The 230,686-nt window shown below is 58.9% G+C and carries 191 protein-coding genes, 2 tRNA genes and 4 pseudogenes (2 of these 197 cut by a window edge); 85 read left to right on the top strand and 112 right to left on the bottom strand.

All coding sequences use genetic code 11. The annotated features are described in order from the left end of the window. On the top strand, positions 1-334 hold the 3' portion of the coding sequence (locus tag MUN80_RS10985) for a PIN domain-containing protein (protein ID WP_244723675.1). Its footprint begins 92 nt before the window's first position; 334 of the gene's 426 nt are visible here — the last part of the coding sequence; its start codon lies beyond the left edge, outside the window; the stop codon is at positions 332-334. Positions 335-443: 109 nt separating this feature from the next. Next, positions 444-1,133 (top strand): hypothetical protein, encoded by a 690-nt coding sequence (locus MUN80_RS10980; protein WP_244723672.1) that lies wholly within the window; start codon positions 444-446, stop codon positions 1,131-1,133. 592 nt (positions 1,134-1,725) lie between these two features. Here the strand turns inward: MUN80_RS10980 and MUN80_RS10975 are convergent. Beyond that, a complete protein-coding gene (locus MUN80_RS10975) occupies positions 1,726-2,463 on the bottom strand; it encodes a hypothetical protein (RefSeq protein ID WP_244723670.1) in 738 nt (245 codons plus the stop codon). 161 nt (positions 2,464-2,624) lie between these two features. On the opposite strand from MUN80_RS10975, the gene MUN80_RS10970 reads away from it, so the two are divergent. From MUN80_RS10970 to MUN80_RS10905, 14 genes are all read left to right on the top strand, one after another. Beyond that, positions 2,625-3,263: a hypothetical protein gene (locus MUN80_RS10970; RefSeq protein ID WP_244723667.1), complete on the top strand. Its 639-nt coding sequence runs from the start codon at positions 2,625-2,627 to the stop codon at positions 3,261-3,263. Positions 3,264-3,396: 133 nt separating this feature from the next. Continuing rightward, the gene (locus MUN80_RS10965) at positions 3,397-4,050 is read left to right on the top strand and encodes a hypothetical protein (protein WP_244723664.1); all 654 of its coding nucleotides are present in this window, start codon (positions 3,397-3,399) and stop codon (positions 4,048-4,050) included. A gap of 137 nt (positions 4,051-4,187) precedes the next feature. After that, on the top strand, positions 4,188-4,742 hold the full coding sequence (locus tag MUN80_RS10960) for a hypothetical protein (protein ID WP_244723661.1): 555 nt from the start codon (positions 4,188-4,190) through the stop codon (positions 4,740-4,742). Positions 4,743-4,948: 206 nt separating this feature from the next. Beyond that, a complete protein-coding gene (locus MUN80_RS10955; RefSeq protein ID WP_244723658.1) occupies positions 4,949-6,016 on the top strand; it encodes an SDR family oxidoreductase in 1,068 nt (355 codons plus the stop codon). Positions 6,017-6,223: 207 nt separating this feature from the next. Further along, positions 6,224-6,925 (top strand): hypothetical protein, encoded by a 702-nt coding sequence (locus MUN80_RS10950; RefSeq protein WP_244723655.1) that lies wholly within the window; start codon positions 6,224-6,226, stop codon positions 6,923-6,925. Positions 6,926-7,099: 174 nt separating this feature from the next. Beyond that, positions 7,100-7,723: a DNA-3-methyladenine glycosylase I gene (locus tag MUN80_RS10945; protein ID WP_244723653.1), complete on the top strand. Its 624-nt coding sequence runs from the start codon at positions 7,100-7,102 to the stop codon at positions 7,721-7,723. 95 nt (positions 7,724-7,818) lie between these two features. Continuing rightward, the gene (locus MUN80_RS10940) at positions 7,819-8,082 is read left to right on the top strand and encodes a barstar family protein (RefSeq protein ID WP_244723650.1); all 264 of its coding nucleotides are present in this window, start codon (positions 7,819-7,821) and stop codon (positions 8,080-8,082) included. A 143-nt stretch (positions 8,083-8,225) separates the two neighbouring features. After that, on the top strand, positions 8,226-8,789 hold the full coding sequence (locus MUN80_RS10935; protein WP_244723647.1) for a hypothetical protein: 564 nt from the start codon (positions 8,226-8,228) through the stop codon (positions 8,787-8,789). A gap of 63 nt (positions 8,790-8,852) precedes the next feature. Next, positions 8,853-9,236 carry a hypothetical protein gene (locus MUN80_RS10930; protein WP_244723644.1) on the top strand — a complete coding sequence of 128 codons (384 nt, stop codon included), beginning with the start codon at positions 8,853-8,855 and terminating at the stop codon, positions 9,234-9,236. A 71-nt stretch (positions 9,237-9,307) separates the two neighbouring features. After that, the gene (locus MUN80_RS10925) at positions 9,308-10,564 is read left to right on the top strand and encodes a M1 family aminopeptidase (protein ID WP_244723642.1); all 1,257 of its coding nucleotides are present in this window, start codon (positions 9,308-9,310) and stop codon (positions 10,562-10,564) included. 114 nt (positions 10,565-10,678) lie between these two features. After that, complete coding sequence (locus tag MUN80_RS10920) at positions 10,679-11,116, top strand: SRPBCC domain-containing protein (protein ID WP_244723640.1); 438 nt, start codon at positions 10,679-10,681, stop codon at positions 11,114-11,116. Between the two features lie 132 nt (positions 11,117-11,248). Then, positions 11,249-13,141, top strand: coding sequence for a porin (locus MUN80_RS10915; RefSeq protein ID WP_244723638.1), 1,893 nt, complete (start codon positions 11,249-11,251; stop codon positions 13,139-13,141). 71 nt (positions 13,142-13,212) lie between these two features. Next, positions 13,213-13,497: a hypothetical protein gene (locus tag MUN80_RS10910; protein ID WP_244723636.1), complete on the top strand. Its 285-nt coding sequence runs from the start codon at positions 13,213-13,215 to the stop codon at positions 13,495-13,497. A 28-nt stretch (positions 13,498-13,525) separates the two neighbouring features. Then, positions 13,526-13,930 carry an ACT domain-containing protein gene (locus tag MUN80_RS10905; protein WP_244723634.1) on the top strand — a complete coding sequence of 135 codons (405 nt, stop codon included), beginning with the start codon at positions 13,526-13,528 and terminating at the stop codon, positions 13,928-13,930. Between the two features lie 21 nt (positions 13,931-13,951). Here MUN80_RS10905 and MUN80_RS10900 read toward each other — a convergent pair whose 3' ends face one another. Together MUN80_RS10900 and MUN80_RS10895 are read right to left on the bottom strand one after the other, a co-directional pair. Continuing rightward, positions 13,952-14,365, bottom strand: a complete 414-nt coding sequence (locus tag MUN80_RS10900; RefSeq protein WP_244723632.1) for a tellurite resistance TerB family protein — start codon at positions 14,363-14,365, stop codon at positions 13,952-13,954. 77 nt (positions 14,366-14,442) lie between these two features. Next, positions 14,443-15,741 carry a cytochrome P450 gene (locus MUN80_RS10895; RefSeq protein ID WP_244723619.1) on the bottom strand — a complete coding sequence of 433 codons (1,299 nt, stop codon included), beginning with the start codon at positions 15,739-15,741 and terminating at the stop codon, positions 14,443-14,445. Between the two features lie 263 nt (positions 15,742-16,004). On the opposite strand from MUN80_RS10895, the gene MUN80_RS10890 reads away from it, so the two are divergent. Then, complete coding sequence (locus MUN80_RS10890; protein ID WP_244723616.1) at positions 16,005-16,508, top strand: hypothetical protein; 504 nt, start codon at positions 16,005-16,007, stop codon at positions 16,506-16,508. 76 nt (positions 16,509-16,584) lie between these two features. Here MUN80_RS10890 and MUN80_RS10885 read toward each other — a convergent pair whose 3' ends face one another. Next, positions 16,585-18,732, bottom strand: coding sequence for a carboxy terminal-processing peptidase (locus MUN80_RS10885; RefSeq protein ID WP_244723613.1), 2,148 nt, complete (start codon positions 18,730-18,732; stop codon positions 16,585-16,587). Positions 18,733-19,036: 304 nt separating this feature from the next. Between MUN80_RS10885 and MUN80_RS10880 the strand changes: the two genes are divergently transcribed. The 5 genes and pseudogenes from MUN80_RS10880 to MUN80_RS10860 all read left to right on the top strand — a co-directional run bounded on the left by MUN80_RS10880 (position 19,037) and on the right by MUN80_RS10860 (position 23,124). Further along, positions 19,037-19,444: a hypothetical protein gene (locus MUN80_RS10880; RefSeq protein WP_244723611.1), complete on the top strand. Its 408-nt coding sequence runs from the start codon at positions 19,037-19,039 to the stop codon at positions 19,442-19,444. Positions 19,445-19,455: 11 nt separating this feature from the next. Next, complete coding sequence (locus tag MUN80_RS10875) at positions 19,456-20,418, top strand: D-2-hydroxyacid dehydrogenase family protein (RefSeq protein ID WP_244723608.1); 963 nt, start codon at positions 19,456-19,458, stop codon at positions 20,416-20,418. 48 nt (positions 20,419-20,466) lie between these two features. Further along, positions 20,467-21,401 (top strand): annotated as a pseudogene (locus MUN80_RS10870) (D-2-hydroxyacid dehydrogenase). A 12-nt stretch (positions 21,402-21,413) separates the two neighbouring features. Continuing rightward, positions 21,414-22,091, top strand: coding sequence for a DUF3885 domain-containing protein (locus tag MUN80_RS10865; protein ID WP_244723605.1), 678 nt, complete (start codon positions 21,414-21,416; stop codon positions 22,089-22,091). Between the two features lie 112 nt (positions 22,092-22,203). Continuing rightward, the gene (locus tag MUN80_RS10860; RefSeq protein ID WP_244723602.1) at positions 22,204-23,124 is read left to right on the top strand and encodes a carboxypeptidase-like regulatory domain-containing protein; all 921 of its coding nucleotides are present in this window, start codon (positions 22,204-22,206) and stop codon (positions 23,122-23,124) included. 70 nt (positions 23,125-23,194) lie between these two features. On the opposite strand, the gene MUN80_RS10855 is transcribed toward MUN80_RS10860, so the two are convergent. From MUN80_RS10855 to MUN80_RS10815, 9 genes are all read right to left on the bottom strand, one after another. Next, the gene (locus MUN80_RS10855; protein ID WP_244723600.1) at positions 23,195-24,016 is read right to left on the bottom strand and encodes an enoyl-ACP reductase FabI; all 822 of its coding nucleotides are present in this window, start codon (positions 24,014-24,016) and stop codon (positions 23,195-23,197) included. A 108-nt stretch (positions 24,017-24,124) separates the two neighbouring features. After that, positions 24,125-25,810 (bottom strand): DNA repair protein RecN, encoded by a 1,686-nt coding sequence (gene recN / locus MUN80_RS10850; RefSeq protein WP_244723598.1) that lies wholly within the window; start codon positions 25,808-25,810, stop codon positions 24,125-24,127. A 322-nt stretch (positions 25,811-26,132) separates the two neighbouring features. Continuing rightward, complete coding sequence (locus tag MUN80_RS10845) at positions 26,133-27,551, bottom strand: T9SS type A sorting domain-containing protein (RefSeq protein ID WP_244723596.1); 1,419 nt, start codon at positions 27,549-27,551, stop codon at positions 26,133-26,135. Positions 27,552-27,828: 277 nt separating this feature from the next. After that, positions 27,829-28,746 (bottom strand): type IX secretion system protein PorD, encoded by a 918-nt coding sequence (gene porD / locus MUN80_RS10840; protein WP_244723594.1) that lies wholly within the window; start codon positions 28,744-28,746, stop codon positions 27,829-27,831. Beyond that, a complete protein-coding gene (locus MUN80_RS10835) occupies positions 28,739-29,392 on the bottom strand; it encodes a phosphopantothenoylcysteine decarboxylase domain-containing protein (RefSeq protein ID WP_244723592.1) in 654 nt (217 codons plus the stop codon). The genes porD and MUN80_RS10835 overlap by 8 nt, the downstream gene beginning before the upstream one ends. Positions 29,393-29,535: 143 nt before the next feature. Next, a complete protein-coding gene (locus MUN80_RS10830; RefSeq protein ID WP_311136283.1) occupies positions 29,536-30,084 on the bottom strand; it encodes a flavoprotein in 549 nt (182 codons plus the stop codon). A 9-nt stretch (positions 30,085-30,093) separates the two neighbouring features. Next, complete coding sequence (locus MUN80_RS10825) at positions 30,094-30,438, bottom strand: DNA-directed RNA polymerase subunit omega (RefSeq protein WP_244723590.1); 345 nt, start codon at positions 30,436-30,438, stop codon at positions 30,094-30,096. A 138-nt stretch (positions 30,439-30,576) separates the two neighbouring features. Continuing rightward, entirely contained in the window at positions 30,577-31,401 is an 825-nt protein-coding gene (locus MUN80_RS10820; protein WP_244723588.1) for an outer membrane protein assembly factor BamD, read from the bottom strand. Between the two features lie 57 nt (positions 31,402-31,458). Next, on the bottom strand, positions 31,459-33,156 hold the full coding sequence (locus MUN80_RS10815) for an OstA-like protein (RefSeq protein ID WP_244723586.1): 1,698 nt from the start codon (positions 33,154-33,156) through the stop codon (positions 31,459-31,461). Positions 33,157-33,270: 114 nt separating this feature from the next. Here MUN80_RS10815 and tilS point away from each other — a divergent pair, with 114 nt between their 5' ends. The 3 genes from tilS (at position 33,271) to MUN80_RS10800 (ending at position 36,434) form a co-directional block, all read left to right on the top strand. Further along, positions 33,271-34,599, top strand: a complete 1,329-nt coding sequence (tilS, locus tag MUN80_RS10810) for a tRNA lysidine(34) synthetase TilS (RefSeq protein WP_244723569.1) — start codon at positions 33,271-33,273, stop codon at positions 34,597-34,599. Positions 34,600-34,699: 100 nt separating this feature from the next. Beyond that, positions 34,700-35,641 carry a malate dehydrogenase gene (mdh, locus tag MUN80_RS10805; RefSeq protein WP_244723566.1) on the top strand — a complete coding sequence of 314 codons (942 nt, stop codon included), beginning with the start codon at positions 34,700-34,702 and terminating at the stop codon, positions 35,639-35,641. Positions 35,642-35,735: 94 nt separating this feature from the next. Further along, on the top strand, positions 35,736-36,434 hold the full coding sequence (locus tag MUN80_RS10800) for a DNA alkylation repair protein (RefSeq protein ID WP_244723563.1): 699 nt from the start codon (positions 35,736-35,738) through the stop codon (positions 36,432-36,434). Between the two features lie 76 nt (positions 36,435-36,510). Here MUN80_RS10800 and MUN80_RS10795 read toward each other — a convergent pair whose 3' ends face one another. From MUN80_RS10795 to mutL, 3 genes are read right to left on the bottom strand one after another with little or no spacing between them, the layout of a single operon-like run. Next, positions 36,511-37,398 (bottom strand): rhomboid family intramembrane serine protease, encoded by an 888-nt coding sequence (locus MUN80_RS10795; RefSeq protein WP_244723561.1) that lies wholly within the window; start codon positions 37,396-37,398, stop codon positions 36,511-36,513. Positions 37,399-37,413: 15 nt separating this feature from the next. Continuing rightward, positions 37,414-38,196: a rhomboid family intramembrane serine protease gene (locus MUN80_RS10790; protein ID WP_244723558.1), complete on the bottom strand. Its 783-nt coding sequence runs from the start codon at positions 38,194-38,196 to the stop codon at positions 37,414-37,416. Positions 38,197-38,217: 21 nt separating this feature from the next. Next, positions 38,218-40,173: a DNA mismatch repair endonuclease MutL gene (gene mutL, locus MUN80_RS10785; RefSeq protein WP_244723555.1), complete on the bottom strand. Its 1,956-nt coding sequence runs from the start codon at positions 40,171-40,173 to the stop codon at positions 38,218-38,220. A 284-nt stretch (positions 40,174-40,457) separates the two neighbouring features. Between mutL and MUN80_RS10780 the strand changes: the two genes are divergently transcribed. Continuing rightward, positions 40,458-43,412 carry a serine hydrolase domain-containing protein gene (locus MUN80_RS10780; protein WP_244723552.1) on the top strand — a complete coding sequence of 985 codons (2,955 nt, stop codon included), beginning with the start codon at positions 40,458-40,460 and terminating at the stop codon, positions 43,410-43,412. A 105-nt stretch (positions 43,413-43,517) separates the two neighbouring features. Then, entirely contained in the window at positions 43,518-44,654 is a 1,137-nt protein-coding gene (gene bshA / locus MUN80_RS10775) for an N-acetyl-alpha-D-glucosaminyl L-malate synthase BshA (protein WP_244677803.1), read from the top strand. Between the two features lie 135 nt (positions 44,655-44,789). On the opposite strand, the gene MUN80_RS10770 is transcribed toward bshA, so the two are convergent. Continuing rightward, positions 44,790-45,326 (bottom strand): DUF7935 family protein, encoded by a 537-nt coding sequence (locus MUN80_RS10770; protein WP_244723549.1) that lies wholly within the window; start codon positions 45,324-45,326, stop codon positions 44,790-44,792. 153 nt (positions 45,327-45,479) lie between these two features. On the opposite strand from MUN80_RS10770, the gene MUN80_RS10765 reads away from it, so the two are divergent. After that, positions 45,480-45,833 carry a HesB/IscA family protein gene (locus MUN80_RS10765; RefSeq protein ID WP_244677801.1) on the top strand — a complete coding sequence of 118 codons (354 nt, stop codon included), beginning with the start codon at positions 45,480-45,482 and terminating at the stop codon, positions 45,831-45,833. A gap of 291 nt (positions 45,834-46,124) precedes the next feature. On the opposite strand, the gene MUN80_RS10760 is transcribed toward MUN80_RS10765, so the two are convergent. Together MUN80_RS10760 and MUN80_RS10755 are read right to left on the bottom strand one after the other, a co-directional pair. Next, positions 46,125-47,054: a helix-turn-helix domain-containing protein gene (locus MUN80_RS10760; RefSeq protein ID WP_244723546.1), complete on the bottom strand. Its 930-nt coding sequence runs from the start codon at positions 47,052-47,054 to the stop codon at positions 46,125-46,127. Positions 47,055-47,111: 57 nt separating this feature from the next. Continuing rightward, the gene (locus MUN80_RS10755) at positions 47,112-47,996 is read right to left on the bottom strand and encodes an SDR family NAD(P)-dependent oxidoreductase (protein WP_244723543.1); all 885 of its coding nucleotides are present in this window, start codon (positions 47,994-47,996) and stop codon (positions 47,112-47,114) included. A 370-nt stretch (positions 47,997-48,366) separates the two neighbouring features. On the opposite strand from MUN80_RS10755, the gene MUN80_RS10750 reads away from it, so the two are divergent. Continuing rightward, complete coding sequence (locus MUN80_RS10750) at positions 48,367-49,347, top strand: helix-turn-helix transcriptional regulator (RefSeq protein ID WP_244723540.1); 981 nt, start codon at positions 48,367-48,369, stop codon at positions 49,345-49,347. A gap of 8 nt (positions 49,348-49,355) precedes the next feature. On the opposite strand, the gene MUN80_RS10745 is transcribed toward MUN80_RS10750, so the two are convergent. Continuing rightward, positions 49,356-49,856: a cupin domain-containing protein gene (locus tag MUN80_RS10745; protein WP_244723537.1), complete on the bottom strand. Its 501-nt coding sequence runs from the start codon at positions 49,854-49,856 to the stop codon at positions 49,356-49,358. A 260-nt stretch (positions 49,857-50,116) separates the two neighbouring features. Between MUN80_RS10745 and MUN80_RS10740 the strand changes: the two genes are divergently transcribed. Continuing rightward, the gene (locus tag MUN80_RS10740) at positions 50,117-51,058 is read left to right on the top strand and encodes an NAD(P)-dependent alcohol dehydrogenase (protein ID WP_244723534.1); all 942 of its coding nucleotides are present in this window, start codon (positions 50,117-50,119) and stop codon (positions 51,056-51,058) included. A 106-nt stretch (positions 51,059-51,164) separates the two neighbouring features. On the opposite strand, the gene MUN80_RS10735 is transcribed toward MUN80_RS10740, so the two are convergent. Next, the gene (locus tag MUN80_RS10735) at positions 51,165-51,671 is read right to left on the bottom strand and encodes a hypothetical protein (RefSeq protein WP_244723531.1); all 507 of its coding nucleotides are present in this window, start codon (positions 51,669-51,671) and stop codon (positions 51,165-51,167) included. Positions 51,672-51,794: 123 nt separating this feature from the next. Here MUN80_RS10735 and MUN80_RS10730 point away from each other — a divergent pair, with 123 nt between their 5' ends. Next, positions 51,795-54,032: a penicillin acylase family protein gene (locus MUN80_RS10730; RefSeq protein ID WP_244723528.1), complete on the top strand. Its 2,238-nt coding sequence runs from the start codon at positions 51,795-51,797 to the stop codon at positions 54,030-54,032. Between the two features lie 203 nt (positions 54,033-54,235). Continuing rightward, positions 54,236-55,084, top strand: coding sequence for a sugar phosphate isomerase/epimerase family protein (locus tag MUN80_RS10725; protein ID WP_244723514.1), 849 nt, complete (start codon positions 54,236-54,238; stop codon positions 55,082-55,084). A 350-nt stretch (positions 55,085-55,434) separates the two neighbouring features. On the opposite strand, the gene MUN80_RS10720 is transcribed toward MUN80_RS10725, so the two are convergent. Genes MUN80_RS10720 through MUN80_RS10710 form a run of 3 tightly spaced genes read right to left on the bottom strand, consistent with a single transcriptional unit; the run spans position 55,435 to position 56,916 of the window. Continuing rightward, a complete protein-coding gene (locus tag MUN80_RS10720) occupies positions 55,435-55,746 on the bottom strand; it encodes an antibiotic biosynthesis monooxygenase family protein (protein WP_244723504.1) in 312 nt (103 codons plus the stop codon). A gap of 31 nt (positions 55,747-55,777) precedes the next feature. Further along, the gene (locus MUN80_RS10715) at positions 55,778-56,470 is read right to left on the bottom strand and encodes a DUF4288 domain-containing protein (RefSeq protein ID WP_244723501.1); all 693 of its coding nucleotides are present in this window, start codon (positions 56,468-56,470) and stop codon (positions 55,778-55,780) included. A gap of 17 nt (positions 56,471-56,487) precedes the next feature. After that, positions 56,488-56,916 carry a GNAT family N-acetyltransferase gene (locus MUN80_RS10710; protein ID WP_244723487.1) on the bottom strand — a complete coding sequence of 143 codons (429 nt, stop codon included), beginning with the start codon at positions 56,914-56,916 and terminating at the stop codon, positions 56,488-56,490. Positions 56,917-57,295: 379 nt separating this feature from the next. Here MUN80_RS10710 and MUN80_RS10705 point away from each other — a divergent pair, with 379 nt between their 5' ends. The 3 genes from MUN80_RS10705 (at position 57,296) to MUN80_RS10695 (ending at position 61,377) form a co-directional block, all read left to right on the top strand. Next, positions 57,296-58,903, top strand: a complete 1,608-nt coding sequence (locus MUN80_RS10705) for a glycerol-3-phosphate dehydrogenase/oxidase (protein WP_244723484.1) — start codon at positions 57,296-57,298, stop codon at positions 58,901-58,903. Between the two features lie 216 nt (positions 58,904-59,119). Next, a complete protein-coding gene (gene glpK, locus MUN80_RS10700) occupies positions 59,120-60,652 on the top strand; it encodes a glycerol kinase GlpK (protein ID WP_244723482.1) in 1,533 nt (510 codons plus the stop codon). After that, positions 60,649-61,377: an MIP/aquaporin family protein gene (locus MUN80_RS10695; RefSeq protein ID WP_244723480.1), complete on the top strand. Its 729-nt coding sequence runs from the start codon at positions 60,649-60,651 to the stop codon at positions 61,375-61,377. Before glpK ends, MUN80_RS10695 begins: the two co-directional genes overlap by 4 nt. 21 nt (positions 61,378-61,398) lie before the next feature. On the opposite strand, the gene MUN80_RS10690 is transcribed toward MUN80_RS10695, so the two are convergent. Then, positions 61,399-62,037: a hypothetical protein gene (locus MUN80_RS10690; protein ID WP_244723478.1), complete on the bottom strand. Its 639-nt coding sequence runs from the start codon at positions 62,035-62,037 to the stop codon at positions 61,399-61,401. A gap of 96 nt (positions 62,038-62,133) precedes the next feature. Between MUN80_RS10690 and MUN80_RS10685 the strand changes: the two genes are divergently transcribed. Then, positions 62,134-63,021 (top strand): hypothetical protein, encoded by an 888-nt coding sequence (locus tag MUN80_RS10685; RefSeq protein ID WP_244723476.1) that lies wholly within the window; start codon positions 62,134-62,136, stop codon positions 63,019-63,021. Here the strand turns inward: MUN80_RS10685 and MUN80_RS10680 are convergent. From MUN80_RS10680 to MUN80_RS10650, 7 genes are all read right to left on the bottom strand, one after another. After that, the gene (locus tag MUN80_RS10680) at positions 63,018-63,893 is read right to left on the bottom strand and encodes a ChaN family lipoprotein (protein ID WP_244723474.1); all 876 of its coding nucleotides are present in this window, start codon (positions 63,891-63,893) and stop codon (positions 63,018-63,020) included. The genes MUN80_RS10685 and MUN80_RS10680 overlap by 4 nt on opposite strands. A gap of 240 nt (positions 63,894-64,133) precedes the next feature. After that, complete coding sequence (locus tag MUN80_RS10675; RefSeq protein ID WP_244723472.1) at positions 64,134-65,504, bottom strand: ABC transporter permease; 1,371 nt, start codon at positions 65,502-65,504, stop codon at positions 64,134-64,136. Positions 65,505-65,638: 134 nt separating this feature from the next. Next, on the bottom strand, positions 65,639-66,589 hold the full coding sequence (locus tag MUN80_RS10670; protein ID WP_244723470.1) for an ABC transporter ATP-binding protein: 951 nt from the start codon (positions 66,587-66,589) through the stop codon (positions 65,639-65,641). A 144-nt stretch (positions 66,590-66,733) separates the two neighbouring features. Continuing rightward, positions 66,734-67,276, bottom strand: a complete 543-nt coding sequence (locus tag MUN80_RS10665) for a hypothetical protein (RefSeq protein ID WP_244723468.1) — start codon at positions 67,274-67,276, stop codon at positions 66,734-66,736. A gap of 86 nt (positions 67,277-67,362) precedes the next feature. Continuing rightward, the gene (locus MUN80_RS10660) at positions 67,363-67,866 is read right to left on the bottom strand and encodes an RNA polymerase sigma factor (protein ID WP_244723466.1); all 504 of its coding nucleotides are present in this window, start codon (positions 67,864-67,866) and stop codon (positions 67,363-67,365) included. A gap of 291 nt (positions 67,867-68,157) precedes the next feature. After that, positions 68,158-69,297: a molecular chaperone DnaJ gene (dnaJ, locus tag MUN80_RS10655; RefSeq protein WP_244723464.1), complete on the bottom strand. Its 1,140-nt coding sequence runs from the start codon at positions 69,295-69,297 to the stop codon at positions 68,158-68,160. A gap of 57 nt (positions 69,298-69,354) precedes the next feature. Next, on the bottom strand, positions 69,355-69,930 hold the full coding sequence (locus MUN80_RS10650; protein WP_244723461.1) for a nucleotide exchange factor GrpE: 576 nt from the start codon (positions 69,928-69,930) through the stop codon (positions 69,355-69,357). 201 nt (positions 69,931-70,131) lie between these two features. Here MUN80_RS10650 and MUN80_RS10645 point away from each other — a divergent pair, with 201 nt between their 5' ends. After that, the gene (locus tag MUN80_RS10645) at positions 70,132-70,521 is read left to right on the top strand and encodes a hypothetical protein (protein WP_244723458.1); all 390 of its coding nucleotides are present in this window, start codon (positions 70,132-70,134) and stop codon (positions 70,519-70,521) included. A 4-nt stretch (positions 70,522-70,525) separates the two neighbouring features. Here the strand turns inward: MUN80_RS10645 and obgE are convergent, their stop codons facing one another. The 6 genes from obgE to MUN80_RS10615 form a co-directional block, all read right to left on the bottom strand. After that, complete coding sequence (gene obgE, locus MUN80_RS10640) at positions 70,526-71,524, bottom strand: GTPase ObgE (protein ID WP_244723456.1); 999 nt, start codon at positions 71,522-71,524, stop codon at positions 70,526-70,528. A 203-nt stretch (positions 71,525-71,727) separates the two neighbouring features. Next, positions 71,728-72,354, bottom strand: a complete 627-nt coding sequence (locus tag MUN80_RS10635; protein ID WP_244723454.1) for an adenylate kinase — start codon at positions 72,352-72,354, stop codon at positions 71,728-71,730. A gap of 111 nt (positions 72,355-72,465) precedes the next feature. Next, positions 72,466-73,005: a hypoxanthine phosphoribosyltransferase gene (gene hpt, locus MUN80_RS10630; RefSeq protein ID WP_244723451.1), complete on the bottom strand. Its 540-nt coding sequence runs from the start codon at positions 73,003-73,005 to the stop codon at positions 72,466-72,468. Positions 73,006-73,119: 114 nt separating this feature from the next. Beyond that, a complete protein-coding gene (locus MUN80_RS10625; protein ID WP_244723448.1) occupies positions 73,120-75,360 on the bottom strand; it encodes a sodium-translocating pyrophosphatase in 2,241 nt (746 codons plus the stop codon). A 112-nt stretch (positions 75,361-75,472) separates the two neighbouring features. After that, the gene (locus MUN80_RS10620) at positions 75,473-76,657 is read right to left on the bottom strand and encodes an acyltransferase family protein (protein WP_244723446.1); all 1,185 of its coding nucleotides are present in this window, start codon (positions 76,655-76,657) and stop codon (positions 75,473-75,475) included. A 222-nt stretch (positions 76,658-76,879) separates the two neighbouring features. Beyond that, positions 76,880-77,518, bottom strand: coding sequence for a M20/M25/M40 family metallo-hydrolase (locus tag MUN80_RS10615; RefSeq protein WP_311136282.1), 639 nt, complete (start codon positions 77,516-77,518; stop codon positions 76,880-76,882). 386 nt (positions 77,519-77,904) lie between these two features. Between MUN80_RS10615 and MUN80_RS10610 the strand changes: the two genes are divergently transcribed. Together MUN80_RS10610 and MUN80_RS10605 are read left to right on the top strand one after the other, a co-directional pair. Continuing rightward, complete coding sequence (locus tag MUN80_RS10610; RefSeq protein WP_244723442.1) at positions 77,905-79,152, top strand: tetratricopeptide repeat protein; 1,248 nt, start codon at positions 77,905-77,907, stop codon at positions 79,150-79,152. Positions 79,153-79,174: 22 nt separating this feature from the next. Beyond that, a complete protein-coding gene (locus MUN80_RS10605) occupies positions 79,175-80,536 on the top strand; it encodes a hypothetical protein (RefSeq protein ID WP_244723440.1) in 1,362 nt (453 codons plus the stop codon). Here MUN80_RS10605 and MUN80_RS10600 read toward each other — a convergent pair. From MUN80_RS10600 to asnB, 29 genes are all read right to left on the bottom strand, one after another. Continuing rightward, positions 80,458-81,522, bottom strand: coding sequence for a glycosyltransferase family 4 protein (locus tag MUN80_RS10600; RefSeq protein WP_244723438.1), 1,065 nt, complete (start codon positions 81,520-81,522; stop codon positions 80,458-80,460). The two genes, MUN80_RS10605 and MUN80_RS10600, sit on opposite strands and share 79 nt — an antisense overlap. Before the next feature lie 100 nt (positions 81,523-81,622). Continuing rightward, entirely contained in the window at positions 81,623-82,333 is a 711-nt protein-coding gene (locus MUN80_RS10595) for a hypothetical protein (protein ID WP_244723436.1), read from the bottom strand. 47 nt (positions 82,334-82,380) lie between these two features. Continuing rightward, on the bottom strand, positions 82,381-82,995 hold the full coding sequence (locus MUN80_RS10590; RefSeq protein ID WP_244723434.1) for a glycosyltransferase family 39 protein: 615 nt from the start codon (positions 82,993-82,995) through the stop codon (positions 82,381-82,383). 108 nt (positions 82,996-83,103) lie between these two features. After that, positions 83,104-84,240: a dTDP-4-amino-4,6-dideoxygalactose transaminase gene (rffA, locus tag MUN80_RS10585; RefSeq protein WP_244723432.1), complete on the bottom strand. Its 1,137-nt coding sequence runs from the start codon at positions 84,238-84,240 to the stop codon at positions 83,104-83,106. Positions 84,241-84,304: 64 nt separating this feature from the next. Further along, on the bottom strand, positions 84,305-85,042 hold the full coding sequence (locus tag MUN80_RS10580; RefSeq protein ID WP_244723429.1) for a GNAT family N-acetyltransferase: 738 nt from the start codon (positions 85,040-85,042) through the stop codon (positions 84,305-84,307). Between the two features lie 452 nt (positions 85,043-85,494). Beyond that, positions 85,495-86,277, bottom strand: a complete 783-nt coding sequence (locus tag MUN80_RS10575) for a 2OG-Fe(II) oxygenase (RefSeq protein WP_244723426.1) — start codon at positions 86,275-86,277, stop codon at positions 85,495-85,497. A 165-nt stretch (positions 86,278-86,442) separates the two neighbouring features. Next, positions 86,443-87,600 (bottom strand): glycosyltransferase, encoded by a 1,158-nt coding sequence (locus MUN80_RS10570; protein WP_244723423.1) that lies wholly within the window; start codon positions 87,598-87,600, stop codon positions 86,443-86,445. Positions 87,601-87,665: 65 nt separating this feature from the next. Beyond that, a complete protein-coding gene (locus tag MUN80_RS10565) occupies positions 87,666-88,916 on the bottom strand; it encodes a glycosyltransferase (protein ID WP_244723420.1) in 1,251 nt (416 codons plus the stop codon). Between the two features lie 18 nt (positions 88,917-88,934). Further along, positions 88,935-89,954, bottom strand: coding sequence for a glycosyltransferase family 2 protein (locus MUN80_RS10560; RefSeq protein WP_244723418.1), 1,020 nt, complete (start codon positions 89,952-89,954; stop codon positions 88,935-88,937). Between the two features lie 36 nt (positions 89,955-89,990). Further along, on the bottom strand, positions 89,991-90,632 hold the full coding sequence (locus MUN80_RS10555; protein ID WP_244723415.1) for a DUF1919 domain-containing protein: 642 nt from the start codon (positions 90,630-90,632) through the stop codon (positions 89,991-89,993). Between the two features lie 24 nt (positions 90,633-90,656). After that, complete coding sequence (locus MUN80_RS10550; protein ID WP_244723413.1) at positions 90,657-91,712, bottom strand: glycosyltransferase; 1,056 nt, start codon at positions 91,710-91,712, stop codon at positions 90,657-90,659. A gap of 395 nt (positions 91,713-92,107) precedes the next feature. Then, entirely contained in the window at positions 92,108-92,266 is a 159-nt protein-coding gene (locus tag MUN80_RS10545) for a hypothetical protein (RefSeq protein WP_244723411.1), read from the bottom strand. Positions 92,267-92,294: 28 nt separating this feature from the next. Then, positions 92,295-92,687, bottom strand: coding sequence for a glycosyltransferase family 2 protein (locus MUN80_RS10540; protein ID WP_244723409.1), 393 nt, complete (start codon positions 92,685-92,687; stop codon positions 92,295-92,297). 191 nt (positions 92,688-92,878) lie between these two features. Beyond that, entirely contained in the window at positions 92,879-93,784 is a 906-nt protein-coding gene (locus MUN80_RS10535) for a glycosyltransferase family 2 protein (RefSeq protein WP_244723407.1), read from the bottom strand. Positions 93,785-93,834: 50 nt separating this feature from the next. Further along, positions 93,835-94,467 (bottom strand): NeuD/PglB/VioB family sugar acetyltransferase, encoded by a 633-nt coding sequence (locus MUN80_RS10530; RefSeq protein ID WP_244723405.1) that lies wholly within the window; start codon positions 94,465-94,467, stop codon positions 93,835-93,837. 70 nt (positions 94,468-94,537) lie between these two features. Further along, complete coding sequence (locus MUN80_RS10525) at positions 94,538-95,629, bottom strand: DegT/DnrJ/EryC1/StrS family aminotransferase (protein ID WP_311136281.1); 1,092 nt, start codon at positions 95,627-95,629, stop codon at positions 94,538-94,540. A gap of 44 nt (positions 95,630-95,673) precedes the next feature. Then, positions 95,674-97,416 (bottom strand): ABC transporter ATP-binding protein, encoded by a 1,743-nt coding sequence (locus MUN80_RS10520; RefSeq protein ID WP_244723391.1) that lies wholly within the window; start codon positions 97,414-97,416, stop codon positions 95,674-95,676. A gap of 273 nt (positions 97,417-97,689) precedes the next feature. After that, on the bottom strand, positions 97,690-98,958 hold the full coding sequence (locus tag MUN80_RS10515; RefSeq protein ID WP_244723389.1) for an acyltransferase family protein: 1,269 nt from the start codon (positions 98,956-98,958) through the stop codon (positions 97,690-97,692). A 130-nt stretch (positions 98,959-99,088) separates the two neighbouring features. Further along, complete coding sequence (locus MUN80_RS10510; protein ID WP_244723387.1) at positions 99,089-100,036, bottom strand: glycosyltransferase family 2 protein; 948 nt, start codon at positions 100,034-100,036, stop codon at positions 99,089-99,091. A gap of 114 nt (positions 100,037-100,150) precedes the next feature. Next, on the bottom strand, positions 100,151-101,641 hold the full coding sequence (locus MUN80_RS10505; RefSeq protein WP_244723385.1) for a DUF6056 family protein: 1,491 nt from the start codon (positions 101,639-101,641) through the stop codon (positions 100,151-100,153). A gap of 30 nt (positions 101,642-101,671) precedes the next feature. After that, complete coding sequence (locus tag MUN80_RS10500) at positions 101,672-102,778, bottom strand: DegT/DnrJ/EryC1/StrS family aminotransferase (protein ID WP_244723383.1); 1,107 nt, start codon at positions 102,776-102,778, stop codon at positions 101,672-101,674. A 6-nt stretch (positions 102,779-102,784) separates the two neighbouring features. Further along, a complete protein-coding gene (locus MUN80_RS10495; protein ID WP_244723380.1) occupies positions 102,785-103,306 on the bottom strand; it encodes a hypothetical protein in 522 nt (173 codons plus the stop codon). Further along, on the bottom strand, positions 103,303-103,737 hold the full coding sequence (locus MUN80_RS10490; RefSeq protein ID WP_244723375.1) for a hypothetical protein: 435 nt from the start codon (positions 103,735-103,737) through the stop codon (positions 103,303-103,305). Before MUN80_RS10490 ends, MUN80_RS10495 begins: the two co-directional genes overlap by 4 nt. After that, entirely contained in the window at positions 103,722-104,129 is a 408-nt protein-coding gene (locus MUN80_RS10485) for a sugar 3,4-ketoisomerase (RefSeq protein ID WP_244723372.1), read from the bottom strand. Before MUN80_RS10485 ends, MUN80_RS10490 begins: the two co-directional genes overlap by 16 nt. Before the next feature lie 18 nt (positions 104,130-104,147). After that, positions 104,148-105,134 (bottom strand): UDP-glucuronic acid decarboxylase family protein, encoded by a 987-nt coding sequence (locus tag MUN80_RS10480; RefSeq protein WP_244723369.1) that lies wholly within the window; start codon positions 105,132-105,134, stop codon positions 104,148-104,150. A 103-nt stretch (positions 105,135-105,237) separates the two neighbouring features. Beyond that, positions 105,238-106,578 (bottom strand): UDP-glucose dehydrogenase family protein, encoded by a 1,341-nt coding sequence (locus tag MUN80_RS10475; RefSeq protein ID WP_244723368.1) that lies wholly within the window; start codon positions 106,576-106,578, stop codon positions 105,238-105,240. Positions 106,579-106,654: 76 nt separating this feature from the next. Next, the gene (locus tag MUN80_RS10470; protein ID WP_244723365.1) at positions 106,655-108,454 is read right to left on the bottom strand and encodes a glycosyltransferase family protein; all 1,800 of its coding nucleotides are present in this window, start codon (positions 108,452-108,454) and stop codon (positions 106,655-106,657) included. Between the two features lie 50 nt (positions 108,455-108,504). Beyond that, positions 108,505-109,260 (bottom strand): glycosyltransferase family 2 protein, encoded by a 756-nt coding sequence (locus MUN80_RS10465; protein WP_244723362.1) that lies wholly within the window; start codon positions 109,258-109,260, stop codon positions 108,505-108,507. A gap of 50 nt (positions 109,261-109,310) precedes the next feature. Next, positions 109,311-111,215, bottom strand: a complete 1,905-nt coding sequence (gene asnB / locus MUN80_RS10460; RefSeq protein WP_244723359.1) for an asparagine synthase (glutamine-hydrolyzing) — start codon at positions 111,213-111,215, stop codon at positions 109,311-109,313. Between the two features lie 147 nt (positions 111,216-111,362). Here asnB and MUN80_RS10455 point away from each other — a divergent pair, with 147 nt between their 5' ends. Beyond that, on the top strand, positions 111,363-111,875 hold the full coding sequence (locus tag MUN80_RS10455) for an acyl-CoA-binding protein (RefSeq protein ID WP_244723356.1): 513 nt from the start codon (positions 111,363-111,365) through the stop codon (positions 111,873-111,875). A gap of 166 nt (positions 111,876-112,041) precedes the next feature. Here MUN80_RS10455 and MUN80_RS10450 read toward each other — a convergent pair whose 3' ends face one another. Further along, positions 112,042-113,451: an FAD-binding oxidoreductase gene (locus MUN80_RS10450; protein WP_244723354.1), complete on the bottom strand. Its 1,410-nt coding sequence runs from the start codon at positions 113,449-113,451 to the stop codon at positions 112,042-112,044. A gap of 14 nt (positions 113,452-113,465) precedes the next feature. Here MUN80_RS10450 and MUN80_RS10445 point away from each other — a divergent pair, with 14 nt between their 5' ends. The 3 genes from MUN80_RS10445 to MUN80_RS10435 all read left to right on the top strand — a co-directional run bounded on the left by MUN80_RS10445 (position 113,466) and on the right by MUN80_RS10435 (position 117,924). After that, on the top strand, positions 113,466-114,164 hold the full coding sequence (locus MUN80_RS10445) for a C40 family peptidase (RefSeq protein WP_244723351.1): 699 nt from the start codon (positions 113,466-113,468) through the stop codon (positions 114,162-114,164). 150 nt (positions 114,165-114,314) lie between these two features. After that, on the top strand, positions 114,315-117,665 hold the full coding sequence (locus MUN80_RS10440) for a TonB-dependent receptor (RefSeq protein WP_244723348.1): 3,351 nt from the start codon (positions 114,315-114,317) through the stop codon (positions 117,663-117,665). Positions 117,666-117,847: 182 nt separating this feature from the next. Beyond that, positions 117,848-117,924: transfer RNA gene (locus MUN80_RS10435), tRNA-Ala, on the top strand. 113 nt (positions 117,925-118,037) lie between these two features. Here MUN80_RS10435 and cysK read toward each other — a convergent pair. Then, complete coding sequence (gene cysK, locus MUN80_RS10430) at positions 118,038-118,958, bottom strand: cysteine synthase A (RefSeq protein WP_244723345.1); 921 nt, start codon at positions 118,956-118,958, stop codon at positions 118,038-118,040. Positions 118,959-119,045: 87 nt separating this feature from the next. Then, positions 119,046-119,873, bottom strand: a complete 828-nt coding sequence (locus tag MUN80_RS10425; RefSeq protein WP_244723342.1) for a serine O-acetyltransferase — start codon at positions 119,871-119,873, stop codon at positions 119,046-119,048. Positions 119,874-120,058: 185 nt separating this feature from the next. On the opposite strand from MUN80_RS10425, the gene MUN80_RS10420 reads away from it, so the two are divergent. Both MUN80_RS10420 and MUN80_RS10415 read left to right on the top strand, forming a co-directional pair. After that, positions 120,059-120,400 (top strand): cupin domain-containing protein, encoded by a 342-nt coding sequence (locus tag MUN80_RS10420; protein ID WP_244723339.1) that lies wholly within the window; start codon positions 120,059-120,061, stop codon positions 120,398-120,400. Positions 120,401-120,769: 369 nt separating this feature from the next. Then, complete coding sequence (locus MUN80_RS10415) at positions 120,770-123,691, top strand: T9SS type A sorting domain-containing protein (RefSeq protein ID WP_244723336.1); 2,922 nt, start codon at positions 120,770-120,772, stop codon at positions 123,689-123,691. An 86-nt stretch (positions 123,692-123,777) separates the two neighbouring features. On the opposite strand, the gene MUN80_RS10410 is transcribed toward MUN80_RS10415, so the two are convergent. Further along, complete coding sequence (locus tag MUN80_RS10410) at positions 123,778-125,763, bottom strand: peptidylprolyl isomerase (protein ID WP_244723323.1); 1,986 nt, start codon at positions 125,761-125,763, stop codon at positions 123,778-123,780. A gap of 87 nt (positions 125,764-125,850) precedes the next feature. Continuing rightward, the gene (locus tag MUN80_RS10405) at positions 125,851-126,924 is read right to left on the bottom strand and encodes an MJ1255/VC2487 family glycosyltransferase (protein ID WP_244723320.1); all 1,074 of its coding nucleotides are present in this window, start codon (positions 126,922-126,924) and stop codon (positions 125,851-125,853) included. Between the two features lie 183 nt (positions 126,925-127,107). On the opposite strand from MUN80_RS10405, the gene MUN80_RS10400 reads away from it, so the two are divergent. The 4 genes from MUN80_RS10400 (at position 127,108) to MUN80_RS10385 (ending at position 133,230) form a co-directional block, all read left to right on the top strand. Beyond that, positions 127,108-128,034: a hypothetical protein gene (locus MUN80_RS10400; protein WP_244723317.1), complete on the top strand. Its 927-nt coding sequence runs from the start codon at positions 127,108-127,110 to the stop codon at positions 128,032-128,034. 180 nt (positions 128,035-128,214) lie between these two features. Next, positions 128,215-129,648 (top strand): FAD binding domain-containing protein, encoded by a 1,434-nt coding sequence (locus MUN80_RS10395; protein ID WP_244723314.1) that lies wholly within the window; start codon positions 128,215-128,217, stop codon positions 129,646-129,648. Between the two features lie 219 nt (positions 129,649-129,867). Continuing rightward, on the top strand, positions 129,868-132,168 hold the full coding sequence (locus MUN80_RS10390) for a xanthine dehydrogenase molybdopterin binding subunit (RefSeq protein ID WP_244723312.1): 2,301 nt from the start codon (positions 129,868-129,870) through the stop codon (positions 132,166-132,168). A 75-nt stretch (positions 132,169-132,243) separates the two neighbouring features. Continuing rightward, the gene (locus tag MUN80_RS10385; RefSeq protein ID WP_244723310.1) at positions 132,244-133,230 is read left to right on the top strand and encodes an XdhC family protein; all 987 of its coding nucleotides are present in this window, start codon (positions 132,244-132,246) and stop codon (positions 133,228-133,230) included. Positions 133,231-133,337: 107 nt separating this feature from the next. Here MUN80_RS10385 and MUN80_RS10380 read toward each other — a convergent pair whose 3' ends face one another. Together MUN80_RS10380 and MUN80_RS10375 are read right to left on the bottom strand one after the other, a co-directional pair. Then, a complete protein-coding gene (locus tag MUN80_RS10380) occupies positions 133,338-133,925 on the bottom strand; it encodes a DUF4136 domain-containing protein (RefSeq protein ID WP_244723298.1) in 588 nt (195 codons plus the stop codon). A 146-nt stretch (positions 133,926-134,071) separates the two neighbouring features. Then, positions 134,072-135,942 (bottom strand): annotated as a pseudogene (locus MUN80_RS10375) (ABC transporter ATP-binding protein). A gap of 346 nt (positions 135,943-136,288) precedes the next feature. On the opposite strand from MUN80_RS10375, the gene MUN80_RS10370 reads away from it, so the two are divergent. From MUN80_RS10370 to MUN80_RS10355, 4 genes are all read left to right on the top strand, one after another. Further along, positions 136,289-137,209 (top strand): GlxA family transcriptional regulator, encoded by a 921-nt coding sequence (locus MUN80_RS10370; RefSeq protein WP_244723295.1) that lies wholly within the window; start codon positions 136,289-136,291, stop codon positions 137,207-137,209. 107 nt (positions 137,210-137,316) lie between these two features. After that, positions 137,317-137,967, top strand: a complete 651-nt coding sequence (locus tag MUN80_RS10365; protein ID WP_244723292.1) for an HD domain-containing protein — start codon at positions 137,317-137,319, stop codon at positions 137,965-137,967. A gap of 91 nt (positions 137,968-138,058) precedes the next feature. Further along, positions 138,059-138,700 (top strand): MOSC domain-containing protein, encoded by a 642-nt coding sequence (locus tag MUN80_RS10360; protein ID WP_244723289.1) that lies wholly within the window; start codon positions 138,059-138,061, stop codon positions 138,698-138,700. A gap of 60 nt (positions 138,701-138,760) precedes the next feature. Next, positions 138,761-139,297 (top strand): Dps family protein, encoded by a 537-nt coding sequence (locus MUN80_RS10355; protein WP_244723286.1) that lies wholly within the window; start codon positions 138,761-138,763, stop codon positions 139,295-139,297. Positions 139,298-139,548: 251 nt separating this feature from the next. On the opposite strand, the gene MUN80_RS10350 is transcribed toward MUN80_RS10355, so the two are convergent. The 3 genes from MUN80_RS10350 to MUN80_RS10340 all read right to left on the bottom strand — a co-directional run bounded on the left by MUN80_RS10350 (position 139,549) and on the right by MUN80_RS10340 (position 141,891). After that, the gene (locus MUN80_RS10350; protein ID WP_244723273.1) at positions 139,549-140,355 is read right to left on the bottom strand and encodes an alpha/beta fold hydrolase; all 807 of its coding nucleotides are present in this window, start codon (positions 140,353-140,355) and stop codon (positions 139,549-139,551) included. A gap of 191 nt (positions 140,356-140,546) precedes the next feature. Further along, the gene (locus MUN80_RS10345) at positions 140,547-140,960 is read right to left on the bottom strand and encodes a nuclear transport factor 2 family protein (protein ID WP_244723270.1); all 414 of its coding nucleotides are present in this window, start codon (positions 140,958-140,960) and stop codon (positions 140,547-140,549) included. 172 nt (positions 140,961-141,132) lie between these two features. Beyond that, entirely contained in the window at positions 141,133-141,891 is a 759-nt protein-coding gene (locus MUN80_RS10340; protein ID WP_244723268.1) for an SDR family NAD(P)-dependent oxidoreductase, read from the bottom strand. A gap of 443 nt (positions 141,892-142,334) precedes the next feature. Between MUN80_RS10340 and MUN80_RS10335 the strand changes: the two genes are divergently transcribed. Continuing rightward, positions 142,335-144,860 carry a sigma 54-interacting transcriptional regulator gene (locus MUN80_RS10335; protein ID WP_244723266.1) on the top strand — a complete coding sequence of 842 codons (2,526 nt, stop codon included), beginning with the start codon at positions 142,335-142,337 and terminating at the stop codon, positions 144,858-144,860. A 423-nt stretch (positions 144,861-145,283) separates the two neighbouring features. Here the strand turns inward: MUN80_RS10335 and MUN80_RS10330 are convergent, their stop codons facing one another. From MUN80_RS10330 to MUN80_RS10305, 6 genes and pseudogenes are all read right to left on the bottom strand, one after another. Further along, positions 145,284-146,957, bottom strand: a complete 1,674-nt coding sequence (locus tag MUN80_RS10330; RefSeq protein ID WP_244723264.1) for a hypothetical protein — start codon at positions 146,955-146,957, stop codon at positions 145,284-145,286. A gap of 135 nt (positions 146,958-147,092) precedes the next feature. Then, positions 147,093-150,749, bottom strand: a complete 3,657-nt coding sequence (locus MUN80_RS10325) for a PQQ-dependent sugar dehydrogenase (RefSeq protein ID WP_244723262.1) — start codon at positions 150,747-150,749, stop codon at positions 147,093-147,095. A gap of 263 nt (positions 150,750-151,012) precedes the next feature. Further along, the gene (locus tag MUN80_RS10320) at positions 151,013-155,332 is read right to left on the bottom strand and encodes an Ig-like domain-containing protein (RefSeq protein ID WP_244723260.1); all 4,320 of its coding nucleotides are present in this window, start codon (positions 155,330-155,332) and stop codon (positions 151,013-151,015) included. Positions 155,333-155,502: 170 nt separating this feature from the next. After that, positions 155,503-155,715: a T9SS type A sorting domain-containing protein gene (locus MUN80_RS10315; protein WP_244724873.1), complete on the bottom strand. Its 213-nt coding sequence runs from the start codon at positions 155,713-155,715 to the stop codon at positions 155,503-155,505. A 102-nt stretch (positions 155,716-155,817) separates the two neighbouring features. After that, positions 155,818-156,150, bottom strand: a pseudogene (locus MUN80_RS10310) (discoidin domain-containing protein); the annotation flags it as partial. 14 nt (positions 156,151-156,164) lie between these two features. Beyond that, a complete protein-coding gene (locus MUN80_RS10305) occupies positions 156,165-158,996 on the bottom strand; it encodes a glycosyl hydrolase (RefSeq protein ID WP_244723258.1) in 2,832 nt (943 codons plus the stop codon). Between the two features lie 919 nt (positions 158,997-159,915). Here MUN80_RS10305 and MUN80_RS10300 point away from each other — a divergent pair. From MUN80_RS10300 to MUN80_RS10255, 10 genes are all read left to right on the top strand, one after another. Continuing rightward, entirely contained in the window at positions 159,916-162,963 is a 3,048-nt protein-coding gene (locus tag MUN80_RS10300) for a two-component regulator propeller domain-containing protein (RefSeq protein ID WP_244723256.1), read from the top strand. A 456-nt stretch (positions 162,964-163,419) separates the two neighbouring features. After that, complete coding sequence (locus MUN80_RS10295) at positions 163,420-164,226, top strand: SDR family NAD(P)-dependent oxidoreductase (protein ID WP_244723254.1); 807 nt, start codon at positions 163,420-163,422, stop codon at positions 164,224-164,226. Between the two features lie 14 nt (positions 164,227-164,240). Next, positions 164,241-165,140: a helix-turn-helix domain-containing protein gene (locus MUN80_RS10290; protein WP_244723251.1), complete on the top strand. Its 900-nt coding sequence runs from the start codon at positions 164,241-164,243 to the stop codon at positions 165,138-165,140. Between the two features lie 173 nt (positions 165,141-165,313). Next, positions 165,314-166,507: an MFS transporter gene (locus tag MUN80_RS10285; RefSeq protein WP_244723248.1), complete on the top strand. Its 1,194-nt coding sequence runs from the start codon at positions 165,314-165,316 to the stop codon at positions 166,505-166,507. Positions 166,508-166,579: 72 nt separating this feature from the next. After that, on the top strand, positions 166,580-168,604 hold the full coding sequence (locus MUN80_RS10280; protein WP_244723245.1) for a DUF3858 domain-containing protein: 2,025 nt from the start codon (positions 166,580-166,582) through the stop codon (positions 168,602-168,604). A 236-nt stretch (positions 168,605-168,840) separates the two neighbouring features. Further along, positions 168,841-170,844, top strand: coding sequence for a transglutaminase family protein (locus MUN80_RS10275; RefSeq protein WP_244723243.1), 2,004 nt, complete (start codon positions 168,841-168,843; stop codon positions 170,842-170,844). Next, positions 170,841-171,551, top strand: coding sequence for a DUF3857 domain-containing protein (locus MUN80_RS10270; protein ID WP_244723241.1), 711 nt, complete (start codon positions 170,841-170,843; stop codon positions 171,549-171,551). The genes MUN80_RS10275 and MUN80_RS10270 overlap by 4 nt, the downstream gene beginning before the upstream one ends. Then, a complete protein-coding gene (locus tag MUN80_RS10265) occupies positions 171,545-172,777 on the top strand; it encodes a DUF3858 domain-containing protein (RefSeq protein WP_244723239.1) in 1,233 nt (410 codons plus the stop codon). The genes MUN80_RS10270 and MUN80_RS10265 overlap by 7 nt, the downstream gene beginning before the upstream one ends. Before the next feature lie 153 nt (positions 172,778-172,930). After that, positions 172,931-173,473 (top strand): hypothetical protein, encoded by a 543-nt coding sequence (locus MUN80_RS10260; protein ID WP_244723237.1) that lies wholly within the window; start codon positions 172,931-172,933, stop codon positions 173,471-173,473. Positions 173,474-173,586: 113 nt separating this feature from the next. Beyond that, complete coding sequence (locus MUN80_RS10255; RefSeq protein ID WP_244723235.1) at positions 173,587-177,189, top strand: reprolysin-like metallopeptidase; 3,603 nt, start codon at positions 173,587-173,589, stop codon at positions 177,187-177,189. Positions 177,190-177,284: 95 nt separating this feature from the next. Here MUN80_RS10255 and MUN80_RS10250 read toward each other — a convergent pair whose 3' ends face one another. From MUN80_RS10250 to MUN80_RS10240, 3 genes are all read right to left on the bottom strand, one after another. Beyond that, positions 177,285-179,399 (bottom strand): ComEA family DNA-binding protein, encoded by a 2,115-nt coding sequence (locus MUN80_RS10250; protein WP_244723233.1) that lies wholly within the window; start codon positions 179,397-179,399, stop codon positions 177,285-177,287. Then, on the bottom strand, positions 179,396-180,250 hold the full coding sequence (locus tag MUN80_RS10245; RefSeq protein WP_244723231.1) for a hypothetical protein: 855 nt from the start codon (positions 180,248-180,250) through the stop codon (positions 179,396-179,398). The genes MUN80_RS10250 and MUN80_RS10245 overlap by 4 nt, the downstream gene beginning before the upstream one ends. A gap of 152 nt (positions 180,251-180,402) precedes the next feature. Next, a complete protein-coding gene (locus tag MUN80_RS10240; protein WP_244723229.1) occupies positions 180,403-182,724 on the bottom strand; it encodes a S46 family peptidase in 2,322 nt (773 codons plus the stop codon). A gap of 140 nt (positions 182,725-182,864) precedes the next feature. Here MUN80_RS10240 and yidD point away from each other — a divergent pair, with 140 nt between their 5' ends. Beyond that, complete coding sequence (gene yidD, locus MUN80_RS10235) at positions 182,865-183,086, top strand: membrane protein insertion efficiency factor YidD (RefSeq protein WP_244723227.1); 222 nt, start codon at positions 182,865-182,867, stop codon at positions 183,084-183,086. Positions 183,087-183,170: 84 nt separating this feature from the next. Next, complete coding sequence (locus MUN80_RS10230; protein ID WP_244723225.1) at positions 183,171-184,070, top strand: hypothetical protein; 900 nt, start codon at positions 183,171-183,173, stop codon at positions 184,068-184,070. A gap of 72 nt (positions 184,071-184,142) precedes the next feature. Here the strand turns inward: MUN80_RS10230 and lgt are convergent, their stop codons facing one another. The 5 genes from lgt to MUN80_RS10205 form a co-directional block, all read right to left on the bottom strand. After that, the gene (gene lgt / locus MUN80_RS10225) at positions 184,143-185,150 is read right to left on the bottom strand and encodes a prolipoprotein diacylglyceryl transferase (protein WP_244723222.1); all 1,008 of its coding nucleotides are present in this window, start codon (positions 185,148-185,150) and stop codon (positions 184,143-184,145) included. Positions 185,151-185,222: 72 nt separating this feature from the next. Next, positions 185,223-187,157: an NAD(+) synthase gene (nadE, locus tag MUN80_RS10220; protein WP_244723219.1), complete on the bottom strand. Its 1,935-nt coding sequence runs from the start codon at positions 187,155-187,157 to the stop codon at positions 185,223-185,225. Between the two features lie 249 nt (positions 187,158-187,406). Continuing rightward, positions 187,407-188,156, bottom strand: a complete 750-nt coding sequence (rnc, locus tag MUN80_RS10215) for a ribonuclease III (RefSeq protein ID WP_244723216.1) — start codon at positions 188,154-188,156, stop codon at positions 187,407-187,409. Then, a complete protein-coding gene (fabF, locus tag MUN80_RS10210) occupies positions 188,156-189,403 on the bottom strand; it encodes a beta-ketoacyl-ACP synthase II (protein WP_244723213.1) in 1,248 nt (415 codons plus the stop codon). The genes rnc and fabF overlap by 1 nt, the downstream gene beginning before the upstream one ends. A gap of 88 nt (positions 189,404-189,491) precedes the next feature. Beyond that, positions 189,492-189,728, bottom strand: coding sequence for an acyl carrier protein (locus MUN80_RS10205; protein ID WP_100334675.1), 237 nt, complete (start codon positions 189,726-189,728; stop codon positions 189,492-189,494). Between the two features lie 163 nt (positions 189,729-189,891). Here MUN80_RS10205 and MUN80_RS10200 point away from each other — a divergent pair, with 163 nt between their 5' ends. After that, a complete protein-coding gene (locus MUN80_RS10200) occupies positions 189,892-190,320 on the top strand; it encodes an IPExxxVDY family protein (protein WP_244723210.1) in 429 nt (142 codons plus the stop codon). 162 nt (positions 190,321-190,482) lie between these two features. Next, the gene (pyk, locus tag MUN80_RS10195) at positions 190,483-191,922 is read left to right on the top strand and encodes a pyruvate kinase (RefSeq protein ID WP_244723207.1); all 1,440 of its coding nucleotides are present in this window, start codon (positions 190,483-190,485) and stop codon (positions 191,920-191,922) included. Positions 191,923-191,994: 72 nt separating this feature from the next. On the opposite strand, the gene MUN80_RS10190 is transcribed toward pyk, so the two are convergent. From MUN80_RS10190 to rpsT, 3 genes are all read right to left on the bottom strand, one after another. Continuing rightward, a complete protein-coding gene (locus tag MUN80_RS10190; RefSeq protein WP_244723205.1) occupies positions 191,995-193,521 on the bottom strand; it encodes a T9SS type A sorting domain-containing protein in 1,527 nt (508 codons plus the stop codon). A 72-nt stretch (positions 193,522-193,593) separates the two neighbouring features. Continuing rightward, positions 193,594-195,114 carry a T9SS type A sorting domain-containing protein gene (locus MUN80_RS10185; protein WP_244723202.1) on the bottom strand — a complete coding sequence of 507 codons (1,521 nt, stop codon included), beginning with the start codon at positions 195,112-195,114 and terminating at the stop codon, positions 193,594-193,596. Positions 195,115-195,251: 137 nt separating this feature from the next. After that, entirely contained in the window at positions 195,252-195,509 is a 258-nt protein-coding gene (gene rpsT / locus MUN80_RS10180; protein WP_100334670.1) for a 30S ribosomal protein S20, read from the bottom strand. A gap of 225 nt (positions 195,510-195,734) precedes the next feature. Between rpsT and MUN80_RS10175 the strand changes: the two genes are divergently transcribed. Next, the gene (locus MUN80_RS10175; protein WP_244723200.1) at positions 195,735-196,904 is read left to right on the top strand and encodes an MFS transporter; all 1,170 of its coding nucleotides are present in this window, start codon (positions 195,735-195,737) and stop codon (positions 196,902-196,904) included. Between the two features lie 68 nt (positions 196,905-196,972). Here MUN80_RS10175 and MUN80_RS10170 read toward each other — a convergent pair whose 3' ends face one another. Then, positions 196,973-197,716: a DUF4142 domain-containing protein gene (locus tag MUN80_RS10170; RefSeq protein WP_244723197.1), complete on the bottom strand. Its 744-nt coding sequence runs from the start codon at positions 197,714-197,716 to the stop codon at positions 196,973-196,975. Positions 197,717-198,003: 287 nt separating this feature from the next. Between MUN80_RS10170 and MUN80_RS10165 the strand changes: the two genes are divergently transcribed. After that, complete coding sequence (locus MUN80_RS10165) at positions 198,004-198,990, top strand: YheT family hydrolase (RefSeq protein ID WP_244723195.1); 987 nt, start codon at positions 198,004-198,006, stop codon at positions 198,988-198,990. A gap of 240 nt (positions 198,991-199,230) precedes the next feature. Here the strand turns inward: MUN80_RS10165 and rsmG are convergent, their stop codons facing one another. The 3 genes from rsmG to MUN80_RS10150 all read right to left on the bottom strand — a co-directional run bounded on the left by rsmG (position 199,231) and on the right by MUN80_RS10150 (position 201,811). Beyond that, on the bottom strand, positions 199,231-199,851 hold the full coding sequence (gene rsmG / locus MUN80_RS10160) for a 16S rRNA (guanine(527)-N(7))-methyltransferase RsmG (protein ID WP_244723192.1): 621 nt from the start codon (positions 199,849-199,851) through the stop codon (positions 199,231-199,233). Positions 199,852-200,066: 215 nt separating this feature from the next. Beyond that, positions 200,067-200,690 (bottom strand): RNA polymerase sigma factor, encoded by a 624-nt coding sequence (locus MUN80_RS10155; protein WP_244677689.1) that lies wholly within the window; start codon positions 200,688-200,690, stop codon positions 200,067-200,069. Further along, positions 200,681-201,811 (bottom strand): glycosyltransferase, encoded by a 1,131-nt coding sequence (locus MUN80_RS10150; protein WP_244723189.1) that lies wholly within the window; start codon positions 201,809-201,811, stop codon positions 200,681-200,683. Before MUN80_RS10150 ends, MUN80_RS10155 begins: the two co-directional genes overlap by 10 nt. Positions 201,812-201,999: 188 nt before the next feature. Between MUN80_RS10150 and tgt the strand changes: the two genes are divergently transcribed. The 3 genes from tgt to MUN80_RS10135 all read left to right on the top strand — a co-directional run bounded on the left by tgt (position 202,000) and on the right by MUN80_RS10135 (position 205,350). After that, positions 202,000-203,130, top strand: coding sequence for a tRNA guanosine(34) transglycosylase Tgt (gene tgt, locus MUN80_RS10145; RefSeq protein ID WP_244723187.1), 1,131 nt, complete (start codon positions 202,000-202,002; stop codon positions 203,128-203,130). A gap of 96 nt (positions 203,131-203,226) precedes the next feature. Further along, the gene (locus MUN80_RS10140; protein ID WP_244723184.1) at positions 203,227-204,303 is read left to right on the top strand and encodes an LptF/LptG family permease; all 1,077 of its coding nucleotides are present in this window, start codon (positions 203,227-203,229) and stop codon (positions 204,301-204,303) included. A 114-nt stretch (positions 204,304-204,417) separates the two neighbouring features. Further along, a complete protein-coding gene (locus tag MUN80_RS10135; RefSeq protein ID WP_244723181.1) occupies positions 204,418-205,350 on the top strand; it encodes a DMT family transporter in 933 nt (310 codons plus the stop codon). Between the two features lie 76 nt (positions 205,351-205,426). On the opposite strand, the gene MUN80_RS10130 is transcribed toward MUN80_RS10135, so the two are convergent. The 3 genes from MUN80_RS10130 to ispE all read right to left on the bottom strand — a co-directional run bounded on the left by MUN80_RS10130 (position 205,427) and on the right by ispE (position 210,339). Beyond that, the gene (locus tag MUN80_RS10130) at positions 205,427-207,961 is read right to left on the bottom strand and encodes a DUF3160 domain-containing protein (RefSeq protein WP_244723179.1); all 2,535 of its coding nucleotides are present in this window, start codon (positions 207,959-207,961) and stop codon (positions 205,427-205,429) included. Positions 207,962-207,974: 13 nt separating this feature from the next. Next, positions 207,975-209,420, bottom strand: coding sequence for a CapA family protein (locus tag MUN80_RS10125; protein ID WP_244723176.1), 1,446 nt, complete (start codon positions 209,418-209,420; stop codon positions 207,975-207,977). 106 nt (positions 209,421-209,526) lie between these two features. Then, positions 209,527-210,339, bottom strand: a complete 813-nt coding sequence (gene ispE / locus MUN80_RS10120; protein WP_244723164.1) for a 4-(cytidine 5'-diphospho)-2-C-methyl-D-erythritol kinase — start codon at positions 210,337-210,339, stop codon at positions 209,527-209,529. 183 nt (positions 210,340-210,522) lie between these two features. On the opposite strand from ispE, the gene MUN80_RS10115 reads away from it, so the two are divergent. From MUN80_RS10115 to MUN80_RS10105, 3 genes are read left to right on the top strand one after another with little or no spacing between them, the layout of a single operon-like run. Continuing rightward, positions 210,523-211,176 carry a sugar transferase gene (locus MUN80_RS10115; RefSeq protein ID WP_244723161.1) on the top strand — a complete coding sequence of 218 codons (654 nt, stop codon included), beginning with the start codon at positions 210,523-210,525 and terminating at the stop codon, positions 211,174-211,176. After that, on the top strand, positions 211,173-211,868 hold the full coding sequence (locus MUN80_RS10110) for an acetyltransferase (RefSeq protein WP_244723158.1): 696 nt from the start codon (positions 211,173-211,175) through the stop codon (positions 211,866-211,868). The genes MUN80_RS10115 and MUN80_RS10110 overlap by 4 nt, the downstream gene beginning before the upstream one ends. Continuing rightward, on the top strand, positions 211,861-213,006 hold the full coding sequence (locus tag MUN80_RS10105; protein WP_244723114.1) for a DegT/DnrJ/EryC1/StrS family aminotransferase: 1,146 nt from the start codon (positions 211,861-211,863) through the stop codon (positions 213,004-213,006). Before MUN80_RS10110 ends, MUN80_RS10105 begins: the two co-directional genes overlap by 8 nt. Before the next feature lie 178 nt (positions 213,007-213,184). On the opposite strand, the gene MUN80_RS10100 is transcribed toward MUN80_RS10105, so the two are convergent. The 4 genes from MUN80_RS10100 to atpD form a co-directional block, all read right to left on the bottom strand. Next, positions 213,185-213,874 carry a membrane-associated protein gene (locus tag MUN80_RS10100; protein ID WP_244723111.1) on the bottom strand — a complete coding sequence of 230 codons (690 nt, stop codon included), beginning with the start codon at positions 213,872-213,874 and terminating at the stop codon, positions 213,185-213,187. Positions 213,875-214,105: 231 nt separating this feature from the next. After that, positions 214,106-215,227 carry a trans-sulfuration enzyme family protein gene (locus MUN80_RS10095; RefSeq protein WP_244723108.1) on the bottom strand — a complete coding sequence of 374 codons (1,122 nt, stop codon included), beginning with the start codon at positions 215,225-215,227 and terminating at the stop codon, positions 214,106-214,108. 181 nt (positions 215,228-215,408) lie between these two features. After that, complete coding sequence (gene atpC, locus MUN80_RS10090) at positions 215,409-215,654, bottom strand: ATP synthase F1 subunit epsilon (protein ID WP_244723105.1); 246 nt, start codon at positions 215,652-215,654, stop codon at positions 215,409-215,411. A 102-nt stretch (positions 215,655-215,756) separates the two neighbouring features. Continuing rightward, positions 215,757-217,262: a F0F1 ATP synthase subunit beta gene (gene atpD, locus MUN80_RS10085; protein ID WP_244723102.1), complete on the bottom strand. Its 1,506-nt coding sequence runs from the start codon at positions 217,260-217,262 to the stop codon at positions 215,757-215,759. Positions 217,263-217,538: 276 nt separating this feature from the next. Here atpD and MUN80_RS10080 point away from each other — a divergent pair. The 6 genes and pseudogenes from MUN80_RS10080 (at position 217,539) to pth (ending at position 221,447) form a co-directional block, all read left to right on the top strand. Further along, positions 217,539-217,611, top strand: a tRNA-Gln gene (locus MUN80_RS10080). A 100-nt stretch (positions 217,612-217,711) separates the two neighbouring features. Then, positions 217,712-218,640, top strand: a pseudogene (locus tag MUN80_RS10075) (ribose-phosphate pyrophosphokinase). Between the two features lie 103 nt (positions 218,641-218,743). Beyond that, positions 218,744-219,808: a DUF6340 family protein gene (locus tag MUN80_RS10070; RefSeq protein WP_244723100.1), complete on the top strand. Its 1,065-nt coding sequence runs from the start codon at positions 218,744-218,746 to the stop codon at positions 219,806-219,808. Between the two features lie 78 nt (positions 219,809-219,886). Continuing rightward, positions 219,887-220,120 carry a hypothetical protein gene (locus MUN80_RS10065; protein WP_244723097.1) on the top strand — a complete coding sequence of 78 codons (234 nt, stop codon included), beginning with the start codon at positions 219,887-219,889 and terminating at the stop codon, positions 220,118-220,120. Positions 220,121-220,218: 98 nt separating this feature from the next. Further along, positions 220,219-220,794, top strand: a complete 576-nt coding sequence (locus tag MUN80_RS10060; RefSeq protein WP_244723094.1) for a 50S ribosomal protein L25/general stress protein Ctc — start codon at positions 220,219-220,221, stop codon at positions 220,792-220,794. Between the two features lie 89 nt (positions 220,795-220,883). Next, complete coding sequence (gene pth / locus MUN80_RS10055; RefSeq protein ID WP_244723091.1) at positions 220,884-221,447, top strand: aminoacyl-tRNA hydrolase; 564 nt, start codon at positions 220,884-220,886, stop codon at positions 221,445-221,447. A gap of 188 nt (positions 221,448-221,635) precedes the next feature. On the opposite strand, the gene metG is transcribed toward pth, so the two are convergent. Next, positions 221,636-223,681, bottom strand: coding sequence for a methionine--tRNA ligase (metG, locus tag MUN80_RS10050; RefSeq protein ID WP_244723088.1), 2,046 nt, complete (start codon positions 223,679-223,681; stop codon positions 221,636-221,638). A 217-nt stretch (positions 223,682-223,898) separates the two neighbouring features. On the opposite strand from metG, the gene MUN80_RS10045 reads away from it, so the two are divergent. Continuing rightward, entirely contained in the window at positions 223,899-224,492 is a 594-nt protein-coding gene (locus MUN80_RS10045; protein ID WP_244723085.1) for a hypothetical protein, read from the top strand. 65 nt (positions 224,493-224,557) lie between these two features. Here the strand turns inward: MUN80_RS10045 and MUN80_RS10040 are convergent, their stop codons facing one another. The 3 genes from MUN80_RS10040 to msrB all read right to left on the bottom strand — a co-directional run bounded on the left by MUN80_RS10040 (position 224,558) and on the right by msrB (position 226,465). Then, complete coding sequence (locus tag MUN80_RS10040) at positions 224,558-224,914, bottom strand: hypothetical protein (RefSeq protein WP_244723082.1); 357 nt, start codon at positions 224,912-224,914, stop codon at positions 224,558-224,560. Positions 224,915-224,980: 66 nt separating this feature from the next. Next, on the bottom strand, positions 224,981-225,781 hold the full coding sequence (locus MUN80_RS10035) for a DUF3050 domain-containing protein (protein WP_244723080.1): 801 nt from the start codon (positions 225,779-225,781) through the stop codon (positions 224,981-224,983). A 123-nt stretch (positions 225,782-225,904) separates the two neighbouring features. After that, positions 225,905-226,465 (bottom strand): peptide-methionine (R)-S-oxide reductase MsrB, encoded by a 561-nt coding sequence (msrB, locus tag MUN80_RS10030; protein WP_244723077.1) that lies wholly within the window; start codon positions 226,463-226,465, stop codon positions 225,905-225,907. 192 nt (positions 226,466-226,657) lie between these two features. On the opposite strand from msrB, the gene typA reads away from it, so the two are divergent. Both typA and MUN80_RS10020 read left to right on the top strand, forming a co-directional pair. Then, positions 226,658-228,466: a translational GTPase TypA gene (gene typA / locus MUN80_RS10025; protein ID WP_100334641.1), complete on the top strand. Its 1,809-nt coding sequence runs from the start codon at positions 226,658-226,660 to the stop codon at positions 228,464-228,466. 127 nt (positions 228,467-228,593) lie between these two features. Then, complete coding sequence (locus MUN80_RS10020; protein WP_244723074.1) at positions 228,594-229,337, top strand: YqjF family protein; 744 nt, start codon at positions 228,594-228,596, stop codon at positions 229,335-229,337. Positions 229,338-229,350: 13 nt separating this feature from the next. On the opposite strand, the gene MUN80_RS10015 is transcribed toward MUN80_RS10020, so the two are convergent. From MUN80_RS10015 to MUN80_RS10005, 3 genes are all read right to left on the bottom strand, one after another. Then, positions 229,351-229,626: an acylphosphatase gene (locus MUN80_RS10015; protein ID WP_244723071.1), complete on the bottom strand. Its 276-nt coding sequence runs from the start codon at positions 229,624-229,626 to the stop codon at positions 229,351-229,353. An 86-nt stretch (positions 229,627-229,712) separates the two neighbouring features. Continuing rightward, positions 229,713-230,168, bottom strand: a complete 456-nt coding sequence (locus tag MUN80_RS10010; RefSeq protein ID WP_244723068.1) for a CHRD domain-containing protein — start codon at positions 230,166-230,168, stop codon at positions 229,713-229,715. A gap of 114 nt (positions 230,169-230,282) precedes the next feature. Continuing rightward, positions 230,283-230,686, bottom strand: partial view of a TrmH family RNA methyltransferase gene (locus MUN80_RS10005; protein WP_244723065.1) — the 3' portion only. Its footprint extends 403 nt past the window's final position; only the last 404 of its 807 coding nucleotides appear in the window; its start codon lies off the right edge, out of view; it ends in the stop codon at positions 230,283-230,285.

Genomic DNA, 230,686 nt, shown 5'->3' with positions numbered 1-230,686 from the left:
GGCCCGCCGCCAGCAGTTACAGCTGTATGCCGCCAGTTTATCCTTCGCTACCGCTTACTACATCACTCGAAAAACAAAGACCCACGAGCAGACGCTAGCTGCTTTGAGTAAGCTGACTCGATTGGTGCAAGTAGTGTCAGTAGATGCCACCACGGTACAGCAGGCTCTAGCTGCCGGTTTCCCCGATTTCGAAGACGCCTTACAGTATTTTGCCGCTACGGCGGCACCTGCTATTACGGCTATCATTACCCGCGACCCGCAAGGCTTCCGCGACGCTACGGTACTCGTTCTGACACCGGCCGAAGCAGTAGCCCAGGCCATAACAGGTAGTTAAAAAATAAACCCGCCTACCTCCGCTTGCCTAACTTCAGTTCCTCAATACCTTACGCCCGGTCCGGCCTTGCCGGGTCGGGCTATTTTATGTACTTATTTACCTCTTCATTATGCCTGCTTACCAGAGTTATTTCGACAACTTTTTCGCGACGCTGCCCATGTCGCGCACCAACTTTAAAGCCCTGGGCGCGGCTACTCACCTGGCCGTGAAGCAGGCCGAGCTCGGCAACGAGTTTAACGCCCACCTCACGGCCCTGGAAGCGGCCCTCAACGGCTTCGATGTGAACCTGACCGATGCCGACGAATCCACGAGCGGGGGCACGGAGGCGTTTCGGATGGCCCGCCGGCAGTGGCTCACCTTCGTGGACGACACGATGAAGGACTACGTGACGCCCAAGCTGCGTAAGCTCCCGGCCTACGCCGACTTTAGGAAGTATACCCGGGGTAAGCTCACCGGCCTCGACCAGCATGAATTGCTTCAGGATTCTAAGCTGCTGCTTGACCTCTACACCAAGCACGCCGCCGGCCTGGGCCAGCCCAGCCTGCCCGCTGCTGCCAAAGCTGCCTACCAGCAGCTGGCTAGTGCCGACGAGAGCCGGGACACCGCCGACGCGGCTATTTCCCAGGCCCGCGTGGCCCTGTCCGCCGACTGGCTGAAGCTGGCCCGCGCCCTGCGCCGCCTCAAGGCCCAGCTGGAGCTGCGCTTCGAGGAGACCGAGGAAGTGTACCGGTTTTTTGATTTTGGGAAAACCCGCGTAGCGAAGCGCCCGGCCAAAGCCAAGGAGGTTTCTATGAAGTGAGTAATGCCTCCGGGACTTGTCCCGAGGCACAAATTGAGTTTCGGAAGGCCTCCGGGATAAGTCCCGGAGGCCTTTTCTATTTCCGGCAGCTCGCCGGGACTTGTCCCGGGGCCTACAGGAGTTGTGAAAATGCTCCTGGACAAGTCCCGCTGCGTTTTTAAAACATCAACAGTGTCTCAGGACTTGTGCTGAAGTGCTTCTAGACTTCTGAATGAGCCTCGGGACTTGTGCTGGTGGCTTCCCAGCCTTTTCGCACGGCAAACCGGAGTACTGCGAACTTTCGGCTTGATAGTATTTCCTCTGTCATCCTGAACATTCCGCGCATGAAGCGGCGACGAAGGACCTTTCTTACCTACCCTATTAAGGCCCATACCAACACGTAAAAGCCCTTTACCACCTAGCGCGGTAAAGGGCTTTTACGTGTTGAATACTGCTTGTCAGAACATAGAGGAAGGTCCTTCACTCCGCGTTGCTGCGTTCAGGATGACAGACGAAATAAGCCAACACACCTAGTGATTTAGTAAACGGATTTAGGGCAAACGGCTGCCAGAGCGGAGGGCACTTGTTGTCAGATTGGTACCCTGCGCGCCTCCTACTTCTTCTCCTCCAGCAGGTTTTTGGCCTCGCCTTTCTCGTTGAGGGTTTCGATGCGGGGGTTGCCGCTGGCGTCGACGTAGAGCTTGAGCTTGGGCTTGCCGTCGGGGCCGGAGAGGAAGAGGCCGGAGTTGTTGCTTCCGGTGCGGCCCAGGAAGACGCGGTTTTTGGAGCCTTCCTGGGCGAAGAGCTCGTCAATTTTGCGGTCCCGCTCGGCTTTGTCCTTGATTTTCTCCAGCTCCAGGAGCTTGGCGTTGCGCACGTCGATGTTGGAGCCCACGGGGTAGTCGTTGATGCTGATGCCGCGGCGGATGCTGGCCTTGCCCGCGGCGTAGGATTCGGCGTTCAGGATCTGGATGACCTGGTCGTCGTGGTACTGGTCCATGGTGAAGGACATGCCCGAGTTGGTTTCGCCCTTCTTGGTTTCGCCGGCGTACACCAGGCCGCCGCACTCGTCGCCCTCGTCGTTAAAGAAAATCATGCCCGCCTGCCGTTCGCGCTTGGGGTAGTCTTTGCCGTTCATGCGGCCCGAGTGCTGCCGGTCCTTGTTGCTGATAACCATGCGCAGGCTGCCATCCTCGCCGATGACGTTGACGCGCTTGACGGTTAGCTCATCGAGCTTCTGGCTTTTGTCGGAGCCGGTGAAGGACGCCAGGATAAACAGCCCGAAGGCAACGGTGCTGCCAATAGCATAGGCCGTGAGGAAATTGACCCGTTTTTCGAGGGTGGTGCTCATGCGTAGAAAGGGAAAGTGGTAGAAAGGTAGCCGCTAAGGTAGCCCGGCCCTAGCAGCCGAAACAAGCCTGCCGCGGGCTGACCTTGGCGGCACAACAGATTGGCTCTACCTTTCCCAACCCGTACTTGCTTAGTGCCACGGTAGCGTATACCCGCCTCATTATGCCCCAAAAGGATTCTATCGAAGTCTACGAGAAGCTTATTGGCACCGACTACAAACCGGCTCTGGAACGGTTTTCCCGCGTGCTGCTCCGCCTGGGCGTACCGCCCGACGAAGTGCAGCGCGTTTTCGATGCGTTTCGGTGGGAGGTAGCAGAAGGCACCTGCTGCGTTTTTGCTATAGAATGGGATGTTGCCGACTTCAAACTTCCAGGTTGGAATATTGCCATTCAGCCCTACGTAATGGGGTTCACTCCCAACCTTGACGAGGGTGTAACTGACAACTGGTTTTACTGCGGCTTTTGCCTGGAGACGTACGAGCTCATTCCCGCCTACATCTGGCGCGGGCACGTACCCTGGCATTATCCGGCCGAGTCGCAAAAGCTGATAGCCACGCTGGCCCAGGCCATGCACCAGGAGTTTAGCCAAGCGACTATCTACTTCACGGATGACAGCCAGGATGGGGACCTGATGGACGCTGTCATGGGAAACGAGGCAGGCAAAAAATGGCGGTTCCACTACGCCCTGTTCCCCTTGGAGCCCCACGACGCCTATCTGCCTATTCCACCCTCCCACGCCGGCCGGTTTGGCCGCTATTTCGAGGCCTGGGACCGGAAAACCTGGCCTCAGTTCACCAGCTAAAACCCGCGTAGTTTCATCTACTTATCCTACTTCGACGCTACTCTCTACCTTCAAATAGCTATATACTAGCTTTACGGACCGATTACCGGGGGCAGTGCCCGTGTGGTAGTCGTTTCTGTCAGCCTACTTTCTGATGAAAACTACGCCTGTCTTATACCTTCTAGCTGGCTTGCTAACGGCCTGCCAGACCCAACCCACCGAGCAACCAGCGGCGGCCGCTACGCCCCCGCCCACCGCCGCACTTGCCCCCGCACCCGAGCCGGCGGCCGAAGCCGAGCCCGAAATGGGCACTATGCGGGCCTTGGCCGAACCCGTGCCCCCGGCTACCGAAGTCCTGCCGGGTGATTCGGCCCAGGCCCGGCAGTGGCTGATTGCCAGCATCGAGGAAAATTTTGCCGACAAGGTGAAGGAGCAGCAAAACAGCGAAGACGAAAACCCGAACGGCATCTATTCGCTCCAATACCTGACCTACAAAACCGACGCCACCTGGCTGGAGTACACCGAGGGGGAGGGCGAACTGGAGGCAAAAGCCCAACGGGCATTCGAGAAGAAGTGGGGTGGCCGCTATGACACCCGCTATGTGGGCAGCGGAGGCTTCTTGTTTACCCAGGAGAATTACGGCCCCGCCAAGGTGACTCAGTGCCAGCTGAAAGAGCAGACGCCCGACCACGCCTTTGTGTTCGACGTGGTTGTCCACGACCTAAAAAATCAGCACAACGGCAAAGGCGACATCAAGGTGGTGAATACTGCCCAGGGCTATAAGATTGACGATGTGCGGGAATACTAGCCTCCTAGCGGGCGGGAATGGCGCAACTAGACCCTGGGGCCACAATGCTGCATTCGTATATAATGTTTACTATACTAGCGCAGTCTGATACAGCCCTTAACGCTATGGAATCTACCGCTACCCCGTCTCCTTCGTTTATGACCACTTTCTTCCAGGAGCTCCGGTCGAAAGCCGGGCTACTGCTTACCACGCTAATCATCGGAGTACTGACCGTTTTCTCCGACTATATTGTCGACAACATCAAGACGGGAATCAACCGCGCCAATACCCGCACCACCCACTTCGATGTTATTTCCAAGGAGCTTTCTGCCTTCATTTTCAATGCGGAGCTGGCAGAGGAAATCGGTGCCAACCGCATCAGCAACAAGGCCTACATTACCAGCATCATTACGGATTACAATACCTCGGTCACCAGCCTGCGTAAAAACGAGTACTACCACTACGCCCTCATTCATAAGTACTGGAACGAGGAAGCCTATCAGCAGTATCGGCTAGCCATGCAACAGGCTAAAACCTACGACTCCTTGCTGCACCAGCTCAACCCCGTGTATGCTCAGCTTACGCAGCAGGCAGAGGGCAAGCTAACCTATACGCCCGCCATGGAAGAGGACCTGAAACAGCAGGGCCCCAAGCTCCGGAGTGCTCTGAGGCAGCTCCAGCAGAAATCCGAAACCTTCCTGAATAACTTCTAACCAGGTTTGCCCCCAGCAGCTGGTCGGCACGTAGCAGCAGTCATAGCATACTCTTCGACGAACCTGTTTTGCATGCTTGCCGCATGCAATAGCTGTGCTTCCCTACGCCTTTTTCATTCCGTGGGGGCCGATTCTGCGTTTCAGCTGTTACTACTGCTTCCGCCGCCGCGTAAGGTGGCTTGGTTGAAACTCTGAAATCAGAACTCATGAAGAATATTGCCCTCATTGTGGGTGCCAGCGGCATCATCGGCAGCAACCTGGCCCAGGAGCTGCTGGCCCACGACTGGCCCACCTACGGCCTGGCCCGCTCCCCCCGCCACGACGTGCCTGGCCTGCAGCCCGTGGCTGCCGACTTGCTGGACCCTACCAGCCTGGCTACCGCCCTGGAAGGCCTCGCCCCTACCCACGTGTTTATCACCAGCTGGATGCGGCAGGATACGGAGGCCGAAAACATCCGCGTCAACGGCCTGATGGTGCGCAACCTGCTCGACGCGCTGGCCCCGAAAAAGTCAGTGCAGCACGTGGCCCTGGTAACCGGCCTGAAGCACTACCTCGGGCCATTTGATGCCTACGCTAAGACCGGCACCCTGCCCTTGACGCCCGTGCGCGAAGAACACCCCCGCCTGCCCCTCGACAATTTCTACTACGCCCAGGAGGATGAGGTGTACGCCGCCGCGGCCCGCGACGGGTTTACGTGGAGCATTCACCGGCCCCATACCATTATCGGCAAGGCCGTGGGCAACCTGATGAACCTGGGCACTACCCTGGCCGTGTACGCCAGCATCTGCAAAGCCACCGGCCGCCCCTTCCGCTGGCCCGGCTCGGAAGCTCAGTGGCACGGTCTCTCCGACGTCACCGACGCCCGCATTATTGCCAAGCAGCTCCGCTGGGCCGCTACTACCGAGGCCGCCCGCAATGAGGCCTTCAACATCGTGAACGGGGACGTGTTCCGCTGGAGCTGGCTCTGGCCCCGCCTGGCTGCCTGGTTTGGGGTAGAAGCCGTGGGCTTTGATGGCACGATTCACCCGCTGGAAGCCGAGCTCAGCCAGGATGCCGCCGTGTGGCGCGAACTGGCCGAGCGCCATCAGCTTCAGGAAGCCGACCTGAGCCGCCTGGCCTCGCCCTGGCATACCGACCTGGACCTGGGCCGCCCCATCGAAGTTATGACCGACATGGCCAAGAGCCGCAAGCTAGGCTTCCGGGAGTACCAGTCGACCGAGGATTCGTTCCTCGACCTGTTCGAGCAGCTACGCCAGGACCGCCTGATTCCGTAGCCCCGCGCCTGTTTCGCCGGTAACGACGCCCGGTTCGGCCCTGCCGGACCGGGCGTTTCGGTGCAGAACCAAGCCGTCCGGGGCGGAGGCTGGCGGCTTTATTCCGGGTATTTCGTGGGTGTTTAGGCGGCCACGCCGTAAGTGTAAGCAAGGCGGCGCGGACTCATCGCGCCGCTGCGGCCTTGCAGCCGGCTAGTACCTGTACTTATGAAGAATTTCACTGTTGAACGCCTTTCCTTCGAAACCCTCAGCGCCCTGCCCGACTCCTGGACCAATCAGGATTACCGGGAATTGCTGCTGCTGCTCGACTTTGAGGAAGCTGGCGAGATAGAGCCCGCCGAGCTCAAGGCCATGTGCCTGATGGCCCTCACCGATTTGGAACCCACTGAGGCTGCCCAGCTGGTACTTACTTATCTCTTTGCTGATCAACTCACGCCGGGTCAGGTCGAGAACCTGGCCCACCAGATGCTGACCGAGAAGCTCTGGGAAGAAAACCCGCAGCTGCACCAGCACGAGGGCTTTTTCAAGGCTACCCAGCTTCTCTACGAAGCCTACAACGGCAAATTTCCCCGGGCCGAGGCGGTGCGGTTTCAGGTGCAGTTCACCGCCGCCGAGGCCGATGACCTCACGCTGTTTGCCCACCAGCCCGAAGCCCCACTCCTGCGCCTGCTGGCTCCGGGCATGCCCGACAATACTCTGCTTAAGCGCCTCTTCGGCGACCAGCTGGCTGGTACCAGCTTTCCCGAGGCGCCTTTCATTATCTGGCAGCTGCGCACCATTCGGCAAGAGGCGACTACCCTGGTACTGGAAGTAGTAGGCTCGGCCTACTGGCTCGACGATTTCAAATACGCCGATACCTACGAGGCTTTCACCCAGGCCGATGCTGTAATGGAAGCCGAAGCCCATTAAGCTCTTTGAAATCTTAGACCTACGTAACGCCACGGGCGTCATCGGCTCCGACTGGATGACGCCCGTGGCGTTATAGGTTACTTTCAAAGCAAGTTCCGGGGCCAGACCCGAATGCACCGGACATTGCGTTCCAGCCGTACCAGTACTGAACTTTATAGGACAACAGGAAGAGCAATGACTACTGCAACTGGCACCGCGGCAGCACCCGTAGATGGCCGCTGCCCCTGGGCTGACAAGAGCGACTTGCTGCGCGCCTTCCACGACCACGAATGGGGCGAGCCGGTGGCCGAGCCCGGCATCCTGTTCGAGTATCTGGTGCTGCACACGTTTCAGCTGGGCTTCGACTTTCCGGTGGTGCTCAAGCGGCGCGAAGGGTTCCGGGAGCTGCTGGCCGGCTTCGAGCCCGAGCGGATTGCCCGCTTCACCGAAGACGATGTGGCCGAATTGCTGCTCAATCCGCGCATTATCCGCAACCGCCGCAAGCTGGAAGGCACCGTGCAAAACGCCCAGGCCTGGCTGCGGCTGCGCGAGGAAGTGGGCGGCGAGGCCGGGCTGTTGCCGTTCTTCTACCAGTACGTCGGCGGCCACTCTGTCGATAATCGGCGCAGTGCCGCCAACCCCGTGCCCCTAACGACTCCGCAGAGCGAGGCCATGAGCCGGGACCTGAAGCGCCGCGGCTTCGTCATGACCGGGCCCATGACCTGCTACAACATCCTGCAAACCGCCGGCCTGATCAACGACCATTTGCTCAGCTGCCCCCGCCACGCCGAGTGCGCGGCCCTGGCAAGCCAGATATAGCTCGGCCCCGAGGCATTGCGGTGTATATTTCGAGTCCAAGAGCGGGTACAAAAACCCCGGTCACGCTGGGCTTTCCCTCCTTCTTCCCTTCTACTATGACCCTCGACCTGACCGGTATTCAAACCAAAGCAGCCCTGCATGCGCTTTTTAAACAAGCCCTAGGCTTCCCGGAATGGTACGGTCCAAGCTGGGACGCATTCTGGGACTCAGCCATAGCAATTGTGGAGATGCCCGACCAGCTGACCTTGCTCAACTGGGAAGAATTTGCCCAACACTGTCCGCGCGACATGGAAATTCTGCGGCGCGTTATGCAGGACTATGCCGAAGAAATGGCCCCGAAACGGATTGTTCTGGGCTAAGGACAGCTTAGCGCAACTGGCACTTTGCCTACTGAAGCCAAGTGCGGGGCATCATCTTATATTAGATATATACTAGCTTCGCCCGCCCGTTACCGGCGCGGCCACTCGCCGCTATTCACCTTGCGTATCTTATTACTCTTCCGATGAAAATCACGCTTGCGCTATGCCTTGCTACAGGCCTGCTGACGGCTTGCCAAACTCAACCCGCCGAGCAGCAGCAGTCTGGCCCGGCTGCACCTACTGCCGCTCCGGCGGCTTCGGCAGCATCCCCTCTGGATACAGCTCAGGCCCGCCAGTGGCTGATTGCCAGCATCGATACGAACTTCACCAACGAGGACCAGGAACGGCGTAATACCGACCCCGACGACTCAACCAGCATTTTTACGCCCCAGTATGTGCAGTATAAACTCGACGCCCTGCAGCTGGAATTTGCGGAGGAGGAAAACGCCGAGCAAAAGTTTCAGCAAAAATGGTCGGGGCGCTACAACCCGCAGCTTGTCGGGAACGGGGGCTTTTTGCTGGTGCAGGGCCAGGATTTCGGCAAGGTCAAGGTGATTCGGTGCAGGTTTAAGGAACGCACCTCGGACCAGGGCCTGCTGTTTACCGTGACCACCAAAGACTTCACCTACAACGCCGAAGCCTCGGGCGACTTCAAAGTTATTCGGACTCCGCAGGGCTACAAGATTGACGACGTGCGGGAGTACTAACTGCCCGCCCGTTGCCTCGGCCAAAGATGAGCTCCTTGGCAAACTTTACTTGTTGGATACTATATGGCTGCCAACCAAACGCCGTCAGGGAAGCCCAAGCAGGCCGGGCGTCGGTTCGAGCCGGAGTTGGTGCAGCGCGTGGCCGAGGCGCTGGCCGCGGGTCGGCGGCTGGTAGCATATCACCGCGACTATTGTGGCCTGGGGCTGGCCTGCGAGAAGGGGCGCTACATCTACGCCGAGGTGTGGGACGGGCAGCTCCAGGGCCTCAACACCCAGGACGACCGGCCGCCCTTCGCCCTGGTTTTCCCCGACCAGGCGGAATTTGTGCAGTGGCTCGGTAGCCAGTCGGATGCTACGCTGAGCCGCCGGGAGCTGCCCGATTCCTTCTACTGGCACAATCAAACCATTACCCGGCAGCGGCTGCGGCAGTTTGTGGCGGGCAGTTGAGCTTGGAGCTGGCCGGTGAATTGGCGTAGCTTCGGGTCTTGGCTTGCTACGTCACCTTATTCCTCTATTCAATGCGCCTTATCCTTTTACTCCTGGCACTAGTGCTAGGCTTTGGTACCGCCGGCTGGGCCAAACCAGCCCGCAACCAGGTAACTGTCGACCTGACCATTCAGCCCGCTACTCATTCTTTTTCCTGCCGCTACACGCTTACGACCACCGCACCGGCCGCTGTTTCCCAGCTGGGCCTGAACCTGAACCGGCAGTTCCGGCTGGCAACTATTACCGGCCCCCAGGTAACCCGCTTCACGGCCGCTCCCTGGTACGACAGTTTCCAGAAAGACACATTGCAGCGGCTGAGCGTGGCGTTTTCGGGTCCGCAGCGCCGGCCGCGCCTTACGGTGGAATATGGCGGGCAATTGCCCGAGCGGTTTTACACCGACAGCCTGGCCGAGCTGACGGCCTTTGCCAACTGGCTGCCCAACCTACCCGACCGGGAGTATGAGCTGGTCGATTACCAGCTGACGGTGCACGTGCCCGTGGGTTTTCGGGTAGTCAGTACGCATGAGCCCCGGCGGGTTCGGCCCGGTGAATACTATTTTACCGGTACGGCGCCCAACATTGAGCTAACGGCCGTGGCGGCCCGCTCCTTCACTACGCTGGTGGCGGCGGGCAGTCCACAGATAGTTATTCACAAGGCTAACCGCCCGGCCACCCACCTCGACACTGTGCTGCTCAGCCAGGCCCAGGCCATGATTAGGTGGCAAAACCAGACTATAGGCCGTCAGGAACCGATTCGCCAGTTTACGTTTCTGCTGCCCGGCACCAACCGCAACGCCAGCGGCCTGCTCGATAACGCCGCCGTCATTACCTACTCCGACTTCGACCCGCGCCGAACGGGTGAGCTACTGATTCTGGCCCACGAAATCAGCCACAAGTGGTGGGGCTACGGCACCTGGAATGACTACAACAACTGGCTCAACGAGGGCATGGCCACCTATTCCAGCCTGCTCTACCTGCGCACCACCGGCGACACGGCCCGTTTCCGTCAGGAACTAGCCAAGCGCCGGACCAGTGCCGCCTCAGTAGGCGCCGTCATCGGCTTCGACGTGCGCCGCAATGACTACCCCACGTTTCGGAAGGCCATGTACGACAAGCCGACCGTAATTCTCTACGAGCTAGAGCAGCGTCTGGGAACGGAGGTCTTCCTACAACTGCTGGCTACTGCCGCCGCCGCTCACCTGGCTACTACCGAGGAATTTCTGACCTTGGTAGAGCGCCAAACCTCCCGCGCTACCCGCGACTGGCTGGCCGGCAAGCTGAGCACCTAGCGCCGGGGGCCCCGGTGTATCAAAGGGCTGTCTGCTGAGCCGCCACGCACAGCCTTGTGCCGGTCAGCCGCGTATAAGTAGCTCATTCAGCCACGCTTAACCTGCCATACACCGATGAAAAAGGCCTGCTTTTCCATTATGATTAACGCGCCCAAAGAAAAAGTGTGGAATGTGCTCTGGGGCGAACAAACCTATGGCCAGTGGGCCAGCGTATTCAGTCCCGGCTCCCATGCCCAGTCCGATTGGCAGGAAGGCAGCCAGGTCGTGTTCAGCTCGGCTAATGGGGGAAGCATGTATAGCCAGATTGCGCAGCAGACCCTTCACGAGTACATTTCCTTTCAGCACCTGGGCCAGGTAAAAGACGGCCAACAGCAGCCCTTCGACCAGAACAACCAGGACTGGGCAGGCGCTACCGAAAACTACACGCTGCGGCAAATTGGGAATACCACGGAGCTGACCGTAGAAATGGACGTGCCGGAAAACCACCAGGCGTATTTTGCCGAAACCTTCCCTAGGGCCCTGGAAAAGGTAAAGGAGCTGGCTGAGGCGTAGGCGCACGGCCCAACCCATGGCTTAGCCTGGAACAGCCACGAAGCCACTACCGCATTTGGAAACATTCACTTAACATTGGATTCATATTCAGGTAACAGGTAATGCCGCACTTTGCGCCAACATTACCTTTTTATGAAGAAACTGTTAACCAGCCTGCTGCTTCTAGCAGCCGGAGCGGCCCACGGACAAGCAGCTGACTCGGTCACGAAGGCTCCGGCGATGGCTAAAAAGTGGTTTGAGAGCTTTACTATCCGAGGGTACGTGCAGGCCCGCTACAACCGGCTGCTCGAAACCAACCCCGCCCTGCAGTGCGAGCAGTGCGACAAATCGTGGGGGGCCAACGGCGGCTTCTCGCTGCGACGGATTCGGGTGATTTTTTTCGGGCAGCTCAATGAGCGGATTTACTTTTATCTCCAACCCGACTTTGCCAGCACCCTGAGCGGCAACACAACCCTGAACGTGGGCCTGCTGCGCGACGCCTACATGGACCTGGGCCTGGACAAAGCCAGCCGATTCAGGGTGCGCGTAGGACAAAGCAAAGTACCCTACGGCTTTGAGAACATGCAGTCGAGCCAGAACCGGCTGGCCCTGGACCGCAACGACGCGCTGAACAGTGCCTTGTCCAACGAGCGAGACCTGGGCGCCTTTATCTACTGGGCCCCTACCGCCGTGCGGCAGCGGTTCAGCAAGCTGGTAAAAGATGGCCTGAAGGGTTCCGGTGACTATGGCGTAGTTGGCCTCGGCGTGTTCAACGGGCAAACGGCCAATCGGCCCGAACTCAACGACCAGCGCCACATCGTAGCCCGGTTGGCTTATCCACTCAGCATTGGCAGTCAGATCATCGAACCCTCGGTGCAGGCGTATACCGGGCATTACGTGGTGGGTAAAGACCAGCTCTCCACGGGCGTGAAGCACCGCCCCGACCTAAGCTACCCCGACCAGCGTCTGGCCGCCACGTTTGTGCTGTATCCGCAGCCGTTTGGGGTGCAGGCCGAGTACAACGTGGGCCGGGGACCAGAATTCAACCCCGCTACCGACAGTATCGAAAACCAGCAGCTGCACGGCGGCTACGTGCTGTTGAATATGCGCCTGCACTACCAACAGCAGCAATTTTACCCATTTGTGCGGGTGCAGTATTATGACGGCGGCAAAAAGCATGAGCGGGATGCCCGCAGCTACACCGTGCGCGAAGCCGAGCTGGGCGTGGAATGGCAGCCCTCCCCCAGCTTCGAGCTAGTGACGATGTATACGCTCTCCTCGCGCCGCTTTGAGGATTTTCAGCGGCCCGACAACCGGCAGCGGGCGGCTTGCTTCGCCTGCAGGCCCAGCTCAACTTTTAGGTCTCTTCTGGTTGTCTCGCGGAGGCTTTTCTTCTACTTTGGCACCCTAATTATCCGCGGGAGCCTTCGAATGCTGACTAAATACAAGCTTGTCTGGATGGGCCTGCTGGCCATCAGCTACGGCGTGGTAAAGCTGTGGCTGCTGGCTTCCTACTCCGATGGAGTGCTGGCTCCGCTGCGGCAGCTAGAGCCCCAGACGGCGGCCGCCCTACGGCAACTCCCGGCCGGCACGCCGGTATTAGTAGAAGGCCGCATCAGCCGCATTACGCCCCAGCGCTACGGCACGCTGGTAGCCTACGTGCGCAGCAGCGCCGAGCGGTACTCTAAAGAGCAGGAGCCCATCTGGCTGGAAAATGACTGGGTGGCCCCGGCCCTGCTGCTGGAAGTAGGCTCCCAAACAGTACCCGTAGAAGCCGGCTACGCTCTGCGCAATACCACCATTCAAAAGCTTACCAAGCGCAACAGCTACAACGGCTTCGACCGGGGCAGCCAAGTTTTCGCCGTAGGTACCGTGAGCCGGGCCGGGACTATCAAGGCCGAAACTGTGTACGGGGGCAAGCGGGACGACTACCTTTTCAAGCAGACCGGGGAAAAATGGGTGGGCTACGCCGGAGCCCTGTTTGTGCTGGTACTGGGCCTAGGCCTTATCGGGGTAGAAGTGGTACTGGGCCGTAACCGCCGCTAACTGGGCGAATAAACCAGCTACAAGGCGTTTGGCACTGTATCTTTGGCTGTTTCAGCATTTTACCCGGCCCAATGACGACCATCCTGCTTGCCTTGCTCATAGCTTCTCCACTGTTGTGGCTGCTTAGCTTGCTGTGGCTAAGCTCCTGGCAGCATATCCGGCCGTTCTTCGCCCTGAACCTGGTCGTTTTGCTGGCGTATCTGCTCGTCTTGACTTCGCCCGGTGTGTCGCCTTTTGAGGTAGACCCCTACGGCCTGGGGCGCACTTTCCTCATTATTGCCGCGGTGCTAAGCCACGTGCTGCTGGGGTTTATTTTTGCCCTGGGCTATTATTTCAAAAGCCGCCGGGCCCAGTAATTACTACCAGACGTCTAGCCGTATTCCAATGAGTGGAGAAACCAATCTGGCCCAGCTGCTACGCACTATGCAGCCCATCCGACAGCCGGGCACCTACGTCTTCTGCACCGTAGCGTCCCTGAGCGGCCTTGACCTGACCAACTGCGTGGGCATGTTCCGGGAGGCCGAGGGTATCACCCTCATTTTACCCCGTGCCACTGCCGACCAGTTGGCCCTGAGCTATTCCTACGTAGCCGCCTGGCTGACGCTCACGGTACATTCGGCCCTCGAAGCCGTGGGCCTTACGGCCGCCTTTGCCCAGGCTTTAACCCGCCACCACATCAGCTGCAACGTGGTGGCAGGCTATTATCACGACCACATTTTCGTAGCTGAAACTGACGCGGACACAGCCCTCGAAGTGCTGGGGCAGCTCGCCGCAACCGGCCCCGAGTAAAGGCAAGGCTGGCTTTCAGCCTTATACCGTAGGTGGGTTACGCGTGCCGGTAGGAGCCCCACCGGCCAGTTGGCTTACCATGTCATCCAGAATTTCCTTGCCGTAGCCGATGCGGTTGGCGTATTCCATGCAGAGGCCGTATTCGCGCGGATCAATCTGGCCGTCCTGCAGCATCATCTGTACCAGGGTTTGCAGCTCCAAGGTGCGCTGCAGCCCATCGGCGGGCACAATGAAGCTTAGAATGGCCAGGTTGTCGGCAATGGGCTGTACTTCTTCCGATTTCAAACCTAGGCGGTTACCAACCTGGAGCAGCAGCTGGCTTTCCTGCTGATCGAGCTGCCCATCGGCGGCGGCTACGAGTACCAGGTTTTGGAAGAAGGCCAGCTTCTTTTGCGGAGTATTGAGGACCTGGTTCAGGTCGTGGGAGGTTTGCATGGCGGATGAGTTGGGTGGTAGAGTTGGACAGCTAGGAAACGGACTACCGTTTTGGTACTGCTTGCCTGGTCCGTGGCTTAGTGGTGAAACGGGCAGGCAGAGGTTTGCACAGCCGTAGGTGCTGCTTGGCCGGTGGGGCGCACCTGCCGCATCACGAAGCCGCTGGTGGGCAGCGTGGGCATGCGCGTAAGGTCGTAGCGCAGGTCCTGGGCCGGCACGTCGTAGGTAATGCCGGTGTTGAGAAAAGTCACGGCCTGCTTGAGCGTTTCGATGGTAATCCACTCCCCGGCGCAGCGGTGACCAGTGTCGTAATGGCCTCCACCCTGGGGAATAAGATTGTAGGGGCTGATGGTCTGGTGGCGGAACCGGTCGGGCCAAAACACGTTGGCCTCGGGCCAGATGCGCGGGTCGTGGTTGAGGCCATACACGTCGAGCAATACCAGCATGCCTTTTTTGAAGTCGCAGCCGCGCCAGGTGAAATCTTCGCGCACCCGGGCACCCAGAAACGGCGCAAAGGGAAAGTCGCGCCGCACTTCCTGCACGAAGTACTCGGTGTACTCGTCGCCGGACGTGCGCAGCAGACCTTTATAAACCGGGTATTCGTGCAAAGCCACGGCGGCAAAGGTGATATAGGTAGCAATAGCCACGATGGGACGCACCAGGTTGATAAGTTCAATGGCGGCCATGCGGGCCGAGAGCTGCTCGCCGTCGGCGTCGCGCAGCCAAGCCATAACGTGGGCCGGCGAGCCTTCTGCCACCTCTAGCTTGCCCTTGCGAATCTTCTTGATGATGCCTTCTATCCAGTCTTCGGTGCGGGTGCGGGCTCGTTTGCCGCGCCAGTGCCGCGGCCCGGCCCCGCCAAAAGCGTCAATCATGGCCCAAAAGTCCCGGGCCCGGCGGCGAGCGTCTTTGTTGGGTAGCGGCACCCCGGCCCAGGCGCAGGCAGCCCGGCACAGCACTTCCTGGGCTTCGTCGAAGAGCACTATTTCTTCCTGCTCAGCCCAGTATTCAGCCGCCGCCTGCCACTCGTGGGCCAAAAGCCGCATCAGCCGCGCCCGGCTCTGGGGCGTCATCACCGACATAAAGGCGTCTTTGCGGCAGCGGTGCTCGGCTCCATCCTGGGTTTGCACGGCGTCCTTGCCCATGAGCGTGGTTTGAATGCGGCGCGGCACGGCACCCGTACGCACGAAGCGGGCCGGGTCGTAAAACAGCTGGGCTGCTTCCGGCCCGTGCAGGCAAATGGTGCGTTGGCCCATCAGGCGGATCTGAAAAATATCGGAGTGCAGGCCACGGACACGGTTCCAGATAAAAGGGAATCCTTCGCGCACCACGTCCAGTGTGCTGTCCAGGCTGGGGTCCCGGGGAATAGTTTGCATAGCGTTTTGGGGTAAGGCAAGAGCGAGTAAGGAGCCTGCGCCAGCGGCACCATCGACAGTTCGTTACTGTCGAGAATGGCGCTTTGTGGGGTGCAAAACTGGTTTTAGCATACGTGCTACCCGGCCCAAGGATTTCCCAACGCCCGGCAAATCATGTTACTGTAGCGCTTCTTTTAGATCTTCCACATCCTGGTTGCTTGCAGTTCTCAATCCGCAGACCCACCGGATTTTGAGTTTGAACTGGTCGTCTTATCTTGCCAGCTATGCTCAACCTCTCCTCCAAGGCCGCCGCTGCTCCTGCCGCCCAGATTGATCCGCTGCTGACTTTCGTGCGCGACATTGGCTTAGAGGTGCGCGAGGCTTCGCTCAAAGGTCAAAATACCTTCCTGCCCGGCCTGCTCATCGACCGGGGGACGCTGGTCGTGGACCGCAAGCGGCTGCTTTACCCCGGCGACATTCTGCACGAAGCCGGCCACATTGCCGTGACTTCCGCCGCCGAGCGCCACTTGCTCATGGATAACGTCACAGAAAACAACCCTGAGAAAGAGGGCGAAGAACTGAGCGTGCTGGCCTGGTCCTACGCCGCTGTCCAGACGCTTGGCTTGCCGGCCGAGGTAGTATTTCACCCCCACGGTTACAAAAACCAGAGCGCCTGGCTGATTGAGCACTTCAGCACCGGCGGTACCATGGGTCTGCCTCTGCTGGTCTGGATGGGCCTGACTACAACTGCCGCCTTTCCCCGTATGGAACGGTGGCTGCGCGGGTAGCTGTAGTCCTGGTACGGACGCAAAAAAGCCCGCTCCAATTTGGTTGGAGCAGGCTTTTTGTAGTAGTGCGCAGCTATTACAGCTGATCCTGAATAACGGCTACGGCCTCGCGCAGGGTTAGGTCTTTGCGCAGGGGCTTCACGAAGCGGGTGGCCCGGCTGTTAGCCGCCGAATCGGCGGGCGCGGCAGTAGTAGCGGCCAGCAGCGGAGCTACTTCCAGCGTGGGCGCGGCCTGCTGGGTCTGTTTGAACTTCTCGGCCGCGGCGTGAGCTTCCTGCTGCTCGGCGCGGTAGGCGGCCAGGTTCAATGATACCTGGGTTACTTTCTGGCGCTTCACCATGCCCTGTACCGCGTCGGTGAGCAGGCCGAAGGCAGGGCTGGCGGCCACACGCTGCCGGCTGGCGGCGGCCAGTTTCTCCACGTTCGGGGCGGCGGCCCAGGGCTTGAATTGAGCCGGCGTAATCTCGTCCCACTTCAGCGGATAGTCCGTGTCCTGCTCGCCGTCGGCCAGGGCGCTATAGGCGTCGGGTACCGGAATATCGGGCGTGACGCCCTTGAATTGGGTGGAAGAACCCGTCACGCGGTAATATTTCTGAATAGTCATTTTCAGCGACCCAAACGGCTTGAGGCTGGCCAACGCCGGGCTCATGATGTCGTCCAGCTCGAAGATGCGCTGCACGGTGCCTTTGCCGTAGGTAGTGTTGCCCACGATGACGCCGCGCTTGTAGTCCTGAATAGCACCGGCCAGAATTTCGGAAGCCGAGGCGCTGTACTTGTTTACCAGCACTGCCAGCGGCCCGTCGTACTGCACTTTGGGGTCGGGGTCAGAAACCAGGTCGGCAGCGCCCTGCCGGCTTTTTACCTGCACCATCGGGCCGTTGGCCACGAAAAGGCCGGCCATTTCGGCCGCGTCCTGCAAGGAGCCGCCGCCGTTGAAGCGCAAATCCAGCACCACGCCCTGCACGTTTTCCTTCTTGAGCTTTTGCAGTTCGGCCTTCACGTCGTCGGCCGAGTTGCGGCCGCCGTTGTGGTTGAAGTCGGCGTAAAAGCTGGGCAGCAGAATGTAGCCGATTTTCTTGCCCCCGTCGTTGATAACGGCCGACTGGGCGTAGGTTTCTTCCAGCACCACCACGTCGCGGATGATGGAAATAACCTTGGTGCTGGCGTCGGGCTTTTTCACCGTCAGGCGCACTTCCGTACCCTTCTTGCCCCGAATCATCTGCACCACTTTGTCCATGCGCAGGCCTTCTACGGCTACGGGCTCGGCTGCACCCTGGCCCACGCGCAGAATGATGTCGCCAGCCTTGAGCTCACCCTGGCGGTACGAGGCCGAGCCGGGCACCAAGTAGGCCACCGATATCTGACCGTCTTTCTCACTGAGCTGAGCACCAGTGCCTTCCAGGCGGCCGGTCAGGGCCAGGTCGAAGTTGGTTTTATCCTTGGGCGCGAAATACTCCGAGTGCGGGTCGAAGGTATTGGCTACGGTGTTGGCAAACTCGGCCAGCCGGTCGGCTTCGTCGGTCTGGCGCAGGTCACTGAAAAACTCGTCGTAGTACTTGAGCACCTGCTTGCGGGCGTCGGCTTCGAGCTGGGCCGGGGTGCGCACCGGGGCCGAAAGCGTAGCGTCCGAAGGCTTGGCCTTGGTGGCGGCCAGCGACTTGGTTTGCTGGCGGCTCTGCTCATCCATCAGCTCCGAGACGCGGGTCATGGTCTGGTACTTGAGCAGGCGGCGCCACCGGTCGCGGCGGGCGGCGGCATCGGCCGGAAAAGCCTGCTTCTCGGCGTCGGTTTCGAAGGTTTCGTTGGCCGTAAACTCGAACGGCTGCTGGAGCAACTCCCGGTACAGCGCCTGGGCTTCCTGCACGCGCTGGTTGATGAGCGTGGTGCTCAGATCCAAAAACTCGTGCTTGCCCTGCTTGATTTCGTCGTCAATGCTGGTTTCGTAACGCTGCAGCTGCTTTACGTCGGGCTGGAGCAAAAACCGCTTGCTGCCGTCGAGGTGCTTAAGATAAAGGGTATAGACGCGGCGCGAAAAATCGTTGTCGATCTGCTCGGGCTGCACGTGGGCCATGCCCAGGCCTTGGGCAACGGTGCCCAGCAGCACCTGTTTTTTCTGGGGCGGCACGCCATCGGCGGGGCGCTGGGTGAAGCCACCCATGGGAAAGAGCAGCAACAAACCCGGCAGCAGCGCTGAGAAGCCGAGAGAAGAGCGGAATGAAGCCATATGACTACGGACAAAGTAGATAAAACAACGTAAAAGCGGCCGGCTAAAACCGTCAACAAAGCCCTGCACTGACGCAGCAATAAAATGCTCTACCGGACTGAAACCGTTGGCAGTAAGACACGGGTTTACGAGGCTAGTTGCACAACGACTCCAAGCTGGTTAGTAGTTCAGCGACGCGGCACCGGGTCCGTAATTACGTGTATTTCTGACTAAATCAATAGCCGGCCGGGCTCGGGTAATTCTGCATCTTTGCGGCCATTATTACGTTTTAGCCCCTTTTCGGCGGCAGCTTACCATCTTACCAATGACAACTTCACTTTATCGCGGCGACGGCACGGTATACCTGACCATTGAGCGCAATGAGCGGGACAACTGGATTCATGCCCGGTGGCAGGGCCGCCAGACCTTGGGCACCGTGATGGACGGCGGGCTGACGTACGTGGACATCCTGCGTGCCGACCCTTGTGCGAAGCTGCTCAACGACCACCAGGCCCTGATTGGTACCTTCACCGAGGCCAACGAGTGGATACAGCAGGTCTGGACGCCCATCATCATCAGCGCCGGGCTGCGCTACATTGGTCAGGTCGTTTCTCCGGACGTGTTTGGCCAGCTCTCCATCGAAGATTTGCAGCACCGCATCGGCGACATGCTGCAAATTCAGCTGTTTGGTACCCTTTCCGAAACCCAGGACTGGCTGCGGGCCCAGCCTTAACCGCCCAAGCTATGCAAATCACCATCCTCGACGATTACCAGGACAGTGTGCGCCACCTGGCGGCTTTTCGGAAGCTGGCCGGCCACTCCGTGAGGGTATACCACGACAGCACCACGGACGAGGATGAACTGGCCCGCCGCCTGCAAGACACCGAAGCTGTGGTGCTGATCCGGGAACGGACTCGCCTCACCCCAACGCTGCTCGACCGGCTGCCCCAGCTTCGGCTCGTCAGCCAGACGGGCAAAGTAGCCGGCCACCTGAGCGTGGCCGATTGCACGGCACGCGGTATTGCCGTGGCCGAAGGCACCGGTTCCCCTTATTCCACCGCCGAGCTTACCTGGGCACTGATCCTGGCGGCCATGCGTCATATCCCGCAGGAAGTTGCCCACCTCAAGGCCGGAGGCTGGCAGCACACGCTGGGGCGGCAGCTGCGCGGTCGACGCCTGGGCGTGTGGAGCTACGGCAAAATAGGACAGCTGGTGGCGGGCTATGGCCGGGCCTTCGGTATGCGGGTCTGGGTGTGGGGCCGGGAAGGCTCGGTAACGGCAGCCCGCGCCGATGGCTTTGAGGCGGCTCCTTCGCGGGAGGCCTTTTTCGCGGAAAGTGACGTGGTATCCCTTCACATCCGCCTCACTCCCGACACCCACGGCCTGATTTCCGCCGCCGACCTGGCTCTAATGCAGCCCGAAGCCTTGTTCGTGAATACCAGTCGGGCGGAGTTGGTTGAGGCGGGAGCCCTGGTGGCCGCTTTGCAGTGGGGTCGGCCCGGCCTGGCGGCCGTGGATGTGTACGAGCAGGAGCCGGTGCTGGGCGCTACTCATCCCCTACTGGCCTTGCCCAACGCCGTGTGTACTCCTCACCTGGGCTACGTGGAAAAGGACAACTACGAGCTATACTTTGGCCAGGCCTTCGACAATATCCTGGCCTTTGCCGCCGGACAGCCCACGCATATTGCCAACCCACAAGTACTTTGACGCGGCGGTGCGTATAGCGGGCTTACTTTCCTGTTTCTACCCTCCACTATGCAGCTGTTTATCTACTCTGCCCTAAGTGCTCCGGCCCGAGCTTCTTTGCTGGACCAATTACCGGCCGGCATCCACACCGTTTTTCGCACCGATTTACCTGAACCCGAGCAGCTACCGGCCTTTCGGCAGGCTGATATCGTGCTGGGCAACGTGCCGCCCGCCTGGCTCACCGACCACCTCCTGCCCCAGCTGCGGTTCTGGCAAATCGACTCGGCCGGCTTCGAGCGGTACGCGGGCATTGCCGTGCGTTTTCCGGTAGCCAACATGGGCGACTATTTTGCCTGGCCCTGCGCCGAAACGATGCTGGCGGGTATCCTGGGCCTGTACCGGCGTATTCCCGAGCTGGCCGTGTTGCAACAGCGCCGCTGCTGGGTGGGCGCTCCTCTGCGGGCCGGCACTGGCCTGCTCCGCCACAAGCGAGTCGTGATTCTGGGCGCGGGTGCCATCGGGCTGGCCGTACGCGAGCAGCTCAGCGGCTTCCAATGCGCGGTGCAGCTACTGGCCCGCACCAATCCCACGGCTCAGCTACACACCGTGGAAGAACTCCGGGCGGTGCTGCCCGAAACGGATATTGTCATCAATTGCCTGCCCGGTAGCGCCCAGGGCTTTTTCTCGGCCGAGCTGATTACTGCCATGGCTCCAGACAGCATCTACGCCAGCGTGGGCCGCGGCAATACCACCGATGAGCCCGCCCTGATAACTGCCCTGCAAGCCGGCCGCATTGGGGCGCCGTGCTGGACGTTACAGCCCAGGAGCCCCTGCCCGCTAACAGTCCGCTCTGGACCTTGCCCAACGTGCTGCTTACCCAGCACACTGGCGGCGGCCAGCCCCACGAAGACGAAGGCAAAGTAGAAATGCTGCTACGCAACCTGAGCCACTTGCAACGCAGCCAGCCGCTGGAGAACCTAGTGGAGCTAGGGCGCGGGTATTAACCAAGTAGGACTATGCCACCCCTGCCCAGCACGGCGTTTATTCAGCAACATTTTCCGGGCCTGTTTTTAAGCAGCGGGCTGTTCTACCGGTGGCCTATCGGCATCCGGTTCGACTTGCAGGGTGAGCATCCTATTTATCTGAAGCCCGGTCATCCTGCTTATTCACCCACTGTGCGGCTGGCTTATAATGAGGCGTACTTTCGGGAAGTAAATCACCGCGCATCGACGCTATTCCACGCCGCTTTTCAGCCGGATGATGAGCTCGTCCTCGTGTATCAGAAATCTGCCTACAAAAGGGGCCGGATCAAAACCACCGACTTTCTTCTGCGCCAGCTTGGCATCCTTAGGTCTGAGGCCTTAATCAAGAAAATAGCGAATCCCTACCGACACCTCTGGCCTTTTGGCAAATGGGTGAGATTGTACTTTTCTACCTCTGCCTCCGCTGTTCCTTTTCCCTCCATAGCTGCGGCCATTGCCAATCAGGATTTTAGAGACCGGGCTCCGGCTATCCGCGGTGACGTGTTCCTGCTCAACCTCAGCCGGGGCCTGCTTTTCCACCTATACGACGACCGGGGCCTCGACATACTAGCCGCGGATAAGGCGACACTACAGCCGCTGTTCGAAACCTACAACAGCTGGCTTCTGGACTATGACCGGGCGCGAGTCGAGGAAACCTTCTTTGAAGGTTGAGCGCGAAACAGGTTTATTCCAGGCGGAACCTGGCAGCTAGCGGTGTTTCTTACGCCCCGAATATGGAATATGAGCTGCGCAGGCATCACGCAGATGTCCCTTACGCCTGCACATGAAACTACCCCTGCTACTCTGCTTTTTACTGCTGGCTCCCTGGCTGGCTGCGGCCCAATCTACCACCACCATTTCGGGTCAGGTAATCGACGCCAAAAGTAACCAGGCTCTGCCAGGGGCTACGATACTACAGGTCAATACCGTCAATGGTGTTAGCAGCAGTTCCGACGGCAGCTTTTCGCTTACCGTGCCTGGGCAGTCAGACAGTGTCACCATTAGTGTAAGCGCCATTGGCTATGTAAAGCAGCAGCGCCGGGTAGCGGCCGGCAGCAGTACCATGCTCAGGCTGGAGCCCGATCGGCGCACTCTCATTTCGGATGATATAGTGGTGTATACCCGTTACAAAGTAGGCCTTACTTCCGGTCTGCGCTATGCTCCGTACGGGCTTTATGCCCAGCTACGTGGCCAGCGCTATATCCACAAATCCCTCAACATTTCGGGTAGCTACCACACCAACTTTAAACGCAACTACTCGGCCACAGCCTCGGTAGACCTGCCTGCGCTACCCCAGCTTGGCCCGCTCAGCTTCTCCGAGAAGCTTGATTATCAGCGCCTGCGAGCCGAAGCGGCTAATGCACAGTTTAACAGCTACTCCGCTACGCTTGGTCTGACGCTCTACCAAAAAACCACCCGCCTGCCCGAGTTGCTACTCAGTGCCGGGTACGCCCGTTACCAACCGCTGCACCTTTCCGAAACCCGGGCCACCACGGGCTACGGCCATGGACTGGGCTTACGCTACAGTCTGCCGTATCCGCTCGATATACACATGCAGGCCCAAGCTACCCGCTGGCCATCGTATTGGCAATATCAGGGCAGCATTTCGCGCTTTATCGGTAATCAGCTGCAACTTAGCGTGGCTGCCAACCAGCTCCGCAACTACACCAAGGTCAGCGTAAGTCTGAGGAAATCCTTTTTTTGATTTCCGCGCTAGCAACAAAAAAGCCCGACCATTTGGCCGGGCTTTTTTGCTTAAAATAGGCCGCTAAAAACTATGCGCCAGCCTGGGTAATTACGTCCACGATTTCTTCGGAAATACCGGTGGTACTGAAGCCGCCATCGTGCATCAGGTTCTGCATGGTTACGTAGCGGGTCAAATCCGAGAACAGCGAGATGCAATAGTCGGCGCAGGCTTCGGCCGGAGCGTTGCCCAGGGGCGAAAGTTTGTCGGCGTAGTCGTAGAAAGCGTTGAAGCCGCTGATGCCAGTGCCGGCCGTGGTCTTCGTCGGCGACTGCGAAATGGTGTTCACACGCACTTTCTTGAGCTTGCCCAGGCGCTGGCCGTAGCTGCGGGCAATGCTTTCGAGTACGGCCTTGGCCTGCGACATATCGGTGTAATCGAGGAAGGCGCGCTGAGCGGCAATGTAGCTCAGGGCCACGGCCGAACCCCACTCGTTGAAGGCGTCCTGCTTCTCAGCCACGGCCAGCATCTTGTGAAACGACAGAGCCGATACGTCCAGCGTCTTCTGGAACCACTCGTAGTTCAGCTCGCCGTAGTGCTTGCCCTTGCGGATATTGGCGCTCATCCCGATACTGTGCAGCACGAAGTCGAGCTTACCTCCCAGGTGCTCCTGCGCTCCCGAAAACAGCTTTTCCAGGTCTTCCATCGACGTGGCATCGGCCGGAATGATGGGCGCGTTGCATTGCTCCGACAGCTTGTTGATTTCGCCCATGCGCATGGCCAGCGGGGCGTTGGTCAGCACGAAGCGGGCCCCCTGCTCGTGGGCTTTCAGCGCTACTTTCCAGGCAATGGATTCTTCGTTGAGCGCCCCGGAGATGATGCCGACCTTGCCGGCGAGGAGGTTATTGGACATATGGTGAGATGGTGAAATAGTGAAGTGGCGAGTAGGCCTTTAGCAGAGGACTAGCTACAAATGTGGGGCAAGTTAGCAAATAGCCCCACCTGTAAACTCACCATCTCACTATTTCACCATCTCAGTACTTACCACTTCGCCGCGCATGGCCAGCAACTCGCGGGCACTCTGGAAGGCGTTTTCACTGGGCTTGGCGCCGGCAATCATGTGGGCAATTTCGCGCACCCGCTCGTCGGTGGTCAGCTCCCGGATGCGGCTCACGGTGCGGTCGGCGCGGTCTTCCTTATACACAAAGTAGTGCGCGTCGCCGGCGGCAGCCATCTGCGGCAAGTGGCTGATAGCCACAAGCTGGTGCTTCTTGGCCATCTGCTGCATCATCCGGCCCACTTTCACCGCAATTTCGCCGGAAATACCGGTGTCAATTTCGTCAAAAACGATTGTCGGCAGAGCGGTTTTGTCGGCCAGCATGTACTTAATGCAAAGCATCAGGCGGGAGAATTCCCCACCCGAAGCCGCCTTACTCAGGGTCTGGGGCTGGGCACCCTTGTTGGCCGTAAACAGAATGCTGATAACGTCGATGCCACTGGCGGCAGGTTGCCCGGTGCTGTGCTGCACCACGATGCGGGAGTGGGGCATGCCTAGCTCGGAAAGCAAGCCGGCCAGCTCCTTTTCAAACTTTGGGAAGGCCTTTTTGCGGCTGTCGGAAAGCTTGCTGCCCTGCCGCGTCACGGTAGCTAGAGCGCCCTCGGTGTCTTTGCGCAGGCGGGAAAGCTCCTTGTCCAGGTTCAGTACCGAGCCTACTTTCTGGCGCAGGTCGTCGCGTACGGCAATCAGCTCGGGCACGTCGCGCACCTGATGTTTGCGTTGCAGGTTGTAGAGCACGTTCAGCCGGCTCTGCAGCTCGTCGATGCGGGCCGGGTCACCTTCGGTGCGCCGCTCGGTGGCTTCCACTTCGTCGGCAATGTCGTGGAGCTCAATCAAGCAGCTGTCGAGACGCTCCTTGAGCACCTTGAACGAGTCGGCATACGCGGAAATCTGACCCAGCAGCGTGGCGGCTTCCTTCATGCTGCCGGCGGCGCAGTACTCACTTTCGCTTAGGCTGTGCAGGGCCTGGGTGAGCTTGTACTTGATTTCCTCGGCGTGCTCCAGCTGCTTGATTTCTTGCTCCAGGGCCTCCTGGTCCTCATCATCAAGGCGGGCCTCTTCCAGCTCGTTGAGCAGAAAGCTGTGGTAGTCCAGTTCCTTATTAGCCTGGGCAATCTGGTCTTCTACCATTTTCAGGTCGGCCTCCAGCTTGCGGTACTGCCGGTAGGCATTGCTGTAGTGGGCCCGGGTGGGCACCAGACCGGCGTACAAATCGAGCAAATTAAGCTGGAACACCGCGTCACCGAGCAGCAGCGTGTCGTGCTGGGAGTGAATATCCATCAGGTTAGCCCCAATGTTGCGCAGCGTATCCAGGGTTACAGGCGTGTCATTCACGAAGGCCCGCGACTTGCCCGACGGGCTGATTTCGCGGCGCAGAATGCACTGGGCGTCGTAGTCCAGGTCCTCAGAATCGAAAATATCCTGGAGTTGGTAGTTCGAAATGTCAAACTGGCCCTCAATGACGCACTTGCGCTGGGTATCGAAGAGCATCTTGGAGTCGGCCCGGTTGCCGAGCAGCAGCCCGATGGCGCCGAGCATAATGGATTTGCCGGCTCCGGTTTCACCGGTAATGATATTGAGCAGGGCCGAGGGCCGCAGCTCTAATTGCTCAATCAGAGCGTAGTTCTGTATACGAAGATCAACCAGCATGGCGCGTCAGTTAACAGGAACAATGCCTTGGCTCTAGTATATCAACCGTTAAAATCAGCTACCAGCGCGTTTCAGCAGTTACAAAGGCATTCCAACTAATAAAATTAGGCATTATCAACAACATCGCAAGCAGCCGCCAAGCATTTTAGTAAAAAGCTAATATCAACAATGTCTGATGTTTGGCTTACTTGTGAGTCCGTTCCTGACACCGAAAAGCCCCTGCTACCGGGCGGCGCAGGGGCTTTTGAGCCAGGATCAAGACGGGCTAGTACCGCCCCTACCCCGAGTGGTGGAAGGGAAGTTGTACGCTCTTTGTACCGTGTTATTCTACTACGAGCTGCTTGGTAATGGTTTCGGAGCCGGCTTGCACGCGCAGCATATACATCCCGGTGGGCAGGTTTCCTACATCCAGGGTAGTGCGGGTACCGGCAGCGGGCAGGGCCACCGTAGTTTGTCGCACGGCTTGGCCCAGTAGGTTGTAAAGCTCTACGTGAGCCTGGGCCGCGCCGGGCACGGCGGGCAGGTGCAGCGTTACGGAGTGGTGGGCCGGGTTGGGATACACGCTTACACTGGCCGGCGTGAGGCGGGCCGGGGTGTTCGAGCTGACGATGCCGGCTCCGCTTGGCACTACCACGACCCCGCCGACAATACCGATAAACACCTCGGGCCGTCCGTCGCCGGTGGCATCGCCGGCAGTAATGGAAAGGGGAATCCCGGGTACGACGATGCTGGTACCCATCGCTAAGGTGCCGTCTCCCTTACCCAGTCGAATGCCCATACTGTTGCCGTAGGTGCTTGTGCCACCGCCCCCGTTGGCCGTGGCGATATCCAGCTTGCCGTCGCCGTTGAGGTCGGCAACAACCATGTCGCGAACGGCGCTATTGGCGGGAAAGGTTTGCCACGGACCAAACGTGCCGTCTCCCTTGCCCAGCCCTATGGCAAAGCTGCCACTATTAATGTTAATAATATCGACCTTACCATCGTTGTTGAAGTCGCCCAAGACGCCGCCGCCGCTGCCGCTGGCGATTGCAGGCTGGAGGGTGCCATTCCCGTTGCCCAGCCAGACTTGGCCACTACTTAGTACATCAAGCTTACCGTCATTGTTAACATCACCTACGGTCACTCCGCCCGTGCTACCCAGAGATGGATTGGAGGTCATAACGCCAAACGTACCGTCGCCGTTGCTGAGTAGCACTCCAAGGCTGTTATTCCCCCCTAAGACCAGGTCGGCCTTGCCATCGCCGTTGAGGTCGCCAACGGCTGTCCCACCGTCTTTGTATTCCTGCGGCAAGTTATATGTCACGATAGGGGCCAGGGCACCGGTGCCCGTACCCAGCAGCACACCTATACTCCTGTTCGTAGAATTAAAAGCATCAATATATCTAACTATTACATCCAGCTTCCCATCGCCGTTCACATCACTTGTCTTCGCATAACCACAATAGTAGCCGACTGTAGTACTAGCCATAGGTCCGAAGGTACCTGTACCCGTGCCGAGCCGTATGGCTACGTAGCCGAACTGAACCGCGGCTACCATATCGAGAGCACCATCGCCGTTGAGGTCGCCCAGAGTTAGATCATAAACAGGACCACCCATCGAATACTCTCCGAAAGGAATACTGGAAGTCTGGGCCTGAGCAGCGTCCGGGGCCAGTAGCAGGCCTGCTCCGGCAAGGGCCGGGGCCAGGTGGCGGAAGAGCTGCCGGGGCAGCTTAACAAAATTTAAGTAGCGGTGAAGCATGCAGATAGGGATAGAAGGGCATGTGAGGAATACACCCGCGCGGGCAACCGCAAGGCTTAGCCAAAGGTCAACGTTCGGCTTTGATTTATATACCGGTAACTATATTATTTTTCTACTGAAAGCCGTGTCCCGCTGTCAGGCCCATTTTTGAGGGAACTGCTACGAGTCCCGAACCGCCAGAAGGCCTTAGCCGCGTAGCTAGCAAAGTAATCAGCACGAAAAAGCCCTTGCCGAGGATTCGGCCGGGGCTTTTCAGGGGTGCTACTCGCGTGGCCGCTTAGGGCTGACGCATGATTTTCTCGTACTTGGCCGAATTGGTGGGGTCAACTTCGGAGAGCATCGTGACGACGTTCTGCTTCATCTGCGGATCCTGGGCGGTGCGGAAGATGTTGGAAATCTCGTCCGACTTGGTATCGAAAAACGCCCGGGCCAGCAGCGTACCGGGCCGGCGGATGGCCGCCTGCTGCACGCCCTGCAGGGCCGTTACCATGCTGGCGCGGGCCTCGTCCGGCTTCTGGATAAAGATGTCGAGGCCCTGGCGGTAGTAGTTGTAGATGCCGGTGCGCATGGCTTCCAGCTGCGGATCCTGCAGGTTGTTGAGCAGCCAGTAACGGTTGCGCGACTCCCCATCCTTCCAGGCCGGGTCCGATTCGTTGGTCACGTTCTGGCCGGCCGCATTGTTGAGGATGTTGCGGGCCCGGTCGTAATACGGCGAACCACCGAGCTTGGCAAAGCTGTCCTGGTCCATGCCGATAATCATGTACGCGTAAAAGCTCAGCAACGATGACAGGTTAGACACGAACGTGTTTTCCGAGTAGTCAATCGGATTTTGGGGCGAGTAGTTGAACACCCAGCGCTTATCGGCAAACGAGAGTAAGTTGGTCTCGTACGCCGTCCCATACACCGGCCGGGTCGACACGATGCGGGCCGTGGCCTCGAAAGTACCGTTTTGCGGTACGTTGGTGATGCCCACAAAAATCCGGCACCGAATACGCTCCTCTGGGCGGTAGGTTTGGTTGGTCCAGGAACGGGTATTCAAAAACGCCTGAATATCGTTTTTCATTTGCCGTATCAACTGCGGGTCTACCGTCGTGTTTTCGGTCGTGACCTGCACTTCAGCCAAGAGCTCCTGGGCCTGGCTGGGGCGGGCCAGCAGAGTAAGCACAAACAACAGCGGCAGCAGAATTTTACGCATTGCGGAGGGGAAAGCGAGCAAGAACAGTCTGGACAATATCGTGGGCCACGGCGGCCTTGGGCTTCAACTCAAAGATAGTCATTTGGCCCGCGGCATCGAGCAGCGTCACTTTGTTGGTGTCGTGGCGGAAGCCGGCCCCCGGGTCACGCAGGGAGTTGAGCACAATCAGGTCGAAGTTCTTGCGCTGCAGCTTGCCCCGGGCGTGAGCTTCCTCGTCATTGGTCTCCAACGCAAAACCCACGGAAAATTGTTCAGGCCGCTTGGTTTTCCCCAGCGTGCCGGCAATGTCCACGTTCTTCACCAGCTCCAGCGTCAGCGTTTCGCCGTCCTTCTTGATTTTGTTCTGCGCCACTTCCTGGGGCCGGTAATCGGCTACGGCAGCGGCAAACACCCAGACGTCGGCAGCGGGAGCAGCCGCAGCGGCGGCCTGGTACATTTCGGCGGCCGTTTGTACCCGCGTGGTTTGTATCAGCGCACTAGCGGGGTTTGGCAGGTTCGTGGGGCCACTGATCAGGGTGACGTGCGCGCCTTGCTCGGCAAAGGCCTCGGCCAGGGCGTAGCCCATTTTGCCGGTGCTATGGTTGCCAATAAACCGAACCGGGTCGATAGGCTCGTAAGTCGGCCCCGCCGTAATTAAGACGCGCATAAGGGAGTTGCCAAAAAGACTTTGGTTAAAAAAGACGTGTCATGCTGCGCTTGTCGAAGCATCTCTACTGCCGAAGTAACGCTAATTACCGTTGCGGGAGAAATGCTTCGACAAGCGCAGCATGACACTCTATATAGATTTATTCACTGAAAAAACCGGTCCAGCTCGGCTGCTATGTCCTCGGGCTCCAGCATGCGGCCAGGTCCCGACAGCCCACTGGCCAGCTCCCCTACCGGCGACTCCAGCACGTGGTTGCCGAAGCTGCGCAGGCGCTCGAAGTTGTGGATCACGGCCGGGTGCACGTACATGTCCAGGTCCATGGCTGGGGCCAGAAACACGGGGCAGCGAGCCGAGAGGTACACGGCTGCCAGCAGGTTGGGGCAGTGGCCGTTGGCTAGCTGAGCTACGGTATTAGCACTGGCCGGGGCAATAACCAGCGCGTCGGCCCAGAGGCCCAGCTCCACGTGGTTGTGCCACTGCCCGGCAGCTTCGTCACGCAAAAAGCCCGTCAGGACGGGCTTTTTGGAGAGTGTGCCCAGCGTAAGGGGCGTGACAAAGGCCGCCGCCGAGGCCGTCAGAATGACTTGCACCTCGGCGCCGGCCTTTACCAGCAGCCGCACCAACATGGCGGATTTGTAGGCGGCAATACTGCCGCATACGCCCAAGATGATTTTGCGGCCTTGCAGCGGCATTAGGGTTGCTTATTCGGTGGGGCGAACCGTGGGCAGTGCCTCTTCTTCCAAGGTACGGAACGTCACTTTGCCTTCCAGGAACTCCTCAATGGCGAGGTTGGTGGGCTTGGGCAAACGCTCGTAGTGCTTGGAAATCTCGATTTGCTCACGGTTTTCGAATACTTCCTCCAGGTTGTCGACCGTGGTGGCAAACTCGGCCAGCTTGCCGTTGAGCTCTTCCTTCAGCTTCACCGAAATCTGGTTGGCGCGCTTCGAGATGATGGCAATCGACTCGTATACGTTGCCGGTTTCGTGGGTGAAATCCGACATGTTGCGGGTCACGATGGAAGCGGAGACGTTGTTCGGAGTTTTCATATGATGCGTTTTTAAGGTGCTACTGTGGGTGAATGTGCTACTGTGCTACTGTGGGAAATGTAGATGATGCTTTTCCTGGCCTTGGGACGTTGAAAAATCAGTTCTTACATTCAATCATATTAGCATATCAGCACATTATTACTTCGCGGCGGTGTCGGCCGGTTTGATTTTGGCAATTTCCTCGCGGGAAGTGCTGTACATGTTTTCGGCCGCCTTGAGGTTGCGGCTCTGGGGGTAGTTGTCGATGAAGTTCTGGTAGAAGGACAAAACTTCCAAATACCGCTCCCGTTGCTTCTCCGGCACGCTTTCCCGGGCCAGGTCGTACTGGGCGCTCAGCTTCAGGAAAGCAGCTTCTTCATTAAAGGAAGAGGCTGGATACTGCTGCTGAAACGAGGAAAACGCCGTAACGGCCGACTGGTAATAGCGAATGTTGTAGTAAAGCTTGGCGCTCTGGAAGGCTTTATTCTCTAGCTTCTTCTGCAGCTCCTGCGACATATTTTCGGCTTCGGGCCGGAACTGGCTGCTGGGGTAGCGGTTCAGAAAGTCCTGAATCGACTCCAGGGCCGAGTAGGTGTTGGTCTGGTCCAGCTCAAACTCGGGCGAGTCGCGGAACAGGGACTTGGCGTGCAGGAAGTTGGCTTCCTCGGCGTACTGCGAGTTAGGGTAGGTATCGGCAAACGAGCGGAAGTAGTAGGCGCTCAGCACGTAATTGCGCTGCCGGTAGTTGGTGTTGGCGAAGTAGAACTGGGCTTTTTCAGCCTCCGGGCGGCCTTTCAGCAGCGGAATCAAATCTTCCAGCAGCGTGCCGGCCTTGAAGAAATCGCCTTTATCGTAGTACTGCACGGCGGCCTCGTACTTCTTGTTGACGTCGCCGCTTTTGAGCAGCTTTTGGTAGCCAGTGCACGAGCCAAGCAGCAACGCACTCAGTAGCAGAACAAAAAAGGTAGGGCGAAAAGACAGCATAAGGGGGACAAAGGTAGCGGATTGCGAAGCCGAATCAAAGGTGCAGCCAAGCCGGGCTTATCGGCCGACCCGCGCGGCGGGAGCCTGGGGCTTGGGCGCGGGCCGAACGGCTGGCTTCGGAGCAGTTTTGGCGGGTATAGTTTTCGCCTTCGGAGCGGATTTGGACTTAGTTTTGACGGCCGGTTTGGCCTTAGACTTGGTTTTGGGCTTGGCTTTCACTGGCAGCGGGAAGTGCTTGCCTAACACCGCGCGCCGGGTGGGGCGTTCCGTGGCCCGCCAGGTGAAGCCCTTGAGCTTTTCATCCTCGGGCTTGAGCTCGTGGGGCGGAATAAAGCTAGCGTCGGGATTGGTCAGAAAGGAAATCGTCTGGAGCTTATTGTCGGCGAAGCGCAGGGCCATGTTGGCACTGACGGCTTTGTTGAGGCCCGTAACGGCCGTATCCCCCTCAAGAGCATAGTAGAGGCTCTCGGCGTTGCCAAGCACATCCACTTTTTTTATTTTGTTGTCAACGAAGTAAGCCACCATGTTGCGGCCTTTGACCTGGTTGTAGTTCAGAATCGTGTCTTGACCGATGATGAATGAGTTGGCGTACAGCCGCATCTGGTCAATCTTCTTGCGCCGCTGCCGGATTTCCATGCTGTCGGCCGTAAGCTGGTTGTTATCCGACCACAGCACTGGGCGCTTGTTGAGGTAGATAATCGAGTCGCCCCGGTCGTAGGTCAGCGAGTCGCAGCGGCCCTGTAGGTCCTTGCGGAAGATTTTTACCTTGGGATAGGCATACAGCACGCCGGCCGCATTTTTGGGCGGGCGCCCTTCCACGCTCACCAGCGTATCGGCCGACATATAAAGCGTGTCACCGTCGGAGATGTTGCGCATCACCGGGCTGCTGCCGTACACCTTGGTGCGGCCTAGGCCCCGCCAGTACTTGCCCACATCACCACGCAGCACGATGTTGTCCTTTTTGGAGGTCATCGAGACGTGGCCGGTAGCTACACCGTACTGGCGCACCTCGTCGTACACGAGTTTGTCGCCGCCGAGCAGGTAGTTTGGGGTTTCAATCTTGGCGTTGCGCTGGAAGTTGGAAACCTTGGTAATGGTGTTGTAGGTACCGTTTTCGGCGTAGAGGTTACCCTGCTTGCCGGTAATGCGGGTAGGTCCGAAGAAGTAGGCAACCTTGGATAAGGTGTTGTACTGCAGCGTATCAGTATCAATGGTATTTTCCTTGGTCACCAGCTTTACGTTGCGCTTGAAGCTGAAAACCTTCGAGGTCGTATTGTAGTAGCCAAACTGACTGTCGAGCGTATTTTCCGGGTCGACGAGGTGGCCACCAGTGCTGTAGTACGCCAGGTTTTTGTTCAGGTCGTAGTCGAGTACCGTCGTGGTCAGCGTCATGCGCGGGTCGCGCATCACCACGTTGCCGGTCATGCGGGCCTTGCGGGTGTCGCCGTCGTAGGTGGCATGGTCGCCGGTAATGGTAATGGTGTCGTTCTGGATGATGCGCACGTTGCTGAAGGCTTCCAGCGCGTTTTTCTCCAGGTACTGGTAGGCCGAGTCGCAGAAAAGCAGCGTAGTACCCTGCTTGAAGCTCACGTTGCCAATTAGCTTGCGGATTTCGACGCCGTTGAAGGTGCCGCCCACCAGCCGTTGGGTGCCGGGTAGCAGCTCAATGCGCTGACCGGGCGTCGGCGTGGGCGGAGTAGCCGGCCTCGGGCGCTGCTGGGCCTGGCTGAAAGCCGGCAGACCGGCGAGAAGCAACAGAAAAAGAAACTTTATAAAACGCATTTCGGGACAAAGGTACGGAAGGCCCGCTGGTAACGCCCATCTTTGCAGGCTAGTGCCCACCGTTGCCTTCTTTAGATCAGTTTTTCTATGCTTGAGCGTGTCCGTCAGTTTATTACAGAACAGGGGCTTTTCAACCCCGCCACCGACTACCTCCTGGTAGCCGTCAGCGGCGGCATGGATTCGGTGGTGCTGGCCGACGTGCTGCACCGCCTCGACATCAAGTTTGCCATTGCCCACTGCCACTTCGGGCTGCGTGGCGAAGAGGCCGACGCCGACGAGGAATTTGTGCGCAAGCTGGCTAAAAAGTACGAAGTGCCCTACTTCGCCGAGTTCTTCCAGACCAAGGAGTTTGCTGCCCAGGAAGGAATTTCAACCCAGATGGCAGCCCGCACCCTGCGCTACGCCTGGTTTGAGCGGATTCGCCAGACCCAGCAGCTCGACTACATTGCCACGGCCCACCACCAGCGCGACGCGGCGGAAACCATGCTGCTCAACCTGACCCACGGTACCGGCCTGGCCGGTTTGCACGGCATCAAGGCCAAAAACGGCCGCGTTATCCGGCCCCTACTGAGCATGGGAAAGGAAGATTTGTATGATTACCTCGTGGAAAACCGGCTGATCTGGCGCGAGGATGCCTCCAATGACAGCACGCTCTACCAACGCAACCGCCTGCGCCACGACGTGCTGCCCGTGCTGCGCGACATCAACCCCAACCTCGACCAGACCCTGCAAATTACGGCCGAGCGGGTGGGCGGGGCCGAGGAAATCCTGCGCCGCTACGTAGAGGAAACCCAGGCCCAGAGCCGCCGCGACGAGGATGAGGTAACCTACCTGAACATCCCAACCCTGCAGCGCACGGCCGCTACCATCCTGGTATTACACGAGCTGCTCAAGCCCTTCGGCTTTTCTTACCTAGTAGTAAAAGACATTGTGGCCGCCTTCAAAGGCGAGTCGGGGCGGCGGTTTGAGTCGCCGACCCACACGTTGGTCAAGGACCGAGAGCAGCTGGTGATTAAGCCCCGCAACCTGACCAAATTCGGCACCTACCAGCTGCAGGCCGGCCAAACCGAACTCAAAGCCGAGGGCCTCAACCTACGGGCCGAGCTGACGGAAGGTGCCGGTCAGGAAGTGCCCCGCAGCAAACAAGTAGCCGCCCTGGATGCCGACAAGCTGAGTTTCCCGCTCACGGTGCGGCGCTGGCAGGAAGGCGACTGGTTTATGCCCATCGGCATGAAGGGCAAAAAGAAGCTCAGCGACTTTCTTATCGACCAGAAGGTGCCCCTCAACCTTAAGGACGACGTGCGCGTGCTCGTCACGGCCGACCAGAAGATTGCCTGGGTTATCGGTTTCCGCCCCGACGAGCGGTTTAAACTCACCGAGGAAACCCAGCGGGTGCTCACAGTGCGCCGTATGTAATTTTGGACCGGTATCGTTCCCGTAACTTGTTCTAGGCCGCTACGGGTTTTCGCTTACTTTTACGACTGCGAATACAATTCTCACACCCAACCCTTACCCAATGAAAGTTACCGTAGTTGGGGCTGGCAACGTGGGCGCTACCTGCGCCGACGTATTAGCCACCCGCGAAATCGCCAACGAAGTAGTTCTGGTTGACATTAAAGAAGGCTTTGCCGAAGGCAAAGCACTGGATATCTGGCAAAAGGCTCCCGTTATCGGTTACGACACCCGTACGGTAGGTGTTACCAACGACTACAGCCGCACGGCTAACTCGGAAGTAGTGGTAATTACCTCGGGCCTGCCCCGCAAGCCCGGTATGAGCCGCGACGACCTGATTTCGACCAACGCCGGCATCGTCAAATCGGTAACCGAGCAGGTGGTGAAATACTCGCCCAACGCCATCATCATCGTGGTATCGAACCCGCTGGACGTGATGACCTACCAAGCGCACCTGACCTCGGGCCTGCCCCGCGAAAAGGTGTTCGGCATGGCTGGCATCCTGGACACGGCCCGCTACCGTGCCTTCCTGGCTGAGGCCCTGAACATGAGCCCCAAAGACATTCAGGCCGTACTCATGGGCGGCCACGGCGACACGATGGTGCCCCTGCCCCGCTACACGACCGTAGGCGGTATTCCCGTAACTGAGCTGATTGGCAAAGAAGAGCTGGACGCCATTGTGCAGCGCACCGCTGTAGGTGGTGGCGAGCTGGTGAAGCTGATGGGTACTTCGGCCTGGTATGCTCCCGGCGCCGCGGCGGCTCAGATGGTAGAGGCCATCGTGCGTGACCAGCGCCGCGTATTCCCCGTCTGCATCGAGCTGCAGGGCGAATATGGCATCAATGGCGTGTACCTGGGCGCTCCGGTTATCCTGGGCAAAAACGGCATCGAGAAAGTTATTGAGCTCCAGCTCAACGACGAGGAAAAAGCCCTGCTCGAAACCTCGCGCGGCCACGTGAAAGAAGTAATGGACGCCTTGGACAACATGAGCAAGGCTAACGCTTAGTTCTAGTTTAGTGCGCTTAGAGAAGCGGCCGTTCTGCCTTGGCAGGACGGCCGCTTTTTTTATATTTACTTTCTACTATTGTTTTTGCTTACTTATGACTGCCGTCCGACTTGAAACAGCGCTGACTCAGCTGGCCAACCCCGAACGGGCCGTCCTACTGCGGCGGTTTTTCAAAACGGGCCCCGGCGAATACGGCGAAGGTGACCAGTTTCTGGGCCTTACCCTACCTCAGCAGCGGGCAGTGGCGCGGGAGTTTCGGCAACTGCCAATGGCCGAAGTAGAAATGCTGCTGGCCAGTCCCTGGCATGAGCTCCGCCAAACCGCTCTGATTATCTGGACGCTGCAATTTCAGAAAGCTGGTCCGAGCGGCCGCACGGCCATTCACGAGGCTTACCTGCGCAACCGGCGGCGCGTAAACAACTGGAACTTAGTGGATATTACCTGCCCGCTGCTCATTGGCACGTATCTGCTGGACAAGGACCGCACGCTGCTCTACGCGCTGGCCGCTGAGGAGCACTTATGGAGCCAGCGCATGAGCATTGTTTCGACGCTAGCCCTGATTCGCCAAAACCAGTTTGCTGATACGTTTGGCGTGGCTGAGCAGCTCCTCTCCCATCCCCACGACCTGATTCACAAAGCTACTGGCTGGATGCTGCGCGAAGTGGGCAAGCGCAACGAGGACGCGCTGGAAGAATTCTTGGCTGACCACACCCGGCAGATGCCCCGCACAATGCTGCGCTACGCCCTGGAAAAGCTTCCTCCGAACCGCCGGCAACACTACATGCAGCAGTAAAAAGCCCCGCCGATTTGCATTGGCGGGGCTTTTTACTGCTGCAATAAACTCAGCGAAAAACGGACCCTAAGTGGCTTTACTTCTGGCTAGCTTTAAACAATTTCTGCTTTTCGTCTTTGGAGAGGCTTTCGTAGCCGGAGCGGGAAATCTTGTCCAGAATCAGGTCGATTTCGTCCTGCTCGGGGTGGTTGAGCGGGCCTCTCTTAGCCTGGGAGGCCTCGGTGGCGCGGCCATGCGTCGTGCTCGTGCGAGGCCTAGCCGATACCAAGTTGCCCACAAAGTCGCCGACGGCCTGCACCGGACGGCCCAGGTCCCGGCCGGCCTGTAGCTGCTTGATAAACACAAAGCCCAGCAGCGCCCCGCCCAAATGGGCCAGCATGCCGCCCGCGTTGCCGCCATTAATGCCGGCAATGGACAAGATAACCACCACGGCGGCTATGTACTTGATGCGCACGGGCCCCAACAGAATGATGCTGAAGGTGTAGTCGGGCATGAGCGTAGCGGCGGCCACGATGATGGCTGTGACGCTGGCGGAGGCGCCATATAAAATAGCGGGACCACCGCGCAGGGCCGGAACCAGGTTCAGAGCCAGCACGTACAGCGCTGCCCCGCACAGGGCCCCAAGCACGTACAGACTCACTAGGCGCCGGTCGCCGAGGTACTCCCGCACCAGGGCGCCAAACCAGTACAGGTTCAGCAGGTTGAACAGGATGTGGAAGAAATCGAAGTGGATGAAGCTGTACGTCAGCATCGTCCAGGGGCGGGTGAGCAGCGTACCCGGCACCGAGGGCACGGCCAGCCACTCCAGCACCGGCAGATGGCCATTCTTGCCCCCGGTCAGCAGAAACATAACTGTCCGCAGCAGAATGAAGGCCACGAATACCAGCACGTTGATCAGCAGCAGCTGATTCAACGCATTGTCGCGCCGGCTGAAAGCAGTACGGATATCGTTGACAATACTCATGGTGGGCTCAACAAGCTAGTAGAAGCGGGTCCGACCCCGCTCCCAGAATTTTAACACAATAAACCCAATCAACAATCCGCCCAAGTGGGCGAAGTGCGCCACATTGTCGCCTGGGGTCCGGTGTACGCCATTGTAGAGCTCATACAACGCGTAAAGGCCCACAAAGTATTTGGCCTTGATCGGAAAGGGAAAGAACAGCAGCATGAGCTCCGTGTTCGGAAACAGGTAGGCAAAGGCGAACAGCAGCCCAAACAACGCCCCTGACGCGCCCAGCATCGGGGAGTTAAGGCCGGCCGCAAGCAGTTGCTCCATCGAGTTCAGCGCACCCTGAATCAGTTGGGGGTCGTCGGGCGTTTTGTGCAGCTGCTGCACGACGGGCTCATAGGCACCTTTATAATCGGGTAGGCTACGGTCCACAAAATCCTGCAAGTTGACATCCGTCGGTTCCTGGCGAAAGGTCTCGATGTCCTGGCGCATGCGGCTTATTTCATAGTGGCGCACCCCTGAATAGAGCACGCCGGCCCCGATGCCGCAAATCATCCAGAAGGTCAGAAACCGGTTGCCGCCCCAGCGCTGCTCCAGCAGCGGCCCGAAGGAAATCAGGCCGAACATGTTGGAAAGAATGTGCCCCCAGCCGCCGTGCATGAACATGTACGACACGAATTGCCAGGGCTGAAAGTGCGAGGAACCGATGGGGTACAAGGCCATCATGTTCACCGCCGGTATCTGACTCTGCAGAATGAAGACACCGATATTGAGGAAGAGCAGTATCCGAACTGTCGGAGTAAGATTGAACATGCAGGGAAAATAGAGGCCAAATCAGGGTTTACGGAAAAGGTCCTGTAGCTGGTTGACCTCCATCAGTACCAGGGTCCGCCGACCGTCAGGGGTATAACTGGGCACGGAGCAGGCAAACAGCCGGTCGACTAGGGCCGTCATTTCCACGTCCGACAACCGGGCATTGTCGCTGCTGGTGGCCAGGCGGCGGGCCAGGGCCCGTACCAGCTGCTCGCGCCGGTCGAGGCGCACGGGGCCGGAATGATTGCGGAACTGCTCAATCAGGCCCTCCAGCAACTCCCGCTCGTCACGGTTGGCCACGTCGGCCGGAATGCCTTCCACGGCAATGGTATTGGGTCCGAACTCGTTGAAGCGGAAGCCCAAGTCGTGCAAAGCAGCCGAGACTTCGCGCAGAATGGCAAAGTCCTGGGGCGTGAAGGTGACGGTGCGCGGAAACAGCAGGGTCTGGGAGCTGCCACTCTGCCGTTCCAAGGCCTGAGCGTACTGCTCGTAAAGTATCCGCTCCCGGGCCGCCACCTGGTCAATCAGCATCATCCCCGACTTCACCGGCACCACCAGATACTGTTGGTTGATCTGGACCACACGGTTGCCCGGTCCGGCGGTTTGCTCGGGCAAGGGCAGCTCGGGCGCGGCTTCTTTGGCCGGTATCGGGTTCGAAATCACCAGCGGATTGGTGGCCTTTTCGAATTTCTCCACGGCCGCCGGCGTGTCGGCTTCCGGCAAATCGGGCACGATGGTTTGGCCCAGCGACTTGTAGAAAGCCTCCAGTTCGCGCTTGGCTTGCTCGGTGGGGCGCTGGGGCAACGCTCGTTCACTGCCGCCGCTTTTGCTGCCTTCCTTGGGCGCGGGAGCCGCAGCCCGGGCCGCGGCCGAAGCCAGAGCATCGGGGCGGTAGTCGTCGCCAAACGGGTTGGCATTGGGCGAGGCCCGCAGGGGCTGAATGGGGGCAAAATTCACGTCGCCCTCGAAGTCCAGCGACGGGGCCATGTTGTGAATACCCAAGGATTGCTTCACGGCGGCCCGCACAATGGCGTACACGGTTTTCTCGTCCTCAAACTTGATTTCCGTCTTCGTGGGGTGCACGTTGATGTCGATGGCCTTGGGGTCGAGTTCCAGAAACAGCACGTAGAACGGGTGGGTATCCTTGGGCAAGAGGCCTTCGTAGGCGGCCAGCACGGCGTGGTTGAGGTAGGCCGAGCGGATAAAGCGGTTGTTGACGAAGAAAAACTGGTCGCCCCGGCTTTTCTTGGCCGACTCGGGCTTGCCGATGTAGCCTTTCACCGAAATAAAGGGCGTGACTTCCTCGCAGTGGGCGAGTTGCTCTTTATAGCCGTTGCCGAGCAAAGCCACGATGCGCTGGCTGAGGCGGCCGGCCGGCAGGTTGAAGACTTCCAGGTCGTTTTGGTAGAGCGAAAAGGAAATCTGCGGGTTCGACAAGGCCACGTGCTGAAACTCGTCCAGGATGTGGCGCATCTCCACCGCGTTGGTCTTAAGAAAATTGCGCCGGGCCGGCACGTTGTAGAACAGGTTCTTGACGCTGATGCTAGTGCCGTCGGGGCAAGCCACGGGCTGCTGGCTCATCACCTGGGAGCCCTCGATGAGCAAGAGCGTGCCGGTGTCCTGGTCGCGCTGCTTGGTGCGCAGCTCCACCTGGGCCACGGCCGCAATGGAAGCTAGGGCCTCGCCGCGAAAGCCCAGGGTCCGAATTTTAAACAAGTCTTCGGTAGTGCGAATCTTGCTCGTAGCGTGCCGCTCCAGGCTCATGCGCGCATCCGTCGGCGACATGCCCGCCCCATTGTCGACCACCTGCACGAGCTGTTTGCCCGCTTCTTTCACAATAAGCTGCACCTGCGTGGCCTTGGCGTCGACGGCGTTTTCGAGTAGCTCTTTGACTACCGACGCCGGACGCTGGACCACCTCCCCTGCCGCAATCTGGTTGGCAAGGTATTCGGGGAGCAACTGAATTACATCCGCCATCGACCGGGAACTGAAGGTGATACTGAATTGGTTAGCAACGCTTACTACGGGAACCAGATGCCAGAAAACGTCCGACCTCGGAATTTTATCCGTAAGTTTGCGGCCAACTTTTGTGTGCGCCACGCCATACGGTTCTCCGTTTGGGCGCGTTAGAAGAAAGGAAAACAGGGAGCTGAAAGCCACCAAAAGTGGCCGAATCCCTGGCACGATTTTCCTTTCGGAAGTACACAAAAGTAGGGCTATTTCCGCTCAGATTCAACTTTACGACGCTACCACGGGAGTCAATGCTCAAGGAATTTCGGATTAGTCTCTTACTGGTTATCCTGGCCGTTACGGGTCTAATCATCTCGTCGGCGGCCCCCAAAGACAAGGACGTACGGCCCATGTCGGCGGCCGAGCAAACCTGGGTCGACAGCGTATTTGCCACCCTCACTCCCGACCAGCGCCTGGGGCAGCTGTTTATGGTGGCGGCGTACTCCAACAAGGACAAAAAGCACGTAGCGCGCATCGACGAGCTGGTAAAAACCTATGGCATCGGCGGGCTGATGTTTCTACAGGGCGGCCCCAAGCGGCAGGCCTTGCTGACCAACCGTTACCAGGCTGAAGCTAAAGTGCCCCTGCTCATTGCCATGGACGCCGAATGGGGCCTGGATATGCGTCTGGACTCCTCCATGCACTTTGCCAAGCAGATGACGCTGGGCGCCATGGACGACGACCAGTACGTGTACCAGATGGGCCGCGAAATTGCCCTCAAGCTCAAGACGTTGGGCGTGCACGTAAGCTTTTCGCCGGTTATCGATGTCAACTCCAACCCCGACAATCCGGTTATCGGCAACCGTTCCTTCGGGGAAAACAAAGAGCAGGTAGCCAAGCGCGGCGTATCCTACATCCGCGGCCTGCAGGACCACGGCGTAATGGCCGTCGTGAAGCATTTCCCCGGTCACGGCGACACCGATGTGGACTCTCACGTTGCCCTGCCAGTTATCAACTCCGACCTGGCCCGCCTGACTAATGTGGATCTGTACCCCTTTCAGCAGGCGTTTCAATCGGGGGTAATGGGCGTAATGGTGGGCCACTTGTACATGCCCCTGTTCGACACGGTGCAGTCGGTATCGGCTACTATTTCCCATAACCTAGTGACGGGCATGCTGAAGGAGAAAATGGGCTACAAAGGCCTGGTTTTCACCGACGCGCTCAATATGAAGAGCGTTGCCAACCTCTATAAGCCCGGTGAGCTGGATGCTCTGGCTTTGCTGGCCGGCAACGACGTGCTGCTGTTTTCGGAAGATGTACCCGTGGCGCTGCAGCGGATTCGTGAAGCCGTGGCGGCCGGCAAAATCAGCCAGGAAGAAATTGATTTGCGAGTCCGTAAAATCCTGCGCGGTAAGTACTGGGCCGGCCTGAACCGTTACCAGCCCGTCGATATTCCTAACCTGGCCGCCAACCTAAGCCGCCCACTGAGCCGCACGGTGCAGCAGCAGATTTATGAGCACGCCGTAACGGTGGTAAAAAATGAGGACGACCTGCTGCCCTTCCACCGCCTCGATACGCTGCGCATTGCCACTGTCACGATTGGTGCCGCCACGGGCAGTACGTTCGGCACTATTATGAACAAGTACCAGAGTGGCCCGGTATACTCGGTGCCTAACCGGTACGCCGTCGACTCGACCTTTGCCCGCATCAAGACGCGCCTGACGCCTTACAACGTGGTGGTGGTGAGTCTGCACGGCATGAACAACACGCCGGCCCACAACTACGGCATTGGCGAAGGTGCCCTCAAGTTTTTGAAGGAAATCCAGGCCGACCCCAAACTCAAAACCGTGGTAGTGGTAATGGGCAATGCTTACGCCCTGAAGCACGTGGAAGAGGTCCGCAACCTGGTGTGCGGCTACGAAGACAACTACCCGTCGCAGCTAGTAGTGCCCCAGGTTTTGTTTGGCGCTCTGCCGGCCAAAGGCCGTTTGCCCGTCACGGTGTCGCCGGCCCTGAAGGCGGGCCAGGGTTTGCCCACGCCCGACTTCCGTCGCCTGCGCTATGCCACACCCGAAAGTGAGGGTTTGGATTCGCGCATCCTGAGCCAGATCGACAACATTGCCCTGGAATCGGTGGCCTACGCTGCGGCGCCCGGCTGCCAGGTGCTAGTGGCCAAGGACGGCGCCGTGGTGTTCGACAAAAGCTACGGCTACTGCACCTACGACAAAAGCCAGCCGGTGGAAAGCAGCACGCTGTATGACCTGGCTTCAGTAACCAAAGTGGCCGGTACGCTGCAGGCCGTGATGTACCTCAAGGACCAGGGCAAGCTCAACCTCGACGCCAAAGTAGCCGACTATCTGCCGGAGCTCAAGAGCTCGAACAAGAAGGACATGACCGTGCGCGACGTGCTCCTGCACCAGGCGGGTCTGAAGCCCGGCATTCCTACCTGGGAGCGGACCGTGGGCAAAAACGGCCTGAAGCCAACTTTCTACGCCAGCACCCGCTCCGAAGAGTTTCCGAATGAAGTGGCACCTGGCACCTTCAGCACCAAGGCCGTGGATGACTCGGTCTGGACCTGGATTGTGCGCAGCAGCATGCTACCCAAAGTGAAGGGCAAGTACCCGATTGAGTACAGCGACCTGAGCTTTATGATCCTCAAGCGCTTAAGCGAAAAGGTGTTGGGTGGCCCCATCGACGATTTCCTGGACAAGACGTTCTATAAGCCGCTGGGGCTAACCTCCATGACGTATAATCCGCTGGAGCGTTTCCCCAAGTCCTGCATTGCCCCCACCGAAAACGACACGTATTTCCGCAAAACCCAGCTTCAGGGCACCGTGCACGACCAAGCCGCTGCCTTACTAGGCGGCGTAGCGGGCCATGCGGGCTTGTTTGCCAATGCCAACGACTTGGCCATCCTGATGCAGATGGACTTGCAAAACGGCCGCTACGGCGGGCAGCGCTACTTCCAGACCCCAGTAGTGACTGAATTCTCCCGGCCCCAGGTAGCGGGCAATAAGCGCGGCCTGGGCTGGGACCACGGCAACCCTGAGAAGCCCGAAGGGCCCACGTCCAACCTGTCGCCAGCCAGCACCTTTGGGCACACCGGCTTCACGGGCACCTGCGTGTGGATGGACCCCGAAAACAAAATCCTCTACATCTTTCTTTCCAATCGGGTGTACCCCGACGGTGGCAACAACAAATTGCGCCAGTACAACATCCGCACGCGCATCCACGACGTTATTTACAAGTCTTTGCAAAAGACATGATCTGTTGCCTGACATTTCTGTTTCTTTGACTCCGCAATCGGCGGTGAGGCGCTCCTCTGGGCGACTTGCCGCCGATTTTGTTTCTAGCCCTCCCCTTCCTCTCTCATGAATATCGGCATCGTTTGTTACCCTACGTTTGGCGGCTCCGGCGTAGTAGCCACGGAGTTGGGCAAGGCCCTGGCGCTGAAAGGCCACCGCGTGCACTTCATCACCTACAGCCAGCCCGTGCGGCTCGACTTCTTCAACGAGAACCTGTTTTACCACGAGGTCTACATTCCGCCGTACCCGCTGTTCCAGTTTCCTCCTTACGAGCTGGCGCTGGCTTCAAAGATGGTCGACATCGTACAGAACGAGAAGCTTGATGTGCTGCACGTGCACTACGCCATTCCGCACGCCTCAGCGGCTTTCATGGCCAAGCAGATTCTGCGTACCAAGGGTATCACCGTGCCGGTCATCACCACCCTGCACGGCACCGATATTACGCTCGTGGGCAAGGACGCCAGCTACGAGCCGGTTGTGACTTTCAGCATCAACCAATCGGACGGGGTAACGGCCGTATCGGCCGACTTGCGCAAGGAAACCTACGAGTACTTTGCCATCGAGAAGGACATTGAGGTTATTCCCAACTTCATCAATCTGGAGCGGTTCAAGAAGCAGAACAAGGGGCACTTCAAGGCCGCTATTGCTCCCAACGGCGAAAAGCTGCTGGTGCATACCTCCAACTTTCGCTCAGTGAAGCGCGTCGACGACGTGGTGAACATCTTCGCCGGAGTGCGGCGCCAGATTCCGGCCAAGCTCTTGCTCGTGGGTGACGGCCCTGACCGGCCCCGCATTGAGAAGTTGTGCCGGGAAATCGGCTTCTGCGACGATATCCGTTTCCTGGGCAAACTCGAAGCCGTGGAGGAAGTGCTCAGCATTGCCGACTTGTTTTTGATGCCCTCTGAGAAAGAAAGCTTTGGTTTGGCTGCCCTCGAAGCCATGGCCTGCGAAGTGCCGGTTATCAGCACCAATGCTGGCGGTATTCCCGAGCTCAACGTGCACGGCGTAACGGGTATGCTCAGCGAAATCGGCGACGTAGACGACATGGTCAAAAATTCCCTCTACGTGCTGGAAGACGACAATCTGCCCCGCTTCAAGGACGCCGCCCGGGCCCGGGCCGAGGAGTTTGCCGTCGAAAATATCGTCCCGCTCTACGAAGCCTGCTACCAGCGCGCCATTGATGCCCAACTAGCCGCGGTGTAGGAATAGTTATTAGTTGTTTGTTGTCAGTTATTAGGCTCCTAGCCTAATAGAAAAGCCCGCTCAGTGACTGAGCGGGCTTTTTGCTTCAAAACAAATATTGCCCGTGACGAACAACTGACAACGAACAATTAATAACTAGAACAGCCCCGATGCTTCGCGCTTGACGGCCAGCAAGGCCTGAGTGGTGGGGTCTACCTCGTCGGTAATCAGGGTTTCGAGCACGCGCTTGGCCAGCTCGGTGCCGCGGGCCTGCTGGGGCGTGGGCAGGGCGTGGTAAGCTTTGTTGATCATCGTCAGGATGTTTTCCTTGGCCTGCTTGACCTGCTCCCAGGTTTCGGGGCTCATATAGAGCTGCTGGCTGAGGTTGTGCTCGTACTCGGCCCGGATTTCGGTCATCAGCAGGCGGTGGTATTCGGAAGCTGTTTGGCCAGCACTGCTCAGGCGCACGAGCAGATTGTTGGGCGTGATGCGCTCCAGCAGCAGCGTTACTCGCTCGTAAGCCTGCAGGCGCAGGGGCAGCGTGGTTTTGGAATTCTCCAGGCGCAGCTCAATCAGGCGGCGCTGCTGCTCTTTTTCCAGATAGTTCTGAATCAGAAAATACAGGGAACCGGCCACAATCAGGGCGGGCAGAATAATCTTGAGCAAATCGAAAACGTACGCGGTGGTGTCCATGCAAAAAGGAAAACGACTATTTTAGAGAGAACAAGGTCGGGAAATATTCGGTGAACCGGATACCGGGTCTTGCTGTTCTATACGGGTTGGGGCTGCGGGTGTATGCACCGGGCTTCGTATCTTTGCGCTTACTCTTCTAATTCAGAACGCACTATGGCAACGGCCGTTTCAACTAAGATTGCTCCCATCACCCTCACGCCGGGGGCATTGGTCGAGGTAAGAAATATCATCGAGGACAAGAAAGTGCCGACCGAGTACGGTCTGCGCATCGGCGTACAGGGCGGCGGCTGCTCGGGCATGAGCTACCTGCTGGGCTTTGATAAAGCCAAGGACAACGACGAAGTCTACGACCTCGACGGCCTGAAGCTCATCATGGATAAAAAGCACGCCATGTACGTACTGGGCATGGAAGTTGACTTCCAGGACGGCCTCAACGCCCGCGGTTTCGTCTTCAACAACCCCCAGGCCAAGAGCACCTGCGGCTGCGGCTCCTCCTTCTCAGCCTAAACAGCACTTTTTTGTAAAGCAAGGCCTACCTATCCGGCTTGCTTTTACCCGAATTGCCTAAAGCGTTCCGGCCATAAGCCGGAACGCTTTTTTGCATTATGGCTAGCCTATCAGAACCCAGCCGCTATGGCACGCTACGCGGTGGGTGCCGTTCAGCGTGCCATAGCGGCTGGGTTCTAGAATACTTGGCCCAGTGATAAGTGGACTCTTCACTAGGCCACCTTCTTGCTGGATCAACAGTGTGCAGACCGATGCTCTGCATCAGCGGTGCTGTAGGTCTACACTCGGGCTTTAGTTGTGCTGGAAAGACCGCCGGAATGCCAGGGGCGAAAGGGCCGTTTTGGTCTTAAAAAACCGGCTGAAGGATTGCGAATGCTCAAAGCCCAGCGCGTAAGCTACTTCACTCACCGACAAGCCCGTGGTGGCCAGCTGTTCCTTGGCCTGCGCGAGAAGTTTGTCATGGATGTGTTGTTGGGCGCTTTGGCCGGTCAGCGTGCGGAGCAGGTCGCTCAGGTAGCTGGGCGACACGTGCAGACACTCCGCCAGGTACTGCACCGTGGGGATGCCCCGGCTTAGCAGGTCTTCGGGGCGGAAGCAGTCGGCCAGCGTTGCTTCCAGCCGTTGCAGCAAGTCGCTGTGCACGGCTTTGCGCGTGAGAAACTGTCGTTTATAGAAGCGTTGGGCGTACGTGAGCAGCAGCTCAAGCTGAGCAATGACCACGTCCTGGCTGAATTCGTCGAGGCGGCTGCTTAGTTCGGCTTCCATGGTATTGAATAGCGCCAGCAGGAGGTTTTTCTCCTGCTCCGACACATGCAGCGCTTCGTTGGCCGAGTAGGTGAAGAAGTTGTACTGCCGGATCTTTTTGGCCAGCGGGTAACCCGTCAGAAAATCCGGGTGCAGCAGCAGCGTGTACTGGGAGCACGCCCCTACTCCCTGCTCCTGGGTGCCGCCAATCACCTGGTTGGGGGCGGCAAACAACAGCCCGCCCTCCTCGAAATCATAATAACCCTGTCCGTATAAGAGCCGGCTGCTGAGCCGGGGCCGGTAGGATATCTTGTAAAAGCTCAGCACGTGGGCATGATGAGCACCGCTACTCGCTACGGGCGCTGGGGCGGCGTGCACAAGGCTAATAAGCGGATGCAAGGGTGGCGGTAAGCCCAGGGTCCGGTGAGCCTCAGACAAGGAAGCAAACCGCAACGGGGCATTTTCTTGCTTTTTCATGTTTCTAAGATAGTACCGGGAGCAGCTGGCAGCTAAACTACCAGTTGGCGGGGTAGTTTAGTTGGCGTCGCCCTGGGCCGCGTTGGCCACAGTTTCCCAGGCTTCCCAGGTAGCTAGCCGCTCAGCGTAGGCTTGGCGCACCCAGGGCAGGTTGTGGCGGCCCAGAAATAACCGCAGCGGCGGCTGCTCGGCATCGACTACGGCAAACAGGGCCGCCGGCGTAGCGGCTGGGTTGCCTCGTTCCATGCTCCCGAGACCAGCGAAGAAGTGTTTTTTGAACTCGGCGTAGACCTCCAACCCGGGCGCAAACCGCAACGACTCGGGGCTGCCAAACTCGGTGGCGTAGGCCCCGGGCTCAATGATGGTGACTTTTATACCAAACGAGGCCACTTCGGCGGCCAGGCTTTCATGAATCGCCTCGAATGCCCACTTGGAGGAGCAGTAGTAGCCGATAACCGGCGAGGTGACGTGCCCCAGGCCGCTGGAAATGCCCAGAATGTGGCCACTGCCCTGGGCGCGCAGCAGCGGCAGCACAGCCTGAATAACCGAAATAGCCCCGTATACATTGGTTTCGTACAGGGCCCGGATATCGTCCAGGTGAGCTTCCTCGATGGTGCCGACTAGGGAATAGCCGGCGTTATTGAGCACGACATCGAGCCGCCCGAAGTGCCGGTGCGCCTGGGCCACGGCCTGCTGTACCTGCTCGGGGTTCGTTACGTCCAGCGCTAGCGGCAAGATGTTGGCACCGTATTTCTCGGTTAAGTCGGTGAGGCTGGCCAGGTGGCGGGCGGTGGCGGCTACTTGGTCGCCGCGTTGCAGGGCGGCTTCGGTCCAGATGCGGCCGAAGCCGCGGGAAGCACCCGTAATAAACCAGATTTTGGGCGTTGGGTTAGGAGCAGATGCGGGGCCGGTTATTCCGGCGGTGTGCAGTTGAGTGGTCATGAGTACAGTGGGTTAGTGAACAGGACAAAGGTCCATCCTGTCTGCTAGCCGCTTGTAGCCAGATTGGGGAAGTTTGTAGCCTAACTGAGGGGTTAGTGGCCGGCCCACCGGGCAACCTTACTCAGCGGACCACCGCATTGATTTAAATCAGTTGCCCGCGCAGGCAACTATCGTTCGAGGTTCGGTAAAGCTGAGGCGGCCCGCGGCGGATGTTTCGGCCTTGGCCAGCGGCTGTTATTGTCGACAATCTTCTATTTTCACCCCGAGCCGTACTCTTGCCCTCTGCCGCGCCGGCAGGCGGATTTTGTTGCGCGGGGCACTGCATGCCGCTACCGTTCCAGCTTAATAGCCGCTACTCTCGTTCATTAGCATGACGTTCAGTTTCTTTGCGACGCCTGATTTTGACTTTGTCACCCAGTTTGGACAGTATCTGCAGGTGCCCGTGCGCGATGGCCAGGTGACCTTGCCCGAGTCCCTGGGCCAAGGCTACGTGCGCAAGCTGCAGTTTGGCGTCGATTTCAAGCTCACCATGCACCGCTACGAGCTGCACGAAGACCTCGTAATCCGGCGCCAGGCGGCCGGTGGGAGCAGCGACCAGATTACCATTTTCTTCTACAACAACGAGCAGCCGCTGGACATTGCCTACACCGACCATCCGCAGGTGCGGTTTTCCCAGCGTGAGGAGTCGGCGGTGCAACTCACGTCCAACGACTTGAGTTCTACCATCCGTTTTCCGGCCCGGCACGCCGTGCATTACCTGGTAGTGGCCCTCAAAACGCCCCGCTTGAAGGCGCTGCTAGCCGGGAATGAGCCCCACCCACTACTGAGCGCCCTGACGGCCGACGGCGGTTCCTTTCTGTTCTTGGAAAGCCTGGCGGCCGAAGCCAAGCTCCTGCTCAAGCACATTACGGAGGTAAACCAGCACGACGGCCTGAGCCATTTCTACATTCAGGTGAAGGTGCAGGAGCTGCTCTACCTCGTGTTTCGCAAGTTGATGCTGCGCGACGCAGCCCCGCACCAGCCCATCAACAGCGCCGACGCGGAGCGGCTTCTACGGGTACACGAGCAGCTGCTTACCGACCTGGGCACGCCGCCCGTCCTGCGCGAGCTGGCCCAGCAGGCGGCCATGAGCGAAACCAAGCTCAAGCAGCTCTTCAAGCAAACCTTCGGCAGCTCGGTGTACACCTACTACCAGCAGGCCCGCATGAAGGAGGCCGCCTTTTTACTCAAGCAAGGCCAGCACTCGGTGGCTGAGGTGGGCTACGAGCTGGGCTTTTCCAACCTGAGCCATTTCAGCCGACTGTTCGAAAAGCACTACGGCCTCAATCCCAAACGCTACGCGCAGTCGTAAAAGGCGCGCTAGCCGAGGTAGTTGGGCGGAAACACCTGCTGCCCATACGCCTGGGCCAGGGCCTGGATGCGCTGAATGGCCCCCTGGTCGAGCACTGGCGGGGGCAAAAACTGGCCGGGAGCTACCGGCTGACCGATTTCCTGAAAAAACTCGTCCAGGCCCGCCGGCACCACCGTGCACAGCAGCCGGGCCGGCTGCGCGCTCTTGTTTTTGAAGCCGTGCACCACGCCGCCCTTCGGAATGCGGATATAGGAGCCGGCGGTGGCTACGGTGGTGCCGAACTCGGACTTGACTTCCACTTCGCCTTCCACCACGAAGAAAGTTTCCTCGATGTCGGCGTGGGCGTGGGGGCCGGGGCCACCGCCGGGCGGTACCAGCATGTCGATGGTGGCGTAGGCGCCGGCGGTGTCCTGGCCGCTGGCCAGGATGCGGTAGTTGCTGCCCATTACGGCCAGCGTCTGGCCTTCGGTGGGCGCCAGAATGGTGGGGGCTTGTTTGTTCGTATCCATATCGTTTAGCAAAAAAGTATGGGGCAAAGGTGGGCGACACCGCAGCCCATTGCCACTCCAAAACGGCGCAAAAACAGTCCAATCGGGTAGTGCAGTCTGGCTGCCCGATCGGACTGTTTTTGCGCCGTTTTGCGCTACCACCTGCTCTGGTTGCCGCCCCACCTTTGCCCTGCGTTTTTCTTCACCCAACTGCCAACCCAGAGCGGGCTTGGCTCCCGCGAGCAGGCTGCCCGTGGTTCACTTTCTACAGCAACAACCCCATGCGTAAAGTATTGTACGACCGTTTCGGCGACGAACAGGTTCTGGCGGTGCGCGAACTGCCCACCCCCATTATTGCTCCCACTCAGCTGCTGATTCAGGTAAAAGCGGCTTCTATCAACCCCCTGGATTGGAAGATTTACCGCGGCGAGATGAAGCTCATGTCGGGCTCGAAATTTCCCAAGGGCGCCGGCATCGACTTTGCCGGTACTGTGGCCCAGGTAGGTGCCAGCGTGACCGGCTACCAGCCCGGCGACGCCGTATTTGGCTTTCTGGACGTCTTCACCGGCGGGGCCCTGGCCGAGTACGTGGTAGTTACCGAAGCCTTCATTGCCCCCAAGCCGGCCAGCATTTCGTTTGACCAGGCCGCGGCCCTGCCGGTTACCGGGCTGGCGGCCCTGCAGATTATCGACCAGCTAGCGGCCGTGGGCCCGGGCCAAGAAGTGCTCATCAACGGCGCCAGCGGCGGCGTGGGCCTGTTCGCCATTCAGTTGGCCAAACTGCGCGGTGCCCGCGTAACGGCCGTAGTCGGTCCGGCAGGGCTGACGCCTGCCACTCAGCTAGGAGCCGACGCGGTGGTAGACTATACCAAACAACACCTCAGCCAGCTGCCGCAGCGGTTTGATACCATCATCGACCTGTCGGACAAACTACCCTTTACCGTGGCTCGACGGCTGCTCAAGCCCCGGGCTACGTTTGTCAGCATGCTGCCCTCGCCGCTGGGGCTTATAGGGGCGTTTTTCCGCAGCCTGTTTTCGGGCCAGAAACACCGGATTCTTATCCTGAAGCCTACTGCCGCGGGTCTCCGGGACCTGGCTGCCCTGGCTCAGAATGGGCTGCAAATCCCGGTGGAGAAGGTGTATGACCTGGCCAGCGTGCGGCAGGCCTACCAGGAAACCAGCCAGGGTAAGGTGAAAGGTAAAGCGGTAGTCGTCCTCGGCTAAAGAACAACCGCCCGCCCTAAGAACTGGGCGGGGGGCACTTATCTATCCGATTAATCTTCTTTGGCTGGCCGGGGACTTCCTCATTTTGGTGGGCGACGCCAGCCGCTTACTTGGCGTAGTACAGGCGCTTCCATTCAACCGTGGAGCGGTATTCAGGCAAAGGGCGGCGCAGGATCTGAGCGCCCAAGGCCAGACTTACAGGCGTATCAACACCAAAAGCCCGGTCAAGCAGGCTGATCAGCTCATCAACGGGGTTGAGCACGGTGATGCCACCAGGGCGCAGCCTCATGCGTGTCCCGGTGCCGTTGACGACGTAGAAATAGATGGAGTAAGCAATGGCCTGCTGCTCGAGCCGGGCCTGGTCGGCCGGCAACAGAGCATAGGGTTTGCCGTCGAGGATAACCGGGGAGAAGTCGAAGAACAGGTACTTGTTCAGGAAGTTGTAAGCTTGCTGGAACACTTCCGGGGTTAACGCCTCCGCATACAGGCAATTTACGTTGGCATTTTGCACCCGCAGCCCGCCCGCTTCCCGCTCGATGCGGAACAGAGTGCGGGTGTCAATTTCCGGCTTATTGGGTTGGTACAGCAGATAGGGTTCCGTTGTGTTGCTCATGGCGAACTGAAATTCAGCGAATGTGCGGCAGGGCGGTTAGCTTGCAACTGCCTGCAGACTTTTTTGTCTTAGCAAAGATGCCCTCCAGGGTCCCAAGGTACGTTTCCCCGATTGAACGACTCTATGCCGCACGTCTCTTCTCTTTTTACGTTTTCCCGGCCGCGCTTTTTGCTGACCCTGACCACGCTGCTCGGCTGCCTGGGCGCTCAGGGCCAGGCCTTCACCCCAGTCGAAATAGCCCGCTGGCAGCAGCAAGCCAAGCAGGTCACCATCGTGCGCGACAACTGGGGCGTGCCCCACGTGACGGGCAAAACCGACGCCGACGCGGTATTCGGCCTACTGTATGCCCAGTGTGAGGACGACTTTGCCCGGGTCGAGGACAACTACATTGTGAACATCGGGCGGCTGGCGGAGGTGGAAGGCGAGGCGGCCATTTACCAGGACTTGCGGGCCCGGCTGTTTCTGGACTCCACCCAGGCCATTAGCATCTACCAGAAAAGTCCGGCCTGGATGAAGCAGCTGCTCAACGCCTTTGCCGACGGCACCAACTTCTACCTCTACTCCCACCCCACCGTGAAGCCCCGGCTGCTGCGCCGCTTCCAGCCCTGGATGCCGCTCATGTTCAGTGAGGGCAGCATCGGCGGCAATATCAGCGTGGTGCCCCTGGAGCGGCTCAAGAACTTTTACAGCCAGCGCAAGTCGACGTCGTGGGTGCGGCCCGACTTCGAGCGGCCCGACCGGGAGCCGGTGGGTTCCAACGGCTTTGCCATTGCGCCCGCCAAAAGCGCCAGCGGCCACGCCCTGCTCCTGATTAACCCGCACACCTCCTTCTACTTCCGGCCTGAGGTGCAGATGACCAGCGCCACGGGCCTGAACGCCTACGGAGCCGTAACCTGGGGCCAGTTTTTCGTTTACCAGGGCTTTAATGAGCACTGCGGCTGGATGCACACTTCCAGCTTCGCCGATTCCATGGACGAGTACCTGGAAACCGTGGAGCCGCAGAAAGACGGCACGCTGATGTACCGCTACGGCGGCAAACTGCGCCCGGTGCAAACCGCCAAAATGTCTATTGCCTACAAGCAGGCCGACGGCACAATTGCCCGCAAGGAATTCACCACCTACCGCACTCACCACGGACCAGTCGTGGGCCAGCAGGCGGAAAATAAGTGGGTGACGGTGCGCATGATGGACACCCCGCTGGAGGCCCTGGAACAGTCGTACCTGCGTACTAAGGCCACGGACTACGCCTCCTTCCAGAAGGTGATGCAGCTCAATGGCAACGCCTCGAATAACACCGTGTTTGCCGATAGCAAAGGCACCATTGCCTACTGGCACGGCAACTTCATGCCCCGGCGCGACCCACAATTCGACTGGAGCATGCCCGTGGATGGCAGCAACCCCAAAACGGACTGGAAAGGGCTGCATAAGGTGGAGGAAATTGTGCAGGTGAAAAACCCGGCCAGCGGCTGGATTCAGAACTGCAACTCCACGCCCTTCACCGTCTCGGGGCCAAGCAGCCCTAAGCGGGAGCAGTTTCCGGCCTACATGGCCCCCGACGCGGAAAACTACCGGGGCGTAAATGCCGTGCGGGTACTGAGCCGCAAAACCACGTTCACGCTCGACACGCTGATTGCCGCCGCCAAGGACCCGTATCTGGCCGGTTTCGAGGAGCTGATTCCGGCGTTGGCCAAGGACTTTCAGTTTGTGCTGGACAGCTCCAATCCGCCCGAGGGCGAGATTCTGGAGGCCATGAAGCTGCTGCGGGGCTGGGACAAACGCTACAGCAAGACCTCGGTGGCCCAGACCCTGGCTATTTACTGGGGCGAAAGAATTCAGAAGCTGGCCCGCACCCGCGTCACGCCCGATATGCGGCTCGACAACCTCTCGTTCACGGCCTTTGTCATTGCCAAAACCACGCCCACGGAGAAAGTCACGGCCCTGCAGGAAACCCTGGATGAGCTGACCAAGGACTTTGGTACCTGGAAAATGCCCTGGGGCGAGGTGAACCGCTTCCAGCGCCTGACGGGCAAGATTCAGGAAACCTACGATGATAAGCAGCCCAGCTTGCCGGTGGCCTTTACCTCCTCGGCCTGGGGCTCGTTGGCCGCGTTTGGGGCCCGCACGGCGCCGAATACCAAGAAACGCTACGGCTACGTGGGCAACAGCTTTATTGCCGTGGTCGAGTTTGGGCCGCGGGTGAAGGCCCGCTCGGTGCTGGCCGGCGGCAACAGCAACCAGCCCACCTCGGCCCACTTTACCGATCAGGCCGGGCTCTACGTGGAGGAGAACTTCAAGGACGTACTGTTCTACCCCGAAGACATCCGCCAGCACGCTGAGCGCACGTACTCGCCGGGGCAGTAAGCCGGGGCGGTCTGCGCTCAAAAGTCCGGTTAGGGCTTAGTCTCACTCAAATTGTCTAAAGCGTTTCGGTTATAAGCCGGAACGCTTTTTAGTTTCCACAAAAACCAAGCAAAGAGAAAGTTAATATTCATTTACGCATACCATTGCATTTATATAAGTATATATTTAGTGTATATTAATTCTAGTACCTAACCTCAGAAATAATGGCGCGTTATCGGCTTACCCTCAACATGGAATACATCAAGCATGCGGCCCAGGGGTTTCAATGGGGCGTAGAAAAAGCCGCAGCCTTAGGCTATGCATACGTCGAGCCCATGATCCACACCGGCTGGGATTTGCTGAGCGAAGTCGACTTTTTCCACTCTTTCTCCACGCAAGAGGATCCGTTGCTGATGCGGGATATTTGCCGGAAAGCGGGCGTGCAAGTGAGCAGTATTAGCGGGCATAGCCCCCTGATGAAGCCTGAAGCAGCCGTACCGCGCTTAACTCAGGCCATCGTGTTTGCCGCTGCCTGTGGCGCGAAATTCGTGAACACGGATGACATGAATAAGCCCGACTGGATGGACGATGAGCTGGCCCATACCCTGATGAAATACACCTTGACTAAGGCCAACTTCGTTGCTCAGCGGCATCAGGTATTCATTTGTTTGGAGCCCCATGGCACCTACAGCTGTACTTCTGCCGGGCTCTTACGCTTGGTTGAGCTAGTACCTTCCCCCTGGATTCGCGTCAACTGGGATACGGGCAACTTCTACTTGGCCGGCCTGGAAGACCCTTATGAGGGACTGCAGCGAGTGCGTGAGCAGGTGGTACACGTGCACGCCAAAGACATCAGTCGGCAACAAAGCCAGGCCGAGCGCGGGCTAGTAACGGGCACTCCGGTGGGCTGTGCCTGTGGAGAGGGCGAGGTAGACTGGGAGCGGGTTATACAAATCCTGGATCCGCTCGACCGGGAGATATTTCTGAGTGTAGAGTGCGGGCAAGTTGATGAGGCGGAACGAAGCCTGACTTATCTAACCAAGCTGCTGGGCAATAAACTACTCACTTCTTAACCCTCTTACACCGGGCCTGGGGTTGCACCCCTGCTTTTCTTACGCAACAAATCCGGGCTCCTGTACCGGGAACTGAAAATAGCCGGGGTGGCGTACGACGCTCGTCACCTTGCACCGTTCACGAATGCCGGATTCGAGACACGTTTCATGAACTCCTTAATTAAGAAAGCCCCGGCTATGCAGCTGGGGCTTTTTGCTTGTAATTTCAGAGTGCTTAGTAAGGGCTTTTTTCGGTCTTGATGCCAGCGGGCAACTCAAACGTGGCAGCGGCCAGCTTCATGGGCTTCACCTTGGTGGCTACGCTTTCCATGCTAAACTGCGGAGTATCGACGACGAACTTCAGGGGCAGCCTAAAACTCGAAGGTTTCGCAGTGCAGCACGGTGGGCTCGAATTCGAGCAGGTACTGGGCATCTTCGGGGTAGTAGCGGGCCTTTTCGTAGTCGGGGCCGGCGAAGCGCTGAATGCTCTCGTAGCTGTCCCAGCGGGTGACGGTCCAGAAGTGGCAGATGGCCCCGTCGAGGCGGCGCAAAACCTGGACGCCGAGGTTACCGGGGGTGTTTTTGTAGTCGGCAATGCCGGAGGCCTGGAGGTAGTCCAGGTAGGTTTCGGCGTGGTGGGCGGCGGTGGTGCCGTGCCAGATGCGGGTGATGATGGCGGGCATAGACATTAAATACGGTTTAGTATAGGGGGCTTTATTTCCCGCCCCAGGCCCGTTCAGGCGTGAGTCTGCGGTTCTTCAGGATGGAGAATACTTCTACGCCGCTTGGACTGTTGAATTCCGTAGCGGTTTCAATACCCGTTTCGTAGCAGTCGTCCAGGCTTTCGATCTGCCAGCGCACGAAGTAGCCATCAGAGTTTAAATACGGCTCAGCATAGTCGGCGCGGGTGGCTTCTACACGGGAATAAGCATCATCGCACGAAGTGGCTTTCAGCAGTACGTAACGTTCTTCGTATTTCTGCAGCCCGGTTTTAGCGCCCTCAATCTGAATGGCGACGGTCATTTTAACGCAATGAAACTTCAGCTTTTTTGCCGGTCTAAGTCGCTTCTTTTTGAGGCCGTTTACCTTGGTAATAACTACTCTATCCATGTCCGGCAATTGGCATAAAGCAGGCAGATTGTCGAGCGTAACTTCGGCCCGTACACTGCGGGGCCGGCGGCGCTCTACCATCTCTACGGTGTAGGACTGGAGCAAGCCCGAGTTTACCACCTCATCGATGTGGGCGCGCATGAGGTCGCCGATGGCAGCTTTCCTTTTTTCCGGGGCCAGGTCCAGCAACTGGTCATTGGCCGGCCAAGGGAAGTGAATCGTCACCGTGGCTACGGCCGAGGCCAAAGCGGCAGCTAGGGGCCACTCGTTTTCGTTCAGGATTTTGGAAAGGGCCATTAGGGAGCTAGTGTGAGTTATTTACCCTGGCTCGCCCGCTCAAACCGCACCTCCCCGCTCGACGTCCGGCCGGTTTCGTGCCAGCCCTGGCGGCGGTAGAATTCTTCGGCGCGGGTGCCGGGGGCGGTGCTGAGCCAGATGGGGTGAGTGGTTTGCTGGAAATACCAGGCGAGCAGTTGGTCGAGCAGGTTTTTGCCCAGGCCCTGGCCTTCGTAGTGGGGATGCACGAACAGGGCCCAGACGCTGTGGTCGAGTACGTCGGCAATGGCGAAGGCGACGATGCTGCCGGCATCTTCGGCCACCCAGCCCCGGCCGCGGCGGGTGAGGTAGTCCACGTAAGCTTCGTAGGGGACACGGGTGGGGTCAGACAGGCGGTTTTCGCGCACGGCTACGCGCACCTGCATGAGTTGGGGAATATCGGTAAGCAGGGCTTGACGGGTAAGCATAACGGGTGATTTTGGCCGGTGAAGGTACGCAGAAGTGGATTCCGACCCCAGGAAAGCTGTTTCCAGACCCGGAACGACCGGCGCTACACCCGGGATGAATGAATCTGGACCCGGAACGCCCGTGACCAGACCCGGAACCCTCGTGACCAGACCCGGAACCCTCGTGACCAGACCCGGAACCATCAAGTTTACACCCGGAACAAGCGAAACCAAGGCCGGAACCCTTGTAACCGGACCTGGAAAGGTTGGGACTACCACTTGGTTTTTTTGTCACCATAGGTGGGACTTTTGGAATCCATGGGTTGGGATTTACGCTAAAAAGCGGGGCTTTCGGCAAGGCAGCGTCAACGCCCGGGGGAATTTGGCAGTAAGCAGAGCTATGAGCACAACTCCTGACCTGGCGCGGTTCCGGCGCGACACTTTGCTGGCGCAGCTTACCCAACAGCCCGAATGGGACCTACTCGTCATCGGAGGCGGGGCTACGGGCCTGGGCGTGGCCCTGGATGCCGTGAGTCGGGGCTACCGGACGCTGCTGCTGGAGCAGGCGGACTTTGCCAAGGGTACCAGCAGCCGCTCCACTAAGCTGGTGCATGGCGGCGTGCGCTACCTGGCCCAGGGCGACATAGGACTGGTGCGGGAAGCCCTGTATGAACGGGGCCTACTGCTCCAAAATGCACCTCACTTGGTCAAAAACCAGGATTTTATCATCCCGAACTACAGCTGGTGGGGCGGGCCGTTTTACACCCTGGGGTTGAAAATGTACGACCTGCTGGCCGGCCGGCTGAGCTTGGGTGCCTCGCGGCATTTGAGCAAGGCCGAAACCCTACAGCGGCTGGGCACTATCAAAGCCGAGGGGCTGCGCGGCGGGGTGCTCTACCACGACGGGCAGTTTGACGACGCCCGACTGGCCGTGAATCTGGCCCAGACGGTCGTGGAGCAAGGTGGCACGGTGCTCAACCACGTGGCCGTAACGGGTCTGCGGAAAAACGACCAGGGCCGGATAACGGGCGCAACGGCCACCGACCAGGAAACCGGCACGGCCTACGAGGTGGCCGCGAAAGTGGTGGTAAATGCCACCGGCGTATTCGTCGACGACATTCTGCAGCTGGATACGCCCGGCACCCGGCCTTTGGTGCGGCCCAGCCAGGGCGTGCATATCGTGCTGGATAAGTCTTTTTTGCCCGGCGACGACGCGCTGATGATTCCCAAAACTGAGGACGGGCGGGTACTGTTTGCCGTGCCCTGGCACGGACGGGTGGTAGTGGGCACCACCGATACCCCGCTGCGGGAACACAGCCTGGAACCCCGGGCCCTGGACGAGGAAATCGAGTTTATTTTGCGCACGGCCGGGCAGTACCTGACCAAAGTGCCCCGCCGGGAAGATGCGCTGAGCGTATTTGCCGGGCTTAGGCCGTTGGCAGCTCCGCAGGGCAATTCGGATACCACCAAGGAAATATCCCGCAGCCATAAGATTCTGGTGTCGAAAACCGGCCTGGTTACCATTACGGGCGGCAAGTGGACCACCTACCGCCGCATGGGCCAGGATACTGTAGACCGGGCCATTGCTCTGGGCCAACTGCCGGCCGCGCCCAGTCAGACGGTCCACCTGCCCATTCACGGCGCCCAGCCCACCACGAAGTATGGCGCCCACCTCAGCGTGTACGGCACCGACCAGCCCGCCTTGCAACAGCTAATGACGGACCGGCCTGAACTCAGCGTAAAACTGGACCCGGCCCTGGAATTTACCGGCACCGAAGTAGTATGGGGCGCCCGCGCCGAAATGGCGCGCACCGTGGAAGACGTGCTGGCCCGCCGGGTCCGGGTGCTGTTCCTGGATGCCGCGGCGGCTGTGCGAGTGGCTCCTCGGGTAGCTGAGCTGCTGGCCGAAGAACTGGGGAAGGATGCTCAGTGGCAGGCACGGCAGGTAGCAGAGTTTGAGGAACTGGCCCAAGGGTATTTGCTGAACGGCATAAGAGCTTCGCAATAGCAAAGCAGGTCGTCATTCCGAGCGAAGCCGGGGAATCTGGCGGGCCATGGTAATCTAATACACTGCAACAAGGCGGCAGAGAGGCTTCGACGGCGCAGACGCTAGATGAAGCACGACAATTACCATGGCCCGCCAGATGTCTTCCGCTGGTCAACAGGACGTTCTTTCTTATTCTATCTTTCTCTCAATTCCGACTACTTACTCTCCTATTCTTCCATGCCGCACTACATTCTCGCCCTGGACCAGGGCACGACCAGCTCCCGGGCTATTCTGTTTGACCAGAAGGGTCAGGTGGTGGCGCAAGCGCAAAAGGAGTTTACCCAGATTTTTCCCCAGCCGGGCTGGGTGGAGCACGACCCGGTCGAAATCTGGTCGACGCAGGCGGGAGTAGCGGCCGAAGCCACAGTAAAAGCTGGGGTGAACGGCAAGAGTCTGGCCGCTATTGGCATTACCAACCAGCGCGAAACGGCCGTGGTCTGGCAGCGCGCCACTGGCAAGCCCGTCTACAACGCCATTGTGTGGCAGGACCGGCGCACGGCCGAGTACTGCGACGAGCTGCGCGCCGCGGGCCACGAAGCCCTGATCCGGCAGAAAACCGGGCTGGTGCTCGACGCTTACTTTTCGGCCAGTAAGGTGCGTTGGATTCTGGATAACGTGCCCGGCGCCCGGGAGCAGGCCGAGGCCGGGGAACTGGCCTTTGGCACCGTCGACAGTTGGCTGATCTGGAACCTGACCCAGGGCGAGCTACACCTGACCGACGTAACCAACGCCTCGCGCACCATGCTGCTCAACATCCACACGCTGCAGTGGGACGAGGAGCTGCTGGCGCTGTTCGGTATTCCGGCCAGTATGCTGCCCCAGGTGCGGCCATCCAGCGAAGTGTACGGGCACACCAAGACGACCATTTTTGCCTCTAAAGTCCCGCTGGCTGGTATTGCCGGCGACCAGCAGGCGGCCTTGTTCGGGCAGCTCTGCACAAGGCCTGGCATGGTTAAGAATACCTATGGTACCGGCTGCTTTATGCTGATGAACATCGGCTCGGAGCCCAAGGCCTCGCAGAATAACCTGCTGACAACCGTGGCCTGGCAACTCGGTGGGCAGGTGCAGTACGCGCTGGAAGGCAGCATCTTTATGGCTGGGGCCGTGGTACAGTGGCTGCGCGACAACCTGGGCATCATCAAAACAGCAGCGGAAGTAGAAGTCCTGGCCCGGCAGGTGAGCAGCTCCGAGGGCGTGTATTTCGTGCCCGCCTTTGCCGGGCTGGGCGCGCCCTACTGGGACCCCTACGCCCGGGGCACCATCTTCGGCATGAGCCGAGCCACCACGGCCGCCCACCTGGCCCGGGCCGCCGTGGAAGCCATTGCCTACCAAACCATGGACGTACTCCGGGCCATGCAAGCCGACTCAGGCCTGCCGATTGCCGAGCTGCGCGTAGACGGTGGCGCGGCAGCCAACGACCTGCTTATGCAGTTTCAGGCCGACGTGCTCCAGGCCCGCGTTACGCGCCCGCGCAACACCGAAACTACGGCCTTGGGTGCCGCTTACCTGGCCGGGCTGGCGGTGGGCTACTGGCAGGATGTGGCCGAGCTTCAGGCCTTAGAGCAAGCCGATACTACCTTTAGCCCCCAACCCGACCAAGCCGGTATCGCCGTAGGTATTGCGCAGTGGCAACGCGCCGTGCGGGCCCTGCAAGCTTGGTCCCAGACACCAACGACTGACTATTCACCCTCAAACCCACCCACGGTATGACGCCATTTACCGCCGAGCTAGTCGGCTCCGCCCTTCTGCTTACCCTCGGCAACGGCGTCGTAGCCAACGTAGTACTCAAGGACACCAAGGGCCATGGCAGCGGCTGGCTGGTGATTACCACGGCCTGGGCCTTGTCGGTGTTTGTGGGCGTGGTAGTGGCCGGACCCGTAAGTGGGGCCCACCTGAACCCGGCCGTGACGCTGGGCTTGGCCGTGGCCGGGAAGTTTGCCTGGAACCTGGTGCCCGAATACGTGCTGGCGCAGTTTCTGGGCTCTTTCCTGGGTGCCACGCTGGTCTGGCTGCTCTACAAGGACCATTTCGACCAAACCCCGGAGCCACGGCTGAAGCTGGCCGTGTTCTGCACTGGTCCGGCCATCCGCAACCATGCGTCCAACCTATTCAACGAACTGGTGGGCACGCTGGTGCTGGTATTTACCATTCTCTACATCAGCGGGGCCGAAATCACGCCGACTCATACGGCCGTGGGGTTGGGCTCGGTGGGCGCCCTGCCGGTAGCGCTGCTGGTATGGGTTATCGGGCTGGGGCTGGGCGGCACCACGGGCTACGGCATCAACCCTAGCCGCGACTTTGCCCCCCGCCTGGCCCACGCCCTGCTGCCGGTGCGCGGCAAGGGCCCGAGCGAGTGGAGCTACGGCTGGATTCCGGTGGTAGGGCCCTTGCTGGGCGGTGCGGCCGCCGCGGGCCTTTACCTTTGGCTGGGCTAACGGCTGGTTTGAGCGGCGCGGCTAGTCGAAGTCGTAGGGGTAGTTGATTTCGTCCAGGTCGCGGCGCAGGGCTTCCCAGTCGGCTACGTGGGTCACCAGGGCCTGCACCATGGGCTTGGTCAGGGTTTCGCCGTAGTAGAGCTGGGTAACGGTGCCCAGCAGCAGGCCATCCTTGGGAAACCGCTCCTCCTCGAAATACTCCTGGGCCCAGTCGATGTAGGTGCGCGGGTGGCCGTCGAGGATGGGCAGCAGGTCTTCCGAGCCGTCTTCAGCTGGTGTACCGGGCGCCAGCTGCCAGGGTGAGTTATCCAGCGTCCAGAGGCAGAACGTGGTACCGATGGAGTTGACCGGCTCTCCGAAGATGAACTCATGAAACTCCGGGGGCAGGGCCTCGCGCAGCACTGTTTTGTCGACCTCCTCCAAACCGTCGGCATAGCCGCTGATGACGGCTCCGTCGGGGGAAAACAAAATCAGCATCTGGTCCCCTTCCCCGTCGTTCATCTCAAACACCTCCTCCCCTTCGCCCCACTTGGCGTCGTAGGTATGGTAGCGGTATTCTTCCTCGGGCGAAATAATGGCGTCGAGCACCGCCAGGGCTTTGCAAATGCGCTGCAGCTCAATTTCAGCGGGTAGGGCGGTCAGGTTCTGGGTGGAAATCATGGGGTAAAGGTAAGCGTCGGAGTCAGGAGAGTTTTGCTCTTACGCAAAAACGGCCACCGGGCTTCTATCTTACGCCGGTATTCCTTCTTTTGGCCGATGCAAATCTACTCCTACTGGGCCCGCACCACCCTCGATATCGGGGACGAACAGCAGGGGCCTTTTCTACTCACGGCCTACACCGGCAGCGACGAAAGCCTGGCTGCCGCCCAAGCCGCGGGCCGGCAGGTGCTGCAGCACCGCGCCGCCCGTTTGCAGGCTGCCCAGCCCCTACGCGCCGGCGACTACCCCACCGGCTCGGCTCCCTTGCGGGAGCAGGTCGAGCAGCGCATCGTCGGCAGCGGCGGTGAGCTACTGGCTGCTGTAACCCGCAACCACTACGGCAGCCGAGTGCTGAACACTGCCCAGGTGATGCTGCTGGACGTAGACGACGCCGATTTGCGCCGCCCCATCCCGACTACCGAGCCGTTTTCCCTGGCTGGTTTCTTCCGCAAGTTATTTGGTCCGGCTTCACCCCCACCGCCGCCCCTAGTACCGCAGGAGCAGATTCAGCTGCGAATGGCGGCCTGGCTGCAACTGCACCCCGAGTGGAATTTTCGCCTGTACCGCACCCGCCTGGGCTTTCGGCTGCTGGTCACGCACCAGCTTATTGCTCCAGCCAGCCCGGAGGCTCAGGAAATTTTCGCTGCGCTGCGCGTCGATACAACCTACGTGCGCCTCTGCCAGGCTCAGGACTGCTACCGGGCCCGGCTCACGCCCAAACCCTGGCGCATCGGTAGCCCGCGGCCCCCGCACCCCTTTCCCTACGACACACCCGAGCAACAAGCCACCCAGCAGGCGTGGGAAGCGCAGTACACCACACTTAGCCAGCCGTTTTCGGTGTGCCACTGGGTGGGCGAATACGGCAGCGGGCAGGTGCTGGCCGAGGCCCGGCAAGTAGCCGAGCTGCACGACGCGGCCTGCGTAGGAAGCTCAGAACTGGCCTAGTAGGTTTTGGTCATGTCCTGGGGCACTACTACCACGAAATCGGCCTGCTGCTCATGTTCCTTTTCCAGCTTGGTGAGCCGCTCCTGGGTTACGGCGCTGATGGTTTTGACCTTGAGCTTGGGATTATACTGCCGCAGGTAGGCCAGGATTCCGTCGTGGTTGTCGGAGTGGTAGCTGCCGTTGATATGCAGCAGCAAATGGCCTTCGGGGCGGGCCTGGTTGAGGAAGTGGGCCATGGTAGCGTCCTTCAGAGCCTGGGCCTGGATAATGTTCTGCACCCCGGCGGCGTGGGCGGCGTCGTCGCCAAACATCTTGGCCATGTTCTGGTAGCCGGGCAGCGTGTAGTCTACTGTCAGGGGCAAAGGCACAAGCCAGGCTTTTTCGGCGGCTGGCAGCGCCTCGAGGGCCGAGAGGCTGCCCTTGGCGACCTGGGAGGCGTAACGTCGCGGCACATTGGTGCCTACCACCCGGAACTTCTGCTGCCGGGCCAGCTGTAGCAGGGGCTTGTAGTCGGTACCGTAGTTGGGCCAGGGCCGACTTTGCTCTTCGAAAGCCTTGTCGTCCAGCTCCCCGGTAGCGTAGCCGTCGACCAGCGGCTGCACGTCGCGCTCAAACATTTCCAGGCCCAGCACCAGCTGCCCTTGCCGCAGGCGGAGCAGGTCTTTGGCCAGCTGCAATTCCAGCCAGTGGGCAATAGGGTCGTTGTGCTGCTCTCCGAAGAACACCACGTCGGCGGCGGCCAGCTCCTTGAGCATTTTGTCGTAGTCGGCCGGCTTGCCCCCACCAGTGAAGAGGCGGTAAGCAGGCTTGTCGGCAGTGCGGAAGCTGAGCAGGGTGAGCAGCAGCGGCAGAAGCAGGAGTTTCTTGAGCATGGGCGTAAGGCAGAGCATGCAATACTACTGGCCGCAGGGCGAAGTTCTGATGTAGTGTTAAAAAACCTGTCCTTGCGAGGACGAAGAACGAAGCAATCCGTCCCGCCCTCTGAACTGTGCTGTGCTTTCTCAAATGAAAAGCCCTTTCCCGTAACAACGAGAAAGGGCTTTCTGGTAAAAGAACATCAGTTACTAACAGAGGACGGATGGCTACGCCTCGCAAGGACGGGCGTTGCCTGCTTAGCCTTTGTAGAACATCCAGCGCGAGAGTTCCGCGTAGGTCACTTTCTTGCCATACATCAGGATGCCGACGCGGTAGATGCGGCCGGCTATCCAGGTAGTAAGGATAAAGCCGCCGACCAGAATAGCGCCCGAGAGCAGCAGCTGCCACAGCGGCACGCCGAAGGGCAGGCGCATAACCATGGCAATGGGCGAGGTGAAGGGAATCATCGACAGCCAGAAGGCCAGCGGACCGTTCGGGTCCCCGTTGATAACCACCGTGATGCTGGCAATGTAGCTCAGAATAAGCGGGATGGTCACCGGGAACATGAATTGCTGGGCATCAGTCTGGTCGTCGACGGCCGCGCCGATGGCGGCAAACAGGGCCGAATACAGCAGGTAGCCGCCCAGGAAAAAGAACAGGAAGCCGCCAATAATGCTACCAATGGGCAGGCCCTCCAGCATACTCCACAGGTTGGGCGTGGTGCCCGGCTGCGGCGGCGCCATTTCAGCATCCGCGTCGGAGCCGCCCGAGGCGGCAGTAGCGGCAGTTACGGCCGGCGCTTTCGTGGCCGATACCGCTGTGGTGGCCGGGGCTTTGGCGGGCTTCATTAGCAGCGGCGCAGCCAGCGTAGTAATGCCGTAAGACAAGGCCAGCCAGATGCCAAACTGGGTGAGCACCACGGCCCCGATACCCAGAATCTTGCCCATCATGAGCTGAAACGGCTTCACCGACGACACCATGACTTCCATGATGCGGTTCGACTTTTCCTCGGCCACGCCCCGCATTACCTGCACCCCGTAGATGAAGATGAACATGTAGACCAAAATCGAGAGGACGTAGGCTGTGGCCGTGGTCAGGCCCGCGTTGTTTTTGCGGCCGTTCTGGTCAGCTAGGTTTACGGCCTGCAGGTCCACGTCGGCCTTGAGGTTGTCGATGGTGGTTTGGCTAAGGCCCGAGCGGGTCAGCTTCAGCTCTCCTACCGCCTTGTTCACGGCCTTGCGAATGTTGAGCTGCCGCTTCAGGCTCATGTTGCCATTGGCCAGCAGCCGCACGCCGCCGGTGTTGTCGAGAGAAAACCCTTTCGAGAAAACCAGCAGAGCGGCCTGTTTGGGCTTGGCCGCTTTAAAGGCCGTAGTAGCAGCCGTCGGTGAGGCTCCGGCAGCGGGCACAAAGCGGATTTCCTCGGTGCTAGCCAAGCGCGACATCAAGCCCAGCCCGCTTTCGTCGTACACGGCCACCTCGTCGGCCGAGCCGGGGGCATTGAGCTTGGCAATAATCAGGGAGGTGCCGGCCAGCAGCAGCGGGGCCAGCAGCGACATTACTAGAAAGCTTTTTTTGCGCACCCGGTTCAGGTATTCGCGCTGAATGATAAGCCAGATTTTGTCCATACTATCTTGATGACTTAGGTAGTGGTTGTGGCAACCCCGAACTAGAATTAGAACTAGTTCCCCTTCTTTTCAAGGAGGGGTGCCCGAAGGGCGGGGTGGTTAATCGTCGAACGATTTTAGTTCTAGCACTAGCTCTAGCTTTTCACGGCCAGCTCTTGTTGCGTTAGGGTTTCGGGCATGGTCTCCTGCACGCGCCGGATAAAGATTTCGTTGATGCTGGGAATTTGCTCCCGGAAGGCGTGGACCTCCACGTTGCCAATCAGGTAGCGCAGCAAATCGTTGGGCGTCGTGTTGTGGTGCAGTTTGATCCGGTCGTAGAAGTAACCGTTTTCGCGCACCTTATGCTCCAGTACCTCAAAATCGGGGTGCATCACCATCAGCTGGCCCTTGCCTTCCACCTCGTAGGTCTGGGTTTTGAACGTGTCCTTGATCTGGCGCACCGGCCCGTCGAGCACCTTACGGGAGCGGTTGATCAGGGCTATGTTGTCGCACATTTCTTCCACCGATTCCATGCGGTGGGTCGAGAAGATGATGGTGGCGCCCCGGTCGCGCAAGGCTAATATTTCATCCTTAATCAGGTTGGCATTAATCGGGTCGAAGCCGGAAAAGGGCTCGTCGAGGATAATCAGGGCAGGCTCGTGGAGCACGGTGGCAATAAACTGCACTTTCTGCTGCATGCCCTTGCTCAGATCTTCCACGTTTTTATTGACCCAGGGCCGCAAATCCAGCCGCTCAATCCACTGCTTGATGCGGGCCGTGGCATCGGCCTTGCTCAGCCCGCGGAGGCGCGAGAGGTAGAGCAGCTGCTCGCCCACCTTCATCTTCTTGTAAAGCCCCCGCTCCTCGGGCAAGTAGCCGATCTGGGCAATGTGGCTGGGGTTGAGTTTTTCGCCCCGGAAGCGGACTTCACCCGAGTCGGCGGCAGTAATCTGGGTGATGATGCGGATCAGGGAGGTTTTGCCTGCCCCGTTGGGCCCGAGCAGCCCGAAGATGCTGCCCTCAGGAATGTCAAGGCTGACCCCACTAAGGGCCGTGTGCGCGGCGTAGGCTTTGCGCACCTCAATGGCTTGTAGAATAGTACTCACGGCGAAAGAAGAGAATGGTAGGTGGTCAGGATGTAATATTACAGCAACTATATAAACAAGCTGCATTCTTCTTCCTCAAGCGGCAATTAGAGCGGATGAGTGGTAGAAAACAGCAACTCAATGGTTTTGAGCCTGAGCTTACTCTTAAGCATCCAGCTCCCGCAAGGAGGCTTCGAGCCGGTCGAGGTGCCGACCGTAGCGCCGCTGCTGCCGTCGCTTGCTCACGTAGAGCAGAAGACCAATAACGACCACCGCTGCCCCCACTCCCAGCGCCAGGACACCCCAGCTGTGGGGGTCGGTGCGCAGGGCTTCTAGAATGGCGACGTGCTTGCCGTAGGCTATGGCCAGTATTACCGTGACCAGAAAAGCTATAGCAGTATAGAATTTAGTACGCATCAGCCCCCGGATTTGGCGGATGGACTCGCGGATGTGCCCGTAGGTGGTTCCAGTACCCAACTGCAACTGCTTGATAAGCTTGCGCTGCCGGTACGCGTACCACGAGCCGATAAGAATCATCAGGGCAACGGCTACGTCTACCAGCACCATGCTGCGGCCCTCCAGGTGATGGCGGCTCAGGTTAGTAATATTGCCGATGTTCAGGATAACAACCAGCAGCAGCAGGCGCTGGTCGCGCTGGGCATTGCGCAGCATTTCACTGACGGGAGAGGCAGGTTGGTTAGCAAGCATAGTCTGTAGTTTTTGCTGGGTTAAAGTAGGGTCCGTAGGGCCGACGGGCTGTTGTTGCCACTGCCGGCGGAGGTCATCGAGTTCCATTAGGCGGGCTGGGTAAGGAGGTGGCGAAGCTTGTCTTGCACGCGGTGCATTTTCACGCGAACGTTGTTTTGGGTGATACCCAGAATGTCGGCCATTTCCTCGTAGGTACGCTCTTCAAGGTAAAGCAGAATAAAGGCCTTTTCGACGTCGGAGAGCCGCTCGATGGCCCGGTAAAGCTGGGCCAGGTCGTCGGCGTCGGGGCCGGCATCAGGCGGCAGGGCCACTTCCGGGGGCACGTCGCCCCAGCGTTCGGGCGCGGGGCGGCGGGTGCGCTGCCGCAGGTTGCTGATGGCCACGTTCAGGGCTATGCGGTACAGCCAAGTGCTGATTTTGGCCGTGGGCTCGTAGCGCGGAAACGCCCGCCAGAGTTGCAGCACGATTTCCTGGTACAAATCCTGCCGGTCGTCCGTATCCTGGCAGTACAGCCGGCACATGCGGTGCAGAATGCCCTGGTTGGCATTGACTACGGCCAGAAAATCGGAGCTAACGGGGGTAGATTTCACAGCAGAAGGTTCTGGCTGAAGTACACCCTATATATCGGCAAGCTAATCCCCGCATTACAAGTGAGAGCCAAAAATTTTACCGGACCAGGATATAGGGGTCTAGCTGGCATTCTTGTGGAAAATCTTCCGGTCTTGCTAAAACTTTCCACACCCTCCGATAATTATTTGTGGAAAATTCTGAAAAAGGGTAACGATTTTCCACAAGTAAGCCAACACAAAAAAGCCCGCTCTCCACAATAGGAAGGCGGGCTTTTACTCATCTACAAAATCCGAAAAATCCGTCGTGCAGGCTTACTGGAAGTACTCCTTTACTTTCTCGAAGAAGCCTTTTTCGTTTTTGCCGGGGTTGGGCGTGAAGTTGCGGGCGTCGCGCAGCTTTTCCAGCAACTCCCGCTCCTCACTAGTCACGTTTTTGGGCGTCCAGACGCTGAGGTGAATCAGTTGGTCGCCACGACCATAGCCGTTCAGGTCCTTGATACCTTTGCCACGCAAGCGCAGGATTTTGCCGGGCTGGGTGCCAGGCTCCACCTTGATTTTCACCTTGCCTTCGATGGTTGGCACCTCGATGTTGGCCCCCAGGGCCGCGTCGACGAAGGAAATGTACTGCTCGAACATGATGTTGTTGCCGTCGCGCTTGAGCAGTTCGTGGGGCTCTTCTTCGATCTGGATGAGCAGGTCGCCGGGTACGCCGCCCCGCTCGGGGAAGTTGCCCTTGCCGTTCATGCTCAGCTGCATGCCCTCGGCCACGCCGGCCGGGATGTTGATGGGAATAACTTCCTCGTGCAGCTGCCGGCCTTCGCCGTGGCACACGTCGCACTTGCTGCTCACGATCTTGCCTTCCCCGTTACAGGTAGGGCAGGTCGAGGAACTCACCATCTGGCCCAGCATCGTGTTGACCACGCGCTTCACCTGACCCTGGCCGTGGCAGGTGCCGCAGTCCTTGAGGTCGGTGCCGTTCTTAGCCCCGGTGCCCGAGCAGGTGTTGCAGGCCACGTAGCGCTTCACCTTGATCTTTTTCTCGACGCCGTTAGCGACTTCCTCCAGGTCCAGCTTGAGCTTGATGCGCAGGTTGGAGCCCTTCTTCACGCGCCGACCACCGCGGCCCTGCCCGCCTCCGAAGAAGCCTTCGAAGCCGCCACCGCCGAAGATGTCGCCGAACTGGGAGAAAATGTCCTCCATGTTCTGGGCGCCGCCGCCCCCGCCACCCATGCCCTGGTGGCCGTACCGGTCGTAGCGGGCGCGCTTCTGCTCATCCGACAAGACCTCGTAGGCCTCGGCGGCTTCCTTGAACTTGTCTTCAGCCGTGGGGTCGTCGGGGTTCTTATCAGGGTGAAACTTGATGGCCACCTTGCGGTAGGCCTTTTTTATCTCGTCACCCGAGGCGGTCTTGGCGACATCCAACACCTCGTAATAGTCTCGCTTCGTTGCCATTGTTGTGTATTGCTAATTGACCGCCCGGCTGTCCACCGGTCAGTCAAACGCTTTGTCTTAGCTACCCAGCACCACTTTGGCGTGCCGGATTACTTTGTCGCCCAGGTAATACCCTTTTTCTACCTCGTCTACTACCTTGCCTTTCAGGTCCTCGGAGGGAGCCGGAATCTGGGTAATGGCCTCGTGCAGATCCGCATCGAACGCACCGCCCTTAGTTTCCATCGGGGTCAGGCCTTTCTGCTGCAGGGTTTTCTGAAGCTTGGTGGATATAATCTCAATGCTTTCGCGCACGGCGTTGGCATCCTCGGTGTCCTTGGTATGGTGGCGGGCCCGGTCAAAATCGTCGAGTACGGGCAGCAAAGCCACCATGAGCTCCTGGCTGGCCGTTTTAAACAGGTCCTGGCGCTCTTTAGCGGTCCGGCGCTTGTAGTTATCAAACTCGGCAGCCAGGCGCAGGTACTTATCTTTCAGCTCGGCCAGCTCCGCATCGGTCTTGGACGCTTCGGCCTTGGGAGCCCCACCGTCGGCAGTGTCGGTGTCGAGGGCGTTTACTTCCTCTTGCAATTCGCCCGCCGCGTTGTCGGGGTCAACAGACAGATTGTCGTCCTGGGGCAGGTTGGTATCTTCAGCCATTTTCGTAAATATTCGTCGGAAAGGGTTTTTCACGGTAGTTGCCGTTGAGCGCTAAACGGGGCGCAAGGAGTTTGCCAAAGCGGCTTTGGCTGTCATTGTGGCACTGAAACTTCGGGAGCCAGGCAGTTAGTTCAGCTTATAAGCACTGCTACTCCACTAGTCAACTTGGTTTAGACTCCAAAACAGTCTTATTTGTGCTTTATGCAGTCTTCACGTGCTCTGACTACACAGGCAAAACTTCGTTTCTGGCTGGCTCTTCTGCCGGGGCTTCTGCTTATGGGCTTTTTACTGTTTGCCTATTTTTATGAATGGCTAACAGTTGGTATCATCCAAGACCCTGCTACTATTGCCAGTTACCCTTTCGGCTCCGAAGAAGCGATGAGTGCAGGAGGCTGGTATTACCGGGATGCCCCAACGTACGCGCAACAAACGCTCGTTGCCTTTCTCGTTTTGCTTCCCAGTTGCGCTGCTTTTGGTCAAGCCATCCGTCACCGCTCCTGGACGTGGGTAGTGCTAGCCTACGGTATCTTTGTCCTGACTATAGTGCTCCATAGCCTAGTCAACCATTTGCTGAGTCCGGAAAATTATTAGCGCCCTACTGCTTAGCGTGTAGCGCCTGCCAGATCATGTCCTTGAGCTGCATGATGTTCTTGTTGGCCAGGCTGGAAATGAATACGGTCGGCAGCTCGGTCGGCAGCGTCTCGCGGATTTCAGCCTCTAGCTCATCGTCAATCAAATCGGCCTTGGTAATGGCTAGCAGGCGCTTTTTGGTTAGCAAATCGGGGTTGAACTGCTCCAATTCGCTAAGCAGGATCTGGTACTCCTCGGCAATGTCCTTGCTGTCGACGGAAATCATGAAGAGCAGAATTGAGTTGCGCTCGATGTGACGCAGAAAGCGCGTGCCCAGGCCTTTGCCCTCAGCCGCGCCCTCGATGATACCGGGAATATCGGCCATTACGAATGACTTGTAGTCGCGGTAGGCCACTACGCCCAAGTTGGGCGTCAGGGTGGTAAAGGCGTAGTCGGCAATCTTGGGGCGGGCTGCCGATACCACCGACAGCAGGGTGCTTTTGCCGGCGTTGGGGAAGCCCACCAGGCCCACATCGGCCAGCAGCTTGAGCTCCAGAATCACCCACTCGTCGATGCCGGGCTCGCCGGGCTGGAAGTAGGTGGGCGCTTGGTTGGTGGACGACTTGAAGTGGTCGTTGCCCAGGCCGCCGCGGCCACCGGGCGTCAGGATCAGGCGCTGGCCGTGCTCGGTTATTTCGAGCTTTTTCTCCCCCGTTTCGGCGTCGCGGGCGATGGTGCCGAGCGGCACCTGGATGATGATGTCGTCGCCCTGGGCCCCGGTGCGCAGGTTTTCGCCACCGCCTTCGCCGGGCTTGGCAATCAAGTGCTTCTGGTATTGCAGGTGGAGCAGGGTCCAGAGCTGGGAGTTGCCTTCCAGGATGATGTGGCCGCCGCGGCCCCCGTCGCCACCGTCGGGGCCGCCGTTGGGCAGGCCTTTGGCGCGGAAAAAGTGGCCCGAGCCGGCCCCGCCTTTTCCGGAGCGGCAATTGATTTTGACGTAGTCGATGAAGTTATTGGAAGCCACGGCGGGGAAACGTTGAGAGTTGAGTTTTGAATGGTGGATTGAAAAGAAACGCCATTCAATGTTCCTATAAAACAGCTGTCATCCTGAGCAAAGCGAAGGACCTTATAACAGCCGAACAGGTCGTTCTAGCGTGATAAGGTCCTTCGCTTTGCTCAGGATGACAGAGGTATTCTGCCACTACCTATGGGGTAGCAGCCGCAAAGTTACGCTTTTACTTCGTCAGCAGCAGCTTGGCCGTCGGCCACGGGTGCAGCGGGCAGGTGCTGATCCACGATTTCGCAGATCTGGCCGAAGATATCTTCGATGGCGCCAATACCGTTGAGGCCGTGAAACTTGCTTTGCTGGGCGTAGTAGCTGGCTACCTGGGCGGTTTCGGTGTTGTACACCGTCACGCGCTTGCGGATTTTGGTTTCGTCCTGGTCGTCGGGGCGGCCGCTGGTTTTGCCGCGCTCCAGCAGGCGTTTTACCAGCTCTTCCTCGGCTACTTCCAGGGCAATCATGCAGTTCACGCCGGTGTCGTAGCGCTGGGTCAGCTCGTCGAGGCTCTGGGCTTGGGGTACGGTGCGGGGAAAGCCGTCGAAGATGAAGCCGGCGGCCGTGGTATTACTGGCCAACTGGCTTTCAATCATGCCGATAACTACTTCGTCGGGCACGAGCAGACCTTCGTCCATGAGCTTTTTGGCCCGCAGACCAAGTTCGGTGCCTTGCGCAATCTGAGAGCGAAGCAGGTCTCCGGTCGACAGATGAACCAGGTTATAACGGGCAATGAGCTTCTGGCTTTGCGTTCCTTTGCCGGCGCCGGGCGGGCCGAAGAGTACGATATTGAGCATAAAAGCGGGGTATTTCGCGGGAGAGGAAAAGCGGCAGGGGTTGGGAAAGATAACAAATCGGAAACAAACCGTTCCTTACGGAATGCAACACGTTTTGGGTATGCAGCGGAGTTAGACGGCAGTATACACGTCGGGGTAGTTGCGGCCGAGGCCGTCGTAGTCGAGCCCGTAGCCCACGATAAAATCGTTGGGAATGCTCAGGCCGATGTAGCGAAGAGCCAGTTCGTGCTGGAGGCACTCGGGCTTCAAGAACAGGGTGGCGACTTCCAGGGAAGCCGGGTTCTGGGCTTGGAGTAGTTCTAGCAGGGCCTTCATGGTGTGACCCGTGTCCACGATGTCCTCCAGGATAATCAGGTCGCGGCCGGCTACTTCTTCCTGCAGACCCATGATTTCGCGCACGGTACCGGTGCTGCTTGTGCCCTCGTAAGAGGCCACCCGGATAAAGGCTATTTCGCAGGGCAGCTGAATTTCCTTGAGCAAATCGGCGACAAACATGAACGAGCCATTGAGCACGGCCACGAACAGCGGCTGCTTGCCGGCATAGTCGCGGTTGATTTTGGCGGCCAGCTCCCGAACGGCAGCAGTGATTTGACTGGCGGTCAGGTACGGGGCAAACTGCTTGTCGTGCAGTGTGATAGTGGACAATGGCATCCGGCTGGGTTTGGTCCTCAGGGCAAAACTATGGGTCAAAGGTAGTACAAAAAAGCTGCCCCTCCGGCGGGATGGGGCAGCTTCGCACCTTGCGGTTAAAGATGATTTAATCCGTTAGCGGGTTTCGCGCAGCAGCACAAACAAGGCCTTGGTGGCCTGGGGCGCTATTTCGGCATAGCGCACCTTGGGCTCGAGCTGCAGCGAAGGCCGGGGCAACGGGCGAGGCGCCATCCCACGCTCGGGAGCAGCAATGTGAGGTGCAATGACCAAAGACACGATGGACATGAGCTTGATCAGGATGTTCATAGAAGGCCCGGACGTGTCCTTGAACGGGTCCCCGACGGTGTCGCCGGTGACGGAAGCCTTATGGGCGTCGGAGCCTTTGTATTCCATCTTGCCATTCACCAGCACGCCTTTTTCGAACGACTTCTTGGCATTGTCCCAGGCCCCACCGGCGTTGCTCTGGAACATGGCCATCAGCACCCCGGACACCGTAACGCCGGCCAAGGTACCGCCCAATACTTCGGGCCCAAAGGCAAAGCCGATGATGATGGGCACAATCAGGGCAATGGCGCCGGGCAGCATCATTTCCCGGATGGCGGCCTGGGTAGAAATGGCCACGCACTTCTCATATTCGGGCCGGCCGGTGTAATCCATGATGCCGGGAATCTCGCGGAATTGCCGGCGCACTTCCTGCACCATAGCCATAGCAGCCCGGCCCACGGCTGAAATTGCCAAGGCCGAGAAAATAAAGGGAATCATGGCACCCACGAAGAGGCCGGCCAGCACCCGGGCATTGCTGATGTCGATGCTGGAAATATTGGCCGTACCCATAAAGGCCGCGAAAAGAGCCAACGAGGTAAGGGCCGCCGAGGCAATGGCAAAGCCCTTCCCGGTGGCAGCGGTAGTGTTTCCTACGGCATCGAGAATGTCGGTCCGCTCCCGCACTTCCTTGGGCAGTTCGCTCATTTCGGCAATGCCGCCGGCGTTGTCGGCAATAGGCCCGAAGGCGTCGATGGCCAGCTGCATAGCGGTGGTGGCCATCATACCGGCGGCGGCAATGGCCACGCCGTAGAGGCCCGCAAACTCAAACGACAGCACAATGCCCGCCGCCAGCACGATAATGGGCAATACCGTAGACTCCATACCGACGGCCAAACCGCCGATGACAGTGGTAGCATGGCCGGTACTGCTTTGCTGCACGATGCTGTTTACCGGGCGCTTGCCCATAGCCGTGTAGTACTCGGTAATAATGCTCATCAACGTGCCGACCACGAGACCTACTACAACGGCATAGAAAACGTCCATCGAGGTAAAGGGTACCGAGCCGGCCCGGCCAATGACCAGCTCGCCGGGCGGCAGCATCCAGCGGATGATAAAGAACGAAGCCACCGCCGACACGGCCACCGAGGCGTAGTTGCCGAAGTTGAGGGCGGCCTGCACGTTGCCGCCTTCCTTGACGCGCACCAGCAGAATCCCGACCAGTGAGGCCAGAATGCCCATACCCGCAATTACCATTGGCAGCAGAATCGGGGACAGGCCGTTGAACTGGTCGCCGGCGGCTACTACTTCGCGGCCCAGCACCATGGTGGCCAGAATGGTAGCTACATAGGATCCGAACAGGTCGGCGCCCATGCCGGCTACATCGCCCACGTTGTCGCCCACGTTGTCGGCAATGGTGGCGGGGTTGCGGGGGTCGTCTTCCGGAATGTTGGCCTCTACTTTACCCACAAGGTCGGCGCCCACGTCGGCAGCCTTGGTGTAGATGCCGCCGCCCACCCGGGCAAACAGGGCAATGCTTTCGGCCCCGAGTGAAAAGCCGGTCAGTACCTCCAGGGCCGTTTCCATCTCCACCCCATTGGCCCCTCCCCCACGGCTGACGACAAACATGTTGTAGAATACCACAAACAAAGAGCCTAGCCCGAGCACGGCCAAACCGGCAACGCCCATGCCCATTACCGAGCCGCCCGTAAACGACACCTTCAGAGCCTGGGCCAAGCTGGTACGGGCCGCCTGGGCGGTGCGCACGTTGGCCTTGGTGGCTATTTTCATCCCGATATAGCCCGCCAACGCCGAGAAAACAGCCCCAATCAGGAAGGCAACCACAATGACAGGGCTGGATTTTTCGCCAGTGCTGCCCAGGTAGCCCAGAAAGGCGCAGGCAATCAGAGCAAACAGCGCCAGCACCTTGTATTCGGCCCGCAAAAAGGCAATGGCTCCATCGGCAATATACCCGGCGATGGTGCGCATCCGCTCATCACCGGTATCCTGCCTCGTGACCCAGCCTGACCGGAGCCAAGTGTAGAACAGGGCCAGCACGCCCAGCACGGGCGCTACGTAAAGAATGTTCATCATAAAGGCGGTGGTGGGATTTTAGGGTTGTGGTGGAAAGAGAAGAATATTAGGCTTGTAAAATAGATGTTTTACTGCCAATTCCAACTCACAGACCCTTATCCAGTTACCGCTTTTATACTTTACGAAAGTAATTGACCGAAACCCGCTCCGTGACCCAATACAACGCGTAGCTGAGCAGCGTTACGATGGGCACTGCCAGCCAGTAATAGCGCACGTAGGTAAACTGCTGACCAGTGCTGTACACCAGAACTCCATAGCAAAGCAATAACATCGGGTAATGAAACAGATACAGGGAAAAGCTGAATATGCCGATGGAGTGCATAAAGCGCACTACCACATTCTGGCGTGCCACCCGCCCAGCTAAGAGCGTAGATACGGCCAAAACCGCCAGAACCGTAGCTACCAAACCTGATACCAGCTTGAGTTTGAGGATTGCCAGTGGTATCAAAGCCAGAAACAGCCCGATGATTACCAGGCTCATCAGCCACCCGTTTGCACGCCGGAACGAAGCCAACCAATTTGTATCTACCACGGAATCATACAGTGCTACCCCAACGGCGAAATAGAAATTATAAATGCAGAAGTACGTAGTAACAGGGTTGAATATGTGGCCGCTTCTGGTGAGGAAAACACCGAGCAAAAAAGCCCCTACCGAAACAAAGTAATAAACTCGGATACGCCAGAAAGCCAGTGGGATAATCAGGTAGAACAGAGCCTCGGGTAAGAGAGACCAATGCACGACGTTGTGTCCTATAAACAGAGTGCCAAGCGGCATAAAGCTGAGCAGACGGCCCAGACTACCCACATTAAACGCGTGTAGCTCGGTCCAGGCAGTAGCTAAATCCGTATTTAACTCGCGCCCGATAGTAGCGTCCAGCGCAGTTGGCACATAGTGGCCAATCAGCAATAGAATAGTCGCACCCAGAAGTATCGAAACGAGATAGGGTGGATATATCCGCACAATACGGTTAATGTAAAAAGCTATTGGTTGCCGGTGCTTTTTTCGCTGAGCGTAGCGAATAAAAAAACCGGATAGCACAAAGAAAAAAACAACCATTTCGTAGCCCGCAGAGCTAAGCATATCGAGCAGGAATGTCATATAATCCAATGGATTCCAAGCAGTGCGCGGGAAAGCCGACAAATACTGGCGCCCGCCTGACCACAAAATGTATTTCGCATGATAGATAACTACATAAAAAGCGCAGAATCCGCGCAAAGAGTGCAGAATATCTAATTCCTGGTAAGACAAACTTTTTACAGCCGCTGGGGTAGCTATCTGTTTAGTATCAAGCCTCATATATAAACTAGTGAAAAGACGCTGTAAGCCGGGAAATTTTTAATCAGAGTCGTAGGGTCTTGCAAAGCATAGTTTCCCACTCGGCTAGAAAAGCCACTTTGCCTTTCTCTTACTCTAGAATACGGCACACAAATGCTCACTATCCTTTGTCAGCAGAAGGAAAGCTATTTGTGATACGAAAGTACGACTATCTGTGAGAGCCCGAAGCTATTCGACTAGGCTCTACAGCTTTTCCATCAGCACCCGGTACAGGGCCAACATACTGGCAATATCCTGCTTATCCACGAGCTCGTCAGGGGAATGCACATGGTCCTCGGGGGCACCGATAAAGCACCAGTCCCAGGGCTGGGCCCCGTGCTGCAGCTCCTTGGCATCGGAGCCGCCGCTGCCCTCCACTTCCAACTGGTACGGAATACCGGATTCGTGGGCGATGCGCCGGATCTTGTCGACGTAGGCACGGCGCGGAATCAGGGAGTCGCGGAGGGAAATGACAACGCCTTCGCCTGGATGCACGCCTTCGGTAACCCAGGTAATATCCGAAATCAGGGCCTGACGCACCCCGTAGTTCTCGTAGATATGCTTGGCTAGGTAGGCTACCGAGCCGCCGCCGTGCTCTTCCCAGCAGCTAAAGGCAATGATGCCATTTTCCAGGGTTTCGGCCAGCCGCAGGGCATTCCAGACGCCCAGGCGGTTGTCGAGGTAGCAGGATTGGACGGTGGTATCGGTTTCGCGAAAGTCGCAGTAGAAAGTCAGCTCGGTACCCCGCTCAATGGGGCGGGTGAACTCATAACCCAACTCCCCGGTTTTAGCATCGACGGTGAGCGTGCAGTCAATGGCGCCCTGTGCATCTTGTCCGACCAATCGGTAGCCCGTTTCCGCCCGCGGGCCGCCAATACGAACCAACTCTTGACCATACCGAACCGTAAAGCCAATGCTGTCTATATGCGCAAATAATGCCGTTCGGGGTTGGCCGAATACCAGAATAATACAATCCTGAAATTCCTCCCCCGCTAGCACCCGCGGCTGCACACGCCACGAACTTTGCTGCTGCGCAATGTAGTTTAAAAGGAATTCAGTCATTGGGGCCTCATTGCCAGAGGTCGCAGCCAAGTGGCATAAGGTTCGCAGAAGGTCCATAGCAGTACGTTTATTCGTCCAAATCTAGGATAAAAGTCATACTTTAGCTTTTCCGTTGCGTGGCTTTCCAGCAGTGTCAGCTGCCCATCTGTCCGCCGCTATACGCTCCCATGATCCAAAAACTCCGTTTTATCCTGTTGCTTTTCTGCCTGCCCTTCGTGGCGCAGGCCCAGCAGCCCGATACAACCCGCGCCTCAAAGCCTATCCGCAAAATAGAGCTCGAAAACGTGGATATAGCCCCGGGAGCCGTTGACACCAAAGGCTGGCTCCTGCTGGACAAGGACATTCAGACCGAGTTGGAGGGCGCCGTGCAGAACCTCTACAACTTCAAATACGACAAGGCCGAGAAGCAATTCCGCTCCCTGCGCCGCCGCTATCCGCAGCATCCAATGCCGTACTTCCTGCTGGGTTTAAGCCAGTGGTGGAAAATTGTACCGACCAACGTCCAGACCAAGCTTTACGACAAGTCGTTTTTTGCTTACATGGATACGGCTGTGACCTATGGGGAGCGGCTCTACGAGGCGGACAACAAGAATTATGAAGCCTGCTTTTTCCTCTCGGCCGCTTATGGCTTCGATGCCCGTCTGCACGCCGAGCGCAAGGACTGGCGCAAAGCTACGGTTAGCAGCAAGCGGGCCCTCGACTACCTGGAGAAAAGCAAGGAAGCCAACGGCCTGAGCCCGGAGTTTTTATTTGGCCAGGCCCTGTTCAACTACTACGCTGTCTGGATTTCGGAAAACTACCCGCTGCTGCGGCCCGTGCTGCTCTTTTTCCCGAAAGGTAACCGCGCCCTGGGCCTGCAGCAACTCAAGAACGTAGCCGACAACGGGTTTTATACTGGTCTGGAGGCCAAGACTTTCCTGATGCGCATTCTCAACAATGAAGAGAATAACACGACGGCTTCGATGCCCGTGGCGCGCTACTTGGCCAACAATTACCCCGATAACGCCTACTTCCAGCGTTTTTATGCCCTGCTCTGCTTCAACGAAGGCAACTTCCCGGAGTGTGAGCGGGTAAGCCGCGAGATTCTGGAAAAGCTCAACCAGGGAATGCCCGGCTACGAAGGCATTAGCGGGCGCTATGCCACCTACTTTCTGGGCTGGCTGATGCAGAACAAGTATAAGGACCGCACCAAGGCCAAGGACTACTACCAGCGCAGCATCGTATTTGCGGAAAGTACTGGCGACACCAGCGGAGGGTTCTACCTCTACGCCAACCAGAAACTGGCCCAGATTGCCGACAAGGAGAAGGATACGACTGCAGCCCTGCGCTACTATAAGGTCGTAGCAGACAAGGCCGACCACAAGTCGGCGGAGTACAAGGAAGCCAAGGCTTACGTGAAGAAGAACAAGAAATAGCGGATACTCACTTGCGCGCCGGATGAAATTACAAGACCTGCTGCTGACGCCTATTTACCTGGCCATCTTCTACGGCATTGCCTATGGGGTACGCGGTAAAGTTACCAATGCCTTCACCAAGCGTTACTTCATTCCGGCTCTCTCGGTCAAGTTTCTGGGTGCTATTGCCCTGGGCCTGATATATCAGTTTTATTACGGCGGCGGCGACACGTTCAACTACACCAAGCACGTCGACATCATCTACCGGGCCTTCGGCGAATCACCGGTAGCGGCCATCAAGCTTATCTTTTCCAACGGCGAGTTTGACCCCGTCACGGCCCCGTACACCGTGAACATGTACTGGTACAAGTCGCGCACGGAATTCTTTATTGTGGAGGTGGCGGCCATTTTGTCGCTGCTTTCCTTTAACACGTATTCCGTGATGGCGCTGATGTTTGCCGGCCTGAGTTTTAGCGGCATGTGGGCTATGTACCTCACGTTCGTCCGGGCCTATCCGCTGCTGTACAAACGATTTGCTATAGCCGTATTTTTCCTGCCATCCGTGTTTTTCTGGGGCTCGGGGGTGATGAAGGACTCCCTCTGTATTGGGGCCCTGGGCTGGGTATTCTACGGCTTTTATCACGCCACCGTACTCAAGCGCAACATTCTGTTCTCTAGCATTGTAGCCGCAATCGGCGCCTACGTGCTGATAACGGTGAAGGTGTACATACTGCTTTCCTTCCTGCCCCCGGCACTGCTCTGGATATTCATCGAGAATAACAGCCGGATTAAAAGCGCGGCCCTGCGCATGGTGCTCAAGCCCATTTTCCTAATCCTGGGGGTGGGAGCCGGTTTTCTGGGCGCTACCAATCTCACGGCCGAAGACGACCGTTTTGCCGTCGACAAGATTGGGGAACGAACCAAAATCAACCAGGAATATCTATACACGCTGACCAAAGACCAGGGCTCGGCTTATAACATCGGCGTCATTGATGGCAGCTTGAATAGCCTGGTCACCGTGGCGCCCCAGGCCGTGATTGTCAGCCTGTTCCGGCCTTTCCTGTTCGAAGCCCGCAACCCCGTCATGCTGCTCTCGGCCCTGGAGGCCACCATGTTTATCTACCTGACGGTAATGATGTTTTACCGAACCGGCTTTTTTAAGAGTTTCAAGCAGATAGCCAGTACCCCGATGGTGACGTTCTGCTTTTTGTTTGCCGTCGTCTTTGCCATCGGGGTGGGTACCAACAGCGGTAACTTCGGCACGCTGGTGCGCTACAAGATTCCGCTGATGCCCTTCTACCTGTCGGCGCTCTACATAATGCAGTTTCAGGCAAACAACGCCAAGAAATTGTCCCGGTTTGCCAGAACCGAAAAGCGGGCCTCAATGGTGGCCCGGGCTGCCTGACCAAAGTGGGTGCGCAACTCATGGTCGCGCAGAAGCTTTTCCAGGCCATTATACCACTGCTCCGGCGTCGCGCAGATATAGCCATCGATGCCTTCGGTTACGACTTCACTGTTCATCCCGACTGGCGATACCAGCGCAGGTACGCCCAGGGCCATGTATTGCAAGGCTTTAAAGGCGCACTTGCCCTTCGCCCAGGGGTCGTCTTCCAGAGGCATCAGGCCCACGTTGAATGTCAGCAGGTCGGCAATTTCGGTGTCTTTGCGCCAGGGCCGGAAGCCCAAAGACCGTAGCGGCAGCTGGGGCTCCTGGTTGGAAATAACGCGGAACTCGAAATTGTAGTGCTGCTCCAATCGGGCTAGTACCGGTACCACCTGCTCCAGGTATTTCATCGTGGAGTGCGTTCCGGTCCAGCCAATGACGAGCTGATCGGTGCGCTGGTCTTTTACCTCATTGTGCAGGTTTACCGTGTCGATGGTAGTGGGGTTGACAATGGCATTGGGGTTGAACTGCCGGGCATAGTCGCGCAGGTAGCTGTTGCCGCAGCTTACCTTATAGGCCCAGCGGCAGATGCTGCCCACCTTGTGGTGCCACTTCACACCGGCCACAATGCTATTGGCCGCCGAAGTATTCGGAATCCAGATGGCATCGTCAAAGTCGTAAATGATACGCTTGCCGAGCAACTTGGCAATAATCCACTCGAAGATGGGCGGCCCGATGGGTGAAGCTTCCCGGTGGATAAAGACAAAATCGGCCTTGGGTACTGAGAAGAGCAGCAGAAAGCGACGCAAAAAGCCTCCAAGAATGCCCAATGCCTTGGTCAGCGTGTGGCCGGGCTTGTAGAGAATAGCCCAGGTCTGCTCCGAGATGAATGATTCCAGCTGGTAAGTATGGCCCGCTTCGGTCAGAAAATGCAGGTACTGCTCAAACCGAAACCGTTGGGAAGGAGCCTTACCCGGAGGGTAAGGAACAAGAAATAAAATGTGCATACGCCGACACTAACGCAGGATACGACCACTGCGTTTTACCAGGCAAAGGTACTAGATGCAATTCTAACGCGGCGCGCTTTGGTGCTGACTTGCTCGTGGGTTAGGCGGAGGTGGGCCCGGCTGTACGCCGGGTAAACCAGTCGAAAAGCCGGACGAGCGGTACCCCGGCCAAGCACAGCATGGCGCTATCGGCCTGGAGCAGGTAGCGAATTTCCAGGTGCCGGATGCCAAAGCATATAAACAGGTACATAAACCCGAAAAAGCCCACGATGGGCCACACTGCCCGGTTGTGCCGCAACAGCCAGGCGCCGCCCAGGCTCAGCAGCAGCAGCAGGCTCCGATACTCAAACAAGACGAAGCTGAGCTTGCCCGTCCCAGAAGCCTGACGCAGCTGCATTTTGAAGAAGGCCCGCTGCAGGTTTGCCAGCGGAACCTGGGTCCAGTACCGCCAAGGAAAACGCTGCTTGTACGACTCGTTTAAAGCCGTAAAGCCGGCGGCTAATTCCTCGTTGCAGTTTGTGGGCTCGGGAAACGGAGCGGCGTGACGCCAGGCGTAGAAGCCCGTACCACACTGCCGCCCCCGCTCAATCAGGGCCTGGGCCTGCCGCACTTCGGCCGGGCTAGCCAGCACCCCGGGCGGAAAAGCCGGCAAGGGCTTGAGGCCCGCAATACCGTCCAGATACGGGTCAGCCTCGGGCGTCCAGCCGTATATCCACTGCCGGGCAGTAAATACGTCGGCCGCGTACCGGTCGTAGCCGGCGGTGCTGGTCTTGACTAGGACCACACGGTGCTGTCCCAGGTAGTTGCGCACCGGCCAGCCGATATACAGAACCAGAAACCCAACCCCAACCAGGACGCTCAACCGAACAAACTGCCAGCTTCCCCCTTGGCTAGGTATACCCAGAAAACAGTGCCCAGCAGCAGAATCCCCAGGTATTCGCGGACCATAAAAGCTACCCCAATAAGCAGACCCGCTCCTACCGCAGTAGCCTTAGTGACGGGCCGCGTAGCCAGCCACCAGAAGAGTACGATGGTTAGAAATGTACCCAGAGCCTCCGACCCCGTCATGGTCAGCCACACGATAATAAACGGATAGCCGGCGTAGAGCAGGCCCGCCATCCACGCCGCCCGAATGTCGCGCGTGAAGGCCCGGGCCGTGGCATACACCAGGTAAATGGCGGCCGTATCGAGCAGAGCCTGGGTGTAGGCCACTGCCTGATTGACGTACTGCTCATCAAATAACAGCCAATGCGCACCCCAGAAAAAGGGGTAGCCCGGTAAGCGGCCAAACGCAGCTTCCGGGTTCTTGGGGTTGAAGGTGTAAATCCCGTGCTCCACTAAATTGTAGAAGCTCTGGGTAAACGAATACGAGTCGTTGTTAACGTACGGGCTTCGACCCTGGTAATAGATATCGGCGCCAACCCACAAAAACAACAGCCGCAGGACGAGCCCTCCCAACACGAGCAGCGGCACAACGGAAGCAGCAAACCGAAAGGAAGGAACGCCGACCCGTGACGGAGCAGGTTTACTCACTGGACACTGCCAAAAGAATGAACAAAACAGCCATTGACCACGGAAAACCTAGCCCTGGTAGAAGTCCAGGATAAGCTGGTTGATGAATTCCTGATTGGCATCCGTAAGCTCGTAATAGAACGGCAGGCGAACTAGGCAGTCACTGTAGTGGTCGGCGTGGGGCAAGACGCGGCCATCATGCTTAGCCGCGTAAAAAGGGCTGGCGTGCAAAGATAAGTAGTGAAACACGGGATGTACGTTTTCCGCCTTCAACCGCTCAATCAGCGCAGTGCGCTCGGCTAGGCTCCGGCACACAAGATGAAACATGTGCCCGTTGTTGGTGGCGTAGTCAGGAATTACGGGCAGCTGCACGCCCATTGCCTGCAGAGGACTTAAGGCCTCGTAATACCGGTGCCAGATATGCTTGCGCCGCTGCTGAATATCACCGATGTTTTCGAGCTGGGCCCAGAGAAAGGCCGCAATCATGTCGGAAGGCAAGAAGGATGAACCATAATCAACCCAGCTGTACTTATCCACTTCGCCGCGGAAGAAAGACGACCGGTTGGTGCCTTTCTCCCACAAAATTTCGGCCCGCTCGGCAAACTGCAGGTCATTGACAGCCAGCATTCCTCCTTCCCCGGAAATAATATTCTTGGTTTCGTGGAAAGAAAAAGCCGCCAAATGACCAATGGAGCCCAGTTTCCGCCCTTTGTAGTAGCTGTCGATGGCTTGGGCGGCATCTTCCACCACAAACAGGTTATGGCGGCGCGCAAGGGCCATGATCGGGTCCATGTTGCAGGCAACCCCGGCATAGTGCACCGGCACAATGGCTTTGGTACGTGGGGTAATCAGCGCCTCCAGCTGGTCAGGGTCCAGATTAGGACTTAGGGCGGAACTATCCGCAAAGACAATGGTAGCGCCCCGCAACACGAAGGCGTTGGCCGTTGAAACAAACGTGTAAGCGGGCACGATTACCTCGTCCCCGGGCTGAATATCAATCAGCAGGGCGGCCATCTCCAGCGCGTCCGTGCAGGAGGTAGTCAGCAGCACTTTTTTAAAGCCCAGCTCCTGCTCGAAGAAGTTGTGACAACGCTTTGTGAATATTCCATCACCGGATATCTTACCTGAACGAACTGCCTCCTCTATGTAGCGCAATTCGTTACCGGATAGGTAGGGCTTATTGAATGGAATATAGGCGGGGTTCATACAAGGCTTTAGGGAAATAGCAGCAAGATAAGTTGAGCTTACTGAATAAACTCCTATTATATATTCACTCCATCCATATATGGTAAATATGTTGAACCTGCTCCGGCCGAAATCCACACCGCTCATAAAAGCGGCAGGCTTTCGTGTTTTCCTGCTGGGTAACCACTTGAATTGTTGACAGGCCCCACTCAGCGGCGCGGTGCTGGGCGGCCATAATCAACTTCGTACCGATTGCCTGACCGCGCGCCATTTCCTCAACCGACAGCAGTCCGATCCTAGCGCAACCGTTGTGTACCCCCAGGGTGAGCAGGCCCACTTCACGGGTGGCGGGCGCAGGGCGGTACACCAGCACTTCCCGGGCCATACTACCGGCTACGGAGCTTTCAATCCAGCGTGTGTAGAGCTGTTTGTATACCTTGGGGGCAAACCCTGGGTCGGTGCGAAAGCGGGAGTAATAACCACTTTGCAAAGCCAATGAGCGGAGCTGCGGGGTAACTTCGCTAATCGGCTCTATACCTTCGGCCCAGGGTTCGGCCCCGGTTGCCACGGGCATGGAGTACGTCACTTTGCGGTCGACGAGCCGGGCCCCCAGCCCCTGAGCCGTCACAACCGCCTCGGCATCGGAAGGATCTACAAACCAGTACAGCAGCCGGATATTCTGGCGACGGGCCTGCTCAAGTGCCTCTGTTATGCTGCCGAGCGACGAAGCCACCGGACAAAGCTGAGCCACGGGAAAGCCCAGGAAATCGGTATCCCAGGGCAAGATTTCCAGAGCGGGGTTCATTGTTACGGTAGTGTTCATGCATGCACCTGTTTTTCTGTTCCAATATACTCCGCTACCATGTAGACAGGCCGGGCTTGGACACTTCAACTATTTTACCTGGTTTACCCAACGATGCCCGGATGAAAAATGATAAGTCCGGAGTAAAATCAGAGGAAACCTATCCGGCTGGCAAAGCTCAACACCTGAATTGTTAGCCACAGGAAAGCAACTAGCAGCCTGAACCGCCAACGTTGCCTGTGAGCCGGAGCCTCGCAGCGGAAGATGCTCTCCTACCCAGGACCAGGTTTAGCCAGTAGCGGAAATTGTAGCGGCTCTACCCGCCAGGAGTCCGGTACCTTTCAACCTATTCACAATCGGTGCGCTTGAGGTACCCAGATGAAAAAACACCCGCTCAGCGGTAGCCGAGCGGGTGAAAACTATTCGTATACCAAGCTGCCAACTGCTGCTGCAAGGTAGGCTTTAAGGTGCGCTTATTTCTTTACTCGTTCAACAGCGGCCTTAAGACCCGACTTCAGGTTCTTAAACAAACCGCCGGTTCCTTCCGTGTTTACATACACCGTGTTGTGCTCACCGGCAATTTCGTTGGCCGGGCGAGTTTTGGTGTAGTAGTACACCGCCAGCGACTTACGGGTAATACCCCCGGGAGCCGCCAGAGGCTTGGGATGACCGTGGAAGGAAACCTCGTTGGTTTCGAAAATCACGCAACGGTTGAAAACGGGAGCTACGTTTTCCAGCTGCTTTTTCTTTTTCATGTCCCACAGTTCCAGATGGCCGTTGTACTCGTCCTTCCAGTCCTTGTTCATGTACACAATGGCGTTCATGCGCCGGTGGTACTTGGTAGTCTGGTGGTAGTTGAAGTCAACGTGTACGTCCAGGAAAGCGCCCGTTACGGACTGGTGCAGGCCGCCACCGAACAGCTCATCATCGCCCATCAGCTCGGGAATGCCGGTGATGTCTTCTACCACGTGCAGGAATTTCTCCCCGTTGAACTCGTCGAACACCTGCTGCAGCAGGGGATAGTCGGCGCCGAATTTGGTGAGGGCAAACTTATTTTTCTGATTGATGTAGGTGGTGCCGTCCCAGTTGCCGGTCGTCACATCGGGGTAAGCAGCCAGAATTTGCTCGGCAGCTTCAGGCCGGAAAAAGCCGTCGTACACGAGGTAGTGAAACGGTTTTTTGGGGTCGTTCCATTGCTGCTTCAGCTCGTTAACGTGGGCTTGCAGCTTCTCAAAATCGATTAGTTCCTGGCTCATCAGAAGAAGAATTTAGTATGTTATTTTTCAGAATGCAGAGAGATGACGGTACGGTAAACCAGTCGAAAATCGTTGCCCAAAGTACGACAATACCCGAATACATAGGACGCAATACGTACCCAAAAGTTGGGCAAAAGCCGCGGCCTACCGAAGCGCCAGCGCCTTCTAGAGCTGCGCAAAGATATGGTCGGCCGTAGACAGATACTGGCTCAGGCCGCGGTAGGCAATGCCCGCCGCCCGGCACTTGGCGCGCAACGCCGTTTTTTCCATAGTAAGCAGTTGCTGAACCCGGGGGTATACCCGCATGGCCTCAGCTTCGGTGAAGCCATTGACGACAACGCCCACGTCGTACTTCTCGGCCACCAAGTCGTCTTCCGACACACCGGCGCACACCAGGTACGGCAATCCGCAGCAGAGGTACTCCCCCACTTTAATAGGAGAGCGGAATTTTTGCGACGGTAGGGAAGGCACGGCTACCACGCCAAAGTCGGCGGCAGAAATGTAGTCCTGTACCTGCTCGTAGGGACTGCGGGTGATGGTGTAGCACGTTTCGGGCAGCCCTTCGGCCTGCATCAGTCCGGCAATGTGGGCTGGGGCATCGGGCGAGACGATGAGAAAATACAGGTCCGGGTTCTGCTGGTGGAATACGCGGAACAGCACTGCAATTTCTCGGTCGTAGTAAATGCCGCCGAATTTGCCCAGGTACAGAATCACCTGCTTGTCGGCGGGAATATTGTATTTAGCCCGCACCCGCGTCCGGCCTTCAGGGCGGAAGAAAATCTTGGTTTCGTCGACGCAGCTGGGCAGCTTGTATACTTCGGCCTTGGTGCCCCATTCTTTCATCCGGTTCACCATGTGCACGGTGCCCGTGGAAAGAATATCGGCCTGCATACCCGATACGCGCTCCATGTAGTGGAGGCCACGATAAGCCAGGCTGGTTTCGGGCCACACGTGGCAGTCGCGCATAAACTCGCTGTGGGGCTCGTACTGGAAGCCATAATACCGCAGCCCCAGCAGCTTGGCCATCACGAAGGCAAAGGCACCGGCAATAGTGCCCAGGGCCCCAATGCTGCGGGCTCCGGGACTGATACGCAGCTTGAGTACCAGAAAGAAGCCGCTGAGCAAATCATATGCCTTTTTGAGCAGCTTGAAGCGGCCCGAATGCCACTGCAACGGGTGCCACTCGATGTTATCGGCGGCCAGATAAGCGCGCATCTGCGCGGCCTGCTCTTCGTTTAGAGCGTATTCTTCCTGCTCGTAGGTAATCAGATGCAGCCGGATATCGGGCTGCTGGCGGCCTGCGTGCTGCATGAAGGGCAGCATGTTGGCTTTGAAAAGGGGGTCATTACAGCTGTTGTAAACGTAGGCTATGACGTGGCGGAGCTTCATTACTGGGGTGATTCGTTAAGCAAGGATTCCCATTGCTGCATGATTTTATGGGGAGCAAAATCCTGGACCCGGGCATACGCTTGCGCGGCATAGTACGTGCGTTGCGCAGAATCGGCCAACATAGTGCTCAGAGTAGCTGCCCATACGGGCGCTACCGTGCTCAGTGTACCTTCGGCCAGCAGGGGCATTAGCACGCCAAACTCGGCCGTTTCGGGCGCAGCAGCATACTGAGTGGCCGGCGTTTGGGGAGCCAGAATTTCGCGGGGGCCGGTGGGACAATCAGTGGAAACTACCGGTACGCCGCAGGCCATGGCCTCGCACAAGGCCATGGGGAAGCCTTCGGTAGCCGAGCACAAGAGCGACACGCTGGCGCGGGCAATGTACTGGAAAGGGTTGGCCTGAAAGCCGAAGAAGTACACGTCGAAGTCTTGCGTCAGGGGCTGCTCGTCCCACACCTGCCAGCTGCGCAAGCCGAGCTCCTGGCAGCGCCCAATAACGTCGGCCCGCAGCGGACCGTCGCCGAGCAAAGCCAGCTTGGGTGCAGTCTGACCCTGGGCGCGCAGGGCGTGCAGCACGTCAATCAGGGCTTTCTGATTCTTTTCCCGGGCCAGGCGGCCGGCCGTAATCAGGATGGGATGGTTGGCAAACAGCGCCTGCGTAGCGGCCGGCAACGGCTCCTGACTACGGCGCCGGATGCCTTCCACGTCGAAGAAGTTGTTGATGGTAACCACCTTCTGGGGCGGCAGGGCAAACATATCAATCAGCTCCTGGCGCAGGTCCCGGCTCACGGGCACAATCCGGTCGGCGGAGCGGTAGAGCAAGGGCATCAGCACCCGGCGGCGGAGCCAGCCCAGAGCCCCCCGAATGTTGGGGTCGTGGCGCTTGGAATTATGAATGCACAAGAGCACCTGCTCGGGGCCTTTGCTGAGCAGATTCAGGTAATCGGCGCCCTCCAGATGGCTGATGCAGACATCGATATTATGCTCCCGCTTCAGGGCTTTCACCCGCTGCACGCGCTTGATAAATGTGCTTAGCTTGCCTACAATGCCGGCACCGGCAGGCACATCCAGCGCAACCAGCTGGTTTTGGGTAGGAAAGGCGACTTCTGTACCGCTGTCGAACACGCACTCGATTACCCGATGCTGCCGGGCTAGCTCCTGCCCGTGGTCGTGGAAAACCCGCTCGGCACCGCCGTAGGTGAGCTGGGGAATAAGCAACAGGATGTTTTTGCGCGCAGACGAAGGACTCATGCCGGGGAACAGACGAAACTAGCGGCGCTTGAGGTGGCGCAGCACGAAATTTTTGACCGCAAATTTAGCAAATAAGCGGGGGGCGGGCTTGTAGTGTTTGGCCAGGGGCTGGCGGTAGTACTCGCGCCAGGAATTGTGGCTCCGGTCGGGGTTGAGGTAGCAGGTCAGAAACCACCGCTCCGCCACGGCCCGCAGCATGGCTGCCGAGTCGGCAAAGTGGCTCTGTTCGTTGCTGACATAGATTTTCCAGAGCCAGTCGTGTACTTCAGCCAGCGTGATGTCGCCGAGGTGAAACGGGTGGTGGGAAATGGTGTTGTGCAAGTGCAGCTCCCGCGCGGAATACGGCACACCAAACGTGCCCAGCAGCCGCTCCCGGATCTGGTTGGCTACCTTCAACCGCTCCTCGTACACGGCCGGCCGCACGCTATGGGCCAGCACCCGGTACTGCACCAGGGCCTCGGGCAGGTTGGCGATGGTGAGCTGGGGCAGATAGCGGCCGAAGAAGTCATAGTCCTCGGTCTGGCGCAGCTGGTCGTCGTAGCGCAGGCCTTTTTCGCGCCACAGGCTCGTGCGCAGCATCACCGAGGGGTTGCCGATGGTCATGTTGAAGACCATCATGGCCCGGGTATCGGCGGGCTGGGCCGGGTACTCGAACAGCATTTGGCCCGCCCCGAAGCACTGCACCCAGCTGCCGACGATGTCGACTTCGGGATGCGCATCCAGGAAAGCTACCTGCCGGGCCAGGCGCTCGGGGTGGCACAGGTCGTCGCCGTCCATCTTGGCCACCAGCTCGCCCTGCACCAGGGTCATGCCGTAGTTGTCGGTGCCGGCGCGGCCCAGGTTTACCTCATTGGTATACAGCCGAATACGCGGGTCACTTAGCTCAGCAATCCGCTCGGCCGTGCGGTCCGTCGACCGGTCATTGACCACCACAATTTCGAAGTCCTGGTAGGTCTGGTTGAGCAGACTGCGCAGAGTTTCCTGAATGTAGGCTTCAACATTATATACCGGCACCAGGATCGAAACGCGGGGCGACATAAGCTCGATAAATCAGGTGAAAGACAGGGCGTGGCCTTAGGCCGACTTAGGCTGAAGCCAGTTCAGCAGATCAAAGTGAGACAAAGAACGGCGAAACAGCTCCATCCCGTTGGTGGTGTAGTCGGGCACTAGTACGCCTTCGGGCACGCCGGCCACGGGCTTTTCCAGCAGCAGTAGCTTTTGGTAGGGCAGCTTGGTGAATTCGCGCACCAGCTCGGGCGTGGCGAAGTCTTTGCTGCCGTCGAATTTCACCCGCAGGTTGTCCCAGTTGATGCGCTCCACCCGGCGCGGCCACTTCGCTGCGGCTTCTTCCTGGGAGTGGTAGTGCAGAAACTGAAGCTCGACTTTGTCGCCGAGTGTGGCCACCGGAAACGGATGCTTGTGCGTTTTTTGCAGCTCGTTAATCATGTCGTAGCGCGACTTTTCCTGAAACACCAGCGGCTGGCTCAAGTAGTAGCGCGGGTTGCGCAGCAACTCAATAAAGTCGGGGGCCATCAGCATCAGGCCGATGAAGGGCGTATTGAAGGGCAGGTCGAAGTGCTTATAAACCTCGGCGCCCCAGCAGTCATTGGAAATGACGGTAAAGTCGCGGTTGTGCAACTGCTGCTGCTCCCGGCGGCGGCGGCGCTGGTACAGCTCTTCATTAATCTTATTGCGGACGCGGCCAAGAATGGACATAGGACAAACAGAACAGCGGAGTGGTTACTTGGATTCGGCCAGGCGCTGCTGCAGGGCCCGGACTTCGCAGAAAAGCCGCCGGGCCTCTCCCCTGTTAGTGAGCGAAACCTGAAAGTTGTGTAGTAAGCGCAGGGCCTCAAAGTTAGCCATTTCACCTTCCCCGGGCGGGCGGCGCCACACCGAGGCCACCGCCCCGGCCCGCTTGGCCAGTTCGGTCATCAGCCATACCAGGCGCTTGGCGTAGAGCCGGCTGAAGGCTGATTCGGTTAGATTGGGGTGACGGGCCACAAAGTAATACACCGTACTGATGAGCAGGGCCGACGGCGCACCCGGACCGATACGCAGCAGATAGTCCCAGGTTAGGCGGCTGCGGTACATGAAGTGCTGAAACCGCAGCCGCTCGTCGTACCACAGCTTGTAGCCAGCCAGGCGCAGAGCTTCACCTAGCTCAATATCTTCGCCGCCGGCCAGCACTTTACCGCGCTGCACCTGGGTCAGGAAGTGGAAGCCATGCTCTTGCAGCTTCAGCCAGCCCGAGCGGCGCACCACTGAGCCCGCGCCGTACACAAAGCCTTCCTTGTCGGGATACGGTCCGCTCACGCCCCCATTCTGTGGGCCAATGGCGTATACGGCCTGCACCTGCTTAAACCAGGCCGGCGGCTCCACTTCGAAGCCGCCTGTAGCGTGAGCGCCCAGCACCCCGATTTCGGGATGAGCACTCATTACGTCGAAAGCAACCTGCGTATAGTCAGGAGCCAGCAGGTTGTCGTCATCCACAATGGCCACTGCTTCGTACCGAGCTTCGGTAAAGCCCCGCACCAATGCATGTTCCTTTCCCGGCCGCGGCTCATCCAGCACCCGGTAAGGCACACCGGCGGGCAGCAGCTGTTTCCCTAGGCGGGTGGCTACTTCCAAGGTATCATCTTTGGAGGCATTGCTGATTAGCAGCACCTCCCAGGCCACACCGGCTGCTACCTGCTGCGCGGCTACATATCGTAGTACTTCGCCCACTCGGGCAGCCCCGTTGTGCGTACAGATCAGTAGCGTAACCCCTGACGGGGCAGGTTGGGATGAAGACATGAAGCAGTGAATAACGGGAGGTGGTTTGCAAGTCGCGAATTAAGCCACTCGGCGCCGTAGGACCGGCAAAATCAAAGTTATTAGTGTCTTTATATCCTGCACGGAAGGCAGCCTTCCAACCGTGAGCTTACAACGCAGGGACAGCAGAAAATACTGCCGGGCTTTGTTATAATGATGATTGTTGGCCATCACTCCGGCCAACACACTGTAAGTCTCACCTTGCTTGAGAGTTAGGTTACGGTGATACTTATACTGTAGTTCCTGGTCGAGATACTGACACATTTTTCCCAGTTGTAGCAGAAACAGTTCCTGTTTGCTGGAGCGGGTCACCCCGTGGCTATGTACCCGATAGACACTCATCGTTTGCGGCGGATAGCCGACACGGCCTTTGGTAGTCAGCATAGAAAAAACGGCAGGTCCACTATTACTGATTCGTGTATCCAGGCCGGCAGCTCGGGTAGCACCCCGTTCCGATACATGACCGAAGCCGTGGCAATAAACCAGCCGGCAGTAATATCGTCCAGGGTGTACTCCAGCTTTTCTTGGCCGTTCATCACGTGACTGGCGCGGGTAGGATCATCCTCATACATTACCTATTACCTCAGCATTGTGAAAGCACATACTGAAATCAGGATGACTCTGCATAAACTCTGCCTGCAGTTGAAGCTTGTCCGGGCTGGTCCAATAATCGTCGCCTTCCACTATGGCCACAAACTTACCCAGGCAAGCTTGCATAGCCCGCTCAAAGTTGCGGGATACCCCCAGTTCGACAGGCAGCACCCGTACGATGTCGGGGTAGCGTTGTTGATAACGAGCCAAAATTGCGGCTGTACCATCTATCGAACAATCATCGGCTACCACCACTTCCCAGGGAGAATTGACACGTTGCGCCAGAATCCTATCCAATGCCTGCTCTACATACTGGTCATGGTTATAGATTACAACCATGACACTGACGAAAGGAGTAGCAGCCATGCACGTTGAACTGAGAGGCGGGAAGACTGTTTTACCTGCCGACTACGCATCAATGCACTTCCCTTACTAGGCTGGGGCCTGTCGAGCACACGGCAGGTTCCGCCAAGTACGGTTTGCATAGCAGAGAGTATACACAAGCCGGGTCACAGGCAGTTTAGGCATAGGGTATCGGCTCAAACCCCGAACGGGTATTACTTGGCTGGCGTACGGAACAGCCACTTCCGAAAAAGCTCCGGACTTAGCGTAATAGCCCGCACGTAATCCAACCAGCCTTTCACTGCTTCCTTTCCTTGCCGCAACGCCAGGCTTCGCTCAAAGTACCAGTACTGGAGGTAGCCGTTGTAGTGGTCCTTGTACTGGGGCAGCATCTGCTGGTATTGCTGCAATTCAAAAATACGCTTGCTGATAAAGCCGACGCTCTTAGTGCGGTTGGAAATCTGGGAAATGCTGCCCGCGTGGGTGCGGTAGCGAGACATTACCCGCGGAATGTAGTACACGTCGCCGTGTTGGGTGATGAGCAGGTGCATAGTATAGTCGCCGCTGTACACGCCGGTAAACCAAGCCGGGGGCTGCAGGGCCGCCCGCCGAAACAGCATGGAAGCCGTAGGAATGCCCCAGCCTTTTTGCACAATGTCTTTCTGCGTCATTACCGGCCGCTCGGCCGACAGCACGTCGGGAAACTCCTCGCTGTAGAGCTGGGTTTTGGGGCTATCATCCGAGAACGACTCGGCATCGTGAATGCAGAGCGCAATATCCGGGCGACTGTCCAGCAGCTCTACCTGCAGGGCCAGCTTCTGCGGATCAGTCCAGTAGTCGTCGCCTTCCAGGATGGCCACGTATTCTCCGGTGCAGGCCTGAAATGTCGCCAGCAGATTGGGCATGATGCCTAGGTTCTTAGCTGGCAGTAGGGCCTTTACCTGCTTGGGGTAACGTCGCTGATATTCTTCCACAATGGCGCGGGTACCGTCCGTCGAGCAATCCTCACCGATAACTAACTCCACTTCGAAGTCGGTTTTCTGCATCAGCACCGAATCGAGAGCCTGGCGCAGAAAATGCTCGTGGTTGTAGGTAATACAGCAGACGCTTACTTTAGGCATGCCAGAAGAAGTTAGAAATCAACCGGTTATATACCGGTGTAGTTGAAAGATCAGCGCTTAGAAGCAAGTGGCCGGGCCGGTACACCTACGACCGTGGTATGGTCGGGCACATCCTGGTTGACGACTGCTCCGGCCCCGACCACCACGTGGTTGCCGAGCCGTACGCGCGGCAGCACCGTTGCGTTGGCTCCTACAAAGCACAGGTCGCCCACCTGGACGTTACCAAGCAGGCGGGCACCGGGCGCAATTTCACAGAAGGCCCCAACGACCACATCGTGGTGAATACTGCACGCTGTGTTGAGCAGCGTACCCTCCCCTACTTGGGCATTGGGCGAAATCAGCGCCTGCTGCATTACATTCAGCCCCGGCCCTAAGGAGGAAGCATACCGGCTAATCATTGCCGTAGCCGCTAGGGCCGAAGTCAGTTCCCCACCCAGGGCCTCAAACTTACGAGCCAGCATCTGCCGGACCTTGACGCCCCCCACACCGAGCACAAAGCGGCAGTCCATGGCCAGCCAGTCGGCGGCCTCTCGGGGGCTTTTCAGCAGCGGATAAGAGTCAAATACCTTATCCGGCATGTTGGGCGTCACATCGTCGTAGAAAGCTACCGTATCCGGCTGCCACACGTTTTCGAAGGCGTGCAGGAGTTCTATGGCGTGCCCCCGCGCTCCTATTATTAGCATACGTACCCCGGCTGAAGTGAAAAACGTAGCGGCCTTAAAACGCAAGTACGACTAGCGTTAGCCCCAATTTTTACTGGTGCAGCTGCGCTAATGACTCGTGGATAACGGCGCACACCCGGTCAACCTGCTCATCGGTCAGGTCGTAATAGAGCGGCAGACACAGGGCCCGTACCGAAGCACTTTCCGATACCGGCGCCGGCTGCTTGTTGGTGTAGTCCAGCGTATTCAGTGAGGGGTAGAAATAACGCCGGGGCGTGATATCGCGGGCATTGAGGGCGTCACGCACCTGGAGCAGCACTTCTTCCGATGGCAGCAGGGTGGGGTAGTATGAGTAATTATAGCGCGTGTGCTCATGAATGCGCGGCCGCGCCAGGGGCGTATCGGCCAGCAGCCGGTCGTACCGCTCACTAATTTCCTTACGCCGCCGAATCAGCTCATCCACGCGAGGCAGCACGCACAGGCCCATGGCAGCATGAAATTCGGAGCTTTTGCCATTCACACCTACCCCCCAGAAGGCCTCGGGTCCGTTGTGGCCGAAGTTGCGCATGTAGCTGATCTTGTGCGCCAGCTCGTCATTATCCGTCACGATAGCGCCGCCTTCTACCGTATGGAACAGCTTGGTAGCGTGGAAGCTCAGCGTCGAAATATCGCCGTAGTTCAACACTGAGTTGTCCTTGTACGTCACGCCGAAGGCATGAGCCGCGTCGTAAATTACCCGAAGGTTATGCCGCTTGGCGATGGCCTCGATGGCTTCTACGTCGCAGGGGTTGCCATACACGTGAGTAGCCATGATAGCAACAGTGCGGGGCGTAATGGCCGCTTCGAGCAAGGTAGGATCAATGCAGAGCGTTTCGGGGTCAATATCCACAAAAACAGGCGTGCATCCTTCCCACACCAGACTAGAGGTCGTCGCGACGTAGGAAAAGGGAGTCGTCAGTACTTCGCCTTTGAGCTCCAGGGCCTTAATGGCAATCTGCAGCGCAATCGTCCCATTATTGACAAAAAACAAGTGCTTTACCCCCAGGTATTCTCGCAGCTGCTTTTCCAATTCCACGACCAGCGGGCCAGCGTTGGTCAGATGTACTCGGTCCCAAATGCCGGTGAGATATTCAACATAGTCTTCCAGCGGCGGCAAAAAGGACTTTGTGACGTTGATATTCATGTAAATCAGGTTAGAAAACGGGTAGCTCCTCCTTGGTGGGGAGCTTATACGATGCTTTGCGCCAGTTCGGCGTACTGATGTTGCGCCACAATCTCTCCCTGACCCAGTTCGTAGATCCGGTCGCATTCCCGTAGTGTAGTAATGCGGTGGGCAATAATGAGAATGGTGATTTCGGTTTTCGACAGCTTGTTGATAGCCTCGTTTACTTCCCGCTCTGTTTCGTTGTCGAGGGCGCTGGTTGCCTCATCCAGCACCAAGATTTCAGTGCGCTTATACAAGGCCCGGGCAATCCCGATCCGCTGGCGCTGCCCCCCGGAAAGCTTGGAACCCCGCTCCCCGATAAAGGTATCTAGGCCGTCGGGCAGGTTCTGAACGAAGCCTTGCAGCGAGGCCTGCTCAATGGCGTAGTGCAGGCGGTCTTCGTCTACCTGTGGGTCGCCCAGCGTGATATTGTCCCGGATAGAGGCCTGCATCAGGAACGTATCCTGCTTTACGTAGCCGATGATGCTGTGCCAGGCCTTCAGGTGCTGGGGAGTGAGCGGGCGGCCATCGACGAGAATGTGGCCTTGCTGTTCGGTGTAGAAACGCAGCAAGATGTTCATCAGCGTGGTCTTACCCGAACCTGAACTACCGATAAAGCCGATCTTCTCCCCTTTCTTAACTTTCAGCGAAATTCCGCGCAGTACCGGGGCCTCACCGTTGGGAAAAGTGAAAGAAACGTTCTGAAAGGCAATGGATTCGTGGAATTCCAGGGGTTGCTGGTTAGGACTCAGCTTCTGATCATACTCCTCTTCGCGGAAGCTTTCCAGGTTTTCTATTGTGTACTGGCTCTGCTTAAGCTGCACCATCGACATGAGCATACGGTTGACGGATGGCATCAGGCGGTAAGCCGCGGCAGCAAACAAGCCCACCAACGTAATCAGACTGGTAGACTCATCAGCCACGAAGAGGGCATACATAAAGATGGTCAGCACCCCGAATATGGCGACCATCTCGATAATACGCAGGGGCAACAATGTGTACAGATACGCCTCGGCGTCGAGCTTACGAATCTCCTTCTGGCTATCGAGCAGCTTGTTCCGGAAGCGGGTTTGCTTATCAGCTAGGCGCAGTTCCACAAAGCCGGTAAACAGGTCGGTAATTGTGGAGATGGAAATAGGGTTGAGTTCATTGATCCGGTTACCGATTATCTGTGAGCGGGCCCGCATGGAGCGGTAAGTCAGGAAGGTAGTCGGCAGCAGCACAAACACCAGAATAACCAGCAGCAGCGGCTGATACACCAGGATACCCACTACAATAACCAGCACTACTGTCAATTCGGCAAAGAAGATGAACAATGGCCGGATAATCATGTTCACGTAAGTACTCGGCACCTGCAGAGAACTATTGATCAGGCTCGCAGAACCAAGGTCGTTGAAGTGCCAAAACGGAAAGTTCAGGTACTTATCCAACTGAGTTCGCACGATGGCCAGGCCCACTTCTGCCGTAAACTTGGTTTGCAAGTGGTTGATCCATACTGAAAAGGCATTCTTTAGCAGAAAGAATACCAGAATAGCGACGATCAGAACTAGCAAAAAGGACCGTTCCGACTCAAAATTCAGGGCCTGAAATAGCCAGTCGAAATACTTGTTCTTATGAATACCACCGGGCTCCGCTGCTACCATCATAACCGGCACCAGAGCCGCGAGGCCCACAACGTCCAGCAGGGAAGCTAATATGAGCAGGAAAAACATCCACACTACCTTCCGCCGCTCCGCCGCAGTGAGGTAGTATAGGATGCTCGACACACTATATTTAATTATTCCAGTATTCATGCAGGTCAATTGTCATCGGCAACTACTGTTCTAGGGTTAGACAGCTTGGCATCGCCTGAAACGCAACGAAGCCACAAAGGTACACAATAATAGCTTATGCCGTTTCTGGCATACGCGCGCAGACCAGCCGGCTGCTAGAACCAATTTCGCTACTACAGTACTTCTTCACGGCTACTGGGCTTTCATTTGACAGACCAAATCCTAGGGCAGAACGCCCTTGAATGCCGGCCCTGAAGCGCCTCATGCTTAGCCAGTAAAGTGCGCTTTAACCCAAGGCTGAAACTTCCTTTCTAGCCAATACGCCCCTAGGAAAGATACCCCTAGCAAGCCGGCAAATCTTACCCAGAAGGTCAGAGCTGAACCCGTAAAGAAGTCGAGGCGGGCCATAAGCATCAGCAAGGGGAAATGGACAATATATAGACCATAGGAAATGCTGCCCACCCGGATGAACACCCCAATGAAGGCTTGAGCCACCGGTTCTACCCATTTACTCTCGATGAAATACGTCAGCAAAGCCAGCACGTAAAAAAGGCTAGAGAGGCCGTACAAACTCACATTCAGCGCGGCTCGTGTTTCGTAGATATGCAACCACGTAAGTCCAGGCAGTACAAACAACCCGGTCATGAAGATCCGTTGGTACCGGAAGGACTTGTGCGCAAACAGAACAATACTTGCCACTGCGTAGGGCAGCCAGGCATAATCATAAAATGAAATGATACTCGTAAAGTTGTCGCCACCGATGTAGTGTAGGTGCGAGCCAACTGTGGCATCCACGATTTTGCGCAGTAACGTTTCGGGCGCGTCGAAACCGCGCAAGCTGACAAACAACAGCAAGACCGCCAACAGCTGTTGGTACGAGGGTTGGCGGTACGAGAACTTATCGGCGTAGAAGGCCAGCGTGAGCCCCGCCAACCAAAAGGAAAACCCGAAACTGTAGGACGACAGTAGCGGGTTGGTTGGAAACAGCCACAGGTTTAGCATGCCTACCGCAAACGCGCCACCCATCATCAAGAGTGGGTGGAGCCCTAAATAGGAAATCGGGATAAACAACAAGTAATAGATTACCTCGAAATGCAACGACCAGGCGGGGGCGTTTTCGGCAATAACCGGGGTAAGCAGAATCTGTAGAAAGGTAAAATTGCCGAGTATCGTGCGCCCGGAATAAGCTGCCGTGCCACCCACCAGTACGGCCAGCAACATGCACACGAAATAAATCGGATAGAGACGAGTACCTCGCTTCCGCAGATAGTCCTTGATAGTTGCCGCGGTTAGGGCCCGCCGATTCGTTAGCCCAATGACGTAGCCCGACAGCACAAAAAACACCAGCACGCTGAAATGCGAGGGAGCCAGATAAGAAAAGAAGCCCGTAACTGTGTAGCCTGGGTCGAGCGTCAGGGGAAAGCTGACGGCGTGGCTCCACACAACCAGCAGAGCAGCAAAACCGCGAACTGCTTCCAGGTTGGGACTAAACCTATTGACGGCAGGCGGCGCGGAAGAGGCAGTTTGTATTTGCATAGCAGAGCGGTGGCCCACAATATATACCATCTGAAATATTCAGAAGGCTGTATAGGGCCTGGCTTATCAAGTGATTCACCGTTAAACCGCTGTTGCGTAGATATCTATGCAGATACTGTACTTTGCTTATTTAGGCATGGCCCGTCGTGTCACGGTACACATTTTTGACTACGTACAAGGGCCGCTGGCGGGCAGCATCTAAGCCACGCCATACGTATTCACCAATAATGCCTAGAGCTATCATCTGAAAGGCGGATACAAACAGCACGACTACCATCAAGGTAGTCCAGCCAGCGGCGCTGATATTGCCTAGTACCTTCATAGCCAAAATGTAGAGCCCATACAGCATTGCTACCCCGCCCAGCATCATGCCCAAAATGGAAATCAGGCGGATAGGGAAAAAGGAGAACGACAGAATCGAGTCGATAAAGAGCTTGATTTTCTTCTGCAGCGTCCAGCGCGACTTCCCGATTTCACGCTTGCGGCGTACGTAGGGGATATTCACATAGGTGAAGCCCAGCCACACCATCAGGTAGAAAATGTTGCTGTTGCGCTCCTGCAGGCGTACTACTTCGTCGCACACCTGCCGGTCGAAGAACACGAAGTCGAAGCCACCGTCTGGAATGTTAGACAGGGCCACTTTCTTCATCGTCTTGTGAAACAGGTTGGCAAACCACTTTTGCAGGCCGGTTTCTTCGCGGTCCTGGCGGTTGCCGATAACGAGTTTAAAGCCCTTCAGCCAGTAGTCGTACATCTGCACCATCAGCTCCGGCGGGTCCTGCATATCGGCCGTGATGATGGCCATACAGTCGCCGGTGGCGTGGGCCATGCCGGCAACAATAGCATTGTAAGAGCCGACGTTGCTGACCAGCTCAACTACTTGAACCCGGTCGGGGTACTGGTCACGAAACCGCAGCAGTTCCCGCACGGTGTTGTCGCCGGAGCCATCATCAACCATTACGTATTCGAAGGTTACCCCGGCCGGAAAGCCCGCTTCGTTGGCAATCAGAGCCTGAGCGGTTACCGGAATGTTGCCTTCGTTAAAGTAACAGGGAATAATAACTGAGAGCTTGGGCATAAGGTCTGTGAAACACGGAGCAATGGGCTGCTCGCGGGGTAAAGGTAGGGCTCCATTTGGTTAAAGCAGCCAGCAAGACGCATACTTGCGCCCCCGACCAGCTAAAAACCAGGCTTACGGATGGTAAGGGTTAGGCTTGATAACCACGCTGTCAACCCCATAGTAAATGGCGTACTGGGCCGCGTCGTCGTTATTGAAATCGTAGGTGTACAGCACACTCGGAGCCCGGTAGGCATCCTCGTTGCTGTACAAAGGGCGCATCTCTGAGATTTGCACGCCGCGTGCCGCTTCATCCTTGAGCCGCTGTTCACGCTGCCGTACCCGGGCGTAGTGCTCAGGTGCTTTGGCTGCTACGTCTAGGTAAGCCATGTGGGTGTTGCTAGTGCTGCCAAAAAAGCACAGGACAAAGAAAGCCAAGGCCGTCAGGCGCCAACCTTTAGGACTGCTCAGGGCGCGCAGCACTTCTGAGTGGGCACTATAACGGGCAAACACTGTGGCTAGCAGCCACACCCACCCCATCAGAAAAAAGAAGTAAACACACTGCCAGCTATGGGGCCACACCGTTTGGTAGACCAGGATCGAGGGAAAAATCATAGCCCCTAACCCAGCCAGCAGCCACAGGCCCAGCATCAGCGGGTGCAGCCGACCTAGATTGAATACCACCGTTTCCCGCACACGCGTCAGCAGGCCGGCCAGCAGCACGCTACCGAGCAGCAGCAGTAGGCTATTGGCCCAGGAAATGCTTTGGGTAAGAGCGAAATAGATGCTCTTGACAATGATAACAATGGCCTGGGGGCTCTTTAGCACCTGGCCCAGGTCCCGACCGGCCATAGCCGCGCGCACCTGGTTGCCGGGTGCCGTTACGGCAACAAAGGCCCCAATCATAGCCAAGGCAAACAAAGCTACGTACCACCACTTAGCCGAGTGCTTGAACAACCAGGATATAGCTACGGCACTGCCCAATACCCAGCAAATAGCCATCATCGACACATCGTAGGCTCCGATGGCCAGAATGCTGAAGCTGGCCGCGCTAATCAGGCTCAGGAGCTGTATAGCCACCCGGCCCTGGTAGCGGTGAATTCCCACCATGCCCGCAAAAGCAAACAAGCTGGCAATTACACCGGCCGTGTAGGAAGTGTATCCGCCAAACCAGTAGAAGGCGGCGCCGGCCATTTCAAAGCCATTCAGGTACATAACCGTTAGCAGCAGGGCACAGGCCAACACCACTGACGTGCGGGCACCCTGCAGCAACAAGCGGAAAAAGCAGAAAGCCGCCAGGGCCAGGAGCAGAATAACGGCAATAGGCTGTACCCGGGCCAGCAGCGTGGTCTGTTGGTACGACAACGGGTCCAGATACGCTTTTAGAGCAAGCTCCGTATAGCGGCCGGTCCAGGTGGCATACAGTTCACGGATAAACGGCAGCCGCCCCATCCGAATGATGCGGTTGGAGTTGGAGTAGTCGTCGTGGATGCTGGGGTAGTTGTAATAAGCCAGCAGCAAAAACGGCAACACCGCCGCGGCCAGAGCCAGGAGCCAGCCACCACGCACCCGCGACTCAGTTGTTGCGGGCGCACTCGTACTGACTGCACTGTCAGAAACTTGCATAAAAAAGGAAAAAGACCTGAAAACGAAGAACTAGCGGGTCAGGAAAGTGCGAATGTGGTTGCTCACCAACTCCACGTGCTCCTGCGTCATACCGGGCCACATAGGCAGGCTCAGACAGGTTTTGGCCAGTTCCTCGGCAATAGGGAAAGCGCCGGCCTGGAAGTTCATGAAACGGTAGGCTTCCTGCAAGTGGGGCGGAATCGGGTAGTGAATCAACGTACCGATGCCCTGCTCCGTCAGGTATTTCTGGAGCTCATCGCGCTGAGTGGTGCGCACCACGTACAGGTGATACACGTGCGTAGCGCCCGCAGCCACTGCCGGCAGGTGCAGATCGGCAATGCCGGCCAGGTGCTGGTCGTAGAGCGCGGCTACTTCCTGGCGTTGCCCGGTCCATTCCATAAGCATAGGTAGCTTGGCGCTGAGCACAGCAGCCTGCAGTTCATCGAGGCGGGAGTTGTGGCCGATAACCTCGTTGTAGTACTTCTGCTGGGAGCCGTAGTTGCGCAGAGTACGCACTTTCTTGGCCAGTTCAGCATCGTTGGTTGTCACGGCCCCGGCGTCGCCGAGAGCACCCAGGTTTTTGCCAGGGTAAAAGCTCGTGGCATTCACGTCGCCGAAGCTGCCGGTAATGCCGCCGTTGTAGGTAGCTCCCTGCGACTGGGCATTGTCCTCCACCACGTACAGATTGTGGCGCTTGGCAATGGCCATGATTTCGTCCATTTCGCAGGCCTGACCGTAGAGGTGCACCGGCATTATGGCGCGGGTGCGAGGCGTAATAGCCGCTTCCAGACGGGCTGGATCGAGGTTGTAGGTGGTCGGGTTAGGCTCTACCGGAATGGGCGTCGCACCCACGAAGGAAATAGCCAGCCAAGTCGCAATGTAGGTGTTGGACGGTACGATTACCTCGTCACCCTCCTTCACGTCGAGGGCTTTCAGAGCCAGATGCAAGGCATCCAGACCATTGGCCACCCCGATGCACTCGGTGGTAGTGGAGAAGCGGGCGTACTCGGCCTCGAACTGCTTCACGGCCTCGCCCAGCACGTACCACTGCGAATCGAATACCTGGCTCATAGCGTCCAGAACTTGGGTGCGGACGGCCTGATTTTGGGGAGTAAAGGAGAGAAAAGGAACTTTCATAACGAATTAGTTGAAATGGGAGCAAGCCAGCACGTGGCTGCAACCGCCGACTTTAAAATTCAATTTTTCGCAGGTCCGAAATACGGCCCGGTTGGTAGCCTGAGTGGTCATCAGCACGTACTCAGCGCCATTTTGCCGGGCCCGCTGCACCGTCTCCGACACCAGCTTCAGGTGCCAGCCGCGGTTGGCCGGCCCTACTGCCGTAAGTACTACCCGCGAAAAGCCAGTGCCAAAGCTTGCCGCGTGTGCCTGCAGGTCGCTGATGGCCAGGAAGGAATCGACGGGCAGATCCGGCTCGGCCGGTACCAACACGTCGTCGCAGTAGCCTTCCACGGCGGCCGAGGCGTAGCGCGCCAGAAACTGGTCTCCGGTGTCGCCACTGAACCATTGGTCGGCGTGAAACCGGTCGTACTCATTGCGGGCGGCCGCCGAAATAGCCCCAATGGCCGCAGCTTCCTGCTTCTGGGCCGAGCGCACCGCAAACCGGGGCTGGTCAAAGCCCTGCACGGCATCGTGGAAGTATGTCAAACGGGTTTCAACCAAACGCCAGCCGGCATCCCCAGAGCCTGCGCCACGCGGGTGTCTTCGGCAGGCAGTTCGGCAAAGCAGTAGGCGGCTCCCTCCTGCCCCAGCTGCCGCCGGAAAGCGGTGCTGGCCGCAGCCAGCACCGCCGCCGGCGTACCGTTGGCAAATAGGATGGTGAACACCTTGTACACCGATGCCTGAAAGAAATTAGTATCCCAGGGCAGGTAAGCGTACAAGAACTGAACGGTAGCACCGTCCTGCACAAATTCAAACACCCGGTGATTGGGGTCTGTGGCGTAATCGGCAGCAGCTCCGGTTCCGAATAAACGCTGCTGCGTAGCCACGTCGAGCTTGCGCAGGAAGTTATAGGGCGAATAAAAGAACAGTTTATCGGCCCGGTCGGCTACCAGGGCAGAACTTACTTGGAACCCCATACCTCGCGGAAGTTTTCGTATTTCCGGATGTAGTCCTGCTCATTGTACCGCGTCGAGGCAAACACCAGCTGTACGGCCGTGTGCGAGTACTGCATGGTATGCCAGGCATTCGGGGGTACGTACACCCCCACGTGCGGCGACTCGAGCACGAAGGTTTGTACTTCCCCGTCGGGCATTTCCGTCGTCACGATGATGCGGCCAGCCACAGCAATCAGTACCTGCTCGGTAGCGTGGTGGGCGTGGCGTCCGCGCACGATGCTCTCGGGCGTGAAATACGTCCAGAACGTGCGTTCTACCGTGAATGGAATCAGACCATTGGCTTCCCCCACGGAAATATATCCAATGTCGGAAGCGCCCAGCTTGGGAAACTCGATTAAATGCGGCTTTTGCATGTGCGGCGGAAAATGACTTTAGAACGTACGCGGCGTGTTATCGACCTGACCAGCAGCGGTTACCTGTACGTGTTCTTTGAAATACTCCAGGGTGCGACGAAGTCCTTCAGCACGGTCAACCTGCGGCTCCCAGCCCAGGATTTCCTTGGCCTTGGTGATGTCGGGCTTGCGCTTCATCGGGTCATTTTGGGGCAACTCCTGGTAGGTAGGCTTGAACTCTACACCCATCAGGCGGGCAATTTCTTCGCCGAACTCTTTAATGGTGATTTCATCGGGGTTGCCAATGTTCACGGGCAGCGCGTAGTCGCTCAGCAGCAGACGGTAGATGCCTTCAATCAGGTCATCTACATAGCAGAAGGAGCGCGTCTGTGAACCATCACCGAACACGGTCAGGTTCTCGCCACGCAAGGCCTGCGACAGGAATGCTGGCAACACGCGGCCGTCGTTCAAGCGCATACGCGGGCCGTAGGTGTTGAAGATGCGCACGATGCGCGTCTCCAGCCCGTGGTGGTTATGGTAAGCCATGGTAATGGCTTCCTGGAAGCGTTTGGCCTCGTCGTAGCAGCCGCGTGGGCCCACCGGGTTTACGTTGCCAAAGTACTCCTCGACCTGAGGATGAATTTCCGGGTCGCCGTACACTTCCGAGGTGCTGGCAATCAGCATCCGGGCGCCTTTCACGCGGGCCAGACCCAGCAAGTTGTGCGTGCCGAGCGAGCCCACCTTCAGGGTCTGAATCGGAATTTTGAGGTAGTCGATGGGCGAGGCGGGCGAGGCGAAGTGCAGGATGTAATCCAGCTTACCGGGCACGAATACAAACTTCGACACGTCGGCGTGGTGGAATTCGAAGTCCTCGCGGCCAAACAGGTGCTCGATATTAGCCAGGTCGCCGGTAATCAGGTTGTCCATGGCAATGACATGGTACCCTTCCTTCAGGAACCGGTCGCAGAGGTGGGAACCTAGAAAGCCGGCGCCACCAGTAATCAGAATGCGTTTTTTATCAGACATGCGATGTTGTTCTTAGTCATTGGTTTAGGTGGTGGTTGCTCATTGTCGGTTGTTAGCAGCAGGCATCAGCGCGAACTAACAACTGACAATGAATAACTGACAACTAAGCTACTGGCTCTTTGTGGTCGGTTTTGATACCGATGCAGTGGTAGGTGAAGCCAGCTTCGTGCAATTCCTTGGCGTCATAGATATTCCGGCCGTCGAAGATAGTCTTCTGCTTCATCAGGCGAGCTACCACGTCGAAGTTGGGCGAGCGGAAATCGGGCCACTCGGTTACGACCAACAGGGCGTCGGCATCAATTAGGGCTGCGAATTCATCCTTGGCGTAGGTGATACGGTCGCCAAGCGAGTGCTTGGCTTCTTCCATAGCTACCGGGTCGTAAGCCGATACGGTGCAACCAGCATCGAGCAGCTTCTCAATGATAACCAGCGAAGGCGCTTCACGCATGTCGTCGGTTTTGGGTTTGAACGAGAGGCCCCATACGGCCATTTTCTTGCCTTTCAGGTCGCCACCAAAGTGCTTGGACACTTTCTCGAACAGGACTTCCTTCTGAGCTTCGTTCACGCTTTCCACGGCCTGGAGCACCTGCATCTGGTAGCCGTTTTCGGCGGCCGTCTTGATGAGGGCTTTTACATCTTTGGGAAAGCAGGAACCACCGTATCCGATACCGGGATAGATGAACTTAGTACCGATACGGGCGTCGGAGCCGATACCTTTGCGCACCATGTTCACGTCAGCACCCATGATTTCGCAGAGGTTAGCAATGTCGTTCATAAACGAAATCTTGGTCGCCAGCATGGAGTTGGCTGCGTATTTCGTCATTTCCGCCGACGGGATATCCATGAAGATAATCGGGTGGCCGTTGAGCAGGAAAGGCTTGTAGAGCTTGCTCATTACTTCCTCGGCACGTTCCGAAGATACCCCTACCACGATACGGTCGGGCTTGAGGAAGTCGTCGATGGCAGCGCCCTCTTTGAGGAACTCGGGGTTGGAGGCCACGTCGAACTCAATGGCGGCACCGCGCTTAGCCAGGGCCTGCTCGATTTCAGCACGCACCTTGGCTGCCGTGCCCACCGGCACCGTGCTCTTGGTCACGATAACGCCGTAGCTGTTCATGTTTTCGCCGATGCCGCGGGCCACGGCCAGCACGTATTTCAAATCAGCCGAGCCGTCTTCACCGGGAGGCGTGCCCACGGCAATAAAAGCCACGTCGGCGTCTTTGATACCCTCAGCTAGGCTAGTGGAGAAGTGCAGACGGCCTTTTTCGACGTTGCGGCTCACCATTTCCTCCAGTCCGGGCTCATAGATGGGCAGGATACCCTTGTGCAGGTTATCAATTTTCTTCTGGTCGATATCGATGCAGGTGACATCAATTCCGACCTCGGCGAAGCACGTGCCGGTAACCAGCCCTACATAGCCGGTACCTACTACTGCGATTTTCATACGGGAAGAGTTTGAACTATATTCAATTTGGAGAGAGAACTTGGGAAAGACGCACTGGTCATGAGCTAGCTCAGCATTAGGGCTTTACTGCCGCCGAGTTTACTAAAAATACCGTAGCGTGAACGTCGTCGTAGAGAATTTCCGCCGGCCGGCCTTTCAGATACCCGGCCGGATCCGTGCCAAAGTGCTTGTCGTGTACTATCACGGCCGGGGCCGTCAAAGAATCCAGCAACGTGGGAGTTACGTCGAGACGCAAGCGGGTGGAAGGCCGGTGCATCGTAGTGAAGTCGAACTCTACATTACCGTCGGCCAGGAAACTGTCGACCATGTATACCGGAGGCTGAGTCAGGTTGAGACGAAAGCCCTGCTCGGTCAGCAAGGTGCCAATCCGGCGGTAGGAAAACGAGTGGTATTCGTTGATGTACAGCTTATGGTAGAAGTTCCAGGCACTGCGCACCGTCAGCGTAAACATCAGGAGCACCAACACGGGTCCGGTCAGCCGCCCAAAGGCTGAGTGTTCGGAGCTGAAGCTGGCCAGCACCGATTCCAGAGCCGTAGCCAGCAGATATGCCAGCGGCACGCCTAGGTACTGCCAGCACCGCTCGTAGGGCACTACCGATTGGGCCATCATAAAGAACATGGGCAGCACCAGCATGAGCAGGCTCAGGATCACCAGCGGCTGGGGTAGCGCCCGCGACACCCGGCGGCGACGCCAGAAAGCCACGCCGCCCAGGATCAGGGTCAGCAGCCAGAGCCAGCCCAGAGCCTTAAAAGTGAAAAACGCGTAGGCCAGGTCGCCCATGGCCGGCAGCATCTTCCGCAGCACCTCGGGCCGGGAAATCGGCACCACGTACTTGTTTTTGATAAGCGCCGCCAAGCCCGAAACGGTAATCAGCGGGGCATAGAAGAGCACCACACCAACCACTACCAATGAGCCCAGCACAATTAACTGGATCATCTTGGGCTGGCGGGTCAGCAAGGAATAAATGCCCAGCGTAATCATAATGCTGGCAAAACCATACACGTAGGTTGGAATGGCAGCCATGCCTACGATGGAGGCAAAGCCCAGCAGTAGCCAGCTCAGCTGCCGGTAGCGGCTTTGGGACTTGAGCAGCTCCGGCACCACGCAGAAGCTGACGGCCGTACACAGCAGAATTATAGTGTAGCCCCGCGCCATAAAGCTGTAAAGCAGTACCATATCGAGGCCGAAGAAGAAAATCAGCGCCGTTAGTACTACGGCGGGCCGGACCCAGCGCTGCAGCCCCACAAATAGCACCCAGTACAGCAGCATGCTGGCCAGGATTGTTGTGGCGCGCATCCCGAATACCACCGACCCTACGACCTTGAGTAGCGCCCCGGCCAGCACCGAAACCAGCACGTGGTTGTTAGGAAACGGGTAGAAAACCAGCGAAATAGCCGGACCTCGGGAGCTGAACGCTATATAGGTGTACAGTTCGTCGTAAATGAACGGAATGGAGTAAGCGCAGTAAAACAGCAAAAATGTGAGGGCGAAGAACAAGCCAAACAGCACCAACCGCTGCCCGAAAGTCCAGGGGCGCAGCACAGTGGTCAGGTAAGTACCAAGCAGCCTTACCTGCTGACCCACAGTGCGCAGGTAGGTTTCGATAAGGGGCCAGAAGCGCCACATAGCTGCTACGAGCAGGCTCAGGCCCAGCAGCAGTACCCCCACGCCCAGCTTGGCTTTGAGTACCAGGCTCTCGGTCAGCAGGCCGTTAAGCTTGTCGGCATACGTGGCCAACCCGCCCCGATGAATCAGCAGATCAAGTAGCGTGGCCCGGGACATGAGCATAAAGCCGATGCCCGCAGCCAAAGCCACGAGAAACAGAATGCCGATTAGGTACTTAAAAATTTTCATGTAGAAGTGAAGCCAACGAATACGCGCAAAAGGTGAGCGGCAGCCGAGAATCAGCGGCCGAGTAGTCCGTACTTGAGAATGCAGTAAATAGCGCGGAATCCGTCGCGCCAACCGATTTTCTTGCCCTCGGCGTAGGTGCGGCCGTAGTAGCTGATGCCCACCTCGTAGATGCGCACATCCTTGACGCGTGAGACCTTGGCCGTGACCTCGGGCTCGAAGCCAAAGCGGTTTTCCTGCAGCTGCAGGCCCTGGATGATGTCGCGGCGGAAGAGCTTGTAGCAGGTCTCCATGTCGGTCAGGTTCAAGTCAGTGCACATGTTGCTCAGGAAGGTGAGCATCTGGTTGCCCAGGCTGTGCCAGAAGAACAGGATGCGGTGCGGGTTGCCGCCCATGAAGCGCGAGCCGAAGACCACGTCGGCAAAGCCCTTGAGGATGGGCTTGATCAAGAGGTTGTACTCCTCCGGGTCGTACTCCAGGTCCGCGTCCTGAATGATGACGTAGTCGCCGGTGGCCTCGCGGATGCCCGTGTGCAGGGCTGCGCCCTTGCCCTGGTTGACGGCGTGCTGCAGCAGGCGCAGGCCCAGGTCGGGGTAGCGCGCGGCGTAGGCGGTGATGACCTCCGAGGAGTTGTCCGAGGAGCAGTCATTGACCAAAATGATTTCCTTGCGGATATTGTTGACCAGCGTCAGCTCCCGCAGCAAGTCCAGAATCTGGTGAATCGTGCGAGCTTCGTTGTAAACCGGGATGACGATGGAGAGCGTACGAAACTGAATACCGGAAACGGAAGGGGTCAACACTGGCGACATCAAAAAGGCAAGGGGAAAAGTAAAACGGCAACGGCTAGGCTAGATTTGGCCTACATCATGTGCCGCTTCCACCAGTGCTGAAACACGATAAGTGCCCAGATGCGGGCATGCACGTCGCCGGGGTTGCGCGAGAACAGTTGGGTTTTCAGGGCCCGGATACCGTCTACGCTGAAAATGCCCTGAGCCTCGATGAAGCCATCCGAAAGCAGATCATCCTCAATCAGGGGCCGCAGCTCATTGCGGAACCACTTGAGCAGCGGCACTTCGAAGCCGTGCTTGGGCCGCTTGTAGAGCTCCTCGGGCAGCATGGGCCGGAAGGCATCCTGCACAATCTTCTTCTTCATTTTCGCGTCGATTTTGCTTTCGACGGGAATGGAGAAGGCAAAGTTTACTACGTTGGGGTCTAGGAACGGCGGGCGCACCTCCAGGGAGTTGGCCATGCTCATCAGGTCTACTTTGGCCAGCATGTCGTAGGGCAATACCAAGTTCATGTCGGTGAGCAGCACCTCGTTCAGGTCGCCATCGGCATGTAGGTTTTGCAGAATGTCCTTGCGGCGCTTCTCGGCCAGCTTCTTGCCCACTTTGCGGCGCGAATCGGCGCTGAGCAGGTTACGGGCATCTTTTTCATTGACAAACGAAGCCCAGTCGAAATAGCGGTCCTTGGGGCCGCTGAGCATGCCTCGTGAAAAGCGCTGAAACTGCCGGACCCGGTTGCCAAAGAAGGAATTGCGCGACTTAGGCAGAATATCCCAGAGCAGATTCAGGCCCGTTACGGCTTCGGCCTTGAAGCCTCCCTGCCGCACCTGAAACTCGCCCATGTGCTTGTTGTAGCCGGCAAACATCTCGTCGGCGCCGTCGCCTGACAAAGCCACCGTGACTTTTTCGCGGGTGCGCTTGCTGAGAATGTAGACGGCCAGGGCCGAGGAATCCGCAAACGGCTCGTCGATATAGTCGAGCACGTCGAAGATGTGGTCGTAGAGGTCCTGGTTGGTGAGCGAGAAAACCGTGTGGTTGGTTTTGTAGCGCTCGGCTACCAGTTTGGCGTATTTAGTTTCGTCAAAGAAAGGCTCGTCGCGGTAGCCAATGCTGAACGTGTTCAGGTGCTGAGTATGGCGCGAAGCCAAAGCCACAATCACTGACGAGTCGATGCCGCCGCTCAGGAAAGCGCCCAGCGGCACGTCGGCTACCAGGCGGCGGGCCGTGGCGTCGTCGAGCAGCGTGACCAGCTTTTTCTGTTGTTCTTCGTAGCTGAGCTTGTTTTTGGCGACCTTCTTGGGGTCGTAAGGAATCTTGTAGTACCGCTTCTTGACCACCTTACCGCCTTTAATAAAGAGGTAGTGGCCGGGCAGCAATTTCTTGACGCCCTTGAAGATGGTAGCCGGACCGGGAATGTAATTGAGCTGCAAATAGTGGCTCAGAGCCACGTAATCGAGCTTGCGCGGCACACCCAAAGCCAGCAACGACTTCATTTCCGAGGCAAAAAACATCTTGTCCTCGTCGCGGTACACCAAGATGGGCTTCTCCCCCATTCGGTCGCGGGCGATGAACAGTGAGTCCTCTTCCTTGTCGTAGATGGCCAAGCCGAAAAAGCCGTTAAGCTTTTTCAAAAAGCCCCGTCCTTCCGAGATATAGAGGTTCAGAATAACCTCCGTATCAGTCTGAGAATGAAACTTGTGCCCCTTCTTGACGAGCTTCTGACGCAGCTCCTTGAAGTTGAAGATCTCCCCGTTGAAGACAATCGTGTAGCGCCCCGACTCGTCGGTCATCGGCTGGTTGCCGTCGGCCGTCAGATCGAGAATGGCCAGGCGGCGAAAGCCCAGACCACAACGGTCGTACACAAAATGCCCCTGAGAATCAGGTCCGCGGCTAACAATAGCGTCGGTTGAGGCATGCAACGCGGACAGCGAGCGGCGTCCTGCGTCGGTAAAAGCGAATACTCCGGTGATTCCACACATAATTGGCGGGCAAAAGTACGAACTCTGCGCACTTACTTTCTGAAAAACTTAGCAGCGCGCCCCCGCAACCAAAGCCGTGCCATGCTAGTAAACTCAGGTACTTTTCCACTCTTTAGCTATTCCCGACATATGGACCTTCAGCAGCAAATGAATTTACAACAGCAATTTGAAGCCGCTGTAGCGCGCGTAGACAACCTGCCGGGCGACAAAGCCGCCGCCCACATGACCGAGCTCTACGGACTCTACAAGCAGGCCACCGAAGGTGACCATGACACGAAAGGCGAAGTGGTCGGCGACGACTCACCCGACAACCCAAGTGGCTACGCCGGCATGTCACAAGCCCAATGGGACTCGTGGAGCAAGTTTAAAGGCGTGAGCGAGGACGATGCCAAGCGCCAATACGTAGAGAAAGTAAATGCGTTGGCCGGCCCGGTCGGTGAGCAGGCCACTATTATCACCGGCAACGGCCAGCCCAGCACCGCCACCATGGTGGGGGGTGCCGACGCCGCTTCGGGCCCCGAAGTGGAATCTGACGACAATTCTACTACTTCTCAACAGCCCAGCACTCAGCCCGGCGTGTCGCAGGGCGGCCTGCGCGGTGACATTACCGCCGGGGCACCCTACGGTGGTGAAGACAAGCTCAAAGGCGACCAGTCGTAACCACGAATTCTGTGGACGGCGCTGCCGTCTGCACAAGTAGGCTCATTCGAAATCAGAAATGCAAAGCCACCCAAAAAGGCCACCCGCTTGGGTGGCCTTTTTGGTTTTGATAATCGTCCGCATAATCTGACCAATCCGGAAAACCCGTCGAATCCGGGATTCAGGACTAAAAAATCTTGCCGGGGTTCAGAATACCGTGCGGGTCGAAGACTTTCTTGATGCCCCGCATGAGTTCCAGGTTGGTTTCCTGCAAGGCAATGCCAATGTAGCCTTTCTGCACCAGCCCAATACCGTGTTCCCCACTGATGGTGCCGCCCAGCTTTACACAGAGCTCAAAAATCTCGGTAATTGGCTGGCGCAGGCCCACGTTCCACTGCTCGTCAGTCAGTTCTCCGCGGATAATGTTGACGTGCAGATTACCGTCGCCGGCGTGACCGTAGCACACACTTTTGAACCCATAGCGGGCTCCGATTTCCTTTACACCTTTGAGCAGCGTGGGCAGCTCAGCCCGGGGCACGACGGTGTCTTCTTCCTTATATACTGAGTTGTAGCGCACTGAATTGCCGATGTTGCGCCGGATTTTCCAGAGTTCGTCTTTTTGCGTGGCATTATCGGCCAGCAGGATTTCGCCTACATCGTAGTGCTCCAGCACGCCATACACCTGCTCGGCTTCCTTATAGAGCTGGTCCATATCCTGGCCGTCGAGCTCGATGAGCAGGTGGGCCTTGATGTCTTCGGGCAGGGTGAGCGGAATTTTCAGGTAGTCCGACGACCAGGCAATGGCCTCACGCTCCATGAATTCCATGCCCGAAGGAATCACCCCAGCCCGGAACACCGCTGATACGGCCTCGGCTGCCTGCTCTTCCCGGCGGAAAGGCACCAGCATCAGGATATTGTGCTGCGGGTAAGGCAGCAGTCGGAACACGACCTTGGTAATAATGCCCAGCGTACCCTCCGAGCCGACCATCAACTGGGTGAGGTTGTAGCCGGTCGAGTTTTTCAGGGTGTTGGCCGCCGTCCAGATAACGTCGCCGGTGGGCAGCACCACTTCCAGGTTCAGGACGTAGTCGCGGGTGGTGCCGTATTTCACGGCTTTGGGGCCGCCGCTGCTGTGCGCCAGGTTGCCGCCGAGCGAGCAACTGCCCTTACTAGCCGGGTCGGGCGGATAAAACAGGCCAACTTCTTTTACCGCCACCTGAAAGGCCTCGTTTATCACGCCCGGCTCCACGGTAGCCTGCAGGTTGCGCTCGTCGATCTGGATGATGCGGTTGAGCCGCTCGGTGCTCAGTACTACGCCGTGGTGCACGGGCAAGGCTCCGCCGCTCAGGCCGGTTCCCGCGCCCCGCGCCGTAACGGGCACGTGGTGTTCGTGGCAGAGGCGGACAATTTTACTAATCTCATCGACGTTGCCGGGGCGAAGTACCACGTCCGGAGCAAAATGCAAATCTTCGGTATGGTCGCGGCCATAGTCGGCGTACACGTCGGCCTCTGCACGCTGGGCAGTAAGCACATACGCTTCGCCCACGATTTGCTCGAAGGCGGCTATGAGGTCGGGAGTCAGCGGTTGGAAATTCATATATAGACGGCAGAATGAACGATTCGCGTATCTTTGTCCCGATGCGGGAACACCTTACGAAGGTACAGTATTCACTCCAACAGCTACGCTGGTGGCCAGTGCTACTGATTAGTATCTTAGTCCTACTGGCCAGCTGCGGAGGCTCCCGCAAGCTCAACCAGCGCAACGGCCGCTATTATTCGGCCCGCGAAATGGCCCGGTTGAAAGCGGAAGAGCGCCGCCGCCGTGGCGCCCGGCCCGTGACGCGAGCCAAAACTAAAACCTCGGCTCCAACTGGCAAATCCAAAACGGTCGTGAAGCGGGCTAGTATTCCGGCTACCGTTTCCAAGGATTTAGCTACGGTTATTGAAGCGGCCCGCTCCTACGAAGGCACTCCTTACAAATACGGTGGCACCACCCGCTTGGGTATGGACTGCTCAGGGCTGCTGTGCGCGGCCTTTGCCGCCATCGACGTGCAGATTCCCCGGTCTTCCAACGAGCAAGCCGTGTGGGGAACCCCCGTAAAACCCCAGGACTTACGAGCCGGCGATTTAGTATTTTTCGGAGCTTCACCTGGCAGCAGCACGATTACGCACGTCGGCTTAGTTACGGAAGCCAGCCCGGAGAGCATTCAGTTCATCCACTCATCCAGCTCGTTAGGGGTAGTCGAGAACAGCCTGGAGAGTGACTACTATCTGAGCCGCTTTATCCGGGCGGTAAGACCCAGATTGTGAATTTCCCTCTTACCTTTGCAGTAGAAAACCCCTGGTACGGGCCTCGTTCACCAAAGACAAAGATTTGGTAACGAACCCGGCGAAAAACGTCCTTACTTTTGCACTTCTTTTCCCATTAAGCCTCCTCTTTTTTCACTCATTTACCCATTTATGAAACACTCACGTTTACGCCTCTTACTCTTGCTGGTGTTGACGCTGTTGTCAGCTCCGGCGGCGTGGAGTCAGGTAACTACTTCGGCTATGAACGGTGTTATCACCGACAAGTCCGGAGCTGGTTTGCCAGGCGCGACGGTTATTGCCGTGCACACCCCAACGAATACCCAGTACGTAGCACCCACGAACTCGGAAGGCCGTTTCAACATCGGTGGTATGCGTGTAGGTGGCCCCTACTCGGTTCGCGTAACCTTCATCGGCTACCAAGAGACAGCTCGTGACGGTATCTTCCTGACCCTGGGCCAGAATCTGCGCCTGGATATCAACCTGAGCGAGGCAACAACTGAACTGGCCGACGTAGTAGTACGTGGTCAGCGTGACAACATCATCAACGCTGACCGTACCGGTTCGGTTACGTCGGTGCAGCGCGAGCAGATTGAGCGTTTGCCTTCGATCAGCCGGAGCCTGAACGACTTCACGCGTTTGACGCCTCAGGCCAACGGTGCCGCTGTAGGTGGTGGTAACAACCGTCAGAACAACTTCACCGTCGACGGTTCCGACTTCAACAACAACTTCGGTATCGGTGGCAACCTGCCCGCCGGCGGCTCTCCCATCTCTCTGGACGCCGTTGAACAGCTCACCGTAAGTGTAACGCCTTACGACGTGCGTCAGTCGGGCTTCACGGGTGGTGCAATCAACGCCGTAACCCGCTCCGGTACCAACAACTTCTCTGGCTCGCTGTATACCTACTTCCGCAACCAGGACTTTACTGGTACCCGGGTAGGCAACGAGTCGTTTGACATTCAGAAATCTCAGTTCAACCAGTACGGTTTCCGTCTGGGTGGCCCGGTTATCAAAGACAAGGTTTTCTTCTTTGTTAACGCTGAAATCGAAAAGAGCACTACTCCCTTCTCCCAGCGCGTAGCTGCTACGCCGGAGGCTCGCTATGGCAGCAACCCCAACATCACCCGTCCGTTGGCTAGCGAGCTGAATGGCATCAGAGAGTATCTGCGTAACCGCTATGGCTACGAAACTGGCGAATATCAGGGCTACGACACTGAGCGGACCCGTAACAAGATTCTGGCCCGCATCGACTGGAACATCAGCCAGAACCACCGCTTCAACGTGCGCTACAGCCAGACGGAAGGCAAAGAAGTTAACCCAACCAGTAACTCGGCGGCTCCTTCTTTCCCCACCGGCATCAGCCGTGGCAACACCACTGCGCTGGGCTTCCAGAACTCCAACTACTACCAGGAGGCCAACTTCTACTCGTTCGCCGCTGAATTGAACTCGACTTTCGGCAGCACGATGTCGAACACGCTGCGTGGTACCTTCACCAAGCAGAACGACCCACGTAGCTCCGACAGCCAGATTTTCCCTTTCGTTGACATTCTGAAGTCAGACGGCGGTAACTCGGCGGCTACTCCTTTCACGTACTTTGGTTACGAGCCCTTCACGTACGGCAACCTGCGCGACGTAGAAATCTACTCCTTCCGGGATGATTTCACCTGGATTCTGGCCAACCACAACCTGACCTTCGGTGCGCAGGTTGACCTGAGCACTACCCGTAACGGTTTCCAGCGTCAGGGCACCAGCTACTACCGCTTCAACTCGTACGACGACTTCCTGAAGGCGTCGAACCCTGATCCGGCTATTGCTAAAACGGGCGTGCCGACGGCATTCTCGCTGACGTACTCGCTGTCGCCTAACTTTGAGCAGGCTTTCCCTACTTTCAAGTTCGGCCAGTACTCCTTCTATGCGCAGGACGAATATGTGGTTAACCCCCGCTTCCGCGTAACCGGTGGCCTGCGTCTCGACTACATCACCTTCCCCGAGCCCCTGCAGCAGCACAAGCTGATCGAGCCCCTGGTGTTCGCTGGTGGTGAGAAAATCGACGTTTCGCGTCTGCCCGAGTCGAAAATCCTGTGGTCGCCCCGTCTGGGCTTCAACTGGGACGTAGAAGGCAACGGTACGGTTCAGCTGCGTGGTGGTTCGGGTATCTTCACCGGCCGTATCCCCTACGTATGGATTGTTAGCCAGGCCGGCGACGCTGGTTTGCTGCAAATCACCGACTCCTACGAAGGCAATGCCATTAACACGGTTCCTGGCGGTTACCGCGGTTTCAGCCCCGACCCAGCCTTCTACCGTCCTGCTACTCCCCCTGCTGGCGGTACTGCCATCCCCACCACGACTACCTCGCTGGACCCGAACTTCAAGTTCCCCCAGACCTGGAAGAGCAGCTTGGCTGTTGACGTGAAACTGCCCTTCGGCATCGTGGGTTCGTTGGAAGGTATTTACAACAAAGACCTGAACAGCGCTTTGTTCCGTAACCCCAACCTGATTACGCCCCAGGCCCTGAACATCCCCGGCTACCCCGACAACCGTTTGGTGTACCCCGTTAACGTACAGGACCGTTACTACAACCCGATCCTGCGCGGTCAGCCCGTAGCACCTGGTACTGCCGGTGCTGGTACCTACGACGCCATTGTACTGGGCAACGCCAGCAAAGGCTACTACTGGTCGGCTACGGCCAAGCTGGAGAAGCAGTTCGCCAGCGGCCTGTATGCTTCGGTTGCTTACGTACGCAGCGATGCTCGCAACCTGTTCGACGGTGGTGGTGACCAGCCCCGCGGTTCGTGGCAGAACAACCCGACCGTAAACGGCTCGAACTTCCCTGAGCTGAGCTACGCCAGCTATGTAGTTCCGGACCGCGTTATTGCTTCGGTATCGTACCGTAAAGAATACCTGAACCACCTGGGTACTACCCTGTCGCTGTTCTATGAAGGCTCGCAGGCTGGTCGTTTCTCGTATACCTACAGCACTGACGTCAACCGTGACGGTGCTTTCGCCGATCTGATCTACATTCCGAAGGATGCTTCTGAAATCACCTTCGTAAACAATACCGTGGGTAACACTACCTTCACTCCGGCTGAGCAGAGCGAAGCTTTCTTCAAGTACATCGAGCAAGACAAGTACCTGAGCAAGCACCGCGGTGAGTATGCTGAGCGCAACGGTGCTTTGTTGCCCTGGCGCAGCCAGTTTGACGTGAAACTGTTGCAAGACATCTTCACCAACATTGGCGACAAGCGTAACACGCTGCAGCTGAGTGTTGACGTATTCAACCTGGGTAACCTGTTGAACAAGGACTGGGGTGCTACCCAGACCATCAACACTAGCTCTATTCTGCAAGTTTCCAATGCAAACAGCGTGGTAGCTAATGGTACTACCCGTCCTACCTTCCGCCTCAACCTGGACCGCAATGGTCTGCCCGTTGAAACGTTCCGTAACACGCTGGGTGTAACTTCAACCTACTACCTGCAGCTGGGCCTGCGCTATATCTTCAACTAAGCTGGTTTTAGCCTAGTCCCCGAAAGCGGGTGGAACAATGTTCCACCCGCTTTTTTTCGGCCTAATTATCAAGCTGATGCATATTTTATCAGTTTTTTTATTTCCCAACGCTTGCACATTGTCAATCTGCGCCTACCTTTGCATCACAATTCCACGGTAGATGACTGCGGAATAAACCACACGGGGGATTAGCTCAGCTGGCTAGAGCGCTTGCATGGCATGCAAGAGGTCATCGGTTCGACTCCGATATTCTCCACCAAAAGCCCAACCCAACGGTTGGGCTTTTTTGTTACCCATTGTTTGGTTTGCTTTTTAACGAGCACAAAAAAAGCCCCGCTGGTGCGGGGCTTTTTTTGTGCTCGTTAACGTGGCTTACACGAACAGACCGTCAACCGACAGGTAGCGCTCGCCCGTGTCGTAGCAGAACGTCAGAACGCGGCTGCCTTGGGGCATTTCGGGCAGTTTCTTGGCCACGGCCGCTAAGGAAGCCCCCGACGATACGCCAATGAAAATGCCTTCTTCACGGGCAGCCCGGCGGGCCATATCAAATGCTTCCTGCTGGCTGACCAGAATAGTGCCGTCCAGTACTTCGGTGTGTAGGTTGGCGGGGATAAAGCCGGCGCCGATACCCTGAATCGGGTGCGGGCCCGGCGCGCCGCCGCTAATGACCGGCGACAATTCAGGCTCGACGGCGAAAGTCTTCATATTCGGAAACTCGGGCTTGAGCACTTCGGTCACAGCCGTAATGTGGCCGCCGGTGCCCACACCGGTGATGTGGTAGTCGAAGCCTTCGGGCGCGTCGCGCAGAATCTCCTGGGCCGTCGTTTCGGCATGCACCTTAATGTTGGCTGGGTTTTCAAACTGCATTGGCATCCAGGCCCCGGGGGTGTCGCGCACAAGTTCGTGGGCTTTCTCGATAGCGCCCTTCATGCCCTTCTCGCGAGGCGTGAGTTCTAGGTTGGCTCCATAGGCAGCCATCAGCCGGCGCCGCTCAATCGACATCGACTCGGGCATTACCAACGTCAGCTTATAGCCTTTCACAGCCGCCACCATAGCCAGGCCTACGCCCGTGTTGCCGGAGGTGGGTTCTACAATCAGGCTGTCGGGGGTGAGCAGGCCATCTTTTTCGGCTTGCTCAATCATGGACAACGCAATTCGGTCTTTGATGCTGCCTCCAGGGTTGGCCCGCTCCAACTTTACCCACACTTCCACGTCGGGACGGTCGGCAAACAGGCGGTTCAGGCGAAGCAAAGGGGTATTGCCAATGGTGTCAAGGATGGTGTTGGCTTTCATGGGAAAGTAGATGGTAAAAGGTAGGAAGTAGGTTTTTGGTGAAGTCGGAGCCCAAAACCAGCAGGGTACCGGCTGAGGCAAGGTAAATCAAATGGAGAAGGTGATATCAGCCGAGGGGTCTTCGGAGCGGGTCACGTGAATCTGGGCCCGGTGGTAGACCCGGGAGTGGGACGGCACGCTCTCGGTCAGCCACACGTTGCCGCCGATGATACTATGGCTGCCTACTACCGTACTGCCGCCCAGAATGGTAGCTCCGGCATATACCACGGTGTGGTCTTCGATAGTCGGGTGGCGCTTGATGTTGGCCAAGTGCTTGGCCACGCTCAGCGCCCCGAGGGTTACACCCTGAAAAATCTTGACATGCGCCCCTATGACGGCCGTTTCGCCGATAACGATGCCCGTGCCATGGTCGATACAAAACGACGGACCGATACGGGCTCCGGGGTGAATGTCGACGCCGGTGCGGGTGTGGGCATATTCGCTCAGCAGCCGGGGCACGCGGGGTACCTGCAACTGGTACAAGGCATGAGCAAAGCGGTGCAGGGCAATGGCATAAAACCCCGGGTAGGTACTGATAACCTCTTCGCTACCCTTAGCGGCCGGGTCGGCGGCCACAATAGCGGCGGCATCGCGCAGGAGCAGTTCGCGCAGCTGGGGCAGGCCCTGCATGCAGGTTTGGGCAATTTGCTCGGCCTCGGCAGCGCTTAGTACTGACCGCAGCAGGTCGGCCAGGTCGGTTTGAAGCTGATAGAGCACGGCCTCAATGGCGTCGGTGCTGCCAAGGGGCCGGGCGGCCCGCTCGGGAAACAAAACCTGCAGCAGCTGGTCGGCGAGCAGGCACAAGGCCGGGCCGGGCAAAGGAGCAGTAGCCTGCCGGTGGGCAGCGGCCAGGGACTGAATGAAAGCAGCGTGCATGGGTAAGGCAAAAAGCGGGGCGGCTCAGACCATAGTGAGCGGCTTAAGATGGCAATATAGTGGCCATAACGTATGCTGCAACCAGGCACCGGCCCGAAGGTTTAGAACACAACCGCTCCCGCGCCCCTTGCGTTAGGCTAGGGACCTGCACTTATCCAACCATTCACCTTACCCCCTCCCCTATCATGGCTGATACCTCCATCACCAAAATCGACTCAAGATTCTCGCCCAAGGGCAAAGACGGCGAAAAATACCTGGCTTCCGGTATCCACGTAGCCATGCGGCTCTGGGAAAACGAAGAACCCAGCGACGCTAAAGAAGCCGTAACCCGTCCTTATGAAACAGTAGGCTACGTTATCAGCGGCAAAGCTGAGCTCCACATTGAGGGCCAGATGGTGCTGCTGGAGGCTGGCAACTCGTGGGTTGTGCCCAAAGAATCGTCGCACGCCTACAAAATCCTGGAAACCTTTACGGCCGTGGAAGCCACTACGCCACCGGCCCAGGTACACGGGCGGGAAGACGCTTAGAGAGCATCTTTCTCGATATGAGAAACGCTGGACTTCCTCGAGGTCCGGCGTTTTTTTGTATCAGTATTTGCACTAATCTCATTCACAATTTTCTCTTCCCCCCCAAAACGGCTAATATTTTTGACGATTGGCCACTGCTATTAGCTGCGGCGGGGCTGATTCACTATTCATGTCACTACATGTATATAGTATTATACAACAATCATTTATACAATTATTTTTCTGATTTTAAAAATTAAAATTATCGAAGCCGATGAAATTCAAAAATGCCCACTGCGGTAGACTAGCTCAGCAATAAAAACAGAATTATTCCTAACCTAAGCGGATAAAATCCCGTTTAAGGCCCAACCGCTCTTTCCCAATATGGCTATGAAACACTCCTTACCCCATGCCTTTTTCGGCTTACTTCTAATTTTGCTTACCGCAGGCCTGACAACTGCTCAGGCCCAGGCTCTTTATGTGAATGACGGAGCCCAAACCGGTGACGTGTACACCACCTCCGCCGGCAACGACGCCACCGGCAATGGCAGCACCACTGCTCCTTTTTCTACCGTGGCCAAGGCGCTGGCCAGCGCCAATGCCGCCACAACGACTATTTTTATTGATGCCGGCAGGTACTCCGAACGGGTGGTGCTCAACAAGAACATCAATCTGCAGGGCGTCGATACGGCCCGCACGGTGTTCGACGGCGGCTTGGTTCCCGGTGAGGAGCAGACCCGTGAAACCGGCATTTTCATTACGGCTACTGGCGGCACCCCAGCCAACCCTGTGACAATTGCCGACCTCAAAGTGCGGGCCTACGACTACGGTATTCAGTGCGACAACCAGAGCAACCACATCAACTTTCTCATTGAGGACGTAGCCACCACCGAAAACCGGCAGTTTGGAATTTATTGGAACGGCTACCCCAATTACACCGAGAACATCACCTTCCGGCGGGTACGGGCCACCAAAACGGCGCTGGACCCCAACACGCGCAACAACGGCGCCGGGCGCGGCCTGTTCTTGGTGAACGGCAGCAAACGCAATATTCTGATTGAGGATGGCGTGTTTGAGCAAAACCGCCGGGCCGGTATTGACATCAACGATGGCAGCGTCAGTGGGCTTATTATCCGCAACTGCCGCCTCGGCTTCAACCTGGGCCCAGCTATTGCTGTGCTGGGTGCCGCGGGCCTGCGCGACGCCAACGGCAACTTCACCACCCCCGCAGCCCTGATTGAGAATAATTTCGTGCGCAACAACGCCTCCAACGGATTGGAGCTGAAATCGTGCACGGGTACGGGCCGCAGCAGCGGGCCGGGCAGTCTGGTAGTGCGCGGCAACTATGTGGTCCGCACCATCGGGGCGCCCACCAACCTGGCTGAGGATAATGCGGGCATCGCCTTCATCGACCGGGACCGGAACATCATTGCCGTTGGCGGCGGCGTAACCGGTGACTTGAGGACCGGCGGCGCCTACATCAACAACAACATCGTGCGGGGCTACCTAGCCGATGCCTTCCGCACGTTTGTGAATATCAATGGCTTTGGCATCGTGCTGGAAGGTGGTAATAATAAGGTCTTCGGCAACGTAATAGCCCAGTGCCAGCGCGGCGTACAGGTGCAGGACCGCCCGGCCAATGGCTCCACCTCGACGCCCTTTTTCGATATTGACCGCAATGCTTCGCTGATTTCCAGCGCCGACAGCATCCGCAACAACCGACTGGACTCGTGCGCAACCGCCGTGCGGGCCGTAAACCTGACCAATGTGCTGAATGCCTCCGTCAACTGGTTGGGCTCGGCTCAGGTTGCGACGGTACGGGGGGCTAATGGGCAAAACGGCTTGGTCATCACGCTGGGCGGCCCCAGCACCAACTTCGCCCAGGTGTCGTCGTTGGCCGGTACGGGCCGTGTGGATTATTCGCCCTTCGTACACACTCGCACCGATGCCACCGACGCCAACGGGTTTCTCTGCGACATGAGCTACGTGCACGTGGATGGATTTAGCCCCAGCACTGGTACCGCAGGTCGCTTGCAGGAAGGTCTGACCGCCGTGAGTGAGGGCGGCACAGTGGAAGCTGTAGCTACCACCTACGCCGAAACGGCCACGATTGGCAAGAGCTTGCTGCTGACCAACGACGGAGCTACTACTTTACAAAACCTCGTGCTGAATGCGCCCGGCAAAACGGCCTCGTTGGGTGCGGCCTTCGACTTGTCGGGGCAGCTGACGCTGACCAACGGTCTGCTCAGCACTTCCTCTGGCCTACTGACGCTGACGGCCGAAGCCAGTGCTACGGCCGGCAATGCGGGTTCGTACGTAACTGGGCCGCTACGCAAGCTGGGCAACACCAGCTTTGTATTCCCGGTTGGCAAAGGCGGCGTGTGGGCCCGAATGGGCATTTCAGCCCCAGCTAGTACTACCTCAGCCTTCACCGCCGAATACTTTGCCGCCCCTTACCCTAACCAGACTCCTACTGAGCCACTGAAGAAAGTAAGCGCCGTAGAGTACTGGAACCTGGACCGGACCGGCTCTACGGACGCCGTCAGTGTGCAGCTATTCTGGGAAAACGGCAGCCGGAGCGGCATCGACGAATTTTCCAGCAACCTGCAAGTGGCCCGCTTCGACGGTGCTACTTGGGTAACCGAGGGCAATGGCAGCTTGAGCGGCTCTTTGGCGGCTGGCTCGGTAACGTCGGCTGCCCCCGTGGCCGCTATGGGGCCGTTTACTTTCGGTGCCGCCGAGCCGGTGCCGCTGCCCGTGGAGCTGCTCAGCTTCACGGCCCAGGAACGGCAGCCGGGCACGGTGGTGCTCGACTGGCGCACGGCTTCGGAAAAGAACAACAAAGGCTTTGCCGTGGAGCGCAGCCTGGATGCCCAGACCTGGCAGCAACTAGCCTTCGTGGCCGGCCGCGGTACCACGACGACGAGCAGCAGCTACTCGTATTCAGACCGGGAAACCAGTAACGCCACGCAACTCTATTACCGCCTGCGCCAGGTTGATGTAGACGGCAAAGTTTCTTACTCGCCGGTTGCCAACATCACCCGTGGCACTGCAGACGGCCGCGCCGTTACCGTAGCCCTGGCCCCTAACCCCGCCTCGGATTACACCACGGTCCACCTGTCGAGTCCGGCGACTGGGCCGCTGCAGGTCACCGTAACCGACCTGACGGGCCGCCTAGTGTTGGAACAGAAGCTGACTGACCCCACCAACTCCCAGCTACGCCTGCCCGCCACGCTACCCGCCGGTACTTATCTGGTGCAGGTCAACGGCACAGGTGTTTCAAGCAAAGCCCTACGCCTGATAAAGCAATAAGCAGCTTCGTATAATTGGCCTTTACCACAACGGGCCGCCTCCACTGGAGGCGGCCCGTTGTCGTTTTTAGCGGTGCCGCTACCGGCTCAGCGCATCAGCTCTACTCGTTCGATTCGGTCCCCGATTTCCAGCCGGCTAACTACGTCCATGCCGCTCACGACCTGGGCGAAGATGGTGTAGCGGCCGTCGAGGTGAGGTGTGGGCGCGTGGGTAATAAACCACTGGCAGCTCTCCGTGTCTTTGCCCGCCGAAGCCAGCCCTACGGCTCCTTCCCCGTAGCGCCGGTCGGCAAATTCGGAGCGCAGGTTGTAGTCGGAACTGCCCCACCCGTCGCCGCGGGGGCAGCCACCCTGGGCCACGAAGTTGGGTACCACCCGGTGAAAGTTTTTGCCATTGTAGAAGCCCTGCCGGATGAGGGCTACAAAGCTGGCTACTGAGCCCGGGGCCTCATTCACCAACAGCTGGAAAACCACTGGCCCCTTGCTGGTTTGAATCAGGGCCCGCTGCCCGACGGGAATATCCTGCACTAGGCCCCAATCAATAGGATGCGTGGCGGCGGTAGCCACGGGAAACGGGGCTGTGGGCTTGTTTTCGAGGTAATCTATGGTTTGCTGCAACGACTGCCAGGCTTCCAGGTCGCGGGGCAGCACCAACTTTTCGCGGGCCAGCTTCAGAAAGTCGGCGTTGGCAAACACCCGGCGCATGTCCAGCTTCGGGTCCCGGATGGCCTCGGCAGCCGTGCCTATCACCGCCACATCGCCGCTACGGATGGCGCGCTGCATAGCTAGGGCAAAACTGGACTGCTGCTCGGCCGGAAAGCTGGACTGCCGCCGCATAGATACCAAGGCCTCGATGCCATAGGTGCCAATCACGATGGGTTGCCCGGTAGTGGCAAATGTGGCTTGGCTTACGAAGTCATAGGCGGCTGGGTCTTCCCCTAGGGCTTTCAGCAGATAGCCTTTCTCATAGGGATTCGCCGAACTGACAAACCGCTCCTGTACGGCCGCCCGAATGGCATTTTGCTCGGGCCCACCCAGTTTGAGGGCCGTAGCCAACAACGTGGCGCGCGGACGCCAAGCCGTCAGCTTATTGGCTTTTTCCAGAAAAATCGAGCCCGGCTCCCCCGAGGCATGGGTTAGGAAAAACTCAGCCGCCGCCAACGCAACGTGCTCGTGCGGGTCAGTTAGGGCAGCCCAGGCCGATTCTTTCACGGGCGCGTACTGCGCCGCCGTCATAGCCCGCAGGGCGCTGATGCGCACCCGGTAATCGGGGTCGCGGCGGGCCAGGGTAGCCAGCACCGCAGGCACCGCTGCCGATTGATTGGCCTTGCTCAGGGCCGAAGTAGCGGCACTGCGCACGGCGTAAGCCGGGTCGGACTGGGCACTGCTGGCAAGGGCCGCAGCGTAGGAATTCAGGTTGAGGCCCCGGGTGCGGGCCAGGGCATTAGCGGCGGCCAGGCGGGCCCGGTACGGATTGGCCGGGTTGAGCAGCTGAATCAGCCGGCTCACGGCCGCCTCCGAAGTTACCCCGCGCAGGCCGGCCCGGTACAACCCCCAGGCCTGCCCGTTCAGCGTGGCCGTATCGGTACCGAGGGAGGCTGGCAGGCGGGCCAGGGTACCCAAACCCGCTGACGATATGCAGCGCCCGAGAGCTTCGAGGGCGTATTGGCGGGCCAGGGCGTCTTTTTCCTGCACTACTCGTTCCCGCAGGGCCCCTTCAGCCGTTGAGTCGCCGGTTTGGCCCAGAGCGTAAGCCGCCGCTACGCGCACGGCCGGCTCGGGGTCGGTGAGGCGGGCCGTGAGAGCCCCGACGGCCGCTTTGTCCTGCACCGAAGCCAGGGCCAGGGCCGCTTCGCGGCGGTAGAGCACCTCGGACCGGTCCAGAAACGGCAGTAGCGCGGCCGTTTGGCGCGCATCCTGGGCAGTGGCAATCTGCCGCAGGGTAGCATCGGTAAACTTATTGGGCTGCGTAGTGGCGGTGCGGGACGGGGTGGTGCAGGCCGCCAAGCCCGCTCCCCAACAACTCAGGACTACAGCAGTGCGGGCCAGCCGGCCCAGAGGTGAATGGTTCATGGTTGCCCAAAATAGCCAAATTCCGCGGGGTAATTGCCGGTTTTGCTCGGGAACCGCAAACTTCGTCCGCTCCGCAGCTTAGCCTTTTCAGGACGCCGCCAACGCGTGGCCAACTTCCTTCAGCAAGGCGTCGAGGCGCTGAAACAGGTCCTCGTTGCCGGTTTGGTGGTAGCCGGCCAGGGCCTGCGCGTAGCCGGTCTGGTCGTAGAGGAAAGCCTTGACATTGTCGGCGGTGAGGGACTCGAAGTGACGGCCGTAGCCGAGCTTTTCTACCTGAGCCGCGTTGAGAAACTGCTCAAACTGGGCCGGAATCGGGATGGCACAGATGGGCTTGTGCAGGTATACCGCCTCGCTAATCAGGGAGAAGCCGCCGTTGGTAATAACGGCCCGGGCGCTGGCCAAGTCCTCGATAAAGCCCTGCTCACTGAAAGCGCGCAGCTGCACGTTGCCGTGATTCTCCTCCTTATTGAAGCCATACACCCGGAACTCCTGCTGGGGCAACTGCTGCAACATGGGCACCAAATCTTTCTGGTTGGTGGCCGACTGATACACCAGCACGTGCGGGCCGGTGCTGGGCTTGGCGGCCAGGATTTCGGGCCGGATAATGGGCGGCACCAGGGTGGTATTCTCCCTGATAACAGGCAGTTGAAAAAAGGTCGTAATCAGGTAGTGCCGGCTGCGCGGGAGCTTGGCGCGCACAATCTGGCGGGCCAGATTCAGGTTGCCTCGCTCGGGCCGCGGCACCGCAATATCGAGCTGGGCACGACTGATAATCTGCATGTTGTCGATGCTAATGAGGGGCAAGCGGCGCCAGCGGGCAAAGAAGTAGCTGAACGACTCGAAGTCGGAAATGACCAAATCGGGCGTGAAGTCGCAGAGCAGCTCCCGGTACTTGGCGAAGTTGATGCGCAGGTTTTCCGGGGCCGTGCGCAAGGTCAGGGCCGCCGTGCGCGACTTCGACACCGTCAGGTTTTTGTAGGCCAGATGGAAGCCGCGGATTTCGTGGACCCGGCCGGGAAAGTTGGCCGATAATACCTGAAACGCCCGGGCGCTGCTGACCACGCACACGTTGTGGCCCTGGCTGAGTAGATGCCCGATAACGACCTTGCTGCGGGTTGCGTGGCCCAGTCCTTCGCCGGGAACGCCGTAGAGAATGTTCATGCCTGGTTTTTGCCTGCTGGTTATTCGCCAAATAACCGAAATGTCGGGCAGAGCTTAGCAGATTCCAGGCTGGGTTCTTTTCTTTGACCACCGCCGCGGCCTGGCGTCGTACTTTCGGCGTGGTTTTGGAGTTGCGCCTCCGCCGGTGCTCCCACCCTTTCTGCTTTCCCTTTCTTTTTGGTTATGACCCGATTCTCCTTTCTCCGCCCGGCCCAGGTTTTGCTGGCCGCGGCCACCTTGCTCACTACCGCCTGCTCGGCCCCGCGCCTGATGACCATGTCGGGCAAAGTCACGCCCAAAGGGGAATTCAAAGCCGGTGGCAACCTGGCCTTCAACGTGCCCACTTCCACGATTGGCAAAACGGGTTCGGCCGTCAGGGAGGCCGCCGAGCAACTGCTCACCCAGGACAAAGTGGACTACGGCACCTCGGGCGAGCTAATCGACAAGCTGCAGACGGCGGCCCTGGCCTACGCCCTCGACCCGGTACAGCCCTCCTCCGACCTCTACGTGCGCTACGGCGTGGCCAACCGGGTCGACGTGGGCTACAAATACGCCTTCGGCTCCCACGTTTTCGACGCCATGTACCAGTTTCTGGGCTCGACGGGCACACCCGAGCGGCCCGGCGCGGCGGCGGGCAGCATGTATGGCAGCATCGGGCTGCAGTTTGCTACCCAGCGCGCCAAACTGCCCGACCTGCCCTTCCTCGACAACATCAACGAACTGCTCCAGTTTACGGCCAACCGCAACGACCTGATGGTGCCGCTGGTGTTCAGCCACTCGTTTGGGCCGGAAGAACAAATCGGGGCCATTTCCTACGGCGTGGTGTACTCGCACACGTTTTTGCGCTACGGCTTCCAGCCCCGCAACATTTACAGCAACAACCAGCTGATTCCGAGCCTGCCCCTAGGCAAGCAGGATTTTTCGTCGTACGGCGCGTTTTTCAACGTGAAGCTGGGCTACCGCTACGCCTACGTGGTGCCGGCTCTGTCCGTCTACTACCAGAACTACGGGCAATATCAGTTGCTCAATAACAAGACCACCAAGCTCAGCGGCGTCACCTTTATTCCCTCCATCGGCGTGCAGTTCCGCATTCCGACGAAACGGGGCTAACTGCCGCTACCCCAGCCTTGCGCAGCCCGCTGGCCATGGTGGTCGGCGGGCTTTTTTGTGCCCGTTCTATACGAAGCTGAATTCGCAGACTGCTGACGAACTGACAAGGCAAGCCAGGGCTTTACCGCGTGCCGACTTTTTACTAACTTCCGCTCTTGGCTTTGGCTTTTTTCTTTCCGCATGCTCCATTTTTACCTCAATAATCAGCGTATCCGCACCGACCAGCCCGCAGGTAGCACCCTCCTGGATTTTGTGCGCTACCAGCAACACCTGAAAGGCACCAAAATAGGCTGCCGCGAGGGCGACTGTGGGGCCTGCACCGTGCTGGTGGGTGAACTGCAGCCCGACGGCAGTGTGCACTACCAGTCGATGACCTCCTGCCTAACTCCGCTGGGCAATGCGCAGGGCAAGCACGTCGTCACGGTGGAAGGCATCAATGCCGCGGCCGGCACGCTCACGCCGGTGCAGCAGACCATTGTGCAGGAAGGCGGCTCGCAGTGCGGCTTCTGCACCGTGGGCTTCGTGATGTCGCTCACCGGCCACAGCCTCAGCTCCAATCCCGCCACCGCCGAAACTGGCTTGGCTGCCATCGACGGCAATATCTGCCGCTGCACCGGCTACAAGTCCCTGGAGCGGGCCACGGCCCAGCTCACCGAGCAGCTGGCCGAGCGCCCCGCCACCAATGTGGTGGACTGGTTGAGCGAAAAGCAGTTTGTGCCAACGTATTTCAAGGACATTCCGGCCCGCCTTCAAGCCCTCAAAACCGAGCTCCGGCACGAGACCAACAACGGACAACTAACCACGAACAATCAACTCCTCGGCGGCGGCACCGACCTGCTGGTACAGCGCCCCGAGCACGTGCGGGCCGTACCGGTGCAGCTGCTCTACGACCAGCCCGATTTGCGCGGCATCCGCCAGGAGGCCGACGGCCGCGTGGTACTGGGCGCTGCTACTACCGCCGAAAACTTGCGTGCTTCCCCCCTGATGCAGGAGCTGTTTCCCGGCCTGCATGGCTACTTGAAGCTAGTCTCGTCCACGCCGATTCGTAACATGGGCACGGTGGCCGGCAACTTCATCAACGCCTCCCCCATCGGCGATTTGACCATCTTTTTCCTGGCCCTGAACGCCAGCGTCACGGTGGGAGCCCTGGGCCAGCCAAGCCGCAAAATTCCGTTGCGGGAACTTTACAGCGGCTACAAGACCCTGACCAAAGCGGCAAATGAGCAGGTACTGGAAATCAGCTTTGCTGCGCCCCAGCCCGACGACCTGTTCAACTTCGAGAAGGTATCCAAGCGCACCCACCTCGATATTGCCAGCGTCAACTCGGCCATGTGGCTGCGCGCTACCAACGGCTTTGCGCAGGAAGCCCGGGTGTCGGCGGGCGGCGTTGGGCCCACGCCCCTGCTGCTGGCTCGCACTTCGGCCTATCTGGCGGGCAAGGAAATCACGGCCGAAACCGTAACGGCCGCCAACGAAATTGCCCAAACCGAAATCAGCCCCATTAGCGACGCCCGGGGCACGGTGGAATACAAGCGCCTGCTGCTGCGCCAACTGCTGTTTGCCCACTTCCTGCAGTTCTTCCCCGAGCGCCTCAGCTTCCGCGAGCTGGTCTAATCAGCTGCTATTAGAACGTCATGTCGACGCAAGAAGACATCTCGCGGGCAATGGGTATTGTCATGCTTGACTGGGTGCCCGCTTGTCGAAGCATGACGGGCTGGTTTCCAGCATCAGCACGCAAGATTCTCCTTACGTCGACATGACCGACGATTTTTTAAAGCACTTCTGAAAAGTACGGCTTGGCAAAAGCCGGCTTTTCGTCCCGATACTTCTCCCATGAATCACCTCGACCCGGTGCGCCACGTGCGCGGCGAATCCCAATACCTGGATGATGTTCCGGTGCAGCAAGGCACCCTGTACGCGGCCGTGTTTGAGTCGCCACTGGCCCACGGCGTACTCAACGGCCTCGATTTGACCGAGGCCCTGAATGCGCCCGGCGTGTACCGCATCCTGACGGCGGCCGACATTCCCGGCGAAAACCAGATTGGCGGCATCGTGCCCGATGAGCCGCTCTTAGCCGAGGGCCACGTCCACTTCCGTGGGCAGCCCGTGGCACTGGTTTTGGCCGACACCGAACACCAGGCCCAGGCCGCCCTGGCCCTTATTCGCGTCGATATTGACCCGCTGCCCATCATCACCGACCCGCGCGTGGCGGCAGCCCAAGGTGAGCTGATTGTGCCGCCCCGCACCTTTAGCCTCGGCGACCCGGAAACTGTTTGGAGTCAGTGCGCCTATATTTTCGAGGGAGAAGCCGAATCCGGCGGGCAGGAACACCTCTACATCGAAACCCAGGGCGCCTACGCCTTCCCAACCGAAATGGGCGGGGTGCGCATCATTTCCTCGACCCAGGGCCCGACGGCCGTGCAGCGCCACACGGCCCACGTGCTGGGCATCGGCATGCACCAGGTGGAAGTCGATGTGACCCGCCTGGGTGGTGGCTTCGGCGGCAAGGAAGACCAGGCCACCCCCTGGGGCGCCTTGGCTGCCCTGGGTGCCTTTGTGGTGCGCCGGCCCGTGAAGCTCGTGCTCGACCGGATGGCCGACATGCGCATGACCGGCAAGCGCCATCCTTACAGCTCCGACTTCCGCATCGGCTTGGACGAAAACCTGCGGATTCTGGCCTACGAAGTCACGTTTTACCAGAACGCTGGGGCAGCGGCCGACTTGTCGCCGGCGGTACTGGAGCGGACGCTCTTTCACGCTACCAACGCCTATTTCGTGCCCAACGTGCGAGCCACGGCCTACAGCTGCCGCACCAATTTGCCGCCCAACACGGCCTTTCGGGGCTTTGGCGGGCCCCAGGGCATGTTCGTGATGGAGTCGGCCATAGTGAAGGCCGCCGAAACCCTGGGCGTGCCGGCCAGTGAAATTCAGCGCCGCAACCTGCTGCGCGAAAATGACCTGTTCTCCTACCGGCAACCGGCCGAAATGTGCAACGCCGAACTGGCCTGGGACACGGCCGCCAGGCTTTATGATTTGCCCAAGCTGCGCGCGGAAGTAGAGGCTTTCAACCAGCAGAATGAGCGCCTGAAAAAGGGCTTGTCGGTAATGCCCATCTGCTTCGGTATTTCCTTCACCAAAACGCCCATGAACCAGGCCCGGGCATTGGTGCACATCTACACCGATGGCTCGGTGGGCGTAAGTACCGGCGCGGTGGAAATGGGCCAGGGCGTCAACACCAAAATTGCCCAGGTGGCCGCCCAGACGCTGGGTATTTCTCCTTCCCGCGTCAAAGTGGAATCAACCAACACGACTCGGGTGGCCAACACCTCCCCATCGGCGGCCAGCGCCACGGCCGATTTGAATGGCAAGGCCACTCAGATGGCCTGCGAGGCTTTGCGTGAGCGGCTTTTGCGCCACGCGGTACTGGAATATACGCTCAACTACGAGGGCCTGGAAATCCGGGATGAGGAAGTGCTGGCCGCGGGTATTCCGGCCGATACGAACTGGGAAAAGCTGGTATCATCGGCGTATTGGAAACGGGTCAACCTGACCGAAAACGCCCACTACGCCACGCCCGACATTCATTTTGACCCGGTCACGAACCAGGGCTATCCGTTTGCCTACCACGTCTACGGCACGGCCTATACCACCGTCACCTTGGATTGCCTGCGCGGCACCTACACCTTCGACGCGCTGCGCGTCGTGCATGACTTTGGAGAGAGTATGCACCCGGCCATCGACCAGGGGCAGATTGAGGGCGGGGCGGTGCAGGGCATTGGCTGGATGACGATGGAGGAGCTGATTTACAACGAGGAAGGCCGCCTGCTCAGCAACTCGCTCAACAGCTACAAAATCCCAGATTTGTACTCGGTGCCCCAGCGCATCGACGTGCATTTCCTCGATACGCCGGGCCACCCGCGGGCCATTCTGCGCTCCAAGGCCGTGGGCGAGCCGCCCCTGATGTACGGCATCGGGGCGTACTTCGCGGTGCGCGACGCCATCAGCGCCTTCCGGCCCGGCCACCGGCCTGCCTTCTCTGCCCCGATTACACCGGAAAAAGCCTTGCTGAATCTGTACCCCAGCGGGGTTGCGGAGGAAGTGGTACGGCTGGCTCCTGGCACCACGGTAGCCTAAATAGTTACTCTAGCCAGTGCGGCTAGCCTTTGTGAAAAGGTGGGCGGCACTGGCTTCTACTTTCAAAAACGATTCGTGGAGCAGTTTTCCGCCACCCCTTCCCTCCCGCGCGACTTTCCGGTGTGGCAGCATGTGGCTGGCTGTTTGCACCGCCATGAGCCCGTAACCCTGCTCTGCGTGCTGAGCAGCTCTGGCAGCAGTCCTGGCCGCCAGGGCTTCAAGATGAGCGTATCGGCCGGCAGCATGGCGGGCTCCATTGGCGGCGGCATCATGGAGCATAAGTTTGTGGAGCTAGCCCGGGCCCGGATGTTGGAAGGACAAAACAAGCCGTTTATCCGCTCCCAGATTCACCGCAAGGAAGCCGCCGAGGACCGCTCCGGCATGATTTGCTCGGGCGAGCAGGTCTTGCTGGTTTACCCCGTGCAGCCCATGGATTTGCCGACCGTAGAAGCCGTGTTAGGCGCCCTGCGGCAGCTTCGGCGGGCTACGTTGCGCATCACGGCAACTGGTCTGACCTTGCAGGATGACGCTCTAGGCACCAACTTTTACTTCTACAGCCCTGGCCCCGACTGGCAGTACCACGAGCAGCTCGGATTCCGCGACGCGCTGACAATTGTGGGCGGCGGGCACGTAGCCCTGGCCTTATCGAGGGTGGCGGCCACGCTGGACTTCGAAATTACGGTACTCGATGACCGGGCCGGCCTGAATACTCACCAGCAAAACCCCTACGCCCACCACAAGCGCACGGTGCAATACGACACGCTGGCGGAGCAAGTAGCTCAGGGGCCGAACCAGTATGTAGTAATTATGACCTTCGGTTACCGGCCCGACGAGGTGGCCTTGCGCCAACTCCTGACCCATCAGGTCAAGTACCTGGGCCTGATGGGCAGCGGGGCCAAAATAAAAGAGCTGCTGGGCAGCCTGCGCGCGTCGGGTTACTCCGCAGCGGATCTGGACCACCTGCGTGCCCCCATTGGCCTTTCAATTCACAGCCGCACACCCGAGGAAATTGCCATCAGCGTAGCTGCTGAGCTGATTCAGGTGCGCAACGCGGGTAGTTGAAAAACAGGAACGTCCTGCTTTGGCTGGGTAAAGAGAACGTCCTGTCTTCTTGCGAAGCCAGGACGGCCTGACATTTTTAAGCGCTAACCAAGTAACTTTAGTTTCCGCTACTGGCTGGCGCCGTCGAGGTAGCCTTCGGTGAAGACGTGGTATTGGTCGAAGATGGAGCGCACGGAGCGGCGTAGCACCATTTCGCCCTGGGGTCCGGGCGGCACCGTCACGCCCGAAGCGTAACCGTTCCATACGGCCCGGTTGGTGCGGTTGTCGATGAGAGTTACCAGCAAGGTGCCTTCGGCCATAATCATGCGCACCGGCTGGTAGCCCTGGCGTACTTCTTTGGGCGTTTCGTCATCCTCTACCATGCCCGTGGTCATCCAGCGGGTCATGTCTTCCTGGGCGTAGCCGCGGAAGGACATGTCGCCTTCAAACAGCCGAAACATCACCAGCAGATCGGGGCGGCTGCGGGCCGGCTTGTAGCCCTGCACCCGCATACGCGTCCGGATGGCGTCGCGTAGTACCTCGCCCAGCTTGCTGGAATCGGCGGCCAGGCCCTGACCGGTAACGAACTCGTAGGTGCGGTAGCGCCGGAAATTGCCGGTATAACTATAATCAGACTCAATGCGCGCCTCACGCGCCGCAAAACAGCCAGAAAGAGCCAGGGCAAGCCCGAAAAGCAGAATAGAAGTCCGTTTCATGCGCAGCAAATCACTTGGGGAATGGTCTTTCTAAGATACGATATCCTAGACCCTTATGTATTGGTTTGCGCTCAAAAAACTCGCAAAAAATTTCATCAACCCGCTTACCGCGGCCTATAGCAACATTCCGACCCAGCAGTTGCACCCTACCGGTAGCCGGCGGCCTGCAGGGCAAAGAGCTCGGCGTAGCGGCCGTTGCGGGCCAGCAGGTCCTCATGGGAGCCGATTTCCACGAACTGCCCGTTCTCGATGACCAGAATCCGGTCGGCCATGCGCACGGTGCTAAAGCGGTGGGAAATGAGCACGGCGGTCTTGCCCTGGGTCAGGTCGGCGAAGCGCTGGAACACCTCGTGCTCAGCCCGGGCGTCGAGGGCAGCGGTGGGCTCATCCAGAATCAGCAGCTGGGCGTCGCGCATGTAGGCCCGGCCCAAAGCAATTTTCTGCCACTCGCCGCCACTCAGGTCCACCCCCCCGGCGAAGCGGCGACCTATCATCTGCTCGTAGCCGCCGGGCAGCTTCTTGATGACCGTATCGGCCAGGCTCTGGGCGGCAGCCGACTGAATCCGGTCCTGATTTTCCTTTTCCTCGATGCGGCCCACAGCCAGGTTTTGGCTGGCCGAGAGTTGAAAGCGCACAAAGTCCTGGAATATCACCCCGATTTCCTGACGCAGCTCGGCCGGGTCGTACTCGCGCAAATCGTGCCCATCGAGCAGGATGCGACCCTCGGTGGGGTCGTAGAGGCGGCTGAGCAACTTGACCAGCGTGGTTTTGCCAGCCCCGTTTTCACCCACCAGCGCCAGCTTCTCGCCGGCCCGCAAAGTGAAGTTCAGGTTGCGAATGGCCCACTTGCTCGAGCCCCGGTACTGAAAGCCCACGTTCTCAAACTCGAAGCCCAGGCGAATCGGGCGCGGAAAAGACCGCACCGTCTGGCCCTCGGCCCGCACGATGCGGGGCTGCAGGTGGAAAAAGTCGAAGAAGTCCTGCAGGTAGAGGGCACCTTCGGCCACGCTGCTAAACCGGCTCAGAATGCCTTCCAGCAAGCCCCGCATCCGGGCAAAGGAACCCGACAAAAACGTGAGCTGACCGATGGAAATATGCCCCGAATGGCCTGGGCAATGATATACAGATAGGCCGCGTAGTAGCCGGCCGCACCCACGGCGGCAAACAACGCGCCCCAGCCGGCCCGACGCACCACCAGGGTTTTATTCTTTTGGTAAAACTCATCCGACAAGGTCCGGAACCGCTCAATCAGGAAGCCCGAGAGCCCGAAAATCTTCACTTCCTTGGCCGTCTCGTCGGAGGCCCCGGTTTGGCGCAGGTAGTCGAGCTCTCGCCGCTCGGGCGTCCAGCTATGCACCAGCGAGTAGCTGCGCTCATTGAAGTGCGACTCGCCTAAAAACGCCGGCACCACCGCTACCAGCAGCAAGAGCAGCAGCCAGGGGTTGAAAGCGGCCAAACCCACGGCCAAAAACAGCATGGTGATGATGTCCTGGGCCTGGCTAAGTACCTGCGACATGAGCACGGTGCGGGACAGGGTTTGGCGGCGGGCCCGTTCGAGCTTGTCGTAGAATACGCTGTCCTCGAACTGGTCGAGGTCGAGCTGGGCGGCGTGCTCCATCAGGCGCACCGAGGAGCGGTTGGCAAACAGGTCGCCGAGCAGGGAGTCGAGCAGGGCCACGCCCCGGCCCAGCACGTCGGAGAGAATAGCCAAGCCGAACTCCAGGCCCACCAACCCGATGATGGGCGTGAAAGAGCCACCGGGCTGGCGCGAAAGGCCAATAATGGTATCCAGAATCAGGCGGGCCACATAGAGCATGGCCACCGGCAGAGCCGCCCGTAGCAGGCGCAGGGCAATGTTGCCCAGGGTTAGCGCCGGGCTAGTTTCCCAGATCAGGCGCAGAAACTCCGGCAGGTTTTTCAGGGCCGACACCCTTTCCCGCACGCTCAAAGCCGGCTTGCCGTCGGGCCGGGGCCGCTTGGCCGATATTTTCGCAAACTTTTTGGATAGCCAGGACATAGAAACGGGCTACGTCATACTTCGGGCCGGAGTTGAAGGGCGGCCGTTTTGGCAGGGGCAAACAAAGTGCCCGGCGCGGCTGGGATGAGCTAAGGTTAGGCGAAGCTATATCACCATGCCCTAGCAACTTCGGATAGCCGGGTTAGCAAAGCCTCATCCTGAGGCTTCGGAGCCTGACTTCATTATCCGGAGCATACGTATCGTCGCCTCTGAACTAGCAGTGCGCTTATCTTATCGGCTTGTATCCTGACCGTAGCCTTCTCCTGCCGCTTGGCCTAAAATGTCCGAACAATGGCCTAGGCTACGTTCGCTAAGTGAGGGATATTTGTGCACTCAATTACTGCGTATGCCCACTATCCTATTCCTTGTTCCCGACCAGTGCACCCTATTGGATTTGGCTGGACCAGTGCAGGTCTTCGAAGAAGCCCGGGCCCAGGGCGCGGACCTGCAGCTGGCCTATGCGCAGTATCAGCCCACACCCCGCAGCTCCGCCGGGCTGGCTTTTGCGGCGGTACCTCATTTCAGTACTGCAATGCTCGAAAAGGGAGACTTAGTCGTGGTGCCCGGCATTGCCGATGGTGCTTTGTCCTCGCTAGGAAATGCTGAAGATCAAGCGTTTTATACCTGGCTTCGGCGGCTGCCCGAGCGTGGGGTGGCCGTGTGCGCCGTGTGCTCAGGGGCCTTTGTGCTGGGCGCTGCGGGCTTACTGCAAGGCCGCACCTGCACCACGCACTGGCAGCACGTAGGCGCCCTGCAGCAGGCCTTTCCCGACAGTCGGGTGCTGGCGGACCGGCTGTTTGTGCACGACCGGGGCGTATACACCAGCGCGGGTATTGCAGCCGGTATCGACCTGGCGCTGGCGCTGCTGGAAGAGCGGTTCGGGCCCCTTTTGGCGTACAAGGTCAGCCGCCACTTAGTGCTGTACTACCGCCGCAACGGGGTGCACGGGCAGGTAAGCGTGTACCTCGACCACCGCAACCACCTGCACCCGGGCGTGCACCGGGCCCAGGACTATTTGCTCGACCACCTGGCCGAAAATCCGACCCTGGAAGTTTTGGCGGAAGTAGCCCACAGCAGTCCGCGCAATCTGACGCGCTTGTTTCGGCAGCACGCTGGGGTGAGCATCAATGAGTTTTCCACCAAAATCCGGACCGAGGCTGCCCGCACGCTCGTGGCTACTTCCAGCCTGACGCGCCAAGCCATTGCGGAGCGCTGCGGCTTCCGCAACCCCCGCCAGCTGCAACGCCTGCTGGCCCGCCCGACCTAAAGCCGGATTAGCTTTTACGCTTCCTACTCTTTGCCTGAAACTGCTCTAACCGAGGCGGACCAATATTTCCTTGTCTTTTGTATTTCACCTTTTACAATCCTAACTCGATGGCACAAACCCTTTTAAAGCAGGTGGCCGGCGTGCGCCTGCCCGATTCTACCCTGGCCCAGCAGGCCACCGAGCTGCTGCTGGAGCACGGCACCCAGTTTCTCTACAACCACTCCCTGCGGGTGTATGTGTACGGGGTGCTAAACGGAGAGCGGGCCCAAGTCAAGTTTGACCCGGAGCTGCTCTACATCAGCGCCGTTTTTCACGACCTGGGCCTGACCAAGCACTACTGCAGCAAGCACAAGCGCTTCGAAGTAGACGGCGCCGACGCGGCCCGCAGCTTTCTACAATCCCACGGTATTCCGGCCCACGACGCCCAGGTCGTCTGGGACGCCATTGCCCTGCACACCACCATCGGGGTGGCCGAGTGGAAAGAGCCTGAAGTTGCCTTGCTGTATTCGGGCGTGGGCCTGGATGTGATGGGCGACGGCTACGAACACCTGTCAGCTGAGCAGCGGGAGCAGGTGCTGGCGGCCTTCCCGCGCACGGGCTTCAAGGACAACATCCTGCAAACCTTCTTCGGCGGCTTTGCCCACAAGCCCGAAACGACCTTCGGCAACATCAAAGCCGACGTGGCCGAGCGCTTTATTCCGGGGTACAAAAGCCCGAATTTCTGTGAGCTGGTGCTCAACTCCCCCTGGAGCGAATAACCCCCAAAGAGTAAATAATTAAAGCCCCAACTTGGCAAAAGGCCGCCTTCGAAGCGTGCTAGCCCGGTTGGGTGCTTGTAGCTCAGTAAGTATGAACGTTGTTTCCGTAAATGTCGGGCAGCCACGGGCCGTCCAGTGGAAGGGCCGGACCATCGAGACCGGTATTTTTAAAGCGCCCGTCGCCAGCCCGGTGGCCGTACTGGCCGACCGGCTGGTGGGCGACGAGCAAGTAGACCGGCGCGTGCACGGTGGTCCCGACAAAGCCGTGTATGCCTACGACCTGGACCACTACGCGTTCTGGGAGGCGCAGCTACCCACCACCGCCCTGACGCCCGGTATTTTCGGCGAGAACCTGACGACCAGTGGCCTGCCGGACCACGCCGTGTGCCTGGGCGATACGTTTGCCGTGGGCACGGCCGTGCTGGTGGCCTTGCAGCCGCGCCTGCCCTGCGTCAAGCTTGGCTTGCGCTTCAACGACGAGCACTTTGTCAAGCAGTTTCAGGCAGCCCGGCGCAGCGGGATCTATTTTGGCGTGCGGCAGCCGGGCCAGCTGCAGGCCGGCGATGCGCTCATGCTCGTGGAGCGCACCGCGCCCGGCCTGACCATTCAGGCCATTACCGACCAGTTCTACCGCCCCGATAAGCAAGCCGACCAGTTGGCGGCCCTGCTGGCGCAGCCCTTGCTGCCGGCTTTCTTCCGGGAAAGCTTTCAGCGCATGCTCCAGGCCTGCTGAGCACCGGAATAAACATGAGGCCGGCGCACTCATTTTAGTACTCATCTTCTCCCCATTCGTATGACATCCACTGTTAATCCACAACCTGACCTACAAACGACTGCGCCCGAACTGGACACAGCTGGCCGCGCCCAAGTGGCTGATGGCCTGCGTCGTCTGACCGCCGATTTTTTCGCGCTGTACGTCAAGACTAAGAACTACCACTGGCACATGCGGGGCCGTCATTTTCGCGACTACCACCTGCTGCTGGAGGAGCAGGGCCAGCAGCTCTTTGCCGCCATCGACCCCTTGGCCGAACGGGGCCGCAAGCTGGGCTTTGCTACCCTGCGCTCCATTGGGGAAATTGCTCAACTACAGCGCGTGGCTGATGATAATGCCACGCAGGTGAGCCCGGCCGACATGCTGCGCCACCTGGCCAACGATAACCGCTGCCTGGCCCAGGCGATGCGCGAATTGCACGAGCGCTGCGACGAAATCCAGGATGTGGCCACGGCCAGCATTCTGGAAAACTATATCGACGAGGCCGAAGGCCGAACCTGGTTTCTCGCCGAAACCGCCTCTTCGGAAGACACGACAGGAGCCGCCTCAGCTCTCTAATCAGTGCCATGGCTTGGCCTACGGTGAGTATCGGGGCGCCTTGCTTCTGAATATTGACTTTTACAGCATCCCAGAGGTAAAGTGCCTGCCAGGCACCATGTAGCAGTACGTAGGTTGCAGAGTGCGCCTTTAGCTCACGAGTATGCCGATAAGACAACGGCCGAAAAGACTGCTAGGCTCAAGGCTAACAGTCTTTTTTTATGGGTTTAGGAATAGGCTGTTCAGTCCGAAGAACTTGCTTCCTGGCTGGGTTACTTCTTGGCTACTACCTTGCTGGCAGCTTCGATAATTACGGCAGCCACCTTCTCGGGCTGGGCCAGCATGGCCACGTGGCTTGTGGGCAGCGTGGTTGTGGTGGCATTTATTTTCTTGGCCAGCGTGCGCTCCAGGTCGGGATTAATGATCCGGTCATTGGCCGCCACGATGTACCAGCTGGGCTTGGTTTTCCAGGCCGGCACGGTAACTTTTTCCTGAAGCGCCGCAAACGGCTGGGGGCCTTGCGTGGCAAGGAGCACCTGCTGCTCGGTCTTGGAGAGGTCCTGAGCAAAGTCTTCCATGATGCCTTTGGGCGACAGGTGCACGTAGCCGAATTTATCGGGCTGGATTTGGTCGTTGCCGGGCGCAGCAGGCCCGGTTTGCGCCATCTCCAGAAACGACTGACCGGCTTCGGGTGCGGCGGCGGCTACGTACACCAGGCCGGCCACCTGAGGGTCAGTACCGGCTTCGGTGATGACCACACCACCCCAGGAATGGCCGACCAGCAATACTGGTCCGTCTTGCAGGGCAATGGCACGCTTGGTGGCGGCTACATCGTCGGCCAGCGACGTGAGTGGATTTTGCACGGCCGTGACGTGGTAGCCCTTGGCCGTCAGCAGCGGAATGACCTTGGCCCAGCTAGAGCCGTCGGCCCAGGTACCGTGTACCAATACAATGTTTTTGATGCCCGCAGCGGGGGCCGTAGTAGGTTCGCTCATGAAAGAAGGGGTACTGGAAGAAGGCGTGCTGGCCATCAGCAGGCTGGAGAAGGCGCCGAGCACGGCGCAGGAAAGAATTTTCATGATGATCAAATGAGTAATCGGCAAGACGTAGCGCTCAGCTATTTCCTTAACTCTGCCGCTGTTTGTTTGTGTGCAACTGCACTTGCGGCAACTCAGCCAGCCTTGCTGGCCTCTGGATGCCCTAGTCTAAAGGGTAAGTACCGCCTTCGACAGAAAGCTGCTTACCCTTTAGATCAGCCTGTTAACCCAGGTTACGCAACGGTTTCTGCCGGAACGAGACGCATGGCCTGAAAGCCCATTTTAGCGGCGAATATTTCTTGGATGAGCACTGCGGAAGGAAGGGGCCGCCACGCCACCTCAATGTGGTCAATCAAACCGTTCTCATCCAGGTGAAGATGCTCGTTGCCCTGAACCGTGATTCCATTACAGGCAAAGGTGAAGAATACGGCTACGTCCTGGTTAGAAGCAAACCGCAGGTTAACCTCGAGGGTGTCAATCGTGGCCAGAAAACCGGAAAGGACCTGTACCACGGCCTCTTTGCCTTCCGTGGGCTCCGGAAAGATGGGGCCGAGCAGGACAATACGCTCGGAGAGATGCGGAATAATGCCTTGGTTATCCTTGTTGCTCAGAGCCTCGAAGTAGGCATCTACATGCGTTGTGTTCATTGGATTGTTGTTTACAGGTGAAATTACTGGTACTGTTTTGCCTTGTTTGGTAGGCAGGATGAACCAGGCACCGAACATCCTGCGTGGGGTTAGGTCTGCACCGCCAGAGCAGCCGCGCACCGACCAGCTGTCATCGACGGCGAGAGTAGCGTGAGAACCTGCTTGATGTCGCCTACAGACCGGCGCTCTGGCCGCCGTCGACGTGCAGGACTTCTCCGGTGATGAATTCAGCTGTTTCCAGGAAGACAATGGCGCTGGCAACTTCACTTGCTTCGCCTATGCGACGCAACGGGTGGAAGCGGCGCAGCATTTCGTGATGTTCCTCGGCATGCATAGGCGTCTTGATGACGCCTGGCGCCACGGCGTTCAAGCGGATGCCTTGTTCGGCGTATTCAATAGCCAGTACTCGGGTAGCGGCGTTCAGGCCGCCCTTGGTCAGCGCCGCCATGGCCCGGTACGAGCCGCTGACGCCATTGTCGACACTGCCGGTGACGGTCACAATGTGGCCGCTTCCCTGCTTTACCATTTCGGTCAGGACCAGTTGGGTGATGTGGTAGAAGCCCGCCATGTTCACGTTCATGATGGCGCTGTAGTCTTCCAGGGTATTCTCGGTAAACGGCTTGCCGATGAAAATGCCCGCATTGTTGACCAGCGTATCGACCCGGCCGAAGCGGGTGAGAGCTTCGGACAAGATGCGTTGTGCGGTGGCCGGATTGCCAATGTCGCCGGCAACAGTCACGATGTTTGGATCATCGGAGGGCTTGATTGTGCGCGAAGTCGCGATAACACGGTAATCAAGCGTACGAAAGGCTTTGACGATTTCGGCACCTATGCCTTGTGACGCGCCCGTAACGATGACCACCTTTTGCGATGTACTCATGTCTTGTGAAATGAAGAAATTGGGGAAGTAGATATGCAGCTTGGCATCCAATGCGCGCCTCATAAAGAACCCGCTACAGAGTAGCTCTATAAGCCTCGCTGCCTGAGTGAAAACTCACCAGCATACAAGAAGCGAGTAGAAGCGGCGAGTCCCCGAAGAACTCCCGCGCCAATACCTCTTACCAGGGGCTCGGGATGAATCAGACCTTGCATTGGGAACTACAGATTGAGTGGCATTGAAAGCAGCTGCCTACCTCAGAGGCCAACTAAATGCCAAGTCAACTATTTGGTCTGAATCCAATTTCATTTCACTTGATACACTCCTCTATTTCAATGATTTGACTTCGTTTTAGCGAGGTCATTCCCTTGAGAAATACCGTCCAACATAGTGGAGAATCCATTATATTGGAGGCTGTTTTTGGATGGTAGAAGCAGCGCTGTTAAAGTAATGCTTGGCTATTCACGCCGCTTCTTGCTTTCCTTATTTGCACCTGTATGAATCCTGCTTTTCCCGAACCCACGGCGGTGGCCACCGCCCTCCTTGTGGGCAATGAGTTGTTGGTTGCCAACGACTTGCGCCATATCCTACTTCAAGCGGGTTACGAAGTGCTGGACCTGGCTGAATCCGGGGCGCAAGCACGGGCGCTGGTAACGCAAGCGGCCCCCACCATTGTGGTGCTCGATATTGTACTGAAGGGCGAGGAAACCGGCATCGAGCTAGGCCACTGGCTGAGCGAGCAGCACATTCCATTCGTGTACCTCTCGGCCAACCAGCACGACAGCGTATTGAAGGCCGCCAAAGAGACAGGAGCATTTGGTTTCCTGGAACAGCCGCTCTGTGAGCGGGAGGTGTTGACTACTCTCGAAATTGCCCGTTACCGCCACGCGCAGGGGGAAGAGGCTCGGCTGCGGCAGCTACAGATGGCCGTCAATAATGCTCTAGTGACGCTGCTCGACCGCGACCAACTGTGCCAAGCCATGGCTACCGAGCTCGATAAAGTGGTTCCATTCAGCATGCTGAGTTTGCGGCTGGCGCTGCTTGATGAAGCGGTATTCTACTGGGTGACTATGCAAAAGAACGCCGCGGGTACTTTTGAACGGGTGGCCGTGCCGATGCCGACCCGCCGCGAGGCTATTGAGCGTTTTCAGCAGATCCTTGCGCAAGATTCCATAACAGAGATGCCAGTAGAACAGGGCATCTTCACGGGGGACTCTCTCGACCAGCTCTGCGAGTACTCCATCCCGGCGCGGAGCAGCCGCGATAATTTTGGCATGCAGTCACTGGTCCAGTTTCCGGTTAAGCTAAAGCAGCGGAGCTCGTATTCCACCATCGAATTAGCGTGTAAGGAACCGCACGGGTTTACGCCGAAAGATTACAAAGCCGTCGAGCTGATTATTCCGCCCATTGCCCTAGCCCTGGACAACTTGCTGGCCAGCGAGGAAATCGAGGCCCGCCGCCGCATCAAAGCAACGGAGCTGGCGATAGTCAACGCGTTTTGCAATGGGCGCGACCTGCATGAGATTGCGCCGGCGGTGGCGGCGGCTATTCATCCCCTGCTGCCACTCGACTATCTTACGCTGTACCAAGTGGGCGAGGTACTGGGCATGACGGAGGACGACCCGGGCGTGTACCGCCAGGGTGAGGACTTTCGGCCCCTGCGAGCGGCGGAGGTAGTAGATTTATCCGACGAGCAGACCCGAGAGCAGTGGCAGCAAGCTCTCGCGGCCTTGAAGGTTCGCATGCAGCAGCCCACCCTGAACGTGGGCGAAGCGGGCCGAATGGCGCGGGCCAGTAACCTCGTGCCTCAGCGCTACAGCGAGCATCTAGGGGGCTTGCAATCGTCGATGTACGTGCCGATTACTATTCAGGGCCAGCCGCAGGCGGCGCTGGTGGTGTCCAGCAAAGTGGCCTACGCCTACACGGAAAAAGATTTACGCTTACTGCAAGACCTGAGCCGCACCCTGAGCCTAGCGCTGGAAAATTTGCTGGCCTACGAGCGCATCAAAAACCTGAGCCAGCGGCTGGAACAGGAAAAAAGTTACCTCGTCGAAGAAATTAACACCAGCTACAACTTCGAGGAAATCGTTGGCACCAGTTCGGTCATGCAGGCGCTGTTCCGGAACATTGCGCTGGTAGCTCCTACCGACTTTACGGTGCTCATAACCGGGGAAACTGGCACTGGTAAAGAGCTTATTGCCCGCGCCGTGCACAATATGTCGAAACGGGCAAGTCGCACAATGATAAAGATAAATTGTGCCGTGCTGCCGCCTCAGCTTATTGAGAGCGAACTTTTTGGGCACGAGAAGGGCAGCTTCACGGGTGCCACTGACCAGCGCTTGGGCAAGTTTGAGTTAGCCCACGGCAGCACCATTTTTCTGGATGAAATCGGCGAGCTACCGCTCGAGTTGCAAGCCAAGTTGCTGCGCGTGCTGCAGGAAAAGGAAATCGAACGCATCGGCGGCAAGCGCACCATTATGGTTGATGTACGCATTATTGCGGCCACCAACCGCGACTTACAACAGGAGGTGGCCGCGGGCCGCTTCCGCGCCGATTTGTACTACCGGCTCAAGGTGTTCCCGCTGTTGGTGCTGCCGCTGCGCGAGCGGCCCGAAGATATTATGCCCCTCGCCCTGCACTTTCTACCGCGCATCGGCAAGAAGCTCGGCAAGCCGCTTACAGGCATCGCGGCTGCCTCGGTACAGCAGCTACAGCACTACGCCTGGCCAGGTAATATCCGCGAGTTGGAGCACGTGCTGGAGCGGGCAGCTATTCTCTCGTATTCGCCTACTCTAGCTTTGGCCGAAACCCTGGAGCCAACCACTGCTACTAGTATCGTGCCGGCCGCCCCCGAGGCAGTGCGGCCCATACAGGATACCATGCGGGTGGCCATACTAGCAGCGCTGGCGCAGGCAGGTAATCGGGTGCGCGGCAGCGGCGGCGCAGCAGAGCTTCTTGCCCTTAAACCAACTACACTGGAAGCGCGAATGAAGAAGCTAGGGATTAGTGTAGCGCGAGAATGAAAGAGCAGAACAAGCTGCTTTCTGCGCTTGCCTGATTCCATCACCTCGGAATGCACTGTGCTGTGTAGAAGTTACTGGCCTTAGAGCTGACAGTCCCACATTCACCAGAATGAAAATACGCCCGTTTTTCTTTCCAAGTCGGAAACTGGTCGCCTCCCGTGAAAGCTAAGCTTGGCTAGGTTGATAATTTCGCACTGCGGTAGTAGTTATAGGCCTGCGTTGCGTATGCCTGCCTTACCCCACGCGTCTGACGGTAGTTACTGGTCTATATGGCCAGAAGACGTAGCAGGGCAGTAGATATCGTAATGCACGGAAAAAGCCCCCGAAAACAGCGCTTTTCGAGGGCTTTTACCTGGATAAAAACAGGGAGAGTGGCAGCAAGGCAATAAACGCAATTCCACTTCTCTGTCAGCGTACGGAAGTCTAACGGACGCTTAGCACCGTGAATGATTCCCAGGTTTGAGCAACCGTTCGGTTGCAGGTCATACCCGTAACAGCTCCTGCTTCGTTGGAAACGAATTTGCCGTTACTGCCGCGCAGCGCGATGGTACCATCGGCGTTGACCACCCAGTCGAACCGTTCCCAGGGGCCAAGGGCCGTTCGGTTACAGTTCATGGCTTGCGTGCCGTCTTCCGAGCACACGTACTTGCCCTGATTTAGCAGCGCTACTTTGCCGCCCCCGGCATCAACGACCGTGAATTGCTCGTCGGCCTGGGCCACGGTCCGGTCGCAGCGCATGGGCCGGCTGCCGCCTTCACTGCTCACGTACTGGTTGTTGTAGCCTTTCAGGGTGATGATTTGACCGTAGGGAATGGTGCTGGGCGGCGTGCTGCCCACTACCGGCTGGGTAGGCCGGGTGGCGGTCAGGGCCAGTTGGCCTTTGAGCATGCGGCCCCCATCCCGGGTCAGGCGCAGGTAATAATCGGCGGAGCAGGCGGTGCCATCTTCGTCCAGAGCCCACAGGCCGGAGCCGGCCGGTACCGTGGCGCTGGTTTCGGCAGTTTTGGCAATCTGGTTGCCCTCGTTGTACTCGTCGAACATAGAAATATAGATGCCCTGGCAGCCGGCGCGCACCATGTTATAGAACTGGCGCCACATAAAGTCGCCGTGGGCGCGCTGCCGTTCCTGCAGGTCGCCGGGCAGCACGCAGGGCTGGTAGTCGATACCGTTGGCGTTGCAGTACGCTTGGTCGGGCAGGTTCACATTGGTGTAGAAGTTGTCCGCGTCGCCTACGTTGCCGATGCGGCCCACCATCCAGGGCGACAACATGTTAAAGGCTTTGTAAGTGGCCAGAAAGCCCGGCCGGGAGTCGTCCCGCTCATTGCGCCAGTGCGTGGGTACGCCTCCTATTACGTAGCAGCCCTGGCTTTTAAACCAGTTAATCACGTCCAGGCACACGGCCGCCGACCAAGGGTGGTTCGAGTCATTAAAGCCGAAGCCCCAGATGCACACCACGGGCTTGCCGTTTTGCCGGGCATAGGCGGCCGAGGCCGTGTAGGCCTGCATTTTAGTCGTCCAGTCGTTTTTGATTTCGGACTGCATGTTCTGCCAGCCGCTCACGTCGTACATGATATAGAACTTGCGGCCGTAGGTTTCGGCGGCCGTGCGCACCTTGGCCGTAATGGCGTCCCGCACGGGGCCCTCCCCACCGACGGGGTTGAAGCGCTGGAGCGCGGCCACGTCAATCTCGTTTTCCTGCATCCACTGAAAATGCAGGTTGACCGTCTGGGTGGTATAGGAGGAAAAAAGCCGGGCCGGCTGCCCATTGCCCAGATTGGGAAACCCCGTGGGAAAAGTGGCCGTGTACTCGCGCATGTCGGGCCAGGACTTGATGCCGTTGCTGGCCAGGGAAGGCGTTTCGCCAAAGTTGCGGGCCCAGTGCCACCAGTTGTTGATGGGCGAGCCGTCGTTGGGGGCGGCAAACCAGCCCTGGTAGCCCACCGTCACCTTGCCCACCACGTCGCCGGGTGCCGAGGCGGCGTGGGTTTGGCGCAGCGTAGCGGCCGAATCAGTGAAATCGTCTTTGGTGCAGCTGGCCAGCAGCGCGCAGCATGCCAGCAGCCAGCGGAAAGTGCTGTTCAGGATTCTGTTTTTCATAGAAGTGTGGAGTAGAGTAAACCAGGAGTCGGCCGCTATGGGCAGAGGCAAGTACAGCGTCACGTACAGGGCTACGCGGCTAGCATTGCCAGCCGCGTAGCCCTGCCGCTTGAAACTACCCGGTTTTGTCAAAGGCTATTGAGCTACGATTAGTCGTTTTACAGTGCGCTCGGTGCCATGCACTACCAGCACTGAGTAGACGCCACTCGGCAGCTTGCTAAGGGAAAGATGCACTTCGTTTCGGCCAGCAGTGGCACGTTGCACAGTACCGGCCACGCGGCGAGCCAACGCATCAAGCACTTCCACGCGCACTTCTTCGTCCACGTTGGCTTGGAGGCTCACCGTGAGCTGCTCCCGCGCCGGGTTGGGATAGAGCTGTACTGCGCTGCCGTCGTTGGTCGTTTTGGTGCGTGCGGAAGGGCTGGTGGCCAGTGCCGTACGCGCGCTGGCGGGCGAGGTATGCAGCAAGGCAGCAGCCGGAATAGCCGTTTGGCTTAGGCCGGGCCCGGCGTAGCTCACGTCGAGCACCTGGTCGCCGCCGCGCTCGAAAAAGCCGACCGTAATGGCGTGCAGCCCGGCCTGGAGGCCAATTTGCCCGCTGCGCTCCTGCAAGCCGTGCATTCCGTCGTTGTCCACGACCAGCGTTGAGCCAATGAAGAGCTGCGAGCCATCGTCGGAGGACGTGTAGAACGTGTACACCCCGTCAACGGGCACGCTCACGTAGCCCGTGTAGTGGAACGCAAATTCATCGTCGCGCAGGCGGGGCGCGACGCTAAACGTAGCCACACTACCGCTGGCGGCGGCTGTGAGGGAAGGAAAAGACGGCACTGCGGTCCATTGTCCTTCATAGTAACTGTAGCTCAGGCCCGCTACCGGGTTCACTACCTTATCGGGGGCGCGCAAGTTGGAAGCAGGCTGACCCGAACCAGCGTGGAAAAGTGCCGTGGCCGGAATAAGGGTTTTGGCCAAGGTGGGCCCGGCGTAGCTCACGTTCAGCACCTGGTCACCGCCGCGCTCGAAGAAGCCGACGGTAATGGCGTGCAACCCCGCTTTGAGCCCGATCTGCCCGCTGCGTTCCTGCAGGCCATGCAGCCCATTGTTGTCGACTACCAAGGTCGAGCCGATGAAGAGCTGCGAGCCGTCGTCGGAGGACGTGTAGAACGTGTACACGCCATCAGCTGGCACCTGTACGTAGCCGGTGTAGCGGAACGCAAACTCATCTTCCCGCAAGCGCGGGTCGGGGATGAACGTGGCCACGGTGCCGCTGGCGGCCGGCGTAAGGGCCGCGAAATCAGGCACGTTGTCCCATATACCTTCGTAGTAGCTGTAGTTCAGCGCGGCTACCGGGTTTGAGACGATGTCCGCCCCACGGAGCGTCCCGCCGGTGGGCGGCGTCACGGTGTTCGTCACCGTGAAGGAAATGGTAAGCGGGGTTCCGGCATTGCCACCCGCGCCACCTTGGGTATAAGGAGTCACCGTGAGCGTGTGACTGCCCACGGCGGGCGTCCACGCATTGTAGTTCGGCCCGCCATTGATGAGGCCGTTGTCTCCGGCAATGGCGTAGGGCGCCAGGGTTTCCACTTTGTAGTTAGCGTCGCCGTCGTACGTGAAGCGCACGCTGCCCACGGTAGCCGGGTTGGTATTGGCCCGGATGTTCAGGTTGCGCGTGGGCAGGGTGGCCAGGTTGAGTACAGCCCCGTCGGGCAACGGGTCGTAGCCGGCCAGGGGCTGGTCGGTGTCGGCGTTGATTAGCGTGAGCGACGTCACGGCTTGCGCCGAGGCAGGCACCACCCGGTACGTAGCGGTGTAGGTTTCGTCGTTGGTGGGCGTAGCAATGGTCTGCGACTGCGCCCCTCCGTTTGACCACGACACAAAAGCGTAGGTTACGCCACCCACCGTTTGGGTCGAGGGCGCTGCGAGGGTGCGCAGGACACCTTCCACGCCCACGATGGAGACGGGCGTGGTGCGTGCCGTGCCGTCGAGGGTAAGGCTTAAGCCGGCTGGGTTGGTGGCCAGGGTGAAGGTGGATTTCTGCGGCAGAATGTCGCGGAACGTGGTAGTGGACCGCCCTCCCGCGTCGGTTACCGTCAGGATGAGGCGGTAGAACACGTTGTCGGACAACTCGCCGCTGTTGGGTATCACAAACGTGCCGGTGCGGGCGCCTTGGCTGAACGGAGTGCCGTCGTGCACGTGCGTATCGTGGTGTAAATCAACCTGCCACACAAACGCGCTGGCGGGCAAGGTGCCATCCTCCGTATCGGTTGCGCTGCCTGAGAACGAGATGGTGCTGCCGGCCACGTACGTGGCGCCGGTAGTCGGCGTCAGGATTTGGGCGGTAGGGGCCGTGTTGGGTGCCGCGATGGTCAAGGTGGCGGCCGTGCTGGTTACGGTACCCACGCCGTTGCTCACCACCGCGCGGAACTGGCCCGCATCGGCGGCCACTACGCTGGCAATGGTGTAGCTGCTGCTTGTGGCCCCGGCAATGTTTACGCCGTTTTTCTGCCACTGGTAGCTCAGCGGGGCGCTGCCGGTAGCAGCTACGGAAAAGGTGGCGGAAGAACCTGGCACTGCGGCTACACTGGTGGGCTGCGTGGTGATAACCGGCGCGCTGACGGAGGCCGTGTACACTACTTTGAACAATGAGGCGCTGCTGCGGGCCAGGTAATAGAGGTTGCCGTCGGGGCCGGTTTCCAGGGCCAGCGCGTCGCCGGGCATGTTCAGGGCGAAGGGCTGACGGGCGGGTGGCGTGGTGCTGCTGTTCGGGTCGAAGTAGTTGATCCACTTGCCGCAATAATCCTGGTAGAAGTACTTGCCGGCGTACTGGCTGGGGTAGTTCGTCGCCGCAGGATTGAAGAACGTGCCGCCCGTGATGGAGCAGCCCGCCCCGTCGGGAAAGCCGCTGGTGTGCGGATAAGCAAATACGGGTGCCGTCTCGCCCGTCCGGATGTTGTAGCCCTCGGAAGAAGGCCAGCCGAAGTTGCGGCCGCCGGTGCTGGCGTCGTTGATTTCCTCCCAGCTGCCCTCACCCACGTCATTGATAAAAATCCGGCCCGTGCCCGGCTGCACCGTGAAGGTGAAGGGATTGCGCAAGCCCGAACTCCATATCCGTTGGCGCTGGGCCGAGAGGCCGCTGCCCACGTAGGGGTTGCCGGCCGGCACCGAGCCGTCGGCGTTGATGCGCAGCAGCTTGCCCATGTACGAATCCAGGTTGGGGGCATTGGTGCGGTTGGCGTTTTCGCCCACTGCCACGTAGAGCTTGCCGTCGAGACCGAAGTGCATGGCCCCGCCGTTGTGGTTGGTGGCCGTGCTTAGCGGGTCCAGGTTGAGCACCAGCGTTTCACTGCCCGCTGCGGCTACGTCGCCGTCGGCCGTAAAGCGGCTGATGCGGTTGTTGGCCCCGCTGGCCAGCGTGTAGTACACATACACGTAGCGATTCGTGGCAAAATTCGGGTCGAGCGTGATGCCCACCAGGCCCCGCTCCCCGCTCGAATTCACGGCCAGGCTTACAAAAGGAGTGGGCAACAAGGCTCCATTCTTAATGACGCGCACCTGCCCCGTCTGCTGGCAAACGAAAATCCGCCCATCCGGCGCGAAGGCCATGGCCGTGGGGTTGCTGATGCCGTTGGTGACCAGCACAGCATTAAAACCCGCTGGAAACGAAGGGGTTTGCTGGGCAACCGCCGACCAACTGGCCAGCCAGCCGACCAGAATGAGCAGCACCGAGCGGAATCGAGCCGGTGCTTCGTCCTGCCGATGCCCGGCATAACGTATTGGCATAGAACGTGTTTTCATGGGTAAATGGGTAAAATGGAAAGGATGAAAGCAGCTCTGAGCAATAGGTTGGGCAGACTCGGGCGTCTCGCCGGAAAAAGGTGAAAGCACCCGATTAGAGTAGAATAGCAACAGCTTGTGGCATTCAATCAGACTTATTAATCCGCCGGGTTTCGAATACCAGAATCAGAACCTGAACTGTGCAGTGCGCGGCCGCGCACTGCACAGTTCAGGTTCTGATTCTGCCGGTTCAGTAGGCAGTGTAGCTTAGCCAACAAGCAGCGTTACTGCTTGATGAACTGCTGCACCGTGGATCCGCCGGTGGCGTCGCGCAGGGTCAGGAAATATAGGCCCGGCTGCAGGGACTGGACATCTACTTCCGCCACCGCCTGCTGAGCGGTTACGGCTTGGGTATGAGCCACCCGGCCCAGGGCATCGGTGATGGTGAGCACGCCCGCGCTGGCGATGGGCACCTTCAGCAGCCGGCTAACCGGGTTCGGGTAGAGCCGCGCTTCGGGCGCAATGACGCGGGTGGTGGCCAGGGCCCGGCTGCCGGAAGCGGCCGTTCCGTACACCTCGAAATCGTAGAGGGAATAGCCGTAGGGCAAGGCCCGCGTCTGGCAATAAATGCGCACGAATTTGCCCGTGCCGCTCAGCCCCGTCAGGTCGTTGGTGAGGCTGCTGTTGCCGGTCACTGCCCGCAGCGGAGACCAGGTAACGGCATCGGAGGAAATTTCAACCTGGTAATCCGTGGCGTAAGCGGCTTCCCAGAGCAGCTTGACGCGACTCACGTTATACGTGGCCCCCAGGTCGACGTAAATCCACTGCGGAGCGGCCCCCCACTCGCTGCTCCAGCGGGTAGAACTGTTGCCATCCACGGCGCTCTGGGCCGGAGAGCCGGCATTTTCAACCGAAGAAGCCGTTGCCGACTTATTGAGGGCCAGGTTTGTAGTAGCTGGCGCGGCACTTACCGTTACGCTCACAGCCGTGGAAGCAGTCACGGCGCCGGCGTTGTCGGTGGCGCGGGCCGTCAAGGAGTAGGTGCCGGCCGGCACATTGCTCCAGCTGAAGGCGTAAGGGCTGCTCACATCTTCACCCAGCTTGGTCGTGCCATTATAGAACTCAACCTTGCTGACCGTGCCATCTGCGTCGGCTGCCAAGGCAGTGAGGGTGATGCTGGCCGGCGCAGTAACCGCGGTGCCGCCCGTCGGGCTGGTCAGGCTTACCGTGGGAGCCGCATTAGTCGGGGCCGTGAAGGAAATCCAGTTGAGGTTCCAGCCCCCGGCAGCCACGTACACCCGCAACGTCTGCGCGCCCGCTGGCAAGGTGGCCGTGGCGTTGACCGTCGACCAGGTTTGCCAGCCGCCGGTAGCAGCAATGGACGCGGTGGCGTAGACCATACCGCTTGCGCTGCGCAGCTGCAGCTGCCCGCCGCCGGGCACGCTGGCTACGCGGAAGCCTACGGTGTAGGTACCAGCCGTTTGCACGTTGACGGCGTAATCGAGGTAGTCGCCGGTGTCAATCCAGCCCACGTTCTGCCCACCGCCCGTATCACCGGTAGCCTCCAGTTGCACGCCCGCCATGGCAGTGTAGTTTTCGGCCTCAATGGTGCCGGGAATCGTCAGGCCGGAGGGTGCGGCCCCTACCGTTACGCTCACGGCCGCCGAGGTGGTCACGGCGCCGGCGTTGTCGGTGGCGCGGGCCGTCAGCGAGTAGGAACCAGCTGGCACGTTGGTCCAGCTGAAGGTGTAGGGGCTGCTCACATCTTCGCCGAGCTTCGTTGCGCCGTTGTAGAACTCGACTTTGCTTACCGTGCCGTCAGCATCAGCGGCGGTGGCCGTAAGGGTAATGCTAGCTGGGGCGGCAAACGTAGCGCCACCGGATGGGGCGGTCAGGCTCACGGTGGGGGCCGCGTTGGTCGGGGAGCTGACGGCCGTCAGGCTGCGCAGGTTATCGATGTAAAACACCGAGCCAGTGAGGCTGTTGGGGGCAAACAAGAGCACCACGTTGTCCACCTCGGCGTCGGCCGTGCCCGCATCGGGCGAGCCGGCGTAGGAGAAGGTGAGCGTGTGCCAGGCGTTGGTTTGCTTCACCACGGCCTGGTAGCTGCTGTGGCGGCCGGTGGGGTAGTTGCCGGGGGTGGTAGCCGTGCTGTTTTCCAGCTGCCACGAGATGGGCGTGCCCACCGGCGCCGACGTGTACACGTCCATGGCAAACACTTTCTGGCCGCTTTCATAGGCGGCGCCGTCCTTAATCTGAGTGCTGGCCAAGGTCAGGGCGTCGTATTGCGAAGCAGGGTTGCGAGTATATTGAGCCACTTTGGCCGAGGTATTGAGGCCCGTAGCCGCCGGGTTGTTGGCCGCGGCCACGTACGTGCCGGTAGCAGTGCGCAGCGGCAGGTTGCGCACGGTGTCGTAGTTCTCGAAAGTGGTGCCGGCGGTGTAGGTGGGGGTAGCCCGTTTCGCCACCCGGATGTTGTCGATGTAATACGTGTCGCCGGAGGCTACGCCGCTGTTGAACAGGATAGCCAATTGGTCGATGCTCACGTTGGCCGTACCGCCGTCGGGCGTGGTGTTGTAGGAAAATGTCAGCGTCTCCCACTGGTTCTGCCGGGTGGTATTGGCCAGGTAGGTGCTGTTGCGGCCGGCCGGGTAAGCGCCCGCCGCGGCGGCCTTGTTTTGTAGCGTAATGCCCACCGGCGTGCCCACCGGGGCCGTCGAGTACACGTCGAACTGCAGTTGATACGTCTGGTTTTTGAACAGGGCCGCGTCCTCAATCACGGTGCCTGGCACGCCGGCGTCGAAGAACAGCACGTCGTACTGCTCAGCCGGATTGCGCACGTAGCGGGCCACATTGGCCGAAGTGTTCACGCCGGTAGCCGACGGATTGGCGAAATTGAGCGTGTACGTGCCGCCGGTAATCGTCGGGTCAAAGGTAATGCGGGCCGCGCCGTCGTAGTTCAGCAGTACGTCCGTGGCCACCACGGGCGCGTCGGGCTTTTGCTTGATGAGCAGGTTGTCGAAGTAAAACGTGGCGCCGGAGTTGGTGGCCGGTTGAAACAGGAAGGCCACGTTGTCAATGGCGTAGATGTTGGTGCCCGCGTCCAGGCTGCGCTCGAACTCAAACTCGAAGGTCTCCCAGGCGTTCTGGCGGGTGGTGAAGGCCCGATAGGCACTGTGCCGGCCCGTCGGGAAGTTGGTAGCCGTGGTGGCCTGGCTATTCTCGAACTGCATAGTCACCTTGCTGCCCACCGGGGCTGTGGAATACACGTCCACGTACACCTTGCGGCGCCCGGCCACAAAGTCATTGGCATTGCGAATGCCCAGGTTGCGCACGTACAGCACGTCGTACTGCTCGCTCGCATTACGCACGTACTGCCCCACCTTGGCCGACGTATTGCCTGCGGTGGCCGCCGGGTTGTTGACGGCCTGCGTGAGCGTGCCCGTAACCACCCCATAGGTGATAACGCGGCTGCTTTCAAAGTCCTCGTACACGCGGTCCAGCTGCAAAGCGGGCAGCACTGTCACGGCCTTGGAATACGTACCCGTGGGGCAGTTGTTTACCGTCACCGTGGCCGAAACGGTGCCCGTGGTAGCGCCGCTGCCAAAGCTCACTTGCACGGCATTGGTGCCCTGCCCGTTCGTAATAGTAGCTGCACTGGGCACTGTCCACGCGTACGTGGCCCCCGCAATGGCCTCCAAGCGGTAGGTTTTGTTGGCGTCGCCCTGGTAGACCTGGCCGGCCCCCAGCACCGCGGCGCTGAAAGCGCCTTTGTACACCCGCACGTAGTCCACTTGGGTAGTGGTGGGAAAGTCGGAGGGCGTGGGGTTTTGGTAGCCGGTGAACCCGGTGCCGGGTCCACCCACAGCCGCATTCAGGATGATGTAAAAATTATTGTCGTTGAAAGGCCAGGAGCCGCCGACCGTGGTACTGGGCGAGGCCGTGTTAAACAACACGCCGTCCACGAACCATTGAATTTTCTCGGGACTCCATTCCACCGCGTACACGTGGAAGGCCTGGGACAAATCGACGGCCGAGGTGTAGTCGCGGCCGGAGTAGCGCCAGCCCCCCGCATCGTAGTGGATAGTACCGCTAACCGAGGTAGGATTCTTATGCTTGGCCTCCATGATATCAATCTCGCCCGTGGTGGGCCAGTTGCCAGGGTCCGCCAGCATCCAGAAGGCGGGCCACACGCCCTGGGCCGAGGGCAGTTTCATGCGGGCCTCAATGCGGCCGTACTTGAAGGTTTGGAGCGCCCCGCTGGCTTGCTTGGAGTAGAGCTTGGCGGAGGTGTAGTTGTAGGTGCGCCCGCCAACCACCGTGTTTTCGTAGCGGGTGGCAATGTTTAGGACGCCACCCGTCACGGTGGCGTTGGCGGGGCGGTACACTTGCAGCTCGGCGTTGCCGAAGTTACAGTTGCCGGTTTCGCAGCCGTCGCCTTCGTACACCTGCCACTTGCTTAGGTCGCCGGGCGTATCAAATTCATCTTGCCAGACCAGCTGGGTGCATTGGGCTTGCGCCGGCGTGGTCTGCAGGAGCCAGCCAATGCCCGTAGCAACGGCCAACCGGGCCCAGCGGCCCGGAAACTTAGAGAGTGTTTTCATAGAGCGGTTGTGGAAATTGTGGTGGAAAAGCAGAGTGAGAACCTGCTTGAAAGAGCAGGAAGTAGCGGTGATGAACACGTTAAAATGAGTTGCAAACCAGTTGAGTAGCGCGACTTACAAATGACCATTGCGGTCATCATGCGCGTCTACTCCAGTAGGTGCCGTCGGAATTACTCCAGCATCAAGCGGCTTGATTGGCCGCCGCAGCGCACCAGGTACAGCCCCCGGGCCAGCTCGGCCGGCAAGGTGAGCTCCAGCGGAGCGTCGTTTTGCACGGTTTGCTGCAGCACGACCCGACCTTGGGCATCCAGCACTTGGACCAGCTGCCCCGGTACTGCGCCAGCCACCCGCACCCCGGAACGGGCGGGGTTCGGCCACACCATCAGCGGCGTAGTAGCATTCAGGCGTGCTTGCCCGCTAGTGGTTACCAGGGCCGCGCGGGCTGAAGTGCCGCCGCAGGTGGTCAACTCAAAAATGGAATAGCCCCAGACCGTCGTGCGCGCCGTGGCGGCCATGCGTAGGTAGCGGTACGAGCCCGAGACAGTCAGCACGTCGGTCCGGCGGAAGTCGGCGGCCGCGTCGGTGCTGACGGGCAGGTTGGTGCGCACGGCCAGTTCCTGCCAGTTGGTGCCATCCACGGAGCCCAGCAGGCGGTAATCCCGGGCACTGGCGCGCTCCCACACAATGGTTACCGTGGTCAGGGGAATGGTACGGCCGTAGTCCACGGTGAGGTCCTGCTGGTCGGAGAAGGCACTTTCCCAGCGCGTGTTCGGGTTACCATCGGTAGCGTTGCGGGCGGGCTGCGAGGCCGTAGACGCGACGGTGTTGGCAGCTACCTGATTCGTGCAAGGGTCCGTCGGCGGGGGGGCGGGGTACCCAGCGTTGGGAAGGTGAGCAGGGTCCGCGCCGGGATGACGGCGGAAGTGACAACTCCACCCTGCGCGTTGTAGACGGTGCAGGTTTGGGCGCTGGCCGACGGGTTGTAGGCCACGGCGTGCGAGAAAGTGCCGTTGCGCTCAAACACGCTGCTGCTGGGGAAGTTGGTGTGGAACTTCGAGGAGAAGTAGCCCAGGTTTTGCTGGGCGTGGGCGTAGAAATACGTGAGGCCGGCCACCTCTTTGGCGTCCATGATGTAGCGCGGGTCGGTGGCTGGCAGCCGCAGGTTGTCGGCCAATAGCTTGGTCACGTACTTCGGGTCGGCCAGGTACTTGAAGCCCAGCGCCACGTGGCTCCAGTCGTCTTCGCCAAAGTCCAGCTCCGAAGCGTAGCCATTCACGGCCCGGGACTCACGCAACAGGTCGCTGTACTCGCGCCGCGCCCAGGCCGTGTCACGGGCCAGGTAAGTCAGGCCGGGGTTCACGGGCAGGTACTCAATGCCGTGCACGTACTTTTCCTGGGCGCCGAAGTAAGTGGCATGGGCCAGGCCCTGATTGGAGAGGATGGCGCCCATGCGGCGGCTGGCGGCGTAGGCGGGCGGGAAAATGCGCTGCTTCCAGTCGAACCAGTACTCCAGGCTGGCGGCGGCTTCGCTGGTGTAGCCAAAGGCGCCGGCGGCCCGCATACCCGGGTCATTCAGCGCATCGCCGAGCAAAAACAGGCCTATCCACGACTGCATGGCTTCTGACGACGACTCCTGGTTGTTGCCGTTGCCCGAGCTGACACCCCCGGCGTAGCTGTGGCCCACCCAGGGGTCGAAGGTGCGCATCCAGGGTTGGCTCTGGTCAGCTTTGTCCCAGTTGGCGTACTGCTTGGCAATGAGGCGGGCCATGCCGCCGTACTGGTTCTCCTGTAGGAAAGTGGGGTCCACCATGCCGTAGATGGCGCAGGCCAGCGTGAAGTAGCCGTAATGGAAGTGGTTGTCCACGAACTCCTCGGAGCCGAAGGAGGAGTCGAAGCCAACCAGGGCTTTCCACCGGTCGTAGCGGGCAAAGTAGCGGCTGCTTTCGCCGGCCTGATACGTCATCCAGTTCACCAGATTGGTCTGGGCCTGGGTTTTGAGCGCCGCGAAAGCCGGATGGTTCAGCTCTTTGGCCAGCAACGCATACTTGGCTTGCAGCACTATGTCTTTGCCCCCAAAGTACGTATCGGCGCGGTTGGAGGAGTTCTGGGCGTACGCCGTCACCAGGCGGTTCAGCGTCGCAACATCGTAGGGATTGGCATCGGCCGAGCGGCTGACCGGCGCGGTGTAGGAAGGAATAACTCCCTGGAAATCATACGCAAACGGAAAACTCGTGCCGGCCACCGTTTTCAGCGTGCCGCGTGGGCTCAGGTAGTCGTAGCTGGTAAAGGCCAGGCTATGGGCGGCATTCTGGTAGAGGTGAGGCAGAAACCCCTGGAGCGTGGGCCCGCCAGCCTGCCCGGTACGCAGGTCCTGGGTTGTCAGCCGCCACGTCAGGTTCACCTTGCCAGCTATGGGGTTGTAATCGTACTGTACCTGCGTGTCCGTCACCTTGTTGTAGGCGTAGGCTTCGTAGGCCGTCAGGCGCTGGCCGGCGGCTTGGTTGGTCGTCGCGTTCAGGGCTGACACCACAAAATAGCTGTTGGCTGAGCCGGGCGTCAGCACGAGTTGCGGCTGCTGGGTGGCGTCAGAGGCCCAACGCGTGCCCAGGTTGCCGTCGTTGACCAGCGTGTTGACGAAGCTCCCCGTCGGCTGGGTGGAGGTTACCTCCACTGGCCGGTTCTGCGAAACCAGCGTGCTGCCGTCGAACACCTGCATTTCAAACAGCGAGTAGCCGAAGTTGGTAGCGCGCTTGTTCAGCACCAGCCGCACGTAGCGTCCGGCCGCGCCCGGGGTTAGGGCCGTGAGGTTTTCCGTGCCGCCGGCGCTGGTGGTGGTGCTGTACACGCGTTGCCAGGTGGCTTTGTCGTCGGATACCAGCACGTCGTAGGCCGAAGCAAAGGCCGCTTCCCACACCAGCCGCACCGTCGATACGGCGCGGCGGCTGCCCAGGTCGATGGTCACGGACTGCTGCCCCCGCAGCTCCACGGTGCTGCCCGGCGCCACGTGCACGCCGAAGTAGCGCCCGTCGGTGTTCACCACGAACGAGTTGCGGGCCGGCAGGGTCAGGGGTGTGCCATCAGCAGCCAGGTAGGTAGCATCCCGCTCGAAATTAAACTTGGGGTTGAGGCCCTGGGTTTCGACCCACACAAACGGCACGCCGTGGGCCATGCTCACGGTCATGTTCTTGCCGGTCGTGGTGTCCGGTAAGCTCATCACCAGGCCCCAGTCCGACCAGCTCTCAGCCTGGGCCGTGCTGGGCGTATAGCCCGCGGCCGTCACCCGCATGTTGCCCCCGTAGGCCATGTCGTAGCTGCCCCCGCTGCCAGCCGCCGTGCTGGGCACGTTGACGTTGATGCTGTTGGGGAAATTCAGGTTGAGCCCGTTGGGGTCCGGGTCGGCTACGAGCGGGTACACCCACAGCAGCCCGGCATTCTTGCCGCGCACCAGCAAATCAGTCCACCAATCGTTAGTGGGAATCGGCCCGCTTTTTTTAGCGCGGGCCACATACAGGGGCTTGTTGTAGACAAAGTCCCGGAGCGGGCCCGGGGCGACGGCCCGGGGCGGGAAGGAGGCATAGCTGCCAGCGCCCACCGGCACCGGTGTTTGCGCCCGCAATGCGGGAGCTGTTGCCAGCAGAGCCAGCAAGAATAGAGGTTGTTTCATAGCGGTAGGGAATTGGGGAAGGATGGACTACAACAGTGGGCGCAAGGCCTCGTGATGGTAAAGTCTACTGCGTGGGAAGGCAGCTATTCTCGCTCTCTGCCCGACCACTACCAGGCCGGCCTCTCATATCCTCTCTCCTTCTGCTACCTCCGCTGCCGACGCCAAGCGGGCAGAACCAAATGTGCGGTTTCAGTCCCGACGAACCAAAAAAGGGGGTACGGGATAGGTACGGTCCGTTGAAAAGTCCTTGTGATACTTACTTAATGAACATTACTTGTTTATTGTCAATAATCTTAAAATCAGCTATTTAAATATTAAACGGGTCTTGTAGGGCGTTTTTCTGCTGACACGCTGCCCAAAAGTCACTACGGTTCCTTCCTGTCTGACGCAACCGAAACGCGTTACCGCTCGAGTAGAGTAATCAACGATTCATAAGGCCTGATATGACTGAATTTCGAAACCCAACACCCAAGTCCTCCGGCAGCGAAGCATGTTATTGTCCCAGGTCCGCGGCTAGTCGCTGGCGGTACTTGCTGCTTACTGCCAGCAACGACTTTACCTGCCAATAAGCAGAACAGGCCAAGCAGCCAGAAACTGTTTTATGGCAGAGCCCCAGGCGGTGTAGATTCGGTCAGCTGTTTAGTCCGGGCTCTGCCGATAAGGGAAGTCTGTTTACGCCATACGGCCCCTGCCTCGGCCCGCAGGTTACTGAAGCGTTGTGAGCTACCTGAACGGGAACTGGACTGAAAAATCATTCGTGCCAACGAGTCAGTACGACCGGTATAGCCGCGCTAAGGTGAGGGAGATGTTGAATCCCCGGAGCACCTGGTCAATAAGTCATTCCCGACTTTAATGCTTATTGCTTCAAAATTCGTCCCGCCGTCTGGCTATGTTCAGTAAGCTTTACCTTCCCGAACGATTGACCATTCCAAGCATCTCCCGATTCCTGCTGGTGCTAGTCTGGCAGGTATGGAGCTTGCCCTGCCGGGCTCAATCTTTCCCGTTCTCCCACCTCACCGTCGACGATGGCCTGTCCAACAACAGCATCCTCAGCATCATTCAGGATAGCCGCGGCTTCATGTGGTTCGGTACCTATCATGGTCTGAATAAGTACGATGGCTACCACATCACGACTTACGTAGCTAATGCCCAGGATTCACTGGCCATCAGTGATAATTCCATTACCTGCCTCTATGAAGACCGGCAGCACACCTTATGGGTCGGGACCCATCTGGGCGGGCTCAACCGCTACGACCGGAACCAGGATGCATTCATCCACTACAGCAGCGAAAGCCAGCCGCCGTACCGCCTGAGCGCCAACTGGGTAACGAGTATTTTTGAGGATAGCCAGGGACGGTTGTGGGTAGGCACCGACTATGGCCTGAACCTGCTGGAGCGTGGTGCCCATTCCTTCCGCACCTTCCGGCACAATCCGCAGGATGCGACCAGCCTCAATTCCAGCCAAGTATACGCCGTCACGGAAAACGCGCGGGGCGACATTCTAGTGCTGACCAGCGCTGAGCACCTGAACCGCTATCAACCCGCCACCGGTACTTTCGTGCCGGCCAACGTGGGCGGCGAAGCGGGCCAGCTACACTCGGCCCGGGTACTGACCCAGGACCGGCAGGGGCACTACTGGGCCGGCACGTTTGAACGGGGCCTGCTGCACTTCGGGGGCGGACCACTGCGCCAGTATCAGCATCAGCCTGCGAATTCGCGCAGCCTGAGCCGCAACCAGATCAAGGCCTTGCTGCCGACCGGCCGCGGCGGGCTCTGGGTGGGCACCGACGGCGGCGGACTGGACCTATACGACCCTAAGCACGACGGGTTCACACACTTGCGAACCGACGAAGAAAACCCCAGTAGCCTGAGCAGCAATGCGGTGCATTCGCTCTATGAAGACCGAACTGGCACGCTGTGGGTAGGTACCTTCAATGGTGGCGTGAACTACTACAACCCGCACCATAACTGGTTTGCGCACTACACCCACCAGCCGCGCATTGCCAATAGCCTCAGCAACCGCTCGGTGCTGACCCTACACCAGGCACCCGATGGCGGCGTGTGGGTGGGTACCGATGGCGGCGGGCTGGATTTGTTCGACCCGAAGCGCCGCACGTTCCGCCACTTTCGCCATGACCCCGCCAACCCCCACAGCCTGGCGGCCGACGTGGTAAAAACCCTGTACCAGGACCGGCAGGGCACATTGTGGGTGGGCACCTACCTCGGGGGGCTTGACCGGTACGACCCGGTTACTGGTCGCTTCGAGCACTACGTCAACGACCCGGCCAACCCCCACAGCCTGACCAACAACCTGGTGTGGGACGTGTACGAGGACCGCCGCGGCCAACTGTGGGTGAGCACGCTGGGTGCCGGGCTGTGCGTGCTGGACCGGGCCCGCCGCCGCTTTACCCGCTTCCAACCACTCACGGGCCCCGGCAGCCTGAACGACTACAACGTGGTGACAATGCTGGAGGACCGCACCGGCCAGCTCTGGATTGGCACCGAGGACCGGGGGCTGAATCTCTACCACCCGCGCACCCGCACGTTCAGCTACGTGCAGCACGATGCCAAGAAAAACAATTCACTGAGCAGCAACCGTATCCAGGTGCTGTTTGAGGATAGTCGCGGCCGGTTCTGGGTAGGTACCGCCGACGCCGGGTTGAACCTGCTGGACCGCCGCACTGGTACCTTTCGCCACTTCACTACCCGGCAAGGCCTGCCCAGCAACATCATCAACAGCATCGTGGAAGACCAAGCGGGCCAGCTCTGGATTGGTACCAACCAGGGCCTGGCACGCTTCGACGTCGCCCGCGGGATCTTCAAAATCTATAACCGGGCAGACGGTCTGCAGAGCAACGAATTCGCCATCAACGCGGCGCTGCGGGCCCAAAGCGGCGAGCTGTATTTCGGTGGCGTAAACGGATTCAACGCTTTCTCGCCGCAGACGCTGACCAGCAACCCCACGGTGCCGCCCGTGGTGCTCACCGGGCTGTTGGTGTTCAACAAGCCCGTGCAGGCGCGGCAAGCGCCGGGGCTGTTGCGCCGCCACATTACCGAAGCCGATACGCTGACGCTCTCGTACAAGGAAGCGGCGGTCACGTTTCAGTTTGCGGCGCTCAATTTCATCGACCCGCAGAAAAACCGCTACGCGTACCGCCTTGATGGCTTTGATGCCGAGTGGCGCTATGTAGGAGCCAGCCACGAGGCCACCTACACCAATCTGGACCCCGGTACCTATACGTTTCGGGTGCGGGCAACCAATAACGACGGGGTTTGGAACCAGCGCGGCGTGGCCCTTACCGTGGTGGTGACGCCCCCGTGGTGGAAAACGGTCTGGTTTCGCCTCGTGGTGGCGGTGCTGGCCTGGAGCGGGGTGATGGGCCTGTACCTGACACGCACCAATCAGCTTCGCCGCCGGCTGGAGCAGGAAAAGCTGGTCGAGCTCAACAGCAAAAAGGCGGAGTTGCTCGAAGCACGACTCAAGCACGAGCAGGCGGTAGCCGAAATGAGCAAGGTGCAGCTGGAAAATGAGATGCTCAGCAAAAACTCGGAGCTGGCGTCCTCGGTGATGAACACCGTGCACCAGAACGAGGCCTTGCTGACCATTAAAGACCTGCTCAAAGAAGCCCTCGATAACCAGGATACCCAGGAACAGCGCAAAAAGATGAGCCGGGTGGTGCGCCTGATCGAGCGGGCCGTAACGCCCGACCAGCACTGGCAGCACTTTGAGCAGCTGTTCAACCAGCTGCACGAAAACTTTCTGCAACGGTTGAAGACAACCTACCCACAACTAACCAGCCGTGATATCAAGCTCTGTGCGTATCTGCGGATGAACCTCAGTAGTAAAGAAATAGCATCACTCATGGGGCTCACTGTACGGGGAGCTGAAGACCTCCGCTACCGGGTTCGAAAGAAAATGGGCTTAGATACTGCTACTAACTTGGCCGATTTTATCCTGCTCATGTAAAGCAGTAACCTCCTTTCGCTATTCGAATCTGGCTTTTGTGCTCCATCTGATTACCTATACGGCCAGAGAGAGTCTAGCTGAGCTTTATGCGAGGGAACCCCGGACAAAATGGGCACATTCGTTCGAGTCTAAGTGTACCTGGATATGAAGGATACATCCAGGGCTTTTTCGTGCGGTATTTTATCCTTGTGGCATCCTGAGTTTGCGAAAAACCTTGTCAAGTATGAACAAGTCAGGATGAGAGAACAAAACGCGGCTGGCCACTTCGGCAGCTTATCTAACTCTACAGCGGCTGCACCCAGTTTTCTGCCGACCGTTGTATATACCACTGGCTTCTGGCTGATGGGCAGGCACTTTGCCTACTAGCCGCCTTTTGCACACAACAAGCCGCCTTTTGGCTACAGGCGGCGCTGGCCGGTCCTCGTTCTTTGCCTGCTCACTTCATCTAGGCAAATTATGACTTATACGCTGATAACCGGGGCCTCCGGGGGCATTGGCCTCGCCCTGGCCCGACAACTGGCCGCCCAGAAGCACAACCTCGTCTTAGTGGCCCGCAACGCGGAGAAGCTAGCTCAACTGAGCCACCAGCTCCAGGCCCAGTATGGCATCCAGGTCGGGTGCATCGCCGCCGATTTGGCCCGCCCGGATGCGGCCCAGCACATTTACAGCGAAACCCAACAGCACCAGTGGAACGTGAATCTGCTAGTGAACAATGCCGGCGTGGGCTCGGGGGGAGAATTTGCGACTCTGTCGTTGCCGGCCGAACTGGAGCTGCTGCAACTTAATACCGCTTCATTGGTCGCGCTGACTCATCTATTTTTGCAGCCTATGCGGGAACGCCGAAGCGGCACGATCATCAACATTGCGTCCATGACGGCCTTTATGCCAGTGCCCTACATGGCGACTTATGCCGCTAGCAAGGCGTTTGTGCGCTCGTTTACAGAGGCTCTCACCCAGGAATGTCGGCCGTACGGAATCGACGTGCTGCTATTTGCCCCGGGGCTGACCAGAACCAACTTTAATGAGGCCGCCGGAATCAACAATGAAAAAGCTGACGGGCTCAACTCCGACTATACCACCGCGCCGGCTCAAACGCCGGAAGAAGTAGCCAAGGAGCTGGTCAACGCGCTGCGGGCGAAAAAGCCGTTTCACGTTGCGGGCCGCCGCAACCGTCTGGGGGCTCGGCTGCTGGCCTGCCTGCCCAATGCTATGATTGCCCGGTATGTGGCCCGCTCCTACCAGAAACAACTCGCCCAACACTAGCTATTCCGGGGCCTATGGAAACGACCAGCACGGTACATATTCAGTCCATCGCGCAGTTGCATCAGCTCTTGGAGCTTCCCAAGCCTACGCACCCGCTGGTCAGTCTGATTCAGTTTGAGCAGTTTCCTCCCATTACCATTGCCCAGCGTACCCGGCTAATCACGGATTTCTACCAGATAACGCTGAAGACCGAATGCCCCTGCCGCATCCAGTACGGGCAAAGCCTGTTCGACTTCGAGGAGGGAGTCATGTCCTGCTTTGGGCCTAAGCAGGTGAGTTTTCTGGACCAGGATTTTGTCTTCGCCACCGCCGGCTGGCATCTCTGCATTCACCCGGATTTCTTGCGGACCTTTCCATTAGGCAGCAAGATCAAATCCTACGGCTACTTCGACTACGCCGTTAACGAGGCCCTGATTCTGTCCGACGAAGAGCAGCAGGCCATTGAAGCCATTTTTCACCAGCTGCGCAAGGAGTCGCTGCGGCCCATCGACTCGTTTAGCCAGGACGTCTGGATTGCCAACATTGAGTTGCTGCTAACTTATTGTAACCGATACTATAACCGGCAGTTTATCACCCGCAAAGCCGTGAGCAGCGAGTTGTTAGCTAAGTTCCAGCAGTTGCTCGATGGTTACTTTACAACCAACCAACTCCCGACCGCGCATGAGCTAGCGGAACGGTTGCATTTATCGTCCAAATACCTCAGTGACTGTTTAAAACAGCTCACTGGCAGTACAACCCAGCAGTTGATTCACGAACGACTCATTGAGCAGGCCAAAGAACAGCTCTTGACCACGACTCTTTCCGTTAGTGAAATTGCCTATGCCTTGGGCTTTGAGTATCCGCAGTCTTTTAGCAAGCTATTTAAAGCCAAAACCCAGCAAACCCCGTTGCAATTTCGGGCAGACTATCAGTAAAACGGCGGGGCTTTTTCTGTAGCGCAAACTGTGTAGTTGGCGTACCTGAACGACTTAGCGGCGCGGGGCGCGCGAACTACACAGTTCGCGCTACAAGCTTTTCGGCCTAAACAGACCGCGCCCGGATTTTCTGCCGACCTTTGCGGGCCTATCCGCGTCGTTGTCGTTTCTGAATGCAGCCTACCCCCACTAGAGTATATACTACCGGCTTCTGGCTGATGTGCCTGTCGTCGTTCCTGTTTTTCATGAGCTTTAACATGCTCCTGCCCGAGCTACCCGACTTTCTGACGCGGCTGGGCGGGGCCGAGTACAAGGGCTTCATCATTGCCCTGTTTACCCTCACGGCGGGCCTGTCCCGGCCCTTCAGCGGCAAGCTGGCCGATACCGTGGGCCGGATTCCGGTGATGGTGTTTGGCTCGTTGGTGTGCTTCGTGTGCGGCTTTTTCTACCCCTGGGTTAGTACGGTGGTGGGGTTTCTGGGGCTGCGGCTGCTGCACGGCTTCAGCACGGGCTTCAAGCCTACCGGCACGGCCGCCTTCATTGCCGACATTATCCCCTACGAGCGGCGCGGCGAGGCCATGGGCCTGCTGGGCGTGGCGGGCTCCCTGGGCATGGCCGCGGGCCCGGCCCTGGGGCCCTATATTACGGCGGCCACGTCTTTGAACACGCTGTTTTACGCCTCGTCGGGGCTGGCCTTGCTGAGTCTGGCCGTGCAGGGCACCATGACCGAAACCCTGCCCCAGGAGCAGCGGCAGCGCTTTAGCTGGAATTTGCTGCGCCTAGAGTGGAACGAAATCCTGGAGCCCCGGGTGTTGTCGCCGGCCTTGGTTACGCTCTTGTGCCTGTTCCCGTTCGGGGCCATCCTGACCGTGGTGCCCGATCAAAGCCAGGCCCTGGGGCTGAATGCAGCACACAAAGGCCTGTTTTACACGTGCTATACCCTGTCGTCGTTGCTGGTGCGCCTGGTGGCCGGCCGCGCTTCCGACAAGTACGGCCGCCTACCCGTGCTGCGCCTGTCTACCACGATGATGGTCGTGGCCCTGACCCTGCTGACGCTGGTGGAGCATTCGGTGCCACTGTTTCTGGGCGCGGCCCTGCTCTTTGGGCTGGCTACGGGTCTGAACTCGCCTACGCTCTACGCCTGGACCGTGGATTTGAGCCACCCGGCGCGGCGCGGCCGGGCCGTGGCCACAATGTACATTGCCCTGGAAGTCGGTATCGGCCTGGGCGCACTGCTGGCCGGCTGGATTTTCGCCAACACGACCAGCCACCTGCCCTACGTACACGCCATGAGTACTGTCAGCACGCTGGTGGCCCTGGCGTACTTGCTGTGGGGCGTGAAAAAGCCGCTGCCCGTGGCTGCCTAATCTTCCGTTTGGCGGGCCGGTAGCTTTAGCGCACCTTTGGATTTCTTTACGCTATCCAATCATCTGTTGCATATGATTCTACCTGCTACCCGCGTGTGGCTGGCTGCCGCTTTCGTACTTATTACTTCTCCCCTGCTGGCCCAGAAAACCGCCCCGGCACCCATCGTATACGGGGGCGTCACCTTGGCCGACTTCACTCCCCTGCCCCAGACCGACAGCACCCAGGCCCCGGCCGAGTATTTGTGTGACTACGGCACTTCCAAGATTGAAGGCGGGCAGGGCCAGTTTCAGGTGATTTTTGAGCGCACGACCCGGCTGCGGATTCACCGCAAATCGGGCTACCGCTACGCCACCGTGCGGGTGCCGCTGTATACGCGCGACGGCAAAGTGGAGCGCCTGACCCGCCTGCGGGGCACTACCTATAATCTGCAGGATGGCCGCCTGGTCAAAACCAAGCTCAACCCCGACGCCCTGTTTCGGGAGGAGCTGGATAAAAACCACCTGCAGTACACGTTCACAATGCCCGACGTGCGGGAGGGCTCCATCGTGGAGTTTAGCTACGTTATTAATTCCGACTTTGTCTTCAACCTGCAGGACTGGCAGTTTGAACACCGGATTCCGGTGCGCTGGAGCGAGTACCGGGCTTTTCTGCCGCAGTTTTACATCTACAAGACCATTACCCGCGGCTACCTTCCCTTTGCGGTAAATGAGGCTCTGACAGTGCCTTATTTCACTACCTATACCAATCCCGGCGTGGGTCTGGCGCTGGGTGGGGAGCGCCACATTGCGGCCCAGGCCCAGCAACTCCGCTGGGCCATGAAGGACGTGCCGGCTTTCCGGGCCGAGCCGTTTATGACCACCCCGACCGATTATTTGCGCAGCGTCCACTTTGAGCTGGCCGGCGTCAACTTCGATGGCACGTACCGCGACCTGACCGGGCAGTGGGAAGGCATCTGGGAGAGGCTGCGCACCGACGAAGAGTTTGAGGCCGCCATAACCAAGCCCACGCCGGCTCTGCTGACCCAGGCCCTGGCCCTGCGCCAGCGCTTCCCCACCGACACGATGGCCCGCGCGGCCGCTGTGCTGGCCCTGGTGCAGCGCAGCGTGGTGTATAACAACGAACAGCGCATCTACGCCTCCCAGCCCCTGCGCCGCACCCTGGAGCGCCACCTCGGCAACTCGGCCGACGTCAACCTGCTGCTGGTGCAAACCCTGCGCGCCGCCGGCCTGCCCGCTACGCCCCTGCTGCTCAGCACCCGCGACCATGGACTGGTGCAGACCAGCGTACCCGTTATCAGCCAGTTCAACTACGTAGCGGCCCACCTGAAGCTGCCCGGCCGGCCCGACGTGCTTCTGGACGCCACCGAACCACAGCTACCGCTAGGCATGCTGCCCGAACGCTGCCTCAACGGGCAGGGCCGCCTGGCCGATGCCTCCGGCCGCTGGGTGCCGCTCAAAGCCGCGGGCCGCTATACCGACTACCGCACCGCCCACCTGCAGCTTAGCTCCACAGGGGAGCTGACGGGCACCGTGCGACTGGAGTACGGGGGGTATGCCGCTGTGGCGGCCCGCCGCCAGATCCGGCAAACTTCCCCGGCCAGCTACCTGGGTCAGGTAAGTAACCATTGGCAGGACTGGCAGCCGACCAAGCCCCAGCTCCTGCCCGATTCGCTTTCCCGGCCTGTAGCCGTAGAGCTCAACCTGCAGCACACGCCGGCCGGCGCCGATGCGGCCCTGCTCTACCTGCCCCTGCTGAACCTGCCCGACGCGCTGCCCTACGACTTCCGGACCGAAAACCGCATTTATCCGGTGAATTTTGGCATGGCGCGCGAGCATATCACCATAGTTACCCTCACGTTGCCTAAGGGCTATATTGTGCAGGAGCTGCCCACCAAGCTCGCCATGGAGATTCCCGGCGGCACTGGCCGCTACGTGTACCAGGTAACGCAGCCCACGCCCGGCTCAGTAGAACTGTCGGCCCGCCTGCAGCTGAACCGGGCCGAGTATAGCCCCGAGGAATACGGGGCGTTGCGGGAAATGAACCGCCGCATTATTGCCAAGCAAAACGAGCCGCTGGTTCTCAAGCGGGTACCGTAGCGCACTGGGCCAGGCTCAGCCGTAAGCAGCCAGCTACAGCGGGGCTGGCTCCGCATAAAAAAAGCTTCGTGAAGAAGTCGTGAAGCTTGGAGTATAACTGGATTTGCGCATCTTTATATTACGATTATCCGCCCTTTCCTTTCGCCTTTATTTACCGTTCGATTCAACTGCTTTAGCCAGGATTTGGCACAAGCTTTTGCATTTATCTCCCTTCTTTTTCTTCTATAATTTCTTGTATGAGAACACCTTTACTGCGCCGCTTAGCCGGGGCTGTTATATTGGCGGGCGTTATTAGCCTCCCTGCCTTCAGCCAGAATGAGCCCATTAAATTTGGTAAGATTGATGAGCGCGACCTGACGGCCGCCAACTTCGTGGCCGACAGCGCCGCCGAAGCCGTCGTGCTCTGCGACTTTGGCCGCACCCGCTTCGAAATCTTTGAAGGCGAATTCCGGTACGTGCTGGAACGCGTAACCCGGATCAAGATCCTGAAGAAGTCGGGCTATGACTGGGCCACCGTGCGCGTCCCGCTTTACCGCAAGGATGGTGACGCCGAAAAGATCAGCAACCTGCGGGGCTATACTTACAACCTGGTTAACAACCAAGTGGTGAAGGAGAAGATGGAGCTCTCCTCAACCTTCACGGACCAGACCACCGTCAACCACTCCGTGCGGAAGTTTACGCTGCCCAACGTGCGGGAAGGCTCGGTTATCGAGTACTCATACTTGGTTACGTCTGACTTCCTGTTCAATCTGCAGGACTGGCAGTTTCAACGCGGTATACCCACCCGCTGGAGTGAATACCGCGTTGCCATTCCCGAATACCTCGATTACAAGATGCTGCTGCAGGGCTACGAGCCCCTGGCCGTGCAGGAGCGGAATGAAGCCAACACCCAGTATACCATTACCGGCTCCGACCCGGTCGTAGCCATGGTTACCAATCACCGCTGGGCCATGAAGGATGTGCCGGCCCTGACCCGGGAGCCGTTTATGACCACGCCCGACGACTATGTTGCCCGGATAGATTTTGAGCTGGCTGGTACCCGAATGCCCAACAGCGGCTACCGCAGCGTGGCCAACTCCTGGGAAAAAATCAACCAGATGCTGCTCGAAGACGACAATTTCGGGGGGCAGATGGGTCGCGGCGGCTTCCTGAAAGAGCAACTCACGGCCTTGATGGCCAAAAATGCTAATGCTCCGGAGCGCATTGCGGCCATTCACGACCTGGTGCGTAGATCGGTGAAGTACAACGGCTCGGACCGCGTTTTTGCCACCAGCACCGTCCGCAAAGCCTACGACCAGCACAGCGGCTCGGCCGCCGACATCAACCTGCTGCTGATTGCGGCCCTGCGTGAGGCCGGCCTGCAGGCCAACCCCGTGCTGCTCAGCACCCGCGACAATGGCATGGTCAACCAGAACTTCCCGCTGCTGTCCAAATTCAACTACGTAGTGGCCCACGTGGCTTTGCCCGAAGGCAAGGAAATGATGCTGGACGCCACGGAAGAGCTGATACCCTGTGGTATGTTGCCCATGCGTTGCCTGAGTGGGGCCGGCCGCCTGATCATGCCCGACGCGGGCAAGTCGCGCTGGGTAAACCTGCAGCCCTCGCACCGCAACATGGAGTACCGGCAAGTAACCCTGACCCTGGACGACCACGGCGGCTATACCGGCAAAATTCACCAGGAGCACGCCGGCTATGCGGGACTTAGCACCCGGGAAATGCTCCAAAAAAATGGAGAGAAGAAGTTTATCGAGGAAATCATCAGCAGCCATGAGGGCTGGAGCATTCCGAAGTATGCCTTCAAGGAGCGGGAGTTGCTGCACAAGCCCCTGGCCCTGGACTATGAGTTTACCATGCCCGGGGCCGATACGCCCGTGGGCACGATTTATCTGAACCCGCTGCAGCAATTTCTGGACGAGGAAAACCCGTTTCGGCGGGAAGGCCGCCGCTTCCCGGTCGACTTCGGCGCCCAGGTCGACGAAACCCTGATGCTTACCATTCAGCTGCCGGCCGGTTATCAGGCCGAAGATTTGCCCAAACCCGCCGTCGTGGATTTGCCGGATAATGGAGGCCGGTTCTCCTATACTATAGCCGACAACGGACAGGGCACCCTGCAGATTGCCAGCCGCATGAGCCTGCGCAAGCCGGTGTATATGGCCGAAGAGTATGCCTACCTGCGCGAGTTCTACACCCGGATGCTGGCCAAGCAGGCCGAGCAAATCGTTTTGAAGAAGAAGTCATGAGCCGTTTTCTTGCATCCGCCGCCACCCTTCTGCTGAGTGGCGGCTCGGCCGTGGCCGGTGGTGGCACCCCTAGCTACCCCGTGGCCACACTGCCCGCCGCCTTGCGGGAAAACGCCCACGCCGTCGTTCGGAACGAAGAGCAGACATTGGTAGTCAAATCGATGAGCCGCACGGTGGAAACCGTGCGGCGCGCCGTCACGATTCTGGACGAAGCCGGGGCCGACTGGGCTACGCTCAGGGTCTATTACGACCAATTGAATACGGTGAGCTACCTGCGGGGTACGGTGTATAACGCCGCCGGCCAGGCCTACCTGCAGCTGCGCCCCGCCAACGTGCGCGACTACGGCCTCTCCGACGGCTCCACCCTGGCCTCCGACGGCCGGGCCCGCATAGCGGATCTGCGGCAGCCGGTGTACCCGTACACGGTGGAATACGAATACGAGGTAGTTTCCAACAACCTGCTGTTTTACCCCTCCTGGCACCCGCAGCGGGAAGAGCAACTGGCCGTGGAAAAGTCCTCGTTTCGGGTCGTTACGCCGTCCGATCTGCCATTGCGCTTTCAGGAAGAGCACCTACCCGCCGGCGTTACGGCCCAGCACACGCTGCAGGGCACTACCGATGTGTACCAGTGGCAACTGCAGAACCTGGTGGCCCTGGATGATGAACCCGACTCCCCCCCATCCACCTGCAGACCCCAGTCGTGCTGACGGCGCCTTCCAGTTTTGAAGTGCAGGGCCACCGGGGTACAGCCACCTCGTGGCAGACGCTGGGCCAGTGGAGCTACGACCTCAATGCCGGGCGGGATGAGCTGCCGGCTGCGGTGAAAACCAAAATAGCGGCCCTGGTGCAGGGTGAAAAGGACGAACGGGTCCGGATTCGGAAGGTCTACGAGTTTCTGCAGGCCAATACCCGGTATATATCCATCCAGCTAGGTATTGGGGGTTGGCAAACGTTTCCGGCCTCGACTGTGGCGGCTACCGGCTACGGCGACTGCAAAGCCCTGACCAACTACTGCAAAGCCCTTCTGCAGGCGGCCGACGTAACGGCCTACTGCGCCCTGGTACGGGCCGACGCTCCGGATATCCGCACCGAGTTTCCCAGCACCCAGTTCAACCACGTGGTGCTGTGCGTGCCCCTAACCAAAGCGGCGAAGGCCGATACCGTGTGGCTGGAATGCACCAGCCAAACCAATGCCTTCAACTACATGGGCAGCTTTACCGGCAACCGACACGCCCTGCTGCTTACGCCAGCTGGCGGCAAGCTGGTACAAACTCCCCGCTACGGCATGGCCGAAAACCGCCAGGAACGGCGCGCCGACGTCTACATCGACGCTCAGGGCAATGCTACGGCCACCATCCGGACGCTACGTACGGGCCTTGAGCAGGAATACGCCAACCAGCTGCTGCACAACCTTTCGCCGGCCGAGCAGAAAAACAAGGTGGCGGACCGACTGCCGCTGCCCAATTTCACCATTACTAAGTTCAACCTCGCGGCCGGAACGACAACGGCGGTTCCGACGATGGTCGAGACGCTGGGCCTGACCGTGCCCAACCTAGCGCCGCCCAGCGGTAAGCGGGTGTTTCTGACGCCTAACCTGCTTAGCCGCAGCAGCGCTTTGCCCGCGGCAGTGGGCGAGCGGCGGGCCGACATCTGGCTCGAAAACGCTTTCGTGCATTCCGACACCATCCGGATTCACGTGCCGGCCGGCATGAAGCCCGAGAGTTTGCCCGCGCCGGTCAAGCTAACTACCGCCTTTGGCACCTACTCCAGCCAGATCCAGACCCTGCCCGACGGGACGCTGCAGTACGTGCGCCAGCTGCGCATGCCCCAGACCCGTTTTGCCCGCACCGAATACGCCGCGTACGTGGAGTTTCGGCGCAAAATCAGCGCGGCCGACAAAAGTCAGCTGGTATTCGTCAAAACAGAGTCCTGATTGACCCAGAGCCTATTTCGCAAGCCCGGCTGGATACTTTCCAGCCGGGCTTTTTGCTTATCATCACACCCGGGGCCACACCAACTGCCCAAACCGGCAAGGTTCTGGAATAAGTCCCGTCGGTTATCGGCCCACTTTTTACGCCCAACTGTCATGATGGCTACCCTGTCCTGCATTCTTACCGCTGGTTTTGTCTGGATTCAGGCCCATGCCGCCGCGCCTGGGCCGGTGGCTCCAGTCTACTGGCAACCCGCTACGCCGACGCAAACCAAGCAGCTCGGCAGGCCCCGGATTCAGGTGCGGCAGTACCGGGTGTGGCGGCTCAACCTGAGCGCTGTCCGCAAGCTGCTGGCGGCGGCTACGGCCGAAGCCGGACCTGAGTTGGAGCTGCCGCTGCCCGATGGCAGCCTGGTTCGTTTCCGGATGCGCACTACCTCCGTGATGGCACCCGCACTGGCTGCCAAATACCCCGAGCTGCAAACCTATGGTGGGCAGGAAGTGGGCCAGCCGACCAACGATGTGCGCCTGGAAATCACGCCTACCGGCTTACACGCTATGCTTGTTCGGCAGGGCCACACCTATCTTATCGAGCCTTACCGTCAGCACGATACGACGTATTACCTCTGTTTTGACAAAGCCAAGCTGCCGGCGGGCAGCAAGCAGCGCTTCGAAGCTCCGCCGGTGTCGGCGGACTAGGTGATTGGCCCGGAAAGTGAAATTCGTACTGATACGCTGGAGGACAGGCAAAAAGTCTATCTTAGGGCTTCTGAATCAACTACGAACATTCTTCATTTTCCTTAATCCAACCTATGTCTTCACCCTCTACGAATTCATGGCGTACGTGGCGGCCGGCCCTGGTGGGCGGTTTGCTGGCGGCGCTAGGAGCTTCGCACGAAGCGACAGCCCAACGCGTGCTGTGGGCCGACGATACGCAAGTTCCCGTTGCAGCCCGCACCACTACTTCTGTTCTGAACCAGTATCGGCCCGTGGCTTTCCAGCTAGATGCGCTTCGCAATGTGCTGCGGCAGGCCCCGGCCGAGAATGGCGCCGGTGCCCGTAACTCGACTACGGTTCTTTCGCTGCCCCTACCTAATGGGACCTCGCAGCGCTTCCGCGTGGTAGAGGTGCCCGTGATGCACCCCAGCCTGGCCGCACGCTACCCGGAAATCAAAACCTATCAGGCCCAGGGCATCGACGACCCGGCAGCTACGGCCCGCTTGGACCTGACGCCCGCCGGCTTCCACGCCATGATTATGGGCGCGGATGGGCAAATCGTCTACATTGACCCCGCCGCCAAGGGCGACAACGTGCACCATCTGGTGTTCAACCGGCAGTCGATGAACTATTCGTCCATAGGCCGGGTGTGTCTGAATACGGAAACCGAAGCGCTTGACGTGCCTCAGCCTACCGAGTTCAAGCGCGTTCCCAATGGCACGCAGCTGCGCACCTACCGCTTGGCCCTGGCCGCCACGGGCGAGTACACTGCTACCAAAGGCGGTACCAAAGCCGGAGCCCTGGCGGGCATGGTAACGACCATGAACCGGGTAAACGGGGTTTACGAGAAGGAAGTCGCGGTTCGAATGGTACTGATTGCCAACACGGACCAGGTAATCTATACCGACGCGGCTACCGACCCCTTCACCAATGATGATGGCTTCGTCCTGCTGAACGAAAACCAACGGACCATTTCCACCATCATCGGGGATGCCAACTATGACATCGGCCACGTGTTCAGCACCGGTGGTGGCGGGGTAGCCCAGAAGCCTTCGGTTTGCTTGCCAGTCAATGCTACCTACACCCAGGGCAAAGCCCGCGGCGTAACGGGCCTGACCAACCCCGTGGGTGATGCCTTCGACATCGACTACGTGGCCCACGAGATGGGTCACCAGTTCGGCGGCGACCACACCTTCAACAGCAATACCGGCAACTGTGCCGGCTCCAACCGCTCGGCGGTTTCGGCCTACGAGCCCGGCAGCGGCGTGACGATTATGGCGTACGCCGGTATCTGCACCCCCCAGGACCTGTCCCGCAACAGTGTGCCGTATTTCCACTCTCGCAGCTTCGACCAGATTGTGGCCCACATCACCGGGGCAGGCAACTGCGCCGTGGCCACGCCCACCGGTAACACGGTGCCAGTCGTAAATGCCGGTGCCAACTACCGGATTCCGGTCCGCACGCCCTTCGCTCTGACTGGCTCGGCCACCGATGCCGACAACGACGCACTGACCTACTCGTGGGAGCAGTACAACCTGGGCCCGACGGGTGACCCAACGCAGCCCGCCGGTGACGCTCCGATTTTCCGGTTCTTCACGCCCACGGCTTCGCCCACGCGTACCTTCCCCAAGGTTTACAACTTGATTACCAACACCGACACGATTGGGGAGATTCTGCCCACCTACGGCCGGCGCCTGATTTTCCGCCTCGTGGCCCGCGACAACCGCGTGGGTGGCGGTGGCGTCGATTATGACTCCATGAACGTAGTGGTAGTGCCCACGGCCGGTCCTTTCCTGGTGACCTACCCCAACACGACCTCGGCTACGCCCGTGCGCTGGCTGGCCGGTGCCCCGCAGCAGGTATACTGGGATGTGGCCAACACCACGGCTGCGCCTATCAACGCCGCCAATGTGGACATCATGCTCTCCACCGACGGGGGCCGCACTTTCCCCACCGTCCTGCTGGCTAACACGCCCAACGACGGCAGCCAGCTCGTAACCGTGCCCCAGGGCGTGGGTGCTTCCACCCAGGCCCGCATCAAAGTGCAGGCTTCGGGCAACGTCTTCTTCGACATTTCCAATAACAACTTCGCGGTGGTGTTGCCCACGGGCCCCACGTTCTTCCTGACGCCAACAACGACGTCGAACACGGCTCCTATCATCTGCCCCGGCGCTTCTACCTCCCTGAGTGTAGCAGTAGGCCAGCTCCAGGGCTTCTCGGGCGCCGTTGATCTGTCGGCCGCCAACCTGCCCACCGGCATGACGGTAACCTTTGCTAACCCGACCGTAACCACGGGCGGCAGCACCACGGCGACCATCAACACGACGACGGCTACGCCTTCGGGCACCTACGTTATCAACCTGGTAGGTACCAGCGGCAGCCAGACCCAGCAGCAGCAGTTCCTGATTACCATCGAAAAAGCGGCGACGACGGCAGCAACCCCTATTGCCCCGACGGCTTCCAACCGCTCGACGCTACGTCCGCGCTTCACGTGGGCACCGGTAGCCAATGCTACGGGCTATGAGATTGAAGTAGCGACCAACTCGGCCTTCACCAACCCCGTGGTGGCGCTGACTCCTGTGACGGGTACCAGCTTCACGCCGAGCATTTCGCTGCAGCCCAACACGACCTACTTCTGGCGCGTGCGCGGTACTAGCCCCTGCGGCGTGGCTCCGTTCTCGGCGGCTACCCAGTTCCAGACGGGCGCTACCCTATGCCAGACGATTGCGGCTACGCAAGTGCCCCGGGCCATTCCGGCCGGTGCTGTCCGGACGGTAACCTCGGTTATCTCGGTCGGTACTTCCGATTTGGTTTCTGACGTGCGCATTCGCAACCTGACCCTGACTCACCCCGCCGTGAGCGAGCTGACGATAACGCTGACCAACCCGGCCGGCCGTTCGGTTACGCTGGTTGCCAACGCCTGCCCCGGCACGGCCGACATCAACCTGAACTTCGACGACGCGGCTACGGCAGCCCTGAGCTGCCCCTTGAGCAGCGGCGCTACGGTGCGGCCAGTTGGCAGCCTGGGTGACTTGGCTAACACCGCCGCCGCCGGCGACTGGACCCTGACTGTCAATGACAACAACGCGGCCAACGGCGGCTCGTTGCGCTCCTGGAGCCTGGAACTGTGCACCCTGGGCACTTTGCCCCCCGCTCCTTTCTCGCTGCAAACCATTTACAATACGTTCAGCAATGGTAGCGGCAAAGTGGATGTCATCTGGTCGGCTGACCCAAACAGCAATGCTGCGTCGTATGAGGTAGAGCGTTCCTTCCAGACCAACACCAACTTCCAGCGCGTGGCCACGGTAGCGGCTCCCAACACGTACTACGAAGATCAGGTAACAACTTCCGGACGCTACTTCTACCGCGTCCGGTCGGTAAATGCCATTGGTAACTCGGCTTACACCAACGAAGCCAACGTACTGGGCAGCTCTTCAGCTTCGCTGCTCAAAGGCATTCAGGTGTACCCGAACCCCAGCACCGGTATTTTCAAGGTAAACGTGGACAACACCCAGCGTGGGGCCATTACGCTGCGCGTAACCGACGCCATGGGCCGCACTGTAGCCACGCAGGCCCTAACCAAGGCCGCTTCGCTGCTGCAGTACGACCTCGACCTGAGCAAGCTCAGCACCGGCGTCTACCAGTTGCACATCGACATGCCGGAAGGCACGGCGGTACAGCGCCTGCTGAAGCAATAACCCGCTTTCGACAGTCCGTAAAAAGGGCGGCCCCGTGGTGGGGCCGCCCTTTTTGTTTGCAGGAAGTTGGCTGCTTGGCGTAACCGTAATTCAGATTAAAACCGGTAGCGGGCCTGCACCTTCACCTCCGAACGGCGCGGCCCCTGCAGCTCCTCCAGCCCCGAGCCGACCGTGGTTTGGTGGCGGTAGTGCGTTTCGGCGTAGCGCAGCCACAGCGTCAGGTGCTTCGAGCACTTCACTTCGGCAATAACGTAGGCGCGGGTGCCCTGCCCGCTGAGGGCCGGGACCGAAAAAGCGTACAGCACATCCTGCTCAAACACGTACTGGCGAGTATCGAAATCATCGGTATCGAACAGGGCGTAGCGGCCGCTAAGTTGGAGCACCCGCCCGATTTTCACGGAAGCGTCCTGGGCCAGCACGTAGCCAGTGCGTTGCGGCCCGTCGTCTTCGCGGTAGTGGGTACCCTGCAAACGGGTGCGCAAGCTCAGAATCAGCGTGGGGCTGGTGTCGTAGAACAAGAGCAGGCTGCGGCGCTGGGTGGGAGCTGTCAGCGGCAGGTTGCGGCCGGGTGCCGTGGCCACATCGTACTCTTTTACCCGGTTGCGGATCTGGGCGTAGAGCAGGCTGGTTTTGGACGGTGAGAAGGTCACCCGCACCAGCCAGTCGTGGCCCTCGGTGGGCGTGCCGGCCTGAAACTTGAGCCACGGGAAGCTGAACTGGTCGTAATAAGCCGATACTTCCCAGCGCGACACGGGCCGCACTTTCAGCCCCACGTATAACCCTTTCTCATTGATATTACGGGTATTTTCGCTCAAGGCGTTGCCATAGAACGTGTGAAAGTCGCGGGCGTAGTTGCGGTACAGCATCGACACATCCACATTGGTTGCTAGGCTGGCCAGCAGGCCATTCACCGTACCAATACCGCCGCTGCTGGAGCGGGCCGTTTCGCCAAACAGGATGATGTTGCGAATGACGTAGCTGTAGTTGACGCCAATAGCCAGGTTGTGCTTACCCCTGAATTCGAAGGCATTATATACTTCGGGCTGGCGCTGCAAAGGCTTGTCGAAATGGGTATCGACGGCGGTGAGGCCCGCGCTGAAGTTACTGCTGCGGCTGGTATAGGTCAGGTTGCCGCCCCCGATGGTTTCGCGCAGAGCCTGGCGGTTGGCCAGTTCGTTAGCCGTGCGGTGAAACCCCGTAATCAGGAAGCCCGAGGAAAACTCGTCGAACTCGGCCAGGGAGTCGGTAGCGGTTTGCACGTTAGCATCCACCCGCTTGCGCGACACAAAGGCCGAGGCCCGCAGTGTGGAAGTCAGATTAAAGGTGGCCGCGGCCCCGCGGAAAAACGTGCTTTCCAGCACCGAGGAATACGGCCGCACACCCAGGCTACTGCGTCGGATGGTGGTGATGGTTTCCGCGCCCTTGCCCACCTGCAGGCCTGAGGAAACCAGCAAGCCCTGCCCGAACTGCAGCTGATAGTCGCCCAGAGCCAGCGTTTTTAGCTTGCCCCGCTCCTGGAGCACGAAGTGGCCGGAGTAAAAATCGGCACCGTAGCGGCGGGTGCCCGGGCTCCAAACCAACGGCTCACCGGCATCTTTTTCGGCCGTGATGCCCAAACTAAAGTCGCGCTGATGACTGACGCGGTAGCGCACCAGCAATTTGTCCGGGGAGCCTAGGTAGCGACTGGCGGGACGGCCGGTGCTAGTCGTATCGGGAGCGGCGTAGCCTTGCCGGTCTTGCAGTACCCGCTCGTAACGCACGAATAGGGCGTTGTTTTCTTCTTGAGCAATTCGCTTCCACAACGGGCCGCGGGCCGCGTTGCCGGCATTGCTTTGCACCGCCACGAAGGGCGACACCCGGTAAATGGTGCGCAAATCGAAGCCTTCCACGCTTTGCAGCTCATACAGACTGATGAGGTTGCCCTGGGCCGCGCGGTGGTCGAGCAAGGCCGTAATTTGGGTTTCCGACAGCAACAGCAAGGCCCGCAGCTCTTCGCGGGTGGCCGTGTTCAGGTTGAGCGGCGTCTGGTAATACAGCAGCAGGGTTTCGTAGAGGTCCTCGTACGGCACCTGGTCACTCTGAATTTCAGCGAAGAGCTCCTGCACCAGCCGGTCGAGGTCGGCAGGTGGGCGCACGTATTCCTGGCCCCGTACGGAACGGGCAGCCAGCAGCAGGGCCAACGCCGCTACAGACAAGAAAACCCGTTTCATTTGGCGGCCCGGTTAAGCTGCACGCCAATGGCCAGGTGCTGACTCAGGCCCAGCGCGGTGTGCCAGGCCGCCGCGTAGTCAAACCGGAACTGCCCGGCCCGCAGCCCCACCCCGCCGGTAGTCTGGCGGCTGAGCGTGGAGAAACCGCCGCGCACGGCCAAGGATTCAACAACCTGGTACTCGATACCGGCCTTAAAATCGGCGGCCTGGTCTACATCCTTCTCGGTTTCGGCGTTGAGCATCACCTTCTCGGTGGGCCGAAACGAGAGGCCGGCCTTGAGCACCGTGGGTACCCGCTCGTTCTGGTATTCGGCTAGTTTGGCCTGGTTCAGATTGTAGAGGTAAGCCCCGAAATACAGCTTTTGAGGCAGGACTTCGGCTTGCCCGCCTAAGGAAACCGCCACGGCGCGCTTACTGCCCAGCCCTTCGATGCTGACCTGCAGCACATCGAAGCGGGCCCCCACGCTAATCAGGCTGCCGCGGTAGCCGTAGCCGGCCCCCAGGCGCTGCTCGGAATACAGTTTGTCGCCGAAGCGCTGGGCCTCGAAGCCCACTACGCCGTGCGTTGCCTTACCGTCGGTGGTGGGGCCGATAGGCAGAGCGGCCGCCAGCACGGCCGTGTTCAGGGCCCGGCTCAGGTAGCGGTTTTCGGCATAGAAACCCACGGCCGGACTCGTGACCTGGCCCAGGCCCGCCACGTTGTTGCCAACGGACCATACGTCGGTCAGCGTTACGGAGGCATTGCCCAGGGCAGCAGCGCGGGCCCCGCGGGTGCCGGGTCCGTTGCCTTGCCCGAAGGCCAGCGGGGAGGAAAGCAATAAGACACTTAGGATAGAGTAGATTTTTAGCATAGGCTGCGGGCTAACAGTTTTTTAGCTCCCTAAGTACTTCAATGTTCAGGTAAAATAAAGCATGTCGGGCCCGCTATTTTCCGGCTCCCAGCAAAAAGGCCCCGACGCACAGTGCGCCGGGGCCTTTGGGGCTCGTTGAAACTATTTTGGGCTTACATCCCCGCTGCGGCTTCCTCTTTCTCCTTGCCTTTTTTCTTCTTGATCTTGGTCTTCTGCCCGTCGTCGGTTTTCACCTTCATCTTGTCCACGTCGCCGAGCTGGTTGAGCATGGCCGAGCCGCTGCCCTGCGGGCCCACACCGGGGTTCGGGCCGTTGTTGACGATGGTCATTTCGTCGACCAGGGCCTTGCCGCCGCCGAGCTTTTCCACGCACCAGAGCACGTAGCGAATGTCCACGTTGATGCAGCGCTTCAGGTCTTTGTCGTAGGCCAGGTCGCCGGTCATGGCTTCCCAGTTGCCGTCGAAGGCAATGCCGATCAGCTCGCCACGGCCGTTGATAACCGGGGAGCCGGAGTTGCCGCCGGTGATGTCGTTGTCGGTGGTGAAGGCCACGTGCAGGGTGCCGTCCTTATCGGCGAAGCGGCCGTAGTCCTTGGCTTGCAACAGCTGACTCTCCTTGGCCGGCACCACAAATTCGGGGTTGGTGGGATCTTCCTTATCCAAGATACCCTGGGCGGTGGTGTAGTACTTGTAGTCCACGGCGTCGCGGGGCGAATAGTCGCGCACGGTGCCGTAGCTCAGGCGCAGGGTGGAGTTGGCGTCGGGCGAGTACACCTTGTCGGTATTCTTGGCCCGCAGGGCGGCTACGTAGGCGCGGTTGGCCCGGGCCAGGGTGGCCTGGTTAGCCTGCATTTTCGGCAGAATGTTCTGGGTGTAGTTGGTGTACACCGAATTCCAGGTTTTAAAGCCCGGGTCGGCTTCCAGCTTGGCCAGTGTGGGCGCGGCCAGGAAGGCTTCAGTCTTGGCTTTCGAGGTCAGGAAGGAGTTGGCAAACACGTAGTCGGCGTACTTCTGCATGGAGCCGCCGTATTGCTTCTGCACGGTCTGAAATACGTCGGGCTGCTGGGCCTTGGGCACGTCGGTGGCGTAGAGCTGCATCAGCGCGGCAAAGACCTTCTTATCGGTCGGGGCGTTGTAGTCCTTGAAGTGCTCGGCTACAACGTCCTTCAAATCGGCCGTAGCCTTCTGCACAGCGGCTTTGTCGGCTTTGGGGTCTTTGAGGGTGGCATACAGCGGGGCCAAACGGGCGGCAAAGGCCACGATTTCGGTGCCATAGGCTGCTTCGTTTACATATACCGAACTCAGGTTATAGTCGCGCAGGCCGGCGTAGGCTTGGTTGATGTCGTTCAGGGCCGAACCGTAGTTCTGGCCCCGCGAGGCGTCGGCGGCAATCCACTGCATGAGGGAGGCTTCCTCGGCTTTCTTTTGGTCTACGGTTTTGAGGCGCTTCATACCCTCGTTCTGCCCGATGAAATACTTCCAGTAGTTGGCAATGCTGGCGTACTTGGAAGCGTACTTGAGGCGAATAGCCGGGTTGGCGTCCGAATCCTCTTTCCAGAGCTTGAGCCGGGTGTCACGCAGCTTGATGCGGGCCGGGTTGCTTTGGTCCAAGGTCATTTGCAGACCGGCGGCGGGCAAGAAGCGCTGGGTGCGGCCGGGAAAGCCGAAGACCATGGCAAAGTCGCCTTCATTCACGCCCTGCAAGCTCACGGGCAGGTGCTTCTTGGGTACGTAGGGCACGTTGTCGGCCTGGGGGCCGGCGGTAGGCTTATTGTTCTTGTCGGCGTACACCCGGAACATCGAGAAGTCGCCGGTGTGGCGGGGCCACTCCCAGTTGTCGGTGTCGCCGCCGAATTTGCCAATGGCTTCCGGCGGGGCACCCACCAGGCGCACGTCGCCGAAGCGCTGGTACACGAAGAGGTAGTACTCGTTGCCGGCAAAAAAGTCGCGCACGTAGGCCACGTACTGCCCGTTTTCCTTGGCGGCATCGGCCATTTCCTTCTGCCGCTTCTGAATCAGCACGGCGCGCTCTACTTCCGAAGTCTGGGGCGTAATGCCTTCGAGCACCTTGCCCGTCACGTCTTCCATGCGCACCAGAATATCGACGAACAAACCCGGATTGGTTTTCTCCTCGCTCTTGGTAGTGGCGAAAAAGCCTTTTTCCAGGATGTTGTTTTCCGGCGTGCTGTGGGTCTGGATGGCGTCGTAGCCGCAGTGGTGGTTGGTCAGCAGCAGGCCCTGGCTGCTCACAAACTCGCCGGTGCAGAAGCCGCCGAGCTGCACAATGGCGTCCTTGAGGCTGGAATTATTGACGTCGTAGATTTCTTCGGCCGTCAGCTTGAGGCCTTTTTTCTGCATGTCGGCGTAGTTGAGCCGCTTTACGTAGAGCGGTAACCACATACCTTCGTCGGCGCGGGCCACGGCCGGCAGCAAGAGCGCCAGCAGCAGTACCTTGGCCCAGAGTTTTTGTACCATGGGTGGAAAAGGGAGAGAGTGAAAGGGAAACCCGAACCGTAGCCCAGGTTGTTTACTGAGTCAAACTTACGAAAAGACGGTTCGGTTCTCGCCAAGACCGGTCCGCGGCCCGCTTCTCCCACCCTGCTGTATCTTCGCCCATGTCCTACCTTTTCCGTCAGCTGTTGCTGGGCCTGATCTGGGTGTACCGCAACCTGATTTCGCCCCTGACGCCGCCCAGCTGCCGCTACCAGCCCACCTGCTCGGCCTACGCGGCCGAGGCCGTGCAGAAGTACGGCCCGTGGCGGGGCGGGCGGCTGGCTTTGCGCCGCATCAGCCGCTGCCATCCCTTGGGCGGCCACGGCTTCGACCCCGTACCTTAAGCGCGGCAGCTGCGTATACGCTACTTCCTTTTCACGCCTTTACCCGCCGGTAAAGGCTTTTTTTCAGCCATATTTCTTTCTCGCATGCGCCTTCTTCTGCTATCGGCCTCGTTATCCGTCATCTTGTTTTCCACCAGTTGCTCCGAAGCTCAGAACGACGACAAAAAGGGCAAGGGCGGCAAGAAAAAGGACAAACAGGAAAGCCTGGAAAACAACCTCATTGAGAGCAGCATTCCGGGCCTGCGCAAGGTAGGTGCCCTCAACGGCGGTGTGCCCGAAAGCTCGGGCCTGGCCCGGGCCGAAACGGCCGGCACCTTCTACACCCACGCCGACGCGGGCAACCAGCCGGTGCTTTACAAGATTGACATGACGGGCCGCCTGCTGGGCAAATCGACGCTGCCCTTTTCCAACGTGGACTGGGAAAGCCTGGCCCAGGACGACAAAGGCAATATCTTCATCGTCGACGCCGGCAACAACAACAACAGCCGCAGCGACCTGGTCGTGTACCGCATTAACCCCGCGTCGAATTCCCAGGACCTGAGCCGGTCCAACTTCAGCTACGCCGACCAGACGGCCTTTCCCCCCGGCAAAAAGGAGCGCAACTTCGACTGTGAGGCCTCGCTCTGGTACGGCGGCAAGCTGTACCTGTTTACCAAAGACCGGGGCGCACGCCAAACTAGCAAGGTTTACACCCTCTCCGACCAGCCCGGCAACCAAAAGGCCCGCCTGCTGACCAAACTGGCCATTGCCGGCGAAGTAACCGGCGCCGACGTTAGCTCCGATGGGCACCGCATTGCCCTGCTGGCCCGCGAGGAACTATTCATGCTGGAAGGCAACAGCTTCGAAGCTGCGTTGAAAGCTACGCCTCGCCGGATTTCCCTGAAAGGCGCCGGCCAGACCGAAGGCATTGTCTTCCACAAAGACGACAACAACAAGCTCTTCATCAGCACCGAGGAAGGCAATATCTACGAGTACTCGCTCTAACTCGTCAGGTTAGTTATAAAGCAAAGGAGGCCGATTCACTGCTGAATCGGCCTCCTTTGCTTTAGTGAGATGTTACCGGGCCCGGGCTACCGGCTTGGTTTCTTCCTCCTGCCCTAAGTCGCGCGGGGCGTAGCCGTAGGGGTTGTGCGGATCTTTGCCAGCTCGCCACAGCACCCAGATACCGACCAAAATCAGCGGAATGCTCAGCAGCTGCCCCAGGTTCAGGTGGGTAGCGTCCATCATGGTACGGTCCCAGCCGCCCTGGTCTTCCTTCAGGAATTCGCCCAGGAAGCGTTGAGTAAACAAAATAACCACGAACAGCCCGAATAAGAGGCCGCGCGGAGTACGGTCCTTGGTGCGGTTCCACAGAGCGTACAGCAACGTAAGCAGCAGGATGCAGAATACCGACTCATAGAGCTGGGTGGGGTGGCGGGGCACCGCTACCTCTGTTGTGGCCGTGGGGGTATAGCTGGCCGGATGGGTTTCAATACCTACTTTGCCATCGGCCTGCATTTTGCGCTCCACGTACAGGGCGCCGGCGGGCAGGGTCTCACCCGGGCGGGCGGGCTGCAGGTGCTCGGTGTCGCGCGGGAACACGAAAGCCCAGGGCTTATCAGTGGGCTGCCCCACAATCTCGGAGTTCATCAGGTTGCCCAGCCGGATCAAGGCGCCGCCAATGGCCACTACAATCACAATCCGGTCGAGCACCCAGAGGTAATCGAACTTGTTGTTGCGAGCAAAAAGCCAGCAGGCCAGCAAAATTCCGATGGTCGCGCCATGACTAGCCAGCCCACCTTCCCAGATTTTGAGAATATCCAGGGGGTTGGCCAGGTAGTATTTGGGGTCGTAAAACAAGCAGTGGCCTAGCCGGGCACCTACTATCGTGCCCACAAGCATGTAGATAGTAATCACATCGACCCAGCTCGGGCGCACTCCCTCCGACTTGTAGATGTGCGACAGCACGAACGTGCCCACAACGAAGCCCGACATGAACAGCAGCCCGTACCAGCGCAGCGTCAGTGGGCCGATTTGGGCAATAATGGGCGACACGTCCCAGGTGATATAGGCAAGCAGGCTCATACACGAAAGAAAAGTATTGGCCCCGAAAGTACGCAATGCTGCCTGAATGCCGCACACCCGGCCTCCAAACGCCTACAGGCTGTTGAGCTCCTGGGTGAAGCCGCCGCTCAAAATCGGGAAGCGCAGCCACGAGCGGGGATCTACGTTGTAGTCGTCGAGGTGGAAGGCCGGGGCAAACCGCTCCCGCTTCCACTGGTTGCGCGACCAAAGCGAATAGAAGCGCTTCACGTAGGTTTTGAGCTGCTCGGGGTCCGTGTCCTTCTCCTCCTGCAGCAGCGTGGCGTACACCTGCTGCGGGCTCAGGCGGTTGTAGAAAGCCAGCCGCTCGATGCGGTTGAGCAGAATGTAGGGCATCAAATCCCGCTCGTCGGTTTGCTTGTCTTCCTGGGGCCGCAGTTCGGCCGTGGGCTGCAAAGCATTCACGTGGCGCAGGCCGGGGTAGTTGAGCTCGGTTTCGGCCCAGCGCAGCCACTTTTTCACGAAGTCCTTATCGACGCCGGCAATGGGCGAGATACTGCCGGCTGTGTCGCCGTCCATGGTGCAGTAGCCCACCGAGGCCTCCGAGCGGTTAGATGTGGTGATGAGCAAGGCATTCTGCACGTTGGCCAGCAGCCAGATGGCAGGGGCGCGCACCCGGGCCTGAATGTTCTGCAGCGCCAAATCGTCGGTTTTCCAGGTCAGCTCCCGGCCCAGGGCGTGCTCAATCTTGCCCACGTAGCCGGTTACTTCCTCATCAATGCCCCAGTTGTAGAACACGGCCCCAATGGAGTCGGCCAGCTCTTTGGCCGAGTTGAAGGTGTCGTCGGAAGAGTTGACGGTGCCCTGATAGGCGCAGGTGAGCAGGTGGCCGGTGATTTCTTGCTGCCGCCGCTGCTGCTCGGCATCAGGCCGGCTGTGCGAGGCGTCTTTCGGCCCAGGTGCGGCCTGGTCAGGTTGAGGCTCGGCCGGGCCAGCAATACGGGCAATATCGTCGGCGGTAAAGCAGCCGGAGCGGCGCATAAATTCGGCCGTCCCGATTTCCTGGGTGCCCAGACGCACCATTTCGGCCACGCCCACGGCGCACATGCAGGAGTCGGCCCCGCCACTGAGGCTGAGCACGAAGCCGCGGGTGCGGGCCTTGCGCATGTAGTCAAACAACGCCAGGCTCAGGGCCTGGTTTAGCTCCCGGTACTCGTCGGGCTCCGGCAGCGGGGTAATGCTTTCAGCAGGCTCCAATGGCGTACTGAAATCCACATCCACACACTCCATATCTACTTCCTTGAAGCTTAGTAGCTGGTTACGCATCAGCAAATGGCCGTTGCGGGCCACCAGAATTTCACCGTCGTAAATCATCCGGCCCGCCTCATTGCCCAGCAGGTTGGCGTAGAGGTAGGTGCAGTCGAAATTGCGCGAGGCATTCAGCACCAGATTATAGCGCACGTCGGTTTTGCTCATGGCAAAATGGCTGGCCGATGGATTCACAATCAAATCCACCCGGCCCTTGAGGCGGCAGGCGGGCCGCTCGTTGTCGGGCCGCCAGGCATCCTCACAGATTTCGAAGCCAAACCGCACACCCTTGTGCTCAAAGACGATGTCACCGATGGGCCACTGCTGTCCTTCCCAGCTCACGGTACCGGTTTCGCCGGCCCGCCAGGAATTGAAGAAGCGGGGCTCATAGTGCACGCCGTCGTTGGCCAGGAACTGCTTGGCCGCAAAGCCTAGGATTTCGCCGTCGCGCAGCACGGCGGCCGTATTATACGTGCGCCCTTCCAGCCGCACCGGCAAGCCCACGCACACCGCAATACCTTCCGTCCAGGGCCGGATTTGCTGCAGATATTCCAGGGCCTCTAGGGAAAGCCAGTCGCTTAGAAACAGGTCTTCACAGCCGTAGCCGGTCAGGCACAGCTCCGGCAGGCACAGCAGCTCCACGCCCGCGGCCTTGGCCTGGTCCAGGGCTTCTTTGATAGTGCGCAGATTATGTTGCCAATCAAAAGGTATCTGGTTAAGGGCGGCGCCGGCTAGTCTCATAAGATGGGGAAGTGTTTCCACAAAACAACTGCTTTTCACCTCAGCAGGTTGTGTCAAAGGTGCAAAAAAGGCTGGTACACGCACGTCCGTGCAAGCAACGCGAAGCAATCCGTCCTCTGCAGTGTACCCAGCCTTCTAATGTAAAAAGCCCTTTACTCCAGTTGGAATAAAAGGCTTTCTGGTAAAAAGTCAGTCCTTACTGCGCCGAGAACGGGTTGCTTCGGCTTGTGTCCTTGTAACCATACATGGCTAGACGCCCAACGCGGCCAAAGCCCGCTCGGCGGCCAGCTGCTCAGCCTGTTTTTTCGACAAGCCCATGCCCGTTGCCACCGGCTCATCGTCCAGCATGACCGTGGCCGAAAACTCCATCACGCCGCCTGAGCGGGGCTGGCCCGTCAAATCGTAGCGGATGGTTTTGCCCTGGCGCTGAGCCCACTCAATGAGTTTGCTCTTAAAGTTGGCCGTGGTTTCAATCAACGACTTGACGTCAATAAACGGCTTGATCAGGCGGGTCAGCACGAATTTGCGGGCTGCTTTGTAGCCCTGATCGAGGTAAATGGCGCCGACCAAAGCTTCCAGCGCGTTGCCATTCACGGAGCGGGAACGAGCGGCACGACCCTGGGCCGGGTCGAGCTGCACGAGCTTATCGAGTCCGATTTTCAGAGCCAGCCCGTTCAGGCTTTCCCGGTTGACAATGCGGGACCGGAGCTCGGTCAGGAAGCCTTCCTGCTCGTAGGGAAACTTGCGGAACAGATACTCGGCCACCACCGCGCCCAACACGGCATCGCCGAGAAACTCCAGTCGCTCGTTGCTTTGGTGCCGGGCCGTGTCACCCTGCTGCCGCACCACCGAGGAATGGGTGAAGGCTAAATGGTAAAGCCGCACGTTGTCAGGCGTGCGGCCGATTACCGTAGCAATGGCTTGGCGAAAAGCTCGGTCCTGCCCCAGCAGCCGCCGGAAAAATCCGAAGAGCGGTAGTGGCTGACCTGGTCGCAGCATTAGTCGCGCAGCTTGCGGAATACCACCGACGTGTTGTGGCCGCCAAACCCGAAGGTGTTGCTCATGGCTACCGTCACCTCCCGCTGCTGGGCCTCGTTGAACGTGAAGTTCAGGCGGGCATCCAGCTCGGGGTCGTCGGTGAAATGGTTGATGGTCGGGGGCACAATGCCGTGCTGGATAGCCAGAATGCTGGCCAGCGCCTCAATACCGCCCGCACCGCCCAGCAAATGGCCGGTCATGCTCTTGGTCGAGCTGATGTTGAGGTTGTAGGCATGCTCGCCAAACACTTTTTGGATAGCCTTGATTTCGGCCCCGTCGCCCAGCGGCGTGCTCGTGCCGTGGGTGTTGATGTAATCAACTTCTTCCGGACCGATACCGGCGTCCCGCAAAGCATTCTGCATTACCAATACCACGCCCTCACCTGTGGGGTCAGGAGCGGTAATGTGATAAGCATCCGACGACAGGCCGCCGCCGATGATTTCGGCGTAGATCTTGGCGCCGCGAGCTTTGGCGTGCTCGTATTCCTCCACTACCAGGGCCCCGCTGCCTTCGCCCAAGACGAAACCGTCCCGGTCTTTGTCGTAGGGGCGGGAACCCGATTGCGGGTCGTCGTTCCGCTCACTCATGGCTTTGAGGGCATTAAAGCCCCCTACCCCGGCCTCGGTAATAGCAGCTTCCGAGCCGCCAGTGACGGCCACGTCGGCCATACCGAGGCGGATGTAGTTGTAAGCCGCCACGATGGCATCTGACGACGAGGCACAGGCCGAGGTCGTGACGAAGTTCGGGCCGCGGAAACCGTTCTTAATCGAGATGTTACCCGACGCGCTGTCGGCAATCATCTTCGGAATAAAGAACGGGTTGTAGCGTGGGGTGCCGTCGCCTTTGGCGAAGTTGAAGCACTCCTCCTGGAAGGTTTTCAGGCCCCCAATGCCCGAACCCCAGATAACGCCGACGCGGTCCTTGTTTACGCCTTCCAGATTGGCATCCTTAATGGCTTCGTCGCTGGCAATGACGGCAAACTGCGTAAAGAGGTCCATTTTCCGACCTTCCTTGGTCGGAAAGTAGTCGTCAGGATTGTAGTTTTTTACCTCGCAGGCAAAGCGCGTTTTAAACTTGCTGGCGTCGAAGCGGGTGATGGCGGCCGCACCGCTTACCCCACGCGACAAACCGTCCCAAAATTCGGCGACGTTCTTGCCCAACGGGGTAATGGCACCAAGGCCGGTCACAACAACTCTCCGAAGAGACATAGGCGAAAGTGGAGACTGAATAAAAAGCAAAACGGCCGGCGGCGAGCCGGCCGGTAAGCACTAAAACAGGGTAGAAAGAAGCAAAGCCTTACTTAGCGTGCTCTTCCAGGTAGCTGACAGCCTGACCAACGGTGGCAATGTTTTCAGCCTGATCGTCGGGGATAGACACGTTGAACTCCTTTTCGAACTCCATGATCAGCTCGACGGTGTCCAGGGAATCAGCACCCAGGTCGTTGGTGAAGCTCGCCTCGGGCGTTACTTCCGACGCTTCAACACCAAGCTTATCGATGATAATGGCTTTTACTTTTTCTGCAATTTCAGACATTTCCGTGGGGGTTTAGAGAAAACTCGGCACAAATAACACTAACTTCCCTAACATTGTCAAACCGGCGGCCTGTAATCTTGGCAGTGTAAGATTATGGGGAAGGTGGTTTCTTTGGGCCTGTTGCGTGTGTAATTTTGTTCTTCCTTGTTTTTGGTAGTGCCTTATGAAAACGCTCACCCTGGATGTAGAATACGATTGTGACTTCGACTTGTTCGGCATTGTGTCGTCGAGCCGGGAACACAAGCTGGCCTGGACGCTCAACAGTATCCTGCGCCTGCGGCTGGTGAAGCAACAGGATCTGATTTACGATTTATTTGCCCAGGGCCGCCTGGTTATCAGCAATTACCTGCATGCCACTGAGAACAGCACCCTGCGCCTACTGCGCAACCGCTCGGTAGACCCCTCCCCGCTGAAAAAGCCCTTTCTGGCCCCCGATATCAAGGAGTACGACTACCTGATTCAGGTCAGCAACGGGGCCGGGCCGCTGGCGCCGGAGGAATTGCTGGAGCAGCTTACCCGCCTGCCCGAGGTGCAGTACGCCTGCCAATTCGACCCGAATACGTTAAAATTCAAAGAAAATCTGCTCTTTTGAGCTCGCACACGTTGTGGCGGCTGGTTGAGCCGCACCGCAGGACCTTATTCCGTAGCCCTGATTCCCGTCAGAATAGCATTCTGTGCGGGTTTCGGACCAGCGGGATGAGGTCCTTCGCTTGCCCTGCAACCAGTTCCGCTGTTTAAACCCGAACCATACTACATGGAACAGACCCCTCATTTTAATAAAGTCAAGATCGTGGCCACCGTGGGCCCCGCCTCCAACACCTACGACAAGCTGGGCATGCTCATCCGCGAAGGCGTGGACGTGTTTCGTCTCAACTTCTCGCACGGCTCCCACGAAGACCATCTGTCGGTAATCAACACTGTGCGCCGCCTCAACAAGGATATGCGCACGCACGTGGGGTTGCTGCAGGATTTGCAGGGTCCCAAGATTCGCCTGGGTGAGGTAGAAGGCGGCGGCGTCGAAATCAAGGCCGGCGATAAGATTAAGCTGGTGTGCGGCGAAAAGGAAATCACGACGGCCACCCGCCTGAGCACGATTTACCTGGGCCTGGCCCGCGACGTGAAGCCCGGCGACATGATCCTGATTGACGACGGCAAGATTGAGCTGCGCGTACTGGCCACCGACCGCGACAAGGAGGTAGATGTAGAGGTAATCTACGGCGGCCTGGTGAAGCCCCGCAAGGGCATCAACCTGCCCGACTCCGAAGTATCGGCTCCCTCGATGACGGAGAAGGATATTGAGGATCTGAAATTTGGTCTGGAAAACGATGTGGACTGGATTGCCCTCTCGTTTGCCCGCCGCGCCGATGATATCCGCTTTATCAAGAGCCTGATTGCCGAAAGCGGCAAGACGGCCCGCGTCATTGCCAAAATCGAGACGCCAGAAGGCCTCAAGAACCTCGACGAAATCATTGCCCTGACCGATGCCGTGATGGTAGCCCGTGGCGACCTGGGCGTGGAGGTAAAGATGGAGGAGGTGCCGATGGCCCAGAAAATGATTGTGGAGAAGTGCAACAAGGCCGGCAAACCGGTAATCGTGGCAACCCAGATGATGGAAAGCATGATTACGGCCCCCCGCCCCACTCGCGCCGAAACCAGCGACGTGGCCAACGCCGTTATCGACGGTGCCGATGCCGTAATGCTGTCGGCCGAAACGGCTGTGGGCGCCTACCCGGGCGAAGTAATCCGCTCGATGGTAGCCACTATTCTGAGCGTGGAAACCCGCATGCCGAGCCTGTTCAACCGTTGGCACCCCATCACGCCCGAGTCGCCTTCTTTCATGGTCGACAGCGTGCTGTCGGCGGCTTGCCACCTGGCTAAGAACACCGGCGCCAAGGCTATTACCGGCATGACGCACCGCGGCTACACGGCCTTCCAGATTGCCAAGTACCGGCCCAAGGCTAACATTTTCATCTTCACCGACAACCGCCCCCTGCTTACGACCCTGAGCCTGATCTGGGGTGTGCGCGGCTTCTATTACGACCGGATGCTGAGCACCGACGGCACCGTATCGGACATCAAGTACATCCTGACCACGACCGGCAACCTCAACAAGGGTGACGTGTTCATCAACACCGCTTCGATGCCCATCAACGAGAAGGGCAAGACCAATATGGTGAAGGTAAGCGTGGCGTAACGCCGGTTCCGCTCTACACAAAAAGTCCCGTCAGATGCCTCTGACGGGACTTTTTGTGTAGATAAGCTTTGCTTATGGTAGCTTTTGAACCCGCACGGTGCCGGCCGTGCCGGTAGCGGTTTGCAGCTGGAGCAGATAGATTCCAGCCGGCTTATTGCGCAAGGACACTGGCACGCTGGTTTGCCCAGCAGGCACCGCGGCGCGCCACACCAGCCGGCCTACGGCATCCTGTACCACTACACTGGTACCAGGCTGAGCAGGAGCTGCCAGCTGCAGCTCTACTGCTTCGGTTGCCGGATTGGGGAAAGCCTGAAAGCCTGGAGCCAGTTGCGCTACTCGGGCGAGCAGCAGCGTGACATAGTCGCTGCGGGTGCCGCAGGTAGTGGTAGTACCGCCGCGGGTGCGGGTGTAATACTGCAGAGAGGTGGAATGAGTGAATACGTCCCCCAGACCGAGCACGGGAGAAAAGCTTTGACCTACCGCCAGGGCATCCAGGCCGCGCCAGTACATGCCCGGGGTATTGTTAAAGGGATACATGACCTGATAGCCGATGTTGCGGCCCGAGCCGGCGCAGTTGCCCAGACTCTGGTATACCAGGCCTATACCCACAATAAGGCGAGTATCGTTGCCGGTATTGGAAGCCACCCGGTACTCGCCCGAAAGCATGGGCAGGGCCGAGAAAACAATGCTATACTGTTGGGTCTGACCAGTGCGTAGCGAAACGGCCAGCCGCCCGTTGCTTATGGGTGTGGTGCTGCTGCCAACTGGACTACCGCAGTTTGGCACGCCGTACGTTTGGGTGCGGCTCTGTTCCTGATAAGTATAGATCAGGCTATCGGCGGTTTGTTGACGGGTTTTGATGCGGCGCAGCTTGTAGGTGCGCGAGCAGGGCAAGCCGCCGTAGCTGAACGGCTCATCCACGTAGCCCAATTCATCCCCGGGCTGCATATCGAAAATCTTCAACGGGCTGTAGGCCGATTCCAGCAGTGGCGCTGGCAGGGCAGCCTGCACGTAGTCTTTCGCGGCGCTTGAGCTTGGGGATACCAACTCCGTGGCCGATACGAGCCCGTAGCGCCGGCTCAGGCGCAGCACTTGGCCATTGCTGAGCATAATGACGGCAAGACTGTCCGTTACGGCCGGACTGCCAAAGCTCTGCAGCGAGCGGCTGGTCAGCGTGGCCGTCACCAGGGAGCCCGAGTTGGCCGCCCAGGTGCTGCCTACTGCCGCGCGCGGGCGCAGTAGCAGACTGTAGGCACTCTGGCCGGCAGTAGGATCGGCTGCCACAAAAAGCTGATACTCTGAAGTACCGGGGCGCCACTGCATCCGCATGCCAAACAGGTTGTTACGGCTTTTGTAGAACAAGCCCTGGTCACCGCCGGGAGCCCGCCGCATTATGCGGTTGAAGGCAAAGACCGAGTCACCGCTCAGGGTGGTGTAGGTTGAGTCGACCCGCAACGTGTGGATATCGTTGGTCACACTGGCCGGGCTGGACTGATAGGCGTAGATCAGGCCAGTTCGGAAAGGCTTCCAGCTTTGGGCCTGCCCAACGGTGACTATGCCACAAAGCGCGGCAAGCACTAAAGAGTAGCGTTTTTTCATAAAGGCTCCGTAAAACAGGGAAAACAGTAAAGCAGGATGGCTTTATCCGCCGCCCTACTGACAATAAATACGCTACCGGGTATGCTGCAGCTTCAGATGCTGGTGCCCGCCACGGGCCGCGGGCACTTCTACCAAGTAGAGTCCTGCCGCCAAATCCTGTAAAGACAACTCCACCTCCTGCTGCCCGGCCACCAGGGGCTCAGTGAGCACGCAGCGACCCAGCTTATCGAGCACCCGCACCGAAGCCGCGGCCTGGGCTGGAATGGCTAGCCGCAGTGTGGCCAGCCCGGGGGCAGGGTTCGGATACAGCTCGCCAACGGCCGGCCGTTGGGCAACCTGGCTGGGCAGCAGCGTACCGAAGCTGCTGCGGCTGCCGCAGGTCTGATCCACGCCATTCACGGTACGACGGAAGTAAGTCAACTGCTGTTCCGACTGCCGGGTGATGCCGATGCCTGGGCCCAGGCGCTGCGTCCAGCCCGGCGCGTCAATAGCGGGATACTGAAAGTAATTGCCATTGCCGGACCCGTACAATTCCTGCTGTTGCAACAGCGCTGGAGCACTGCAGCTGCTGCCACCAGTAGAAGTGGTTATGACCGGATAGCCAATTAGCACCCTGGGAAACGAGCCGGGTACTACCCGGTATTCATAGGCTAACAAATCAGCGGCGGCAGGTATGAGCGTACTATTAGAACCCGAACCGCCAGCCCATTTGCCCGTACGGAGCGAAGCCGCCAGCCGTACTACCTGCACCGGCGAGACTGTCGGAATGCCTGTGCCGTTGCAGCCCGGAGCTGAACTATAGGTTATGTAGCTCTGCTGCTGAAAAGTATAAATCAGGCTGTCTGCCGTCAGTTGCCGGGTCAGCACACGGCGCAACGACTGCCCGGTATAGCAGGCAAAGGTGCTGTAGATAAGTGGCTCCCGATAGTAACCCAGTTCATTGCCGGGCTGCAAATCAAGCAAGGCCAGCGGGTTGTAATAGCTCTGCCCCGCTGGCCCCGGCCGCCGGGCCAGGGTCAGGGTTTTAGCATTAGTGACGCCGAACAGCAAATTCAGCGGGGCCGATACTAAGCCGTTGTTCTTGCTCAGCACCACGGTAGCACCCGTGCTGAAGCGGAAAGTAGCCACGGAGTCCGTCACACCGTCGAGCACCTGCATGCCGCGCGAAATGAGCGTGGTCGTCACCCCGTAGTCGGTAAAAAGGCTATTCCAGGTTTCGCCTACCCGTGCAAAGGGCTTGAGCACCAGCGTCTGGTCGAGCGTATTGCCCGTCGTCGGGCCACCGTCCCAGTACAGCGAATAGGTGCGCGTAGCCTGGTCGTAGCGCATGAGCTTGCCCAGCTTATTGTTGCGCGACTTTTGCCACGGCGCGTTACTTGTGTTGGCGCGGCGCATGGTACGGTTGAAATAATACACCGAATCAGTGCCCTGCACGCCTGCCGAGTCCAGGCGCATGGTAAAGACTGTGTCGGCTGAGGCCCCGCGAAAGGCGTGCACGTCTTGGTTGGCACGAAACGGCCGCCATTGCTGGGCCTGAGCCGCTTGTTGCCCCAGACCGACTCCAATTATCAGTAAGCAGTATAAGTTTTTCATCGGCAATAGATTACTACATCAATGCCGGAAAATATAGAATAAAACTGATACCTCAGCTACCGGTTTCCTCAAACAGAAAAGCCCTGGTGCTTGCGCACCAGGGCCTCCATATACAAGAGCAGAAAAGTCAGTGGTGCTTAGGCAGCCAGCGACTTCACGAACTTAGCCAGCTTCGACTTGTTGTTGGCGGCTTTGTTCTTGTGAATGATGTTCTTCTTGGCCAGACGATCCAGCATCGACGACACTTTCTTCAGCAGCTCTTGTGCTTCGGTAGCATCGGTGGTGGCGCGCAGCTTCTTAACAGCGGTGCGGGTCGATTTAGCCTGATAACGGTTCAACACGCGCTTCGCTTCGTTGGAACGGATGCGCTTGAGGGCCGACTTATGATTTGCCATGGGTATGGTAAAATTGACGTTCTGCTCGAATTGGGTTCAATTGGGTTGGCAAAGGTAAGCCTTTGGTTTGAAATAACAAATACCGGATGGGTATTTGCCTCTTTCCCGTCCGGCTTTGCCCGACGCTCATCGTTGTAAAGCCATATTTTTTGGTTGATTACCGAAGTTCGGCCGCACGACCCAGCCAAAATTGGCTATTTGCGCCGGCTCCCTCTTTCTCCGGTTATGAAATTTCTCACCCGCACCATCTGGCTGCTTTCCCTGGTTAGCCTGTTTACCGACCTGGCCAGCGAGATGCTGTACCCGGTGATGCCGCTTTACCTGAAAAGTATTGGGTTTTCGGTTGTCTTCATCGGCGTGCTGGAAGGCCTGGCCGAAGCCGTGGCCGGCCTGAGCAAAGGGTACTTCGGCCAGTGGTCCGACCGGCTCGGGCGACGCCGGCCTTTCGTGCAGTGGGGCTACGGCCTGAGCGCTTTGTCGAAGCCTTTGCTGGCGGTACTGGCCGCGCCCTGGTGGGTGTTCCTGGTGCGGGCCCTGGACCGGCTGGGTAAGGGCCTGCGGACCGGAGCCCGCGACGCGCTGCTGGCCGATGAGGCTCCCACGGGCCAGCGGGCCGCGGTTTTTGGCTTTCACCGCGCCCTGGATACGCTGGGCGCAGTCGTGGGGCCAGCCGCGGCGCTGCTATGGCTGAGTCAGCACCCGGGTCAGTACCGGCTGCTTTTTGTACTGGCCTTTCTGCCCGGCCTGCTGGCGGTTTTGGTTACGCTCTTGGTGCGCGAAAAGCAGCAGGCGCCGTCGGGCCAGCCGGTTCGACCATTCTGGGCTTCGTTTGAATACTGGCAGCGGGCTCCGGTCAGCTACCGGCGAGTGGCGGGGGCCTTGCTTCTGTTTGCCCTGGTCAACAGCTCCGACGCCCTGCTGCTGCTGCTGGCGCGACAGCAGGGCCTCTCCGACCCGGCCGTTATCGGGGTATATATCGTTTACAATTTGGTATATGCCGTGGCGGCCCTACCAGCGGGTTTGCTGGCCGACCGCCTGGGTCCGGGTCGGATATTACCCGTGGGCTTACTGCTGTTTGCCCTGGTCTACGGCGTGGCCACGCAGCTGCACTCGTGGCAGTCTTTCGGTGTTTTGTTTGGCCTCTACGGTCTGTACGCCGCCGCTACCGAGGGCGTAGGCAAAGCCTGGTTGAGCCAGCTGTGTTCCCCCACCGATAAAGGGGCCGCGCTGGGTACTTTCGCAGGTCTGAGCAGCCTGGCAGCACTGGGAGCCAGCACCCTAACCGGCCTCGTATGGCAGCTGCTCGGTGCCTCGGCCGCCTTCGGTCTTTCGGCCGTGGTAGCCACAGCAGTGGCAGGGTATATAGCGTTTGGTCCCCGGCATAGTACGCAGTAGCCCCGCCGCGAAACGACGTCGCGACGGGGCTACGGGTGCAGACGCAAGCGGCTGGTACGCGGGCTCGTTTAGTCTACTTTCTTTTCTATCTCATTGGCCATGGTGTGGTGCGAGCGCAGCATGGGCAGGGTTTTAGTCGCGAAAGACTTTACTGCCGGCGTTTCAGCGCCTTTGCTTTTCACTTCAAACATGGCAATGTCCATCTTGTGGGCTACTTCCATGGCATCCATATAGTCTTCGTCGAAAGCCTTACCCGATTTAGCCATGAGACGGTCGGCCATGGCCTGGTGCACCGGCATCATGGTCTGGGGTAGGGTTACGCCCAGCGGCGAAGCTACCGTTTTGAGCTCCTGCGTGGCCTTAGTATGGTGGTCTACCATCATCTGTCCGAAGCGCTTTACCTCAGCATTCGTCGACTTCTGCGTAGCCATTTGCCCCATCTGGATTTCGAGCAGATTGCTGCTGGCCGCTGTCATCAGAAAAACGGGGTCCTGCATGGTAGCAAAAGTACCCATGAAGGCCGTCATGTCGGCGGCACCAGCCGCGCCACTAGTGCCGGTCATGTCGCTGGTTCCTGCGCTGCCACTACTACCCGCCGTGCCGGAGCCGGCGTTGGAAATCGAGCCGGTACCCATCGGTGTACTCATGGTAGAAGTCGCCGTAGAGCCCGACGTGGTGCCGGCATCCATGCTGGAACTGGTGCCCGTGGAGCTGCCCGACGTGGAGCCCGAACCGGTAGTGGTGTTGCTGCTGCTGCAGGCGGAGGCCAGCGCCAGCACGCCGCCAACCAAAAGGTAAGGAATGGTTTTCATGGGTCTATTATTGGGATGGAAAGATGCTGCTTCTTATACGTAGCCCCTGCCCAATAAGCTACTACTGTTCAGCCTGTTACTTACCTCATCCTTCTTACTTGAGCTGCTAACCGTCTGTAGCCGTGCGGTCAGGGCGCCCCCGAAACCCGGCGCAACTTTCCGCGCCGGGCGGCGGTTTGGCTTGCTGGGCCGCTTTCAATACAACGAATATTGTATGCATGCCTACCAAATTTGTCTGTATCTTTCTCTACCGGCTCACGCCACCGCTTTTATTTAGTCCCCGCTTTATGCCGCTTGTTGCCCACTCCCGTTATCAGCCCCCGTTTTATATGTTCAATGGGCACGTGCAGACCATAGTACCCAGCCTGTGGCGCTCCGTGCCCGACGTGAGGTACGAGCGGGAGCGGGTGGAAACGCCCGACGGTGACTTTCTGGACCTGGACTGGTCGCGCCAACCGGCCGGGGCCGCTACCGACACCCTGGCCATTGTGTCGCACGGCTTGGAAGGCGACGCCGGCCGGCCTTACGTGCGCGGTATGGTGCGGGCACTGAAGCGGGCCGGACTTGATGCGCTGGCCTGGAACTACCGCAGCTGCAGCGGCGAAATGAACCGGCTGGTGCGCTCCTACCATCTCGGCGACACCGACGACCTGGACTTTGTCGTTCGCTACGCCCTGGCTACGGGCCGCTACCGCCGTATCTTCCTGACCGGCTTCAGCGCCGGCGGCAACGTGACGCTGAAATATCTGGGCGAAAATCCGGGCCGGGTGCCCCGGGAGGTGATGCGGGCCGCCGTATTTTCAGTACCTACCGATTTAAAATCCAGCTCCTACCAGATTTCCAAGCCCGAAAACCGGATTTATCTGGCGCGCTTTCTACGGTCGTTGCGGGCCAAAATGCGCCAGAAGGCGGAGTTGCTTCCCGGGCAGATTGACGTGGCAAACCTGGAATTGCTGCGCGACTTTCCGCAGTTCGACGACCGGTTTACGGCCCCTATGCACGGTTTTAAGTCGGCCGACGATTATTATGAGCAATCCAGCTCGGGCCGCTATTTGGCCGCTATTGCCATTCCGACGCTGCTGGTAAATGCCGAAAATGACCCGTTTTTGGCCCCCTCCTGCTTCCCGCGCGAGACGGCGGCGGCTTCGGAATTCGTTTTTCTGGAAACCCCGCCCGAAGGCGGCCACGTGGGCTTTGCCGAAGGCAAACCCGATGGCGAGTATTACTCCGAGCGGCGCGCCGTGGAATTTCTGACGGCGGAAGTTCCGGGGTAATATGCTCTGGTGCTGAATTTGGAGAAATGTGCGAAATGTGTCCTTGAGAGGACGAAGCCATCCGTCTTCTGAAATGTACGAAGCGTGCTTAAACTGAAAAGCCCCTTTCTACGGCGTGTAGGAAGGGGCTTTCTGGTAAAGGGCCGCTTGTCACCAGCAGAGGACGGATGGTCACGGCTGCGCCTCGCCATGACACGGCTTGGGCATTAGCACATCAGCACATTCCCCCACATGCGCACATTAAGAAGTCGTGGGCACGAACACTACTTTTTTGGTTTCGAAAAACTCTTCCTGAAAATAGTCGCTCAGGTTGTGAACGTGGGCGACGAGACCAGATTCTTCGATTTCCTCGGTCAGGTCGCCGCCTTTCAGGTAGTAAAGGCCGGTCGTAGCATCGCCCTGCGACTTATAGCGGTGGGCAATCCAGGGGTGGAAAGTGGCCAGGCGGGCCACGGCGCGGCTGACCACGTAGTCGTACTTGGCACGTACCTGCTCGGCGCGGGTCTGCTCGGCGGTGAGGTTGTGCAAGCCCAGGGCGTGGGCCATTTCCTGCACCGCTCGGATTTTCTTACCGATGCTGTCGACGAGGTGAAACTTCACCTCCGGAAACAGAATAGCCAGTGGCAAGCCCGGCAAACCGCCGCCCGTGCCCACGTCGAGCACCGAGGTACCGGCCGGAAACTGCACCACTTTGGCGATGCCCAAGGAGTGTAGGAAGTGGCGCTCGGCGAGGTTGTCCACGTCGGTGCGGGCTACTAGGTTGAGGCGCTCATTCCAGCTCCGGAACTCGGTTTCGAGCTGGGCAAAGTGGCGTTTTTGTTGGTCGGTGAGGTCGGGGAAGTAGCGGGCCAGAATATCCATTGGGGCAAAGATAGTGAGGCAAGGCGGTAGGGGGAGAAAAGTAGCCTCCTAGAAAAGAGCGTCATGTCGAACAACAAAGTGAGGCATCCCGCGTGGCACCGTTGAGTTAGTAATCAAACGTCAGCACGCGAGATTCTTCGGCAAGCTCGGAATGACGTACTCTTGGTAAAATCAAGCACAAAAAAGCCCCGACTTGCGGCGGGGCTTTTTTGTGCTTAGATGATGTGCTTCTTGTTTTTTACCATGTCATAGAGCAACTCCCGGGCACGGTGCAGCTGGGCTTTCACGGTGCCAAGCGGGGCTTTGAGCTCGGTGGCAATTTCCTCGTAGCTCAGCTCATCGAAGTAGCGCAGGGTCACGAGGCGCTGGTACTTATCGGGCAGCCGCGAGACGACGTGCTGCATGATTTCGATTTTCTGATTTTTGATGGCCGATTCCTGCGGGTTCAGGTTCTGGTCGCGGAAGTCGATGGTAATTTCGTCGCCGTTGTCAATTTTGATGGCTGAATCAATCGACATCGTCTTGATTTTATTCTTGCGAATAAAATCGATGCAGTTGTTGGTGGCAATGCGGAACAACCAGGTACTAAAGGCGTACTCGGGGTTGAACTTGTGCAGGTTACGGAAGGCTTTGGCGAAGGCTTCGATGGTCAAATCCTCGGCGTCGTCGGGGTTGCGCACCATTTTGAGCACCACGTGGTACACCGGCTTCTTGTAGATCTGCATCAGCTCGGCGTAGGCTTTCTCATCGGCCTGCTCCACGGCGGCGCGAATGAGCTTGAAGTCGTGCTTGGCCTTGGCAGAAAACTGCTTTTGGATTTCCTGATTGTTTACTTCCATCGGAGGTTACGGTAGAGGAACAGCGAAATTCCCAGAGCTAGATAGTAAAAAAAATAAACAGCGTCGAGGACGGGCAGCAACGCTACGGGCAGCCGGTCATCGAGCCGTTGGCCGAGCTTTGCATATGAGACACATATGACCGAAGTACGAATACCCCACAAGGCCGTCAAAGGTACCCAATCGGGTCGGGAAAACAGCAGCACCAACGTCGTGAAATAAAAAAGCAGATTAGTGCCAATAAAGTTTCCAATTCGTAGTCTATCGGCGAGCCGGTAGCGCTTGCCGGCCGACAAATGCCGCCGCTTTTGCCGCCACCACACGGGCCAGGTAGAGGCTGGTTCGCTGAGCGTATGCGCCGCTGGCTCGGCCTCGACCACCACCCGCTGCTGCTGCCGCACGGCGTCCTGCACGAACAGATCGTCGTCGCCGCCGAGGCTGCGGATGTGGGAAGCAAAGCCTTTGGTTGCGCGGAAGCACTGCTGCGTGTAAGCCAAGTTTCGGCCTACGCCCATGTAGGGATGTCCCCGCCACGCGAAGGACAGATACTGTGCTCCGGTGAGCAGGGTTTCAAAACGGACGAGTTTATTTAAAAATCCGGGCGCCTCGGCGTAGGCCGAATAGCCCAGAATAACCTCGGCCGGCCGGCTAAAGCCGCGCTGCATCAATCGAACCCACTGATTAGTAGCCGGAATACAATCGGCGTCGGTGAAAAGCAGGCGCGGGTAGCGGGCTACTTTTATTCCGAGCGTCAAGGCATATTTTTTCGGCGACAAGCCCTCCGGCGTCTTGTCTACGGTGACCAGGCGCACGTTGGGGTAGTATTGGGTGAGCTGCTGCACGTACAGGTAAGTGTCGTCGCCGCTGCGGTCGTCGATCAGAATTATTTCGAAGCCGGCCGGGTAATCCTGCTGCAGTAGCAAGGGCAGGAGGCGGCGCAGGTTTTCCAGCTCGTTGTGGGCACAAACCAGAATGGAAACCGGTTCCGCGTCGGCCTGCGCGGCGGTGGGCGCCGCCGTTTCGGGCCGCAGGGCAAAGGGCAGAAAGTAATAGGCCGCGTAGCCTAGCTGCACCAGCACTGAGGCCAGCAGCAGCCAGATGGCCGGAGAAAAAGGCAGGGACAAAGCGGAAAGTGTTGAATCGGGTTGCAAAAGTAGGCATTCGGGATGGGGCGAGTACCTTTGTAGTTCTTTACGACTTTCCCGCCGGCGCTTGAGGTGAATTTCGCAGGATTTCGCAGGGTCGTTCGACAGACCACTGCCAAACCCTGCGCCTGCCACCGCGAAACCCTGCGTGAAACTGACTTCCCAGCATGACCTTCGATTTAGTAGCCCACGACCCCCAATCCAAAGCCCGCGCCGGGGTGGTGCATACGGCCCACGGCGCCATCCAGACGCCCATTTTTATGCCTGTCGGCACGGCCGGCACGGTAAAAGCCGTGCAGCAGCGCGACCTGAAAGACGATATCAAGGCCCAGATTATCCTGGGTAATACTTACCACCTTTATCTGCGGCCGGGCCTCGACGTGCTGCGTGCCGCCGGGGGCTTGCACAAGTTCAACGGCTGGGACCGGCCCATTCTGACCGACTCGGGTGGCTACCAGGTGTACTCGCTCAGCGGCACGCGCAAAATCAAGGAGGAGGGCGTGAAATTCCGCTCCCACATCGACGGCTCCCAGCACTTGTTTTCGCCCGAAGGTGTGATGGACATCCAGCGCACCATTGGGGCCGACATCATGATGGCCTTCGACGAGTGCACGCCTTGGCCCTGCGAGTACGACTACGCCGCCCGCTCCCTGGACATGACCCACCGCTGGCTCAAGCGCTGCATCGAGCGGTTCGACAGCACCGAGGGCCATTACGGCTACGAGCAGACCTTGTTCCCGATTGTGCAGGGCTCGACCTTCAAGGATTTGCGCATCAAGTCGGCCGAGTTTATTGCCGAGCAGGGGCGCGAGGGTAACGCCATTGGCGGTCTGAGCGTGGGCGAACCGGCCGAAATGATGTACGAAATGACCGAGCTGGTCTGCGACATTCTGCCCCAGGACAAGCCCCGCTACCTGATGGGCGTGGGCACGCCGGCCAACATCCTGGAAAACATTGCTTTGGGTGTGGATATGTTCGACTGCGTGATGCCGACCCGCAACGCCCGCAACGGCATGCTGTTTACTACGCAAGGCATCATCAATATCACCAACAAGAAGTGGCAGCTGGACTTCGAGCCCCTGGACCAGGAATTAGGCGGCTACGTGAGTACGTTTTACTCCCGCTCCTACGTTCGGCACTTGTTTCAGAGCCAGGAAATGCTGGGCCCGCAGATTGCCTCGATTCACAACCTGTCGTTCTACCTCTGGCTGGTGCAGCAGGCCCGGGAGCAAATCATTGCCGGCACTTTCCGCGACTGGAAAGACAAGATGGTAAAGCAGGTCATGACCCGGCTGTAAGCATTAGTTGTTAGTTGCTCGTTGTCAGTTGGGAGGAATGAACAACGACAACGACCTAACAACTGACAACGAGCAACTAACAACAAAACTTCTTACGTGAAGCTCCTCGATAAGTACATACTGCTAAAATTCCTGACCTCGTTTTTCTTCGTGGTAGTGGTGCTGGTGAGCGTTATCTGCGTGATTGACTTCACGGAGAAAAACGACGACTTTATCCAGCACAACCTGTCGGCGGGCAAGATTATTTCGGAGTACTACATCAACCTGTTTCCGTACTACGCCAACCTGCTCTCCCCTATTACGGTGTTCATAGCGGTGGTTTTCGTGACGGCCCGGCTGGCAGCGCGTACCGAAATTGTGGCTATTCTGGCCAGTGGGGTGAGTTTTCCAAGGCTGCTGGTGCCCTACTGGATGGGTGCTTTCGTCATTGGCGTCATCACCTTCGGCCTCATCGGCTGGGGCATCCCAATGGCCAACAAAACCCGGGTAGCCTTCGAGAAAAAGTATATCAAAAACCCTTACCGCTACGACGCGCGCAACATCCATATCAAGATCGGGCCCAAGGCCTACGTGTATATGGAGAGCTACGACAACGTGAACAATGTGGGCTACCGGTTTGCGCTGGAAACCATCGACGGAACCACGCTTAAGCGCCGTATGACTGCCGACGCCATTACCTGGGACTCGACGCGCCGGGCCTGGAGGCTCACCCCGCAGCTGGTGCGCACTTTCAACGGCCAGCAGGAAAAGCTCCTCTCGTTGCCTGCCCGCGACACGACGCTGAACTTGTATCCCAAGGACTTTGCCAGCACTTGGCGCCTGTCGGAAACCCTGACCTTGCCCGAGCTCAACGCCTACATTCAGCAGAAGATTGACCGGGGCGCCGACGACACGCAGGTGTACTTAAGCGAGAAATACGAGCGGTACGCCTATCCCTACGCCATTTTCATCCTAACTACCATCGGCGTCATTCTGAGTGCGCGCAAGTCGCGGGCCGGGGTGGGCGGGCAGATTGCGCTGGGCTTTGTGCTGGCCTTCGTCTTTCTGATTTTCGTGATTCTGAGCCGCAACCTGGCCCAGGTTGGCGACATGAACCCCATGCTGGCCGCCTGGGTGCCCAGCATCATCTTCACCGGCATTGGCCTGGCCCTATACCGTTTCGTTCCGCAATAACGGTGAGATGGTGAATGAGTGAATGAGTGGGTTGTTATGCTGGCTGCCCAAACGGTGCCACTAGCGCAAGTCGAACATTCACTTCACTCGTTCACCCACTTACTCATTCACTCTATGCTCAAAGACTACCTGCGTTTGCACTTTATTGTCCTGCTGTGGGGCTTCACGGCTATTTTGGGCAAGCTGATTTCGGTGCCGCCGGTGGAGCTGGTATTCTGGCGCACATTGCTGGCTTCGGCGGGCCTGGGCGTGCTGCTGACCGTGCGCCGGCAGGACTGGCGCGTGCCGCTGGCCGATGCGGCTCGGCTGCTGGCTGTGGGCGCGTTGGTGGCCGTGCACTGGATTACTTTTTTTCTGGCCGCACGGCTGTCGTCGGTGAGCGTATGCCTGGCCGGCCTGGCTACGCTGGCGCTGTGGACGTCGCTCTTGGAGCCCCTGCTGCTGTGGCGGCGGGTGCGGGCGTATGAAGTCGGACTGGGCCTGCTTACCATGGTAGGGCTTTACCTGGTGTCGCAGGCCGAGCTGGATCAGCTGCTGGGGCTGGGCGTGGCTATTATTTCGGCCGGAATTTCGGCGCTGTTTAGCGTGCTGAATGTAAAGCTCGTCAAGCGGTATTCGCCCATTAAGCTCACGTTTTATGAAATGGCCGGGGCCTGCCTGAGCATCGTGCTGTTCTTCCCGATTTATTCGCGCTACTACACCCAGGGCGCGGGCCTGCAGCTCGCCCTCAAACCCCTCGACTGGCTTTGGCTGCTGCTGCTGGCCGGCGTGTGCACGGTGTATGCTTTTTCCTCGTCGGTGGAGCTGATGAAGCGGCTGTCGGCTTTTGTCATCAACCTGACGATAAACCTGGAGCCCGTGTACGGCATCGTGCTGGCCGTGCTGATTTTTGGAACCCAGGAAAAAATGTCGACCGGCTTTTACCTGGGCACGCTGGTCATTCTCTTCAGCGTGCTTATTCACCCCGTGCTCGACCAATGGAACCAGCGCCGGGCCCGCCGCCGGCACGAGCCCGTGCCGGAAGAGGTAGTCGTGACGAATCCGTAGCACCCTCTACCTTGCTCAACCGGGCCCCAATCATGCGGATGATTGGGGCCCGGTTGGTTTTAGTTCAAGCTCTGCTCTATTCGTCCTGGCGGCTGCTCTCTAAACTCGTTAGTGCTTTTACGGGCACAATAAACTCCTGAAGCCACACTGGCCGGGCCGGTGCCCGTCGGCCGAGTTGCTCACGCCACTCCTCGTCGGTTAGGCGCTGGGGGCTGGTAAACTCGTAGTAGCTGAACACCCCGCCCCGGGCCAGCACCGGCGCACCTTCGATGTCGACTACTACATAAATGGCGTCGACAGCGCCGACGGCCTCTTCCAGCACGGTTTGGTTGAAGCTATACACGTCAGCCACCAATCCCAGGTGCCGCTCCCGGTCGGGCAGCTGCTGGGTTTTGAGGATGCGGAAGGTCAGGCTTTCTATTTCCCCGCCAATCCAGGTCAGCTTGACCATTTCGTCATCCGTCAGCCGCTCATGGCGGAGCTCCTTGCGGGAAATGTCGCGCAGGCGGATTATCAACTCACGTAGCTCCTTGTTCAGGCCGGCCAGGTGCTCGGTGTTGGCGCGCAGGCGGGTTAGGCTCCGGTCCTGCTGGGTTAGCAGGCCCAGGGCGGCCTCCCAGAAGGGCAGGTTGGGCTCCACGTAGCTCAAGTGACGCGGTGGTGGCGGCCCCCCTTCTCCCCCACCGGCCTCAGCACCCATGGGCTGCTCGGTATACAGCAGCAGGTCGTGCTTGAGCTCAGCCCAGCCACCCAGGGCAGTACTCAGGTTGCGTTTCTGCCAGGCCGGCGTGCGGGCAAACAGCGGCAACGGCTGGGTGGGCACGGGCTTATTCAGGGCCAGCAGCATCTGCATGGTCTTGGTGTAGAGGTTCTGGTCCCAGCTCTTGAACCCGGCAAACTGCCGCTGCAAGGCCCGCAGCGTATCAGGATAGGCAGGCCAGCGGGCAGCTTCGCGATACTGCTTCAGCAAAATATCCTGGGCTGTGGAGTTGCCAAAGGTGGCGAATACGTCGAGGCCCTTGGGAAACGGCCGCGGAGGCTCCTGTCCGGCTTTGGGCCGCAGCACGTTGGTCAGGCGCGACAAAATTTCCCCGTCGAAGGTGTAGCGGCCGGCCGTAAAGAGCAGCTTGGGACGCTCCACGGCTTCTCTGGCCTTAGCCGAGGCCCCTTTCACCCGAATCCGGTCGGTGCCGGCGGCCACGAGCTGCTGGCGGATGGCGGCCAGGGTTGCAGGGTTGGCCAGCTGGTCGAGCGACTGGCCGGGGTAGCGGGTTTTGAGCAGGCGCAGCAAGTGGGTCAACGAGCGGTTGTCTTCGTCACCGACCAGCACATCCAGCACCTGAGTCAGGGTTTCGAAGCTCCGCTGCCCGGCGGGGGTGCCGGCCAGGGCCTGGGCCAGAGCCACGGCGCGCAGCACACCAGCATCGGAATCCAGAAACACGGGCGCCGAGTTCAGCCATTTCACGGTTCGGAAGTAGCGGCGGGTGGTGTCGTTGCGGGTGTACATGCCCCGGGGCTTACATACGGCGTAGTCGAACAAGGAATCCTGCAGCAGCACCGAGCTACGGCCTTCCGCGGTGGTACACATAGCCACTTCCCGTTCGGCGGCAGCTGTGTAAGCTCTACCTCCTGGTACCAGTGCCCCGGTCAGCAAAGCCTGACCCACACTGTAATACGCCCCGGCCCACTCGGCCGCGTCGCGGGCTAGGGGCTGCTGGGCGCGTTGGCTCAGCCGTTGGGCCTGGCTTGCTCCCTGCCCCAGCATGGTGGCTACCACCGGTCCCAGGCGCTGCTCTTCCACGTCGCTCAGGATGCCGTTCAGGTATTTGTGCAGCAGCTGGAGCACCAGGTCGGTGGTGATGAAGTTGGGCGTTAAATCGTACTGGTTCTGGTCGTAGATAAAGAAGAGCTGCTCTTCGCTGGTGGGCACCAGCACGAAGTTGTTGCGGTTGAGCACGGCCCGCATGGGCGGCGTCACGGGGAAGTCCCGCTGGTTGGTCACGTAGTCGAAACCCACCATAGCGTAGCCGTTCTGCGGGGTTTCGCGCTGCTTGAGCAGCTCTACTTCCCGGGCGTGCACCCGCTGCACAAACGCCAGCTCCTGCGGGTTCAGCGGCACCTGCATCACCGAATCGGCGGGCTGCAAAACCTGGCCGGTGCTGTCAACGATTTCCTCGCTCCATACCGGCCGGTACCATTTCTGCTTGTCGAAATACCGCCGGGCCGTGACGTTCAGAAAACAGTAGCCGTTGCGAGCATACACCGTGTTGCGCAGCAACAGCAGGTCGAGGTAGGACTTGCCAGCCAGACTTTGCTGGTAGTCGAAAGCCGGTAATACAGTCTTGGCGGCCTCATAATATTCCTTGATGTAGGGCCGCTGATAGTAGCTGGCAAGGAGTTTCTTATCGGCGGCAGGCAGTACGGCCACCTTCTCGCCAAAGCCATTATCGTGTACCGTAGCCGAAAGCTCGGGCACGGAGGAAGTAGGCTGGGCAACAGCCGCCGGTGCCGTGGTCGGCGGCGTCGTTGTGGGCCGGAGCCAGAAAAACAGCCCGGCTCCCACGGCCACCAGTACGGCGGCCACTATACTAAGTAGAATAGTCCGATTCATACACCGCCCCGTATTAGGGTTGAATAAAGTGAAGATACGCCTCATCGAGCGAGGCGCTTTGCTGCGTAAACTGGTCGAGCGTCAGCCCAAACCCCTGCCAATAGTAGCGCCCCACGCAGTACTGCTTAGCGGGCGTCTGCTCCAAGGTAAGCACAACCGTGCGGCCTGCCGCATCCCGTGCCGGCCGGAAGTACAGCAGCCGGTGCACGACGCGGGAACCCAGCCAGCGGGGCGTCCAGCGGCCGTCCTGTAGCCGGTACACAAACAAGCGGCGACGCACCGTGGAATCGAAGCGGGTAGTTTTGATAGGACCCACCAGCAAATCAGCTTGTCCATCGTTATCCACGTCGCCCAGGGTGAAGCGGTACAGCGGAAACCCCAGATCCAGCCGCGTGGTGGCGGCCCCGACGCTGGTCTGCACCTGATATTCCCGGGCCTGGGGCCGGTAGCGCAGCCGCACGGTCGCGCCAGCGCCCGGTAACACCAGTTGGCGGGCAACATACGCGGCCGTCGTATCAGCTATAGGAGCCGGCACATTCGGCAGCAGCTGCCAGCCTCCGGCAGCCGGGTCGGGTACCAGCCGGGGTGCGGAGGAGGCACCTTGCAGCCGGGCAGCAAGGATAGCCTGCGCAGCTTTGTCGGCGGGCCGGGGCACGGCTCCTCGCAGGCGCAGCGGCCGAATCCAGGTGGCTATGACCTGCCCATCTTGCACGTCAAAATCGGCTTGCACGGCCAGGTCGGCACCGCGGCCCTGCTGATCAAAGAGGAAGTTGCCCAGGCTATAGAGAATGGGATGCCCCCGGTAGAACTCGGCCGCCTGCACCACGTGCGGATGCGCCCCCACCACGGCCGCGGCTCCGCAGTCGATAAGTGTGCGGGCCTGCTGCCGCTGCTCGGGCTCCGGCGCAAAGGAGTACTCGGTGCCCCAGTGCAGGTACACGAGGACGGCCCGCCGGGGAAACAGCGTTTTGTAAGCTGCCACCCGCTCGCAGAGGGCCGCAAAATCCCGGCCGCACAGGCAGCCCTGCCCCTTAGCTTTTACATGCAGGGCCGAGTAGGCAAACACGGCCGCGCTGCTGTCGGGCCCGAGCAGTGTGGGCAGGCAGCCGGTCAGCGAATCGGGGGCAAAACCCAGCCCCGTAAGCCCGGCTTGCCGCAGCGCCTCGTTGGTCGCGCGTAACCCGGTTAGCTGCTGGTCGAGGGTGTGGTTGTTGGCCAACGAAAGCTGCGTGAACCCCAGACGCCGCAACCACCGCGCCGACTGAGGCTGGCCCCGAAACGAAAACTGCTTTTGCACCGATACCCCGGTCGTAGCCAACGGGCATTCCAGATTACCGATTACGTAGCGGCTGTGCGCCCAGAGCCGACGGGCTGTGCGTTGCAGACCAGCACTGTCACGCTGCAAGGCCGCCGGCACGCCCCGGTCCAGCAGCACGTCGCCCACCACGCTGATACGCAACGGCGGCTTGGCGGGGCCACACCCGGCTCCCCACAGGCTACTAGCGAGGGCCAGTAGTCGCCAGAAAAGCGGTAGCCGCCGCTTGGGAGGCATCAATGCTTGCCCATTACAGCCGGCCACTCCAGACCTGATAGTCTCCCGGCCACTGCAGCGACGGTGGGGTTTCCAGGCCCGAAAATAGCCCGTACACCGCCGAGCCCGAGCCCGACAAACTGGCGTAGGTGGCACCGGCGGCATACAAGGCGGCTTTTATCTCGCCCAGCACCGGGTAATGCGGCGTTAGGGCGTCTTCAAAATCATTGGTTACCGTGTCGCGCCAGGTGGGCATGGGCTGGGCCAGGCTCTGGCGCAGATCGTGGCGCGGCGGGCGGGTAGCCACCCGGGAATACGCCTCGCCGGTGCTGATGTGCAGATTCGGGTACACCACCTGGCAGGCCATACCGGTCAAATCGAGCGAAATAGGCGCAAACACGTCCCCTTTCTCATAGGCAAACACCGGCTTGTTTTCTACGAAAAAGGCGCAGTCGGAGCCTAGGCGGCGGGCGTACTGCTGCAGCTGCCCAGTGGTGAGCGGCAAGGCAAACAACTCCTTCAAAGCGCGCAATGCAAAGGCTGCGTCGCCAGAGCCGCCGCCCAGCCCCGCCCCGATGGGCACGGCTTTGTGCAGGTGCATCTGCACGGCAGGCAGGTCAAAATCGGCTTGTAGCAGCTCATAGGCCCGCCAGCACAGGTTAGTAGCCGCGTCGCCCGGAATCGGAATGCCCGACAGCGTAAGGGAATTGGTAGCGGCGGGCAGCACTTCCAGCGCGTCGGTCCAGGACAGGGGTATAAAGACTGATTCCAGGTTGCGAAACCCATCGGGCCGCTGCTCGGTGACGTAGAGCCCCAGGTTGAGTTTGGCGTTGGGAAAAACCAGCATAAGCAAAACAGGCAGAGGCGGAAAGCAGAAAAAATGGACCGCAGGCAGCCTCTGATTCAACCACCAGAAGCGGAAGTTGAACGCGTCAGGACCCGGGCACGGCGCAAGCTACGGCCTGCGCTGCACAAAAAGCATATTTTTGCCCTTAGCCCGCTTCCTGTGGCGTGGGCTTTTGTTGCGCGTATGGCCGTTTCCGAATCTGCATCCTGGTACCAAAGCTGGGGCAAGCGCGTGCTTGACTTGGTTGTGGCTGTGCCCGCCGCGCTGCTCACACTGCCGCTGCTGCTCGGAGCTTCCCTGCTATTGGCGCTGCAAAACCGCGGTACCGTACTGTTCCGTCAGCTTCGGCCCGGCCGCCACGGGGCCCTGTTCACGCTCTACAAGCTCCAGACCATGTCCGAGGCCCGCGACGCGGCTGGCCACCTGCTGCCCGATGCCGAGCGTCTTACCCGCCTGGGCCGCTGGTTGCGCGCGTCGTCCGTGGATGAGTTGCCCCAGCTCTGGAACGTGGTGCGCGGCGAACTGAGCCTGGTGGGTCCCCGGCCCCTGCTGCCCCAGTATTTGCCGCTTTATTCGCCCCGCCAGGCCAGGCGTCACGAGGTCAAGCCCGGCATTACGGGCTGGGCCCAGGTGAATGGGCGCAATGACCTATCCTGGGAACAAAAGTTTGAATTCGACGTCTGGTACGTCGACCATGTGTCCTTGGCCCTGGACCTGCGCATTCTGCTGCTCACAGCGCGGCGGGTGCTCGAAGCCCAGGGTATTTCGGCACCCGGTCAGGCTACTACCCAGGCCTTTACTGGCTCGCCGCCCGCTTCTCCCCCACCTGTTGCATGACAAATTTCGCTACGCATTCTGCTTCTGAGCCTGTGCCTAACCCGTTGCCCAAGCTGGCCATTTTCGGGGCCGGCGGACTAGGCCGGGAGGTTCTGGTCCTGGCCCGGCAAATCAACGAAGTCCGCCCAACCTGGGAGCTGACGGGCTTCTACGATGACTGTCGCCCCACCCTAACCGACCTGCACGGCCTGCCTTACCTAGGCGACACGGCTGCTTTAAATGCTACTACCGAGGCGCTGCAGGTCGTTATTGCCGTGGGCAACGGACGCAGCCGGGCAGCCATTGTCGGGCAACTTACGTCTCCCCTGCTCCGCTTTGCCACCCTGGTACATCCGGCCGTGTCCCTCCAGCCTTACCAGCATATTCAGGTAGGCGAAGGCTGTATCATCGGGCAGGGCTGCATCCTGACCACCGACATTCGCCTGGGCCGCCACGTGCTGCTCAACCTGGGCTGCACCATCGGCCACGATGCCGTGCTCGAAGACTTTTGCTCCCTGATGCCCCACGCCAACGTAGGCGGTGAGGCCTATCTGGAAACGGGCGTGTACTTAGGCACCAATGCCACCGTTATCAACCAGGTCCGTATCGGGGCCCGCACTATTGTAGGCGCCGGGGCTGTAGCCGTGCGCGACCTGCCCGCCGGCTGCACCGCCGTGGGCGTACCCGCCACCGTTATTAAAACGCATGCATAGCCAGAATTACGACCGAATTTTCCTTTCCCCACCCCACCTCGGCCGTCACGAGCTCAACTACGTCCACAAGGCCATTGAGGACAATTGGGTGGCTCCGGCCGGCCCCAACCTCACGGGCTTTGAGCAGGACATTTGCCAGTACACGGGTGCCGCTCACTGCGTGGCGCTGTCGTCGGGTACGGCGGCTATTCATCTGGGTTTGCTTCTGCTCGGCGTCGGGCCCGGCGACGAAGTGCTCTGCCCTTCGTTTACGTTTGTGGCCACCGCCAACCCTATTCTCTACCTGGGCGCTACGCCGGTATTCGTGGATAGTGAGCCGATAACCTGGAATATGTGCCCCGACCGGCTGCGCGAGGCCATTGAAGACCGGATTCGGCTGGGTAAAAGGCCCAAAGCCCTGATTCTGGTGCACCTCTACGGCATGCCGGCCCTGCTCTCCCAACTGCTGGCCGTAGCCGAGGCCCACGATATTCCGGTTCTGGAAGACGCCGCCGAAGCTCTGGGCTCCACCTTCGATGGTCGCCGGCTCGGCACATTCGGTCACGTGGGCATTTTCTCGTTCAACGGCAACAAGATTATCACCACCAGCGGCGGCGGGGCTTTGGTTACCAACCAGGCTGCCTGGGCCGAGAAAACCCGGTTTTTGGCTACGCAGGCCAAAGACCCGGCTCCTTACTACCAGCACTCCGCCGTGGGCTACAATTACCGGCTCAGCAACATCCTGGCCGGCATTGGCCGCGGGCAAATGGAGCTTATCGACAGCCGGGTGAAAAGCCGCCGGGAAATCTACGCCTGGTACCAAAAGAACCTGCGCGACGTGCCGGCCCTACAGTTTGGGCCCACCGAGCCGGCGCTGGGCAGCTCCAACCGGTGGCTTACCGCCGTCACCCTCGACCCGAAGCATACCACCAGCACGCCCGAGCAGGTTCGCCAGCACCTCGAAACCCACAACATCGAGTCCCGGCCGCTGTGGAAGCCGCTGCACCAACAGCCGCTTTTCGCCCAAACCCCGCGCTACGGCCAGGCCGTCAGCGCCGATCTGTTTGCCCGCGGCCTCTGCCTACCTTCCGGCTCGGCCATGACGGAAACAGAGTTGCAACGGGTAGCTCGGGCCTTGCGAGAGATTCTACTGCCATAATCTGCCCGCTGATTTAGCACATAGACCTTCCTGCTAGTATATAAAGTTCCGGCGCCAGTACAAGCCGTACAAAAAGCCGCTTATGTGGTACAAAGCATAAGCGGATAGTATATTCCTTAGCCTGCTGGGCCTTACCTTCAACGGGCTACTTTCGCCACGCTTCGGGCAAAATGCGTGCTTAGGCAGCCAAGCGGCCTGTGGCCTCGGAAGTGCGGAGCCCTTGGACGCGCTGCATGGGACTACCGAATACTTTGCGCAACACTAAGTGAGTTGGCAGGTAAAACACGACCAGCAACGCCGTCATCCAGCACACTAGGTATACTGGGGCAGGCAGCCAGGTTTGGGCGTGAGCGTCATCAAAACCAAAGACGTAGTTGATATTGACCGGAATTTTCGGGTCGGGCATGACGGTGCCGGCGGCGGGCAGCAGGAAGTACGCTACCAGGCACAGACTCCAGCCCAAGCCCGTCCAGGCCCACAGGGCCCGCCGGTCGTAGCCCAGCCGCTTCACCAGAAACAGTAGCAGAAACGGCAGCCAGCCGTGGAAGAAGGACAGCCCGCGCAGAAACAACGACCGGTTGGGGTCAAACATGTAGCTCGTCATCCCGACCAGCCGCAGGCCGAATAATTCACCGAGAAAGTCGGCGCACCAGAAGGCCTGGGGCAACAAAATACCCACCGCGGCCATAGAAGCCGGCAGCGCCGACTCGGTCCAGAGACTGATAAAGCAGAGCAGTAGGGCTATATCGCAGAAGTAAAGAAAGTTGGTAGGGCCATAGTTGTGATAGTACACTGGCACCATCACGGCCAAAAAGGCGCTGACAATAAGCTTAAGCGGAAGCGGCAAGCGGGATGAAGTAGAAGCCATGAGCAACAGGATAGGAAAGCGTGGAAGGAAGCCGGATCAAGCCAGCAGTACACCGTTGTACCACTGCGAAATACGACACCTTTCGAGCAAACATAACAGCAAAAAATGCTCTTGCCAGACTTTTTCTTTATCTATACACTAAATACAAAACGTTTAACATCAGTACTATACACCAAATCAATCAGACTTAATAAATAGTCTAATACCCGCCGATCCAGCCAGATTTCACCTCTAATCCAGGGCCTGCGCCAGGTCGGCCAGGAGCTCTTCCAGCGGCTCGATACCGACCGAGAGCCGCACCAACCCAACCGTAATACCTAGCTCCTGCTGCTGCTCGGTCGTCAGGTAGCGGTGCGAGGTGCCCAGCGGGTACGATAGGGACGAGTCGACCCCGGCCAGGGACGGCGCAAAGGGAAACCGCTTGGTGCGGTGCATCAGCTCATTGACGGCTTCAGCTTCATCAGCCAGCAAAAACGACATCATGCCCCCAAACTGGCCGGCACCCTGCTCCCGAGCCAGCGCATGCTGCGGGTGGGCGTCCAGGCCCGGATAGTTTACTTGCCGCACCTTGGGGTGAGTTGCCAAGAAATTAGCAATGGCTAGGGCGTTGGCGCTGTGTTCCCGCATGCGCAGCCGCAGGGTTTTGAGGCCACGTACGGCCAGCCAGCTTTCCATGGGGCTTAGCGTAAGGCCATAGAACATGCCGATTTGCTTGAGCCGGTTCGCCGTTTCCGCGTCATTGGTTACCACTACGCCCGCCGTCACATCGCTGTGCCCGGCAATGTACTTGGTCACGCTGTGCAGCGTAATATCGGCGCCCAGCTCCAACGGCCGGGTAATAATGGGCGAGGCAAACGTGTTGTCGACTACCAACTTCAACCCGTGCCGGTGGCACTCGGTGGCCAGGCTCTGCAGGTCGGCCACGCGCAGCAGCGGGTTGCTGATGGTTTCGGCCAGTAGTAGCCGCGTCGTAGGCTGCACAAATTCATCCAGCGTATAAAGCTGCTCAAACGGCACATACGTCACCGTGATACCCATGCGGCTCAGCTCGGCGTTTAGCAGGGACGAAGAGCCCCCGTAGATATCCGCCGCGCACAACACATGGTCACCAGCCTGGCAGTAGGCCAGAATAGCGGCGAAAATAGCCGCCATGCCCGAGCCAGTGGCAATGGCTCCTACCCCGCCTTCGAGCTTGTTGACGGCCGCCGCCAACTCGTCGGAGTTGGGGTTGCCGTTGCGCGAGTACATATACCGGCTGCCTGGCTCCCCAAAGTATTGCTCCAGCTCGTTGAGGTCATCAAACTTGAAGACGGACGTCTGGTAAATCGGGGTGATTTTGGGGGTAATTTTCATGGGCAACGCCGGGAAAGAGGTAATTGGAGCGGCAAGATACGGCCCCAGGCGCCGTTGGGCGTCATTTCATTTCCCGAATTTGCTTGCCCCAGCCGTCGGCTACAACCAAAGTCGCAGACACAAAAAAGCCCCGCACCTGTTGCCAGCTGCGGGGCCTCCGTATTTTTTAACGGTTAGCAGCTTACGCTACTACGCCTTCGGCCAGCACAATCACGTTGTTGCGAAGCACTTCCACCACGCCTCCTTCAATGCGGAAGGATTCGCGGCCGGCAGCACCCGTCACCGTGATGTCGCCCGACTTGAGGGCGCTGATCAACGGGGCGTGGTTGTTCAGGACCTCAAACAGCCCGTCGATACCCGGAAATTGCGCCGACACTACGTCGCCCTCAAATACTTTCCGGTCCGGCGTGATGATTTCTAAACGCATGGTTTCTAATGTGAGAAATGTGGAAATGTGATGAATGTGCTGGGGGTTGTGTGAAAGAGTATTTCACGTTTCCCACATCAGCACATTCCCCACATTAGAAATTTACTTGGCTTCAGCCATTAGCTTAGCACCCTTGGCTACGGCATCTTCAATGGTGCCAACCAGGTTGAAAGCCGACTCGGGCAGGTGGTCGTAGGCACCATCGATGATGGCGTTGAAGCCTTTGATGGTATCCTTGATGTCAACCAGTACGCCGGCTAGACCAGTGAACTGCTCGGCTACGAAGAAGGGCTGCGACAGGAAGCGCTGTACCCGGCGGGCCCGCGTTACGGTCAGCTTATCTTCATCCGAGAGTTCATCCATACCCAGGATGGCGATGATGTCCTGCAGTTCCTTGTAGCGCTGCAGAATCTCCTTCACGCGCTGAGCCGTGTTGTAGTGCTCGGCACCGAGAACTTCAATCGACAGGATGCGCGAAGTCGAGTCCAGCGGGTCTACGGCGGGATAGATGCCGAGCTCGGAAATCTTCCGGCTCAATACCGTAGTAGCGTCCAAGTGGGCAAAGGTGTTAGCCGGAGCCGGGTCAGTCAAGTCATCGGCAGGTACATATACGGCCTGTACCGAGGTGATAGAACCACGCTTGGTCGAGGTGATACGCTCCTGCATGGCACCCATTTCGGTAGCCAGCGTGGGCTGGTACCCTACGGCCGAAGGCATACGACCCAACAGAGCCGATACTTCCGAACCTGCCTGGGTGAAGCGGAAAATGTTGTCGATGAAGAACAGGATGTCGCGGCCAGCACCGGTGCCGTCACCGTCGCGGAAGTTTTCCGCAATGGTCAGACCCGACAGGGCTACGCGGGCACGGGCTCCGGGGGGCTCGTTCATCTGGCCGAACACCAGGGTAGCCTGCGACTTGAGCAGCTCATTCTGGTCCACCTTCGAGAGGTCCCAGCCGCCGGCTTCCATCGAGTGCTTGAACTCCTCACCGTACTTGATGATGTCCGACTCAATGAATTCGCGCAGCAAGTCATTGCCTTCGCGGGTACGCTCACCCACACCGGCAAATACCGACAGACCAGCGTAGGCCTTAGCAATGTTGTTTACCAGCTCCATGATCAGTACGGTCTTGCCAACACCGGCACCACCGAACAAACCAATTTTGCCACCCTTTACATAAGGAGCGAGCAGGTCAATTACTTTGATACCCGTGAACAGGATTTCTGACGAGGTAGCCAGATCCTCGAAGGGCGGGGGCTGGCGGTGAATCGGCAGCGCACCGTCGCTCTTGGGCTGAGGAATGCCGTCGATGGCGTAGCCTACCACGTTGAAGAGACGACCTTTCACGCCGTCGCCCGTGGGCATCGACATGGGGGCGCCCAGGTTCCGAACCACGGCGCCGCGGGTCAAACCCTCGGTCGAGTCCATGGCGATGGTGCGCACACGGTCTTCACCGAGGTGTTGCTGGCACTCCAGGATGACTACCTGGCCGTTGTCTTTCGTGACTTCGAGTGCGTCGAGGATATTGGGAAGCTTAGAGCCTTCACCCGCGAAGCTCACGTCCACAACGGGACCGATTACCTGGGTGATTTTACCGTTATTCGCCATTGCGAGTCTTTATAGAGGATGGGTGCAACGTTTTCAGGGTGCAAAACTACGGCTTAATCCCGGCTTTGCCAAAGTCTGTTTGGAGTAAAGCTTGGAGCTTTTTTTCATCTCTAATCAACCCTGATTATCAGCCTATAAGCTCAAAAATGCCATATTTAAGGGGATAGTGCCCGAAAAAAACTTGAAATATTTTTGCGGTAAAATTTGCCTTGAATGTTTCCCGTAGTACATTTGCACACCCAAACGGCACATCCACACCGATAGCCGCTTGGAAATTGTCCGATGGTGTAACTGGCAACACGCTTGATTTTGATTCAAGAAAGTCCAGGTTCGAGCCCTGGTCGGACAACCGACTAAGTAACGCGAAAGGCGCTGATCCTTCCTCCTCGGAAGAATCGGCGCCTTTCGCTTTTTCAGTTTATTCCGTTTTCGCCCCCTTTCCCCTCTCCATGGCCCAGCAGGTTAAAATCTTTGCAGGAAACGCATCTCCTGAACTCGGTAAAGCAATTGCCGAAGCATACGGTACGCAGCTCGGTGATTTGAGCATTCAGCGTTTCGCCGACACCGAACTCGGTCCCAGCTTCAATGAAAGCGTGCGCGGCTGCGCCGTATTCCTGATTCAGAGCACCAACCCTCCGGCCGAAAACCTGATGGAGCTCATGCTGATGGTGGACGCCGCCAAGCGCGCCTCAGCTGCTTCGGTGACGGTGGTCATGCCCTATTTCGGCTACGCCCGCCAGGACCGCAAGGACAAGCCTCGCGTGAGCATCGGGGCCAAAGTAGTGGCCGACTTTATCCAGAGCGTGGGCACCGACCGCCTGATGACTTGTGACCTACACGCCGGTCAGATTCAGGGCTTCTTCGACATTCCCGTGGATCATCTGGATGGGGCCACCGTTTCGGCTCCTTATATAAAGTCGCTAGGGTTGGATGATTTGATCTTTGCCTCCCCGACGTGGGTGGCGTGGTGCGGACCCGGGCGTTTGCCAAGAAGTTCGGCGCCGAAATCGTAGTCTGCGACAAAATGCGCCTGCGGGCCAATGAAATTGCCTCCATGCAGGTAATCGGCGACGTGACGGGCATGAACGTGGTCCTCGTCGATGACATTGTAGACACAGCTGGCACCATCTGCAAAGCCGCTGAGCTGCTGATGGAGCGCGGGGCCAAATCGGTGCGGGCCGTTATCACCCACGGCGTACTCAGTGGCCCGGCCCACGAGCGGATTCGCAATTCGGTGCTGGAAGAGCTGGTCATTACCGACACGATTCCGCTGAAAGAGGAAAACCATAAGATAAAGGTGATTTCCCTGGCGCATCTGTTTGCCAGCGCCATTCGCAACGTGGTAACGCACGAGTCAATCAGTTCGCTGTTTATCTAACTTTCGAATCAGGTCGGGCTAAGAACTAGCCGGAGCCAATTTTGGCATGGTGTTGAAGAGGGGAACTGGAAAGTTCCCCTCTTCTCGTTTTTATTTTCCGACTATGAGCTATTCTTTACTTCGTTCTGCTTGGGTCAGCTTGGTCATCTTGAGCTTGGCTAGCAGCTGCACCACCACCGTTCATTTGGAGGCGCTAGCTCCAGCTTCGGTGCCCATGCCGCCGGCCCTGCAACGTATTGCCACCGCCAACCGCATCCTGCCCGACAGCCGCCGCGACAAGTTTTTCGATGTGCTGGAGGGAATTTTTACAGGTGAAGGCCCAATGGTAGACCGGGCCGGGGCGGAAGCCTGTGTGCTGAGCACGGGCGAAGCCCTGATGCGCAACAGCCCACGCTTCCGCGTGACGCCGGCTAATCTCCAGCTCGTCGGCCGCACGCGCGAATTCTTCCTCCCTCCCATGGCCCCCGACTACGTGCGGCGGGTGTGCCGCACCTCGCAGGTAGATGGGCTGGTGGTACTCGAAGCCTTCGACTCCGACATGCAGGTGCAGAAGCGCCAGGAAGAGCGGGTTATCAAGGAGAAAGACAAGCCCGACCGGAAAGTGATGGTAACGGTCGTGCACATGGACATGCGTATTGTGTCCGGGTTCCGCACCTACGGCCCGGAGGGGCTGGTGGTCGACCAAGCCCGGCAAGAGGACCATTTGGGCTGGACCAGTGAAGGCGCCACCTACCAGGCCGCGCTGGCGGGCCTGCCCGCCCCGGAGCGTTGCATCCGGGAAGTAGCCCTCCGTATCGGCGACCAGTATGCCCGCCGGATTGCGCCTTCCTACGTGCCCTTGTCACGCAATATTTACACCCGGGCCAAGAAGAATGCGCACATGCAGCAAGCCCGGCAGTGCGTGCAGGCCACCGACTGGGACCAGGCCGCGGCCCGCTGGCAGCAGGCCGCCCGCAACCTCAACCACGTCGTAGCGGGGCGGGCCTTTTATAATCTGGCCGTGTACGAGGAAATGAACAACCACTTGCCAGAGGCCATCGACTACGCCCGCAAGGCCGCCTATACCTGCCAAATGCGGCCCGCCATAGCATATCTGCGCGTGTTGCAGGACCGTCAGCAGGCCGCACATATAGTGCAAAATCAGATGGCCGGCTCACAGACCAAATAGGTCGATTTTCCCCGGGCCTATTCGCAATGTGGTGACGCACGGATCAATTAGCCTACTGCTAACGTAGCAAACCTTACTATGGATCTGCTCTTTGTTATAGGCTTTATTGTCCTGTTCTGGTTAGCACTTCGGGCGATTTACTGGATATTCTCGGCTGAGTCGGTTGGTCAGGGTGTGGAACGGTTGGCTTCAACTGCGGCGGCTGGCACCGTGCTATTCTGGCTGGTGGCGGGGCTTCTCATGGGCATTGGGCTGGAAGAGGATGCCAAGGAGCGGCAGCGTACTACCGGGGAATCTTTGTTTGGCGGGTAGCTAAGTAACTAAAAAGCCCTATCTTTGCGGCCCGTTTTGGGCTGATTGTCAGCTTGGCCGGGAAAACACAATTTACTTTTTCTCAAAAACACAAGCTTATGAAAAGCCTCGAGATTGTAGGGTTTAAAAGAGCGAATCTCGGTAAGAAGGATGCGAAAGCACTGCGTCTTGACTCGTATGTTCCGTGCGTATTGTACGGTGGCGACGAGCAGGTGCACTTCTCGGCTCCGGCCATCCTCTTCCGCGAATTGCTGTACACCCCCGAAGTACACGTTGTAGACGTGAACGTAGAGGGCACCGTATACCGCGCTATCGTGCAGGACGCTCAGTTCCACCCCGTGAACGAAATGCTGCTGCACGTTGACTTCCTGTTGTTGCAGCCCGGCAAGGAAGTGAAGATGGAAATTCCCGTGAAGTTCGTGGGTGTTTCGCCCGGCGTACTGGCCGGTGGTAAGCTGGTGAGCAAGCTGCGTAAGCTGAAGGTGAAGGCTCTGCCCGAAAACCTGCCCGACTTCGTAGAAGTAAACATCTCGGACCTCGAGCTGGGCAAGTCGATCAAAGTGAGCAAGGTGGAAGCTCAGAACTACACCATCCTGACCAACGGCGCGGCTCCCATTGCTACCGTAACTATCCCACGTGCGCTGAAAGGCCAGATGGCCGGCGGCGACCGTTAATATCTTTCCGCCCTGCGGAAAACCAACAGAAATCCTGTCCTGCTTCGGCGGGGCAGGATTTCTTGCGTTAAAACCCCGTATTTCGCCTTATGAAGTTTCTTGTTATGGCCCTGGGCAACATCGGGCCCGAATACGCCGACACCCGCCACAACATCGGCTTTATGGTGGCCGATTACCTGGCCCATAAGCACGACGCCAAGTTTGAGCTCAAGCGCCACGCCTTTGTCACCGAAATTAAGCACAAGGGTAAAACCCTGGTTTTGGTGAAGCCTACCACCTATATGAACCTGAGCGGCAAAGCGGCCCTGCACTACCTGACGAGCGAGAAAATTCCGAAAGAAAACATGGTCGTCGTCACCGATGACCTGGCCCTCCCCTACGGCAAGCTCCGCCTGAAAGGCAAAGGCTCGGCCGGCGGGCACAACGGCCTGAAGCACATTCAGGAAACCCTGGGTACCGACGAATACGCCCGCCTCCGCTTCGGCGTCGACGCCAACTTTCCCAAAGGCCGGCAGGTGGATTATGTGCTGAACCCCTTCTCGGCCGACGAAAGGATTGATCTGGCCCTGCACATCGAAAAAGCCGCTGAGGCCATCCTATCCTTCGCCACCATCGGCCTGGAGCGCACGATGAATGTGGTAAACACGAAGTAGTTGTTAATGTGCTGAGGCCATACTCAGGTCATTGCGAGGCGCAGCCGTGCCAATCCGTCCTCGGCTAGTGACAAACTTCTTATAACCAGAAAGCCCCTGACTACACGCGGTAGTCAGGGGCTTTTCACTTATGGCTGTGCTTCGCAAGCCCGCAGTGACCTGTTTCTCTAAAAGGCTCCAAGCTTACATTACGCGACGTGGCTGCCGGGGCGCACGTGCTGGCCGGGCTGCATAAGCTGCAGGGAACCGTCGGCGTTTTCGGCCAGCAGCAGCATGCCCTGGCTCTGAATCCCTTTAATTTCGCGCGGGGCCAGGTTGAGCAGTACCAAAACTTGCTGCCCTATTAAGGCTTCAGGGATGAAGTGCTCAGCAATGCCGCTGACGATAGTGCGCTGGTCGAGGCCGGTGTCGACGGTAAGCTTGAGCAGCTTTTTGGTTTTGGCGACTTTTTCGGCGGCTACCACCGTGCCTACGCGCAAGTCCATGCGGCCGAAGTCGTCGAAGCTCACGTCTTCCTTAGCGGGCTCAGCTACGGCGTTGGCCAGCTCATTGGCTTTTTTAGTATCGAGCAGTTTCTGCACCTGGGCTTCCACGGTAGCATCCTCGATTTTGTCGAAAAGCAGGGCCGCGGCCCCGATTTCGTGACCGGCCGTGAGTGTATTGGGACGGCCGGCGGCTTGCCAGCTGCCTTTTTCCACGCGCAGCATCTCACCCAGCTTTTCAGCCGAGGCGGGCAGGAAAGGCTCCATGAGCGTCACCAGGCCGGCGGCAATCTGCAGGGCTACGTGCAACACGGTGCCAGTCCGGGCCTCGTCGGTTTTGATCAGCTTCCAGGGCTCGGTTTCGGCCAGGTACTTATTGCCGACACGGGTCAGGTTCATCAGCTCCCCCAGCGCGTCGCGGAAACGGTAGTTGTCAATCAACTCCCCAATGCGCTGCGGAAATTCGGCCAGCTGTGCCAGGGCTTCCAGGTCGATGGGCTGCAGCTCGCCGCCGATGGTGGGTACTTTGCCGGCAAAGAACTTGTGGGTCAGCACCACGGCGCGGTTCACGAAATTACCCAGGTTGGCCACCAGCTCGTTATTGTTACGGGCTTGAAAGTCCTTCCAAGTGAAATCGTTGTCCTTGGTTTCGGGCGCGTTGGCACAGAGCGCATAACGCAGCACGTCGGCTTTGCCGGGGAAGTCCAGCAGGTACTCGTGCAGCCACACGGCCCAGTTGCGGGAGGTGCTGATTTTGTCGCCTTCCAGGTTCAGAAATTCGTTGGCCGGCACGTTGTCGGGCAGGATATAGTCGCCGTGGGCCTTGAGCATCGCCGGGAAGATGATGCAGTGGAACACGATATTGTCCTTGCCGATGAAGTGCACCAGCTTGCTGCCGCTGTCTTTCCAGTAGGTTTCCCAGGTGTCGGGCAGCAGGTCTTTGGTGGCCGAAATGTAGCCAATGGGGGCGTCAAACCACACGTAGAGCACCTTGCCTTCAGCGCCTTCTACCGGCACGGGCACGCCCCAGTCCAGGTCGCGGGTGACGGCGCGGGGCTGCAGGCCCTGGTCAATCCAGGATTTGCACTGCCCATACACGTTGGTTTTCCAGTCGCCTTTATGGCCTTCCACAATCCACTCGCGCAGCCAAGGCTCGTACTGGTCCAGGGGCAAATACCAGTGTTTGGTTTCGCGCAGCACGGGCTGGTTGCCGCTGAGCATACTACGGGGCGAAATCAGTTCGGTGGGGCTGAGCGAGGAGCCACACTTCTCACACTGGTCGCCGTAGGCATTCTCGTTGCCGCAATTCGGGCAGGTGCCCACAATGTAGCGGTCGGCCAGAAACTGTTCGGCTTTTTCGTCGAAATACTGCTGGGACGTCTGCTCAATGAACTTGCCTTCCTCGTAGAGTTTTTTGAAAAAACCGCTGGCAACTTCGCTATGCGTCTGGGAAGAAGTGCGCGAATAAATATCGAACGACACGCCAAATTCAGCAAAGGAATCCCGAATTATAGCGTGGTATTTATCAACGACTTGCTGGGGTGTAACGCCTTCTTTCTGGGCCCGGATGGTAATTGGTACACCGTGCTCATCGGAGCCGCAAATAAACTTGACGTCACGCCCGGCAGAGCGCAGGTAACGAACGTAAATATCTGCCGGTAAATATACGCCCGCCAAGTGCCCGATATGCACGGGTCCATTGGCATAAGGAAGGGCCGCCGTGACGGTATAGCGCTGAGGGTCAGATTGCATATGCAAAGAAAAAGCAGAAGTTCAGTGAAAGTAAAAGCGAAAGTCGGGAGGGCCTATTCGCTTCGGAATGCGCAAAGAAACGAGGTTTTGAAAGTATTAAAGGCGGCTTAAAACCTTAACATAGCCCAACAGGTAAATACATCTATATTTGAGCCTAACCGCGGCGTTGCCAAATGCTGCATCCGGGTTAGCCCCTACCTTATTCCCCCTCCGCCCCATGAAAAAATCTGCTCCAGATCAGCCCGAAAAAAAGGCAAAAAAGGATCCGGAACAAAAAGCGCAGCGCAAAGCCGATAAAGCCGCCGCCCGCGCTTCCAATTCCTTGGTTGACAAGAGTTCCGAGAAGAAAGCCAGTCAGAAAAAGACGCTAAAAGCTGCCGCTAAGCAACTGCAGAAAGAGCTGGATCTGCGCATGAAGGAAGTGGTAGACCGCATCCGCAAAGAAACGAAAGCCAAGCTCAAAGAAGTAGTAAAAGATGCTACCAAGCGCTTAGACGTTGATACTGAGCACCTGTTTAAGGAAGCCCTGCACACTATTATGCGCCACTACGATGGGGCTGCCTCAGTAGCCGGCTCCGACAGCATTTCTACGGCCGCTCCCGAAGCCCCCGCTACCAAGCCGGCCGCGACGCGCAACCGGTCGGGGGCTGGCACTAACAAGTCTCGTCCAGTTGCCGCTTCGGCTGCTCCAGCAGCCCGCCGTTCGCGGCTTTCAGCCGACGGCAGCGCCCCACGCCGTGACCGGAAACCAACTGCACCAGCGGCCGGTAGCTCCGAGGCAAGCGGCAGCAGTGAGCAAACTCAGGGCTAGGTCTGAGTGCTTAATATTTCTGCCACCGGGCCGGTTATCCCGCGGGAAAGCCGGCCCGGTGTGCTTTAGGGCAAGCGGCGCACGGTATCCACCGGGGCTCCGTTGAGGCGGCGCAACCGGGTTTCAGCCGTCGTATTGTTCGGGTCGTTGGTGTTCACATTCTCAACCCGCTGCCGGGCGTTGGAACGGGCGGCCTGCTCCCGGATAGGAACCCGGCCCGGCGTGGCATCCGGCACCGAGCCACCGTAGCCCGCATTGCTGTTGTAGGCGGCCTGCCGGTCGGCATCCGTACGAATAGTTGTGGGCAGCGGGGCGCGGTCTACTTCGGCACTGCTTTCCTGACTGGCGGTGCAGGCCGTGAGCCAGGCGGCTCCCACCAGTAGCGCCAGGCGGCCGGCGGTGAATATAGAATGGTACGACATGGTTGCAATAGTTAGGGCAGCCCTGGTATGAGCTGCCCCCTTACAACGCGCGGTAAGACCAGGAAGTTAGCTTACGTTCGAAACTGAAACAGCCGAACTCATAGCCTGCCGAATTCCGTCCCACAGCGCTATTCGGGCCTGCATGCAGCGGGCGGCTATTTCCCGGCACTCATCCCAGCTTTGCTCGGTGCTGCCGCACAGCTCGCGCACCATCTGCTCGGCCAGGGGCGTGTGCACTTCCTCATCGAGCTGAATGTGGCGGTTAAGGTAATAAATGAAGGTTTCGAGCTGGCCGGGGAAGCGCTGGCCCAGGTCGGCTACCAGGTGGCGGAACATGTCGGGAATGACGTCTTCGCGGCCGAAGGTAAAGGCCGCGGCCACCGCGTGCGACTTGCCCGAATTGATGACATTGAAGGTGCTGAGCACGAACTGCTGCACGGCGTACGGCACGTTGGCCTGCAGCAGCGCCATTTCGACCGACTCCCCCACCGACAGCGCGTCGAGCAGCTTACGGATGGGCTGGGTATCGGCCCCGCACTCGTCCATGGCTCGCATATACAGCTCGAAGTGGCTGGCCGGGCGCCCGTGCTGGTCCACATCGGTTTCTTCTTCCAGCACGATTTCATTGATCAAACGGCGGGTGGCCGGGTTGCCCCGCGGTACCCACGGCACCGTCACGCAGGTCAGGTCGCGCTGCAGGCTTTTAAGCAGCGACATAAAGTCCCAGACGGCAAAGACGTGGTGTTGCATAAACACGCGCAGGTCATCCAGGGACTGAATACCCTGATACACGTTGTGAGCCACCAACTGCTCCCGGGTGGAGGCCAGCTGCTGCTGCAAGGTGTGGATTGGATCGACGGTGGTCATAGACGAGAAGTTGAAGACGGGACGAAGGGCGCACCTACGCGGTAAGGTTCAGGCGAGGCCGATAACAAGGCAGCCCGCCGAAGGATTCAGCGGGCTGCCTGGCCGTACAAATATCGGGCAGTTTTACTTAGCCTTTTCAAAAACCATCCCGTCAGAATCCATGCAGTAGCGCAGGCCGGTGGGCTTGGGGCCGTCGTCGAAGACGTGGCCCAGGTGGCCGCCGCACTTGGCGCACACCAGCTCGTCGCGGCTCATGCCATGGGTGTTGTCAGTAGTTACCTTCAGGCTGCTATCGGTGGCCGGGGCCCAGAAGCTCGGCCAGCCCGTGCCCGACTCAAACTTAGCCTCGGAGGAAAAAAGCAGGTTGTGGTCGGCGGCGCAGTAGTATGAACCCTTTTCGTGGTTGTCGAAGTACTTATTATTGAAAGCCTGCTCCGTGCCCTGCTGGCGCAGAATAAAGTACTGCGCGGGAGTAAGCTGCGCCTTCCACTGGGCATCGGTTTTGCGCACCGGAAACTCGTCGGGGCGGTGCGTGACGGGCTGGGCCTTAGGGTACTGTCGGCCCGCGGCGGTGGGCCGGGTGGGGGCCTGCGGCTTCTCGGCGGCCAGATTCTGGCGTTTTTGGGAGCAGGCCGAGTTCAGCGTTAAAGAAGAAATAAGCAGAACCAGAAGGGAGGTGCGCATGAGCAGAGAAAAGAAATAGAAGGTAACACGAACAGGGCCCACGGGGCCGCCGCTGATGGAGCAAACATACGCGGCGGAGCTTCGGTTCGGTTTAGGTAAGGCCGTGCCTTTCAGCCTGAATCAGCTAACATTTTGATAACTCGGACTTTTGCCAACAGAAATGCCTACCTTTGCACCCGCAAAACCATCTGTATGCAGAACATTCGGAATATCGCAATCATTGCGCACGTTGACCACGGCAAAACGACGCTCGTGGACAAGATCATTCACGCCTCGAAGCTTTTCGACGAGCACCAGCAGTTCGACGACCTGATCCTCGATAACAACGATCTGGAGCGCGAGCGGGGTATCACCATCGTTTCCAAGAACGTATCCGTCCGCTATAAGGACGTTAAAATCAACATCATCGACACCCCTGGTCACGCCGACTTCGGCGGCGAGGTGGAGCGCGTACTGAAGATGGCCGACGGCGTACTGCTGCTCGTCGATGCCTTCGAAGGCGCCATGCCCCAGACTCGTTTCGTACTGGGCAAAGCCATTGACCTGGGCCTGAAGCCCATCGTGGTAGTAAACAAAGTCGACAAGGAAAACTGCCGTCCCGACGAGGTGCACGAGCAGGTATTCGACCTGATGTTCAACCTGGGTGCCAACGAAGACCAGCTGGACTTCGTGACCCTGTACGGCTCCTCGAAGCAGGGCTGGATGAGCACCGACTGGAAAGTAAAGACCGACAGCATCATCCCGCTGCTCGACGCCGTAGTTGCCTCCATCCCGCCGGCTCCTACCTTGGACGGTACGCCCCAGATGCAGGTTACCTCGCTCGACTACTCTTCGTTCGTGGGTCGTATCGCCATCGGCCGCGTGCACCGCGGTACGCTGCGTGAAGGCGCCAACATGAGCCTGGTGAAGCGCGACGGCACCATCAAGAAAGTAAAAATTAAAGAACTGCAGGTTTTCGAAGGCTTGGGTAAAAACAAGGTTTCGGAGGTTAGCTCCGGCGAAATCTGCGCCGTGACCGGCATCGAAGGCTTCGACATTGGCGACACGCTGGCCGACGCCGAGAACCCCGAGGGTCTGGCCGTTATCAGCATCGACGAGCCGACGATGAACATGCTGTTCACCATCAATAACTCGCCGTTCTTCGGTAAGGAAGGTAAGTTTGTGACCTCGCGTCACCTGCGTGACCGTCTGTTCAAGGAAACCGAGAAAAACCTGGCCCTGCGCGTAAAAGAAACCGATAAGGAAGACACGTTCCTCGTGTATGGCCGCGGTATTCTGCACTTGTCGGTGCTCATCGAGACCATGCGTCGCGAAGGCTTCGAGTTGCAGGTGGGTCAGCCCCAGGTTCTGTTCCGCGAAGACGAGAACGGCAACCGTCTGGAGCCTATCGAGCACCTCGTGGTCGACGTACCGGAGGAAACTGCCGGTAAGGTGATTGAGCTGGTGACGATGCGCAAAGGTGAGCTGACTATCATGGAGCCCAAGGGCGACCTGCAGCACCTGGAGTTCAACATCCCCGCCCGTGGCCTGATTGGCCTGCGTAACAACGTGCTGACCGCCACCGCTGGTGAGGCCATCATGAACCACCGTTTCTCGGCCTACGAGCCCTACAAAGGTGTAATTCCTGGCCGTATCTCCGGTTCGCTGATTTCAATGGACACCGGTGCCGGCACCGCTTACACCATCGACAAGATGCAGGACCGCGGCGAGTTCTTCGTGGATCCAGGCGAAGAGGTATACGCTGGCCAGGTTATTGGCGAGCACACCCGCCCCAACGACTTGACCATCAACATTCAGAAAGGCAAGAAGCTGACGAACATGCGGGCTTCGGGCTCGGATGAAAACGTGAAAATCGTGCCCAAGCGTCAGTTCTCGCTGGAAGAAGCCATGGAATACATCCAGAAGGATGAGTACCTGGAAGTAACGCCGAAGTCGGTGCGGATGCGCAAAATCCTGCTCGACGAAAACGAGCGTCTGCGTTCGGCCAAGAAAGTCGATTAGGTTTCTAATTGCTTGAACTATTGAAAAGGGAGGCAGCCGGTGGCTGCCTCCCTTTTTGTTTTATTCCCGGAATCGGCAGGTACTAATTGTTCTTGACTTGTTATAGAGCGGCATAGCCTGTTTGCCGATGTCTGCCGAACCACTCTCCCCTCCTACCGGTCTGCCCCTGATGCGGCAGCGCTGGAGTCAACTGCTTTTTGCCCACTGGCCGGTGGCACCTGAGGTACTACGACCCTACTTGCCGGCGCGGCTGGAACTGGACCTGTTTGAAGGCCAGGCATGGCTGGGCGTGGTACCGTTCACCATGAGCGGCATCCGGCCGCTGGGACTACCGGCCGTACCGGGGCTGAGCAATCTGCACGAGCTTAATGTGCGCACCTACGCCCGGCTGGATGGCGTGCCCGGCGTGTGGTTTCTTTCCCTCGATGCTAGCCTGGCCTTGGGCGTGTGGGCCGCCCGTACGCTGTTTCACCTACCCTATCTGCACGCCCGCATGAGCCTGACCCGAACCGGCCACACCCTCCGGGCCCAGGCCGAGCGGACTCACCGCGGGGCTGCCCCGGCCCGGTTTGCGGCCGCCTGGACACCTGGTACCGCCTTACCCCAGGCACAGCCGGGCAGCCTGGCGTACTTTCTGACCGAGCGGTATTACCTCTACACGGCTGGCCCTGAGGTGGCCCACGCAGCTACTGGCAGCACATTGTGGCGCGGCAAGGTATATCACCAGCCCTGGACGTTGCGCGAGGCCACACTCAGCACCTGGGAATCGACGGTGGTGGAAAGCCACGGCCTACCGACCCCGGCCGGGCCGCCAGTGTTGTATGCCGCCGACAGCCTGGACGTCTGGATTCAAGAACTGCGGCGGGTGTGAGGCCACCCGTGGCTTAGCGGGCAATAACAAACTCCGAGTAACCCTGCACCGCGCCAGGCTGCACCTCTACCCTCTCCACACGCGCGGCAGGTGGGCCTTTGTGGCACCAGGTTTCCAACTCATCAAGAGCTGCGGTGCTTCCTTCGGCTTCGATAGTGACGGTGCCGTCGGCATTGTTGCGGGCATAACCGGTCAGGCCCAGGCGCTGGGCTTCGGCGCGGGTACTTTGGCGGAAAAATACGCCCTGGACGCGGCCATGAATAAGCAGGCGCCGGTTTTGGGTAAGCATAGCACGTGGCGTGGTTGGGAGTGGAAGGTAGAAACAAAAAAGGCCTGAATTTCTTCAGGCCTTCAGAATGTAGGGCAACGGCAGGGCTACTTCATCGTAACGTTTGCCCGGATTTCACCACCGTTGTTAGCCGAGGTGTGCAGGTTGGCATACATCATACCGCCTTGCAAGGCCGTAATTTGTGCGTCGTTCAGTGTCACAGTGCCATTGATGGGCGACACGAAGCTCTTGCCGTCGGCGCTATTCAGGGGGAAGGGAAACGAAATCGGGCCGGTAGTGCCGGGGCCACCCATGTGCATATGGCCAGCCGAGGGCGTGAGGCCCGCGAAAGTAACCGTGTAGGTCAGCACTTTGGTCGTGGGATTGAAGGTACCAGTGATTTTACCGGTAGCCGACGTAGTCACGGCGGGCACTTCCTGAGCGCCGGTCAGGTCAGCGGAGATAGTTTGGTTGGCGGGCGTTACGGTGGTGTCGTCGTCAGAGCAGGAGGTGGCGGCTACCGAGCCCATTGTCAGAAACAGAGCGAATAGTAGTTTTTTCATGAAGAGGGTTGGGAATGTAGGTTTGTGTGGGCTAAACCTACTGTCGAGCAACTTGTTTTACGACTCGGCTATCCGAACGGTCCCTTTTCCTTTCCGAAGGATCGGTTTTTCTGGTTAAACGCGTTGCCGCACGGCCTCAAACGTCAGCACGGCGGTAGCAATGCTCACGTTGAGCGAGTCGATGTAACCGCGCATGGGGATAATAATAGTGTGGGAGCAGGCCTCGCGCAGCTCGGGCGTCAGGCCATCGGCTTCGGTGCCCATTACGAAGGCCGTGGGGCCGCGGAAGTCGTAGTCGGTGTAGGGCCGGGCCTGGGGCGTAAGGGCGGCGGCGTAGGTTTGGATTCCTTTTTCCTTGCACCAGGCCAGCACTTCCTGGCGGGTGGAGGCCACCGTGGGCACGGTAAAGATGCAGCCGATGCTGGAGCGGATGGCATTAGGGTTGTAGAGGTCGGTGCGCGGGTCACAGACGATGACGGCGTCGACGCGGGCCGCATCGGCAGTGCGCAGCACGGCAC

Origin of the sequence: Hymenobacter cellulosivorans (genome assembly GCF_022919135.1) — a bacterium.
In the GTDB taxonomy this organism is placed as follows: Bacteria; Bacteroidota; Bacteroidia; order Cytophagales; family Hymenobacteraceae; genus Hymenobacter; species Hymenobacter cellulosivorans.
The sequence above is the reverse complement of the archived record's forward strand: the minus strand, read 5'-3'. Positions and strand labels throughout refer to the sequence as shown.

Coding starts and splice junctions, on each gene's coding strand:
- MUN80_RS10650 (WP_244723461.1), bottom strand. CDS start 69,930: ATGGCTGAAGATACCAACCTGCCCCAGGACGACAATCTGTCTGTTGAC.
- MUN80_RS10185 (WP_244723202.1), bottom strand. CDS start 195,114: ATGAAAAACTTATACTGCTTACTGATAATTGGAGTCGGTCTGGGGCAA.
- MUN80_RS10470 (WP_244723365.1), bottom strand. CDS start 108,454: ATGAAAATTTTTAAGTACCTAATCGGCATTCTGTTTCTCGTGGCTTTG.
- MUN80_RS10960 (WP_244723661.1), top strand. CDS start 4,188: ATGACCACTTTCTTCCAGGAGCTCCGGTCGAAAGCCGGGCTACTGCTT.
- MUN80_RS10465 (WP_244723362.1), bottom strand. CDS start 109,260: ATGTCGCCAGTGTTGACCCCTTCCGTTTCCGGTATTCAGTTTCGTACG.
- MUN80_RS10675 (WP_244723472.1), bottom strand. CDS start 65,504: ATGGACAAAATCTGGCTTATCATTCAGCGCGAATACCTGAACCGGGTG.
- dnaJ (WP_244723464.1), bottom strand. CDS start 69,297: ATGGCAACGAAGCGAGACTATTACGAGGTGTTGGATGTCGCCAAGACC.
- bshA (WP_244677803.1), top strand. CDS start 43,518: ATGAATATCGGCATCGTTTGTTACCCTACGTTTGGCGGCTCCGGCGTA.
- MUN80_RS10950 (WP_244723655.1), top strand. CDS start 6,224: ATGAAGAATTTCACTGTTGAACGCCTTTCCTTCGAAACCCTCAGCGCC.
- MUN80_RS10130 (WP_244723179.1), bottom strand. CDS start 207,961: ATGAATCGGACTATTCTACTTAGTATAGTGGCCGCCGTACTGGTGGCC.
- MUN80_RS10560 (WP_244723418.1), bottom strand. CDS start 89,954: ATGTCGCCCCGCGTTTCGATCCTGGTGCCGGTATATAATGTTGAAGCC.
- MUN80_RS10170 (WP_244723197.1), bottom strand. CDS start 197,716: ATGAAAACCATTCCTTACCTTTTGGTTGGCGGCGTGCTGGCGCTGGCC.
- MUN80_RS10765 (WP_244677801.1), top strand. CDS start 45,480: ATGGCAACGGCCGTTTCAACTAAGATTGCTCCCATCACCCTCACGCCG.
- rffA (WP_244723432.1), bottom strand. CDS start 84,240: ATGAACCCCGCCTATATTCCATTCAATAAGCCCTACCTATCCGGTAAC.
- MUN80_RS10020 (WP_244723074.1), top strand. CDS start 228,594: ATGTCTGCCGAACCACTCTCCCCTCCTACCGGTCTGCCCCTGATGCGG.
- rsmG (WP_244723192.1), bottom strand. CDS start 199,851: ATGGATATTCTGGCCCGCTACTTCCCCGACCTCACCGACCAACAAAAA.
- MUN80_RS10535 (WP_244723407.1), bottom strand. CDS start 93,784: ATGCCTAAAGTAAGCGTCTGCTGTATTACCTACAACCACGAGCATTTT.
- rpsT (WP_100334670.1), bottom strand. CDS start 195,509: ATGGCAAATCATAAGTCGGCCCTCAAGCGCATCCGTTCCAACGAAGCG.
- MUN80_RS10930 (WP_244723644.1), top strand. CDS start 8,853: ATGGCTGCCAACCAAACGCCGTCAGGGAAGCCCAAGCAGGCCGGGCGT.
- MUN80_RS10795 (WP_244723561.1), bottom strand. CDS start 37,398: ATGAGTATTGTCAACGATATCCGTACTGCTTTCAGCCGGCGCGACAAT.
- MUN80_RS10280 (WP_244723245.1), top strand. CDS start 166,580: ATGATTCTACCTGCTACCCGCGTGTGGCTGGCTGCCGCTTTCGTACTT.
- MUN80_RS10400 (WP_244723317.1), top strand. CDS start 127,108: ATGACCCGATTCTCCTTTCTCCGCCCGGCCCAGGTTTTGCTGGCCGCG.
- MUN80_RS10830 (WP_311136283.1), bottom strand. CDS start 30,084: ATGCCGCTGCAAGGCCGCAAAATCATCTTGGGCGTATGCGGCAGTATT.
- tilS (WP_244723569.1), top strand. CDS start 33,271: ATGCTTGAGCGTGTCCGTCAGTTTATTACAGAACAGGGGCTTTTCAAC.
- MUN80_RS10635 (WP_244723454.1), bottom strand. CDS start 72,354: ATGCTCAATATCGTACTCTTCGGCCCGCCCGGCGCCGGCAAAGGAACG.
- pyk (WP_244723207.1), top strand. CDS start 190,483: ATGGAACAGACCCCTCATTTTAATAAAGTCAAGATCGTGGCCACCGTG.
- MUN80_RS10860 (WP_244723602.1), top strand. CDS start 22,204: ATGAAACTACCCCTGCTACTCTGCTTTTTACTGCTGGCTCCCTGGCTG.
- MUN80_RS10475 (WP_244723368.1), bottom strand. CDS start 106,578: ATGAAAATCGCAGTAGTAGGTACCGGCTATGTAGGGCTGGTTACCGGC.
- atpD (WP_244723102.1), bottom strand. CDS start 217,262: ATGGCGAATAACGGTAAAATCACCCAGGTAATCGGTCCCGTTGTGGAC.
- MUN80_RS10910 (WP_244723636.1), top strand. CDS start 13,213: ATGACGACCATCCTGCTTGCCTTGCTCATAGCTTCTCCACTGTTGTGG.
- MUN80_RS10825 (WP_244723590.1), bottom strand. CDS start 30,438: ATGAAAACTCCGAACAACGTCTCCGCTTCCATCGTGACCCGCAACATG.
- MUN80_RS10345 (WP_244723270.1), bottom strand. CDS start 140,960: ATGAACACAACGCATGTAGATGCCTACTTCGAGGCTCTGAGCAACAAG.
- glpK (WP_244723482.1), top strand. CDS start 59,120: ATGCCGCACTACATTCTCGCCCTGGACCAGGGCACGACCAGCTCCCGG.
- MUN80_RS10240 (WP_244723229.1), bottom strand. CDS start 182,724: ATGGTACAAAAACTCTGGGCCAAGGTACTGCTGCTGGCGCTCTTGCTG.
- MUN80_RS10865 (WP_244723605.1), top strand. CDS start 21,414: ATGCCACCCCTGCCCAGCACGGCGTTTATTCAGCAACATTTTCCGGGC.
- mutL (WP_244723555.1), bottom strand. CDS start 40,173: ATGGCGGATGTAATTCAGTTGCTCCCCGAATACCTTGCCAACCAGATT.
- MUN80_RS10530 (WP_244723405.1), bottom strand. CDS start 94,467: ATGCTAATAATAGGAGCGCGGGGGCACGCCATAGAACTCCTGCACGCC.
- MUN80_RS10905 (WP_244723634.1), top strand. CDS start 13,526: ATGAGTGGAGAAACCAATCTGGCCCAGCTGCTACGCACTATGCAGCCC.
- MUN80_RS10940 (WP_244723650.1), top strand. CDS start 7,819: ATGACCCTCGACCTGACCGGTATTCAAACCAAAGCAGCCCTGCATGCG.
- MUN80_RS10620 (WP_244723446.1), bottom strand. CDS start 76,657: ATGAGGCTTGATACTAAACAGATAGCTACCCCAGCGGCTGTAAAAAGT.
- MUN80_RS10110 (WP_244723158.1), top strand. CDS start 211,173: ATGACAAATTTCGCTACGCATTCTGCTTCTGAGCCTGTGCCTAACCCG.
- MUN80_RS10205 (WP_100334675.1), bottom strand. CDS start 189,728: ATGTCTGAAATTGCAGAAAAAGTAAAAGCCATTATCATCGATAAGCTT.
- metG (WP_244723088.1), bottom strand. CDS start 223,681: ATGCAATCTGACCCTCAGCGCTATACCGTCACGGCGGCCCTTCCTTAT.
- ispE (WP_244723164.1), bottom strand. CDS start 210,339: ATGCTGGTTTTTCCCAACGCCAAACTCAACCTGGGGCTCTACGTCACC.
- MUN80_RS10540 (WP_244723409.1), bottom strand. CDS start 92,687: ATGGCTGCTACTCCTTTCGTCAGTGTCATGGTTGTAATCTATAACCAT.
- MUN80_RS10800 (WP_244723563.1), top strand. CDS start 35,736: ATGACTGCCGTCCGACTTGAAACAGCGCTGACTCAGCTGGCCAACCCC.
- MUN80_RS10605 (WP_244723440.1), top strand. CDS start 79,175: ATGAAATTACAAGACCTGCTGCTGACGCCTATTTACCTGGCCATCTTC.
- MUN80_RS10550 (WP_244723413.1), bottom strand. CDS start 91,712: ATGTCTTCATCCCAACCTGCCCCGTCAGGGGTTACGCTACTGATCTGT.
- MUN80_RS10270 (WP_244723241.1), top strand. CDS start 170,841: ATGAGCCGTTTTCTTGCATCCGCCGCCACCCTTCTGCTGAGTGGCGGC.
- MUN80_RS10490 (WP_244723375.1), bottom strand. CDS start 103,737: ATGGGGTTCCAAGTAAGTTCTGCCCTGGTAGCCGACCGGGCCGATAAA.
- lgt (WP_244723222.1), bottom strand. CDS start 185,150: ATGAGCCTGCTTGCCTATATCACCTGGGACGTGTCGCCCATTATTGCC.
- MUN80_RS10505 (WP_244723385.1), bottom strand. CDS start 101,641: ATGCAAGTTTCTGACAGTGCAGTCAGTACGAGTGCGCCCGCAACAACT.
- MUN80_RS10570 (WP_244723423.1), bottom strand. CDS start 87,600: ATGCTGCCCTTCATGCAGCACGCAGGCCGCCAGCAGCCCGATATCCGG.
- MUN80_RS10275 (WP_244723243.1), top strand. CDS start 168,841: ATGAGAACACCTTTACTGCGCCGCTTAGCCGGGGCTGTTATATTGGCG.
- MUN80_RS10600 (WP_244723438.1), bottom strand. CDS start 81,522: ATGCACATTTTATTTCTTGTTCCTTACCCTCCGGGTAAGGCTCCTTCC.
- yidD (WP_244723227.1), top strand. CDS start 182,865: ATGTCCTACCTTTTCCGTCAGCTGTTGCTGGGCCTGATCTGGGTGTAC.
- MUN80_RS10685 (WP_244723476.1), top strand. CDS start 62,134: ATGCAAATCTACTCCTACTGGGCCCGCACCACCCTCGATATCGGGGAC.
- MUN80_RS10710 (WP_244723487.1), bottom strand. CDS start 56,916: ATGCTTACCCGTCAAGCCCTGCTTACCGATATTCCCCAACTCATGCAG.
- tgt (WP_244723187.1), top strand. CDS start 202,000: ATGACCTTCGATTTAGTAGCCCACGACCCCCAATCCAAAGCCCGCGCC.
- MUN80_RS10745 (WP_244723537.1), bottom strand. CDS start 49,856: ATGGATACGAACAAACAAGCCCCCACCATTCTGGCGCCCACCGAAGGC.
- MUN80_RS10290 (WP_244723251.1), top strand. CDS start 164,241: ATGGAAACGACCAGCACGGTACATATTCAGTCCATCGCGCAGTTGCAT.
- MUN80_RS10855 (WP_244723600.1), bottom strand. CDS start 24,016: ATGTCCAATAACCTCCTCGCCGGCAAGGTCGGCATCATCTCCGGGGCG.
- MUN80_RS10900 (WP_244723632.1), bottom strand. CDS start 14,365: ATGCAAACCTCCCACGACCTGAACCAGGTCCTCAATACTCCGCAAAAG.
- MUN80_RS10350 (WP_244723273.1), bottom strand. CDS start 140,355: ATGAAAATTCTTTCCTGCGCCGTGCTCGGCGCCTTCTCCAGCCTGCTG.
- MUN80_RS10575 (WP_244723426.1), bottom strand. CDS start 86,277: ATGAGCCAGGAACTAATCGATTTTGAGAAGCTGCAAGCCCACGTTAAC.
- MUN80_RS10515 (WP_244723389.1), bottom strand. CDS start 98,958: ATGCAAATACAAACTGCCTCTTCCGCGCCGCCTGCCGTCAATAGGTTT.
- hpt (WP_244723451.1), bottom strand. CDS start 73,005: ATGCCATTGTCCACTATCACACTGCACGACAAGCAGTTTGCCCCGTAC.
- MUN80_RS10645 (WP_244723458.1), top strand. CDS start 70,132: ATGCAGTCTTCACGTGCTCTGACTACACAGGCAAAACTTCGTTTCTGG.
- MUN80_RS10455 (WP_244723356.1), top strand. CDS start 111,363: ATGAATTTACAACAGCAATTTGAAGCCGCTGTAGCGCGCGTAGACAAC.
- MUN80_RS10035 (WP_244723080.1), bottom strand. CDS start 225,781: ATGACCACCGTCGATCCAATCCACACCTTGCAGCAGCAGCTGGCCTCC.
- MUN80_RS10625 (WP_244723448.1), bottom strand. CDS start 75,360: ATGATGAACATTCTTTACGTAGCGCCCGTGCTGGGCGTGCTGGCCCTG.
- MUN80_RS10935 (WP_244723647.1), top strand. CDS start 8,226: ATGAAAATCACGCTTGCGCTATGCCTTGCTACAGGCCTGCTGACGGCT.
- MUN80_RS10720 (WP_244723504.1), bottom strand. CDS start 55,746: ATGCCCGCCATCATCACCCGCATCTGGCACGGCACCACCGCCGCCCAC.
- MUN80_RS10365 (WP_244723292.1), top strand. CDS start 137,317: ATGGCACAAACCCTTTTAAAGCAGGTGGCCGGCGTGCGCCTGCCCGAT.
- MUN80_RS10725 (WP_244723514.1), top strand. CDS start 54,236: ATGGCGCGTTATCGGCTTACCCTCAACATGGAATACATCAAGCATGCG.
- MUN80_RS10060 (WP_244723094.1), top strand. CDS start 220,219: ATGAAAAGCCTCGAGATTGTAGGGTTTAAAAGAGCGAATCTCGGTAAG.
- asnB (WP_244723359.1), bottom strand. CDS start 111,215: ATGTGTGGAATCACCGGAGTATTCGCTTTTACCGACGCAGGACGCCGC.
- MUN80_RS10730 (WP_244723528.1), top strand. CDS start 51,795: ATGCCGCACGTCTCTTCTCTTTTTACGTTTTCCCGGCCGCGCTTTTTG.
- MUN80_RS10065 (WP_244723097.1), top strand. CDS start 219,887: ATGGATCTGCTCTTTGTTATAGGCTTTATTGTCCTGTTCTGGTTAGCA.
- MUN80_RS10360 (WP_244723289.1), top strand. CDS start 138,059: ATGAACGTTGTTTCCGTAAATGTCGGGCAGCCACGGGCCGTCCAGTGG.
- MUN80_RS10260 (WP_244723237.1), top strand. CDS start 172,931: ATGATGGCTACCCTGTCCTGCATTCTTACCGCTGGTTTTGTCTGGATT.
- MUN80_RS10510 (WP_244723387.1), bottom strand. CDS start 100,036: ATGCCCAAGCTCTCAGTTATTATTCCCTGTTACTTTAACGAAGGCAAC.
- MUN80_RS10425 (WP_244723342.1), bottom strand. CDS start 119,873: ATGCACGCTGCTTTCATTCAGTCCCTGGCCGCTGCCCACCGGCAGGCT.
- MUN80_RS10820 (WP_244723588.1), bottom strand. CDS start 31,401: ATGCTGTCTTTTCGCCCTACCTTTTTTGTTCTGCTACTGAGTGCGTTG.
- MUN80_RS10925 (WP_244723642.1), top strand. CDS start 9,308: ATGCGCCTTATCCTTTTACTCCTGGCACTAGTGCTAGGCTTTGGTACC.
- MUN80_RS10070 (WP_244723100.1), top strand. CDS start 218,744: ATGAGCTATTCTTTACTTCGTTCTGCTTGGGTCAGCTTGGTCATCTTG.
- cysK (WP_244723345.1), bottom strand. CDS start 118,958: ATGAAAGCCAACACCATCCTTGACACCATTGGCAATACCCCTTTGCTT.
- MUN80_RS10780 (WP_244723552.1), top strand. CDS start 40,458: ATGCTCAAGGAATTTCGGATTAGTCTCTTACTGGTTATCCTGGCCGTT.
- MUN80_RS10190 (WP_244723205.1), bottom strand. CDS start 193,521: ATGAAAAAACGCTACTCTTTAGTGCTTGCCGCGCTTTGTGGCATAGTC.
- MUN80_RS10915 (WP_244723638.1), top strand. CDS start 11,249: ATGAAGAAACTGTTAACCAGCCTGCTGCTTCTAGCAGCCGGAGCGGCC.
- MUN80_RS10790 (WP_244723558.1), bottom strand. CDS start 38,196: ATGTTCAATCTTACTCCGACAGTTCGGATACTGCTCTTCCTCAATATC.
- MUN80_RS10880 (WP_244723611.1), top strand. CDS start 19,037: ATGACAACTTCACTTTATCGCGGCGACGGCACGGTATACCTGACCATT.
- MUN80_RS10770 (WP_244723549.1), bottom strand. CDS start 45,326: ATGGACACCACCGCGTACGTTTTCGATTTGCTCAAGATTATTCTGCCC.
- MUN80_RS10705 (WP_244723484.1), top strand. CDS start 57,296: ATGAGCACAACTCCTGACCTGGCGCGGTTCCGGCGCGACACTTTGCTG.
- MUN80_RS10760 (WP_244723546.1), bottom strand. CDS start 47,054: ATGAAAAAGCAAGAAAATGCCCCGTTGCGGTTTGCTTCCTTGTCTGAG.
- MUN80_RS10165 (WP_244723195.1), top strand. CDS start 198,004: ATGCCGCTTGTTGCCCACTCCCGTTATCAGCCCCCGTTTTATATGTTC.
- MUN80_RS10255 (WP_244723235.1), top strand. CDS start 173,587: ATGTCTTCACCCTCTACGAATTCATGGCGTACGTGGCGGCCGGCCCTG.
- MUN80_RS10835 (WP_244723592.1), bottom strand. CDS start 29,392: ATGCGCGTCTTAATTACGGCGGGGCCGACTTACGAGCCTATCGACCCG.
- MUN80_RS10330 (WP_244723264.1), bottom strand. CDS start 146,957: ATGAAAAACAGAATCCTGAACAGCACTTTCCGCTGGCTGCTGGCATGC.
- MUN80_RS10040 (WP_244723082.1), bottom strand. CDS start 224,914: ATGTCGTACCATTCTATATTCACCGCCGGCCGCCTGGCGCTACTGGTG.
- MUN80_RS10610 (WP_244723442.1), top strand. CDS start 77,905: ATGATCCAAAAACTCCGTTTTATCCTGTTGCTTTTCTGCCTGCCCTTC.
- MUN80_RS10740 (WP_244723534.1), top strand. CDS start 50,117: ATGCGTAAAGTATTGTACGACCGTTTCGGCGACGAACAGGTTCTGGCG.
- MUN80_RS10500 (WP_244723383.1), bottom strand. CDS start 102,778: ATGAAAGTTCCTTTTCTCTCCTTTACTCCCCAAAATCAGGCCGTCCGC.
- MUN80_RS10665 (WP_244723468.1), bottom strand. CDS start 67,276: ATGCTTGCTAACCAACCTGCCTCTCCCGTCAGTGAAATGCTGCGCAAT.
- MUN80_RS10420 (WP_244723339.1), top strand. CDS start 120,059: ATGGCTGATACCTCCATCACCAAAATCGACTCAAGATTCTCGCCCAAG.
- MUN80_RS10485 (WP_244723372.1), bottom strand. CDS start 104,129: ATGCAAAAGCCGCATTTAATCGAGTTTCCCAAGCTGGGCGCTTCCGAC.
- MUN80_RS10410 (WP_244723323.1), bottom strand. CDS start 125,763: ATGAACCATTCACCTCTGGGCCGGCTGGCCCGCACTGCTGTAGTCCTG.
- MUN80_RS10135 (WP_244723181.1), top strand. CDS start 204,418: ATGCTCAAAGACTACCTGCGTTTGCACTTTATTGTCCTGCTGTGGGGC.
- MUN80_RS10480 (WP_244723369.1), bottom strand. CDS start 105,134: ATGTCTGATAAAAAACGCATTCTGATTACTGGTGGCGCCGGCTTTCTA.
- MUN80_RS10920 (WP_244723640.1), top strand. CDS start 10,679: ATGAAAAAGGCCTGCTTTTCCATTATGATTAACGCGCCCAAAGAAAAA.
- MUN80_RS10390 (WP_244723312.1), top strand. CDS start 129,868: ATGAATCACCTCGACCCGGTGCGCCACGTGCGCGGCGAATCCCAATAC.
- MUN80_RS10885 (WP_244723613.1), bottom strand. CDS start 18,732: ATGGCTTCATTCCGCTCTTCTCTCGGCTTCTCAGCGCTGCTGCCGGGT.
- MUN80_RS10955 (WP_244723658.1), top strand. CDS start 4,949: ATGAAGAATATTGCCCTCATTGTGGGTGCCAGCGGCATCATCGGCAGC.
- MUN80_RS10690 (WP_244723478.1), bottom strand. CDS start 62,037: ATGATTTCCACCCAGAACCTGACCGCCCTACCCGCTGAAATTGAGCTG.
- MUN80_RS10380 (WP_244723298.1), bottom strand. CDS start 133,925: ATGAAACGGACTTCTATTCTGCTTTTCGGGCTTGCCCTGGCTCTTTCT.
- MUN80_RS10175 (WP_244723200.1), top strand. CDS start 195,735: ATGAAATTTCTCACCCGCACCATCTGGCTGCTTTCCCTGGTTAGCCTG.
- typA (WP_100334641.1), top strand. CDS start 226,658: ATGCAGAACATTCGGAATATCGCAATCATTGCGCACGTTGACCACGGC.
- MUN80_RS10335 (WP_244723266.1), top strand. CDS start 142,335: ATGAATCCTGCTTTTCCCGAACCCACGGCGGTGGCCACCGCCCTCCTT.
- MUN80_RS10320 (WP_244723260.1), bottom strand. CDS start 155,332: ATGAAAACACTCTCTAAGTTTCCGGGCCGCTGGGCCCGGTTGGCCGTT.
- MUN80_RS10965 (WP_244723664.1), top strand. CDS start 3,397: ATGAAAACTACGCCTGTCTTATACCTTCTAGCTGGCTTGCTAACGGCC.
- MUN80_RS10250 (WP_244723233.1), bottom strand. CDS start 179,399: ATGAAACGGGTTTTCTTGTCTGTAGCGGCGTTGGCCCTGCTGCTGGCT.
- MUN80_RS10285 (WP_244723248.1), top strand. CDS start 165,314: ATGCAGCCTACCCCCACTAGAGTATATACTACCGGCTTCTGGCTGATG.
- atpC (WP_244723105.1), bottom strand. CDS start 215,654: ATGCGTTTAGAAATCATCACGCCGGACCGGAAAGTATTTGAGGGCGAC.
- MUN80_RS10095 (WP_244723108.1), bottom strand. CDS start 215,227: ATGAAAATTACCCCCAAAATCACCCCGATTTACCAGACGTCCGTCTTC.
- MUN80_RS10295 (WP_244723254.1), top strand. CDS start 163,420: ATGACTTATACGCTGATAACCGGGGCCTCCGGGGGCATTGGCCTCGCC.
- MUN80_RS10445 (WP_244723351.1), top strand. CDS start 113,466: ATGAACGATTCGCGTATCTTTGTCCCGATGCGGGAACACCTTACGAAG.
- MUN80_RS10305 (WP_244723258.1), bottom strand. CDS start 158,996: ATGAAACAACCTCTATTCTTGCTGGCTCTGCTGGCAACAGCTCCCGCA.
- MUN80_RS10890 (WP_244723616.1), top strand. CDS start 16,005: ATGCTCAACCTCTCCTCCAAGGCCGCCGCTGCTCCTGCCGCCCAGATT.
- MUN80_RS10945 (WP_244723653.1), top strand. CDS start 7,100: ATGACTACTGCAACTGGCACCGCGGCAGCACCCGTAGATGGCCGCTGC.
- MUN80_RS10395 (WP_244723314.1), top strand. CDS start 128,215: ATGCTCCATTTTTACCTCAATAATCAGCGTATCCGCACCGACCAGCCC.
- MUN80_RS10970 (WP_244723667.1), top strand. CDS start 2,625: ATGCCCCAAAAGGATTCTATCGAAGTCTACGAGAAGCTTATTGGCACC.
- MUN80_RS10325 (WP_244723262.1), bottom strand. CDS start 150,749: ATGAAAACACGTTCTATGCCAATACGTTATGCCGGGCATCGGCAGGAC.
- MUN80_RS10045 (WP_244723085.1), top strand. CDS start 223,899: ATGAAAAAATCTGCTCCAGATCAGCCCGAAAAAAAGGCAAAAAAGGAT.
- MUN80_RS10975 (WP_244723670.1), bottom strand. CDS start 2,463: ATGAGCACCACCCTCGAAAAACGGGTCAATTTCCTCACGGCCTATGCT.
- MUN80_RS10105 (WP_244723114.1), top strand. CDS start 211,861: ATGCATAGCCAGAATTACGACCGAATTTTCCTTTCCCCACCCCACCTC.
- MUN80_RS10580 (WP_244723429.1), bottom strand. CDS start 85,042: ATGAACACTACCGTAACAATGAACCCCGCTCTGGAAATCTTGCCCTGG.
- MUN80_RS10315 (WP_244724873.1), bottom strand. CDS start 155,715: ATGGTGTGGCCGAACCCCGCCCGTTCCGGGGTGCGGGTGGCTGGCGCA.
- MUN80_RS10895 (WP_244723619.1), bottom strand. CDS start 15,741: ATGCAAACTATTCCCCGGGACCCCAGCCTGGACAGCACACTGGACGTG.
- MUN80_RS10525 (WP_311136281.1), bottom strand. CDS start 95,629: ATGAATATCAACGTCACAAAGTCCTTTTTGCCGCCGCTGGAAGACTAT.
- MUN80_RS10450 (WP_244723354.1), bottom strand. CDS start 113,451: ATGAATTTCCAACCGCTGACTCCCGACCTCATAGCCGCCTTCGAGCAA.
- porD (WP_244723594.1), bottom strand. CDS start 28,746: ATGCGTAAAATTCTGCTGCCGCTGTTGTTTGTGCTTACTCTGCTGGCC.
- msrB (WP_244723077.1), bottom strand. CDS start 226,465: ATGCGCACCTCCCTTCTGGTTCTGCTTATTTCTTCTTTAACGCTGAAC.
- MUN80_RS10555 (WP_244723415.1), bottom strand. CDS start 90,632: ATGTCCATTCTTGGCCGCGTCCGCAATAAGATTAATGAAGAGCTGTAC.
- MUN80_RS10115 (WP_244723161.1), top strand. CDS start 210,523: ATGGCCGTTTCCGAATCTGCATCCTGGTACCAAAGCTGGGGCAAGCGC.
- MUN80_RS10405 (WP_244723320.1), bottom strand. CDS start 126,924: ATGAACATTCTCTACGGCGTTCCCGGCGAAGGACTGGGCCACGCAACC.
- MUN80_RS10545 (WP_244723411.1), bottom strand. CDS start 92,266: ATGAACGGCCAAGAAAAGCTGGAGTACACCCTGGACGATATTACTGCC.
- MUN80_RS10010 (WP_244723068.1), bottom strand. CDS start 230,168: ATGAAAAAACTACTATTCGCTCTGTTTCTGACAATGGGCTCGGTAGCC.
- MUN80_RS10755 (WP_244723543.1), bottom strand. CDS start 47,996: ATGACCACTCAACTGCACACCGCCGGAATAACCGGCCCCGCATCTGCT.
- mdh (WP_244723566.1), top strand. CDS start 34,700: ATGAAAGTTACCGTAGTTGGGGCTGGCAACGTGGGCGCTACCTGCGCC.
- MUN80_RS10355 (WP_244723286.1), top strand. CDS start 138,761: ATGACATCCACTGTTAATCCACAACCTGACCTACAAACGACTGCGCCC.
- MUN80_RS10980 (WP_244723672.1), top strand. CDS start 444: ATGCCTGCTTACCAGAGTTATTTCGACAACTTTTTCGCGACGCTGCCC.
- MUN80_RS10715 (WP_244723501.1), bottom strand. CDS start 56,470: ATGGCCCTTTCCAAAATCCTGAACGAAAACGAGTGGCCCCTAGCTGCC.
- MUN80_RS10565 (WP_244723420.1), bottom strand. CDS start 88,916: ATGAGTCCTTCGTCTGCGCGCAAAAACATCCTGTTGCTTATTCCCCAG.
- rnc (WP_244723216.1), bottom strand. CDS start 188,156: ATGCTGCGACCAGGTCAGCCACTACCGCTCTTCGGATTTTTCCGGCGG.
- MUN80_RS10245 (WP_244723231.1), bottom strand. CDS start 180,250: ATGCTAAAAATCTACTCTATCCTAAGTGTCTTATTGCTTTCCTCCCCG.
- fabF (WP_244723213.1), bottom strand. CDS start 189,403: ATGTCTCTTCGGAGAGTTGTTGTGACCGGCCTTGGTGCCATTACCCCG.
- MUN80_RS10015 (WP_244723071.1), bottom strand. CDS start 229,626: ATGCTTACCCAAAACCGGCGCCTGCTTATTCATGGCCGCGTCCAGGGC.
- MUN80_RS10100 (WP_244723111.1), bottom strand. CDS start 213,874: ATGGCTTCTACTTCATCCCGCTTGCCGCTTCCGCTTAAGCTTATTGTC.
- MUN80_RS10845 (WP_244723596.1), bottom strand. CDS start 27,551: ATGCTTCACCGCTACTTAAATTTTGTTAAGCTGCCCCGGCAGCTCTTC.
- nadE (WP_244723219.1), bottom strand. CDS start 187,157: ATGAGACTAGCCGGCGCCGCCCTTAACCAGATACCTTTTGATTGGCAA.
- MUN80_RS10695 (WP_244723480.1), top strand. CDS start 60,649: ATGACGCCATTTACCGCCGAGCTAGTCGGCTCCGCCCTTCTGCTTACC.
- MUN80_RS10680 (WP_244723474.1), bottom strand. CDS start 63,893: ATGCTCAAGAAACTCCTGCTTCTGCCGCTGCTGCTCACCCTGCTCAGC.
- MUN80_RS10735 (WP_244723531.1), bottom strand. CDS start 51,671: ATGAGCAACACAACGGAACCCTATCTGCTGTACCAACCCAATAAGCCG.
- MUN80_RS10440 (WP_244723348.1), top strand. CDS start 114,315: ATGAAACACTCACGTTTACGCCTCTTACTCTTGCTGGTGTTGACGCTG.
- MUN80_RS10750 (WP_244723540.1), top strand. CDS start 48,367: ATGACGTTCAGTTTCTTTGCGACGCCTGATTTTGACTTTGTCACCCAG.
- MUN80_RS10230 (WP_244723225.1), top strand. CDS start 183,171: ATGCGCCTTCTTCTGCTATCGGCCTCGTTATCCGTCATCTTGTTTTCC.
- MUN80_RS10155 (WP_244677689.1), bottom strand. CDS start 200,690: ATGGAAGTAAACAATCAGGAAATCCAAAAGCAGTTTTCTGCCAAGGCC.
- MUN80_RS10200 (WP_244723210.1), top strand. CDS start 189,892: ATGAAAACGCTCACCCTGGATGTAGAATACGATTGTGACTTCGACTTG.
- MUN80_RS10875 (WP_244723608.1), top strand. CDS start 19,456: ATGCAAATCACCATCCTCGACGATTACCAGGACAGTGTGCGCCACCTG.
- MUN80_RS10370 (WP_244723295.1), top strand. CDS start 136,289: ATGCCCACTATCCTATTCCTTGTTCCCGACCAGTGCACCCTATTGGAT.
- MUN80_RS10415 (WP_244723336.1), top strand. CDS start 120,770: ATGAAACACTCCTTACCCCATGCCTTTTTCGGCTTACTTCTAATTTTG.
- recN (WP_244723598.1), bottom strand. CDS start 25,810: ATGCTGGTTGATCTTCGTATACAGAACTACGCTCTGATTGAGCAATTA.
- pth (WP_244723091.1), top strand. CDS start 220,884: ATGAAGTTTCTTGTTATGGCCCTGGGCAACATCGGGCCCGAATACGCC.